This is a genomic window from Pseudomonas putida (assembly GCF_002906855.1).
In the GTDB taxonomy this organism is placed as follows: domain Bacteria; phylum Pseudomonadota; class Gammaproteobacteria; order Pseudomonadales; family Pseudomonadaceae; genus Aquipseudomonas; species Aquipseudomonas putida_N.
Map to the genome: position 1 here is coordinate 1694740 of NZ_MINI01000028.1, position 223002 is coordinate 1917741.

Annotated in this window: 211 protein-coding genes, 6 tRNA genes and 7 pseudogenes (2 of these 224 cut by a window edge); 110 read left to right on the plus strand and 114 right to left on the minus strand. The window is 62.2% G+C overall.

The window, feature by feature from the left end; translation table 11 throughout:
• Positions 1-1060: the 3' portion of a SulP family inorganic anion transporter gene (locus tag BGP85_RS08200; protein ID WP_103446710.1), read on the plus strand. Its footprint begins 383 nt before the window's first position; 1060 of the gene's 1443 nt are visible here — the last part of the coding sequence; its start codon lies beyond the left edge, outside the window; the stop codon is at positions 1058-1060.
• Positions 1061-1173: 113 nt separating this feature from the next.
• Here the strand turns inward: BGP85_RS08200 and fusA are convergent, their stop codons facing one another.
• Complete coding sequence (gene fusA / locus BGP85_RS08205) at positions 1174-3285, minus strand: elongation factor G (protein ID WP_103446711.1); 2112 nt, start codon at positions 3283-3285, stop codon at positions 1174-1176.
• 73 nt (positions 3286-3358) lie between these two features.
• Positions 3359-3784, minus strand: coding sequence for a hypothetical protein (locus BGP85_RS08210; protein WP_103446712.1), 426 nt, complete (start codon positions 3782-3784; stop codon positions 3359-3361).
• Between the two features lie 131 nt (positions 3785-3915).
• On the opposite strand from BGP85_RS08210, the gene BGP85_RS08215 reads away from it, so the two are divergent.
• Positions 3916-4218, plus strand: a complete 303-nt coding sequence (locus BGP85_RS08215; protein WP_054884890.1) for a hypothetical protein — start codon at positions 3916-3918, stop codon at positions 4216-4218.
• A gap of 3 nt (positions 4219-4221) precedes the next feature.
• On the opposite strand, the gene BGP85_RS08220 is transcribed toward BGP85_RS08215, so the two are convergent.
• Together BGP85_RS08220 and gcvA are read right to left on the minus strand one after the other, a co-directional pair.
• Positions 4222-5472 (minus strand): 2-aminoadipate transaminase, encoded by a 1251-nt coding sequence (locus tag BGP85_RS08220; RefSeq protein ID WP_103446713.1) that lies wholly within the window; start codon positions 5470-5472, stop codon positions 4222-4224.
• Positions 5473-5574: 102 nt separating this feature from the next.
• Positions 5575-6474, minus strand: a complete 900-nt coding sequence (gcvA, locus tag BGP85_RS08225; RefSeq protein ID WP_103446714.1) for a transcriptional regulator GcvA — start codon at positions 6472-6474, stop codon at positions 5575-5577.
• Between the two features lie 267 nt (positions 6475-6741).
• Between gcvA and BGP85_RS08230 the strand changes: the two genes are divergently transcribed.
• The 3 genes from BGP85_RS08230 (at position 6742) to BGP85_RS08240 (ending at position 9453) form a co-directional block, all read left to right on the plus strand.
• Entirely contained in the window at positions 6742-8124 is a 1383-nt protein-coding gene (locus tag BGP85_RS08230; RefSeq protein WP_103446715.1) for an amino acid permease, read from the plus strand.
• A 58-nt stretch (positions 8125-8182) separates the two neighbouring features.
• Positions 8183-8683 carry a PaaI family thioesterase gene (locus BGP85_RS08235; protein WP_103446716.1) on the plus strand — a complete coding sequence of 167 codons (501 nt, stop codon included), beginning with the start codon at positions 8183-8185 and terminating at the stop codon, positions 8681-8683.
• 74 nt (positions 8684-8757) lie between these two features.
• Positions 8758-9453 (plus strand): glutathione S-transferase N-terminal domain-containing protein, encoded by a 696-nt coding sequence (locus BGP85_RS08240; RefSeq protein ID WP_103446717.1) that lies wholly within the window; start codon positions 8758-8760, stop codon positions 9451-9453.
• Here the strand turns inward: BGP85_RS08240 and BGP85_RS08245 are convergent, their stop codons facing one another.
• Positions 9454-11070: an inorganic phosphate transporter gene (locus BGP85_RS08245; RefSeq protein WP_103446718.1), complete on the minus strand. Its 1617-nt coding sequence runs from the start codon at positions 11068-11070 to the stop codon at positions 9454-9456.
• A gap of 121 nt (positions 11071-11191) precedes the next feature.
• On the opposite strand from BGP85_RS08245, the gene BGP85_RS08250 reads away from it, so the two are divergent.
• The gene (locus tag BGP85_RS08250) at positions 11192-11578 is read left to right on the plus strand and encodes a DUF488 domain-containing protein (RefSeq protein ID WP_103446719.1); all 387 of its coding nucleotides are present in this window, start codon (positions 11192-11194) and stop codon (positions 11576-11578) included.
• Entirely contained in the window at positions 11568-11999 is a 432-nt protein-coding gene (locus BGP85_RS08255) for a GNAT family N-acetyltransferase (RefSeq protein WP_103446720.1), read from the plus strand. Before BGP85_RS08250 ends, BGP85_RS08255 begins: the two co-directional genes overlap by 11 nt.
• A 109-nt stretch (positions 12000-12108) precedes the next feature.
• Here the strand turns inward: BGP85_RS08255 and BGP85_RS08260 are convergent, their stop codons facing one another.
• From BGP85_RS08260 to BGP85_RS08310, 11 genes are all read right to left on the minus strand, one after another.
• Positions 12109-13563 carry a right-handed parallel beta-helix repeat-containing protein gene (locus BGP85_RS08260; RefSeq protein WP_103446721.1) on the minus strand — a complete coding sequence of 485 codons (1455 nt, stop codon included), beginning with the start codon at positions 13561-13563 and terminating at the stop codon, positions 12109-12111.
• Between the two features lie 3 nt (positions 13564-13566).
• Positions 13567-14745, minus strand: a complete 1179-nt coding sequence (locus tag BGP85_RS08265) for a polysaccharide lyase (protein ID WP_308451237.1) — start codon at positions 14743-14745, stop codon at positions 13567-13569.
• Positions 14736-16139 (minus strand): alginate O-acetyltransferase AlgX-related protein, encoded by a 1404-nt coding sequence (locus tag BGP85_RS08270; RefSeq protein ID WP_103446722.1) that lies wholly within the window; start codon positions 16137-16139, stop codon positions 14736-14738. Before BGP85_RS08270 ends, BGP85_RS08265 begins: the two co-directional genes overlap by 10 nt.
• Positions 16140-16166: 27 nt before the next feature.
• Positions 16167-16796: an alginate O-acetyltransferase AlgF gene (locus BGP85_RS08275; RefSeq protein WP_103446723.1), complete on the minus strand. Its 630-nt coding sequence runs from the start codon at positions 16794-16796 to the stop codon at positions 16167-16169.
• An 18-nt stretch (positions 16797-16814) separates the two neighbouring features.
• Positions 16815-17909: an alginate O-acetyltransferase gene (locus BGP85_RS08280; RefSeq protein WP_103446724.1), complete on the minus strand. Its 1095-nt coding sequence runs from the start codon at positions 17907-17909 to the stop codon at positions 16815-16817.
• A 9-nt stretch (positions 17910-17918) separates the two neighbouring features.
• Positions 17919-19346, minus strand: a complete 1428-nt coding sequence (locus tag BGP85_RS08285) for an MBOAT family O-acyltransferase (protein WP_103446725.1) — start codon at positions 19344-19346, stop codon at positions 17919-17921.
• 14 nt (positions 19347-19360) lie between these two features.
• Complete coding sequence (locus tag BGP85_RS08290; RefSeq protein WP_103446726.1) at positions 19361-20815, minus strand: alginate export family protein; 1455 nt, start codon at positions 20813-20815, stop codon at positions 19361-19363.
• Entirely contained in the window at positions 20812-22263 is a 1452-nt protein-coding gene (locus BGP85_RS08295) for a tetratricopeptide repeat protein (RefSeq protein ID WP_103446727.1), read from the minus strand. The genes BGP85_RS08290 and BGP85_RS08295 overlap by 4 nt, the downstream gene beginning before the upstream one ends.
• A 21-nt stretch (positions 22264-22284) precedes the next feature.
• On the minus strand, positions 22285-23448 hold the full coding sequence (locus BGP85_RS08300; RefSeq protein WP_103446728.1) for a PilZ domain-containing protein: 1164 nt from the start codon (positions 23446-23448) through the stop codon (positions 22285-22287).
• A gap of 16 nt (positions 23449-23464) precedes the next feature.
• Positions 23465-24994, minus strand: a complete 1530-nt coding sequence (locus BGP85_RS08305; RefSeq protein ID WP_181004468.1) for a glycosyltransferase — start codon at positions 24992-24994, stop codon at positions 23465-23467.
• Between the two features lie 91 nt (positions 24995-25085).
• Positions 25086-26393 (minus strand): nucleotide sugar dehydrogenase, encoded by a 1308-nt coding sequence (locus BGP85_RS08310; protein WP_103446729.1) that lies wholly within the window; start codon positions 26391-26393, stop codon positions 25086-25088.
• A gap of 525 nt (positions 26394-26918) precedes the next feature.
• Between BGP85_RS08310 and BGP85_RS08315 the strand changes: the two genes are divergently transcribed.
• From BGP85_RS08315 to BGP85_RS08340, 6 genes are all read left to right on the plus strand, one after another.
• Positions 26919-27308, plus strand: coding sequence for a helix-turn-helix domain-containing protein (locus tag BGP85_RS08315; RefSeq protein ID WP_103446730.1), 390 nt, complete (start codon positions 26919-26921; stop codon positions 27306-27308).
• 63 nt (positions 27309-27371) lie between these two features.
• Complete coding sequence (gene gacA / locus BGP85_RS08320; RefSeq protein ID WP_054884910.1) at positions 27372-28010, plus strand: response regulator transcription factor GacA; 639 nt, start codon at positions 27372-27374, stop codon at positions 28008-28010.
• Between the two features lie 6 nt (positions 28011-28016).
• On the plus strand, positions 28017-29840 hold the full coding sequence (uvrC, locus tag BGP85_RS08325) for an excinuclease ABC subunit UvrC (protein ID WP_103446731.1): 1824 nt from the start codon (positions 28017-28019) through the stop codon (positions 29838-29840).
• A gap of 33 nt (positions 29841-29873) precedes the next feature.
• Positions 29874-30434, plus strand: coding sequence for a CDP-diacylglycerol--glycerol-3-phosphate 3-phosphatidyltransferase (pgsA, locus tag BGP85_RS08330; RefSeq protein ID WP_103446732.1), 561 nt, complete (start codon positions 29874-29876; stop codon positions 30432-30434).
• Between the two features lie 63 nt (positions 30435-30497).
• Positions 30498-30573: transfer RNA gene (locus BGP85_RS08335), tRNA-Gly, on the plus strand.
• Positions 30574-31175: 602 nt separating this feature from the next.
• Entirely contained in the window at positions 31176-35756 is a 4581-nt protein-coding gene (locus BGP85_RS08340) for an NEL-type E3 ubiquitin ligase domain-containing protein (protein WP_103446733.1), read from the plus strand.
• Positions 35757-35778: 22 nt separating this feature from the next.
• Here BGP85_RS08340 and BGP85_RS08345 read toward each other — a convergent pair whose 3' ends face one another.
• Positions 35779-37278 carry a sensor domain-containing diguanylate cyclase gene (locus BGP85_RS08345; RefSeq protein ID WP_103446734.1) on the minus strand — a complete coding sequence of 500 codons (1500 nt, stop codon included), beginning with the start codon at positions 37276-37278 and terminating at the stop codon, positions 35779-35781.
• Between the two features lie 239 nt (positions 37279-37517).
• Between BGP85_RS08345 and BGP85_RS08350 the strand changes: the two genes are divergently transcribed.
• From BGP85_RS08350 to BGP85_RS08360, 3 genes are all read left to right on the plus strand, one after another.
• Entirely contained in the window at positions 37518-38891 is a 1374-nt protein-coding gene (locus BGP85_RS08350; protein WP_103446735.1) for an oligosaccharide flippase family protein, read from the plus strand.
• Positions 38892-38915: 24 nt separating this feature from the next.
• Positions 38916-39632, plus strand: coding sequence for a glycosyltransferase family 25 protein (locus BGP85_RS08355; protein WP_103446736.1), 717 nt, complete (start codon positions 38916-38918; stop codon positions 39630-39632).
• A 259-nt stretch (positions 39633-39891) separates the two neighbouring features.
• Complete coding sequence (locus BGP85_RS08360) at positions 39892-40830, plus strand: helix-turn-helix transcriptional regulator (protein WP_374755298.1); 939 nt, start codon at positions 39892-39894, stop codon at positions 40828-40830.
• Between the two features lie 32 nt (positions 40831-40862).
• Here the strand turns inward: BGP85_RS08360 and BGP85_RS08365 are convergent.
• The 3 genes and pseudogenes from BGP85_RS08365 to BGP85_RS08375 all read right to left on the minus strand — a co-directional run bounded on the left by BGP85_RS08365 (position 40863) and on the right by BGP85_RS08375 (position 44649).
• Positions 40863-42775: pseudogene (locus BGP85_RS08365) on the minus strand (tyrosine-protein phosphatase).
• Positions 42776-42911: 136 nt separating this feature from the next.
• The gene (locus BGP85_RS08370; protein WP_103446738.1) at positions 42912-43958 is read right to left on the minus strand and encodes an alpha/beta fold hydrolase; all 1047 of its coding nucleotides are present in this window, start codon (positions 43956-43958) and stop codon (positions 42912-42914) included.
• 115 nt (positions 43959-44073) lie between these two features.
• A complete protein-coding gene (locus tag BGP85_RS08375; protein WP_103446739.1) occupies positions 44074-44649 on the minus strand; it encodes a cysteine hydrolase family protein in 576 nt (191 codons plus the stop codon).
• 451 nt (positions 44650-45100) lie between these two features.
• Between BGP85_RS08375 and BGP85_RS08385 the strand changes: the two genes are divergently transcribed.
• A complete protein-coding gene (locus BGP85_RS08385) occupies positions 45101-45295 on the plus strand; it encodes a hypothetical protein (protein ID WP_103446740.1) in 195 nt (64 codons plus the stop codon).
• 116 nt (positions 45296-45411) lie between these two features.
• Here BGP85_RS08385 and BGP85_RS08390 read toward each other — a convergent pair whose 3' ends face one another.
• Positions 45412-46332, minus strand: coding sequence for a LysR family transcriptional regulator (locus BGP85_RS08390; RefSeq protein WP_103446741.1), 921 nt, complete (start codon positions 46330-46332; stop codon positions 45412-45414).
• Between the two features lie 99 nt (positions 46333-46431).
• Between BGP85_RS08390 and BGP85_RS08395 the strand changes: the two genes are divergently transcribed.
• Positions 46432-47190 (plus strand): sulfite exporter TauE/SafE family protein, encoded by a 759-nt coding sequence (locus tag BGP85_RS08395; protein ID WP_103446742.1) that lies wholly within the window; start codon positions 46432-46434, stop codon positions 47188-47190.
• Between the two features lies 1 nt (position 47191).
• Here the strand turns inward: BGP85_RS08395 and BGP85_RS08400 are convergent, their stop codons facing one another.
• The 4 genes from BGP85_RS08400 to BGP85_RS08415 all read right to left on the minus strand — a co-directional run bounded on the left by BGP85_RS08400 (position 47192) and on the right by BGP85_RS08415 (position 51376).
• Positions 47192-48610, minus strand: a complete 1419-nt coding sequence (locus BGP85_RS08400) for a GGDEF domain-containing protein (RefSeq protein ID WP_103446743.1) — start codon at positions 48608-48610, stop codon at positions 47192-47194.
• A 138-nt stretch (positions 48611-48748) separates the two neighbouring features.
• On the minus strand, positions 48749-50578 hold the full coding sequence (locus BGP85_RS08405) for an SLC13 family permease (RefSeq protein WP_103446744.1): 1830 nt from the start codon (positions 50576-50578) through the stop codon (positions 48749-48751).
• A gap of 154 nt (positions 50579-50732) precedes the next feature.
• Positions 50733-51122: a glycine zipper domain-containing protein gene (locus tag BGP85_RS08410; protein ID WP_103446745.1), complete on the minus strand. Its 390-nt coding sequence runs from the start codon at positions 51120-51122 to the stop codon at positions 50733-50735.
• A gap of 74 nt (positions 51123-51196) precedes the next feature.
• Positions 51197-51376, minus strand: coding sequence for a hypothetical protein (locus BGP85_RS08415; protein ID WP_103446746.1), 180 nt, complete (start codon positions 51374-51376; stop codon positions 51197-51199).
• A gap of 173 nt (positions 51377-51549) precedes the next feature.
• Here BGP85_RS08415 and BGP85_RS08420 point away from each other — a divergent pair, with 173 nt between their 5' ends.
• Positions 51550-51900, plus strand: coding sequence for a hypothetical protein (locus tag BGP85_RS08420; RefSeq protein WP_103446747.1), 351 nt, complete (start codon positions 51550-51552; stop codon positions 51898-51900).
• 109 nt (positions 51901-52009) lie between these two features.
• Here the strand turns inward: BGP85_RS08420 and BGP85_RS08425 are convergent, their stop codons facing one another.
• The 4 genes from BGP85_RS08425 to BGP85_RS08440 all read right to left on the minus strand — a co-directional run bounded on the left by BGP85_RS08425 (position 52010) and on the right by BGP85_RS08440 (position 55136).
• Complete coding sequence (locus BGP85_RS08425; protein WP_103446748.1) at positions 52010-52777, minus strand: SDR family oxidoreductase; 768 nt, start codon at positions 52775-52777, stop codon at positions 52010-52012.
• A 23-nt stretch (positions 52778-52800) separates the two neighbouring features.
• The gene (locus tag BGP85_RS08430) at positions 52801-53868 is read right to left on the minus strand and encodes a phosphotransferase family protein (protein ID WP_103446749.1); all 1068 of its coding nucleotides are present in this window, start codon (positions 53866-53868) and stop codon (positions 52801-52803) included.
• A 185-nt stretch (positions 53869-54053) separates the two neighbouring features.
• Positions 54054-54371 (minus strand): SCP2 sterol-binding domain-containing protein, encoded by a 318-nt coding sequence (locus BGP85_RS08435; protein ID WP_027920549.1) that lies wholly within the window; start codon positions 54369-54371, stop codon positions 54054-54056.
• Positions 54372-54425: 54 nt separating this feature from the next.
• Positions 54426-55136, minus strand: a complete 711-nt coding sequence (locus BGP85_RS08440) for a histidine phosphatase family protein (RefSeq protein WP_103446750.1) — start codon at positions 55134-55136, stop codon at positions 54426-54428.
• A 195-nt stretch (positions 55137-55331) separates the two neighbouring features.
• On the opposite strand from BGP85_RS08440, the gene sohB reads away from it, so the two are divergent.
• From sohB to BGP85_RS08460, 4 genes are all read left to right on the plus strand, one after another.
• Positions 55332-56351 (plus strand): protease SohB, encoded by a 1020-nt coding sequence (gene sohB, locus BGP85_RS08445; RefSeq protein ID WP_103446751.1) that lies wholly within the window; start codon positions 55332-55334, stop codon positions 56349-56351.
• Positions 56352-56504: 153 nt separating this feature from the next.
• Positions 56505-56578 (plus strand) — tRNA-Cys (locus tag BGP85_RS08450).
• Positions 56579-56998: 420 nt separating this feature from the next.
• Positions 56999-57298, plus strand: coding sequence for a hypothetical protein (locus BGP85_RS29190; RefSeq protein ID WP_103446752.1), 300 nt, complete (start codon positions 56999-57001; stop codon positions 57296-57298).
• A 443-nt stretch (positions 57299-57741) separates the two neighbouring features.
• Positions 57742-58191, plus strand: a complete 450-nt coding sequence (locus BGP85_RS08460; RefSeq protein WP_103446753.1) for a GNAT family N-acetyltransferase — start codon at positions 57742-57744, stop codon at positions 58189-58191.
• Positions 58192-58998: 807 nt separating this feature from the next.
• On the opposite strand, the gene BGP85_RS08465 is transcribed toward BGP85_RS08460, so the two are convergent.
• Positions 58999-59673 (minus strand): polysaccharide lyase family 7 protein, encoded by a 675-nt coding sequence (locus BGP85_RS08465; RefSeq protein WP_103446754.1) that lies wholly within the window; start codon positions 59671-59673, stop codon positions 58999-59001.
• A 615-nt stretch (positions 59674-60288) separates the two neighbouring features.
• On the opposite strand from BGP85_RS08465, the gene BGP85_RS08470 reads away from it, so the two are divergent.
• Entirely contained in the window at positions 60289-60483 is a 195-nt protein-coding gene (locus BGP85_RS08470; RefSeq protein ID WP_103446755.1) for a hypothetical protein, read from the plus strand.
• 1 nt (position 60484) lies between these two features.
• On the opposite strand, the gene BGP85_RS08475 is transcribed toward BGP85_RS08470, so the two are convergent.
• Together BGP85_RS08475 and BGP85_RS08480 are read right to left on the minus strand one after the other, a co-directional pair.
• Complete coding sequence (locus BGP85_RS08475; RefSeq protein ID WP_103446756.1) at positions 60485-60898, minus strand: DoxX family protein; 414 nt, start codon at positions 60896-60898, stop codon at positions 60485-60487.
• A gap of 104 nt (positions 60899-61002) precedes the next feature.
• Positions 61003-61087: transfer RNA gene (locus tag BGP85_RS08480), tRNA-Leu, on the minus strand.
• A gap of 204 nt (positions 61088-61291) precedes the next feature.
• Here BGP85_RS08480 and BGP85_RS08485 point away from each other — a divergent pair.
• From BGP85_RS08485 to BGP85_RS08500, 4 genes are all read left to right on the plus strand, one after another.
• The gene (locus tag BGP85_RS08485; RefSeq protein ID WP_181004469.1) at positions 61292-61576 is read left to right on the plus strand and encodes a hypothetical protein; all 285 of its coding nucleotides are present in this window, start codon (positions 61292-61294) and stop codon (positions 61574-61576) included.
• An 84-nt stretch (positions 61577-61660) separates the two neighbouring features.
• Positions 61661-62821, plus strand: a complete 1161-nt coding sequence (locus BGP85_RS08490; RefSeq protein WP_103446757.1) for a two-component system sensor histidine kinase NtrB — start codon at positions 61661-61663, stop codon at positions 62819-62821.
• Between the two features lie 5 nt (positions 62822-62826).
• The gene (locus BGP85_RS08495; RefSeq protein WP_103446758.1) at positions 62827-64272 is read left to right on the plus strand and encodes an ATPase domain-containing protein; all 1446 of its coding nucleotides are present in this window, start codon (positions 62827-62829) and stop codon (positions 64270-64272) included.
• 12 nt (positions 64273-64284) lie between these two features.
• A complete protein-coding gene (locus BGP85_RS08500) occupies positions 64285-64638 on the plus strand; it encodes a response regulator (RefSeq protein ID WP_103446759.1) in 354 nt (117 codons plus the stop codon).
• Positions 64639-64706: 68 nt separating this feature from the next.
• Here the strand turns inward: BGP85_RS08500 and csrA are convergent, their stop codons facing one another.
• The 8 genes from csrA to BGP85_RS08535 form a co-directional block, all read right to left on the minus strand.
• A complete protein-coding gene (csrA, locus tag BGP85_RS08505) occupies positions 64707-64904 on the minus strand; it encodes a carbon storage regulator CsrA (RefSeq protein ID WP_012315047.1) in 198 nt (65 codons plus the stop codon).
• A 254-nt stretch (positions 64905-65158) separates the two neighbouring features.
• Positions 65159-66181 carry a DNA topoisomerase IB gene (locus BGP85_RS08510; RefSeq protein ID WP_103446760.1) on the minus strand — a complete coding sequence of 341 codons (1023 nt, stop codon included), beginning with the start codon at positions 66179-66181 and terminating at the stop codon, positions 65159-65161.
• A 57-nt stretch (positions 66182-66238) separates the two neighbouring features.
• A complete protein-coding gene (modC, locus tag BGP85_RS08515) occupies positions 66239-67330 on the minus strand; it encodes a molybdenum ABC transporter ATP-binding protein (RefSeq protein ID WP_103446761.1) in 1092 nt (363 codons plus the stop codon).
• Position 67331: 1 nt separating this feature from the next.
• Complete coding sequence (gene modB / locus BGP85_RS08520) at positions 67332-68012, minus strand: molybdate ABC transporter permease subunit (RefSeq protein ID WP_103446762.1); 681 nt, start codon at positions 68010-68012, stop codon at positions 67332-67334.
• Entirely contained in the window at positions 68012-68770 is a 759-nt protein-coding gene (gene modA, locus BGP85_RS08525) for a molybdate ABC transporter substrate-binding protein (protein ID WP_103446763.1), read from the minus strand. Before modA ends, modB begins: the two co-directional genes overlap by 1 nt.
• Positions 68771-68930: 160 nt before the next feature.
• Positions 68931-70007 carry an NAD(P)H-dependent flavin oxidoreductase gene (locus BGP85_RS08530; protein WP_103446764.1) on the minus strand — a complete coding sequence of 359 codons (1077 nt, stop codon included), beginning with the start codon at positions 70005-70007 and terminating at the stop codon, positions 68931-68933.
• Between the two features lie 24 nt (positions 70008-70031).
• Positions 70032-70202 (minus strand): hypothetical protein, encoded by a 171-nt coding sequence (locus BGP85_RS28865; protein WP_181004470.1) that lies wholly within the window; start codon positions 70200-70202, stop codon positions 70032-70034.
• Between the two features lie 8 nt (positions 70203-70210).
• A complete protein-coding gene (locus BGP85_RS08535) occupies positions 70211-70513 on the minus strand; it encodes a DUF1883 domain-containing protein (RefSeq protein WP_008090281.1) in 303 nt (100 codons plus the stop codon).
• Between the two features lie 159 nt (positions 70514-70672).
• Here BGP85_RS08535 and BGP85_RS08540 point away from each other — a divergent pair, with 159 nt between their 5' ends.
• From BGP85_RS08540 to BGP85_RS08575, 8 genes are all read left to right on the plus strand, one after another.
• On the plus strand, positions 70673-71032 hold the full coding sequence (locus BGP85_RS08540) for a hypothetical protein (RefSeq protein WP_103446765.1): 360 nt from the start codon (positions 70673-70675) through the stop codon (positions 71030-71032).
• A 145-nt stretch (positions 71033-71177) separates the two neighbouring features.
• Positions 71178-71828, plus strand: a complete 651-nt coding sequence (locus BGP85_RS08545) for a c-type cytochrome (protein ID WP_103446766.1) — start codon at positions 71178-71180, stop codon at positions 71826-71828.
• Entirely contained in the window at positions 71825-72745 is a 921-nt protein-coding gene (locus tag BGP85_RS08550; RefSeq protein WP_103446767.1) for a c-type cytochrome, read from the plus strand. The genes BGP85_RS08545 and BGP85_RS08550 overlap by 4 nt, the downstream gene beginning before the upstream one ends.
• Positions 72746-72963: 218 nt before the next feature.
• Positions 72964-73803 carry a UTP--glucose-1-phosphate uridylyltransferase GalU gene (galU, locus tag BGP85_RS08555; RefSeq protein WP_103446768.1) on the plus strand — a complete coding sequence of 280 codons (840 nt, stop codon included), beginning with the start codon at positions 72964-72966 and terminating at the stop codon, positions 73801-73803.
• A gap of 98 nt (positions 73804-73901) precedes the next feature.
• A complete protein-coding gene (gene gorA, locus BGP85_RS08560; protein ID WP_103446769.1) occupies positions 73902-75257 on the plus strand; it encodes a glutathione-disulfide reductase in 1356 nt (451 codons plus the stop codon).
• A 205-nt stretch (positions 75258-75462) separates the two neighbouring features.
• Positions 75463-76026 (plus strand): alkyl hydroperoxide reductase subunit C, encoded by a 564-nt coding sequence (gene ahpC / locus BGP85_RS08565; protein ID WP_004375926.1) that lies wholly within the window; start codon positions 75463-75465, stop codon positions 76024-76026.
• Positions 76027-76151: 125 nt separating this feature from the next.
• A complete protein-coding gene (gene ahpF, locus BGP85_RS08570) occupies positions 76152-77729 on the plus strand; it encodes an alkyl hydroperoxide reductase subunit F (RefSeq protein ID WP_103446770.1) in 1578 nt (525 codons plus the stop codon).
• An 85-nt stretch (positions 77730-77814) separates the two neighbouring features.
• A complete protein-coding gene (locus BGP85_RS08575) occupies positions 77815-78003 on the plus strand; it encodes a hypothetical protein (RefSeq protein WP_041166543.1) in 189 nt (62 codons plus the stop codon).
• A 5-nt stretch (positions 78004-78008) separates the two neighbouring features.
• Here the strand turns inward: BGP85_RS08575 and BGP85_RS08580 are convergent, their stop codons facing one another.
• The 3 genes from BGP85_RS08580 to nhaR form a co-directional block, all read right to left on the minus strand.
• A complete protein-coding gene (locus tag BGP85_RS08580; protein WP_103446771.1) occupies positions 78009-78656 on the minus strand; it encodes a YceH family protein in 648 nt (215 codons plus the stop codon).
• A 132-nt stretch (positions 78657-78788) separates the two neighbouring features.
• Positions 78789-80000, minus strand: a complete 1212-nt coding sequence (gene sstT / locus BGP85_RS08585) for a serine/threonine transporter SstT (RefSeq protein ID WP_103446772.1) — start codon at positions 79998-80000, stop codon at positions 78789-78791.
• Between the two features lie 74 nt (positions 80001-80074).
• Positions 80075-80968: a transcriptional activator NhaR gene (nhaR, locus tag BGP85_RS08590; protein WP_103446773.1), complete on the minus strand. Its 894-nt coding sequence runs from the start codon at positions 80966-80968 to the stop codon at positions 80075-80077.
• 132 nt (positions 80969-81100) lie between these two features.
• Here nhaR and BGP85_RS08595 point away from each other — a divergent pair, with 132 nt between their 5' ends.
• Positions 81101-81340, plus strand: coding sequence for a hypothetical protein (locus BGP85_RS08595; RefSeq protein WP_103446774.1), 240 nt, complete (start codon positions 81101-81103; stop codon positions 81338-81340).
• A gap of 30 nt (positions 81341-81370) precedes the next feature.
• A complete protein-coding gene (locus BGP85_RS08600) occupies positions 81371-82123 on the plus strand; it encodes a TerC family protein (RefSeq protein WP_103446775.1) in 753 nt (250 codons plus the stop codon).
• Positions 82124-82186: 63 nt separating this feature from the next.
• Here BGP85_RS08600 and BGP85_RS08605 read toward each other — a convergent pair whose 3' ends face one another.
• Positions 82187-82366: a hypothetical protein gene (locus tag BGP85_RS08605; protein WP_027920521.1), complete on the minus strand. Its 180-nt coding sequence runs from the start codon at positions 82364-82366 to the stop codon at positions 82187-82189.
• A 156-nt stretch (positions 82367-82522) separates the two neighbouring features.
• Here BGP85_RS08605 and BGP85_RS08610 point away from each other — a divergent pair, with 156 nt between their 5' ends.
• Positions 82523-83266, plus strand: a complete 744-nt coding sequence (locus BGP85_RS08610) for a peptidase C39 family protein (protein WP_103446776.1) — start codon at positions 82523-82525, stop codon at positions 83264-83266.
• 72 nt (positions 83267-83338) lie between these two features.
• On the opposite strand, the gene BGP85_RS08615 is transcribed toward BGP85_RS08610, so the two are convergent.
• Positions 83339-84622: an NAD(P)/FAD-dependent oxidoreductase gene (locus BGP85_RS08615; RefSeq protein WP_103446777.1), complete on the minus strand. Its 1284-nt coding sequence runs from the start codon at positions 84620-84622 to the stop codon at positions 83339-83341.
• A 202-nt stretch (positions 84623-84824) separates the two neighbouring features.
• On the opposite strand from BGP85_RS08615, the gene BGP85_RS08620 reads away from it, so the two are divergent.
• From BGP85_RS08620 to BGP85_RS08635, 4 genes are all read left to right on the plus strand, one after another.
• Positions 84825-84901 (plus strand) — tRNA-Val (locus tag BGP85_RS08620).
• Positions 84902-85080: 179 nt separating this feature from the next.
• Positions 85081-85157, plus strand: a tRNA-Val gene (locus BGP85_RS08625).
• A gap of 172 nt (positions 85158-85329) precedes the next feature.
• Positions 85330-85902: an SPOR domain-containing protein gene (locus tag BGP85_RS08630; RefSeq protein WP_103446778.1), complete on the plus strand. Its 573-nt coding sequence runs from the start codon at positions 85330-85332 to the stop codon at positions 85900-85902.
• Between the two features lie 62 nt (positions 85903-85964).
• Positions 85965-86390, plus strand: a complete 426-nt coding sequence (locus BGP85_RS08635; protein ID WP_103446779.1) for a GTP pyrophosphokinase — start codon at positions 85965-85967, stop codon at positions 86388-86390.
• A gap of 3 nt (positions 86391-86393) precedes the next feature.
• Here the strand turns inward: BGP85_RS08635 and BGP85_RS08640 are convergent, their stop codons facing one another.
• Positions 86394-86636: a DUF1654 domain-containing protein gene (locus BGP85_RS08640; protein ID WP_103446780.1), complete on the minus strand. Its 243-nt coding sequence runs from the start codon at positions 86634-86636 to the stop codon at positions 86394-86396.
• Between the two features lie 133 nt (positions 86637-86769).
• A complete protein-coding gene (locus BGP85_RS08645) occupies positions 86770-87858 on the minus strand; it encodes an asparaginase (protein WP_103446781.1) in 1089 nt (362 codons plus the stop codon).
• A 299-nt stretch (positions 87859-88157) separates the two neighbouring features.
• On the opposite strand from BGP85_RS08645, the gene BGP85_RS08650 reads away from it, so the two are divergent.
• The 7 genes from BGP85_RS08650 to BGP85_RS08680 all read left to right on the plus strand — a co-directional run bounded on the left by BGP85_RS08650 (position 88158) and on the right by BGP85_RS08680 (position 95094).
• Positions 88158-89114 (plus strand): sugar ABC transporter substrate-binding protein, encoded by a 957-nt coding sequence (locus tag BGP85_RS08650; RefSeq protein ID WP_103446782.1) that lies wholly within the window; start codon positions 88158-88160, stop codon positions 89112-89114.
• 21 nt (positions 89115-89135) lie between these two features.
• Positions 89136-90689, plus strand: a complete 1554-nt coding sequence (locus BGP85_RS08655) for a sugar ABC transporter ATP-binding protein (RefSeq protein WP_103446783.1) — start codon at positions 89136-89138, stop codon at positions 90687-90689.
• Positions 90686-91681, plus strand: coding sequence for an ABC transporter permease (locus tag BGP85_RS08660; protein ID WP_103446784.1), 996 nt, complete (start codon positions 90686-90688; stop codon positions 91679-91681). Before BGP85_RS08655 ends, BGP85_RS08660 begins: the two co-directional genes overlap by 4 nt.
• 4 nt (positions 91682-91685) lie before the next feature.
• The gene (locus BGP85_RS08665; protein ID WP_103446785.1) at positions 91686-92708 is read left to right on the plus strand and encodes a LacI family DNA-binding transcriptional regulator; all 1023 of its coding nucleotides are present in this window, start codon (positions 91686-91688) and stop codon (positions 92706-92708) included.
• Between the two features lie 9 nt (positions 92709-92717).
• Entirely contained in the window at positions 92718-93626 is a 909-nt protein-coding gene (gene rbsK, locus BGP85_RS08670) for a ribokinase (RefSeq protein ID WP_103446786.1), read from the plus strand.
• The gene (rbsD, locus tag BGP85_RS08675) at positions 93623-94021 is read left to right on the plus strand and encodes a D-ribose pyranase (protein WP_103446787.1); all 399 of its coding nucleotides are present in this window, start codon (positions 93623-93625) and stop codon (positions 94019-94021) included. The genes rbsK and rbsD overlap by 4 nt, the downstream gene beginning before the upstream one ends.
• Before the next feature lie 65 nt (positions 94022-94086).
• Complete coding sequence (locus tag BGP85_RS08680) at positions 94087-95094, plus strand: nucleoside hydrolase (protein ID WP_103446788.1); 1008 nt, start codon at positions 94087-94089, stop codon at positions 95092-95094.
• On the opposite strand, the gene BGP85_RS08685 is transcribed toward BGP85_RS08680, so the two are convergent.
• The gene (locus BGP85_RS08685; RefSeq protein WP_103446789.1) at positions 95066-95278 is read right to left on the minus strand and encodes a hypothetical protein; all 213 of its coding nucleotides are present in this window, start codon (positions 95276-95278) and stop codon (positions 95066-95068) included. The genes BGP85_RS08680 and BGP85_RS08685 overlap by 29 nt on opposite strands.
• Before the next feature lie 261 nt (positions 95279-95539).
• Here BGP85_RS08685 and BGP85_RS08690 point away from each other — a divergent pair, with 261 nt between their 5' ends.
• Entirely contained in the window at positions 95540-95860 is a 321-nt protein-coding gene (locus BGP85_RS08690) for an I78 family peptidase inhibitor (protein WP_103446790.1), read from the plus strand.
• 89 nt (positions 95861-95949) lie between these two features.
• Here BGP85_RS08690 and BGP85_RS08695 read toward each other — a convergent pair whose 3' ends face one another.
• Both BGP85_RS08695 and BGP85_RS08700 read right to left on the minus strand, forming a co-directional pair.
• Positions 95950-96162: a cold-shock protein gene (locus BGP85_RS08695; protein WP_003250656.1), complete on the minus strand. Its 213-nt coding sequence runs from the start codon at positions 96160-96162 to the stop codon at positions 95950-95952.
• Between the two features lie 162 nt (positions 96163-96324).
• Positions 96325-96627: a hypothetical protein gene (locus BGP85_RS08700; protein WP_103446791.1), complete on the minus strand. Its 303-nt coding sequence runs from the start codon at positions 96625-96627 to the stop codon at positions 96325-96327.
• A gap of 330 nt (positions 96628-96957) precedes the next feature.
• Here BGP85_RS08700 and thrS point away from each other — a divergent pair, with 330 nt between their 5' ends.
• From thrS to BGP85_RS28665, 13 genes are all read left to right on the plus strand, one after another.
• Entirely contained in the window at positions 96958-98880 is a 1923-nt protein-coding gene (gene thrS, locus BGP85_RS08710; RefSeq protein ID WP_103446792.1) for a threonine--tRNA ligase, read from the plus strand.
• Positions 98880-99431 carry a translation initiation factor IF-3 gene (infC, locus tag BGP85_RS08715; protein WP_012052879.1) on the plus strand — a complete coding sequence of 184 codons (552 nt, stop codon included), beginning with the start codon at positions 98880-98882 and terminating at the stop codon, positions 99429-99431. The genes thrS and infC overlap by 1 nt, the downstream gene beginning before the upstream one ends.
• A 61-nt stretch (positions 99432-99492) precedes the next feature.
• A complete protein-coding gene (gene rpmI, locus BGP85_RS08720) occupies positions 99493-99687 on the plus strand; it encodes a 50S ribosomal protein L35 (protein ID WP_003250667.1) in 195 nt (64 codons plus the stop codon).
• Between the two features lie 27 nt (positions 99688-99714).
• A complete protein-coding gene (gene rplT / locus BGP85_RS08725) occupies positions 99715-100071 on the plus strand; it encodes a 50S ribosomal protein L20 (RefSeq protein ID WP_003250671.1) in 357 nt (118 codons plus the stop codon).
• A gap of 109 nt (positions 100072-100180) precedes the next feature.
• Positions 100181-101197, plus strand: coding sequence for a phenylalanine--tRNA ligase subunit alpha (gene pheS, locus BGP85_RS08730; protein ID WP_103446793.1), 1017 nt, complete (start codon positions 100181-100183; stop codon positions 101195-101197).
• 31 nt (positions 101198-101228) lie between these two features.
• Positions 101229-103610 (plus strand): phenylalanine--tRNA ligase subunit beta, encoded by a 2382-nt coding sequence (gene pheT / locus BGP85_RS08735; protein WP_103446794.1) that lies wholly within the window; start codon positions 101229-101231, stop codon positions 103608-103610.
• 4 nt (positions 103611-103614) lie between these two features.
• The gene (gene ihfA, locus BGP85_RS08740; RefSeq protein WP_003250679.1) at positions 103615-103917 is read left to right on the plus strand and encodes an integration host factor subunit alpha; all 303 of its coding nucleotides are present in this window, start codon (positions 103615-103617) and stop codon (positions 103915-103917) included.
• Positions 103898-104254: a MerR family transcriptional regulator gene (locus BGP85_RS08745; RefSeq protein WP_008100384.1), complete on the plus strand. Its 357-nt coding sequence runs from the start codon at positions 103898-103900 to the stop codon at positions 104252-104254. Before ihfA ends, BGP85_RS08745 begins: the two co-directional genes overlap by 20 nt.
• Before the next feature lie 117 nt (positions 104255-104371).
• Positions 104372-104448 (plus strand) — tRNA-Pro (locus tag BGP85_RS08750).
• Between the two features lie 708 nt (positions 104449-105156).
• Complete coding sequence (locus BGP85_RS08755; RefSeq protein WP_103446795.1) at positions 105157-105738, plus strand: hypothetical protein; 582 nt, start codon at positions 105157-105159, stop codon at positions 105736-105738.
• A gap of 99 nt (positions 105739-105837) precedes the next feature.
• Positions 105838-106134, plus strand: coding sequence for a hypothetical protein (locus tag BGP85_RS28660; RefSeq protein ID WP_146048968.1), 297 nt, complete (start codon positions 105838-105840; stop codon positions 106132-106134).
• 74 nt (positions 106135-106208) lie between these two features.
• Positions 106209-106847: a hypothetical protein gene (locus BGP85_RS08760; RefSeq protein WP_146048969.1), complete on the plus strand. Its 639-nt coding sequence runs from the start codon at positions 106209-106211 to the stop codon at positions 106845-106847.
• Between the two features lie 70 nt (positions 106848-106917).
• Complete coding sequence (locus BGP85_RS28665) at positions 106918-107298, plus strand: hypothetical protein (protein ID WP_146048970.1); 381 nt, start codon at positions 106918-106920, stop codon at positions 107296-107298.
• 238 nt (positions 107299-107536) lie between these two features.
• Here BGP85_RS28665 and BGP85_RS08765 read toward each other — a convergent pair.
• A pseudogene (locus tag BGP85_RS08765) lies at positions 107537-107896 on the minus strand (transposase); the annotation flags it as partial.
• Between the two features lie 86 nt (positions 107897-107982).
• Here BGP85_RS08765 and BGP85_RS08770 point away from each other — a divergent pair.
• Complete coding sequence (locus BGP85_RS08770) at positions 107983-110922, plus strand: DEAD/DEAH box helicase (protein ID WP_103446797.1); 2940 nt, start codon at positions 107983-107985, stop codon at positions 110920-110922.
• 96 nt (positions 110923-111018) lie between these two features.
• Here the strand turns inward: BGP85_RS08770 and BGP85_RS08775 are convergent, their stop codons facing one another.
• From BGP85_RS08775 to BGP85_RS08795, 4 genes and pseudogenes are all read right to left on the minus strand, one after another.
• Complete coding sequence (locus tag BGP85_RS08775; RefSeq protein ID WP_103446798.1) at positions 111019-111207, minus strand: hypothetical protein; 189 nt, start codon at positions 111205-111207, stop codon at positions 111019-111021.
• A 177-nt stretch (positions 111208-111384) separates the two neighbouring features.
• Complete coding sequence (locus BGP85_RS08785; RefSeq protein WP_181004471.1) at positions 111385-113292, minus strand: hypothetical protein; 1908 nt, start codon at positions 113290-113292, stop codon at positions 111385-111387.
• Positions 113293-113559: 267 nt separating this feature from the next.
• Positions 113560-113834 (minus strand): annotated as a pseudogene (locus BGP85_RS29195) (hypothetical protein).
• A complete protein-coding gene (locus tag BGP85_RS08795; protein WP_103448232.1) occupies positions 113831-114811 on the minus strand; it encodes an integrase domain-containing protein in 981 nt (326 codons plus the stop codon). Before BGP85_RS08795 ends, BGP85_RS29195 begins: the two are co-directional and overlap by 4 nt.
• A gap of 1221 nt (positions 114812-116032) precedes the next feature.
• Between BGP85_RS08795 and BGP85_RS08805 the strand changes: the two genes are divergently transcribed.
• The 4 genes from BGP85_RS08805 (at position 116033) to BGP85_RS08820 (ending at position 120739) form a co-directional block, all read left to right on the plus strand.
• Positions 116033-117676, plus strand: coding sequence for a hypothetical protein (locus BGP85_RS08805; protein ID WP_103446799.1), 1644 nt, complete (start codon positions 116033-116035; stop codon positions 117674-117676).
• Positions 117676-118407, plus strand: a complete 732-nt coding sequence (locus tag BGP85_RS08810; RefSeq protein WP_103446800.1) for an OmpA/MotB family protein — start codon at positions 117676-117678, stop codon at positions 118405-118407. The genes BGP85_RS08805 and BGP85_RS08810 overlap by 1 nt, the downstream gene beginning before the upstream one ends.
• Positions 118391-119479: an HNH endonuclease gene (locus BGP85_RS08815; RefSeq protein ID WP_103446801.1), complete on the plus strand. Its 1089-nt coding sequence runs from the start codon at positions 118391-118393 to the stop codon at positions 119477-119479. Before BGP85_RS08810 ends, BGP85_RS08815 begins: the two co-directional genes overlap by 17 nt.
• 456 nt (positions 119480-119935) lie before the next feature.
• Positions 119936-120739, plus strand: coding sequence for an HNH endonuclease (locus BGP85_RS08820; RefSeq protein WP_103446802.1), 804 nt, complete (start codon positions 119936-119938; stop codon positions 120737-120739).
• A gap of 82 nt (positions 120740-120821) precedes the next feature.
• Here the strand turns inward: BGP85_RS08820 and BGP85_RS08825 are convergent.
• The 12 genes and pseudogenes from BGP85_RS08825 to BGP85_RS08880 all read right to left on the minus strand — a co-directional run.
• Positions 120822-121706: pseudogene (locus BGP85_RS08825) on the minus strand (AAA family ATPase); the annotation flags it as partial.
• A 122-nt stretch (positions 121707-121828) separates the two neighbouring features.
• Positions 121829-123739 (minus strand): DUF2075 domain-containing protein, encoded by a 1911-nt coding sequence (locus BGP85_RS08830; RefSeq protein ID WP_103446803.1) that lies wholly within the window; start codon positions 123737-123739, stop codon positions 121829-121831.
• Positions 123740-123767: 28 nt separating this feature from the next.
• Positions 123768-124148 carry a nucleotide pyrophosphohydrolase gene (locus BGP85_RS08835; protein WP_103446804.1) on the minus strand — a complete coding sequence of 127 codons (381 nt, stop codon included), beginning with the start codon at positions 124146-124148 and terminating at the stop codon, positions 123768-123770.
• A 182-nt stretch (positions 124149-124330) separates the two neighbouring features.
• Positions 124331-125002: a hypothetical protein gene (locus tag BGP85_RS08840; RefSeq protein ID WP_258035882.1), complete on the minus strand. Its 672-nt coding sequence runs from the start codon at positions 125000-125002 to the stop codon at positions 124331-124333.
• A gap of 100 nt (positions 125003-125102) precedes the next feature.
• Complete coding sequence (gene hxsA, locus BGP85_RS08845; protein ID WP_103446806.1) at positions 125103-125699, minus strand: His-Xaa-Ser repeat protein HxsA; 597 nt, start codon at positions 125697-125699, stop codon at positions 125103-125105.
• Positions 125696-126931, minus strand: a complete 1236-nt coding sequence (gene hxsC / locus BGP85_RS08850) for a His-Xaa-Ser system radical SAM maturase HxsC (RefSeq protein WP_103446807.1) — start codon at positions 126929-126931, stop codon at positions 125696-125698. Before hxsC ends, hxsA begins: the two co-directional genes overlap by 4 nt.
• Positions 126931-128418, minus strand: a complete 1488-nt coding sequence (gene hxsB / locus BGP85_RS08855) for a His-Xaa-Ser system radical SAM maturase HxsB (protein WP_103448233.1) — start codon at positions 128416-128418, stop codon at positions 126931-126933. The genes hxsC and hxsB overlap by 1 nt, the downstream gene beginning before the upstream one ends.
• Complete coding sequence (gene hxsD, locus BGP85_RS08860) at positions 128415-128714, minus strand: His-Xaa-Ser system protein HxsD (protein WP_103446808.1); 300 nt, start codon at positions 128712-128714, stop codon at positions 128415-128417. The genes hxsB and hxsD overlap by 4 nt, the downstream gene beginning before the upstream one ends.
• Positions 128715-128877: 163 nt before the next feature.
• Entirely contained in the window at positions 128878-130041 is a 1164-nt protein-coding gene (locus BGP85_RS08865; protein WP_103446809.1) for an AAA family ATPase, read from the minus strand.
• A 57-nt stretch (positions 130042-130098) separates the two neighbouring features.
• Positions 130099-130368: a DUF3077 domain-containing protein gene (locus tag BGP85_RS29555; protein WP_103446810.1), complete on the minus strand. Its 270-nt coding sequence runs from the start codon at positions 130366-130368 to the stop codon at positions 130099-130101.
• Positions 130369-130488: 120 nt separating this feature from the next.
• Positions 130489-130755: a DUF3077 domain-containing protein gene (locus BGP85_RS08875; RefSeq protein ID WP_103446811.1), complete on the minus strand. Its 267-nt coding sequence runs from the start codon at positions 130753-130755 to the stop codon at positions 130489-130491.
• 103 nt (positions 130756-130858) lie between these two features.
• Positions 130859-131101 (minus strand): hypothetical protein, encoded by a 243-nt coding sequence (locus tag BGP85_RS08880; protein ID WP_060513428.1) that lies wholly within the window; start codon positions 131099-131101, stop codon positions 130859-130861.
• A 423-nt stretch (positions 131102-131524) separates the two neighbouring features.
• Between BGP85_RS08880 and BGP85_RS08885 the strand changes: the two genes are divergently transcribed.
• The gene (locus BGP85_RS08885; RefSeq protein WP_103446812.1) at positions 131525-131725 is read left to right on the plus strand and encodes a DUF1737 domain-containing protein; all 201 of its coding nucleotides are present in this window, start codon (positions 131525-131527) and stop codon (positions 131723-131725) included.
• Positions 131726-131763: 38 nt separating this feature from the next.
• Positions 131764-132270, plus strand: coding sequence for a GNAT family N-acetyltransferase (locus BGP85_RS08890; protein ID WP_103446813.1), 507 nt, complete (start codon positions 131764-131766; stop codon positions 132268-132270).
• A gap of 66 nt (positions 132271-132336) precedes the next feature.
• On the opposite strand, the gene BGP85_RS08895 is transcribed toward BGP85_RS08890, so the two are convergent.
• Both BGP85_RS08895 and BGP85_RS08900 read right to left on the minus strand, forming a co-directional pair.
• Positions 132337-133158 (minus strand): amino acid ABC transporter permease, encoded by an 822-nt coding sequence (locus BGP85_RS08895; protein WP_103446814.1) that lies wholly within the window; start codon positions 133156-133158, stop codon positions 132337-132339.
• Positions 133155-133976 carry an ABC transporter substrate-binding protein gene (locus BGP85_RS08900; protein WP_103446815.1) on the minus strand — a complete coding sequence of 274 codons (822 nt, stop codon included), beginning with the start codon at positions 133974-133976 and terminating at the stop codon, positions 133155-133157. The genes BGP85_RS08895 and BGP85_RS08900 overlap by 4 nt, the downstream gene beginning before the upstream one ends.
• A gap of 118 nt (positions 133977-134094) precedes the next feature.
• Between BGP85_RS08900 and BGP85_RS08905 the strand changes: the two genes are divergently transcribed.
• Positions 134095-134979 carry a homocysteine S-methyltransferase family protein gene (locus BGP85_RS08905; protein ID WP_181004472.1) on the plus strand — a complete coding sequence of 295 codons (885 nt, stop codon included), beginning with the start codon at positions 134095-134097 and terminating at the stop codon, positions 134977-134979.
• Between the two features lie 141 nt (positions 134980-135120).
• On the opposite strand, the gene glsB is transcribed toward BGP85_RS08905, so the two are convergent.
• On the minus strand, positions 135121-136029 hold the full coding sequence (gene glsB / locus BGP85_RS08910) for a glutaminase B (RefSeq protein WP_103446817.1): 909 nt from the start codon (positions 136027-136029) through the stop codon (positions 135121-135123).
• 103 nt (positions 136030-136132) lie between these two features.
• Entirely contained in the window at positions 136133-137041 is a 909-nt protein-coding gene (locus tag BGP85_RS08915) for a LysR family transcriptional regulator (RefSeq protein WP_103446818.1), read from the minus strand.
• 123 nt (positions 137042-137164) lie between these two features.
• On the opposite strand from BGP85_RS08915, the gene BGP85_RS08920 reads away from it, so the two are divergent.
• Positions 137165-137557 (plus strand): RidA family protein, encoded by a 393-nt coding sequence (locus BGP85_RS08920; RefSeq protein ID WP_103446819.1) that lies wholly within the window; start codon positions 137165-137167, stop codon positions 137555-137557.
• A gap of 17 nt (positions 137558-137574) precedes the next feature.
• Here BGP85_RS08920 and BGP85_RS08925 read toward each other — a convergent pair whose 3' ends face one another.
• Together BGP85_RS08925 and BGP85_RS08930 are read right to left on the minus strand one after the other, a co-directional pair.
• Positions 137575-139362, minus strand: coding sequence for an IlvD/Edd family dehydratase (locus BGP85_RS08925; RefSeq protein WP_103446820.1), 1788 nt, complete (start codon positions 139360-139362; stop codon positions 137575-137577).
• 20 nt (positions 139363-139382) lie between these two features.
• Positions 139383-140564, minus strand: coding sequence for a fumarylacetoacetate hydrolase family protein (locus tag BGP85_RS08930; RefSeq protein WP_103446821.1), 1182 nt, complete (start codon positions 140562-140564; stop codon positions 139383-139385).
• A 116-nt stretch (positions 140565-140680) separates the two neighbouring features.
• Here BGP85_RS08930 and BGP85_RS08935 point away from each other — a divergent pair, with 116 nt between their 5' ends.
• The 3 genes from BGP85_RS08935 (at position 140681) to BGP85_RS08945 (ending at position 144774) form a co-directional block, all read left to right on the plus strand.
• Positions 140681-141628 (plus strand): LysR family transcriptional regulator, encoded by a 948-nt coding sequence (locus BGP85_RS08935; RefSeq protein ID WP_103446822.1) that lies wholly within the window; start codon positions 140681-140683, stop codon positions 141626-141628.
• A gap of 98 nt (positions 141629-141726) precedes the next feature.
• A complete protein-coding gene (locus BGP85_RS08940; RefSeq protein ID WP_103446823.1) occupies positions 141727-143310 on the plus strand; it encodes an aldehyde dehydrogenase (NADP(+)) in 1584 nt (527 codons plus the stop codon).
• A 78-nt stretch (positions 143311-143388) separates the two neighbouring features.
• Positions 143389-144774 (plus strand): MFS transporter, encoded by a 1386-nt coding sequence (locus tag BGP85_RS08945; protein ID WP_103446824.1) that lies wholly within the window; start codon positions 143389-143391, stop codon positions 144772-144774.
• Positions 144775-144808: 34 nt separating this feature from the next.
• On the opposite strand, the gene BGP85_RS08950 is transcribed toward BGP85_RS08945, so the two are convergent.
• A complete protein-coding gene (locus BGP85_RS08950; RefSeq protein ID WP_103446825.1) occupies positions 144809-145723 on the minus strand; it encodes a LysR family transcriptional regulator in 915 nt (304 codons plus the stop codon).
• Positions 145724-145904: 181 nt separating this feature from the next.
• Between BGP85_RS08950 and BGP85_RS08955 the strand changes: the two genes are divergently transcribed.
• The 4 genes from BGP85_RS08955 (at position 145905) to BGP85_RS08970 (ending at position 148788) form a co-directional block, all read left to right on the plus strand.
• Complete coding sequence (locus BGP85_RS08955) at positions 145905-147242, plus strand: nucleobase:cation symporter-2 family protein (protein ID WP_103446826.1); 1338 nt, start codon at positions 145905-145907, stop codon at positions 147240-147242.
• Between the two features lie 61 nt (positions 147243-147303).
• The gene (locus BGP85_RS08960; RefSeq protein ID WP_103446827.1) at positions 147304-147807 is read left to right on the plus strand and encodes a nucleoside deaminase; all 504 of its coding nucleotides are present in this window, start codon (positions 147304-147306) and stop codon (positions 147805-147807) included.
• The gene (locus tag BGP85_RS08965) at positions 147804-148154 is read left to right on the plus strand and encodes a hydroxyisourate hydrolase (RefSeq protein ID WP_103446828.1); all 351 of its coding nucleotides are present in this window, start codon (positions 147804-147806) and stop codon (positions 148152-148154) included. Before BGP85_RS08960 ends, BGP85_RS08965 begins: the two co-directional genes overlap by 4 nt.
• Positions 148155-148275: 121 nt before the next feature.
• On the plus strand, positions 148276-148788 hold the full coding sequence (locus BGP85_RS08970; protein ID WP_103446829.1) for a ProQ/FinO family protein: 513 nt from the start codon (positions 148276-148278) through the stop codon (positions 148786-148788).
• A 109-nt stretch (positions 148789-148897) separates the two neighbouring features.
• Here BGP85_RS08970 and BGP85_RS08975 read toward each other — a convergent pair whose 3' ends face one another.
• Positions 148898-149614 carry a tellurite resistance TerB family protein gene (locus BGP85_RS08975; RefSeq protein WP_103446830.1) on the minus strand — a complete coding sequence of 239 codons (717 nt, stop codon included), beginning with the start codon at positions 149612-149614 and terminating at the stop codon, positions 148898-148900.
• A gap of 188 nt (positions 149615-149802) precedes the next feature.
• Between BGP85_RS08975 and BGP85_RS08980 the strand changes: the two genes are divergently transcribed.
• The 3 genes and pseudogenes from BGP85_RS08980 to BGP85_RS08995 all read left to right on the plus strand — a co-directional run.
• Positions 149803-150627: an AraC family transcriptional regulator gene (locus BGP85_RS08980; protein ID WP_103446831.1), complete on the plus strand. Its 825-nt coding sequence runs from the start codon at positions 149803-149805 to the stop codon at positions 150625-150627.
• 72 nt (positions 150628-150699) lie between these two features.
• The gene (locus tag BGP85_RS08985; protein ID WP_103446832.1) at positions 150700-151086 is read left to right on the plus strand and encodes a cupin domain-containing protein; all 387 of its coding nucleotides are present in this window, start codon (positions 150700-150702) and stop codon (positions 151084-151086) included.
• A 602-nt stretch (positions 151087-151688) separates the two neighbouring features.
• Positions 151689-152123: pseudogene (locus BGP85_RS08995) on the plus strand (GMC oxidoreductase); the annotation flags it as partial.
• 76 nt (positions 152124-152199) lie between these two features.
• Here the strand turns inward: BGP85_RS08995 and BGP85_RS09000 are convergent.
• Both BGP85_RS09000 and BGP85_RS09005 read right to left on the minus strand, forming a co-directional pair.
• On the minus strand, positions 152200-152700 hold the full coding sequence (locus BGP85_RS09000; RefSeq protein ID WP_103446833.1) for a GNAT family N-acetyltransferase: 501 nt from the start codon (positions 152698-152700) through the stop codon (positions 152200-152202).
• A 54-nt stretch (positions 152701-152754) separates the two neighbouring features.
• Positions 152755-154503, minus strand: a complete 1749-nt coding sequence (locus BGP85_RS09005; protein WP_103446834.1) for an OPT family oligopeptide transporter — start codon at positions 154501-154503, stop codon at positions 152755-152757.
• Positions 154504-154693: 190 nt separating this feature from the next.
• Between BGP85_RS09005 and BGP85_RS09010 the strand changes: the two genes are divergently transcribed.
• Positions 154694-155071, plus strand: coding sequence for a hypothetical protein (locus tag BGP85_RS09010; RefSeq protein WP_103446835.1), 378 nt, complete (start codon positions 154694-154696; stop codon positions 155069-155071).
• Between the two features lie 15 nt (positions 155072-155086).
• Here BGP85_RS09010 and BGP85_RS09015 read toward each other — a convergent pair whose 3' ends face one another.
• The gene (locus BGP85_RS09015; protein ID WP_103446836.1) at positions 155087-155857 is read right to left on the minus strand and encodes a class I SAM-dependent methyltransferase; all 771 of its coding nucleotides are present in this window, start codon (positions 155855-155857) and stop codon (positions 155087-155089) included.
• 189 nt (positions 155858-156046) lie between these two features.
• On the opposite strand from BGP85_RS09015, the gene BGP85_RS09020 reads away from it, so the two are divergent.
• Together BGP85_RS09020 and BGP85_RS09025 are read left to right on the plus strand one after the other, a co-directional pair.
• Positions 156047-156409 (plus strand): hypothetical protein, encoded by a 363-nt coding sequence (locus tag BGP85_RS09020; protein WP_103446837.1) that lies wholly within the window; start codon positions 156047-156049, stop codon positions 156407-156409.
• 20 nt (positions 156410-156429) lie between these two features.
• Positions 156430-157083 carry an HD domain-containing protein gene (locus BGP85_RS09025; protein WP_103446838.1) on the plus strand — a complete coding sequence of 218 codons (654 nt, stop codon included), beginning with the start codon at positions 156430-156432 and terminating at the stop codon, positions 157081-157083.
• A gap of 128 nt (positions 157084-157211) precedes the next feature.
• Here the strand turns inward: BGP85_RS09025 and BGP85_RS09030 are convergent, their stop codons facing one another.
• Positions 157212-157982, minus strand: coding sequence for an SDR family NAD(P)-dependent oxidoreductase (locus BGP85_RS09030; RefSeq protein WP_103446839.1), 771 nt, complete (start codon positions 157980-157982; stop codon positions 157212-157214).
• Positions 157983-158109: 127 nt separating this feature from the next.
• On the opposite strand from BGP85_RS09030, the gene trbK reads away from it, so the two are divergent.
• Complete coding sequence (gene trbK / locus BGP85_RS09035; protein WP_103446840.1) at positions 158110-158289, plus strand: entry exclusion lipoprotein TrbK; 180 nt, start codon at positions 158110-158112, stop codon at positions 158287-158289.
• 265 nt (positions 158290-158554) lie between these two features.
• Here trbK and BGP85_RS09040 read toward each other — a convergent pair whose 3' ends face one another.
• A complete protein-coding gene (locus BGP85_RS09040; RefSeq protein ID WP_103446841.1) occupies positions 158555-159532 on the minus strand; it encodes a 5'-nucleotidase in 978 nt (325 codons plus the stop codon).
• A 165-nt stretch (positions 159533-159697) separates the two neighbouring features.
• Between BGP85_RS09040 and BGP85_RS09045 the strand changes: the two genes are divergently transcribed.
• From BGP85_RS09045 to BGP85_RS09055, 3 genes are all read left to right on the plus strand, one after another.
• Positions 159698-161389: a SulP family inorganic anion transporter gene (locus BGP85_RS09045; RefSeq protein WP_103446842.1), complete on the plus strand. Its 1692-nt coding sequence runs from the start codon at positions 159698-159700 to the stop codon at positions 161387-161389.
• 306 nt (positions 161390-161695) lie between these two features.
• Positions 161696-162484, plus strand: a complete 789-nt coding sequence (locus BGP85_RS09050) for a formate/nitrite transporter family protein (protein WP_103446843.1) — start codon at positions 161696-161698, stop codon at positions 162482-162484.
• 179 nt (positions 162485-162663) lie between these two features.
• Positions 162664-163107 (plus strand): acetyltransferase, encoded by a 444-nt coding sequence (locus BGP85_RS09055; protein ID WP_103446844.1) that lies wholly within the window; start codon positions 162664-162666, stop codon positions 163105-163107.
• A gap of 23 nt (positions 163108-163130) precedes the next feature.
• Here the strand turns inward: BGP85_RS09055 and BGP85_RS09060 are convergent, their stop codons facing one another.
• Together BGP85_RS09060 and BGP85_RS09065 are read right to left on the minus strand one after the other, a co-directional pair.
• Complete coding sequence (locus BGP85_RS09060) at positions 163131-164108, minus strand: D-2-hydroxyacid dehydrogenase family protein (protein ID WP_103446845.1); 978 nt, start codon at positions 164106-164108, stop codon at positions 163131-163133.
• 58 nt (positions 164109-164166) lie between these two features.
• Positions 164167-165078, minus strand: coding sequence for a LysR family transcriptional regulator (locus BGP85_RS09065; RefSeq protein ID WP_103446846.1), 912 nt, complete (start codon positions 165076-165078; stop codon positions 164167-164169).
• A 94-nt stretch (positions 165079-165172) separates the two neighbouring features.
• On the opposite strand from BGP85_RS09065, the gene BGP85_RS09070 reads away from it, so the two are divergent.
• Complete coding sequence (locus BGP85_RS09070; protein WP_103446847.1) at positions 165173-166342, plus strand: MFS transporter; 1170 nt, start codon at positions 165173-165175, stop codon at positions 166340-166342.
• A 21-nt stretch (positions 166343-166363) separates the two neighbouring features.
• On the opposite strand, the gene BGP85_RS09075 is transcribed toward BGP85_RS09070, so the two are convergent.
• Together BGP85_RS09075 and BGP85_RS09080 are read right to left on the minus strand one after the other, a co-directional pair.
• A complete protein-coding gene (locus BGP85_RS09075) occupies positions 166364-169156 on the minus strand; it encodes an RHS repeat-associated core domain-containing protein (protein ID WP_103446848.1) in 2793 nt (930 codons plus the stop codon).
• Between the two features lie 105 nt (positions 169157-169261).
• A complete protein-coding gene (locus BGP85_RS09080; protein WP_103446849.1) occupies positions 169262-169885 on the minus strand; it encodes a glutathione S-transferase family protein in 624 nt (207 codons plus the stop codon).
• 132 nt (positions 169886-170017) lie between these two features.
• Between BGP85_RS09080 and BGP85_RS09085 the strand changes: the two genes are divergently transcribed.
• Together BGP85_RS09085 and BGP85_RS09090 are read left to right on the plus strand one after the other, a co-directional pair.
• Entirely contained in the window at positions 170018-170761 is a 744-nt protein-coding gene (locus BGP85_RS09085; RefSeq protein ID WP_103446850.1) for a sulfite exporter TauE/SafE family protein, read from the plus strand.
• Between the two features lie 79 nt (positions 170762-170840).
• Positions 170841-171566 (plus strand): hypothetical protein, encoded by a 726-nt coding sequence (locus BGP85_RS09090; protein ID WP_103446851.1) that lies wholly within the window; start codon positions 170841-170843, stop codon positions 171564-171566.
• 106 nt (positions 171567-171672) lie between these two features.
• Here the strand turns inward: BGP85_RS09090 and BGP85_RS09095 are convergent, their stop codons facing one another.
• Positions 171673-172110, minus strand: coding sequence for a carboxymuconolactone decarboxylase family protein (locus tag BGP85_RS09095; protein WP_103446852.1), 438 nt, complete (start codon positions 172108-172110; stop codon positions 171673-171675).
• A 200-nt stretch (positions 172111-172310) separates the two neighbouring features.
• Here BGP85_RS09095 and BGP85_RS09100 point away from each other — a divergent pair, with 200 nt between their 5' ends.
• Positions 172311-173507 (plus strand): cyanate transporter, encoded by a 1197-nt coding sequence (locus BGP85_RS09100; RefSeq protein WP_103446853.1) that lies wholly within the window; start codon positions 172311-172313, stop codon positions 173505-173507.
• On the opposite strand, the gene pdxR is transcribed toward BGP85_RS09100, so the two are convergent.
• Together pdxR and BGP85_RS09110 are read right to left on the minus strand one after the other, a co-directional pair.
• Positions 173500-174933, minus strand: coding sequence for a MocR-like pyridoxine biosynthesis transcription factor PdxR (pdxR, locus tag BGP85_RS09105; protein WP_103446854.1), 1434 nt, complete (start codon positions 174931-174933; stop codon positions 173500-173502). The two genes, BGP85_RS09100 and pdxR, sit on opposite strands and share 8 nt — an antisense overlap.
• Before the next feature lie 39 nt (positions 174934-174972).
• A complete protein-coding gene (locus BGP85_RS09110) occupies positions 174973-175311 on the minus strand; it encodes a hypothetical protein (RefSeq protein WP_103446855.1) in 339 nt (112 codons plus the stop codon).
• Between the two features lie 171 nt (positions 175312-175482).
• On the opposite strand from BGP85_RS09110, the gene BGP85_RS09115 reads away from it, so the two are divergent.
• A complete protein-coding gene (locus BGP85_RS09115; RefSeq protein ID WP_103446856.1) occupies positions 175483-176064 on the plus strand; it encodes a flavin reductase family protein in 582 nt (193 codons plus the stop codon).
• Positions 176065-176090: 26 nt separating this feature from the next.
• On the opposite strand, the gene BGP85_RS09120 is transcribed toward BGP85_RS09115, so the two are convergent.
• The 5 genes from BGP85_RS09120 to glcD are packed head-to-tail and all read right to left on the minus strand — an operon-like array spanning position 176091 to position 182495.
• The gene (locus tag BGP85_RS09120; protein ID WP_103446857.1) at positions 176091-178259 is read right to left on the minus strand and encodes a malate synthase G; all 2169 of its coding nucleotides are present in this window, start codon (positions 178257-178259) and stop codon (positions 176091-176093) included.
• Positions 178260-178306: 47 nt separating this feature from the next.
• Positions 178307-178705, minus strand: coding sequence for a heme-binding protein (locus tag BGP85_RS09125; RefSeq protein ID WP_103446858.1), 399 nt, complete (start codon positions 178703-178705; stop codon positions 178307-178309).
• Complete coding sequence (glcF, locus tag BGP85_RS09130) at positions 178698-179933, minus strand: glycolate oxidase subunit GlcF (protein ID WP_103446859.1); 1236 nt, start codon at positions 179931-179933, stop codon at positions 178698-178700. Before glcF ends, BGP85_RS09125 begins: the two co-directional genes overlap by 8 nt.
• A gap of 10 nt (positions 179934-179943) precedes the next feature.
• Complete coding sequence (gene glcE, locus BGP85_RS09135; protein ID WP_103446860.1) at positions 179944-180996, minus strand: glycolate oxidase subunit GlcE; 1053 nt, start codon at positions 180994-180996, stop codon at positions 179944-179946.
• Complete coding sequence (glcD, locus tag BGP85_RS09140; RefSeq protein WP_103446861.1) at positions 180996-182495, minus strand: glycolate oxidase subunit GlcD; 1500 nt, start codon at positions 182493-182495, stop codon at positions 180996-180998. The genes glcE and glcD overlap by 1 nt, the downstream gene beginning before the upstream one ends.
• Before the next feature lie 194 nt (positions 182496-182689).
• Here glcD and glcC point away from each other — a divergent pair, with 194 nt between their 5' ends.
• A complete protein-coding gene (glcC, locus tag BGP85_RS09145; RefSeq protein ID WP_103446862.1) occupies positions 182690-183454 on the plus strand; it encodes a transcriptional regulator GlcC in 765 nt (254 codons plus the stop codon).
• Positions 183455-183515: 61 nt separating this feature from the next.
• On the opposite strand, the gene BGP85_RS09150 is transcribed toward glcC, so the two are convergent.
• The 3 genes from BGP85_RS09150 to BGP85_RS09160 all read right to left on the minus strand — a co-directional run bounded on the left by BGP85_RS09150 (position 183516) and on the right by BGP85_RS09160 (position 185549).
• Positions 183516-183833, minus strand: coding sequence for a DUF2388 domain-containing protein (locus BGP85_RS09150; RefSeq protein ID WP_103446863.1), 318 nt, complete (start codon positions 183831-183833; stop codon positions 183516-183518).
• A gap of 106 nt (positions 183834-183939) precedes the next feature.
• On the minus strand, positions 183940-184539 hold the full coding sequence (locus BGP85_RS09155; protein ID WP_103446864.1) for a hypothetical protein: 600 nt from the start codon (positions 184537-184539) through the stop codon (positions 183940-183942).
• A 101-nt stretch (positions 184540-184640) separates the two neighbouring features.
• On the minus strand, positions 184641-185549 hold the full coding sequence (locus tag BGP85_RS09160) for a LysR family transcriptional regulator (protein ID WP_103446865.1): 909 nt from the start codon (positions 185547-185549) through the stop codon (positions 184641-184643).
• 349 nt (positions 185550-185898) lie between these two features.
• Here BGP85_RS09160 and katG point away from each other — a divergent pair, with 349 nt between their 5' ends.
• From katG to BGP85_RS09180, 3 genes are all read left to right on the plus strand, one after another.
• Entirely contained in the window at positions 185899-188157 is a 2259-nt protein-coding gene (gene katG / locus BGP85_RS09165) for a catalase/peroxidase HPI (protein ID WP_103446866.1), read from the plus strand.
• A 665-nt stretch (positions 188158-188822) separates the two neighbouring features.
• Positions 188823-190034: a M24 family metallopeptidase gene (locus tag BGP85_RS09175; protein WP_103446867.1), complete on the plus strand. Its 1212-nt coding sequence runs from the start codon at positions 188823-188825 to the stop codon at positions 190032-190034.
• A gap of 162 nt (positions 190035-190196) precedes the next feature.
• Complete coding sequence (locus BGP85_RS09180) at positions 190197-191531, plus strand: MFS transporter (protein ID WP_103446868.1); 1335 nt, start codon at positions 190197-190199, stop codon at positions 191529-191531.
• Positions 191532-191541: 10 nt separating this feature from the next.
• On the opposite strand, the gene BGP85_RS09185 is transcribed toward BGP85_RS09180, so the two are convergent.
• Positions 191542-192537: a GlxA family transcriptional regulator gene (locus BGP85_RS09185; protein WP_103446869.1), complete on the minus strand. Its 996-nt coding sequence runs from the start codon at positions 192535-192537 to the stop codon at positions 191542-191544.
• Between the two features lie 160 nt (positions 192538-192697).
• Between BGP85_RS09185 and pssA the strand changes: the two genes are divergently transcribed.
• Positions 192698-194026 (plus strand): CDP-diacylglycerol--serine O-phosphatidyltransferase, encoded by a 1329-nt coding sequence (gene pssA / locus BGP85_RS09190; RefSeq protein WP_103446870.1) that lies wholly within the window; start codon positions 192698-192700, stop codon positions 194024-194026.
• Positions 194027-194271: 245 nt separating this feature from the next.
• Positions 194272-195417 (plus strand): GGDEF domain-containing protein, encoded by a 1146-nt coding sequence (locus BGP85_RS09195; RefSeq protein WP_258035848.1) that lies wholly within the window; start codon positions 194272-194274, stop codon positions 195415-195417.
• A 28-nt stretch (positions 195418-195445) separates the two neighbouring features.
• Here BGP85_RS09195 and ppnN read toward each other — a convergent pair whose 3' ends face one another.
• Positions 195446-196819 carry a nucleotide 5'-monophosphate nucleosidase PpnN gene (ppnN, locus tag BGP85_RS09200; RefSeq protein ID WP_060513345.1) on the minus strand — a complete coding sequence of 458 codons (1374 nt, stop codon included), beginning with the start codon at positions 196817-196819 and terminating at the stop codon, positions 195446-195448.
• Positions 196820-196882: 63 nt separating this feature from the next.
• Positions 196883-197944, minus strand: a complete 1062-nt coding sequence (locus tag BGP85_RS09205; RefSeq protein ID WP_103446872.1) for a YeiH family protein — start codon at positions 197942-197944, stop codon at positions 196883-196885.
• A 111-nt stretch (positions 197945-198055) separates the two neighbouring features.
• Between BGP85_RS09205 and BGP85_RS09210 the strand changes: the two genes are divergently transcribed.
• Positions 198056-198946: a LysR family transcriptional regulator gene (locus BGP85_RS09210; protein ID WP_103446873.1), complete on the plus strand. Its 891-nt coding sequence runs from the start codon at positions 198056-198058 to the stop codon at positions 198944-198946.
• A 38-nt stretch (positions 198947-198984) separates the two neighbouring features.
• Here the strand turns inward: BGP85_RS09210 and BGP85_RS09215 are convergent, their stop codons facing one another.
• The 3 genes from BGP85_RS09215 to BGP85_RS09225 form a co-directional block, all read right to left on the minus strand.
• Positions 198985-200139 (minus strand): HBL/NHE enterotoxin family protein, encoded by a 1155-nt coding sequence (locus tag BGP85_RS09215; RefSeq protein ID WP_103446874.1) that lies wholly within the window; start codon positions 200137-200139, stop codon positions 198985-198987.
• 307 nt (positions 200140-200446) lie between these two features.
• Entirely contained in the window at positions 200447-201646 is a 1200-nt protein-coding gene (gene pncB, locus BGP85_RS09220) for a nicotinate phosphoribosyltransferase (protein WP_103446875.1), read from the minus strand.
• Entirely contained in the window at positions 201643-202293 is a 651-nt protein-coding gene (locus BGP85_RS09225) for a nicotinamidase (RefSeq protein ID WP_103446876.1), read from the minus strand. Before BGP85_RS09225 ends, pncB begins: the two co-directional genes overlap by 4 nt.
• Before the next feature lie 137 nt (positions 202294-202430).
• Here BGP85_RS09225 and BGP85_RS09230 point away from each other — a divergent pair, with 137 nt between their 5' ends.
• Complete coding sequence (locus BGP85_RS09230) at positions 202431-203135, plus strand: NrtR DNA-binding winged helix domain-containing protein (protein ID WP_103446877.1); 705 nt, start codon at positions 202431-202433, stop codon at positions 203133-203135.
• 52 nt (positions 203136-203187) lie between these two features.
• On the opposite strand, the gene BGP85_RS09235 is transcribed toward BGP85_RS09230, so the two are convergent.
• Both BGP85_RS09235 and BGP85_RS09240 read right to left on the minus strand, forming a co-directional pair.
• A complete protein-coding gene (locus BGP85_RS09235; protein WP_103446878.1) occupies positions 203188-204117 on the minus strand; it encodes a DMT family transporter in 930 nt (309 codons plus the stop codon).
• Positions 204118-204412: 295 nt separating this feature from the next.
• Positions 204413-205006, minus strand: a complete 594-nt coding sequence (locus BGP85_RS09240) for a helix-turn-helix domain-containing protein (protein WP_103446879.1) — start codon at positions 205004-205006, stop codon at positions 204413-204415.
• Positions 205007-205353: 347 nt separating this feature from the next.
• Between BGP85_RS09240 and glnT the strand changes: the two genes are divergently transcribed.
• The 6 genes and pseudogenes from glnT to BGP85_RS09270 form a co-directional block, all read left to right on the plus strand.
• A complete protein-coding gene (gene glnT / locus BGP85_RS09245; protein WP_103446880.1) occupies positions 205354-206688 on the plus strand; it encodes a type III glutamate--ammonia ligase in 1335 nt (444 codons plus the stop codon).
• Between the two features lie 66 nt (positions 206689-206754).
• Positions 206755-207660 carry a class II glutamine amidotransferase gene (locus tag BGP85_RS09250; RefSeq protein WP_103446881.1) on the plus strand — a complete coding sequence of 302 codons (906 nt, stop codon included), beginning with the start codon at positions 206755-206757 and terminating at the stop codon, positions 207658-207660.
• Positions 207661-207686: 26 nt separating this feature from the next.
• Complete coding sequence (locus tag BGP85_RS09255; RefSeq protein ID WP_103446882.1) at positions 207687-208361, plus strand: GltB/FmdC/FwdC-like GXGXG domain-containing protein; 675 nt, start codon at positions 207687-207689, stop codon at positions 208359-208361.
• A 15-nt stretch (positions 208362-208376) separates the two neighbouring features.
• A complete protein-coding gene (locus tag BGP85_RS09260) occupies positions 208377-209702 on the plus strand; it encodes an FMN-binding glutamate synthase family protein (RefSeq protein WP_103446883.1) in 1326 nt (441 codons plus the stop codon).
• Positions 209703-209763: 61 nt separating this feature from the next.
• A pseudogene (locus tag BGP85_RS09265) lies at positions 209764-210822 on the plus strand (ammonium transporter); the annotation flags it as partial.
• Positions 210816-211178: pseudogene (locus BGP85_RS09270) on the plus strand (LysE family translocator); the annotation flags it as partial. The pseudogenes BGP85_RS09265 and BGP85_RS09270, both read left to right, overlap by 7 nt.
• Positions 211179-211219: 41 nt before the next feature.
• Here BGP85_RS09270 and BGP85_RS09275 read toward each other — a convergent pair.
• The 10 genes from BGP85_RS09275 to BGP85_RS09320 form a co-directional block, all read right to left on the minus strand.
• Positions 211220-213385: a GAF domain-containing hybrid sensor histidine kinase/response regulator gene (locus tag BGP85_RS09275; protein ID WP_103446885.1), complete on the minus strand. Its 2166-nt coding sequence runs from the start codon at positions 213383-213385 to the stop codon at positions 211220-211222.
• A gap of 85 nt (positions 213386-213470) precedes the next feature.
• The gene (locus BGP85_RS09280; protein WP_103446886.1) at positions 213471-214034 is read right to left on the minus strand and encodes an NUDIX hydrolase; all 564 of its coding nucleotides are present in this window, start codon (positions 214032-214034) and stop codon (positions 213471-213473) included.
• 20 nt (positions 214035-214054) lie between these two features.
• The gene (locus BGP85_RS09285) at positions 214055-214801 is read right to left on the minus strand and encodes a GntR family transcriptional regulator (protein WP_027918582.1); all 747 of its coding nucleotides are present in this window, start codon (positions 214799-214801) and stop codon (positions 214055-214057) included.
• Positions 214802-214889: 88 nt separating this feature from the next.
• Positions 214890-215279, minus strand: a complete 390-nt coding sequence (locus BGP85_RS09290; protein ID WP_023535056.1) for a carboxymuconolactone decarboxylase family protein — start codon at positions 215277-215279, stop codon at positions 214890-214892.
• A 121-nt stretch (positions 215280-215400) separates the two neighbouring features.
• Positions 215401-215886 (minus strand): flavin reductase family protein, encoded by a 486-nt coding sequence (locus BGP85_RS09295; RefSeq protein WP_060513325.1) that lies wholly within the window; start codon positions 215884-215886, stop codon positions 215401-215403.
• Positions 215887-215899: 13 nt separating this feature from the next.
• Complete coding sequence (locus tag BGP85_RS09300; protein WP_103446887.1) at positions 215900-217381, minus strand: aldehyde dehydrogenase; 1482 nt, start codon at positions 217379-217381, stop codon at positions 215900-215902.
• On the minus strand, positions 217378-218211 hold the full coding sequence (locus tag BGP85_RS09305; protein WP_103446888.1) for an alpha/beta fold hydrolase: 834 nt from the start codon (positions 218209-218211) through the stop codon (positions 217378-217380). Before BGP85_RS09305 ends, BGP85_RS09300 begins: the two co-directional genes overlap by 4 nt.
• A gap of 68 nt (positions 218212-218279) precedes the next feature.
• Positions 218280-218876 (minus strand): amino acid synthesis family protein, encoded by a 597-nt coding sequence (locus BGP85_RS09310; protein WP_003256068.1) that lies wholly within the window; start codon positions 218874-218876, stop codon positions 218280-218282.
• A 321-nt stretch (positions 218877-219197) separates the two neighbouring features.
• Positions 219198-220238 (minus strand): LLM class flavin-dependent oxidoreductase, encoded by a 1041-nt coding sequence (locus BGP85_RS09315; protein WP_027918587.1) that lies wholly within the window; start codon positions 220236-220238, stop codon positions 219198-219200.
• Positions 220239-220313: 75 nt separating this feature from the next.
• A complete protein-coding gene (locus BGP85_RS09320) occupies positions 220314-220799 on the minus strand; it encodes a flavin reductase family protein (RefSeq protein WP_103446889.1) in 486 nt (161 codons plus the stop codon).
• Positions 220800-221115: 316 nt separating this feature from the next.
• Here BGP85_RS09320 and BGP85_RS09325 point away from each other — a divergent pair, with 316 nt between their 5' ends.
• The gene (locus BGP85_RS09325; RefSeq protein ID WP_103446890.1) at positions 221116-222522 is read left to right on the plus strand and encodes a purine-cytosine permease family protein; all 1407 of its coding nucleotides are present in this window, start codon (positions 221116-221118) and stop codon (positions 222520-222522) included.
• Positions 222523-222677: 155 nt separating this feature from the next.
• Here BGP85_RS09325 and BGP85_RS09330 read toward each other — a convergent pair whose 3' ends face one another.
• Positions 222678-223002: the 3' portion of a methyl-accepting chemotaxis protein gene (locus BGP85_RS09330; RefSeq protein ID WP_103446891.1), read on the minus strand. 1301 nt of this gene lie beyond the right edge of the window; only the last 325 of its 1626 coding nucleotides appear in the window; the start codon falls outside the window, past its right edge; the stop codon is at positions 222678-222680.

Sequence of the window (223002 nt, forward strand, 5' to 3'; positions counted from 1 at the left end):
GCTCGAGCACTTCAAGGACGGTGAGCACTGGCTCAGCGGCGCACCGCTGTACCTGATGATCGGCCTGGTGGCGCTGACCATGCTGGTGGTCTACGTGCTGCCGAAGCTGACCCGTGCGGTGCCGCCGGCACTGGTGGCGATCCTCGGGGTTGGCGTGGCGGTGTACCTGCTTGACCTGCCGACGCGCACCCTCGGCGACTTGGCGCACATCGCCGGTGGCCTGCCGCAGCTGGCCCTGCCGCAGGTGCCGTGGAACCTGGAAACCCTGAAGATCATCGCCCCTTACGCGGTGCTGATGGCCATGGTCGGCCTGCTGGAGACCCTGCTGACCCTCAACCTGACCGATGAAATCACCGAGAGCCGTGGCTACCCGGACCGCGAATGCGTGGCCTTGGGTGCGGCCAACATGGTCTCCGGCCTGTGCGGTGGCATGGGTGGCTGCGCGATGATCGGCCAGACCGTGATCAACCTCAGCTCCAACGGCCGTGGTCGGTTGTCGGGCGTGGTGGCCGGGGTGATGATCCTGCTGTTCGTGCTGTTCCTGTCGCCGCTGATCGAGCGCATTCCACTGGCGGCGCTGGTCGGGGTGATGTTTGTGGTGGCCCAGCAGACCTTTGCCTGGGCCTCGCTGCGGGTGCTGCACAAGGTGCCGGTGAGCGATGTGCTGGCGATCATCGCGGTGACCGTGGTGACGGTGTTCACTGACCTGGCTATGGCGGTGCTGTTCGGCATCGTCATCGCGGCAGTGAACTTTGCCTGGCAGCACGCCCGCGAGCTGTATGCCGACAGCCACGAGGACGGGGAAGGGGGCAAGCATTACCAGGTGCATGGCACGCTGTTCTTTGCCTCTACCACGCCGTTTCTCAACCAGTTCGACCCCGCCAATGACCCGGCCAAGGTCACCCTCGATTGCCAGCACCTGAGCTTTGTCGATTATTCGGCGATTGCGGCGTTGAAGACTCTGCGTGAGCGTTATGCCAAGGCCGGCAAGCACCTGCGGGTGGTGCATCTGTCGGAGCGCTGCAAGAAGCTGCTGAAGCGGGCTGGCGAGCAGCACTGAAGGTGGTTGCTGCCTGTACCGGCCTCTTCGCGGGACAAGCCCGCTCCTATAAGGCGACGCAATACCTGTAGGAGCGGGCTTGTCCCGTGAAGAGGCCGGTACAGGAAAAATGCTTACTCCCCGCGGTTCTTCTTGACGATGGTATCGGCAATGCTCGCCGGTGCCTCGGCATAGCGGGTGAACTCCATCGAAAAACTCGCCCGCCCCTGGGTCATCGAGCGCATCGAAGTGGCATAGCCGAACATCTCGCCCAACGGTACCTCGGCGCGAATCACCTTGCCCGCCGGAGTCTCGTCGCCATCCTGAATCATCCCCCGACGCCGGCTCAAGTCGCCGAGGATATCGCCCTGATACTCCTCCGGCGTCACCACCTCGACCTTCATCACCGGCTCCAGCAACACTGCGCCGCCTTTCTGCGACAGCTGCTTGGTGGCCATGGAGGCTGCGATCTTGTAAGCCATCTCGTTGGAGTCGACGTCGTGGTACGAGCCGTCGAACACCGCCGCCTTCAGGTTGATCAGCGGGTAACCGGCCAGTACGCCGTTCTTCATCTGCTCTTCGATGCCTTTCTGGATCGCCGGGATGTACTCGCGTGGCACCACGCCGCCGACGATCTCGTTGATGAACTCAAGGCCTTCCTTGCCTTCATCGCCGGGGGCGAAACGGATCCAGCAGTGGCCATACTGGCCGCGCCCGCCGGACTGGCGAACGAAGCGGCCTTCGATTTCGCAGGTATTGCGGATCTTTTCGCGGTAGGCCACCTGCGGCTTGCCGATGTTGGCGTCGACGTTGAACTCGCGTTTCATGCGGTCGACGATGATGTCCAGGTGCAGTTCGCCCATGCCGGAGATGATGGTCTGGCCGGTTTCTTCATCGGTGCGCACGCGGAACGACGGGTCTTCCTGGGCCAGCTTGCCCAGAGCGATACCCATCTTCTCCTGGTCGCCCTTGGTCTTCGGTTCCACCGCCACCGAGATCACCGGGTCGGGGAAGTCCATGCGTTCGAGGATGATCGGCTTGTCCATGTCGCACAGGGTGTCGCCGGTGGTGACGTCCTTCATGCCGATCAGCGCGGCAATGTCACCGGCACACACGTCCTTGATCTCGGCGCGCTGGTTGGCGTGCATCTGCACCATGCGGCCGATGCGTTCCTTCTTGCCTTTTACCGAATTGAGCACGGCGTTGCCTGAACTGAGCACGCCGGAATACACCCGGGCAAAGGTCAGGGTGCCGACGAAGGGGTCGGTGGCGATCTTGAAGGCCAGGGCAGAGAAGGGCTCTTTATCGTCGGCGTGACGCTCCAGGTGCTTTTCTTCGTCGTCCGGGTCGGTACCCTTGATGGCCGGGATTTCCGAAGGCGCGGGCAGGTAGTCGATCACCGCGTCGAGCATCAGCGGCACGCCCTTGTTCTTGAATGACGAGCCGAGAATGGTCGGGACAATTTCATTGGCGATGGTGCGCTGGCGCAAGGCAGCCTTGATTTCATCGACGCTCAGCTCCTCGCCTTCGAGAAACTTCATGGTCAGCTCATCATTGGCTTCGGCGGCAGCCTCGATCATATGTGCTCGCCATTCGTCGGCCAGCGCCTGCAGCTCGGCGGGAATGGCTTCTTCGCGGTAGCTGGTGCCCTGGTCGTTGTCGTTCCAGTAGATCGCCTTCATCTTCACCAAATCGATCTGGCCGATGAAGTTCTCCTCGCTGCCGATGGCCAGCTGGATCGGCACCGGGTGGTGGCCCAGGCGCTGGTCGATCTGTTTGACCACCCTCAGGAAGTCGGCGCCCTGGCGGTCCATCTTGTTGATGTAGGCCAGGCGCGGCACATGGTACTTGTTGGCCTGGCGCCAGACCGTCTCCGATTGCGGCTCGACGCCGTCGGCGCCGCTGAACACCACCACCGCGCCATCGAGCACGCGCAGCGAGCGCTCCACCTCGATGGTGAAATCGACGTGGCCGGGGGTGTCGATGATGTTGAAGCGGTACTTGTGCTCGAACTGTTTGGTCGAGCCTTGCCAGAAGGCCGTGGTCGCCGCCGAAGTGATGGTGATGCCGCGTTCCTGCTCCTGGGCCATCCAGTCCATGGTCGCGGCGCCATCGTGCACCTCGCCCATCTTGTGGTTGACCCCGGTGTAGAACAGGATTCGCTCGGTGGTCGTGGTCTTGCCAGCGTCCACGTGGGCGACGATGCCGATATTGCGGTACAGCTCGATGGGCGTTGTACGGGCCATGGCGGACTACCTGCGGATGGGCGGATTCCCCCACGGTAGCAGAGCGGAGGAATCCTGCCTGACCGCCGGGCCGTCAGTCGGCCTGGGCTTGCAGCATCCATTGGCCATCGATTTCGCGGGCCAGGCCGCTGGCTGGCAGCAGGGCCAGCAGGCGTTGGTGCAGGGCGCCTTCGGTGAAGGTCTTGAGGGTGGTGAGGTCCAGGGCACCGATCAGGCTGAGGTCGGCCTTGGTGTACGACAGCCAGGCCTTTTTCAGCACCTGGGCGACGTCGCTGCCGGCGGTGCTGGCGAAGCGGCGGTGCCACGGGCGGCCTTCGAAGGTGAAGTTGTGTGCGTGGCTGTAGGTGCTTTCGTCGCTGCCTTCAGCGCAGCGGTGGCAGCGGCACGGGCCTTCGCCAAAGGCGTTGCGCAGGTAGTTGTTGAAATCCACGACGGGCTTGAGGGTCAGGCGTTTGTCGACCTCGAACAGGTCGGCGATCAGGGGTTCTTCGGCGCTCACTCAGGTGTCCTCGTGTGGTGTGGCGTGCATCGGCGGGCACCCTAACAGATCGGGGCAGCTTTTGCAGGCCTGGCCGCTTCCGCGTACTCTACGCGCCCATCTACCCAGACACCCTTTTGAGGTAACCCCGCTTGAGCACCAAGTACCCATACACCGCCACCGTCACCATCAGCGCCGAAGACCGCGGCGGTGACACAGAAGCCTCGGAAAACCCGGGCATGCGCGTCGGTCTGGAAGCGGTGACCGAAACCCTGAAGAAGGTGCATTTTGTCGGTACCCTCGCGGCCCCCGAGAAAACCGCCACGCACATCTGCGTGACCTTGGAGAACGGCCTGACCTACTACGGCCCGATCGTCAACGGCCACGCCGAACTCGAAGGCGGCTGGATCGCCTTTGAGTCCGACATGCTCACCCCTGAAGAACTGGGCCTGTAAGGCTCAGCTCAGTTCAGCCAGGCACTGCTCGAGGATATCCAGCCCTTCCTCGAGCACCTCGGCCTCGATGGTCAGGGGTGCCAGCAGGCGAATGATGTGCCGCGCCTTGCCGCTGGGCATCAGCAGCAGTCCCTTGGCCCGCGCCGTTTCCATCACCTTGGCCAGCTGGGCTGGCGCTGGGCTGCCGTCGGCATTGACGAACTCGATGCCGCGCATGGCGCCGGTACCGGTCAGGCGGCCGATGTAAGGGCTCAGCTTCGAGGCCTTCCAGCGGGCGTGGCGGCCAACGATCGCCTGTTCCTGGCGCTCACCCCAGGTAGCGACGTTCTCGTCGGTCATCTGTGCCAGGCTCGCCAGCGCCGCCGCGCAGGCGATCGGGTTGCCCGAATAGGTGCCCCCCAGACCGCCCTTGGGCAGTGCCGCCATCAGGTCCTGACGCCCGACCACTGCGCCCAGCGGCATGCCGCCGGCGATGCTCTTGGCCAGCAGCAGCAGGTCCGGTTCAAGCCCTAAGCGCGGGAAGGCGAAGCGCTGGCCGGTACGGCCGAAGCCGGACTGGATCTCGTCGATGATGATCAGGATCCCGCGCTCGTCGCAAAAGCGCCGCAGCGCCTGGGCAAACTCTGGGTCAAGGGCGAGGAAGCCGCCTTCGCCTTGTACCGGCTCGAAGATGAACGCCGCCACGTCCTCCACCGCCAACTCGACGCTGAACAGGCGGTCCATGGCCATGAGCGCCTGCTCGCAAGTCACGCCGGTATCGGCGCTAGGGTAGGGCAGGTGGTACACCGGCCCCGGCAGTTCGCCGACCCGCTGCTTGTAGGGCGCGACCTTGCCGTTGAGGTTCAGGGTGGCCAGGGTGCGGCCGTGGAAGCCGCCGTCGAAGGCGATGATGGCGCGTTTGCCAGTGGCGGCGCGGGCAACTTTCAGGGCGTTTTCCGCCGCTTCTGCGCCACTGTTGGTGAGCATGCCGGCCAGCGGGTAGCTGACCGGGACAAATTGGCGCAGGCGCTCCATCAATTCCAGGTACGGGCCATGGGGCGCAGCGTTGAATGCATAGTGGGTCAGGCGGCTGGCCTGGGCCTGGATCGCCTCGACCACGGCCGGATTGCAGTGGCCCAGGTTGAGCACGCCGATACCGCCGACAAAGTCGATGTAACGTTTGCCGTCGGTATCCCAGACTTCGGCATTACGGCCATGGGAAAGTGTGATCGGATGAACGATGGCAATGGATTGGCTGATACTTTCCAGATTCATGGGCGCGCGGACCTTGTTCGAGTTTCTTAATATCCAAGCGCGCCGCAGTATTATTCCGCAAACGAATTATTCGATTGCGGTCATTCCTTGGATTCGCAAACTTCACCGATCACCCTCAGCCACCCGCTCACGAATCCACTGCACGAAGGCCTTGACCTTGGGCACTTCGGCGGCGTGTTCGGCGTGGGCGATGAAATGCCGGCCATTGCTCGCCACCGGGTGGTCCCAGGCCACAACCAGCTTGCCTTCGCTCAGTTCTTCAGCCACCAGGTACCGCGGAATCAGGGCAATGCCGCAGCCGGCGATGGCTGCGCGGATGCACAGGTAGAACGTGTCGAAGCGCGGCCCGTGGTAGCTGTTCTGGCTGTGCAAGCCCAACCCCAAAAACCACTCATGCCAGGCCTCCGGCCGTGATGCGCATTGCAGCAGCCGGTGTTCGGTGAGCGCTTCGGCGCTGTCGAAGCGGTGCCGGGCCAGCAGCTCGGGTGCGCACACCGGCACCACCTCCTCGCTGAACAGCTCGATGCAGGTGGCCCCCGGCCAGGTGCCCTGGCCGAAGAAGAAGGCAATATCGGCCTTGGCCTGCACCAGGTCGAACGGCTCCAGCTCGTTGCGGATGTCCAGGTGGATGCGCGGGTGGCGGTCGCCGAAGCCCTTGAGCCTGGGCATCAGCCAGCGCGCGCCGAAGGTTGGCTGGGTGGCGATGCGCAGCACCTCGGTCTCGTCACCGTAGCTCAGGATGTAGCGGCTGGAGATGTCGATCTGGGTGAGGATCTTGTTCACTTCGGTGAGGTACAGCGCGCCGGCCGGGGTCAGGTGCAGGCGCCGGCGGATGCGCTGGAACAGCGAGTGCGACAGCATGTCCTCGAGCTGCGCGACCTGCTTGCTGACGGCGCTCTGGGTCAGGTGCAGCTCCTGTGCCGCACGGGTGAAGCTCAGGTGCCGGGCGGCGGCTTCGAAGCACTGCAGGGCGGTGGTCGAGGGCATCAGGCGTTTGGACATGGCAGGCGCGTACCGAGCAAAAAAGGATGAAGTTCATTCCGTATTGGAATCATGTGCTTCGAAAAGGTCGTTTGTTGACCTCGCCCTATAGATTAATACTGACCTCGATCAACGATTACAACCGGTACGGCGAAGAGGAGGTAAGGGCGCGACCGGAGACATAAAACAACAACAACGAGCAATACGACCTACCCGACTTCTGCTCCAACTTTTCAGCCGACGACAGCACTCAAGCCGCACGCCGGCCGACCCATTCGAGGGTTCTTCATGGCTTCGCTACACAACAACAAACAGCGTTCCTTGCAGCACGGCCTGACCTCGCGTCAGGTGTCCATGATTTCCATTGCCGGCATCATCGGTGCCGGCCTGTTCATCGGTTCTTCCAACGCCATCGCGACGGCGGGCCCGGCCATCCTCATCTCCTACGCCATGACCGGCCTGCTGGTGCTGCTGGTGATGCGCATGCTGGGCGAAATGGCCATCGCCAACCCCAACAGCGGCTCGTTCTCCACCTACGCCTCGGAGGCCATCGGCCCCTGGGCAGGCTTCACCATCGGCTGGCTGTACTGGTGGTTCTGGGTGCTGATCATTCCCGTCGAGGCCATCGCCGGCGCGGACATCCTGCATGCCTACTTCCCGGGCGTGCCATCCTGGCTGTTCGCCTTCCTGATCATGGTCGTGCTGTCGGGCAGCAACCTGGTCAGCGTGAAGAACTTCGGTGCGTTCGAATACTGGTTCGCGCTGGTCAAGGTGGTCGCGATCATCGCCTTCATCGGCGTCTGCAGCCTGGCCGTGTTCGGCTTCTGGCCGCTGGCTGAGGTGTCCGGCATCAGCCGCCTGTGGGACAACGGCGGGTTCATGCCCAACGGTTTCGGCACCGTGCTCGGTGGCGTGCTGATCACCATCTTCTCGTTCTTCGGCGCGGAGATCGTCACCATCGCCGCCGACGAGACCGCCAACCCGAAAGACAAGATCCGCCGTGCCACCAACCTTGTGGTGTACCGCATCGCGATCTTCTACCTGGCGTCGATCTTCCTGGTGGTGTCGCTGGTGGCCTGGAATGACCCAAGCCTGAAAGCGGTAGGCTCGTTCCAGCGCGTGCTGGAAGTGCTCAACGTGCCGGGTGCCAAGTTGCTGGTCGACCTGGTGGTGCTGGTGGCCGTGACCAGCTGCATGAACTCCGGCCTGTACACCGCTTCGCGGATGCTCTATTCGCTGGGTGCCCGTGGCCAGGCGCTGAGCATGACCAAGCGCATTTCCGGTGCTGGCGTGCCGACCGTGGCGGTGATCCTCTCGACCCTGGCAGGCTTCGTCGGTTGCTTCGTCAACTATGTACTGCCGGGCAAGGTCTTCGGTTTCCTGCTGTCCACCACTGGAGCCATCGCCTTGCTGGTGTACCTGGTGATCGCCGTGTCGCAACTGCGCATGCGGGCCCGTGCCGAGCGTGAAGGGCGGCCGCTGGAGCTGAAGATGTGGCTGTTCCCGTGGCTGACCTGGCTGGTGATCGGCACCATCGTCATGGTCCTGGGTTACATGCTGTTCAGCGATGCCTACCGCTACGAGACGCTGATGACTGCGGGCGTGACCCTGTTCATCCTGTTGGTGTCGCTGACCCAGAAGGGCGGCAAGGCTGTTGCCCAGCCGGCTTGAGGTTTCTGCTTTAATGAGGGGCGTTTCGCGCCCCCATTCCAACAAGCACAGGCAGCGTATGAACGACCCGATTCTCTCCCTCCAGGCCCTTGCCGCCCCCGAAGGCACCTGCTTCGGCTGCGGCTGTTCCCACCCCTCTGGCCTGCACCTGCAAAGCCACTGGGATGCCGACGGCATCCACCTGTTGTGCCGGCACTCACCCGACAGCGCTTACATCGGCTGGCCCGGCCTGGTCTATGGCGGCCTGCTGGCCATGCTGGTCGACTGCCATTCCAACTGGACCGCCATGGCTTACCACTACCGCGCCGAAGGCCGCGAAGCGGGCAGCCTGCCGCGCATCGATTGTGTGACCGGCAGCCTCGGGTTGAACTACCTCAAGCCTACCCCGATGGGCGTGGAGCTGCTGCTCAAGGCACGCGTGGAAGGTGAGGTCGGGCGCAAGACCCGAGTCATCTGCGAGGTCTGGGCTGGCGATGTGCTGACGGTCAGCGCCGACTCGGTGTTCGTGCGGGTGGACACCGAAAAGCTCAAGCTCAAGGCCCACGGTCAGGCCAGCTGATCAACGGCGGGTGATGGTCAGTCAGCCGGGATGTCTCTAGAGTGACAGGTTCCTATTCAAGCCCAAGGTTGACCATGACCGATCTGAGCGCTTTCCCCATCACCCGTAAATGGCCCGCGATGCATCCCGAGCGCCTGCAGCTGTACTCGCTGCCCACGCCCAACGGCGTCAAGGTGTCGATCATGCTGGAGGAGATCGGCCTGGCCTACGAGCCGCACAAGGTCAGCTTCGACAACGATGACCAGCTGAGCCAGGAGTTCATCTCGCTGAGTGCCAACAACAAGATCCCGGCGATCCTCGACCCCAACGGCCCGGGCGGTCAGCCGCTGCCGCTGTTCGAGTCGGGGGCGATCCTGCAGTACCTGGCGGAAAAGAGCGGGCAGTTGCTGAGCCAGGACCCGGCCCAGCGTTACCAGACCCTGCAGTGGCTGATGTTCCAGATGGGCGGCATCGGGCCGATGTTCGGCCAGGTCGGCTTCTTCCATTTCTTTGCTGGCAAGGAATACGAAGACAAGCGCCCGCGCGACCGTTACGTCAACGAATCGAAGCGCCTGCTGGGCGTGCTGGACCGGCACCTGAAAGGGCGTGAATGGATGGTCGATGAATACAGCATCGCCGACATAGCCATCTTCCCCTGGGTGCGCAACCTGGTGGAGCGCTATAACGCCCGCGAGCTTGTGGGCTTCGATGAGTTCAAGGAAGTGCAGCGGGTGCTGGCGAAATTCCTTGAGCGGCCAGCGGTGCAGCGTGGCCTGAAAATCCCCGCCTGATCAGAAAATCTGGCTCAGCAGCCAGTACAGGCTCCCGGCCAACAGCATCGCCGCCGGCAGGGTCAGCACCCAGGCCATCAGCAGGTTGATCAGCGTGCGTTTCTGGATCCCCGAACCGTTGGCGACCATGGCACCGGCCACCCCCGAGCTCAGCACGTGGGTGGTCGACACCGGCAGCCCGAACATGTCCGCCGCACCGATGGTGCACATGGCGACCACTTCCGCCGAAGCCCCCTGGGCGTAGCTCAGGTGGGTCTTGCCGATCTTCTCGCCCACTGTCACCACGATACGCTTCCAGCCGACCATGGTGCCCAGGCCCAAGGCGATGGCCACGGCCACCTTGACCCACAGCGGGATGTAGCGGGTGGCATCGTCCAACTGCGTCTTGAACAGCAGCACATGGCTGCGGGTGTCGGCGTCGAACGCCACCAGCTGTTTCTTCTCGATCAGGCGGATGGTTTCGCTGGCCAGGTACATGTCGTTACGCACGTTGGCCATGGCTTCGGCTGGCACGCGCTTCAGTGAACCATAGCCCTTGACCTGGTCACCGATCATGCTGGTCAGCGCGGCGAGTGCCGGTACCAGATGCGGGTTGGCCTTGGGCTCGGCGATGAACGCGGTCAGCGCCTGGCGCGGGTCGGCGGGGGCCGGCCCGGGCGCCGTGTTTAGCAGTGCCTGGCGGGTCACTTCGGCAACGGCGGAGAACTGCAGCGCCTGCTCGCTGGGCATGGTCTTGTTCAGGGCGTATGCCATCGGCAGGGTGCCGACCAGGATCAGCATGATCAGGCCCATGCCTTTCTGCCCGTCATTGGAGCCATGGGCAAACGATACGCCGGTGCAGGTCAGGATCAGAATGCCGCGGATCCACCACGGTGGTGGCGTGCGGCCTTCCGGCGCCTGGTACAGCTCCTTGCGCTTGACCAGCGCGCGCAGCGCAAGCAGCAACAAGGCGGCGCAGGCAAAGCCGATCAGCGGCGAGAACAGCAGGGCATAGCCGACCTTGCTGGCCTGGCCCCAGTCGACCCCGCTGGTGCCGTCGCGCCCGTGCATCAGCGCGTTGGCCACGCCGACACCGATGATCGAGCCGATCAGGGTGTGTGAAGAGGACGCTGGCAACCCCAGCCACCAAGTGCCGAGGTTCCAGATGATCGCCGCCAGCAGCAAGGCGAAGACCATGGCGAAGCCAGCCGAAGAACCGACCTGTAGAATCAGCTCGGCCGGCAGCAGGGCAATGATGCCGAACGCCACCGCGCCACTGGAAAGCAGCACACCCAGGAAGTTGCACAACCCGGACCAGACCACCGCCACCGGTGCCGGCAATGAGTGGGTATAGATCACCGTGGCCACTGCGTTGGCGGTGTCATGGAAGCCGTTGACGAATTCGAAGCCCAGGGCGATCAGCAGCGCCAGGCCCAGCAGCAGGAAGGGCGTGACGGTGGTAATCACCGTGCCGCTGGCGGCCACGTCCTGCTTGAGGTTCCAGGCGGTGTAGGCGATACCGGCCAGCAGCAGGCCGAAGAACAGCACGAGGGTGGCGCGCCCGGGTTTGTGCGAAAGCTGTGGGCGTGAATCGCTACGGGCCAGTGGCGGCTGGCTGGCCAGGGGCGGGGTTAGCATGGGGACTCCGATTGGCGTCGGCGAGGGTGGCTCTGAGCATAGAAACAATTCCTCGGCTGGACGTGACCTCGGTCAATGAATTACCTAGGCTCAAGACAGACGGTAAAGGCAGGAGAACCCCATGATTCGCTGCAAGCGCGTCTACGACGCGCCTGAGAAGGAAGATGGCCAGCGGGTGCTGGTCGACCGCCTGTGGCCGCGCAATAAACGCAAGGACCAGCTGCATGGCGAGTGGCTGCGCGAAGTGGCGCCATCCACTGATTTGCGCAAGGCGTTCCACCAGGGCGAGGTGGATTTCGCCGGGTTCACCCAGCGCTATCAGCAGGAACTGGCGGCGCACCCGGAGCACTGGTATCCGCTGTTGGACCTTGCGGCCAAAGGCAACCTGACCTTGCTGTATGCCGGCAAGGACACCGAGCACAACAACGCCCAGGTGCTGGCAACCTGGCTGGAAGGCGAACTGGAGCGACGTGGCCCGGGCAGCTCGCCGGTGTGCTATGCCCGTTGAGCTGATCGCCGCGAGCGATGCCTGGTGCACCTTTGCCCGGGACCTGACGCGACGAGCCATGTTGCCCTATTACCGCGAGTTCGACCTGTTGTGGATCGAGGAGGCATTTGACCAAGCCTGGGACTGGCGCGAGCAGTGGCTGGTGATGGAAGGGGAGACCGTGCTGGGTTTCTGCAGCCTCAGCCAGGACCGGCAGGCGTTGTTCATTCGTGAGTTGCACCTGTTGCCAGAGCAGCGTGGGCGCGGGGTGGGCAGTCAGGTGCTGGAGACGCTGGCCGAATGGGCAGCGCAGCGGCGGCTGCCGCTGTTGAGGTTGATGGTGTTCAAGAGCAACCCGGCGCGGCAACTGTACCTGCGTCATGGGTTTGTCGAGATGGGGGAGGATGATTGCTTTGTGAGGATGCAGCGGGTCATTGGGTGACCTGCACTGGCCTCTTCGCGGGGCAAGCCCGCTCCTACAGACCCTGCGCAGGCCTGTAGGAGCGGGCTTGCCCCGCGAAGAGGCCGGTGAAGTCAATGCAAGGAATGGATCACTCCTGCCTCACCCGCACAGTCTCACCCTGGCGAACCGTGGCCTCAAGCAGCTGCCCCTGCAAGGGCAACAAATCCCCGATCAACAGGTTCTGCAACAACGGCTTGCCATCGAAGCTGTTACCGCCCAGCACCACATCCCGCACACCTTCGACCCGCACCAGTGCCTTGCCAACCCGGCCCAGGCGGTTGCCGCTGAGCACCAGCGGCCCGGCCAGTGGCGTGGCGTTGCGCAGGCTGATGGCATATTCCGCCGTGTTGCCGATGCGGTTGTCGAGCAGCGCCACGGCGCCCACTTCGCTGGCATCCACCGCGCTGCCCTGGCTGCTGGCCAGCAGGTTATCGTCGATCACCAGCGGTGCCGCTGCAGTGGGGGCCAGGTTGCGCAGCTGGATGCCGTTGCCACGGCTGTCGCCGATGCGGTTGCCGGCCAGCAGCACCGCGCCCTGTTGCTCGCTGATTTCGATGGCGGCCTTGCTCGCCCCGAGGATCAGGTTGCCTTCGACCAAGGCGCGAGTCTGGCCACGCAGGCGCACGCCACTGTTGTTGTCGATACCGCGCAGCTGGTTGCCCTGCAGCTTGACCTGGCTGTTCTGCACATCGATGGCGTACTGCTGTGACTGTTCGAACTGGCTGCCGGTAATGGTTGCCTGGCTGTGCTGCAGTTCGACCGCGCTGGACATTTCGCTGAACTGGCTGTCACGGACGATTACCGTGGCTGGACGGGTACTGGCCGCCTGCTGGGTGCTCAAGGCCGTGGTCAGACCACGGGAAAGGTTGGCGTTGTAGCCCAGGCGCTTGAGCGTCGAGCCGAGCACCTGGGTATGGCTGCCGGCCCAGGCCACCACGAAAGGCCGCCAGGCGCGGTCGGTGCTACCGGGCTTGTCGCCGGCCATGCTCTCCAGGCTGGACTGGTTGAGCCCGAGCCAGCCCTGGTTGATCAGCGCCGTGCCGGAGAAACTCGACAGGTACAGGCTGGTGCCTTCGAGCACCAGCCCGGCATCGCTGCCGATCATCAGCGGGTAGCTGAGCAGGTAGCCATCCTTGTAGCGCTTGAGGATGCGCGGGTTGTTCAGGGCGTCATGCAACTGCGCCAGGGTGATGCTGCCACTGCGCAGCATCACCACCTGCGGGTGGTGTGCCTGGTAACCGGCGATGGCGCGGAACAGGCCGTTGTTGACGAACGGCTCGAACGGCCAGCTGCCGGCCTGGGATGAGAACATTGGCTGCAGGCTGACGCTGGCGCGCCCGGCCGGGCGTTGCCGTTCGGCCTGCTGGAAGGCCACGGCTTGGCGCACCTGTTGGCGCAGTTGCTCGACCTTGAGCTGGCCTTGCTCCCGGGGCAGGGTGTCCACGGTCTGGTTGACCGGCAGTGATTGGTTGGCAGCCTGGGCGGCGCCTGCCAGGCACAGGGCGGCCAGGCAGGTAAGGGAAAAGCGGGCGAGGGCAGCCATGGGTCAGCTCCTTGATCCGGGCAATGGGGGGTAGAACGCTTTGATCGGGCCGCCGAGCTGGCTGTAGTTGTCCACCTCGCCGTCTTCGCTGTCGTAAAGCTGGCGCGCCAGCGCATGGCCGGGGTTGCGTTGCAGGAACGGGATCAGCCAGGCCAATTTGTAGGGTGCCACGTCCGCCTGGGGTTGGCCCTTGAGTTCGGGCAGCTCACCCGGGGCGAGCACTGTGCGGGCAGCGAAGCTGGCCAGCTGGTCGAGGGTCTGCTGGTCGTCGTTGCTCCACGGCAGGTTATTGGCACGTGCCGACTCGGCCAGCAGCACCAGCGGCACCAGGGCGTACTGGCTGTAGTTGGCCGCCAGCTTGCTGCGCGCCACTTCCAGCGGCAGATAGGCGTAGTTACCGTTGTTGGCGCGCACGGCCTGGGCCAGGGCACGGCGCAGGTTGCCGTCGGCCCAGTGGATGAAGTCGTCGCGGCCGACCAGCATGCCGGTGGCGGCCACGGCCCAGGCTGCCCAGTAGTCGTGGTTGTTGAAATACACACCGCTGGCGCTGCGGCGGGGGTCGTACTCGCGGATTACCAGCTCGCCGAGGCGGGTGAACCAGCTGCGCTGCGTATCGTTCAGTTGCAGCTTGCCGTCGGCGGCCGACTGGGTCAGCAGCACGGCACCGGCCATGGCCGCCAGCGCCCATTTGCGCACGGCCATGCCGGTGCCGCTGGCATCCGGGTTGAGCAGGGCGCCGGCTTCGGCCCAGTGTTGCAGCCACTGGTCCTGGCAGGCCAGGGCCATGTTGGCGTCCTGGGGTTTCTTGGCGGCCTGGAAGCGTTTGCTGGCGTAGATCAGGCCACCGACGAACTGCTTGACCTGCTTGGCGATCTGCTCGCTGTTGGCGTCGGGGCTGCTGCGCAGGGTCGACTTGCTGGCGTCGCGTTGGTCGTACTTGCTTTCCAGGTGCAGGCTGCCGGTGTAGGGCGCGGGCGGTTCCTTGGTGCAGGACAGGGTGCGGTAGTCGGCGATCATGGCCGATTGCGGAGTGCTGTGGGCGGGCCAGATAGACTGTGCCGCCTGGGTCAGTGGGCTTATCAAAAACAGGGTTAGCAGGATTGGGGCCGCTTTGCGGCCCATCGCCGGCAAGCCAGCTCCCACAGCGACCGCATCAGCCCTGAACAGCGGCATTACAGGCATAGCCGGGTCTCCACATCGGTCGCCACAGTCCCGGCCTTGGTCGGCTCCATGAACACCGACAACAGGTTGGCCCCGGCAAACTCCGGTGCCTTGCTCAGCTCCAGGTAATACTGCCCGCCGGTCACCGCCGCCTCGCGGCGGAACCACACCTTGTCCCGCGCACCGTTGTCGTAATAGACGATGATGTAGAAGTCCTTGACGTTCTTGTCGCTCAGGCGAATGTCGAGGAACCCTTTGGACAGCGCCTGGCGGCCACTGCCGGCATTGCTCAGCAATTCGATGCGCTCGCCCACCTGCAACGCCGGACGCTGCAGTTTCGAGCCAAGTACTTCCCTGTTTGCCGAGCACCCACCCTGGACCGCCGGCACCAGCTGGCGATACATCAGCGGCGAATCGAGCCGGTAGTTGGCCGGCAGCTCCCAGACGATCAGCTTGGGCGGTGCCTTGGGCTTGTAGTCGCTGGACAACAGGTATTCCAGCAGCGAGCCATCTTCACCCACCCCGGGCAGGGCGTAGTTGAGGATGTCGACATTCAGGTACTGTTTCAGGTAGCCGTCGAAGTTGAACTGCTTGCTCTCGTCCTCACGGGCTGCGGCGTTACTGTCGCCGACCAGGATCACTTCCGGGTCCGGTGCTTCGTCGAACAACGCATCAGCGCCCGTAGCCACCGGGATGGTCTGGTAGCCACGCACATACTGGAAACCGTAGTTGTTGCCGCAGATGCTGCTCATCGCCAGGTTCATGGTGCCGTCCTTGGGCACCATCACGCCCGGCTCGGTGCGGTACGCCTTCTTGGTCAGCCCGGCATAGAACGGCTGGCGGCGGATTTCCTCGGCCATCAGTTTCGCCGTGGCCTCGGCGCCGGTGGGTGTCCAGTGGTGGTCGCGACGGAAGAAGTACTCGCCCTTCGGCGGTTGCTGCACCAGCTGCATCATTGGCGCCACCACCGCGCCGCCCTGGCGCAGCTGGCCGAGGTAGGTGGCAAGGCTGTTGCTGGCGCGGGCATAGTCGAAACCGTGCAACTGGTCGGCGAACAGCTTGTCGTGGTGCATCAGTCCGCGGGTCGGCTGGATCGCCATGGCCACATGGATGCCCTGGCGTTCGAACGCCTGCATCAGGCGGGCGAACTCCGGGCGCATTGGCGCGGGGATGCCGAAGTCATTGGTCAGGTCTACGGCCGAGCGGAACAGCCAGCGGTCCTTGCCAGGCACGATCTCGCGCATCAGTTTCATGCGCCCTTCGGCGTAGCGTTGCGGGTCGCTCAAGGCCGGGCAAACCATGCACTGCAGGTTCTCGCAGCCGGCCCCGGCCACCTGGGCAGCCTGTGCGGCCTGGCCGGGCAGGCTGAGCAAGGCCAGGGCAGCGCTCAGGGCAAAAGGTACAAGGGTCTTCATGTGCCATTCATCCTTGCAGGGCATTCATCACTCGGTAGGGTCGATGCTGTTGGCCAGGGTCATGCTGCGGTTGCCGGGCAGCAGCACATAGCTGTACGAGCGGCCCTTCTTGAGGAACTGCTCGTCGAAGCTGGCGACCTTGGTGTCCTGCTGGTAGGCGGCGAAGTCGATCTTGATCTCGTTGACCATGCGCGTGCCGGTCTCGCCATTGCCAATGGCCTCGACCACGTCATGCTTGCCATCGGAGGTTTTCAGCGTGGCCTTGTTGGCGGTCAGGTTGTAGAAGGCGATTTGCGCCTTCTTTGGCTCGTTGACGTACTTGTCGCTGATCAGCTTCAGCTGCTTGCCGTCGTAGACCACGGTGCTGGCGGCATTGGCCTTGAGCTGCGGCTCGATCGACTTGCCGCCGACGGCGATCTTGTGCGGGCCGGCAGGGGTGAAGCGGTAACCGCTGAGCTGGCCGGCGGCAACCCGCTGCGGGTTGACCTTGCCGCTGAGGGTCACGTCGATGTTGCTGTCGGACAGGTTGAGCACGCGGACGAACGCCGAGTCGGCCGGGGCCACGGCATCGTACAGGTCGGCGTTGCCTTCGGCGGCCAGGGTGGCATGGCTGGCAGCGGCCAGGGCGATGGCGGTGAACAGTTGGGTAAGTTTCATCAGGCTCTCCTTGAATCGTCAGAAATGCTGGGGCGCAGCGCTGCGGCTGAGTGAGCCGGGGCGGTGGGCGAGCAGGGTGCGCAGTGGGAATTCCCAGACCACGGTGTCGATCTGCGGGTTGGCCAGTTGGTCGCTGGCCAGGAACTGGTTCATCGCCTCGAACGGGCCGCGGGCTTCCACGGCGATGCTCAGCAGGTCGCGGTTAAGTGCCTCCTTGAGGAAGCCGACGAAGTTCCAGTCGTCGATCTTGCTGTAGCTGGTGCCGACCAGCAGCAGGCTCTGGTTTTCCTCGGCGAACAGGTCGTCGGCGCCTTGCGCGGCCTTCAGGGTTTCGTACAGGGCGATCGGGTTGGGGCCGAACTGCGGCGCCAGGCGCGCATGGTCAAACTGGATGTAGTTCATCAGGTCGCCCTTGACGCTCTTCTCGCCGGCCTTGCGCGACACGTACACCTGGTCACCCAATAGTTGCGGGCGCTGGCGCGCTAGTTCGTAGGCCGACAGCCGCGCGCCTTCCGGGCTCCAGTGGGTATCGGACTTGAGGAACAGCTGCGGGCCGTCGAGGTTGGCGAGGAAGGCCCCGCGCAGCGGCACCACGTCCTGCTGGCGGTTTTGCAACTCGCCAACGAAGTGGTCGTAGAGGCTGGTCACCCGTGGGTCGAAGGCATGCTGGGCATGGGCCGCGTACACGTCCAGCTTCATCGGCAGCGGCAGGATCACCAGCTGCTTGCCGTGCTCGGCCAGCTGCGTGCGGACCTTGTCGATCTGCTCCAGCTGGCTTGCCACGTTGGCCTCGAGGTCGTTGGGTACACGGTATTCCTGATTGGTATAGAGCCAGCCATCCTTGCCCAGCACCACGCCCTTGGTGCCTTCGCCGAACAGGTGGAACTGGGCATCGGCCCACAGCTCCACCGACGGGTCACGCAGGAAGAAACGCTTGTCGTAGGCCTGCTCGAACTTGCGCAGCAGCTTGCCGTCGACGAACAGGTTCCAGGTATCGGTCGAGGTGCGGGCAAAGCTGAACACCGGTGGCAGCGAATAGACGAACATCGCCGCCAACACCACCACGAACAGAATGCCATTGGCCTTGCTGGCCGAATTCATCACCGGGTACATGGCCGTCTCCTAGAACTGGAAATACAGGAAGGGCGAAAACGAGTTGGCCGCCAGACTGCTCAGCGCCAGCAGGAAGCCGCCCCACAGCAGCACGCTGTGCAGCGCGCCGACATGGCGCATGAAGTAGCCGTCCTTGTTGCCGGCGTAGAAACGCACGTTGTTGATCCCGGCCAGTACCAGCCAGGCCAGCGCCACCAGGGCGAAGGCCATGGCCATCTTCGAGGCGCCGAGCACGTACAGTTCCAGCGAGCCGAAACCGTTGAGGCCGAACAGCGCCTGGTAGATGTCGAGGCTGTGGCGCAGGTCCATGGTGAAGAACAGCGGCATGCTCAGCAGGATCAGCGCCGCGGTGCGCAGGTTGCGGCCCAGGTGGTAGGGCGTGCTGACCTTGGTCGCCAGGTTGAACTTGCGCTCGATCACCATGCCGACGCCAAAGAACAGGCCCCAGCAGATGAAGGCGAAGCTCGCCCCGTGCCACAGGCCCGACAGCAGCATGGTCCAGATCAGCGCCGGCAGGGCACCGGCCACGCGCTTGCGCACCAGTGGCATGTACACGTAGTCGCGCAGGAAGTGCGCCAGGGTCATGTGCCAGCGTGCCCAGAACTCGGTGATGCTCTGCGAGACATAGGGCTGGTTGAAGTTTTCCGGGAAGCGGAAGCCCATCATCAGCGCCAGGCCCAGGGCCATGTGGCTGTAGCCGGCAAAGTCGAAGTACAGCTGCAGGGTCGAGATCACCAGGCCGAACCAGGCATCGGCGAACTGCAGCGTGCCTTCGCTGACGAACAGCAGGTTGATCGGCGCCAGGCGGTCGGCGATCAGCACCTTCATGATGAAACCGAGCATGAAGCGGCACACGCCCAGCGAGAACAGCTCCAGCGAATGGGTACGTTCGCGCAGCTGGGGTGCCAGCTGGCTGTAACGCAGGATCGGCCCGGCCACCAGGTGCGGGAACAGCGCGACGAAGGCGGCGAAGTCGATGAAGTTGCGCGTCGGCGTGGCGTCCTTGCGGTAGATGTCGACGATGTAGCTCAGGGCATGGAACACGTAGAACGAAATGCCCAGCGGCAGGAAGATGTTCTCTAGCGTCCAGGTGTTGATGCCCAGCGGTGCCAGCAACAGGGCCAGCACCTCGGCGCCGAAGTTGGCGTACTTGAAGTAGCCCAGGGTCGACAGGTTGCCGGCGATGCCGATCCACAACAGGCGCAGGGCCATGACTTTGTCGCCGGCGTCCAGGCGTGCCTTGATGCGCAGGCCGAACCAGTAGTTCCAGTAGGTGATGCCAACGAACAGCAGCAGGAAGTCCGGGCGCCACCAGGCATAGAAGATATAGCTGGCAGCCACGATCACCGTGGAGCGCCACTGCGCCTTGGCCAGGAAGTACACGGCCAGGAACAGGGGCAGGTAGAGGAACAGGAACACATTGGAGGCGAAGATCATGGCACGGCCCTTCCTTAGTAACTGATCACCACGCCGACGCTCAGCTGGTAGTCATCGCCGGTTTCCAATGCGCTGCCGGCATTGAGATAACTGGCGCTGACCAGCGCGTTGACGTCCAGGTGCTTGCCATCGATAGCCACCGGAAACATCTTCCAGTAGTAGTTGAGGTCGATCATCTGCCCGACATTGCGCCCGTTGCCGTTGGTGCCCTGGGTGATGGCGCGGTTGCGTTCCGCGCGTTGGTCGCCATTCATGCGGATCGGCAGGGTGCCGTCGGCATCGCGCAGGTCGAGCTGGGTCACCCGCAGGTCCAGCGCGCTGCGCGGGGTGGGGCGGGTCTCCACGGCGAAGCCGTAGTAGCTCAGGTTGCGCAGGTCGAGGGCGACGAACGAGCTGGTCAGGCGAGTGCTGTACGAGCCGGTGCGGGTGATGCGGTCGGACTGGATGGCGTTCAGGCGGAAGCCGTCGTTCTCATCGCTGGGCTTGTCGGTCAGGCCGCCGCGCAGCGCCACGCGCGGGGTCCACGCCAGGTTGTCGAAGCGCTTGCCGACTTCGCCCAGCACCGCCCAGCCCTTGCTGCTGTGGCCAGTGGTGGTGACGCCGTTGCCGTCGGTGTTGTCCATCTTGCCGTCCAGCGCCGCCAGTTCCAGGTGATAGTCGCTGAGCACCGGGTAGGCCAGGTTGTCGCCCTTGAAGAACAGCCCGTAACGCATGCCCTTGAAGTCATAGCGGTCGTCGGCGTCGTGGCCGCTGTGGTCGTTCTCGTGCATCAGGCGCAGACCGACCTGGTTGTTCTGGCTCCAGCGGTAGGCGTACTGGCCCATCAGGTAGGTGGTGCGCTCTTCGCTGTCAGCCAGGCGGTTGACGTCGGTGTTGTAGTTGTGGAACTTCTGGCCGACGGCGAAGAACGCCTCGCTGAAGGTGTCCTGGTAATTGAAACGCAGCGACTCGAGGCTGTCGTCCCACCAGATGCCGTAATCGTCATAGAAACGCTGGCGGCCGAACGAGGCGGAGAAGCGCGGGTCGTCGCCGATCAGGTTGCGCTTGACGTACAGCTCACGCAGTTCGGCGTACCAGCCTTCGGGCTGCTCGCGCTCGTTGGCGTTGGACGCTTCGTTGGTCAGGTTGCTCGACTGGCTGGAGTCATAGTTCAACCACAGGCGGCCGTAGACCATCCATTTGGCCCAGCGCTTTTCCGGCGAGTACCAGGCGAACGATGGCTCGTAACGCAGGCTGTAGAACATCTCGCGGTCGCTGCCAACCTGGGAGTCTTCCGGGCCGTAGCCGGTCTGCACGGTGAGCTTGTTGAACACTTCCGAGGTGATGACCGGCTCGCTGCCATCCAGCGCGGCGATGCGCACCGGTTCGTTGCGGTCGGCTTCGGGGCCGGTGATTTCTTCTGCGGCGATGGCCGCTGGCAACGGCGCCAGGGCCAGCAGGGCGCCGAACAGGGGGTGATGCGCTTTCACAGGGTGGTCTCCTTGAACAGCCCGTTGCGAGCGGCCAGGGCGCGCTCGATATCATCCTTTGGCAGGGTCTTTTCCAGGCGCTTGATCAGGCTGCGCGCGCTGCGTTCACCCAGGTCGAGAGCGACGCGGGCGTAGGTATAGGCTTTGACCGGGTCGTGGCACAGGGCACGGCCGTAGGCGTGCAGGGTGGCCATGCGGTACCAGGCGGCAGTGTTGCCCTTGTCGGCTTCGGCCTGGAACAGCGCCAGGGCCTTCTCCTGGTCGGGCTGGTCCTCGACGCCCTTGCTGTAGTACTCGCCCAGCAGCAGGCCGGCACCGGGGTAGCCGCTGGCACGCAGCTCGTCGATCAGTGCGCGGGCCTTGTCCGGGTCCAGGGTCAGCCAGTTGTTGACCATGTAGAACTGTGCCTGCAGGGCCTTGGCCCGGGTCGGTTCGCGCTCGCGCACCTGGTCGATCAGCGCCTGGGTTTCCTCGGCGTTGTGCTCGGTCGGGTTGGAGATCATGTAGTTGGCCTTGGACACCATGGCCGGCACGAAGCCACGGGCCACGGCCACATCGCGCCAGCGCTGGACCCGGGCGGTGGCGAGGTTCAGCGCATCGCTCTGGGCTTTTTCGCGGGCCAGTTGTTCCGGGGTGGGTGGCAGCTTCTCGGCACCGGGCGTGCTGGCCTGGTTTTCGTAGCGGTCGGCTTCCTGTTCGGCGCGCTGCACACTGGTGATGCTGTCGAGCAGCGCGGCGACGCGGTGGATGATCTCCACCGGCAACTGCTCGCGCTCAGGTTCAAGCTGGTCGGCGAACGGCGGGAACAGGCGGTCCTGCTGCTCGCCGAGGAAGGCGTAGTAGCGGTCCAGGGCGCGCACGTCCACGCGCACCGCCTGGCGATACCAGCGCTCGGCACTGGCGCGGTCGCCCTGGCGCTCGGCGAGCACGGCGTGGTACAGCTCGGGGCGGCAATTGAGCAGGCAGGCCTGCTCGTACAGCGCCAGCAGTTGGCTCGCCTGGGCGCTGTCGACCAGCTCCGGGTAGGTCAGGAACACTTCCAGCGTGGTGCTGGTGTTGCGCGGGTCGAGGTTGGCCGGGTAGCGCGTCAGTGCCTGCGCCATCCACGGCCGCTGCACCTCGCGCAGGCTCGGGGTGCGGTCGATCAGGCGGGCCAGCGAAGCCAGTGCCGGGACCATGCCATGGCCGTCGGCAAAGGCCTTCTGGTACAGCGCTACCACTTCCGCGCGGCTGGCGTCTTCGCGGCCGGCCAGCACATCGCCAAGCAGCAGGGTACTGGCCAGGTCGCCACGGGCGGCCAATTCGCGCAGGTCGGTGGTGACCTCGGCCGACGGGTCCTTGTACAGCGCGTAGCGGATCTGTTCCAGGCTCTGCCCGGCACTGGCTGTAGTGGCGCAGGCCAGGGCCAGGCCGGCCAGCAGCAGGCGGGGAGGCATATTGGCGGTCATGGCGTCGTCGTCCTCGGCCGTTTAGCGCGCTGCGCCGAACGGCAGGCCCATGAACAGGTCGACCGCCACTGCTTTCTGGTAGGCCGCGGCCGGCAGCGGGCTGTCAGGCTGGATGGTCAGCGCCAGGTTGCGGTTGACCTCGTCGACGCGCGCGTCGACCACTTTGCCGCTGTAGTGCTGGTCGAGGCCAAACACCTGCATGTCCACCGACTTCACCCGGTCGACATCGGCGAGCTTGTCGAACGGCACGTTAGCGCGCACGAACAGGCCCTGGTCTTTGGGCAGCAGGTGCATCAGCGGGGCTTCCTTGTAGCCGTAGCCGTCCAGGCGCTGGCTCGGGTAGTAGACCGTGCAGTCGCACGGGCTGTTAATTACCGTTTCGATGGTGGCGCGGCCGAGCAGGGTCTGCAGGTCGCCAGGCGACAGGTCGGCGACCGCCTTCATGTCGGCCGGGCTGGTGAAGCTGGTGGCCAGCTGCGTGGAGATGCTGGCCAGCGGCTGGCCGGCCTGCACTTCGGTGGCGCCGGCGGGCAGCAGGTACTTCACATAGCCGTTGTCGGGCATGCTGATGACCTGGGCGTTGGTCGCCACCTGGGCCTGCAGCGCCGGGATACGGAAGAACAGCAGGTAGCCCTTGTAGCCAACGAAGGCCAGCGCGGCGACGCCAGCAGCGGTGTACAGCAAGGTGCCGGTCAAGGCCTTGAGGCGGGCGCCTGGGGTGCGTGCGCTGGCGTACTTCTGCTTGCGTTCCTTGATGTAGTTCTCGCGCTGCATGACATTGAACAGGCCATTGATGTCAGCGATTTCGCCGGACATGTAGGCGCTGATCAGGTAGCGCAGGATGTCGCGTTTCTGCGCATCGAGCTCGACGAACTGCGCGCCCACTTCGCTGCCACGCTGGGAGACGATGCGGATCTTGCTGTCGATGTTCAGGTCCACCTGGTTCAGGCGCAGGCGAATCGAAGCGTCGAACAGCGTGCCGACTTTCAGCGGTGCGTCGTGGGTCAGGCCCAGGCCACCCAAGGAGATGTCCTGCAGGGCCACTTCGAACGGGGTCTGCCCGGCAGTGGCCAGGCGCACCCGCGCGTTCATGCGGGTGCGCACGTACTGGCGCTCGTCGACTGCTTCGTGGACGATATTGGCCGCTGTCTTGCCCGGGGCCGCGGGAATGTTCGTGGTACTCATGTGCAGGCGCCTTTCCTTAACGTTGCGAGAGTTGTAAAAGAACGGTGATGACCCCGAAGAAGATCGCGATCGACGAGCACAGCATCGCCTTCGAGGACCAGCGGTTGAGGCGGGCGTCGAAGTCGACGCTGCCAGTGGCCAGGGTGGTCTTCTGCCGCGTCCAGCTTTGCTGGTCCATGTGGAACATCGCGTAGACCTTCATCAGCGAACCGACGATCTGGTTGTAATAAAGAACGAAGGGGTACATCGGGCTGACCGGGTGGCCGGCGAAGACGAACAACACCGTCACCAGGCTGCGCGAGATCAGCACCCAGAACAGGTACACCAGCAAGTACTGGATGCCGAACACCAGGCCGGCCACCACCGAGGCGGTCAGGCCCATCAGGCAGGTCCACATCGACACGCGCTGGTCGAGCAGCACATACAGGGTGAACAGCCCCAGGCGGGCGCGACCAAGCAGGGCGGTGGCGCGGAAGTTCTGTCGCAGCGAGTTGCCGTACCAGCGGAACATCAGCTGGCGGGTGGCAACCAGGAAGCTGTCACTGGGCGGGTGCTCGACGGTCAAGGTGTGGCTGTCGGGCACGTAGTAGGTGTTCCAGCCGGCGCGCATCAGGCTCAGCCAGCTCGACTTGTCGTCACCGGTGAGGAACTGGAAGCGGCCCAGGCGCCAGTGTTCGAGGAAGTCGGCTTCGACGTCGCGGATGAACTCGGGGTCGGTCATCACTTCGGCGCGGAAGAACGACAGCCGCCCGGTCAGGGTCAGTACCCGGTGCGACAGGGCCATCGAGCACATGTTGATGTGGCGCTGGACGAAGCGCATCGAGTGCCACTGGCGCATCCAGCGGCTGCCTTCGACTTCGCAGAATTCGTTGGTGGTCAGGCCGCCCACGTCCGGCAGCACGGCAAACAGCTTGACCGCACGTTCGACGCAACCGGGCAGCATCATGGTGTCGCCGTCGACCACCCCGACCACCGCGTCATTGAGCGGCATCTGCCGCGACAGCGCACGGAAGGCATGGGCCAGGCCGTCACGCTTGCCGGTGCCACGGGCGCGAACGATAACCAGCTTGATGTCGTCGCGGTCCTTGACCTCGTTGCGCATGATCTCCTTGATGAAGGTCTCGTCGCCTTTCTCGACGATCGAGGCGATCACCGTGCATGGCACGTTCAGCCGTTGCACTTCCTGGAATACCGACTGGTAGACCTTGAAGGTGGTCGTGGTGGGGATGCGGAAGCTGGTCACCACCATGAACATGTGCGAGGGCAGTGCGGCATCGCCCAGGCGCTCGACCTGCCGGCGCAGGCGCGGGAACTTCCAGTGCAGGAAATACATGCCGCGCAGGTAGTGGACGATGGCGTTGCCGTAGCGCCACATACCCAGCGTGCCGATGATGAAGATGAACAGGTGGTGGTTCGGGTCCAGGTACTGCGGCGCGACCATCTCCGAGGCCAGCGCGATCAGCCCGGCGAGGCACGCCCAGCCGAAGAAGCTGGCGGCTGCGCGCAGGTAGCCGGGTGCCACGAAGGGTGGTTGCTGTCGATCCATGTCGCCTTGACTCCTGTTTTTGCGGTGCCCGCGCGCCACCCCGCCCAGGCGTGAGCCTGTGGCAGGTGGAGCGCGGTGGGTGCCGGCTCGGTTACCAGCAGATGCCTTGGGTGCGGCTGTCGCTCAGGCCGGGCATGAAGCCGACCAGGTCGATCACCTGCTTGCCGTTGTCGGCTTGCAGGGCGCTGGCGAAGCGCGGGTCGTTGTTGCCCAGGACGATCACCTCGGCGTCATCGATCACCTGCTGCAGGTCGCTGTGCAGCAGCGACGAAACATGCGGGATCTTCGCTTCGATGAACTCCTTGTTGGCCCCGTGCACGCGGGCGTATTCGACGTTCTCGTCGAAGATGTGCAGCTGGTAGCCCTTGCCGATCAAGCGCTCGGCAAGTTCCACCAGGGGGCTTTCGCGCAGGTCGTCGGTGCCGGCCTTGAAGGCAAGGCCGAGCAGGGCGATCTTGCGTTTGTCCTGGCGCTCGATGAGGTCGAAGGCGTTCTGCACCTGCGAGACGTTGCTGGCCATCAGCGAGTCGAGCAGCGGTGCCTTCACGTCCAGGCTGGCGGCGCGGTAGGTGAGGGCGCGCACGTCCTTGGGCAGGCACGAGCCGCCGAAGGCAAAGCCCGGGCGCAGGTAGTAGCGCGACAGGTTGAGCTTGTGGTCCTGGCAGACCACATCCATCACCTCACGGCCATCGACACCGGCAGCCTTGGCGATGTTGCCGATCTCGTTGGCGAAGGTCACCTTGGCCGCGTGCCACACGTTGCAGGTGTACTTGATCATCTCGGCAACTTCGATCGGCTTGCGGATGATCGGCGCGTCGAGCTCGCTGTACAGCGACGCGAGCAGGTCGCCCGACTGGCTGTCCAGTTCACCGATCACGGTCATGGCCGGGTAGTCGTAGTCCTGGATCGCGGTGCTTTCGCGCAGGAATTCCGGGTTGACCGCCACGCCGAAGTCGACGCCGGCCTGTTTGCCCGAGTACTGCTCGAGGACCGGCACTACCACGTTCTTCACCGTGCCTGGCAGCACGGTACTGCGCACCACCACGGTGTGGCGGCTGCCCTTGTCGCGCAGGGCGGTGCCGATTTCCCGGCAGACCGCTTCCATGTACACCAGGTCCAGGTCGCCGTTCTTCTTGCTCGGGGTGCCGACGCACAGCAGCGACAGGTCAGTGGCGAGGATCGCCGCCTGCACATCGGTGGTGCCGCGCAGGCGGCCCTTGCTGACGCCTTCCTGGAGCAGCTGCTCCAGGCCCGGCTCGACGATGGGCGACTTGCCCTGGTTGATCAGTTCGATTTTCGCCGGGGAAATGTCCACCCCCAGCACATTGTGGCCGCGGGCCGACAGGCACCCCGCGCAGACAGCGCCAACATAGCCAAGTCCAAAGATGCTGATGTTCATAGATCCCTCTCCCTGGGGCACGGCAAAGCCGGCCGAGATACATCGTTCATGAAGTTGTCGTAATGGCAGACGCGCAGAAGTAAGCCGCGCTCAGAAGTGGCGTTGCAGGCTGTTTCTTAGTTGTCTTCTTACAGCCTAAAGGCGTTTTTATTTTTATTGCAAGCCTTGATGTCTATTTGTTTGAAAATAACTTACAAGCTCCATGTGAAAGTTTAAAAACCCTTATAAATCAATCATTTAAAGTTGCTGTTAGTTGGGCGTCAAAAAAATGATAATGCCGCAAGCGGCAATAAAGTGACGCCAAAGGCGTGGCGCCTTTGCGGTTTCTCCCTCGCGTTGTGCGGCTTGGCATGCACCGCCGGACGTATCAAATCCCTCTAAATCAGGGCCTCGCAGGGCTGACTGGTGGCGCAATACTGGCTTGCGACGCTGGCCGGCGATGGGCATAGTGACTGCACAGTCTGCAACTGCTTACAGGATTGTGAGCAGCACCCATGACGGCAAAGGAACCAGGAGAAACGTCATATGAAAGGACTCGGTCCACGCCTGCGGGAAGAGCGTGAACGGCTGGGCATGACCCAGCGGGTATTCGGTGATATCGGTGGCGTCGAGCCCAATGCCCAGGGCAAGTACGAAAGTGGTGAACGCACGCCGCGGGCGGACTACCTGGCGGCACTGGCGAACCAGGGTGTGGATGCGCTGTATGTGCTCAGCGGTGAGCGTACGCCGGCACCGCTGGAGAGCCTGACGGCGGATGAAAGTGGTCTGCTGAGCGCGTTTCGGCGTTTGCCAGCGGCCGACAAGGCGGCTTTGTGGCACTTGTTGGGACGTCTGGTAGGTGAGAGCAGCAGCAGTGAGCAGGCACGGCAACCGCGTCATGAGCGTCGGACGTTTCTGAAGGAAGTTTTACGCTAGGTCCGCCATGAAAAATTTTGTTAAGGTGGCGGGATCCAATCGCCCTGTTGACGAGGTGTCTGCTTGATTAGGGTCCTAGTGGTCGACGATCACGATCTGGTTCGAACCGGTATTACCCGTATGCTGGCTGATATCGATGGCCTGCAGGTGGTGGGTGAGGCGGATTCGGGCGAGTCGGCGCTGAAGCTCGCCCGGGAACTGAAGCCTGACGTCGTGCTGATGGACGTCAAGATGCCTGGGATCGGCGGCCTGGAAGCCACCCGCAAGCTGTTGCGCAGCCACCCCGACATCAAGGTGGTGGCGGTTACCGTGTGTGAAGAAGACCCGTTCCCGACCCGCCTGATGCAGGCCGGTGCCGCCGGTTACCTGACCAAGGGCGCAGGGCTGGACGAAATGGTCCAGGCGATTCGCCTGGCGTTTGCCGGCCAGCGCTATATCAGCCCTCAGATCGCCCAGCAGCTGGCGCTCAAGTCGTTCCAGCCGCAGGCGTCACCGTTCGATGCGCTGTCGGAACGGGAAATCCAGATTGCACTGATGATCGTCGGCTGCCAGAAAGTGCAGATCATCTCCGACAAGTTGTGCCTGTCGCCCAAGACCGTCAATACTTACCGTTATCGGATCTTCGAAAAACTCTCGGTCACCAGCGACGTCGAACTGACCTTGCTGGCCGTTCGCCACGGTATGGTTGACGCAAGCCTGTAAACCTTCATGTCACAAGTCTTTGATTCCAGCGCATTCCTGGCGACCTGCAGTGGTCGCCCGGGCGTTTACCGGATGTTCGACGCCGAGGCGCGGTTGCTCTATGTGGGCAAGGCCAAGAACCTCAAGAAGCGCCTGGCCAGCTATTTCCGCAAGACCGGCCTGGCGCCGAAAACCGCCGCGCTGGTGGGGCGCATCGCCCAGGTCGAAACCACCATCACCGCCAACGAGACCGAGGCGCTGCTGCTCGAGCAGAACCTGATCAAGCAGTGGCGCCCGCCGTACAACATCCTGTTGCGCGACGATAAGTCTTATCCGTACGTGTTCCTTTCGGACGGTGAGTTCCCGCGCCTGGGCATTCATCGCGGGGCGAAGAAAGCCAAGGGGCGTTATTTCGGGCCGTACCCCAGTGCGGGCGCCATTCGCGAGAGCCTCAGCCTGCTGCAGAAAGCCTTTTCCGTGCGCCAGTGCGAAGACAGCTACTTCGCCAACCGCACTCGCCCGTGCCTGCAATACCAGATCAAGCGTTGCAAAGGGCCGTGCACCAACCTGGTCACACCCGAGGAATATGCCGAGGACGTGCGTCACTCGGTGATGTTCCTTGAAGGGCGCAGCCAGCAGTTGGGCAACGAGCTCAACGAGGCCATGGAAAAGGCGGCCATGGCCCTCAACTTCGAGAAGGCCGCCGAACTGCGCGACCAGATTGCCTTGTTACGCCGGGTCCAGGACCAGCAGTACATCGAAGGCGGCTCCGGCGATGTCGATGTGGTGGCCGCCTTCGTCAACCCGGGTGGTGCCTGTGTGCACCTGATCAGCGTGCGCGGTGGCCGGGTGCTGGGCAGCAAGAACTTTTTCCCGCAGGTGGGCATCGAGGAGGAGGTGGCCGAAGTCATGGCCGCGTTCCTGTCGCAGTACTACCTGGGCAATGCCGAGCGCGAGCTGCCTGGCGAGTTGATCGTCAACGTGGTGCACGAAGACTTCGAGGCCATCACCGAAGCCGTGCAGAGCCTGCGCGGTCGCGAGCTGGCCATCAGCCACCGCGTGCGCGGCACCCGTGCGCGCTGGCAGCAACTGGCGGTGACCAACGCCGAGCAGGCGCTCAATGCCCGCCTGGCCAACCGCCAGCACATGGCCGCACGCTTCGAGGCCCTGGCCGAAGTGCTCGGGCTGGATGAAGTTCCGCAGCGCCTGGAATGCTATGACATCAGCCACTCCAGCGGCGAGGCCACGGTGGCCAGCTGCGTGGTGTTTGGCCCGGAGGGCCCGATCAAGTCGGATTACCGTCGCTTCAACATCGAAGGCGTTACCGGTGGCGACGACTATGCCGCCATGCACCAAGCCCTGACCCGCCGTTATGGGCGGATCAAGGACGGCGAGGGCAAGTTGCCCGACGTGCTGCTGGTGGACGGCGGCAAGGGCCAGCTGAACATGGCCCGCGAAGTGATGCAGGAGCTGGCTTTCACCGACCTGACCCTGCTCGGCGTGGCCAAGGGCGTGACCCGCAAGGCTGGCTTCGAGACCCTGTACCTTAACGACGTGGCCCACGAGTTCACCCTCAAAGGCGACAACCCGGCGCTGCACCTGATCCAGCAGATCCGCGACGAAGCCCACCGGTTTGCCATCACCGGCCATCGTGCCCGGCGCGGCAAGGCCCGCCGTACCTCGAGCCTGGAAGACGTCGCCGGGGTAGGGCCCAAGCGCCGCCGCGACCTGCTGAAACACTTTGGCGGCCTGCAGGAGCTCAACCGCGCCAGTATCGATGAGATCGCCAAAGCCCCCGGCATCAGTAAAAAGCTTGCCGAGTCGATTTATGCCAGCCTGCATAGCGAGTAGAATGCCGGGTTCAACCCGCAGCCAGTCGTACCGATGAATATTCCAAACCTGCTCACCGTTCTACGCGTCCTGCTCATCCCGATCTTCATCCTGCTGTTCTATATGCCCTATCACTGGAGCTACATGGCTGCCAGCACGGTGTTTGCCATCGCCGCCGCCACCGACTGGCTGGACGGCTACCTGGCGCGTCGCCTGCAGCAAAGCACCCCATTCGGCGCCTTCCTCGACCCTGTGGCCGACAAGCTGATGGTGGCCGTGGCCTTGGTGCTGCTGGTGCAGGTGCACGCCAACTTCTGGCTGACCCTGCCAGCGGCGGTGATCATCGGTCGCGAAATCGTCGTTTCGGCGCTGCGCGAGTGGATGGCCGAACTGGGGGCACGTGCGCATGTGGCGGTGTCCAACCTCGGCAAGTGGAAGACTGCGGCGCAGATGCTGGCGCTGGTGATCCTGCTGGCCAACCCGCCGGTGGTGAGCTTCTGGGTGGTACTGGGCTATGGCCTGCTGCTGGTGGCAGCTGCCCTGACCCTGTGGTCGATGGTGCACTACCTGGTAGCCGCCTGGCCGCATCTGCGCGAAGGCTCCGAGCAAAAATAAAAGTTTTTTGAATCAAGGGGTTGACGCCGTTTCAGATATCGCTAGAATGGCACCCATCACGACGCGGGAATAGCTCAGTTGGTAGAGCACGACCTTGCCAAGGTCGGGGTCGCGAGTTCGAGTCTCGTTTCCCGCTCCAAATATAGATCTACAGAGTTCCATGGAAGTCTGTAGATACTTGAAAATAGACGCTTCGGCGTCTTTTTTCGTTTCAGCGCAGTCTGCCTGAACCCATCAGCAGCCACGAAATTTAAGTACAGCACGAAGGTCCACAAGGCACGTGAGTGTCATTGACGCTGGCCTCGCGTAGTGCGGCAAGATGCGGACGTTCGGCCAGCCACATGACATTGGCGGCCACTGATACAACTCGTTGATGGACACGCTGACGTGCGGGCGCAGCAGCGTCAGGCTGCTATTGGATGCCTCGTGGTGCATGGGTTGAACCCACCCGTGACCAAGGCCCAGCGCAAGAGCCTAGGGCCATGTCTCCGATGCCTTGGCAAAGACCTTGCGTCCCAGATCAGCGGTATGTTTGTCTCGTGCAGACGAGGTCGGTGGGATTCCACTGCCTTTTGCACGAGTGCCTGGCTTTCTGGCAATAGGTAGAAATGAGGACACAGGCCAAAGGCAGACACCATTTCTCCCCCGAGCAGGGGCTCAAGCGCGGGTGTTAACTGTATACACCCCCTCGACAGCGTGCTCCGATAGGTTGATTGCTCAATCATCCCATTGGGTATTGTCATGCAGACAGATCGAGCATCCACCGTTCCCGACGCGCTCGCATTGGCGCAAGCCTATCAGGACAGCATCATTGCCAAGCGCCTCCCCGCCTGGCTGAAAGCTGCTACCACGGAAGAACTGCAACAGCTTCGCGCAGCAATGCGCCGAAGCCTGGACACTCGCCGCCACCTGTCGAGGGTCCTGGCGCAGATTGAGGGCATCGACGCATTCGCAACGCCGATCCTGGCCTCGCAAATGCAGGCGAAGTTCGGCCATGCGTACAACGTTCGACGTTGGCAGATGCTGGTTGGCAATCGGGAGGTCGTGATCAATGCGCTACCCGTGGGCGCGCACCTCACCGAAGTGAAGTACGAGCCGATGCCGCTGCTGGAGGCGGCCTTGCGCAATTTCACTGAGGCAGAGACTGCTTCGGACAGAACCCTGGACGGCGCGCAACCCAGGGGAAACCGTTTGTTGAATCCTCGGCAGGGCAGCGTGACGCCACCCAGTGCGGACCAGTTTGCGCGGTTCTGTCGAGAGTTGGACCTAGGCGCGCAGTATCAACAGCATCTGGACGAAGCATTGCAGCCCACGTCCGGTTTCGATCAGGCATCGGGCACGCCTCGCCTGTTGGCTGATGCCCATCGTGATGCGCTGCTGGTGGATGCCTATGAGGCCAAGCTCACAGGTGTGCTGACTCAGGCGGAACTGCAATTGATCGCGGGACTTTGCAACGACAATGCCTTGGGTAGGTTGAATGGCGATCCTGTAGTCGCTAACCGTCTTCAACTGTTGGGCCATACGATGCAGCAGATCGTCGTGCTCGCGGTCATGGACGAAGGCATCATTCGCAACACCATCAAGCGGGTACTCGTGCACATTCCGGGTGATGAACATGGCGCTTGGTGTGCATTCGAGAGTCTGCGCAAATTCGCAAATGCGCTGGGCCGGCGCTTGCGCGAGCCGAGTTACCAAAAGTTCTTCACTCGCTTTGTACGACGGCGCGATAGCCAGGCCTTCTTCGGTGAAATCATTCCAGCCTATGCCGATCTGGTCTCGACCGCCAATTACGAACTCAATGAAGAGGTCGAGCCGTATGGGTTGCCGCTGTTCAATACACTGGCGACAGCGCGTATAGCACAGATCAAAGATGATGCAGCCATGATCGCCGTGCCGGTGGCCAAGCTGGACCGGGCGGTCGAAGTCGCGCATAACCGGCGACTGGCGGCCGAGGGATGGACGCTGCTGAACCTGGCAGGCCTGTTTGTACCTGCCATTGGCCTCGGCTTGCTTGCCATCACGGCATGGAGGCTATTGGGCGAGGTTTACCATGGCATCGATGCCTGGCGTGAGGGTGACGACAATGAAGCACTCGGTCACTTGCTCAATGTGGGGGGCGATGTCGCGGCGATGACAGTGACATCGGCGGGTTTGCTTTTGACCCGACGTTTATGGCATGGCGCCACAGTGGTCGATGAGCTGGTGCCTGCTCACCTTGAAGATGGCACGGTCAAACTGTGGAACCAGGACCTCTTGCCTTATAGATTGGCCGGGCCAGCGCCAGGGGCCGTTCGGGACGCCCAGGGCATTCATCGCCTGGGTACGTTCGCGTGGGTGGAGATTGACGGAGGCTACTACGCAGTAGAGCAACGAGTGACAACGGGGGCGTGGCGGCTGTTGGCTCGGGAGGGTCACGCACCGTTGCTATGCCACAACGGCGCAGGTGCCTGGCGTTTGTGGAGCGAACAGCCTGCCCAATGGGATGACCTTCACACCTTGTTCCGCCGTTTTGGCGAGGATGCCCAAGGGTTGGATGAAGAGCAGATCGACCAGGTTCTGGCGGCTCATGCGTTGGATGCAGAGCATCTGCGTGGACTTCATGTGTACGGTCGGGCACTTGATCCCGAAGTGATGGACACGGTGCTACGCGTCAAGCTTGATCAACGTATTCGCAATGTCATTGGCGATCTTCGTTCAGGCAAAGCTGTAACGGATCAGCTTGTGCTTGAGCATGCCCGCAGCCTGCTGGGGAACAGTACAAGCGTCAGTGCCGACTTGGCCAATCAAATCTCGCCTCGAAGGCGTGAGCTGTTCCAGCGACTGTACGAAAGCATGCAGGAAACCGACTCATCCGGTGTGGCGCAGCTTCGCCGGGTATTCACCAGTTTGCATGGGCCAGCGGCGAGAGGCTTGATAAGCGCTGCCAGTGTGACGGATCGTCGTCTACTGGAAGTCGACAAACGCATTTCATTGAGTTTGTCAGAGGCTGTCCGCAACTGTGTGCAGCGGATTCGCACGGCGAGGGCCTATGAATCGGTGGTGATCGATTCCCCGCAGAATGCGGACACTGCAAGAGCTGCAGTGGCAATGAGCAAGTATCTACCGAATGCCTCCACCGGCATTCGTTGGCGGCTACTTGAGGCTGGGAGTGACGCAAACATTAAGTTGCTGGATAGCGAGTCTGGCACTCGACAACGCGGGCTCTTGCATCGGGATGGGCGCTTTCAGTTGCTTGATGATCAAGGCACTGCCGTGGGGGCTCCAGGGGAACTGTTTGACATCATGGCCTCAGCCTACGACGAAGGGCTGCGGCAATCTTTGGGAGTAAGCGATCCGATTGCTCATAACCTGCGGGTGCTACTGGCTCGGCTTGCTAACGTTCGACGTGCGGAAGTCCAGGCGCTGTTTGGGCGGCGCCAAGGCGACGGAGTATGGTTTACGCCGCCCCAACGTATACAAGACGGGCGTATTGGTTACCCGTTGAGTGGGCGGGGCGAGGGGGGCGCGCCAGTTAGAAGACGACCGCAAGCACTGTTCGCCATTATTCGTTCTCTCTATCCATCATTCTCTGATGAGCAGTCCCTTACTTGGATTAGCGATGTACAGGCAGCAGGGCTGAACCTGGAATCGGAGCTGCAAAGGTTGGGGCAGGAACTGGAGGCACTCGGAACCAGTCTTCATCAATGGCAGATGCGTGCTCCGATGGGAGGGGAGCGCAGCGTGCGGCGAGAGTTTCGTGAGTCGTTGGTCAATTGCTGGCGGCGACGACTCACTTACCCAGGACCAGCCACTGGGCAGACCCACAGTTATCGTTGGGCCATCTTCAATCTATCACTCCCGGCGCTGCCTGAACTGCCCTCACAGGTCAGCTTTGGCCATGTCACCGAGATGGCGGTTTTTGAAGTGGGGCTCACAGCGCTGCCGGAGCAGTTCATACGGGCGTTTCCGAACCTGAGAACATTAGAGCTTCCAGGGAATCGACTCACACAATTGCCATTGCAGCTGATGCAAATCAGATTATTGCAGAGTCTGGACCTCTTTGGTAACCAGATTGTGATGACGCCTGCTCAGGCAACCATACTGGCCTGTTGTGAATCACTGGAGTACATCAACCTTTCGTTCAATCCCCTTGGGCGGGTGTTCTCGCTGGCCGGGCTTGGCCGGCTACGACGATTACATATGCGCAGTACGGGGATCAACCAACTGCCTAATGCTCTGACGGATCGACCGGATTTGCTTTTGGCTGATTTGCGTGACAACCAGATTGATCGCTTGCCTGAGCATTTCTATCGAGCGCCCGGGTGGATCCGCCGTAGCATTCTGGTACGCGGTAATCCACTGACCGAGATGGAGATCTCGCGCTTGCGAGCATCCTTGGAAGGCGTGGGAACGTTGCGTGAAGAGGTGGTTGTCGATGCCGTAGGGCACTCCCGTCGGCGTTGGTTGGATGCCTGCCAGAGTACACATAGAGGAGAGTTCTCTTTGCATTGGGACAATCTCCAGAGCGCCCCTCGGTCAGGCGAGTTTTTCTCCATGCTCACACTCCTGCTGCGTTCGGCCGATTTTCATCAGAGTCCTCAGGCGTTGGCAGATCGCGTGTACTCGATGATTGTGGCTATGTCGGAGTACTCCAGCTTGCGGGAGGAGTTATTCAACGAGGTAGACGAAACCAATTGCCAGGATGGTGCAGCGCTTACCTTCAGCAACTTGGAGCTGCGCATGTTGGTGTGGCAAACGCAGCGCGGTGCTGAAGATCGAGAAGAGGGTTTGTTGCACCTGGGGCGACAGTTGTGGCGGCTGGATGAGGTAAACCGCATTGCACTTGAGGAGATACAGGCCCGGCGAAAGGATGGGGCAGATCCTGATGAGGTCGAGGTCGGGCTGGCCTATCGAGTGTCCCTGCGTGATGCGCTCGACTTGCCTGCGCAGCCCGGCGGCATGCTGTTCAGAGAGTCTGCTCGGGTAGACGAGGCGGGTGTGGCCGATGCACTGGCGCGTGTTCGGGAGGCTGAAACTTCCGCCACAGTTGCTGCATCCCTTGTCGAACGTGGTTTTTGGCAGGACCATTTGCAGCGAACCTATGGGGCGCGATTTGAAGCCGTCGATGCGCCTTTTCATGAGCAGTTGAATGTGCTGATGGACGAGCAGGCTGTTCCGGACGGTGAACGGCTGACGGAGATGAACCGGGTGCGGGATGCGCGCCAGGCTGCACAGCGTCAATTGATGGAGGAGTTGACCTTGGCTGCGCTGGAGCCTGGCGCTGATCCGCAGGCGAGCGGTGGTACAGAAGAGCCTGTGTCGCCGGGGGCGTCCGCGGTTTAAGCAGTTGCCGCGCGCGTCGTTCTCAGCCGATATGCAGGCGGTTGCGACCCGCTTCCTTGGCGACGTACAGTGCTTGGTCGGCGCGTGCCAGCAGCGCCTCGCTGTTGTCCAGGTCGCAGCCACGGGCACTGGCGACGCCGATGCTTACGGTCACCTTTTCAAAAGGACTGTCAGCGTGGGCAAGCGGTTCCAGGGCCAGGCAGTCGAGCATCGCCTGGGCTACCCTGGCCGCGCCTGCGCAGTCGGTATCCGGCAGGATCGCTGCCAGCTCCTCGCCGCCGTAGCGCGCCAGCAAGTCGGGTGGCCGGCGCGTGCAGCCCGCAAGGCGCTGGGCCACTTGCTGCAGGCAGGCGTCACCGGCCAGGTGGCCGTGGCTGTCGTTGTAACGCTTGAAGTGATCGATGTCGATCATCAGCAGCGCTAGGGGCCTGCCACTACGCCTGGCCCTGCCGACCTCCTGGGCCAGGGTCTCGTTGAAGCGGCGCCGGTTGGCAAGTCCGGTCAGCGCATCGTGCATCGCCAGGCGCTCCAGTTGCTGGTTGCTGTCGAGCAGTTGCTGCTGGGTCACCCGCAGTTCACCTTCTGCCAGGCTGCGACGACGCATGGCGCCGATCAACAGCCAGCCGATACTGCCGATCAGCAGTAGCAGGCCGCTCACCACCAGCGCCGACAGTTGCGCTTCCAGCTGCCAGGCCGCCAGTGCCTCACGCTTGCCCAGGGCGACAGTGGTCACCAGAGGAAGCTGGTCGCTCTTGCGAAACGCATACAGGCGTTCGACGCCATCCAGGCTTGACGTGAACGAAGCGGTACCCACCGACTTGTCGATCAGGTACTTGGCATAAATGGGCGAGCTGGAAAAATTGCGCCCCATGTCCTGCTCGCGAAACGGGTAACGCACCAGCAGCGAGCCATCGGTGTAGGACAGCCCGATGGCCCCGTCGTGGCCGAGGTCGATCTGGCCGAACAGGCGCAGGAAATTCTCCACGCCCAAGGTCACGGCCACCACACCGGCGAATTGCCCGGTGACGTCGTCGAAGCGGCGGCTGATGGTGATGACCCATTCCTGAGTAGCGCGGCTGCGTATGGGCAGCCCTATGAAGGGCTCGCGGGAAGGGTCGTCACGGTGGTGGATGAAGTACGCCCGGTCGCTGCTGTTGGCACCGGCCGGGATGGGGCGGTTGGAGGACATCAGCCAGCGCCCGTCCCTGTCGTATACGGTGATCCCGCTCAACTGCGGCATCAGCGGTTGCTGCCTGCTGACAAGCTGGCTGAGGCGTTCGATCTGCCGTGGCCCGCTGCCTTCGGTTTCAAGGCGTTCGACCAGCCCGAGCAGGATCATGGAGCTTTGCCGGACAATCCCCTCGGAGTAGGTGGACAGGGCTTGGGTCAGGTTCAGGCCATGGATGTCGACTTCTGCAAGGGCGCGTTCGCGGGAAGCCATGACTTTCCAGAGCGTCAGCGAAGCGAGGGAGCAACCAATGACTGATAGCAGCAGAACGACGAGTTGAATGTCACGCTTCACGGTAGTACCTGATGGAAATCCGAATTCCGACGCTGGCGATCAATCGTTGAAAGCCATGGCATATAGCCATTCCTGGCTGCAGGCAAGCATACAAGGCGCTACCTGAAAGCGCAGTAACTACCGTAACGCCGGGCCATGCCGGGCAGGGTGCGGCCATCCGTGGGGATGATCATTGGCGCCATAGCAACATGGCAGATTGAGACTATAGTAACGTCATAAAAACAGGGACTGTGGGTGCCATGTCTACGATCGATCTGTCGTCCTCGCAAAGTCTTCGCAAACGCGTGTTGTTGGCTGGGGCACTGAATATCGGCTCCATCGTCGCCTCCCAGGTCATCCGATTGGGTGGCAACCTGATTATCACCCGTTTGCTGCTGCCGGAAATGTTCGGCCTCATGGCCATTGCCACCACGGTTTCGGTGTTGCTGCTGTTGCTGTCCGATGTAGGGCTGCGGCAAAACATCATTCAAAGCCCGCGCGGCGACGAGCCGCTGTTCCTCAATACCATCTGGTCACTGCAGATCATTCGCGGCCTGGGGCTGTTTGTGGTGATGCAGCTGGTGGCGCTGGCGTCGTGGATTTCCCAGCACTTCGAAATGTGGCCGATGCATTCCACCTACGCTGACCCTCAGCTGCCCGGGATACTGGCTGTCACCGGCTTTTTCGCGATCATCTTCGCCTTCCAGTCAACCAAGATCGATGTGGCCATCCGCACCTTCCAGCAGAAGAAAGTGGTGCTGGTCGAACTGGTTTCGCAAATCGCCGGCCTGGTGGTGATGCTGGTGATCGGTTATCTCTTCCGTTCCATCTGGGCGCTGGTGGCAGCAGGCCTGATCTCCACTCTGGTGACCACAGTGCTCAGCCATATGATTTTCCCGGGGCACAAAGACCGCCCGCAGTGGGACCCGGCAGCCCTGCGCGAGATCGTCAATTACGGCCGTTGGGTGTTTCTGTCGTCCGCCGTCGGCGTGCTGGCCATGCAGGGCGACCGGATCTGGTTCGGCGGCAGCATGACCGTGGCGCAGCTGGGGGTGTATTCGATTGCCGTGGGCATTCTGGCGGCCTTCCAGCTCAGCCTGCAGCGGCTGGCCGGGGCGGTCGCCTTGCCGGCCTTCAGCGAGGCGGCCAGGACCGGCGACATGGAGCGCCTGCGCAATCTGTATTTCCGCTTCAGGCTGATCTTCGATGTGCTGACCCTGTTCACCTGCGGCTTCCTGTTCACCGCCAGCCCGCTGATCATCCATTGGCTGTATGACGCCCGGTACCAGGACGCCGGGCACATGATGGCGATTCTGTCGCTGTCGCTGTTCACCTTGCGCTACGGCCTGACGCAACAGATCTGGATGGCCTTGGGGCTGACCAAGTACATGGCCATGGACAACATCATCCGGGTGGTGGCGCTGTTCACCCTGATGCCGTTGCTGCTGGCCATCGGCGGGGTGACCTACGCACTGTGGGGGGTGGCCCTGCATACCTTCTTCACGCTGTTCCTGATCTTCAAGGTCAGCCACCAGCTGGGCATGCTGAGTATCAAGCGTGAACTGGTGGTCTTGCCCGTCATGGTGTTTGGCGCCCTGTGTGGCCAGTTCATCAGCCACCTGTTCGCCTTCTGATCGGCTGTACCAAGGACCTGAACGATGAATGTGATCGACTTTTTTGATCGGACCCGAATCATCAATATCCCGTCCAGAACGGACCGCCGCGAAGAAACCGAAGCCGAGTTCGCCCGCAACGGCTTCCACATCGATGACCAAAAGATCGGCTTTTTCCCGGCAGTGACGCCTACCGGCCAAGAGGGCTTCCCCAGCATCGGCGCCCGGGGCTGCTTCATGAGCCACATGCAGATACTGGAAGAAGCCGTGCGCCTGAATGTCGACAACATCCTCATCATGGAAGACGACATCCAGTTTTCCCGGCACATTGGACCGTTTGGCAAGAAGGCCATCGAGTCCCTGCAAGGCATGGACTGGGACATTGCATACCTGGGCCATTCCTGCGAGGGCAATTCCGATACCCCGGGCTGGGCACCGGTCGATCGCCCCATCCACCTGTCGCACTTCTATGCGGTGAACGGCAAGAGCGTGGGCAAGCTGCGGGACTTTCTCGCGCAGATCCTGCAGCGCCCGCCAGGGCACCCCGACGGCGGGCCGATGCACTATGACGCGGCCCTCAACACGCTGATCCACACCGACAAGAACATCCAGGCCTACTACTTCACCTGGAGCCTCGGTTACCAAAGGCCTTCGCGCACCGACCTGCATGCCTTGTCGATATTCGACCGGCTGGCCATGCTGCGGCCGGTGATGGCCTTGTATCGGCGCTTGAAGGCGGAAAAACTCAGGAGAACCCGATAGCCTTCAGCGCATTCAATTTCAGTATTGGGCTGATAGTGCCCGATGTCGCAATCAGGCCTTCCCAAAAGTTGCTCAAGGACAGCGAAGTGCTGAGGTGTGCCAAGGCCAGCCGGCTGAACATGGACCCGCTGGAACCACTTCTGGGCGACCACGCATTTAGGGCGTCACATGCCTGTCATGCGCGGCTGATAGTGTGCCGGTCCCATTTCGTGGCACAAGGTGTGCAGCGGTGTATCCCGGCACGACCCGCAAGCAGTTCATGCTCCGTTCCAGCGACATGCGCAGCGACGAGTTCGCCGCCTTGTTCACGCAACTGTACGGCAACTTGTATGCCGACATGCCGCCACTGGGCGAAGGTATCGCCATCGGTGGCGTCTACGGCCGTTTCGGCGGCATGAGCGTGCGGCACATGCAGTATCGGGGCGACTTCACCATCGTCCTGCCGGCGCCGCAGGACGAAATTACCTTTGTGCTGCCTACTGCGGGCAAGATCATCTTCGACCACCGCAGCGAGTCGATCGGCGGTGCCCAGGTCGGCCTGGCAGTGGACAAGCTCGACATCCGTTCGGTGAGGATCACCGATGGGCATGCCCAGTGCGGTATGTCGATCCGCCGCAGCGCGTTCGCCGAGCGGCTTTCGACCCTGCTCGAACAACCCTTGCCTGCGCCGATTCGCTTCGCGCCGCAGGTCGACCTGGGCAACCCGGCGTTTCAGGGGATCCGGGCCTTGCTCGAACTGGCAACCGGGACCGAGTTCGACCAGTTGATCAACACCGGCCTGCTGATGCCTGTGCGCTTGCAGGAGATGCTGGTCGACGCGCTCCTCGAAACCTGGCCGCACAACTACAGCGAGGCATTGCGCAAGCCGGCCCCGGCGATTGCACCGCGGCACGTGAAGCTGGCCATGGCCTATTTGCGCGAGCATCCGGCCAGGCAAGTCAGTGGCAGCGAGCTGGCGGGGTTGGCCAATGTCAGCCTGCGGGCCTTGCAGGATGGCTTTCGGCGTTTTGCCGGGACATCGATTGTTGGCTATCAGCGGCAGGTGCGGCTGGAGCAGGCGCGAGAGGTGCTGGCGCGCGGGGAGGGCGGGTCGGTGGCGGAGGTTGCCTTGCACCATGGTTTCAGCAATGCCGGGCGGTTTGCCCAGTACTTTCAGCAAGCCTTTGGTGTCAGCCCGGCTTTGATTCGGCGCCGGTAGTCGGGGGCCACAAAGTGGCCCCCCTTCAGGCATCAGAAGGCATAACTGGCCTTGAGGCTGCCACTGACCCCATGGCTGTCCCCGCCACCCATGGCTGCCACTTCGGCACCGACACTCAGCGCCCCGAGGTTGGCCATCAGGTTCACGCCACCCATGAACTGGTCACGATTATCAAAGGCCGCCTGCTGCTCGATATCCAGCCCCAGCAGATGGCCTTCGCTGTCGACCTCATGATCGCCCAGCACATGCTCGTAACCCACCTCGACACCTGGCACCAGCTGCCAGTTGCCCATGGCGACCGGCGCGAAGGAGGCCTTGAGGTTGGCCACAGCAGCGCGACGGGTTTCTTTCAGGTCATCAACCTGCAGGGCCAACTCGCTGCCTTTCTCGGTGAAGCCATTTACGTCAACGCGGCTGACCCGCAGCCCGAGGCTCGGCTCCAGCACCATGGCGCCGGTGGGAAAGCGGTAGCCCAGCGCCAGGCTGCTGCCGGCCAGGGTGCCGTGGCTGTCGCCCTTGGCCGTACCCAGGCCGCCGCCGAGTTCGCGCTTGCTCGAATAGTCGAGCAAGCCGGCGCTGGCATCGGCGTTGATGAACAGACCTTGCTCCAGGCCATTCGGCGCGAAGCGCGCCCCCAGGCTGAGGAAGGTCAGGTCGGTGTCCGCCTCGCCACCGGCGCCGCCTACATTGCCATTGCTGTAGCCGAACCCTGCATGGGCGCTGAGCTGCTCGGAGAAGCGCTGAGTCATGCCGACCATCAGGCCCTGGCTGTGCTCGTTGCTGCTGGCGGCGTGGGAAGAACCATCGGTACCCAGGTAGCCGGCCAGGGCGGTGCTCCACAGGCGCGACTGGCCGACCTTGAGGTCGCTGCCATCGGCAAAGGGCGCGGCCGCACGGTCGATCATCGCCCCCTGGCGCAGCAGGAAGCTGGCGGCGTCGGCATGCACCTGGCCACCCACGGTCGACTCGACGCCACCCAGCGTGCCGGCGTCGATGGCCGACTGCAGGTAGTAGTTGTAGGCGGTGTAGCTGCCCGAGAGCGAGGTGTCCTGCAGTTGGCGTAGCAACTGCGCCCCCGCCGCGTCGTTGCCCAGCAGGCCGGCTTCGCCGGGCAGCGTGCCGTAGCGCACCATCTTGCCGCGCAGCACGTAGATGGTTTCCTGCGACAGCCCAGGCCCTGTTTCAGGTAATTGTCCATGGTCCCGTATTCGGCGGTGAGCTCATCCAGGCCAGCCTGCAGATAGCTGGCTTCGACCCCGAGCAGCGGCGCGTAGATCGCGGCCATGCTCGCTGGCATGGCGGCCAGCGTCGCGGCCACACGGGCGGCGGTATAGTCGTTGGTGGCCAGGTAGTTGCTCATGATAGTGGCGTCGTCGACCCCGGCGATGCTCAGCAGCACGGCGGCGGTCCAGCCGGTGCGGTCCTTGCCGGCGGTGCAGTGGAACAGCGCGGCACCGTCGGCGCTGGCCAGTTCGTTGAACAGTACGCTGAACTGCCCACGCATGCCGGCATCGCTGACGAAGGCGCGGTTGGTGTCCTGCATCATCGCCCGCGCCTGGGCGGCGCTGCTGAACGACATGCTGGTGATGTTCGAACCCGACGTGGTGCTGCCGATGATGTCGATGTTGGTGTAGCTGGCGCCGGCTGGCAGGGTGTCGGGGGTGCTGGCGATTTCGCTGGGGGTGCGCAGGTCGTAGACATCGCTGATGCCCAGGCTGTTGAGGATGGCGAGGTCGGCCGCCGTCGGCGTCAGGGCGTTGGAGCGGTAGAACACCCCGCCACGCATCACCCCATCGTGGCTGGTGGTGTAGGCGCTGGTGGTGCCGGCGATGTCGCGGAAGTTATCCATGCCGGCCAGGCGCGGGGCGTCGAGCGCGTCGGCGGCATGGGCGGTGGAAATGGCCAGGGCCAGCAGGGACACGGAGCAGAATAGACGTTGCAACACGGAAGTAGCCTCGATCAGGTGCGTTGGGCTGGCTACTGTCCGTGGGCAAGATGAAACTGGATGTTACAAGTTTCCGCGCAACGCAAATGGCTGCGCGTTCTGTCTGCTGCGTGCGTTTTTCGTCTCTGTGGGCCGGTCAGAGGTGATCGGCATCCACAACTGCCTTGGCGAATGCCTGCGGGGCCTCTTGTGGCAGGTTGTGGCCAACACCGCCAGTGATCAGTCGGTACTCGTACTTGCCAGTGAAACGCTGTGCGTAGGCCTCGGCTGGCGGGTGCGGCGCGCCATTGGCGTCACCTTCGAGGGTGATGGTTGGCACACCGATGCTGGGCAGCTTGGCCAGCCTGGCTTCCAGTGGGTCGTACTGGGTTTCGCCCTGGGCCAGGCCCAGGCGCCAGCGGTAGTTGTGCACGGTGATGGCGACCTGGTCCGGGTTGTCCAGCGCCTTGGCGCTGCGCTCGAAGGTGGCGTTGTCGAAGCCCCACTTGGGTGATGCGGTCTGCCAGATCAGTTTGGCGAAATCATGGCGGTTCTTCTCGTAGCCGGCCTGGCCGCGCTCTGTAGCGAAGTAGTACTGGTACCACCACTGCAGCTCCGCGCTCGGCGGCAACGGCGCCTTGGCAGCTTCCTGGCTGCTGATCAGATAACCGCTGACCGAGACCAGTGCCTTGACCCGCTCGGGCCACAGCGCCGCCACGATATCGGCAGTGCGCGCGCCCCAGTCGAAGCCGGCCAGCACCGTGTGCTTGACCTGCAGTGCATCCATGAAGGCGATCACGTCGCTGGCCAACGCCGAGGGTTGGCCGTTGCGTGGCGTGTCAGGCGAGAGGAAGCGCGTTTCGCCGTAGCCGCGCAAGTAAGGCACCAGTACCCGATAGCCCTTGGCGGCGAGGGCTGGGGCGACGTCCTGGAAGCTGTGGATGTCGTAGGGCCAGCCGTGCAGCAGGATCACCACCGGCCCGTCGGCCGGGCCTTGCTCAACGTAGGCGACGTCGAGGACGCCAGCCTTTATGTGTTTCAGCGGGCCGAAAGTGTCGCTTGCCTCGACGGCAGGTTGCGCTTGCACCGCCTGCGTGGTGGCGGCTGCCGATACGGCCAGTGGCAGCAGGGCGCAGGCAAACAGGATGGAACGGCTGAAACGACGGGGGGCGGTCGATGCGACGGGTATGTGGCGAGCTTGCATTGGGGCGTCTCCTTGGCTTGGCCATCGGCGCTGCGGGATGCAAGTCATTCAAGACGATCGCTGTATCGAGGATGTGTCGATTGCAGCTGCGGTGAGCGTTCTTGTGTATCCGGTCTCAGTTTGTACACATTGAGATACAGGCGCATAGGTCGGCGCTGTCCAGAATCTGTGCGTAATCGAGTGCCAGGTTGCTCAACGACATTGCATGCACATCCTCGGCAAGCCAGAGCCGACCTTGCAGGTCATGCTGGTCGAAGGTGAAGCAGGCGTCTGCCGCTACTACCACGGTGAAACCGAGATTGCCTGCCGAGCGCGCCGTGGATTCCACCGAATTGTTGGTGATCACACCCGCGATCACCAGCTCGCTGATACCGCGATTGTGCAGCCAGCGCTCCAGCCCCGAGTTGGCGAAGGCATCCGGCACATGCTTGTCGAACACGGTTTCGCTGGCCAGCGGCGTGAAGGCCGGCTGGAATTCGCAGCCCGCCTGGCCTGGCCAGAACACCGAAGTGGGCGAGCGGGATACGTGCCGTACGTGCACGACCGGTCGCCCGCCCAGGCGCCATGCCGCCAGCAGTTCGCCCATGCGCAATTCGGCCTCGGGATTGTTGCGCCGGCCCAGGCGAGGGTGGTGGATGCCGACTTGCAGGTCGATCAGCAGCAGGGCAGCGTTGGCGGCGAGCGCGGTCATGGAGGGGTCCTTGTCTGGGAGCGTTGTAAGCTAGCACAGGTGCCAGGTTTTGCTCCGGGCCGCATCATCTGATCCGCTTTTTTTCTTCGAACCTGAATCTGTAACCGTATCAGCCTGATGCCGACAATGCTCTTCATCCCTGCTATCACACTGAAGAGGTTCCGATGGGCAAGCTCGCGCTGTTTCTGGGTGGCTTTCTGCTGTTGACCATTCTGATTGGCCTGTTGGGCACCATTCCGCCAAGCTGATTCTCCCCACGCCCTCCGGCCCGTCTACCTCGCGAGATGGGCCAGATTGCTGCCAGATCCTGGCAGTCTCCCTCGGCCGTACCGCTGGACCAGTGGTAGGTGCAAGTCGTTCTCAAGTGTAAAAGCCTCGTGTAGTCTCCCGCTGCGTCATAATGGGTCGTATATAGCGCACCCAGTCTTTTGCCTTGGGAGTCAGTACATAGATGGAATGCAAGAAGGGCACTTCAGCCATGCTGGAGTGGCGTAGCCGTTTTCTCAGCGAAGGCATCCTCGAAGAGGATCAATACGATCAGGCGCTGCGCTGTGCCGAGTCCCTGGAACAGTCCGGGGAGATCAGCGCGCAGGAGTGGATCGAGCTGGTCAAGGCGGCGAATATCGCGCTGCTGAGCGTGCGATAAGTCCTTCATTGCTCGGGGAAATCTGTCCACAAAAAACGTGGGTAGGTCTGTGGATAAGATTCTGTAAGCCAGGCAAATTGCGGGTTCTGTTAAATTGAGCAGAATTTGAACAGCCTTCAGCCGGCCCTTTCAGAGGCGGCTTCACCCGCCTGGCGCAAGGCCAGCAGCAACTCGCGCACCCGGGCGGGCAGCTCGCCGGAGGGGTACACCGCGTGCATCTGCGGGTCCTGGCCAGTGCTTGAGGTCAGCCGGTAATCCGCGCACACCCTCACAAGGCGTCCCGCCTTCACCTGTGCTTCTGCCACCCAATCGGCTAGGCGTGCGATACCGGCACCGGCGAGGGTGCTGTGATAAACCGCATCGCCAGAACCCAGGCGCAAGCGTGGGTGCGGGCGTAGGCTGGTGATCTGGCCGTCGCAGCAGAAGTGCCAGGCCTTGAGGATGCGCGGGGCGGTATGCAAGATGAGGGCGTGCTTGTCCAACTGCTCGGGCCGCTCGGGCATGCCGGCGCGGGCGACATAGGCCGGGCTGGCATACAAGTGTCGGTGGTAGCGCCACAGCGGGTAACCAATCAGTTCGCTCGACTGCGCAAAGGCGCCACGGACCACGAAATCGAACTTGCCGTGCAATGGGTCGAGGGCTGCGTCGCTGTATTGCACGTCGAGGGTTACTTGCGGGTGGCGCTGGCCGAAGTTGGCCAGCACACCCGGTAAAACATGCTCGCCGAGCAGTTGCGGCGCAGCAAAGCGCACCCAGCCTTGCGCGCTGCCGGTAAGCGCGGCCAGTTCATCGACCGCGTCGCGTTGCACATCCAGCAAGCGTTCGGCGTGAGGCAGCAGGCGCTCACCGGCTTCGGTGAGGGACACAGCGTTGGCGTTACGGTTGAGTAGCTTGCAGCCGCTGTTGTCTTCCAGGGTTTGCACCGCCCGTGTCACCGCGCTGGGCGAGCGACCCAGCGCGCGTGCGGCGGCGACGAAGCTGCGCTTGTGCGCAACACTGACGAACGCCTGGATTTCGCGCAGCATGTCCAATGCCATGGAAGGCTCCTTGTTGCAGTTTTCGCAATATGGCATTTCAACACAAGCGCGCCGCTTTGATTAGCCTTGCAGTCCGTTTTCACTGCCTGGAACCGCGCCATGATGGATATCGCCGTACTCTCCGTGTTTGCTTTTGCTGCTGGCCTGATCGATGCCGCTGTCGGCGGAGGCGGCCTGATTCAGATCCCGGCGCTGTTCAACGTGTTGCCCACTGCGCAGCCGGCAGCGTTGCTGGGCAGCAACAAGCTGGCTTCAGTGTGCGGCACGGCCTTTGCCGCTCGCTCGTTCATTCGCAAGGTGACCCTGGACTGGGGCTTGATCGTGCCGGCGGCGCTCAGCGCCTTTGTCATGTCGTTCGCCGGGGCAGCCACGGTTTCGCTGGTGCCGCCCAGCGTGATGCGCCCGGCGGTGCTGGTGCTGATCGTGCTGATGGCGATCTACACCTTCTGCAAGAAGGACTTCGGCACCTTGCACAAGCCGGCGAAGATCGGCCGTCGGGAGCAGTGCCTGGCGGTGCTGATCGGGGGGGCGATCGGCTTCTATGACGGCTTGTTCGGCCCAGGCACCGGCAGCTTCCTGATCTTCCTGTTCATCCGCTTCTTCGCCCTCGACTTCCTGCATGCCTCGGCGTCGGCGAAGGTGGTCAACATCGCCACCAACCTGGCAGCCCTGGTGTTCTTCGTGCCGTCGGGCAATGTGCTTTACGCCATTGCCCTGCCGATGGCCGCGTGCAATATCCTCGGCGCACTGACCGGGACCTGGCTGGCGGTGCGCAAGGGCGCAGGCTTCGTGCGCGGGCTGTTCCTGATCTTGCTGTGCGTGCTGATCGCCAAGCTGTCCTGGGACCTGCTGACCTGATTCAGATCACCTGGCGCTGTGCCTCGGCCTGTTCGACGCGGTTGCGGCCATGGGCCTTGGCCCGGTACAGCGCCTGATCGGCGCGTGCCAGCAGTTCGTCCAGGCTGGGCGCGGTTTCGTCCGCGGCGCAGCCGGCCAGGCCAATGCTGACCGTGATCTGCAGGCGCGCATCGCCCTGGGCCGTATGCAGGTCCTGCACAGCGCGGCGAAGGCGTTCGGCGGTGAACTTGGCCTGCTCCGGCGGCAAGCCCGGGAGCACCACCACGAACTCTTCGCCGCCCAGGCGAGCCAGCAGTTCTTCGTCATGCAACTGGTCCTGCAGGGTGCGGGCGAACTGGCGCAGGACCTGGTCGCCCACTGCATGGCCATGGTGGTCGTTGATCGATTTGAAGTGATCGATGTCGAGCATCATCAAGGTCAGCGGCAGTGCATGCTGCTGGCGGCTGTCAAGCAGGGCATTGGCTTGGCGGGTAAAGGCACTGCGGCTGAGCAGGCCGGTGAGGTGGTCGATGGTGGCCTGGCGTGCCAGGCGCGCCAGCAGGCTGCGATTGGCCTGGCTGACACAGGCGACCACCAGCGGGCCGAGGACCAGCATGGCGATACCCAGGCGTGCCGACATCAGTGTGGTGACCCCGGGTTCGCTCTGCGGCACGCTGAAATGCATGAGGTTCTGCGCCACTGCGACGATCAGCGTGCTGCCGGCGATGAGTGCCAGCAACGACACCAGGAAGGGTGAGTACGTCCAGGCACACCACAACAGCGCGGCAATCGGAAAGGCGATGGCGCCTGGCCCACCAAAGGCAATGCTGAAGGCTATTGAGGCCAGCAGCACCAGCAAGGGCGCCAGGCGGATTGCCTGGGCGCCGCTGCGCATCAGTACGCGCGCCGAAGGGGCGGTGAGCAGCACCGGCAACACCAGCACGCTGGTCGAGAACTGTTCGCTGAACCAGGCCTGCCAGGTGGCCTGCAGCGACTTTTCGAACCACGGTGCGGCCATTACGCAGGCCATGCTGGCCGCCACCACGGCACCCGCCGCGCAGGCACCGAACACACTGAGCACGCCATACGGCGTGCGCATGCGCCGGTGCGGGCGGGGCAGGCGCGACAGCAGCCACCACACCGTCACCACCACGCCGAGGTTGCACAGGTTGAACCACAGGGCTGGCGCCCAGGCACTGCCACAGGCCAAGTCGGCCGCGACCATCGCCAGCCACACCAGGATAAAGCCCACGAGACTGGCCTGGCGCGGGTAGCGCAAGAGCACGCCGGCCAGCACCGCGTTGACTGGCCAGAACAGTGATAACGATTCGATCGGTCGGGCCAGGATCCCGCCGAGGGTCAGGGCAAAGGTCAGCCCGAACAGGGCGATAAAGGGCAACAGGCGCGATTGTGCTGGAAAAACCATAGGCTCGACCGACAAGCGGGAACGAAATCCAGGACAACGGCAATAAGCACCTGGGGCGTTGACGTGTCAGTGTGTTGGCACCGGGTGCTTGATGTCAATCTGCCGTAATCGTGCAAGTTGATGTCAAATAGCCTCCATTCCTTGCCAGATTGCCTAAAGGCCGAAGAACCAGGGCACCATCAGCACGGTCACCAGCATCACCAGCACGGTAAAGGGCACGCCGATTTTGACGAAGTCGCCAAAGCGGTACTGACCTGGGCCGAGCACCAGGGTGTTGACGGGTGAAGACACTGGCGTCATGAACGCCGCCGATGCCGCCAGGGCCACGGTCATGGCGAACGGGTAGGGCGACATCCCCAGTTGCGTTGCTGTGCTGATCGCCACCGGTGCCATCAGCACCGCGGTGGCGGTGTTGGAAATGAACAGGCCGATGACGGCCGTTACCGTGAACAGGCAGGCCAGCATGGCCAGAGGCCCGGCGCCGCCCAGCAGGCTGACCAGGCCGCCCACCGCCAGGTCGATGCCGCCGGTTTTCTGCAGCGCCTGGGCGAACGGCAGCATGCCGACGATCAGCACCAGGCTCTGCCAGTGAATGGCCCGGTAGGCGCTGTTCATGTCGATGCAGCGCCCGGCGCCCATCAGCAGGCAGCCGATCAGCGCGGCGATGACATTGGGTACCGCACCGCTGACCATCAACCCGACCATCACCACCAGGCTGACCAGCGCGTGCGGTGCACGGGTGCGGGCGGGCGCGACCTGATCGATTTCGGCCGGCAGGCTCAAGACCAGGAAGTCCTTTGGCTGGCTCTGCAGCTGGCGCACGGCCTTCCATGGGCCGACCACCAGCAGGGTATCTGCGAGGCGCAGTTTTTCTTCCACCAGTTGCTCTTCGATGGCCGCCTGTTCGCGGCGCAGACCGACCACGTTGAGGTCGTAGCGGCTGCGGAAGGCCAGCTCCAGAATGCTCTTGCCGATCAGCTGCGAGCCTGGCGGCAGTGACACTTCCGCCATGCCCAGGTCCTGGGACTGGTCGATGAAGTAGGCCGCCTTGAAGTGCAGCGGTTCCAGTTGCATGGTCTGGCACAGGTTACGCAGGTCGTCACGATTGGCGAACAGGTCGAGCAGCAGCACATCGCCCTCGTGCAGGACGGTGCCCGAGTCGGCGGCGATCACCCGGGTGGTGAACTTGTGCTGGCGTTCGATGCCGATCACGTTGGCGCCGTGCTTTGTACGCAGCTCCAGTTCACCCAGGGTATGGCCGATCAGTGGCGACTGCGGGCGGATGCGCAGGCGCCGTTCGCGGCCGCTGAGCTTGTAGTCGAGCACCAGGTCGAGCAGCGTGCGCCGGCTCTCGACGCGACCGTCCTTGCGCACTTCGCCATTGAGCCAGTGGCGCGTCAGCAGCATGTAACCGATGCCCAGCACCAGCACCACCAGGCCGAACGGGGTGAAACTGAAGAAGCTGAAGCCGGGCTCGCCATGGCGTACCAGCTCGCTGTGCACCACCACGTTGGGAGGGGTGGCCACCAGGCTGAGCATGCCACTGATCAGGCCGGCGAAGCTCAGCGGCATCATCAGCCGGCTGGGTGACAGCTTCAGGCGTGCGGCAATGCTCAGCACCACCGGGATGAAGATCGCCACCACACCGGTCGAGCTCATCACCGAGCCCAGCCCGGCCACCGACACCATCAGCAAGACCAGCAGGCGGGCCTCGCTGTTACCGGCCCGTTCGCTCATCCACTCACCGATGCGGTAGGCGATGCCGGTGCGTACCAGCCCTTCGCCGATCACGAACAGGGCGGCGATCAGCACCACGTTGGGGTCGCTGAAACCGGCCAGGGCCTGTTCCACGGTGAGGATTCCCGACAGCGGCAGGGCAAGGATCACCAACAGGGCGACCACGTCCATGCGTGGGCGGTTGATGACGAAGAGCATGACGACGACAGCCAGCAGGCCGAGGACCCAGAGCAGTTCCTGGTTCATGGGGCGGGGGTGTTCCTTCACTCAAGGGGGCACGAAAGACAGTAGCAGTCAGTGTGGCAGCTTGCGGTGAAGGTGGTGTTGATGTGCTGCAAGGTTTGCAGCCTTGGCACAAATGAAAAGGGCCGCAAGATGCGGCCCTTTTCATTGTCATCACTTAGTGACGGCGGTGATGGTGCTTCTTGCTGCCACCGTTGTCGCCCAGGTGGTTGCCCAGGGCACCACCGGCTGCGCCGCCCAGGCCGGCACCGATGGTGGAGCCATTCTTGCCGCCTACCGCGCCGCCCAGCAGCGAGCCGCCGGCCGAACCCAGGCCACCGCCGATGGCGGCTTCGGTACGGTTGCCTTTCTTCGCCGCTACCGCACTACCGGCTGCACCGCCGACACCGGCGCCGATAGCTGCGCCAGTGCGGCCGCCCATTTGCTGGCCGACAACGTTGCCCAGGACACCACCCAGGCCACCGCCAATGGCGGCAGTACCGTCACCGGCGAAAGCGCCCTGGCACAGCAGCAGGCCAAGAGCGAGGGAAGGTAGAGTCAGACGCATGATTGGAACCTCGAAGGAATCATCAGGTTAAGGCGCCGCACGGTTGGGCGGCGGGTCAGGGTAGGGGAGACGCTTCAGCGGTCGTATCGGTCACCGCGCCATTGGCGGTCGTCGTCGTCGCGATCGTGTCGGTGGTGGTGCCGGTGGCCGCGGTCGTCATCGCGCCAGCCGCCGTCATCACGGTAGTGGTCGTGATAGCATCCCGACAACAGCAGGAAGGCGGCGATCAGCGAAAAGCTTGCAAAGCGGGTCATCTCGATATAGGTCCTTGATCCGCATAGGTTTACGGGACACTTACTGAGACTGGGATCGATCCATTTGGTTTCCATGCCCTGCAAAATTTTGCCGTGAGGGCGATGAATGGCGTACTTGGGCCAATTCATTGGCAGTGCTAGAGTCGCTTTCTTTTTTGCCCCGAGGATGGAACATGCGAGCAATTCTGCCGATGGCTGCGGCGCTGGTGTTGGTCGGTTGCGCAAGCGCGACCATGGATACGGCGCGGGGCGGCAAGCCGACGGCCCAGCTTGATTCACGCAAGGCGCCGGAGCTGGTGGCCCAGTGCATCCAGTTCAGCTGGCAGAAAGAGGATGTGTTCGGCGACGACGCCAGTGGCTACCTGGAGCCACGCAAGCAGGGCGGGTTGACTGTTTATACCCGCGAGGCGGAGTCGTTCGTGGATGTGTATCCACAGGCGGGCGGGACGCGAGTGGATTACTACGCGCAGAAGAATGACGGCATGGCCCTGCAGCGCCGGGCGGCGGCGGCCACCTGTTTGTAAGGCTTGAGTCTTCTGGTGGGGCAGATACCGAGCGCCGCGCGGGCGGCGCTCGGTATCCGCGTCAACACAACACCCAAGCCCTGCGCTCAGCGCCACCCCGCCCCGATGATCAGGACAAGAAACCACCATCGACATTCAGCGCGGTGCCAGTGGTGTAGCTGGACGCATCGCTGGCCAGGTACAGCACGGCGCCGGCCATTTCCTTGGGGTCGGCCACGCGCTTGAGCGGGATCTGCTGCAGCGCGGCATTGAGGATGGCGTCATTCTTTACCAGGGCCGAGGCAAACTTGGTGTCGGTCAGGCCTGGCAGCAGGGCGTTGCAGCGAATGCCGAACTGCGCGCATTCCTTGGCGAACACCTTGGTCATGTTGATCACTGCAGCTTTGGTCACCGAATAGATGCCTTGGAACAGGCCCGGAGAAACACCGTTGATCGAGGCCACGTTGATGATGCTGCCGCCACCGTTCTCGCGCATCAGCTTGCCGGCCTCCACCGACATGAAGAAGTAGCCGCGGATATTCACATCGACGGTCTTCTGGAAGGCATTCGGGTCGGTGTCGAGCACGTTGCAGAACTGTGGGTTGGTGGCCGCGTTGTTGACCAGGATATCCAGGCGCCCGAACTGTTCACGGATGCCGGCGAACACCTGCTGGATCTGCTCCAGTTCGCCAATATGGCAGGCGACCGGCGTGGCCTTGCCGCCCGCGGCGATGATGGCGTCGGCCACCTTCTGGCAGCCCTCCAGCTTGCGGCTGGAGACGATCACGTGGGCGCCCTGCTGGGCCAGCAGATGGGCAATGGCTTCGCCGATGCCACGGCTGGCGCCGGAGACGAAAGCGATCTTGCCGTCGAGGTCGAACAGTTGGGTCTTGGGCATGCTGTTTTCCTTGTTGTCTGGCGTCAGAGCGTGGACTTGCCGATGACCTGCAGGCTCATCTGCTCCAGCAGCCGGTTCATGTGAATGAACTGGGCGAAGCGTTTGTCCTGGGTCTGGCCGTGGTAATAGCGGTAGTAGATCTGCTGGACGATGCCGGCCAGGCGGAACAGGCCGTAGCAATAGTAGTAATCGAAGTTGTCCAGGCGGATGCCGGCGCGCTCGGCGTAGTAGTCGACGAACTGGCGGCGGGTGCGCATGCCAGGGGCATTGCTCGGCTGGCGGCGCATCAGTTGCAACGGTGCCGGGTCGCTGGCCTCGATCCAGTAGGCCAGGCTGTTGCCCAGGTCCATCAGCGGGTCGCCGATGGTGGCCATCTCCCAGTCGAGCACACCGATGATGCGCATCGGGTTGTCGGCGTCGAGGATCACGTTGTCGAAGCGGTAGTCGTTGTGCACGATGCCTGGACGCGGGTGGTCGGCAGGCATCTTCTCGCGCAGCCAGGCGATCACGTTTTCCCAGCGTGGTGCATCGGGGGTCAGGGCTTTTTGGTAGCGGCTGGTCCAGCCCTCGATCTGACGTTGCACATAACCTTCGGGCTTGCCCAGGTCAGCCAGGCCACAGGCGTGGTAGTCCACCTGGTGCAGCTCGACCAAGCGGTCAATGAAGCTTTTGCACAAGGCCTCGGTGCGGCTGGCGTCCAGGCCCAGCTCGGTGGGGATGTCGGAGCGCAGAATTACGCCCTTGACCCTCTCCATCACGTAGAACTCGCCACCGATCAGCGATTCGTCGGTGCAGTGGGCGTAGGCCTTGGGGCAATAAGGGAAGCCGCTGTTGAGCTGGTTGAGGATGCGGAACTCGCGGCCCATGTCATGGGCCGACTTGGCCTTCTGGCCGAACGGTGGGCGGCGCAACACGAATTCACGGTCTGGGTAGCTGACCAGGTAGGTGAGGTTGGACGCGCCGCCCGGGAACTGGCTGATGCTCGGTGTGCCCTCTAGGCCGGCAATGTGGTCCTTCAGGTAAGGATCGATAACGGCCGCGTCGAGTTCTTCGCCGGGGCGTACCTGGGTGGACTGGTCGGTGAGCGTCATGCGTTTTCCTTATTATCTGGCGCAAGGACTATTGGCTAATCTAATGGCCTGGCGGCCGTGGAACAAGCGTGCCAGGTGCCATATTGGCGAGGGTGTTGCTGGTCGATCACTGCACCGAATGCCGGGCAAAAAAAAACCGAAGCCGGTCAGGCTTCGGTTTTCTCATCGTGCGTTGTGCCCATCACTCAGGAAGGGAACAGCTCGCTGAGTTTCATCGACAGCATCATGTCGCCTTCGACGCGCAGCTTGCCGCCCATGAAGGCCTGCATGCCGTCGGTTTCACCGCTGACGATGCCCTTCAGGGTTTCGCTGTCCAGCACCAGGGTGCAGTTGGCATCCGGGTTCTCGCCTTCCTGAATTTCGCAGGTACCGTCCTTGACCAGCAGCGCATAGTGCTTGTCTTCGTCGGTGATGTTGAAGCCGAACACCAGGTCCAGGCCAGCCGCAGCAGCTGGGTTGAATTTTGCTTTCATCGCCTCGACGGCTTTAGCTACATCGCTCATGGTGTTTTCCTTGTTAAGTGATATTCGCGTCCGCAAGGACACAACGGGCCGGGCTCAACGGTAGGTGATGAGCTCCGGCGCCCTCAACAGCTGCACATGGGCTTGGCTGTTGAAGGAGGCCAGTGCCACGTCGCGGCCGCGGAACTTCAGCTGGCTGAGCGACGTGTTGATGATCTGCCAGTTCAGCGCAAAGGCCTGGCTGGGGGTGATTCGGGTAATGAGGTGGAGCAGGGCGGCGATGGTGCCTCCGGAGGTGAACACGGCGATGTTGTCGCCACTCTCAGCAGTGCCCAGCACGCGCTGCAGGCCGGCTTCGACCCGTGCGGTGAACGCCTGCCAGGTTTCCAGTCCGTCATCGGCGTGGTCGCCGGCGTGCCAGCGTTGCACCATCAGGGCGAACAAGCGCTGGAACTCGCTGCGGTTCTGTGCACCGTTGCGCAGCACCTCACGGGCATGCGGTTCCGTATCCAGCAGGCCAGGCAGCAGGGCACGAATCACGCCATCGGCATCGAACTCATTGAACGCCGGGTCGGTCTCAATGGCCGGCACCGCGCAACCGCCGGCGTTCATCGCCTGCAGTGCGTGCCGTGCAGTGTCCTGCTGGCGGCGCAGATTACCGGCCACGCAGCGGTCCAGGCGCAGGCCGAGCTGGGCGAGGTGTTCACCCAGGGCCTGGCTCTGGCGCTCACCTATGGGCGAGAGGACATCGTAGTCGTCTGCACCGAAGGAGGCTTGGCCATGTCGGATCAGGTAGAGATTGCCCACTGCGGTATCCGGCGTTGAAGGTTGCTGCGAGGTTAGGATGCGCCACACAGGCTGTCAACGAAAAAACATACAAGCGTTTGAAAAGGTTGTTTGAACTGTGTTGCCAGCGTTTACCTCGGCTGGCGAGGGCACGGGCGCAACGGTATGCTTGCTACAGTTTCGCGCCGATCTGGCGCAGGTTCATAAGGAGTCAACGTGGAGTTTCTTGCCGAATACGCAAGCTTTCTCGCCAAAACCGCCACCCTGGTTATTGCCATCCTGGTGGTGTTGTCCGCCATCGCCGGTTTGCGCGGCAAGGGGCGGCGCAAGGCCGGTGGGCAATTGCAGGTCACCCGGCTCAACGAATTCTATAAAGAGCTGCGTGAGCGTCTGGAAAGCGGCCTGCTCGACAAGGCCCAGCTCAAGGCCCTGCGCAAGCAGCAGGCCAAGGCGGAAAAACAGCAGAAGAAGGGCAAGGCCGAACAGAAGGACCGAGTGTTCGTGCTCGACTTCGACGGTGATATCAAGGCTTCCGCCACCGAAAGCCTGCGAAACGAGATCACCGCACTGCTGACCCTGGCCACCCCACGCGATGAAGTGGTGCTGCGCCTGGAAAGCGGCGGTGGCCTGGTACACAGCTATGGCCTGGCCGCCTCGCAACTGGCACGCATCCGCCAGGCCGGCATCCCGCTCACCGTGTGCATCGACAAGGTCGCGGCCAGCGGCGGGTACATGATGGCTTGTATCGGTGAGAAGATCGTCAGCGCGCCATTCGCCGTGTTGGGTTCGATCGGTGTGGTGGCGCAGCTGCCCAACGTCAACCGCCTGTTGAAGAAGCACGACATCGATTTCGAAGTTCTGACCGCCGGCGAGTACAAGCGCACCCTGACCGTATTTGGCGAAAACACCGAGAAGGGCCGGGAAAAGTTCCAGGAAGACCTGGACATCACTCACCAGCTGTTCAAGGACTTCGTGGCCCGCTACCGCCCGCAGCTGCACATCGATGAAGTGGCCACCGGTGAGGTCTGGCTCGGCGTTGCCGCCCTGAACCGCAAGCTGGTCGATGCACTGCAGACCAGTGACGAATACCTCAGCGACCGTGCCCGCACGGCCAACCTGTTCCACCTGCACTATGCCGAGCGCAAGAGTTTGCAGGAGCGTATCGGCATGGCGGCCAGCGGCACTGTCGAGAACACCGTGGTAGGTTTGTGGAGTAAACTCGGGCGCTTGCGCTAACACCTTGAACCCGTTGAAATTTTTTTTCGTTCAGGGGGTTGCAAGGTGAAAGGAATGCGGACATAATGGCGCCCATCGAAACGCAGCAAACCTTGAAAAGGTGCGGTGTTTCAAGGAGATAGCAAGGCGCAAGCTGCTAGCTCCGAACTTTGAGGCCGAGTAGCAAAGTGGTTATGCTCCGGATTGCAAATCCGTCTACGCCGGTTCGATTCCGACCTCGGCCTCCACCATTCGAAAGCCCCGCAGATTAACGTCTGCGGGGTTTTTCTTTGGGCGATACAAAACCAGATCGTTTCCGCATCCTGATGCATCGTTTCCGCATCAGCCCTCTACTTGGTCGGGCCGACCACTTCCAGCCGGTGATCGTAGAACCAGGCGTAGGAAATCAACTCCTCGTCTGTGGATGGCCGCGCATCCAGAAGCCGTGCTCATCACGCTCAATGGCTACTGGCTGAATCAGTTGCTTTTTTTCAGGCATGGCTTCGTCCTTGGCCGCCATATCGCGGCAGTGAACAGAGGGGGAGGGGTTAAAAAATGGAGCTTTTGTTCGCAGCCGGTGGTCAAGCTAGTTGGATAGGCCTAATCACAAATGAGGGGCCTTCCTGTTCTAGTTGCACCATTCATCTCCGGCGATGGAGGAGAGCTGCATGCGCATGCGAGGCAACGTTTACTGGGCTTGGGCGGACCCTACGCTTCACCATAGAAGTCATGAAGAGACGCTGCACGACGGCACCCACATAAATGTTCAGGTCCGACTTTCCCGCACCGGAGGGACGCAGCTTTTTCTGGGCGTTTACGCGCGATCGGGTATGGCATTGCATGAGGAGGCATTTGCCTCCAGACCCAGAGAGTCGATGGCCAGGGCGCTAGCCTGGGGTGTCGTCCGTGCGCGCCGCATTGCTGTGGAGGGCGTGTCTTCTGTTGATCGTCTCACCGCCTCGGGATAGAGGGGAGAGGGGTTGCAGCGATGGAGTACGGATGTACTCCTTCAGGGTTCGTCGTACTCGGCCTGCGGCGTGTGCACGATGCCGATCATCTTCGGGGCGAGTTTTGGCGCTGATCGGGCATGCTTGGAGCGGTACCGGCAGATGTTCGGCTTCTTGTGCGCTGTTTGCGAAAGGTGGCAATTTGATAGCGAGTTGGTCATCGACCGCTATCGACTCACAACTGCCTTTCGCTGAGGGCATCTAACGGTTAGAAGCGGCCATCAATCAATGCCCTCGTCTGGCCGGTCGCTGACTGGGGCAAAGGGCAACATCCAACCCGAAGCTGCCAGTCCATAACGTTACCTGTCGCGCATGGCAGTGACTGTTAGAGAGGCATTGCTGCGTATCTCAAAGGCGGATGTTCGGGTATAAAAATACCCCTACCCAAGTCACGGACGACGACGATGCTGATACGCAAGATGACTCAGGAAGACCTGCCAAGCGCCAATGCCCTGTGCCTGGAGGCGTTCATGTTAGCCGTTGCGCCATCGCTGTCGGCCCAGGGGGTGGAAACCTTCTCAAAGCTGGCTGCTCAGAAGGCGTTTGCCGAACGAATGGCAAGTGACAACCTAATGCTGGTTTGTATCGCGGAGGGAATCCTGGTCGGGCTGATCGAGCTAAAGGAAGGGCGCCATGTAGCAATGCTGTTCGTTGCGCCGGCCTGGCAGCGCCACGGCGTCGGCAGGCGTTTGGTGAATGCGGCTCTGGGGCAGGCCAGGGCCAATGTAGTAACAGTTAGAGCGTCGCTATCTTCAGTCGCCGCTTATGAACGTTACGGTTTTGCGTTGGCAGGGGAAGTGGGTGAGTTTGCCGGGCTGTTCTACCAACCGATGGAGAAGCGGTTGACCATTTGAAGGGACGCCTAACTCCCAGGCTGCTGTTCACTAATGACTTCAATGGCCGTTAGGGGCGTTGCGCCAAGGGCCGCCATGGGTCCAGGCTGTGTGAAAACACATTTTTATAACGATTCGGCCATGGGGTATTTGTCCAGGTTTTGAGGCACCATATGGTCTCTAGGAATCCAGCAGCTCGACGCAGCTCGCAAACCAAATCTGGAAGAATGAATGCCTTCCCGTCGCCGCCTCAGTAGTGTCTGTCAAAGTATTGCGCATCACGCTGCCAGCGGTCTGTCGTACGTACACCCACATCTGTTGCAAGCGCTCAAAGTAACCGGGGAGCCTTTCGCGACGGTGGATCTACTGAGTGCGACCCCATACCCGAAGGAGCTTCGCAGTCATCCCCACCTTCCCACCGCCCTCTCTTCATTACGTGATCGTTTTGAACAAATTTTGAAATCTGAGGGATTTTTAATAACCGACCTCAACGAGGCCAAACTATTTTTCAAATCTGATGGCCAATACCACGACGAGTATTGTTGCGAATGTCACGCAAGGTTGTCCCATTCAAGCGGCCGTAAATACTTTGCGGCAGTCAACTGCATGGGTAAATCCATTGTTCCCCAACCCGCAAATTTATGTCCAGGCCCCACCGACGATGTCCTTAATCGGTGCGGAAGCGAAAAGATTGTAAGTTTTTGAAAAGAAAGAAAATGAATTGCGGATTGTAAATCCGTCTACGCCGGTTCGATTCCGACCTCGGCCTCCCCCATTCGAGAAACCCCGCAGATGAAAATCTGCGGGGTTTTTCATTTTGCCCGGCATTCAGCCATGACTGAGCGAAAGCTCACTGATGATGCACACCGAACCGTCATCAGCCGGCGTCGCATCGGTGTAATCGACCTGGTTGTAGATCCCGCCATGGAACTCGAACAGGCGAGTGTCCCAGCTGTCATCCAGCTGCAGTTCACTCGATGTTCTGGAGACGCCGTTGCACCGGGCGGTCACCTTGACCACACCCGCCGAGGTGGCATGAATGATCACGTCGAATTTCGTACCGAGCGGCACGCCCTGCAGGAGCGTGCTGTTCACCGGGGTGGTCTGGTTGTAGGACGTCCGGAAACCCAGGGTGATGTTGCCCTTGTTCCAGAACACCTTCACCGGCGGGCTGTCGTCCCCCCTGACGTGCATCTGGCTGACGACGACTTTTTGCGCCGAGTTGACCTTGGTCAGGGTCATGGCCTGGCGGTTCCAGTGATCCGGGGCGCTGCCCAGCGTCCAGTTCTGAGTCTCCGACCACTCGCAACGGGTTCTGTGGGTGCTCTTGCTCGAAGCCCCTTTGGTCGGTGCCGTGAACTGAACCGACCCGTCGCTGAGCACCTTCACCACGCTGGGGAACTCGGCGATGGCCTCGGCGCCATTGAGTTCAAGTGCGACAGGGTTCGTTGAAGAGACTGCCACCGGGGTAGCGATCGTTAGATTGCTGATGTTTACGGTCATAAATACTCCTGACGATAAAATCATTGGCCTGGCACGATTGCCTTCCAACCGTGATGCGTTCCTCCGCATCCGGCTGGGCACTCGTGAATGCGCAGGCGGATGATCTGGAATGCGCGACACCTGTATGTATATACAGTACATTCGAATGATCTTTTTGCAAGCCCCGCAAACAGGTAAGGCGTGATGACAGGTAAGAAAGTGGCCCAGCTCTGCGGGGGAAGCCAAAGAAAAGCCCGGCTCAGGGTCGGGCTTTGCTCAGGTTTTTCTGGCGATGAGGGGCTCGCCTGCGTGCGCTCGGGCATAGGATGCGACAACCTTCCGTACACATTTCCAATACCCGGAAAAAGAAAAACCCGCCAACCAGGGGCGGGTCCTAAAGAACGTACGGAGCAGGATCAGAATGCCAAAGCGCTTGTCATGAACTCGTGAAGTTCACGTTGATAGCGTGTCGACACTCTTCATGAGCAAAAAAGCCCGCCATGAAGGCGGGCAACAGACGTTTTGAAGGGAGAGATTTCAGCCTGAGGCCCGCTGGTTAAGTCAGCATTAACCGCAATCCATTGACCACGGCCAACGATGCGCCTATACAGGCGTGCCAGATTTCCAGGAGCCACCATGCGCGACGAAGACGACCTGCACGAACCCGAGCACGATCACCTGCTCGATCATGAATTCCTCTATGAAGACTACGACCCTGAAGCGGATGCCCAAGGCGCCGAAGACGAAGTCGAGGAGGACGAAGAGCTGCTGGATGACCTCGATGACGAAGAGCGCGATCACCCAGCCTGGCACGACGACCTGGACGACTGAATCAGCGCCCGTCGACCGAGAAGCGCCCAGGGCCGCTGACCGCCAGCACCAGCAGGCCGCCGCAGATGCTGAGGTTTTTCAGGAACTGGGTCATGTTGGCAGCGCGCTCCGGGTCGACCATGTTCCAGAACGGATGGCCAAGCAGCCCGGTCCCCAGCACGAACAGGGCAAACAGGAAGGCCAGCGGGCGGGTGTAGAAGCCCAGGATCAGCAGGATGCCGACAACGAACTCCATGATCACCGCAATCGCTGCCGCCAGCATCGGGGCAGGGGCGCCCAGTGAGGTCATGTAGCCGACCGTGCCTTCGAAGCCAGTGATCTTGGCCCAGCCAGAAAGGACGAAGAGGATCATGAGCAGAACGCGGGCGATCAGGAGGATGATGTCGCGTTGACCATCGAACAGGGAGTAGCGCATGGCGGCATACCGGTAGATGGAGACAAGCTCCACTCTAGCAGTTGCGCGGGGGATTGCTGTCGGGCAGCAAAAAGGCGCCGCAAGGGCGCCTTTTCAAAGGAGTTTGGTGCGAGTGGCGGGACTCGAACCCGCAAGGCTCACGCCGACAGATTTTAAGTCTGCTGTGTATACCAATTCCACCACACTCGCACGCTTGACAGGGTCGTAGTGACCGGCGCGCTTCTAGGCAGAAGGGCCTGACAATCAAGTGCGCTTTATAACCCATTGTTATAGTTGAGTCAATCGCAGCACCTATGATCAAAGGGATGAGGGAGTCGATCGATTGGGCAATTGACACCTTGCTGTCATTAAGCCACTGTTGCCCACTTCTTTGGATCCAATGAGTGAGACTCCATGTCCCATTCCACTCCCTCGGCACTTCCCGGGCGTACTGTTCGCCCCCGGTTGTTCTGGCGCCTGCTGTTCGCGCAGGTGTTGCTGCTGGGCGCTTTTCTTTACCTTAGTCTGATCACCCTCGGTGGTTACCTGCTGCTGCTCGGTTTCGATGCCGAGCACCCGCAACCGCAGCGCTTGATGGCGCTGGCGGGTGGCGGCCTGATACTGCTGGTGGGCCTGTGGTTGCTGATAGTGGCGATGCCGCGGCGAATCAGCCCGGTCATGGTCGAACCCGAGCATTGATAATCTGTTGCAGCGTGTGCTGTTGAAGAAGCGTACGCTTGGCTAAGCTATCCAAATCCCTCCTGCTGTGCCTGTGGAGTTTGCATGGTTTCAGCCGACTGTATCGATCACCCGGTCATGCCCGCTAGCCGCTATGAGCAGTTGGTGCAATCGGTTGTGGATTACGCCATCTACATGCTTGATCCCTCCGGCCATGTGGTGTCCTGGAACGCAGGCGCGCAGCGGATCAAGGGCTACCGCGCCGAAGAAGTCATAGGCCGGCATTTCTCGCTGTTCTTCACTCCTCAAGATTGCGCCGAAGGGCGCCCGGAGTGCCTGCTCAAGCAGGCCCTGGAGCAGGGCGTGGCGCAGGACGAAGGCTGGCGCGTGCGCAAGGACGGCACGCAGTTCTGGGCCCTGGCCGCGCTCGATGTCATCCGTGACGAACAGGGGCAGATCGTCGGCCTGGCCAAGGTCACCCGTGATATCACCGACCGGCGCGAATCCGCGCTGCAGCTCGATGCCGTGCGTGCCCAGCTGTTCCAGGCGCAGAAGCTCGAGGCGCTGGGCCAGCTTACCGGCGGCCTGGCGCACGACTTCAACAACCTGCTGACCATCATCATCAGCTCGGCGCGCCTGGCGCAAGCCAGCCAGGACCCGGAGCGGGTGCAGCGCATGCTTGGGCACATTCTCGATGCCGGGCAGCGCGGCACCGAGCTGACCCAACAACTGCTCAGCTTTGCCCGTCACCGAGAACTCGATGTCTCGCTGGTCGCCCCGGCCAAGCTGCTGGAGTCCACGCGCGGCCTGCTGGAGCATGCGTTGCCGCGTGAAATCGTCTTGCAGGAGTACTTGCAGTCGGATCTGCCGCTGATCGAGGTGGATATCGGGCAGCTGCAGATGGTGCTGCTCAACCTGCTGTTCAACGCGCGCGATGCGATCGGTGAGCGGGGCACGATCGACCTGGCGGTGCTCACGGTCGATCTGGCAGGCGAAGTCGAGGGGCTGCACGGCAGGTTCGTGTGCTTCGAAGTGAATGACAGTGGTGACGGTATCGGCCCGCTGGTGCTGCCGCGCATCTTCGAGCCGTTCTTCACCACCAAGCCTTTTGGCAAGGGCACCGGGCTTGGCCTCAGCCAGGTCTACGGTTTTGCCAAGCAGAGCAATGGCGCCATCCGTGTCGACAGCACGCTCGGCCGGGGCACGTGCATGCGCCTGTATCTTCCGGCCTATCAGCCCGATGCTGGGGCACAAGACGACAGGTAGCCACCATGGTGCAGGCACTCAAACGGCTGGTCACGGGGATCGAAGGGCTCGATGCATTGCTCAAGGGCGGCTTGGTCGCGGGCGCCTCCTACATCGTTCAGGGGCCGCCCGGTGCGGGCAAGACCATCCTGGCCAACCAGTTGGCTTGCGGCCATGTGCGTGAAGGTGGCAAGGTGCTGGTGGCGACCTTGCTCAGCGAGTCCCACGAACGCTTGTTCCAGTACCTGGCGACCATGGAGTTCTTCGACCCTGGCATGGTCGGTGATCAGATCCAGTTCGTCAGCGCCTTCGATACCCTTGAACAGGAAGGGCTGGATGCAGTGGTCAAACTGCTGCGCCAGGAAATCAGCAAGCAACAGGCGAGCCTGCTCATCGTCGATGGCGTGCTCAATGCCCGAGTGCGTGCGGAAACCGCGCTGGACACCAAGAAGTTCGTCTCGGAATTGCAGGGCCATGCGGCGTTCGCCGGTTGTACCGTGCTGCTGCTGACCAGCGCGCGCCTGGATGACAACAGCCCGGAGCACACCATGGTCGATGGTGTGATCGAGTTGGGCGAGCAACTGGTCGGTAGCCGAGCGGTACGCCATGTGCAGCTGCGCAAGACTCGGGGCAGCGGGGCATTGTCCGGTCGCCACGAGTGCCTGATCGATGAGGCGGGGATGCACGTCTATCCGCGTCTGGAATCGCTTTACAGTCACCCCAGCCAGTTTGGTAGTGCCTCCCTGAGCCGGGTATCCACGGGTGTCGAGGCATTGGATGAAATGCTGGGCGGGGGGCTGACATTGGGCTCGGTCAGCCTGCTGATGGGGCCTTCAGGGATTGGCAAGACCTCCCTGGGCCTGGCATTTCTGGCGGCGGCCAGCGCCGAGCAGCCGGCCTTGCATTTTGGCTTCTACGAGACCCCCGCGAGGCTGCGGCTGAAAGCTGCATCGCTGGGTTACGACTTCGCCGCACAGGAGCGCACAGGTGCCTTGCAGCTTTGCTGGCAACCGACCACCGAAGGCCTGCTGGACCAGGTGGGCGCGCGCCTGCTCGAGCAGGTCGAGCAGCAGGGCAGCAAGCGCGTGCTGATCGACAGCCTGGGCGCGTTCAGCCGCCTGGCGACCGACCCGGCGCGGCTCAATGCGTTCTTCCGTGCCTTGGCGGGTGAGCTGCGGGCCCGGGATGTCAGCGTCATGCTCACCTGGGAGATGCGTGATATTTTCGGTTCGGAAATCACCGCCCCGGCGCCGGACTTGTCGAGCATCGTCGACAACCTCATGCTGATGCGCTTCGTCGAGCTGGACTCGCAACTGCGGCGCATGCTGTCGATCCTTAAGGTGCGCGACAGCCATCACGACCCTGCGCTGCACGAGCTGCACATCGGGCCACAGGGTATAAGCCTGCGCAAGGCGTTCGAGGGTGCCTGTGGCGTTCTTTCGGGCACGCCGGTGCCGCAAGGGGGTGGCTGACGGGGCCTGCCGATGAACACCATCCTGATCGTCGATGACGAATACCTGATCGCCGATATCCTCGGCTTTGCCCTGGAGGACGAAGGGTTTCTGGTGGAAAAGGCGAGCAACGGGCGCAAGGCCCTGGAGGCGTTGCAGGAAAAGCGAGTGGAGCTGGTGATCACCGACTACATGATGCCAGTGCTCGACGGCGGAGAGCTGGCGCGGGCTATCCGCGACGAACTGGGGCTGAATGACTTGCCAGTGATTCTCATGAGCGGCGCACAGGCCAACAAGGCCGACCCGAGACTGTTCGCTGCGGTCTTCGACAAGCCGTTCGACATGGACAGGATGATCGCCAAGGTGCGCGAGCTGCTCGGCACCTGAGGTTCAGGTTGCGGCTTGCGCCGGCCATTCGATCAAGCGCGTCCGTGCGGCTTGAAGCGAGGCTCGGGTCAGTGTTGGTCGTCGTGCTTTTCCGGAGCCGGGCTGCCGGCCTGGATGCGCTTGAAGATTTCTTCACGGTGCACCTGAACATCCTTTGGTGCATCGATGCCAATCCTCACCTGCATCCCTTTTACGCCCAGAATGGTGACTTTGATGTCATCGTTGATGACGATACTTTCGCCAACCTTACGGGTGAGTATCAGCATGTAGTTCTCCTTGGTGATGTCGAAATCCGTCGGGCCATTGGGCTGCAACGGTGGGAGCTTGTCCCTCTTCCTTCTCATTAAAGACGCTTTCGGCGGATAGTAATTCCCCGAAAGACAAATTCTGTTGCGTGTCTTTAGTTGCAGGTGCCGAGGTAAATGCTGCTAAGCGTGTCGGCGAAGGTGCTCGGTGGCAAGAATAGGGGGCTTCGGCCTTAATGGGAAATTTCTCTGCATGATAGGTCGAATAGTTCGGCTCAATCATCGTCTGTTGTTTCCAGGGCCTGGAGGAACAGCAGCAAGGCCACCTCTTCGGCATCCAGCCCCTTGCGCACGCGGCGCCCAGGCAATTCGGCCAGGCGCCCGAGGGCGTAATGTTCGAGCACGGCCGGATGGATATAACAGCGCCTGCACACCGCCGGGGTATTGCCCAGGCGAGCGGCGACCTGCTTGACGATGGTCGCGATCTGGCGCTTGGCCTCGCTTTCCGGCTCCCAGGCCAGAGGCCTGAGCAGGCTCAGGGCCAGGCTGCTTCCTGCCCAGGTGCGGTAGTCCTTGGCGGTGAAGTCGGCGCCGGTCAGTTGCTGCAGGAACTGGTTGACCTCGCTGGAGCCGATGCTGTGCCGCTGGCCGTCTTCATCCAGGTACTGGAACAGGGCCTGCCCGGGCAATTCCATACAGCGCTTGAGCAGGTTGGCCAGGCGCCGGTCACGCAGCGTGACGTTGTGCTCGACACCGCGCTTGCCACGGAACTGGAAGCGTACGGTGCTGCCTTTCACCTCGACGTGGCGATTGCGCAGCGTGGTCAGGCCGTAGGACTGGTTGTCGCGCAGATAGCGCTGGTTGCCGATGCGGATGAGTGTGTGGTCGAGCAGGCTCACCACCAGCGCCATGACCTTTTCCCGGTCAAGACCCGGGCGGGCGAGATGCGCTTCCAGTTGTGCCCGCAGCTTGGGCAGGGCCTGGGCAAAGGCCAGCATGCGCCCATACTTGTGCTGGTCGCGCAGTTCGCGCCATTGCGCGTGGTAGCGGTATTGCTTGCGGCCTCGGGCATCGCGGCCGGTGGCTTGCAGGTGGCCCCGCGGGTCGCTGCAGATCCAGACATCGGTGTAGGCCGGCGGGATGACCAGCGCGGCGATTCGCGCCAGGGTCTCCTGGTCGCGGATGCGTCGCCCCTGGTCATCGAGGTAGATGAAACGGTCGCGCCAGCGACGCCGGGTCAGCCCCGGCTGGCTGTCGTCGACATAGTGCAGGCTGGGTGGAAGAGGGCAGTCGAGCATCGGTGGCAGGCCTCGATCAGGTCACTGATCAGTGGACAACGGCCACGGCGATGATGCTCAGCCCAGCAGTGCCACCGACTTGATCTGGGCGAACAGCGCCTGGCCCGAGTGCAGGCCGAGCTGGTCCGCCGAGAACCGGGTGATGCGCGCCAGCAAGGCGTTGCCGCCGGCATCCAGGCTTACCAGTACATGCGCCGGGTTGTCCGCCGGGCGCGCTTCGCGCACTCGCACCGGCAGGCGGTTGAGAATGCTCGAGGTGCTGTCGGCGCGCAGTGCCAGGCTCACATCCCGGGCCTGGACCTTGACCCGCAAGGTGCTGCCCATGCTGTGCGCGGGGTGGGCGATGCGCAGCAAAAGTGCGTCACTGCCGGGCAGGCGCAGGTCGAGCAGGTCGTAGTGCGGGTCGTGACCGACGACCATGCCCTCGAAGACCACCCCGGCGTCCTCGCCTTGGGCCAGCGACAGGTCGAGGCGGGCCAGGGTCTCGCCGATCGGCCCACTGGCCATGGCCCGGCCTTGCTCCAGCAGTACCAGGTGGTCGGCCAGCCGTGCCACTTCGTCCTGGGCATGGCTGACATAGATAAGAGGGATGTCCAGTTCGTCGTGCAGGCGTTCGAGGTACGGCAGGATCTCGCGCTTGCGTGGCCCATCGAGTGCGGCCAGCGGTTCGTCCATCAGCAACAGGCGCGGGCTGCTGAGCAATGCGCGGGCAATGCCGACCCGCTGGGCTTCGCCGCCCGACAAGGTGGCCGGCTTGCGTTCGAGCAGGTGGCCGATGCCCAGCAGTTGGCAGGCCTGCTCAAGGCTGACCTTGCGCTCGGTCGGGGCGATGCGCCGCCAGCCGAATTCCAGGTTGCCGCGCACCGACAGGTGCGCAAACAAGCTGGCCTCCTGGAACACGTAGCCCACCGGCCGCAGGTGCGGTGCCAGGAAGTGAGCGTGGGCGCTGTCCTCCCAGACCTCGCCGTTGACCTCGATATAGGCACTGGCCGCCCGTTCCAGCCCGGCCAGGCAGCGCAGGCACGAGGTCTTGCCCGAACCGGAATGGCCAAACAGCGCGCTGATGCCGCGGCCCGGCAGGTTCAGGTCAACGTCCAGGGTGAAGTCGTCGCGCGCCAGCTTCAGGCGCGCCACAATCGATCCGCTCATTTCAGCTCCAGCCAGCTTTGCTACGGCGCCCGGCGTAGAGCAGGAGCAGTATCAGGAACGAGAACACCAGCATGGCACCGGCCAGCCAGTGGGCTTGCGAATATTCCATGGCCTCGACGTGATCGAAGATTTGCACCGAGACCACGCGGGTTTTGTCGGGGATGTTGCCACCGATCATCAGCACCACGCCGAACTCGCCCACGGTATGGGCAAAGCCGAGGATGCTGGCGGTGACGAAGCCAGGCCGGGCCAGCGGCAGCACCACATGCACGAACGTGTCCCAGGGGCTGGCACGCAGGGTCGCGGCCACTTCCAGCGGGCGCTGGCCGATGGCGGCGAAGGCGTTTTGCAGCGGCTGCACCACGAAGGGCATGGAGTACACCGTCGAGCCGATTACCAGGCCCGTGAAGCTGAACACCACGGTACCCAGGCCCATGGCCTGGGTAGCCTGGCCGAGCCAGCCGTGCGGGCCGAGGGCGATCAGCAGGTAGAAACCAATCACCGTCGGCGGCAGCACCAGTGGCAGTGCCACCACCGCGCCCACCGGCCCGCGCAGCCACGAGCGCGTGCGCGCCAGCCACCAGGCGATGGGCGTGCCGACGATCAGCAGGATCAGCGTGGTCAGGCTGGCCAGTTTGATGGTCAGCCAGACCGCGCCGAAGTCACTGGCGTCCAGTGGCATCAGATTTCATAACCGTAGGACTTGATCACCGCTGCGGCTTTCGGGCCTTTCAGGTAGTCGACCAGGGCCTTGGCAGCCGGGTTGTCCTTGCCTTTGCTGAGAATGACCGCATCCTGCAGGATCGGCTCGTGCAGGTTGGCCGGGACGATCCAGGCCGAACCGCTTTCAACCTTGCCGTCCTTGTAGATCTGCGACAGTGCGACGAAGCCCAGCTCGGCGTTGCCGGTGGAGACGAACTGGTAGGCCTGGGTGATGTTCTGGCCTTCGACGATCTTGGCCTTGGTGGCCTCGGTCAGCTTCAGCTTGTCCAGCACCTGGGTGGCGGCCAAGCCGTAAGGGGCGGCTTTCGGGTTGGCGATGGACAGATGCTGGAACTGGTTCTTCTTCAGTACCTCACCCTTGTCATCCACATAGCCAGGCTTGGCCGACCACAGGGCCAGGGTGCCGGTGGCGTAGGTAAAGCGCGAGCCCGGGACGATTTCCTTTTCCTCTTCCAGCTTCTTTGGGGTGCTGTCGTCGGCGGCGAGGAACACTTCGAACGGCGCGCCGTTCTTGATCTGCGCGTAGAACTGCCCGGTGGCGCCGTAGGCAGCGACCAGCTTGTGGCCGGTATCTTTCTCGAAGTCCTTGGCGATGGCCTGGATCGGCGCGGTGAAGTTCGCGGCGACCGCAACCTGCACTTCGTCGGCCCAGGCGCTGTTGAGGGAGAACAGGCTGGCCAGGGTGATGGCGCTCAAGTGGTACAGACGGATGCGCATGAAGACAGCTCCTTGAGGTGGTTATCGTTATGGTGCGGACTATATAGCGATAGGCCATTTGTCGGGAAGGGGCTGGAGGGGGGTAACCTGGAAGTGATGTTCTGTCAGTGCCGGACTCTTCGCGGGTATACCAGCGAAGAGGCAGCGCGGTTTCAAAGCCTTATCGAGCAATCTGCGCCAATGCCTTGGAGGCTATCTCCCTGGTCAGTTGCTCAGCCGGCATAGGTCGGCCCAGGCGCAGTGCCTGTCCTGACCACAGGTTGCTGAAATCACTGTTGCCCTGCGCATCGGTAATCGCGCGCAGCGGCATCAGCGCGCCACCAGCCAGGGGGAAGCGCGGCGCCAGTTCGCTCATCGGCCCCAGCTCACGCATGATGCGGTTGTTGATGCCGCGTGCAGGGCGCCCGGTGAACAGGTTGGTCAACGCGGTGTCGCTGGCTGGTGCGGTGTCCAGTGCACGGCGGTGGGCAGGGGAGACCTTGGCCTCCGGGCAGAACAGGTAGGCTGTACCGATCTGTACTGCGCTGGCACCCAGGGCCAGGGCCGCCACCAGGCCACGATGGTCGCCGATGCCGCCAGCAGCGATCACCGGCAAGCGCACGGCATCGGCAATTTGCGGCACCAGCGCGAAGGTGCCGATCTGGCTGGTGATGTCGTCGCTGAGGAACATGCCGCGATGACCGCCGGCTTCATAGCCCATGGCGATGATCGCATCGCAGCCATTGGCTTCGAGCCACAGCGCTTCTTCCACCGTAGTGGCACTGGACAGCACCTTGGCGCCCGTGGCCTTGACCCGCTGCAGCAGTGCAGTTTGCGGCAAGCCGAAGTGGAAACTCACCACCTCCGGGCGCAACTGCTCGACCAGCAGGCAGCTCTGCTCATCGAAGGGCGCGCGGTTGGAAACAGGCGTAGGTGCATCGAAGTCGGCGCCGACTTCGGCGTAGTAGGCTTTAAGTGCCTGCTTCCAGCGGGCGTCGCGCTCGGGGTCGGGTGCTGGAGGCTGGTGGCAGAAGAAGTTCAGGTTCAGCGGCTGGCCAGGGCAGGCCGTGCGGAAGGCTTTGATCTCGCCCCGTAGCTGGTCGCCGGTGAGCATGGCGCAGGGCAGGGCACCCAGGCCACCCGCCATGGCTACGGCAATGGCCATGGCCGAACCGCTGGCACCGGCCATCGGCGCCTGCAGAATGGGCAACTCGATGCCCAGCAGATCGAGGATACGACGGTCGGGCCAGTTGCTCATGCGCTTCTCCTTGTCGCTGCTGCCTTACAGTGCTTTGCTCACCTGAATGTCGCTGATCTTTTCGGCGTCTTCGCCGTGGATCTTGCGCAGGGCTTCCATGGCCTGTTCGTGCGAGGCGCCGGCCATCACGGCGAAGTCCCAGCGGCGCTGGCCGTCGAGCTTGTACTTGATGACGTACTTGATGTTCTGGGTCATGGTAGGCCTTATCCGAGTTTCGACGACGAGCGGCGGATGATCTTGATCTTGTGGGTCAGGGTCGGCTTGCGCGTTACCGAGATCGGGCGGGTGGTCACGGTATCGATGGTGATGTTCCAGAAACCGGTGCTCGGCACGGTGATCTTGGCCGGGAAGCGCTCGAAGTGGCCACCGTGGTAGGTGTGCCGGCCGCCGTTCTTGAAGCTGCGGAAGTTGGCGTCGTTCATCAGGCGGATGTTGCAGCGCTGGGAGCACTCGATGACGACGATATCGTCCTCGTTGAGGTGCTCGCGCTGGTGTACGAATTTCATGGGGTGCTCCGCAAAGATTGGTTCTGCAAACGCGAACGATACCACGATGTCGGCTTGTACTGCCGCGCCTGATGGCACCTGGCAGATAAAACGGCCAAAGCGGGGAGCAAAACCGCCTGGCCGTTGTCCTACGCTCTCTTGTCAGTCGAGGTGCGGGAAATGAAGTGGATGGTGGCGGCGTTGTTCCTGGCGTTGGGTGGTTGTGTCAGTGTTTCGGAACTTGAGCAATCCCATGAAACCATGGACGTCATGTCTGGCAAGACGCCGCGTGAATACGCCGATTGCGTCAAGGCGCACCTGGCCAAAAGCCGTGACCCGTTGGTGGAAGAGCAACGCAATGACGGCTTGCGCCTGATCGTGCCGCAAAAGCTCACGGCAGGTGCCGGGCCGGCAGCCTTGCTCGATATCCACAAGCGCGGCAGCGGCAGCAGCATCAAGCTGCATGAGCGGCTGAACAACTTCCCGTTGCGCCCGGGTGATGTACGCGAGGCAACGACGGAGTGCATCTCTGGCAGTTGATCTGGCTCAACGGATCGGTGGTTAGCAGGCCAATTGCCAGCCGGTGGTCGGCTTGGGCGTTGTTGCGAATTCCCTGACAGGGCTAGTATCCATTTGCTTATGTTTTTTAAGCCTAAGCTTATAACAAAAGAAATGGAGATTCGTGATGACACCGTTGAGTCGCGTCGTGATCGGCAGCCTGCTGATCCTGGCCTGGCCTGCGGCGCATGCCGCCGATGGCCAGAAAGTCTTCACCCAGGGCGGGGCCAAGCCCGCCGCCATGGCCTGCCTGGGCTGCCATGGCCCGGACGGCAAGGGTATTGCCGCCGCAGGGTTCCCCCGCCTGGCTGGCCTGCCGGCCGGTTACCTGAGTAAGCAGCTGCATGACTGGCGCACTGGCAGCCGCCAGCAGCCGGTCATGGCACCACTGGCCAAAGCCCTGAGCGAAGATGAGATCGAGGCCGTCAGCCATTACCTGGCTGGTCTGCCGGGTGATCCTGCGCCAGACCTGCATCGCCAGCAGATCGCGAGCAACCCCACCGAACGCCTGGCCCTATATGGCGACTGGAGCCGGCAGATCCCCGGATGCGTGCAGTGCCATGGCCCAGGCGGCAGCGGTGTCGGCGAGCACTTCCCGCCGCTGGCCGGGCAGCCCGCCGCCTACCTTGTGGCGCAGCTCAACGGCTGGCGCGACGGCAGCCGCAGCAATGACCCCAACCAGCTGATGGCAGGCGTGGCCAAGGCCATGACCGACGCCGAAGTCAAGGCGATTGCCGAGTACTTCGCCCATCCCGCCAGCCCGGAGGTCAAGCCATGAAAACCTTGCTGCCAACGTTACTGCTGCTGGCCACGACAACTGCCTTTGCCAATCAGGCGCCCATCGCCATGGAAGACCAGTCGCAACTGAAGGTCCCCGCTGCCCAGGCCGCACCACAATTCGCCCCACCTGCCGAAAGCGAGCTGCCGGACAATGCCTTCGGCAAGATGGTCCGCGAGGGCCACGCGTTGTTTGTCGATACCCGTCGGTTGATGCCTGAGGCGGTGGGCAATGGCATGAACTGCAGCAACTGCCACCTCGACCAGGGCCGCCTGGCGCATTCCGCGCCGCTGTGGGGTGCCTATCCGATGTACCCGGCTTACCGCAAGAAGAACGACAAGGTGAACACCTTCGCCGAGCGTATCCAGGGCTGTTTCCAGTTCAGCATGAACGGCAAGCCGCCGGCCGCCGACAGCCCGCAGATGACCGCGCTCGCCGTATATGCCTACTGGCTTTCGACCAAGGCCCCCACCGGCGTGGAAATTGCCGGGCGCGGATACCCCGAGGTGGCGCAGCCAAAGGGGGGCTATGACTTCAAGCGTGGCCAGCAGGTCTACCGTGAACAATGCGCCATCTGCCACGGCGACAACGGTGAGGGGCAGAAGGTGGCCGGTGAATACGTAATGCCGCCACTCTGGGGCAAGGACTCCTACAACTGGGGCGCGGGCATGCACCGGATCAATACCGCAGCATCGTTCATCAAGTACAACATGCCCTTGGGCAAACCGGGCAGCCTGAGCGATCAGCAGGCCTGGGACGTGGCCGCCTGGGTCAACCGCCACGAGCGCCCCCAGGACCCACGCCTGATCGAGGGCTCCATCGAAAAAACACGGCTGAAATTCCATGCCAACGACGGCGTCAACCTGTATGGCCAGCAGGTCGACGGGGTGATGATCGGGCAGGGCACGGGTAGCTGAGCGGGCGTTGCGGCGGCGCTATGCGAGCCCTTGCGCGGTGCTTTCCACAGGGCCGCGCAAGGGCCGGATGACGGGATTTTCACGAACTTTTTGGAACTATCTACACTGGGTTATCTCTATCATGGCAGCGGTCATCACAGGCAGGGCATTGTAAGCTGCATGCCGCCTGATTAGACTGCGCCGAATTCCACAGGCCTCGCCTATGTTTAAGGATGTTTATGATCAAGAAATGCTTGTTCCCGGCAGCCGGCTACGGCACTCGCTTCCTGCCTGCTACCAAAGCCATGCCCAAGGAAATGCTGCCGGTGGTCAACAAGCCACTGATCCAGTATGGCGTTGAAGAAGCATTGGATGCTGGTCTGAACGAGATTTCCATCGTCACCGGCCGCGGCAAGCGCGCCCTGGAAGACCACTTCGACATCAGCTACGAGCTGGAAAACCAGATCAAGGGCACCGACAAGGAAAAATACCTGGTCGGTATCCGTCGCCTGCTCGACGAGTGCTCGTTCTCCTACACTCGCCAGACCGAAATGAAAGGCCTGGGCCACGCCATCCTGACCGGCCGCCCGCTGATCGGTGACGAACCGTTCGCCGTGGTGTTGGCGGATGACCTGTGCGTCAACCTCGACGGCGACGGCGTGCTCGCGCAGATGGTCAAGCTGCACAAACAGTACCGTTGCTCGATCGTCGCCATCCAGGAAGTCGATCCGCAGGAAACCAACAAGTACGGTGTCATCGCCGGTGAAGAGATCAAGGACGGCATCTTCCGCGTGCACGCCATGGTCGAGAAGCCGAAGCCGGAGGATGCACCGTCCAACCTGGCGATCATCGGTCGCTACATCCTGACCCCGGACATCTTCGAGAAGATCGAACAGACCGAGCCAGGCAAGGGCGGCGAGATCCAGATCACCGACGCACTGATGAAACAGGCTGCCGAAGGCAACGTGATCGCCTACAAGTTCAAGGGCAAGCGTTTCGACTGCGGTGGTGCCGAAGGCTACATCGAGGCGACCAACTTCTGCTTCGAGAACTTCTACAAGGCCGGCAAGGCCTACTGATACGCAATGCAGGTTCAAGGAGCCACCCTTCGGGGTGGCTTTTTTGTTTGCGGCGGCCAACGGCGGTATGCTGGGCGCCTGCCTAGGAGAGTGAATACATGGCCTACGATTTTGATCTGTTTGTGATTGGCGCGGGTTCCGGCGGTGTGCGTGCGGCGCGCTTCGCTGCGGGCTTCGGTGCAAAAGTGGCAGTGGCCGAGAGCCGTTACCTGGGTGGCACCTGCGTCAACGTCGGCTGCGTGCCGAAAAAACTGCTGGTGTACGGCGCCCACGTCGCCGATGAGCTGGAACAGGCAGCCGGCTTCGGCTGGACCCTGGAAGAGGGCCACTTCGACTGGGGCACGCTGATCGCTAACAAGAACCGCGAGATCGAGCGCCTCAACGGCATCTACCGCAACCTGCTGGTAAACAGCGGCGTGACCTTGCTGCAGGGCCATGCCCGCATCACCGGCGCCAACCAAGTGGAAGTGGACGGCCAGCGCTTCAGCGCCGAGCATATCCTGATTGCCACCGGCGGCTGGCCACAGGTGCCGGACATTCCGGGCAAGGAACTGGCCATCACCTCCAACGAGGCGTTCTACCTCAAGGACCTGCCACGCCGTGTGCTGGTGGTCGGTGGTGGTTACATTGCCGTCGAGTTCGCCGGCATCTTCCAGGGCCTGGGCGCCGATACCACTTTGCTGTATCGCGGTGACCTGTTCCTGCGCGGCTTCGACGGCTCGGTGCGCACCCACCTCAAGGAAGAGCTGGAAAAGCGCGGCCTGAACCTGCAGTTCAACGCCGACATCCAGCGCATCGACAAGCTTGACGACGGCAGCCTGAAAGCCACCCTCAAGGACGGCCGCGAGCTGGTCGCCGATTGCGTGTTCTACGCCACCGGCCGTCGCCCGATGCTCGACAACCTGGGCTTGGAAAACACCGGCGTTGAGTTGGATGCCCGCGGCTACATCCGCGTCGACGAGCAGTACCAGACCACCGCACCGTCGATCCTAGCCATTGGCGACGTGATCGGCCGCGTGCAGCTCACCCCGGTGGCCCTGGCCGAAGGCATCGCCGTGGCACGGCGGCTGTTCAAGCCTGAGCAATACCGCCCGGTGGATTACCAGAACATCCCGACTGCGGTGTTCAGTCAGCCTCCGATCGGTACCGTCGGCCTTACCGAGGAGCAAGCGCTGGAAGCCGGGCACAAGGTGCAGATCTTCGAGAGCCGCTTCCGCGCCATGAAGCTGACCCTCACCGACATCCAGGAAAAGACCCTGATGAAGCTGGTGGTGGATGCCGAGACCGACAGGGTGCTGGGCTGCCACATGGTCGGCCCGGATGCCGGCGAGATCATCCAGGGCTTGGGTATCGCCCTCAAGGCCGGTGCGACCAAGCAACAGTTCGACGAGACCATTGGCGTGCACCCGACTGCCGCTGAAGAGTTCGTCACCATGCGCACAGTCACGCGCTGATGCAACTGGCCCCATCGCCGGCAAGCCGGCGATGGGGTCTTGAATACCCCGCAATCCTTTGCTCAGCCCATTCCCTTCTATTAACTATCCCTGGTTATAGCCAAAACCAATCACGAGCATGAGCTTTGCCAATGAGCCTTTATCGGGACCAGCGGTTAGGATTCTTTCCATCAACTGATTCCAACCCCATGAAGGAGCGTCTCTCATGCCAATCATCAACAGCCAGGTCAAACCGTTCAACGCCACCGCCTACCACAAGGGCGAGTTCGTTCAGGTCAGCGAAGCCGACCTGAAAGGCAAGTGGTCCGTCGTGTTCTTCTACCCGGCCGACTTCACCTTCGTCTGCCCGACCGAACTGGGTGACCTCGCCGACAACTACGCCGAGTTCCAGAAGCTGGGCGTGGAAATCTATGGCGTGTCGACCGACACCCACTTCACCCACAAAGCCTGGCACGACACTTCGGATACCATCGGCAAGATCCAGTACCCGCTGATCGGTGACCCGACCCACGTCATCTCGCGCAACTTCGACGTGCTGATCGAAGAAGCCGGCCTGGCCGATCGCGGTACCTTCGTGATCAACCCGGAAGGCCAGATCAAGATCGTCGAACTGAACGACGGTGGTGTTGGCCGCGACGCAGCCGAGCTGCTGCGCAAAGTGAAGGCTGCCCAGTACGTTGCCGCTCACCCAGGCGAAGTCTGCCCGGCCAAATGGAAAGAAGGCGAAGCCACCCTGGCACCATCGCTGGACCTGGTCGGCAAGATCTAAGCCGATGTGCACGTCGCGGGCGGTAGACAGCCGCCAAAGCTGAAGTACCTACCGCCCCGTAAAAACGCCCGGGCGACCTCGCCTGGGCGTTTTTGTATCCGAGTTTTGAAAAAGGAATCGCCCGTATGTTGGACGCCACGCTTAAATCGCAACTGAAAACCTACCTGGAGCGGGTCACCCAGCCGATCGAGATCGTTGCCTCCCTCGACGACGGCGCGAAGTCCCGCGAATTGCACGACCTGCTGGTGGAAATCGCCGGCCTGTCGAACCTGATTACTTTCAGCGCGGATGGCAGCGATGCTCGTCGCCCTTCGTTCTCGCTGAGCCGCCCGGGTGCTGCCCTTGATGGCAAAAACATAAGCCTGCGCTTCGCCGGCATCCCCATGGGCCACGAATTCACCTCCCTGGTGCTGGCGCTGCTGCAAGTCGGCGGCCATCCGTCCAAGGCCAGCGCCGAAGTGATCGAGCAGATCCAGGCACTGGAAGGCGAGTTCACCTTTGAAACCTACTTCTCGCTGTCGTGCCAGAATTGCCCGGACGTGGTCCAGGCATTGAACCTGATGGCGGTGCTCAACCCCAATGTGCGCCACGTGGCCATCGACGGTGCGCTGTTCCAGGAAGAAGTCGAGTCGCGCAAGATCATGGCGGTGCCGAGCATCTACCTGAACGGCGAAGTGTTCGGCCAGGGCCGCATGGGCCTGGAAGAAATCCTCGGCAAGATCGACACCAACGCAGGCAGCCGCCAGGCCGAAAAGATCAACGCCAAGGAGGCCTTTGACGTGCTGGTGGTCGGTGGTGGGCCTGCCGGCGCTGCGGCGGCCATCTATGCCGCACGTAAAGGCATCCGTACCGGTGTCGCTGCCGAGCGTTTCGGCGGCCAGGTGCTCGACACCCTGGCCATCGAGAACTTCATCTCGGTGCAAGAGACCGAAGGGCCGAAGCTGGCCACGGCGCTGGAAGAGCACGTCAAGCAGTACGACGTCGACATCATGAACCTGCAGCGCGGTGAAGCGCTGATCCCGGCCACCGACGGCGGCCTGCATGAAGTGCGCCTGGCGGGCGGCGCCTCGCTCAAGGCCAAGACCGTGATCCTCGCCACCGGTGCCCGCTGGCGCGAAATGAACGTGCCGGGCGAGCAGGAATACCGCGCCCGCGGCGTGGCCTACTGCCCGCACTGCGACGGCCCGCTGTTCAAGGGCAAGCGCGTGGCGGTGATCGGCGGTGGCAACTCTGGCGTGGAAGCGGCCATCGACCTGGCCGGTATCGTCGCCCAGGTGACGCTGATCGAGTTCGACAGCCAGCTGCGTGCCGATGCGGTGCTGCAGCGCAAGCTGCACAGCCTGCCGAACGTCAAGGTGATCACCAGCGCGCTGACCACCGAAGTGGTCGGTAATGGCGAGAAAGTGACGGGCTTGCGTTACAAGGACCGCACCACCGATGAGGTGCATGACCTGGCGCTGGAAGGCATCTTCGTGCAGATCGGCCTGCTGCCGAACACTGATTGGCTCAAAGGCTCGGTCGAGCTGTCGCCGCGTGGCGAGATCATCGTTGATGCCAAGGGCCAGACCAATGTGCCGGGTGTGTTTGCCGCAGGTGACGTGACCACCGTGCCGTACAAGCAGATCGTCATTGCGGTGGGCGAGGGCGCCAAGGCTTCGTTGGCGGCATTCGATCACTTGATCCGCACTTCGGCACCGGCGTAAGCCTGCGCCGGCCCCTTCGCGGTCACTGACGAAGCAAAACCTGAAGGTGTCTATGCTTAGCGCAGACACCCTCAGGAACTTCACCATGACCCTGATCAGCCGCGAACCCTGGTGGCTAGTCCCCCCCAAGCCCGGGCAGAAAGAGCAGGACCTGCATTGGGGCTACCTCGAGATCTATGCCGACGGCCGCACCGTGTTCGTCGACCAGCGCCCCAGTGACCGGGAGCTGGCCGAGCGCAAAAGCTGTCGCAACTTCCCCGACCCTGAACCGTAGGCGGTTCAGCCTTCGAACTCGGCCAGGCGTGCTTCCAGCGCCGCGATCCGCGCTTCCAGGGCTTCAATGCGCTCTTCCGAAACAGTGCCGCCACTGCCGCGAACGCCTCCCTCCTGCTGGCGTGCGACCAGAATGGCTTCGATTTCCGCCGGGTCACCGAGGGCGTGGGTATAGCGGTCTTCCCGCTGCCCGGCCTGGCGTGGCAGGTGCAGGGCCAGGCCGCGCGAAATCAGGCGCTCCAGCTGATGCTGGATCTGCTCGGTGTCGTCGAAGTCGTGCAGGCGGTTGCTGCGGGTCAGTAGCTCGTTGAGGGTCTGCGGCCCCCGCAGGAACATCAGGCCCATCAGCACCAGCTGAGCGGGGACCAGTTCCAGGGCCTTGTCCACTCGATGTTCCCAGCGATCGGCGCGGCTGCCCATCTGCAGGCGGGTCATGTCCTGGCCCTCGAGGGCGCGCAGGGCCTGGCCGACTTGGCCTTGGGTGAGGTTCATGACCGGTTCCCGGCTGGTCTTCTGGTTACAGGCCAGGACCAGGGCGTTGAGGGTCAGCGGGTAGCTTTCCGGGCTGGTGGCCTGCTTCTCGATCAGCGCGCCGAGAATGCGGATCTCGATACTGCTGAAGCGGCCTTCGCCTGCGGTTTCGTGTTCTGACATGGCCCTGTCTCATTGCTGGGGAAAGGCCACTAGCGTAGGTAAAGCGCCAGGCTTAAGCAATCACCGCTCTTGCGGGCTGTGTAGGAGCGGGCTTGCCCCCCGCGAATGGGCCGCAAAGCGGCCCCGGCAATCTCAAACGCTACGCCGCTCTTCTGCCTGGCAAGCCGCCGCCGTGAACAACACATCGGTCGAAGAATTCAGCGCCGTCTCCGCCGAATCCTGCAGCACGCCAATGATGAAGCCCACTGCCACCACCTGCATGGCAATCTCGCTGGGGATGCCGAACAGGCTACACGCCAGCGGAATCAGCAGCAGTGAACCACCCGCGACTCCAGAGGCACCGCAGGCGCAGATTGCCGCCACCAGGCTCAGCAGCACCGCCGTCGGCAAGTCGACTGGAATGCCCAGGGTATGCACCGCCGCCAGGGTCAGCACGGTGATGGTGATCGCCGCGCCGGCCATGTTGATGGTCGCCCCCAGCGGGATCGACACCGAATAAGTGTCCTCATGCAGCCCCAGGCGCTCCGACAGCGCCAGGTTGACCGGGATGTTGGCCGCCGAGCTGCGGGTGAAGAAGGCGGTAATGCCGCTTTCGCGCAGGCACAGCAAGGTCAGCGGGTAAGGGTTGCGGCGGATCTTCCAGAACACGATCAGCGGGTTCATCACCAGCGCCACGAACAGCATGCAGCCGATCAGCACACCCAGCAGGTGCAGGTAGCCAAGCAGGGCGCTGAGGCCAGACTGGGCCAGGGTCGAGCTGACCAGCCCGAAGATGCCCAGCGGGGCGAAACGGATCACCACGCGCACGATCAAGGTCACGCCATTGGACAGATCCTCGACCACGGTACGGGTAGTCTGGCCGGCATGGCGCAGGGCCACGCCCAGGCCGACGGCCCAGGTCAGCACACCGATGAAGTTGGCGTTGAGCAAGGCATTGACCGGGTTGTCGACCGCGCTCAGCAGCAGGTTCTGCATCACCTCACCGATGCCGCCCGGCGCGCTCAGGGTCGCCTCGCTGGTACTCAGGGCCAGCTGCGAAGGGAACAGCATGCTGGCGACCACGGCCACCACGGCGGCGGCAAAGGTGCCCAGCAGGTACAGCCAGAGGATCGGGCGGATGTGGGTTTCCTGGCCGTGGCGGTGGTTGGCAATCGACGCCATGACCAGAATGAACACCAGCACCGGCGCGACGGCCTTGAGGGCGCTGACGAACACTTTGCCGAGGAAGCCCAGGTCACGGGCGAGGGCGGGTGCCAGCAGGGCCAGGGCGATGCCGGCGACCAGGCCGATGACGATCTGGGTCACCAGGCTGGTGCGGTTGAGGAGGTGGTAAACAGGCGTCATGTGCAGCGAAGTCTCGGAATCTTCAAAGGGCGCGACTTTAGCACAATCAGGCCCGGCCCTATCGCCGGCAGCCACTACCAGTGAAACAGCTCCCGCCGCGCGCCCTCGGTAATCGCCACGATCCCCGGGTGCTTGACCTTGCGCTCCACTGAAATGGCATAGAACGATTCATGCACTGCTTCGGTCTGGCCGATCAGCTCGACGCCATACTGGCGGCAGACTTCCTCGGCAATCACGCTTGGTGCGACGAAAATCCCGCTGCCTGACTGGCCGAACGCCTGCATCAACGCACTGTCATCGAACTCTCCAACGATGCGTGGCTGCACTTGCTGTTCGCTCAGCCAACGCAACAGGCGGCTGCTCACCACGGTTTCCGGGCCGGGAATCAGCAGCGGCGCATCCTGCAGGCAGGCAGGGAAGAGGCCGGCATGCTGCCGGGCCAGGGCCGGGGTGGCGAAGAAGCTCAGGCCGCATTCGCCGAGCTTCTGGCTGTAGCCCTTGATGTCCAGGTGGCTGGGCATCGGGCTGTCGGAAATCACCAGGTCCAGGCGCTGGATCGCCAGGTCTGCCAGCAGCCGTTCGAGCTTGTCTTCGCGGCAATTGATGCGCAGCACCTCGTCCAGCTCCATGGTCGGCGCCAGCAGGCGATAGACGATCGACTTCGGCACCACGTCGGCCACCCCCACGCGAAACAGGATCTGCTCCTGCGGGCCGGCCCTGAGCAGGGCCTCCAGCTCGCCGCCGATCTGGAACATCTGCTCGGCGTAGACCAGCGTTTGACGGCCGGTTTCGGTCAGCTCCAGTTGCCGGCCGACGCGCTGAAACAGCTCCAGCCCGTAGGTTTGCTCGAACAGGCTGATCTGCCCGCTGATGGTCTGTGGCGTCAGGTTCAGCTGTTCGCTGGCGCGAGCGATGCTTCCGGTCTTGGCCACGGCCCAGAAGTAGTGGAGCTGGCGATAGTTGAGCACGCACGCGGGTCCCGATTCGAAAAAACCGAAGTATACACACTGGAAATACGAATTTTCCTGAAGTATTGGCGTCTTTAGAATGCGACCCCATCAGGCGCTTCGCGCCGCCGGGATTTTTCAAGCGAGGACACCATGCTGTATCTCAAATCCATTGGCACTCCGCTGGTGCTGGCCCTGGCGCTGTTCAGCCTGGCTGGTTGCGACCAGGCCGAGAAGTCTGCCCAGCAGATGCTCGACCAGGCCGCCAAGTCGGCCAAGCAGGCCATCGACGACACCAACAAGGCCGCCCAGCAGGCGTTGAGCGATGCCATCGGTCACGAGGGCCAGAAGCCCAAGGACGCCGAGAAGAAAGAACACACCCAGGAAATCTGACCCTACAACCGCCGCTTCAGGATTTGAACAATGGAATACTTGCTGGAACTCGCCGCTAGCCCTACCGCCTGGGTCGCCCTGGCAACGCTGGTGGCCATGGAAGTGGTACTGGGTATCGACAACCTGATCTTCATCTCGATCCTGACCAACAAACTGCCTGTGGAGTACCGTTCCAAGGCGCGTCGTATCGGTATCAGCATGGCGCTGGTCATGCGCCTGGCACTGCTCAGCACCGTGGCCTGGATCGTGCAGTTGACCGACCCGGTGTTCGAAGTGTTCGGTAACGCCTTCTCCTGGAAGGACGTGATCCTGATTGCCGGCGGCCTGTTCCTGCTGTGGAAGGCCACCAAGGAGATTCACGAAAACGTCGACCCGCATGGCGCCAAGGAAGAAGCCAAGGTCTCTAATACGGTCACCCTGGGCTTTGCGGCGGCGATCTTCCAGATCCTGTTGCTGGACATCGTCTTCTCGGTCGACAGCATCATCACTGCCGTGGGCATGACCGAGCACCTGCCGATCATGATCATTGCCGTGATCACCGCCGTCATCGTCATGATGGTGGCCGCCGACCCGCTGGCCAACTTCATCAATGACAACCCGACAGTGGTGATGTTGGCCCTGGGCTTCCTGATCATGATTGGCATGACGCTGATCGCCGAAGGTTTTGGCGCCCATGTACCGAAAGGGTATGTGTATGCGGCGATGGCCTTCTCGACGGTGATCGAGATCCTCAACATCCTGGCCCGCCGAGCGCGGCTCAAGCGTGAAGCTGCTGAAGGCTGATTAAGGCTGGTGAAAAAAACAACGGGGCGCTTGGCGCCCCGTTTGCATTCAGCTGAAGAAACCTCAGTGCACCCCGGCATGCCGCCGCGCCCTGCGCACAGGCTGCGCCTTGGCCGGGGCCTGCGGTGGCAGGTGGTGATGCTGGGAATGACGCCGCACGATACGCAGAACACCCCACAGCATGGCGGCCGCGACGCTCAGCCACATACCCACCAGCATAAGGATTGCCATGGTCAGGCTCATGTGTGCCTCCTTCTCTTGGGCCAACCTGCGGTTTGCCCTCCAGACACAGCTTTAGTCTAGCTGCCCGCCCGTGACGTTCCATTGACCAAAGGTCGATTGCTTAAGCCGATTGGTTGCAATTTCTTGTCGGACTATACCCGCGCAACGCGGCGCCCTATGATCGGTGGCCAGAGCCGGGCGCTGCCTGCCTGGCATCGGAACAAGCGAGTGTCCATGGAGCAATATTCCTGCAAGCGCTGGGCGATCGTCCCACGTCAGCTGTTGGCCGCCTGCCTGGTGGCGGCGACCCTGGGCGGCTGCGCCAGCGCACCCCCTGCAAGCCTCAAGGGCATGCCCCAGCGGGTCGAGATCAGCAGCGTGCCGTTCTACCGCGGCAATGCCAACCACAGCGGGGCGATGGCCCTGGCCGCGCTGCTCTCGCAGCAAGGTGCGCCAATCACCCCGGGGCTGCTGGACAAACCGCTGAATCTGCCGAAGGCAGCCGATGCGCTGGAAACCAGCATCCCGCGTGTGGCTCGCGAGTACGGCATGGTCGTGTACCCGCTGGACAAGCAACTGGATGCCTTGCTGACTCAGGTGGCCGCTGGCAACCCGGTGCTGCTGCGTTACGAGGAAGGTTCGGCGTGGTGGAGCGAGCCGCGTTACGCGGTGCTGATCGGCTATGACAGCTTCAAGAAGCGCGTGCTGCTGCGTTCAGGGATGCATCGGCGCCAGCTGATGGCGTTCGACGACTTTGCCTCGGCGTGGGCGAAGGAGGGGAGTTGGGCGGTGCTGGTGCAGCCCCCGCGCCAGCTACCGGCCCAGGTGGACCGCCAGCGTTGGCTGCAGGCTGCCGACGAACTGGCCCGGGCGGGCCAGGAGGTTGCGGCTAAACAGGCTGTGCGTAGTCTGAATAAATAGCGTTTCGCCGGGGCAAGCCCGCTCCTGTAGGAGCGGGCTTGCCCCGCGAAGAGGCCAGGCCTGCTTACATCATCAGAAGCCCAGACGATCACGCAGGCTGTAGTACCAGGCACCAATGGCGCTGAACGGCACACGCAGCATCTGGCCACCCGGGAACGGGTAGTGCGGCAGGCCGGCAAAGGCGTCGAAGCGCTCGGCCTGGCCACGCAGGGCCTCGGCCAGCACCTTGCCTGCGAGGTGGGTGTAGGTCACGCCGTGGCCCGAGCAACCCTGCGAGTAGTAGATGTTGTCGCCGATACGGCCGACCTGTGGCAGACGCGACAGGGTCAGCAGGAAGTTGCCGGTCCAGGCGTAGTCGATCTTGACGTTCTTCAGTTGCGGGAAGGCCTTGAGCATCTTCGGGCGAATGATCGCTTCGATGTTGGCCGGGTCGCGCGCACCGTACACCACACCACCGCCGAAGATCAGGCGCTTGTCGCTGGTCAGGCGGTAGTAGTCGAGCAGGTAGTTGCAGTCTTCCACGCAGTAGTCCTGCGGCAGCAGGGTGCGGGCCAGTTCTTCGCCCAGCGGCTCGGTGGTGATCACCTGGGTGCCGCATGGCATCGACTTGGCAGCCAGTTCCGGTACCAGGTTACCCAGGTAGGCGTTGCCGGCAACGATGATGAACTTGGCGCGGATCTTACCTTGCGGAGTGTGCACCACCGGGTTGGCACCACGCTCGATGCGGATGGCCGGAGTCTGCTCATAGATGATGCCGCCCAGCGACTCGACCGCGGCGGCTTCGCCCAGGGCCAGGTTCAGCGGGTGGATGTGGCCGCCGCTCATGTCCAGCATGCCGCCCAGGTAGTTGTCGCAGGCGACCACTTCACGGATGCGCTTCTGGTCCATCAGCTCCAGCTGATTATGGCCAAAGCGTTCCCACAGGCGCTTTTGCGATTCCAGGTGGCCCATCTGCTTGGCGGTCAGCGCAGCGAACACGCCGCCGTCCTTCAGGTCGCACTGGATGTTGTACTTGGCCACGCGCTCACGGATGATGCGGCCGCCTTCGAAGGCCATCTGGCCTAGCAGCTGTGCTTCTTTAGGGCCGACGGTGCGCTCGATGACGTCGATGTCGCGGCTGTAGCTGTTGACGATCTGGCCACCGTTGCGGCCCGATGCGCCGAAGCCGACCTTGGCCGCTTCGACGATGCTCACCTTGAAGCCGTTTTCCAGCAGGAACAGCGCGCTGGACAGGCCGGTGTAGCCGGCACCGATGATGCAGATATCGGTTTCCACCTCACCCTGCAGCGCCGGACGTGGCGGCACCGGGTTGGCCGAGGCGGCGTAGTAGGACTGGGGGTAGGGGGTGTTAGCCATGCTGCAGAAACCTCTGTGTTTTATATTTTTAACGAATGTACCGATGCTATCAATAATAATAAACACCCGCTAGTCGTCTGTTGAAAATCCTTTACTGGCCTGCAGCGGGCCCTTCTCTATAAACAGTTTAAGATTCAGTGAGTTAGCGCGAAAAAAAGTGTTGACAGGGTTTTTGGATTGCGTAGAATGCGCACCACACGACAGGCACATAGCTCAGTTGGTTAGAGCACCACCTTGACATGGTGGGGGTCGTTGGTTCGAGTCCAATTGTGCCTACCAAACAAAGTCCCGGTCTCCGGGCATCGAAAAGGGCGATCCGCAAGGGTCGCCCTTTTTGCATTATGGGCGCTTTCGAAGTCGTGGGTACCGGCGCCCGCAGGTTTCTGAAAGTTTTTGATTTTTTTGAAAAAAACGCTTTACAGGTACGCATTCGATCACTAATATGCGCACCACACGACAGGCACATAGCTCAGTTGGTTAGAGCACCACCTTGACATGGTGGGGGTCGTTGGTTCGAGTCCAATTGTGCCTACCAAACAAAGTCCCGGTATCCGGGCATCAGAAAGGGCGATCCGCAAGGGTCGCCCTTTTTGCATTCCATGCCCCTCTCGAACAAACCCCCTCGACGCAGCGTGTAACCTTTGGTCGCGGGCGGTACCCCGTGCGGCCATGGTAGAATCCGCCTCTTCGAATCTGGAGGTACACGCGTGCGCAAACTGGCAGTGGTATTGGCAGTGCTGGCCCTGGCGGGCTGTGAGAACGAGGTCGAGGGTGTGCACAAGCAAGTTGCCGAGCACCTGAACAACCCCAAGACTGCCAAGTTCGGCAACGTGCGGATCGACACCAAGGGCACCATCTGCGGCCAGGTGCGTGGCAAGGACGATGCTGGTCAGTACGAGGCCTATCGCAGCTACGTGGCAATCAAGGGTGCCGATGGCCAGTATGAAATCATCGTCGATGACGGCGGCAACAATCTGCGTATTCGCGAATACTGCGGAGGTGCCGAACTGCAACGTCGCGCCGAGGCCCTGGCCGATCAGCCGGCCCCTGAGGGGTGGGATGTCGAAGTGATCCAGGGTGCCAACATGGGTGCGCTGACCGACATGACCGCACGCCTGATCGAGAAGGGCATCCCGTCCTCGGTCGAATACCGCGACGGCAAACCCGTGGTGCTGATGGGGCCGTTCCCGAGCAAGGCCGAAGCCGATGCGCGCAAGGCCGAGGTGATGGCCAAGCTGGGTACCGATTCGATCGTCATCCAGCATGGTGCGCAGCGTTAACTGTAATCTGTAGCCTTCCCCGGCTATGCTTGGCTTGAGACTAGCCAAACGGGGAGGGCCTCATGTCTACGCTGGAGCGGGCCATTGCCGTGGCCGCCAGGGCACATGAAGGGCAATGCGACAAGGGTGGAGCGGCTTATATCCTCCACCCATTGCGAGTGATGATGCGGGTCAGCACACCGGAGCAGCGCATTGTCGCGGTGCTGCATGACGTGATCGAAGACACGTCGCTGACCCTTTCCGACCTGGCCCGTGAGGGCTTCCCCCTGAAAATTCTCGCCGCCTTGCTGGCCTTGAGCCGGAACAAGGGCGAGAGCTATCAGGACTTCGTGGTGCGCCTGGGCAGTGACCCGCTGGCGCGCACCGTCAAGCTGGCCGACCTGGCCGACAATAGCGACCTCTCGCGTATAGCCGTCCCAGGCCCCGCCGACCTGGCGCGGCTGGCTCGCTACCGCGAGGCCAGTGCCTATCTGCAGGCGCTGCCCTGAGCCTCAGTCTTCCTTCGGCACTGTCCAGAAAATCTGCACGCCGCCGTCGTCGCGGTGGGCGAGGGTAACGTTGTCGTTCTCGGCGATTTCCTCGAGCAGGGTTGCCCAGTCATCGGGCGACTCGTGTTCCAGGCGGAAGATCAGCGCGGCGCGGCTGCGCTGGGCGAGGGGATTGTTGATGATCTTCTGGATGCGCAGGCCCAGTTGCTGGTAGCTGCTTGCGGTTGCTTCGGCGGTGTTGGCCACGGAGGCGATTCCTTGTTGTGCTGTATGCGTGTACAGTATTTCAAGGCAAAATATTTCGCAACTGCATCGCTGCTGGATTTTTCGCGGGCAAGGGGCGGTGCAGTCAGCGCACCAGCCCCAGGTCATGCCGCTATCAGTACTCCCAGAAGATCCGCTGCAGCTCCTTGCTGTCCTGGGTCTTGGTCATCGCCACCATCGCCAGGATCCGCGCCTTCTGCGGGTTCAGGTCATGGGCCACCACCCAGTCATACTTGTCATCCGGCTGCTCGGCATTGCGCAGCACGAAACCACCCTGGTTGACGTGGGACGAGCGAATGATCTGCACGCCGTTCTTGTGCAGTTCCTGCAGCGCCGGCACCACCCGCGACGACACCGAGCCATTGCCGGTGCCGGCATGGATGATCGCTTTCGCGCCGCTCTGCGCCAGCGCCTTGTATGCGGTGTCGGTCACGTTGCCGTAGCTGTAGGCGATGTCCACCTGCGGCAGGCTGCTGATCTGCTTGATGTCGAACTCCGACTGGGTGGTATGGCGCTTGGCCGGCAGGCGGAACCAGTACGACTTGCCTTCCACCACCATGCCCATCGGGCCCCAGGCGCTCTTGAACGCTTCGGTCTTGATATTCACCGACTTGCTCACGTCGCGGCCGGACTGGATCTCGTCGTTCATGGTCACCAGCACGCCCTTGCCGCGCGACTGCTTGTCGCTGGCCACCGCCACGGCGTTGTACAGGTTGAGCATGCCGTCGGCAGACATCGCCGTGCCCGGGCGCATGGAGCCGACCACCACGATCGGCTTGTCAGTCTTCTCGACCAGGTTGAGGAAGTAGGCGGTTTCTTCCAGGGTGTCGGTGCCGTGGGTGATGACGATGCCATCGACGTCCTTGCTATCGGCAAGCTCGGCGACGCGCTTGGCCAGTTTCAGCAGGTCGTCGTTGGTGATGCTTTCCGAGGCGATCTGCATCACCTGCTCACCGCGCACATTGGCCAAGTCGGCCAGTTCCGGCACGCCGGCAATCAGCTTGTCGACGCCGAGCTTGGCGGCCTGGTAGGTGGCGCTGTTGGCAGCGCTGGCGCCGGCGCCGGCAATGGTGCCGCCGGTGGCGAGGATGACCACATTGGCCAGTTTCTGCTGGGTTTCGGCTTCCTTTGCCGAGGCAGTGGCGGGCAGGATCAGTAGCAGCGCCAGGGCGCTTGGGGCGAAGGACTTCAGTGCAGCATTCATGATTATTATTCTCTCTTCCTAATGAGATGGTTGCTGTGTCGCTCGGTAAGCAAGGCAGGTTTCGTACCAGCAGCGCTCAAAGCCGGCTCGCGGGCCTTACGGGGCGTATTCCATTCGGAACCCCGAACAAGCATAGGAAAAGATGTTCGGTTTTTCGGAGAAATTACGGATAATCAGCACCAGCCGCGTCTTGCCCCCGCCAGCGAAACGGATTTGACAAAACCAGGTCTTGTTTCCATAGTTACTCAGCGCAAACGTTTGCGATCCGATAAAAATCACAAGATTCGGAGTCATCTCCCATGAAACTGCCGTTCCCCGGTCGTCTGCTGGCGCTCGCCGTCATGTCCTCGCTGTCCCTCGCCATGCCGCTGTCCGCTGCCCATGCAGAGGAAAAACCCAAGGTCGCGCTGGTCATGAAGTCGCTGGCCAACGAATTCTTCCGCACCATGGAAGACGGCGCCAAGGACTACCAGAAAGCCCACCCTGGCGATTTCGATCTGGTTGCCAACGGCATCAAGAACGAAACCGATACCGGTGAACAGATCCGCATCGTCGAGCAGATGGTCAACTCCGGCGCCAAGGCCCTGGTGATCGCGCCGGCCGACTCCAAGGCACTGGTCTCGGCCGTGAAGAAGGCCATGGACCAGGGCGTCATCGTCATCAACATCGACAACCGCCTGGACCCGGAACTGCTCAAGAGCAAAGGCATCAGCGTGCCCTTCGTCGGCCCTGACAACCGCAAGGGCGCCCGCCTGGTCGGCGACTACCTGGCCCAGCAGAAACTCAAGGCCGGTGACCAGGTCGGCATCATCGAAGGCGTGCCGACCACCACCAATGCCCAGCAGCGTACCGCTGGCTTCAAGGATGCGATGGAAGCCGCGAAGATGAAGATCGTCTCGGTGCAGTCCGGCAACTGGGAGATCGACAAGGGCAACGCCGTTGCCGCTTCCATGCTCAACGAATACCCCGACCTCAAGGCGCTGCTGGCCGGTAACGACAGCATGGCATTGGGCGCCGTCTCGGCCGTGCGGGCTGCCGGCAAGACCGGCCAGGTGCAGGTGGTGGGCTACGACAACATCAACGCCATCAAGCCGATGCTCAAGGATGGGCGCGTGCTCGCCACACTCGACCAGGCCGCCAGCCAGCAGGCCGTCTACGGCATCCAGGCAGCGCTGAAAATACTCAAGGGCGAGAAGCCGGACGTGGATGCCGACAACGTCATCCAGACCCCGGTCGAACTGATCACCAAGCCCTGACCCCTAGCAGGAGAGATGGCCATGCCAGCATCGGCCAATGAAGTGGTGCTTGCCGCCAGTGGCCTGGGCAAGAGCTACGCCCAGCCGGTGCTGGCGGAGGTCAGCCTGGCCCTGCGCGCCGGCGAAGTGCTGGCGCTGACCGGCGAGAACGGGGCGGGCAAGAGCACGCTGTCCAAGCTCATCTGCGGCCTGGAAACCCCTACCACCGGGCACCTGACCTACCGTGGCCAGGCCTACGCACCGGCCAGCCGCAGCGAGGCCGAGCGCCTCGGCGTGCGCATGGTCATGCAGGAACTCAACCTGCTGCCGACCCTGACCGTGGCGGAAAACCTGTTTCTCGACAATCTGCCCAGCCGCTTCGGCTGGATCAGCCACAAGCGCCTGCGCCAGCTGGCCGCGGCCGCCATGGCCCAGGTCGGCCTTGATGCCATCGACCCTGACACCCCGGTCGGCGAGCTGGGCATCGGCCATCAGCAGATGGTCGAGATCGCCCGCAACCTTATCGGCGACTGCCATGTACTGATCTTCGACGAACCCACAGCGATGCTCACTGCCCGCGAAGTGGAGCTGCTGTTCACCCAGATCGAGCGCCTGCGCCAGCGCGGCGTGGCCATCGTCTACATCTCCCACCGCCTTGAAGAGCTGCAGCGTGTGGCGCAGCGCATCGCCGTGCTGCGCGACGGCCAGCTGGTGTGCGACGAGCCGATCCAGCGCTACAGCAGCGCCGAACTGGTCAACCTGATGGTCGGCCGCGAACTGGGCGAGCATATCGACCTGGGCCGCCGCACCATCGGCGCGCCGCTGCTCAAGGTCAACAAGCTGCGCCGCGGCGACAAGGTGCGTGACGTGTCGCTGCAGGTCAGGGCAGGGGAGATCTTTGGCATCTCCGGGCTGATCGGTGCCGGGCGCACCGAGCTGCTGCGGCTGATCTACGGTGCCGACCGCGCCGACAGCGGCAGCATCGAAATCGGCCAGCCGCTCAAGGCGGTCACCATCGATTCGCCCAAGGCGGCGGTAAAAGCCGGTATCGCCCTGATTACCGAGGACCGCAAGGGCGAAGGCCTGCTGCTGACCCAATCGATCAGCGCCAACATCGCCCTGGGCAACCTGCCCGCCGTGTCCCGCGCCGGGGTGCTCGACGGCGAGGCGGAGCAGGCCCTGGCCAAGCGCCAGATCAGCGCCATGCGCATTCGCAGCGCCAGCCCGGCGCAGGCGGTCGGCGAGCTGTCCGGCGGCAACCAGCAGAAGGTGGTGATCGGCCGCTGGCTGGAGCGCGACTGCCAGGTGCTGCTGTTCGACGAGCCCACCCGCGGCATCGACGTCGGCGCCAAGTTCGACATCTATGGCCTGCTGGCCGAGCTGGCGCGCCAGGGCAAGGCCCTGGTGGTGGTGTCCAGCGACCTGCGCGAACTGATGCTGATCTGCGACCGCATCGCCGTGCTTTCCGCCGGCCGCCTGATCGATACCTTCGACCGCGAGCACTGGAGCCAGGACCAGCTTCTAGCCGCTGCCTTCGCCGGCTACCAGAAACGTGATGCCCTGCTACATGACGCAGCGCCCAGGATGGATGCATGAAGACCACACCCCTCGACACCCCGAGCGGCACCCCCGCGCGCCACAGCGGCACTTATTTCGGCCTGGGCACCTACCTGGGCCTGGCCGGCGCCTTGCTGGCGATGATCGTGCTGTTCTCGTTCCTGAGCAGCCATTTCTGGTCGTACGCTACTTTCAGCACCTTGGCCAACCAGATCCCCGACCTGATGGTGCTGGCCGTGGGCATGACCTTCGTGCTGATCATCGGCGGCATCGACCTGTCGGTCGGCTCGGTGTTGGCCCTGGCGGCCTCCACGGTCAGCGTGGCGATCCTCGGCTGGGGCTGGGGCGTGCTGCCCGCCGCCTTGCTCGGCATGGCCGTGGCCGCCCTGGCAGGCAGTATCACCGGGGGCGTCACGGTGGCCTGGCGCATCCCGTCGTTCATCGTCTCGCTCGGCGTGCTGGAAATGGCCCGCGGCCTGGCCTACCAGTTCACCGACTCGCGCACTGCCTATATCGGCGATTCCTACGCCTGGTTCTCCGACCCGGTCGCCTTCGGCATCTCGCCGGCCTTCATCATCGCCTTGCTGGTGATCGTATTGGCCCAGCTGGTGCTGACCCGCACGGTGTTCGGCCGTTACCTGATCGGCATCGGCACCAACGAAGAGGCCGTGCGCCTGGCCGGCATCGACCCGCGCCCGTACAAGGTACTGGTATTCGCCCTGATGGGGCTGCTCGCCGGCCTGGCCGCGCTGTTCCAGATTTCGCGCCTGGAAGCCGCCGACCCCAATGCCGGGTCCGGCCTGGAGCTGCAGGTGATCGCCGCCGTGGTGATCGGCGGCACCAGCCTGATGGGCGGGCGCGGCTCGGTCATCAGTACCTTCTTCGGCGTGCTGATCATTTCCGTGCTGGCCGCAGGCCTGGCGCAGATCGGCGCTTCGGAACCGACCAAACGCATCATCACCGGGGCGGTGATCGTCATCGCCGTGGTGCTCGACACTTATCGCAGCCGGCGAGCAGGCCGGCGGAACTGACAACATGGCAACCATAAAAGACGTCGCAGCCCTCGCGGGTATTTCCTACACCACGGTGTCCCATGTACTGAACAAGACCCGCCCGGTCAGCGAGCAGGTACGGCTCAAGGTCGAAGCGGCCATTCTGGAGCTCGACTACGTGCCCAGCGCCGTGGCGCGCTCACTCAAGGCGCGCAGCACGGCCACCATCGGCCTGTTGGTGCCCAACAGCGTCAACCCGTACTTCGCCGAGCTGGCCCGGGGCATCGAGGATGCCTGCGAGCGCAACGGCTATTGCGTGATCCTGTGCAACTCCGACGACAACCCGCAGAAGCAGCGCAGCTACCTGCGCGTGCTGCTGGAAAAGCGCATCGACGGCCTGGTGGTGGCGTCGGTGGGCGAGGATGCCGACCTGCTGCAGAGCCTGACCAACGTGCGCACGCCGATGGTCATCGTCGACCGTGAGCTGGAGGGCGTCGACGCCGACCTGGTGCGCATCGACCACGAACACGGTGCCTACCTGGCGACCCGCCATCTGCTGGAGCTGGGCCATCGCGACATTGCCTACATCGGTGGCCCGGCCGAAACCGGCGTCACTCAATTGCGCCTGAGCGGCTTCCGCCGGGCGATGGCCGAAGCCGAGGCCGAGGTGCTGGCCGGCCGTGTGCTGCATTGCGACTTCACCAGCCCGGGTGGCCATGCCGCCGCCGCACAGCTGCTCGATGGCAAGCGGCCGACGGCGATCTTCGCCGGCAACGACATGATCGGTTTCGGCGTGCTGCGCGCCGCTGCCGAGCGCAACATCAACGTGCCGGGCGAGCTGTCGGTGATCGGCTTCGACGACATCGAATTGAGCCGCTATGTGTACCCGCCGCTGACCACGGTCGGCCAGTCGATTCGCGAGCTGGGCGAGAATGCTGCCGCCTTGCTGCTGTCGCGGATCGCCACACCACGTCGCGATGCAGCCGAGCAACGCATCGTCGCCCCGCGCATCGTGCTGCGCGAATCTACCGGGCCGCGCCAGGACCTGTTCAATGATTACCGCTAAGGAATTGCCATGCATGCCAAGGTAGTGGTGGTCGGGAGCCTCAACATGGATCTGGTGGCCCGCGCTCAGCGGCTGCCGCGCGCCGGCGAAACGCTGGCCGGGGAAAGTTTTTTCACCGTGCCCGGCGGCAAGGGCGCCAACCAGGCGGTGGCGGTGGCGCGCCTGGGGGGCAGTGTGGCGATGGTGGGCAATGTCGGCGATGACGCCTACGGCCAGCAGTTGCGCCAGGCGCTGGAAGAGGAAGGCATCGATTGCCAGGCAGTCAGCGTGTGTCCTGGCGTGTCCAGTGGCGTGGCGCTGATTACCGTGGACGCTGCCAGCCAGAACTGCATCGTCATCATCCCGGGCGGCAACGGGCTGCTGACGCCCGAATCGGTGCAGCGTTTCGATGCCTTGCTGCAGGCGGCCGAAGTGATCATCTGTCAACTCGAGGTCCCGGCCGAGACTGTGGCCTGGACCCTGGCCAGAGGTCGCGAGCTGGGCAAGCACGTGATCCTCAACCCGGCGCCGGCCACCGGCCCGCTGCCGGCCGACTGGTTCGCTCATATCGACTACCTCACCCCCAATGAAAGCGAGGCCGAGGCGTTGACCGGCGAGCCGGTCAATGACCTGGAGAGCGCCCGCCGCGCAGGTGAGCGTTTGCTGCAGCTGGGCGCACGCAAGGTGATCGTCACCCTCGGCGCGCAGGGGGCATTGTTCGTCAGCCGCGACGGCAGCCAGCATTTTCCGGCGCCCCAGGTGCAGCCGCTGGACACCACGGCGGCAGGCGACACCTTCATCGGCGGTTTTGCCGCTGCATTGGTGCAGGGCAAGGGGGAGGGCGAGGCCATCGTTTTCGGCCAGCGCGCCGCGGCCTTGTCCGTCACCCGCGCCGGTGCCCAGCCGTCGATTCCTTATCTGGCGGAGCTGACCCCATGAAAAAGACCACGCTGCTCAACGTCGCGCTGTCGCGGACCATCGCCGGGATGGGCCATGGCGACATTCTGGTGATCGGTGATGCCGGGTTGCCGGTGCCGCCGGGTGTCGAACTGATCGACCTGGCGTTGACGGCGGGGATACCGGATTTCGCCAGCGTGCTGCGCGCGGTGTTGAGCGAGCTGCAGGTGGAGCGGCACGTGCTGGCCGAAGAGATGCAGAAGGTGGTGCCACCGGCGCTGGTCGAGATCGAGCGCTTGAAGGGCAAGCTGGGCAAGCGCGAATGGCTGAGCCATGAAGCCTTCAAGGAAATGTCGCGCAATGCGCGGGCCATTGTCCGCACCGGCGAATGCCAGCCCTACAGCAACATCGCCCTGATTTCCGGCGTCACCTTTTAACGCAAGGCGAGATACTGCTTCTGTGGTGTCCCAGGAGCATTGTTCACGGCAACAGGAGTGCCCTCATGCTCAAACCTCTGCTACAAGGACTCACCCTCATGGCTGCAGCCGCCACCACCACCCTTCAGGCCGCCCCGCGTGACCTGATCATCGACACCGACCCTGGCGCCGACGACGTGGTCGCGCTGTTCCTGGCCATGGCTTCCCCTGAAGAACTCAACATCCGCGCCATCACCACCGTCGCCGGCAATGTGCGCCTGGAAAAGACCTCGCGCAACGCCCGCCTGGCCCGCGAATGGGCCAACCGCGAAGACATCCCGATATACGCCGGGGCAGGGCGCCCAATGGTGCGGGCGCCCATCTACGCCGCCGATGTCCACGGCGAAGAAGGCCTGACCGGCGTGCCCGTGCATGAGCCGAAAAAGCCCCTGGCCGAAGGCAATGCGGTGCAATACCTGGTCGACACCCTGGGCCACGCCAAGCCCCAAAGCATCACCATTGCCATGCTCGGCCCGCAGACCAACCTGGCCCTGGCGCTGATCCAGCGCCCAGACATCGTCAAGGGCATCAAGGAAGTGGTGGTCATGGGCGGTGCCCACTTCAATGGCGGCAACATGACCCCGGTTGCCGAGTTCAACCTCTATGCCGATCCGCATGCCGCCGAGGTGGTGCTGGCCAGCGGCGTGCAGCTGACTTACCTGCCGCTGGATGTCACCCACAAGATCATCACCAGCGACGCCCGCTTCAGGCAGCTGGCGGCCGTGAACAACCAGGCCAGTAAGAAAGTGCTCGATATCCTCGAAACCTACGTCAAGCACGACATGGACGTGTACGGCATGCCCGGTGGCCCGGTGCATGACGCAAGCGTCATCGCCTACCTGCTGAAACCCGAGCTGTTCAGCGGCCGGCGCATCCACATGAGCGTCGACAGCCGCGAAGGCCCGACCTTTGGCCAGACTATCGCCGACTGGTACGGCGTACTCAAGCAGCCTGCAAATGTGCTGTGGGTGAACGAGGGTGACGCCCAGGGCTTTTTCGACCTGCTCAGCGCGCGCCTGGCTCGATTGCAATAGCCGTGTGCGGTGCGTAGCGCTCGAACACCTGGTCGATGAAGCTGCGTGCCGCCTCGCCCCCGCGGTCGCGCACCAGCAGGTCGATGGCGATCAACAGCAACTCTTCGGGCGTGCTGGGGCTGTAGGCGCTCTGGCCTTCGGCCCATTTGACCTTGATATCGGCGTCGATGCTGTGGCTGCTCATGGAAGGCTCTCGCTGCGGGCCCGGGGCGGAGGGGCGAACACCGGATCCTGGTGTTCGAAGGAGGCACTGTGCCTTCACTTCCTAAAGTAAATCATGACTTTGCGGCGCAAACCAAGCGGCTCGTCGGTTGAATGGTAAAATTCGGTCACGATTGCCTTTGGCCCCAAGGTGCCGTGTTCAGGCAGACTTGCGCGGTTTTGCAACAAATTCCGGGTGGAGCTGTCGGATCAGGCAGTTCCCAGATAGATTTTAGGAGGATTCATGTTCCGTACCCGCGCTTTCCTGGCAACCCTGGCGGTGGCTGCTGTCCTGGCTGGCTGCAGCACTGGCGGTAACGCCGGGGGTGGCAAGGCGCCTGAGGCGTCGGCCGGCAACGATGGCCGCTGCGAGGCCAGTGGTGCCGACTTCGCCATCGGCAAGCCGGGCAGCGCCGACCTGCTGGAGCAGGCGCGCAAGGCCAGTGGTTCGCAGATGGCGCGCATACTCAAGCCGCACGACGTAGTGACCCTGGAATACCGCTCCGAGCGCCTGAACCTGAATGTGGACGAGCAGGGTGTAGTGACCCGCGTCAATTGCGGTTAATGCGCGCTTGAGGCCCGCTCCCACAGGGGCCCGGCAAGCAGGCATAAAAAAACCCGCCACGAGGGCGGGTTTTTTTACAGCTGCCCGAATTACTCCGGACGAACCTGCGCAGCCTGCATGCCCTTCTGGCCGCGCTCGGCGACGAAGGAAACAGTCTGGCCTTCTTTCAGGCTCTTGAAGCCGTCGGATTCGATGGCTTTGAAGTGTACGAACAGGTCGTCGCCGCCGCCTGCTGGGGTGATGAAGCCGTAGCCTTTCTCATCATTGAACCATTTGACGGTGCCTTGTTGGCGATTGGACATGAGGTGAATCTCCAGAACATTTAGATTTTTCAGTGGTGCAATGTGGCCGAGGCTACGGAGCACGGGCAACATCATAGTCTAATTCTGCGCATCTAGCGCCTTTTACCTTCGCAGGATGTTGATCCATGGCAAATGATGCGTCGATCACACCCTGCGCACGGCTCATTTCGGCTTGCAGGCAGCCTGCACAACCGTCTGTGCTTTCTGCATCAGCTTGGCGTCCACGCCGTCGGTGCTGTCCAGATCTGCGATCTCCTTATCGGTGAAATTCTTTTTGATGGCCTGGGCACCACAGTCGCAGTGCTTTTTCGCGGTCGCGGCGTCGACGCCCTGGCCGCTTGCCACCTGTTGGCACTGGGTCATGTAGTGGCCCTCCTTCCCGGCAGGGAAGTTGCCAGCATTGGCAGCCACGGGCAGCAGCAGGGCGCCAGCGGCCGCCAGGGCCAGAAGAGACGGTACTCGCATAACCAGTTACTCCTTGGGTTAAGGTCTCAACAAGAGTAGGTTGCTTCCCAAGGTCTGATAGGAATTTTTCCGCGATAGTTCACCGCAGCGGCGTAATTTCCAAATATTTCTACGAGTCACGCAACCCGCGTGCTAGCATGCCTGGCTCGCAGCAACGCCCTTGCTGCGAGCTTTTTTCTTTCCAGTCACTCTGGTTCGTCCCTGGCAAGCCGAAAGGCTTCTGCCACTGTGAGGCAGGCTTCCCCGCAGGGAAGGCAGGTCGGATCTTGTACTGGCTCATCCCAACCCACGTGACCTTTGGTAGGGGTCACCACTAGGAGAGGAGGCGCCATGCCCATTATTACTCTTCCCGATGGCAGTCAACGTTCGTTTGATCACGCCGTATCCGTCGCCGACGTCGCCGCTTCCATCGGCGCAGGCCTGGCCAAGGCCACCGTGGCCGGCAAGGTCGACGGCAAACTGGTCGATGCTTGCGACCTGATCCACAACGACGCCACCCTGCAGATCATCACTCCTAAAGATGCAGAGGGACTGGAGATCATTCGTCACTCGTGTGCCCACCTGGTAGGCCACGCGGTGAAACAGCTGTACCCGACCGCCAAGATGGTGATCGGCCCGGTGATCGACGAAGGCTTCTATTACGACATCGCCTACGAGCGCCCCTTCACCCCTGAAGACATGGCCGCCATCGAAAAGCGCATGATGGAGCTGATCGAAAAAGACTACGACGTGGTCAAGAAGGTCACCCCGCGCGCCGAAGTCATCGAAGTGTTCAAGGCCCGTGGCGAAGACTACAAGCTGCGCCTGGTCGAAGACATGCCGGACGAGCAGGCCATGGGCCTGTACTACCACGAAGAATACGTCGACATGTGCCGTGGCCCGCACGTGCCGAACACTCGTTTCCTCAAGGCATTCAAGCTGACCAAGCTGTCCGGCGCCTACTGGCGCGGCGATGCCAAGAACGAGCAGCTGCAACGCGTGTACGGCACCGCCTGGGCCGACAAGAAGCAGCTGGCCGCCTACATCCAGCGCATCGAAGAAGCCGAAAAACGCGACCACCGCAAGATCGGCAAGCAGCTCGACCTCTTCCACCTGCAGGAAGAAGCCCCGGGCATGGTGTTCTGGCACGCCAACGGCTGGACCGTATACCAGGTGCTCGAGCAGTACATGCGCCAGGTTCAGCGCGTCAACGGCTACCAGGAAATCAAGACCCCCCAGGTCGTCGACCGCATCCTCTGGGAGCGTTCCGGTCACTGGTCGAACTACGCCGAAAACATGTTCACCACTTCGTCGGAAAGCCGTGATTACGCGGTCAAGCCGATGAACTGCCCGTGCCACGTGCAGGTGTTCAACCAGGGCCTTAAGAGTTACCGTGACCTGCCACTGCGCCTGGCCGAGTTCGGTGCCTGCCACCGTAACGAGCCATCCGGCGCCCTGCACGGCATCATGCGCGTGCGTGGCTTCGTGCAGGACGACGCGCACATCTTCTGCACCGAAGAACAGGTGAAGAAAGAAGCCGCCGACTTCATCAAGCTGACCCTGGACGTGTACAAGGACTTCGGCTTCACCGATATCGCCATGAAGCTGTCCACTCGTCCGGCCAAGCGTGTCGGCTCCGAAGAGCTGTGGGACCGTGCCGAAGGCGCACTGGCCGACGCCCTGAACGAGTCGGGTCTGGAGTGGGAATACCAGCCGGGCGAGGGCGCGTTCTACGGCCCGAAGATCGAGTTCACCCTGCGCGACTGCCTCGGCCGTAACTGGCAGTGTGGTACCCTGCAGTACGATCCGAACCTGCCAGAGCGTCTGGATGCCAGCTATATCGCCGAAGATAACAGCCGGGTTCGCCCCGTCATGCTGCACCGCGCGATCCTCGGTTCGTTCGAACGCTTCATCGGCATGCTGATCGAGCACTACGCCGGCGTGTTCCCGGCGTGGCTGGCACCGACCCAGGCGGTGATCATGAACATCACCGACAAACAGGCCGATTTCGCCCTCGAAGTGGAAAATGCTCTGAACGGTAGCGGTTTCCGTGCCAAGTCGGACTTGAGAAATGAGAAGATCGGCTTTAAAATCCGCGAGCATACTTTGCTCAAGGTCCCGTACCTTTTGGTTATAGGGGATCGCGAAGTCGAAACACGAACCGTTGCTGTGCGTACTCGCGAAGGCGCAGACCTGGGCTCCATGCCCGTCGCCCAGTTCGCTGAGCTCCTGACACAAGCGGTTTCCCGGCGTGGTCGCCAAGAATCGGAGTAATGACTATTAAGCGTGAAATGAGAAACGATAAGCGTGCTGTACCGAAGGCCCCGATCAACGAGAATATCTCGGCCCGCGAGGTTCGGTTAATTGGCGCTGATGGCGAGCAGGTTGGCATCGTCTCGATTGATGAAGCGCTTCGTATCGCTGATGAAGCGAAGCTGGATCTGGTAGAAATTTCTGCAGACGCGGTACCACCTGTCTGCAAGGTCATGGACTACGGCAAGCACCTCTTCGAGAAGAAGAAGCAGGCTAACGAAGCCAAGAAAAACCAGAAGCAGATTCAGATTAAAGAAATCAAGTTTCGTCCAGGGACGGAGGATGGGGATTACCAGGTAAAACTACGCAACCTGGTACGTTTCCTTACCGATGGGGACAAGGCCAAGATCTCTCTGAGATTCCGCGGCCGTGAGATGGCCCACCAGGAGCTGGGCATGGAGCTGTTGAAGCGGGTCGAAGCTGACCTCGCCGAATACGGCACCGTTGAGCAGCATCCGAAGATGGAAGGACGCCAGCTTATGATGGTCATCGCCCCCAAAAAGAAGAAGTAATCTCCCGGGCACGGCAGGCCTGATGATTATTGTGTAATTTTTTTCGAATGCGGAGTTCAACATGCCAAAAATGAAAACCAAGAGCGGTGCTGCGAAGCGCTTCCTGAAGACAGCTTCGGGCTTCAAGCACAAGCACGCTTTCAAGAGCCACATCCTGACCAAAATGTCGACCAAGCGTAAGCGTCAACTGCGCGGTGCCAGCTTGCTGCACCCGTCTGACGTGGCAAAAGTCGAGCGCATGCTGCGCGTACGTTAATTCTGGTTTAGATAGAGGAAGTTACTCATGGCTCGTGTTAAGCGTGGCGTCATCGCTCGTAAGCGTCACAAGAAAATTCTGAAACTGGCTAAAGGTTACTACGGTGCACGTTCGCGCGTATTCCGTGTAGCCAAGCAAGCGGTCATCAAGGCAGGCCAATACGCCTACCGCGACCGTCGCCAGAAGAAGCGTCAGTTCCGCGCACTGTGGATCGCTCGTATCAACGCCGGTGCCCGCACCAACGGTCTGTCCTACAGCCGTCTGATTGCTGGCCTGAAAAAGGCTTCGATCGAAATCGACCGTAAGGTTCTGGCCGATCTGGCAGTGAACGAAAAAGCGGCGTTTGCTGCGATTGTCGAGAAAGCTAAAGCCGTTCTGGCTTAAGTACCCGCGACAATCACCCGGCGGCGCTTGCGGCGCCGGGCATTGAACGTCATCGATAGGGGAAGAGCCTTCAAAGCTCTTCCCCTATTTTCGTATCTGGAGTTTGTACATGGAAAACCTGGATGCGCTGGTCTCACAAGCCCTGGAGGCCGTCGAGCGCGCTGAAGACATCAATACCCTGGAACAGATCCGGGTTCAGTACCTCGGCAAGAAGGGCGAACTGACCCAGGTGATGAAGACCCTGGGCAACCTGCCAGCCGACGAGCGCCCGAAAGTCGGCGCGCTGATCAACGACGCCAAAGAGCGCGTCACCGTCGTGCTCAACGCACGCAAGGCCGCCTTCGAAGAGGCTGAACTCAGCGCTCGCCTGGCCGCCGAATGCATCGACGTGACCCTGCCAGGCCGTGGCCAGACCACCGGCGGGCTGCACCCGATCACCCGTACTCTCGAGCGCATCGAGCAGTTCTTCACCCACATCGGCTACGGCATCGCCGAAGGCCCTGAGGTCGAAGACGACTACCACAACTTCGAAGCGCTCAACATCCCTGGCCACCACCCGGCCCGGGCGATGCACGACACCTTCTACTTCAATGCCAACATGCTGCTGCGCACCCACACCTCGCCGGTGCAGGTGCGGACCATGGAGTCCAGCCAGCCGCCGATCCGCATTGTCTGCCCAGGCCGCGTCTACCGCTGCGACTCGGATATCACCCACTCGCCGATGTTCCACCAGGTCGAAGGCCTGCTGATCGACCGCGGCATCAACTTCGCCGACCTCAAGGGCACCATCGAAGAATTCCTGCGCGTGTTCTTCGAAAAAGAACTGGCCGTGCGCTTCCGCCCGTCGTTCTTCCCGTTCACCGAGCCGTCCGCCGAAGTCGACATCCAGTGCGTGATGTGTTCCGGCAATGGCTGCCGCGTGTGCAAGCAGACCGGCTGGCTGGAAGTCATGGGCTGCGGCATGGTGCACCCGAACGTGCTGCGCATGTCTGGCATCGACCCTGAAGAATTCCAGGGCTTCGCCTTCGGCATGGGCGCCGAGCGCCTGGCCATGCTGCGCTATGGCGTCAACGATTTGCGTCTGTTCTTCGATAACGACCTGCGGTTCCTCGCCCAATTCCGCTAGGCCCAATCGACGCACTTTCTAGGAGAACAGCATGAAATTCAGTGAACAGTGGCTGCGCGGTTGGGTAAACCCGCAAGTCTCCCGTGACGAACTGGTCGCCCGCCTGTCCATGGCCGGCCTCGAAGTCGACAGCGTTACCCCCGCTGCCGGCCAGTTCAGCGGCATCGTCGTGGGCGAGATCCTCGCCACCGAACAACACCCGGACGCCGACAAACTGCGCGTGTGCCAGGTGAGCAACGGCCAGGAAACCTTCCAGGTCGTGTGCGGCGCGCCTAACGCCCGCCCAGGCATTAAAATCCCGTTCGCCATGATCGGCGCCGAACTGCCAGGCGACTTCAAGATCAAGAAGGCCAAGCTGCGCGGCGTCGAGTCGTTCGGCATGCTCTGCTCGGCCGCCGAGCTGCAGATCAGCGAAGAAAACGACGGCCTGCTGGAACTGGCTGCCGACGCCCCAGTCGGTGAAGACATCCGCCAGTACCTGAGCCTGGACGACGCCAGCATCGAGATCGGCCTGACGCCGAACCGCGGTGACTGCCTGTCCATCGCCGGCCTCGCCCGCGATGTCAGCGCCCTGTACGACACCCCGGTCACCCGCCCGGTCGTGCCAGCCGTTGCCCCGGCCCATGACGAAGTGCGCCCGGTCGAAGTCAGCGCTCCGGCTGCCTGCCCACGTTATCTCGGCCGCGTCATCCGCAACGTCGACCTGAGCAAGCCGACCCCGCTGTGGATGGTCGAGCGCCTGCGCCGCAGCGACGTGCGCAGCATCGACGCCGCCGTCGACATCACCAACTACGTGATGCTCGAACTCGGCCAGCCGATGCACGCCTTCGACCTCGCCGAAATCAACGGTGGCATCCGTGTGCGCATGGCCGAAGAGGGCGAGAAGCTCGTCCTGCTCGACGGCCAGGAAGTGGCCCTGCGTGCCGACACCCTGGTGATCGCCGACCACACCCGCGCTCTGGCCATCGCCGGCGTCATGGGGGGCGAGCACAGCGGTGTGAACACCGAGAAAACCCGTGACCTGTTCCTCGAAAGCGCCTTCTTCGAGCCGATCTCCGTCGCCGGTAAAGCCCGTTCCTACGGCCTGCACACCGATGCCTCGCACCGCTACGAGCGCGGCGTCGACTCGCAGCTGGCCCGCGAAGCCATGGAGCGCGCCACCCAGCTGATCCTCGACATCGTCGGCGGCGAAGCCGGCCCGATCGTCGAAGCCGTCAGCGAACAGCACCTGCCAAACGTCGCCCCGGTCACCCTGCGCGCCGAGCGCATCACCCAGATGCTCGGCATGGAGATGGACCCGGCCCAGGTCGAGCAGTTGCTCAACAACCTCGGTTTGGCCACCAAGGCGGACGGGGCAGGGCAGTGGACCGTCAACGTCCCAAGCCACCGCTTCGACATCAGCCTGGAAGTCGACCTGATCGAAGAGCTGGCCCGCCTGTACGGTTACAACAACCTGCCAGTGCGCTACCCGCAAGCCCGCCTCGCGCCGCAAGCCCGCCCGGAAACCCGCGGCGAGCTGCCAAACCTGCGCCGCCTGCTGGTTGCTCGCGGCTACCAGGAAGCCATCACCTACAGCTTCATCGACCCGAAGCTGTTCGAGCTGTTCAGCCCAGGCGTCGAGCCACTGCTGCTGGCCAACCCGATCTCCAACGACATGGCCGCCATGCGCGCCTCGTTGTGGCCGGGCCTGGTCAAGGCACTGCAGCACAACCTCAACCGCCAGCAAGACCGCGTGCGCCTGTTCGAAAGCGGCCTGCGCTTCGTCGGCCAACTCGGTAACCTGCAGCAGCAGCCAATGATCGCCGGCGTCGTCACCGGCAGCCGCCTGCCAGAAGGCTGGGCGAACGGTCGCGACACCATCGACTTCTTCGACGTCAAGGCCGACGTGGAAGCCCTGCTGGGTTACAGCGGCGCCCTGAGCGACTTCACCTTCGCCGCCGGCAAGCACCCAGCCCTGCACCCTGGCCAGACCGCTGTGATCCAGCGCGACGGCAAGGACGTCGGCTACCTCGGCGCCATCCACCCAGAGCTTGCCAAAGCCCTGGACCTGGACCGCCCGGTGTTCGTCTTCGAGCTGGTACTGGGCGATGTGGTCGAAGGCCGCCTGCCGAAATTCAGCGAACTCTCCAAGTTCCCGGAAACCCGTCGCGACCTGGCTTTGATCGCAGGACGTGATGTAGCTTCTCAAGACGTGCTTGAAGTAATTCGTGACAATGCAGGCGAATGGCTCACAGACCTCAGGCTGTTTGATGTCTACCAAGGTAAAGGCATTGATCCTGATAGAAAAAGCCTCGCCGTCGGCTTGACCTGGCAGCATCCATCGCGCACTCTTAACGACGATGAGGTGAACACTACCCTGCAAAACATCCTCACCTCGCTCGAACAAAGGTTGAACACCACGTTAAGGAAATAACGGCATGGGTGCTCTGACGAAAGCTGAGATGGCCGAAAGGCTGTACGAGGAGCTGGGGCTTAACAAGCGTGAGGCCAAGGAGCTGGTCGAGCTGTTTTTTGAAGAAATTCGGCACGCACTTGAAGAGAACGAGCAGGTCAAATTGTCCGGTTTCGGCAACTTCGACCTTCGCGACAAACGCCAGCGGCCGGGCCGCAACCCCAAGACTGGGGAAGAGATCCCGATCACTGCACGGCGCGTCGTCACCTTTCGTCCAGGGCAGAAGTTGAAGGCCCGGGTTGAGGCCTATGCTGGAACCAAGCCATAACGACGAACTGCCCCCCATACCGGGCAAACGCTACTTCACCATCGGTGAAGTGAGCGAGTTGTGTGCCGTGAAGCCACACGTGCTGCGGTATTGGGAGCAGGAGTTTCCTCAGCTCAACCCTGTGAAGCGGCGGGGGAACCGGCGGTATTATCAGCGGCAGGATGTGCTGATGATCCGCCAGATCCGGGCCCTGCTGTATGACCAGGGGTTCACCATTGGCGGGGCGCGGTTGCGGCTCTCCAGTGATGAGGTGAAGGATGAATCGAGCCAGTACAAGCAGCTGATTCGGCAGATGATTGTCGAGTTGGAGGATGTGTTGGTGGTGTTGAAGAAGTGACCTTTGCGGTTTTTCTGATGAGTGGATTTTTTTTGAGAAAAAGGTTTCATTTATCAGGAGGTTAGGGTACATTCTTCAACGTTCTCGGCAAGATTGAGAACATGCTTCAAGCCCAGTCGGGGCGTAGCGCAGCCCGGTAGCGCACTTGCATGGGGTGCAAGGGGTCGAGTGTTCGAATCACTCCGTCCCGACCATTATTTAAACGATTAAGCCACCCTCGGGTGGCTTTTTTGTTTGTGCGATGGAAAATGCGGGTCGGTAAGAGTGCTTAAGACATTTTCGCTCATCATCGGGATACTCAGTGCTTATCCCTAGCCTGCAGTCTAAAGTCGACTAGGAATGTAGCTCTGTGGGCCTCTGTCGCGAGCCGGGGTAATTTGAATTGGTTGGCTAAGCCTCTCTTTTGGCTGAAAAAGTATTGTTCAAAGAGTAGTTCTGGAATACCAATTGGAATGCCGAAAGCCAGATTTCACGAGGTGCGGGCTCATATAAGGCTGTGATGGTTAGAGTTCACTCTGAAGCTTTGAGTCTCAAATGCTGTACCACAAGGAGCTGACGGCCAGGATCAGAGAAAATGCTGCCTAGTGCTGAGTGCTGGTAAAGACTCAGTCACACACTGCGAAACTCGCATGAGCTGCCTCGACCTCAGCGAACCTATTCCTGCCGGACGGCATAACCCTCCTGCAATAGACACGTTCTGTGAGAATCGAGTAGAGTCGCAGGCGAATTTGCTCCCGCGTTCGGTCGAGCAACACTGGCAGCTCATCTGCACGCTGAAAGCCTCAGCCTAGACATGGATAGCCAAAGGAACAAGGAATGTTATACACCACGCCCGCCTAGAAAGTTATGTACCAATTGGTGTTTATTAATAGTTACCTATTCATTGCAGGTAAGGAGCATTGATGGATATCTTATGGTGGGAGAAGACAGTTGAGTACTTTTTCGTTCAAAAGTATGTGGATCTCAACATGTTTATTGCGCCATTGGACGGGGATCACGAAAAAGCTGGTGATGCTATCTTCTCTAACGTAAATAAATGGGTGTTGATAGAGTTTAAGCGTGACAAAAGCGCAATAGCTGATGAAATCGGTAAATTTACAAATTACGAGTCAGCTAAGAGTGCGTTGGAGTCAATTGGAAGTCATCATTTAATAATTTATGGTGTTGCCGAAAACGATGATTTCCTTTTGAGGTGTAGACAGTATTTTTCTGGAAAGGACTTAGCGATTGAGCAAGCTCTTGTTTCAGGAGCAACAAAAGATAGCTTTATTAACTATCTTAGAAGATTTGTGGAGTTTAAAAAGACGTCAAAAGCTGGTGCGAGTGGCTATTCGTTCGTTGCTGGTGTCAGTCATGATGGGACTGTAACAAAATGCATGAAGGTATCCGAGTTTGCGGAGGCCTTGCACCTTGAAAATGCTTTACAGCAGAAACTTCAACAAAAGCAGGAGCAAAGCTATTCAGGCCCTAGCATGGGCATGTGAAATAGCTAACAAGTTGCTGCGCGCGAAAAATTACTCGTTACGCTCATAATTTTCGGTGAGTAAAGCCCTATACTAATCAAACGGACTCGGTGAGATGGCATGACTATATACGTTGCAATTATGTTAATCTTGTCAATCGCTAGCGGATTTATTTCTGCGGGAAGTTGGTTGTACGCAAGCATTGTGAAAGTCGGCCATGAAAAAGAGATGGAGCGCCGTCGGAAAAAAGCTGAAAGGAAAGGCGAGAAACCAAATTATGCCTCCGTAAGCTTGGATGGGTGGGATATGTCTGCAACTTTTTCTGCACAATCTCGATGGAATTCGATCGGCGCTATATTTGCTGCTATTTCAATATTTCTACAAGCACTTATTCAGCTCCTTGATTTCGTATCATAATTGGCTCAAATCGTCGCTTCGCTCACTGGGATGGACTAAACCCGTCCCTTAACCAAACGTTAGGCCTCCTTTACATGACCGCACTCGTATTCGCACTTCAACCCGATCAAGTTTGCGTCGCAATGGGCACTTTGGTGGTCGGAGCTGATGACCGCATGCCGCTGGCCTTCCAACGTAAGTTCCTGTCCGTTCCAGACTCTGATCTGTTGGTCGCAGGAACCGGCCACGCCGGGTTCGTAACTGGCTGGTTTGGTTACCTGCAAGCCCTGACGTGTTTAGGAGATGTTGATAACGTCGGATCCATCGCCCCAAGTGTGCTCAAAGCATCAGCAGATGCAGCTGGCGGGCTCGGCTCCATTACCACAACGATCTATCACTTTGGCTACTCACGAGCAGAGGGGCAGTACGTTGGATATGCCTACAGATCAATCGCCAACTTCCAACCGGAGCGTCTTCCTTACGCGCTTGGATTAAAGCCGCAGGTTCCGGTCTTGACCACTGACAATATCCAATTTCCGGATTTCATGATCGATATTGTCGTGCGCCAACAGCAACACGATCGATCCCAACCACTCCAGCATCAATTAGGCATCGGAGGGGAGATTGATTTTGTCGTTCTTTCAGGCCGAACCACGCGCGTCGAGACCGTGCACCGCTTCATCACCTACGAGAGCGAAAAGCAGCACATCGAGGGTCCCGAGGCGAAGGCGTAACAATTCATTCAAGCCGACGCCACTTCGTGGCGCGGCTTAATTCTGTCGTTGGCATATTAGAGATCCGAACATGGTTATCGAAGCATTATCTGCCATTATTGATGCCGCTAGATTCTGGAAGGAAAAAAATAATGAGACATCTGAAGAGCTCAGAAACAAGCGTGAGGCTCTACAACTGGTAATGGATGCCGTAATCGCAACAAAGGCCTATTTATACGATCTAGAGCAAGGAGTCGAGCCATCTCGCGACCAGGAAAGAGAGCTAGCGCGGAAATGGAACCATGCATCAATGGCTATCAGCGAATATGATTATCAGCTTTATAGTTCAGCTCGACTAAAGGCTCTAGGCTGGGCAGACCCCCGCGAATGTAAAAGAGCAGAGCTACGCCCTTGGGTCATAAAACTCGATGTAATTATCGATCAATGCCAATACATTCTCAGCAAAAGTTAATAATGTGCTCAACTATCGCTCACTCCGTTCGTTGGAGAGCCAAAAGCTACGCTTTTGCCTGCTCGTTGGATTAATCGTTAGGCCCAATTGAATTAGGGGGCAACATAGAGCCAGAAGGACTCGATAATACCAAGGTAAAAAAGATTTTATTGAGGCAGCCCTTGCCACATTAGTGGGCGTAGTCCTATCTCTATTAAAATTGAAGAGCACGTTATCAATCAAGGCTCGCTGGATATACCTAGGCTCTGTACGAAAAGAGATGTTGCAAACACTGCATGGAACAAGCTAGTGCGACCATTGCTGCATGACTTTTCGCAAGCTTGTCGAAGCGTGTCACGATGCGGCGGTTCTCTTCCAGCCAGCCAAACATGCGCTCGATAATGTTGCGCTGTCGGTACTTCGGCCGGTCAAACAGTCTGGGTAAGCCAGGCTTGGGTTTGCGCTTCATTGAGCGCAACGGGATCACGGGTTGCATTCGGTACTGGTCTCAGTAGCGGTGTAGCGCTTCGACGTCGTAGCACCTGTCGGCGAGAAACCATTTGCAGCGCTTGCGCGGGCGGCCACCTTGGCTCGATGGAATGCTGACTTCGTCCAGCAGTGGTTAAGATCATGTGAGGAATAGTATGCGTGCTATCATATCGCCACCCATTCCCCAGAAGTCTTTTCTGCCTCCAGGTAATCACCATGGACGATGTAGTCAAAACGCATTTGGATGTGTACCAAAGCTGGCAAAGCCATCACTTCAATTTCAGTCTCGACGATCCAAAGACCAATGCACCTGGGCTGCGCAAGCCTCAACTGGCTGCGCTTTATGCCACCCTGGGGCACCTGGTGGTTGATCCTTCTTCGACCGCCACAGTCGTCATGCCGACCGGTACAGGGAAGACTGACACCATGCTCGCGCTGATCATCGCTGCGAGGATGGCAAGAACCTTGATCCTGGTTCCCTCGGACGCCCTCAGAACGCAGTTGGTGGGTAAGTGCACGGAGATGAAGACGCTCCGCACCGTGGGGGCGGTATCGGACACGGCGCGCAATCCTATTGTGGCGTCCATCGATTCGAAGTTTTCAGAGGAGCAGGTTGCTGATTTGGCTAGCGCCAACATTATTGTGGCTACTCCCCAGGCGCTGCTGCTATTCGAAGACGCCGCCTTGGGCGCGCTGGTTAATATGTGCAGCCACCTGATGATCGACGAGGCTCATCACGTCGCCGCGGCCAGCTGGAATCGAATCAAAACCGCCTTCATCGGCAAACCGTGTATTCAGTTCACAGCGACGCCATTCAGGGAAGATGGTCTGGCCCTGGCCGGTAAGATCATTTACAACTACCCGCTCCGGGATGCGCAGCTTGACGGCTATTTCAAAGGTATCGAGTTCCATCCGGTACGAGAATACAACCTCAAGCTGTCCGACCAGGCCATCGCAGACAAGGCTGTTGAGCTGCTCAGGGCTGACCTCAAGGCCGGGTATAACCATCTGATGATGGTGCGGGCCAGGTCACACAAGCGGGCATCAGATCTGTTTGAGATTTACAAGCAGCATCCCGACCTCACGCCGGTACTGATTCACAGCAATGTACCGAATCAGGCGAGGGTGATGGCTGAGATTATCAAGAAGAAGCACCGGATCATCGTCTGCGTTGACATGCTTGGCGAGGGCTTCGACCTACCTGAGCTCAAAATTGCTGCCATTCATGACCAACACCAAAGTCCTGCCGTGACGCTCCAGTTCATCGGCCGGCTGACACGTGTGGACGCGGCCCTTGGTGATGCCAAGTTCGTGGCGAACATCGCTAATCAGAAGACCGACCACCAGATGGCTGACCTCTATAAGGAGAGTGCTGACTGGGGGGCAGTCATTCGCAATGTGAGTGAGAAAAAGGTCAGCCGGGAAATTCAGAAGGCGAATTTCACCGAGCAATTCGCTGACGGTGACGATGCCAAGGTAATCTTTGGGCTCAACCCGAACCCCAAAATTAGCGCCGTGGCGTATCACCTCTCTGTCAAAGACTGGACACCGCAGCGGGCGCAGAGCCTGGATGGCCGGAAGGAGACACTGCAGTACTTTTCGATCAATGATCAGGCCGATACCGTCATTGCCGTGACTCGGCGAGAGACGCTGGTTGGATGGGCTCAGACCGAAGAAATCGTCGATACCAACTGGAATCTTTACATCGCGTTCTATGACAAAGCGCAGAAAACCCTCTTCATTCACACCTCGGGTGACGACACTCAGGCAACTCGCTTCCTGAACCTGGTGGCCAAAGACTCCCGTCGCATCAATGGTGAGCCGGCGTTCCGGACGCTCCACGACATCAAGCTGATGAAGCTTCAGAACGTTGGCCTGTCCCGCGCCCGGAAAGACCTGCGGTTTACGATGCATGTGGGGCGAGACATCAACCAGGTGATCAGCGATATCGAGAAAGGCAATGCGACAAAGTCGAACATCTTCGCCACTGGTTTTGAGGATGGAGAACGAACCACCGTAGGCTGCTCGCACAAGGGCAAGATCTGGGAGATGAACTCCTCTCCGATAAACTATTGGGTCGAGTGGTGCAAGCGGATGGCGGTCAAACTCAACGACAACACCATTGACCCTGGTGACGTCCTCAAAAATGTCATGCGTGCCGACCAAATCAAGGACAAATGGCCAGAGGGGCTGTTCTACGCCGACTGGCCTGTGTCGATCGCGATCGAAAACGAGCAAAGGATCTCACTGTATTTTCAGGGAGAGACTTTCAACCTGCTCGATGTCGAGCTTGGTAAGCCTGAGTACATTGATGCACGGACACTGGAGATCCCCGTCATTGTTGTGGGTAACGAGGGCGAGGAGCGCCGGCTGACCACCATCGCCATCAAATTGTTGGAGGATGGGTACAAGACCTCTTGCCCAGGTGTGAAGATCCTTTACCCCCACGAAATGCCACTGGATTCTTATCTGGATGGAGAGCCGCTGGTACTTCTCAAGGTCGACGGATCCATGGTGCAGGGGAACTACCGTCAATACTCGCTCAACAGCATGGATGTAAAACTGCCAGCCGGTTTGCTCGAAGCCTGGGATTGGGGAACAACGAAAATCCATCAGGAGTCCATGCGTGCGGAGCGACGCAAGGATTCAGTACAAGGGTTCACTTTCGACAAAATCGCTGACGATTACTCAATCGTGTTCAACGATGACGGCAAAGGCGAAATCGCTGACCTGGTGGCAATTCGGGAAAACCAGGATGCCATCTACGTCGACCTGTACCACTGCAAATTCTGTCCTATGACGGATGGCGTGGCTGTACCTGGGGCGCGCGTCGCCGATGTCTATGAAGTATGCGGTCAGGCATCCAGGTCGGTGAAATGGCTTTACACCGGCGATAAGTTCTTCAACCGGCTAATGGATCGCTACCAGCAAGGACTGCTGAAGGACTTCGACAGAATCCTGAAAGGCACGCCTCAGCAGCTGGAGATCCTGCGCAACAAATGCCACGACCATGAGCTGATCTTCAAGTTTGTGATCGTGCAGCCTGCGATATCAGCGAATAAGGTATCGAAGGAGCAACTGGCCGTCTTGGGAACGAGCTACTCATACATCAAGAGCATCTCGGGCTCGGACATCAAGGTCATTGTTAGCCCTTGATTGACTTGCACCAGCGGAATTGCAGCTGATTCCGCTGATGTCATGCTTTGATCCGCACCTCCTAGGCTCCCTTTGGTAATGGTCTATAAGTAGGGGTCAAAAGTTTTTGCGAAGATTGCCTTTGGCGATTTGCTCCAAGATCTGCATGTAGCGCTCAGATGTTACTTTAGAGATTTCCAAGGCGTTGGTGAAAATGGGTGGGAAATCTTTGCCGGGAACCTCGTGTTTTGCGGAAACCTGCGTGGTCAGTGCGTTGTAGAGACTGATCAATGGTAAGCGATCCATGAACCCCACCTACCGCAAGGTGAGGCCATCGTTTACCGTGGCATTTCCGGTGAACAGTTCCACGGCAACAGCGCTTCATAATCTGCCACGGCGTCGGGACGCATCATGGCGTGCGGGCTCCAGAATGAAATCGGGAGCACAGCATCGGCAATCAGCTGAGCGCTTTGAATGTGGGGTTCATGGAGCGCTTACGATCAATGTTGGGCAGCTAGCATATTGAGGAAACACTCGGACCGCCTCGTCCAGAGAGTTATACAGGGGGATGCTGTACTTGTGGCCCGTGGTTTCATCTATGTTCCCGTAGAATCTCGCTTGCGCGTCTTTGAGGAAGTGTTTGAGCAGGTGGGGGTCCAGCACAGGCACACCGTTGCGGGGATACCCTGCATGAAACTGGCCGTTTATGATCACTAAGGGCAGAACCGTAATGTCATTGCGGCCGATGAGTGACGGGTAATGCACTGCGCAGAATTCTTGTAGATTTTCGCGGACTCGCTCTGCTTTTCGGCTGGCTTGAATAGTTTTGTATTCTATGCCATTGTTGTCGAAGATCTCGTTGTGATAATCCAGCGGAGTGATAGGTGTGCGCCGGCTTCTGAGTTCAGCGATTACTATCAAATTGCCGAGAGAAAATGTTAGATCAATTTCTTCAAATTTTTTGGGCGCGTACTTGAATTTCAATGCCGCGGTCCAGTAGAAGTGCTTAGCCAGTATTGGGTTGTTTGATCGGCACTCTTGCATAACTTTTAATGTGTCTAGCTCGAACAACTTGCCACGTCGTTTAGAATTGGGGTCTATCCGCTGCAGCCAAGTGTCGAAATTTCGCCCAATACTAGCAGTCAGCAGGGCGCTCACTGGGAAACATACATGCTCATCCAGAACCAGCAAGGGTTGGCTCCAAAGGTCGTTTTGGATGCTGCGGGCGTCGTAGGAAAGCATCTCGATAACGATCGTTACGTCTTCTGCAGTCATCTTTGTGCAACGCACTAGGTTATCGATCAAATCATCCAGTCGGATCCTTGGGGCAAAGTCCAGCAGATCGTCCCACTGTCTTGGCGATGGCTTGGATAAAGCCGTCTCTTTAATCTGGGTTGAAAGAACCGCTAAGTGAATCCACACCTTCAAAACATTGCGGATTGCCTGATCCTTGGTATTGCCGGATGCTGAGTCCAGCAAAGGATGCAAGTGCTCGTCGACCATGTAGTGCGGTGCGGCACGATGGTATAAAGCCGACATCTGCGCCTCATCCGATAGATCCTGCCATCGAATGCAGGATAATACGTTACCCGAACTTTGGTAATGCAGGTATTGACCTTCGTATAACAAAGACTCAGCAATCAAGCGCCGGCGTTTCCAATCACGGACGATATGCATTGCATTGGTGGCGTTATGGTGATCCCGACGATATTTGGAGACGGCCTTGATCAAATGTGGGTCAGGTGTGGTGGAGGCTAGTACCACTCCATTTGGATGCGGGAAAAATCTGACCTCGCCGTAGAGCAAATCCTGCCAGATTCGCGAGAAGCTATGAAAAATCTGGGCCATTGAGGTTTCGTTCTCAAAGAATATAAACTTGTCCAGTTGATGAGGACGAGCTTCAGGAAAGACCCGGTCTATGTCATCTCTATACTTTATTAATAGCTCCCAGAAAGGACCACATAAGCTATCGAGCCGAAACGCGTTCAAGGTATTAGGATCAACCTCAACGCCGCCATTAGTAAGGGTGGACTTAAGGTCAAGATACTGTTCCATCGCCGCGTCGGGCTGTCCCGTCATGAGCGCCATCTGTTCCTCGGAAATCCGGTAGAATGCGTGATTGGCGGCACCCAAGTGTGCTTGGATAAGTTCGTTCGCGCTTAGCGGAGCTTCTCGGCTGAAAGTGAATTGCTGACGAGTATTTTGTACGCGCTGGAAATGCTCATTGAGCCAGCTAACACCATTGAGAAAACCGCGCTCCTCGGTTCGCTCGCCCCTAGTCCACTCATAGGCTTGAAGCCAGCTGGAAATATTAAACTTCTCTAGCATAGCTGGATGGGGAAGTTGTCGATCACGGGCTAGTTTCAACAGCGTTGTTTGGGAGTGGTTCATAGCGAGAAATCCCTGCCTCGATTGTTGGAAATGGTGTACCTCGCAGCTGATAGCGCAGCCAGACGATATTCCCTCGTACGGTTCACATCAAGCCATCCCTGCCATCCCTGCCACCGCTGGTAAAATTCCCGTAGAGCCGGGAGCACAAGCCTTTGAATGCTCCGAGCGTTTGCTACCAAGTCAAAGTTGCCGTTCAGTAAGGGCAGCTAATGGCCGGCTGCTGCCAGCGCCGAACGGTGGCTGTGAGTCGATAGCAGCCGGTCTTACTCATAGATTGAAAACCCATGTTTTTTGTAAGCGACGAGCGAGCAGCCGCACGGCAGCAGATAGTAATAGCGTGTCGCCTCGCTGCGTCGATTTAGGCGATGCTCAAGAAACCAATCCACATTCTTTTTCTGCCAAGCCCAAGGCGTCTGTCGCTGCCAACGCTCTGAGATTTCTGCTTGGATGACTCTCGCCTGCCGCAAATGGCGTTATTGTGTGGAGTGCGATCCGGTCAGCACCGCAGCCAAGAACAGCTCCATATCGAGTACCTTATTCATCTGCGATCTCCTACATAGGCAGCGACAACGTCGATCCGACCGTGCCCCAGCTCATAGCTGATTTGCCGTCGGGCTTCACGATCAAGGTTTCTATCTGCCAAGGAGCATTGGCCACCGTAGATAGGTGCGCGATGCTGGGTGATCTGCTCATAGCGCTCACATGCGTACGCCGCTCTTAGCTCATGGAAGCCTTTGAGGTTGTGTGCATGCAGGATGTCCCGCGCAGGGCGGATAATTTCTTGCAGAAGATTCCGGTAGCTTTCGTGCGGCGCAACCAGGTTGTGGCTACCCGCAGGCGATACCTGCCGTGAAAACCCAAGCGCCTCGCGAACATCGTCGTCCACTGTAATCCAACGCGGCGCCGAGGCGCCGGCACGGCCGCCTTTGGTGCCATCCTGAATGTTAATCTTGCCAAGGTCTTTAGCCTCACGGCTTAGCCGTGATAGGTCAGCCAAGATAGCCTCACGCAAGCGCATGCCGGTGGCTCTCGCCAACAGGACGATCGGGGCGGCCCGTCTCTGGTCACGACTGCAAAGCGCATCGACGATCTGCTTAACCTGTTCGCGGTCTTGGCCCTGAGGTACCGAATGTCGAACCCCAGTGCGTTGCATACCCACCGCCTTGTTCGGGCTGGGCAATTTCACACATTGATCACCGCGTAGCGCCGCCATGGTCCTGTTAACACTGGATAGGCGGTTTTGTGCGGTGCTGACAGCAAGATCACCGCGCCTAACCACGTCGCGCAGATACGCCGCATAGTCCGCCAACACCTTCCGATCAATCTGCCGCGCATCATTGATACCCGGCCCCTGTTCTGATCGGCACCACTTCACGAATGCCTGCCACCGATCACAGTGTGCCTTCACCGTGCCGTAGTGACCGCCGCCGAACATGTCTTTCAGCGCTTGCGGACCTGCGTAGTTCAATTGCCTGCCGTAGCCGAAATTACGGCCATCGCGTTTACCCACCAATGCCATGTCGGTCACCTCATCGTCCGCTCTTCGATCCTCGCCCCACGTCATCCCGCCAAGAATGTTGAGTGTTATCAGGGATCAAGGCCCCTGCGACCTGTGGGGAATGTCCTCTACGCGGGACTGGCGGCTCCTTACGACCGGGAGCAAGGACATCTCATGATCTGGCTTCCTGAGCACCGTTACCGGTGGGCGGGTGGAGGTTGCATTGGCTGACGAGACCATTGCCGCGAGATCCTGAGCCAGGTTCAAGCAGCAATGCGATGACCGGGGCATGCCTGACTGTCAGTCAGGTGCAGTCCATTCCCTGGTCTGCGGCACCATCATCTACAGCGCTGTTGCTGGTGGCATCGGCGTTTGTCACGCCGATTGTCACGAGGGGGATTGCCGCAAAGCCATGTGCGATCAGGGCTGCAGCAGTGTCAGAAGCGCCCGTCTCTTTTCTGGAAAAAGAGACGGCCGCAAGTAGGCGCAAGATTCGGCCAAGCGAATAGGTTGCTGCAGGAAAGCGCAGTACGGTGTAGCTGGCGCACGAGGGCCATGAGGTTAAAGAGCACTCATCACCGGGAAGGTGACCGGGCGAGCTGCCGGATGCTAATCGCCCTTGAGAGAACCACCGCTTGATGCGGCATGACCTTGAAGGTTCGGGCCACCTAGGTGCTGCCATCGGCAGCGCTTCGAGGCTTCTTTCTAGCGCTGGTGTGGTGGGGCGGTCAACCGAATTACCCACCGCTCATTGCGCTAAATTTCGATGATGGAAAGTGGTAGCCCTGAGTGGTAGCGAATGGAGGGCATGCCGTTTATCGCCTTTCTATGCCAATCCCCGAGCATGGTTATCCCCATTACGGGTGACCGCCAGCTGACGCCCTGAAATTAGCGATAAAAGGTGAAGGGCGTGGCTTTACCCATACCTTGCTAGGGGATAAGGTGACGGGCATTGCAAAATGATGGCACTTCACGGTGTTCCAGGGATGATGCTTCAAAGCTCCGGCGTTTCATGCCCCGTCTGGATTTCCTTCGATTGTTTGCCACTCGTTTTAGCATTCGCTGGCCCACCTGGCAGTGAGCGCCGCTGGGAAAGCTGCGCATGAGTGAATTGGTCCAAGCGTAGCTGGCTGCAGCGCCGGAAGATGGCTGTCGCCGTGTTGCCACGGTTGAGTTACTTAATCCGATAGGGGTAGTTGAAGTGTTCCGTAAAGATCCAGCGTTCGACATTGGAGTAACTGAATGATTGGGAGTTTTCTCGAGAGTATGCTGACTTCTGCTTCGGCAAGCTCTGTGACTGAGATCTTTATCTGGCTAATGCTCGTTATTGTTATGATCGCCGTGCGCGAAGGAAAGAGTGGAAGGCAAGGGCTCTTTCTGGAGCATGCACCGGCAGTGCTTGTCTCACTGGGAATTCTGGGGACTTTCGTCGGTATTGTGATCGGTTTGCTGGACTTTGATGCTCATGACATCAAAGGCAGTATTGAGGGTTTGCTGGATGGACTGCGCACGGCCTTCATCACCAGTCTTGTTGGTATGACCCTTTCCATCGCCCTCAAGGCACTGGATGCCTATTGGTTTGCTCCGGCACGGAGCCGCTCTGAGCTGCCGGACAGTATCACTCCAGAGCATATCCACAGCGTGCTGACTCAGCAGGTCAAACTGCTGGAAGGACTCAACCAGTCGCTTGCCGGTAATGAGGAAGGTTCGGTGGCGGGCCAACTTAAGCTGATGCGTAGCGACGTTGGCGATTTTCGCAGCGCCCTAGATCGCACCCATCGTGAGTTCCAGGACAAGCTTTTCGTGCAGCTCAAGCAATTTGGCGAAATGCTGGCCAAATCAGCCACAGAGACGGTGATCGAAGCGCTTCGTCAGGTGATTCAGGATTTCAACAGGCACTTGGTGGAGCAGTTTGGCGATAACTTCAAGGCGCTGAATGAATCAGTCGTTAAGATGAATGAGTGGCAGGAGCTCTACAAACAGCACGTCGAATCGCTGGAGGCGCGCATCGAGCTGGCGATTAACGAGCTGGAGCGCACCGCGACAGCAAATGAGGCCATTAGTCGTTCCCTATCCACTTCAGAGCAGTCTATCGGCACCATTGAGGGTCATTGCCAGAGCATTCCTATGGCCATCGGCCAATTGGAGCCAGTATTGCAAGCCAACCAAAGACAGGTTGGAGTGCTTGAGGAGCATCTCGGTACATTTGTCACGATGCGCGACCGGGCCATTAGCGCGGTACCGCAGCTGCAGCAGCATATGGAAACACTCTCAGGCCAGCTTGCCGAAGGCGTGAAGAGCGTCATGACTACCATGCATGAAGGCGCGCAGGAGTTCGGTCGTTCGGTTGACCTCACTAATGCCGCATTGACAGAGTCAGCCCATGTTGTGAGTAGCAAGTCTGAGCAAATCGCCGAGAACATGCAGGATGCCGCTCAGGAGTTCGGCTCATCGGTGCGCGGGACACTCGACAATATGCTGGATACTTCCAAAACGCTGGAGCAACAGATGGGTCTAGTAGTCGAGAAAACCGCTAGCGCCATGGCAGAGGCATTCCGCCAGGCAACCGGCAAGATTCAGGAGGGTCTGACCGGGTCGGTAGAGGCCACCATGAATACTTTGCGCTCCAGTGTAGAAGGCAGTCTAAGCCACACCGAGGCGCAGATTCAGGGTTCGGCCAATCGCACCATGGGTGCCGTAGAAGCACAGGTGCGTGAAGCCACTGAGCGAGCCGGTGCCTCGCTGCAAATCCAACTCAACGCAATGGATCAGGCCATTGGTCGCGAGCTGGAGAAAGTCTTCAAAGAAATGGGCTCGGCACTGGCCACCATCTCACGACGGATTGCCGATGATCATGCTGAGTTCACGCAAAGGGTACGTGCCTGATGGGGAGTTCGGATAACCTTTTTCGCAGCAGTGGCTCGAAGAATGATGATGCCGAACACTGGATTGGCATCTCTGACTTGATGTCCGGGTTGATGATGATGTTCCTGTTCATTGCCGTGGCCTATATGTACTACGTGCAGGTCGAGAGAAACAACATCAAGGAGATCGCAGTTACTTACAAGGACACTCAGGTAGCGATCTACAATGACTTGGTCAGCGAGTTCGAAGCGGATCTGTCTCGTTGGAATGCAGCCATTGAGCGTGACACCCTTGAAGTAACCTTCAACAATCCAGAGGTCCTGTTCCGTTCCGGGTCACCCGAGCTAAATCCGCAGTTCAAGTTGATCCTAGCCGACTTTTTTCCGCGTTATGTGACTGTGTTGTCTCGTTACCGTACAGCCATTGAAGAGATTCGTATCGAAGGTCATACCAGCAGCGACTGGGGAAACCTTCACGGTGAACAGGCATACTTCCCCAATATGGCGCTTTCACAGGACCGTACGCGGTCTGTGCTGCAGCATGTGTTGTCGCTGCTGACGGCAGGATCTGATAGGGAGTGGGTACGTTCAAGCTTTGCTGCAGTGGGCTACTCCTCGTCTCGGCGCATTGTTGATAGCGATACCCAGCAAGAGAGCAGCGCCCGGTCGAGGCGTGTGAATTTTCGAGTGATCACCAATTCTGAACTGCAGATTCGCAACATAATTGAGAGGCTCGATGGAAATCAGGGCTGATTTTACCGAACTGTGGAACCAAGTGAAACGGCTTTGCTCTGCCCCAGTTGAGTTCGACTGGGTTGCAGCGGCGCAGCTTGATCCCATCGATATTGAGCTGCTGGAAGGGCGTGAAGTTCGTCTTGAAGATCTGGATGTCATCAACGGGTTGTTGAGTGTCGATGGTCGCCAGGTGCTCCTCTATATTCCTGACCAGTTTTCTCCGGTTGATGTGGTGCAAGCTTCTCCCGATAAAGGCAAAAGGTTCCATGTGGCGGACTGCAAGACTCTAGCGGACATGCGTGCAAAAGGGCGATTCGAACGGTATGTGGTTACCAATAACCTGACGGGTATATTTCCGATCAGCGGCAAAAATAGTCGTGGTATTTCGGAAGAGTTGGATTCTCGCTTGATGGTCTGCAGGAACTGCCTAGATAAACTCAACTATCAAGATTACTGCCACGACTCCACTCGCGCACATATTTGGCAGGGTTTTCAAATTGCGCGCTTCTTTGAAACATATAGCACTAGCTTTGCCTATCTGCCTCGTAATCTTACGCAACGCGCCATTGGCAATGATTACACTAAGGATTGGCCTGAGATTTCAACCAATGTGCGGCGGCGCTGTGGTTTCGAATGCGATGACTGTGGTTTAAGTCTGAATGAATATCGGCATCTGTTGCATGTACACCATGTCAATGGGTTGAAGCAGGACAATAGCAGTGTCAACCTCCGACCATTGTGTGCTGATTGCCATCGCAAGCAGCCGTTACATGATCATATGTTCATATCTATAACCGATATGCAGTTGCTGACACGCCTTCGTCGTGAACAAAAAATTCTCGCGGGTGATTGGACACAAGTGCTCGAGCTGGCGGACCTTTCTGTGCATGGCGCCTTGATGCATGCGAAACACAGAGGGTTTGAGGTTCCGGAAATCGGCTACGGGCTAGTGAGTCAGGACCGAGTCACTACTTTTGAAGTAGAAGTAGCCTGGAAGCAAAGGCATGTTGCCATCAGTGTTGTCGATGCTCCTGTAATGGCAGGTTGGACTATTGTTAGTCCAGCTGATTTTATATGGAATTATTCATGAAATTTAGGCCTGATGGCTCGCGTCGTAGTGAGAGGAAATCTGATTTTGTGAGTTTATTTTGAGAAAGCGCCTCGCGTTTTATGGGCGAGGAGGGCACTAATTTCGTATCAATCGGTGCTGTATGGTGTATACATAGCTATAAGATTTTGGTATTGCGCAATGACGGTCGTCAATGATTGTTTGCAGAGGGAAGGATTTGTAAACGAGGTGTCGCACCGGCGTGCAACGAGGGTGCTCTGCGTAAGCGCTCCATAGGTGATAGAGATTGGCGACGCATTATAAGCCTACTCTCCGCAGTGTCATGTATACAAAAGGGGGCATTGTCCTCTCTGTCTTTCATGCGTTCGGCCGCCTTCTGAGCTATGAGTCCCAATGTGGCGGTCCATTTTCTAAAAGTCCTGTAGGAAATTTCCTCTTTTTGATAGGCTTTTGCCATCAATCGTGAGGGAAAATGTAATGCCCGTCGTCATAGTGGAAAATGACACTTCACAGTGGGAAGACGAAACCGGCGCTGTCTACCACTTCCCCAAACGCTACCAATCCTTCCTCGTTCCGGGCACTGAAGTGATCTACTACAAAGGGCGCATAAAGGACAAAGCGTTTGCCTCCACCCGCCTGAGCGCTGATCCGCATTATTTTGGTACGGCGCGCATCGGTAAGGTCTACGCGGATCCTGGTAGTGCTAAGGGCGACCTTTACGCGCTGATCGAAAACTTCGCGCAGTTTGATGGTGCTGTCCCTTCCAAAATTGATGGGGTGTACCTGGAGACTATCCCTGCCACCCGCGTAAAAAACTATTGGCGCGACGGGGTCCGGCCCATATCCCAAGCCGACTTCGATGCCATTTCAAGCCATGCGAAGCTCCAGCCTCCGCAAGCAGAAGCAGATGTGCCGAATGTAGAAGGCGACCCATTTACCTTCGAATCGGCCAATGAAGGCAGCAAATCTAGCTACTTCGGAACTCGCTACGAGCGCCGAAAAGATCTGAGGATCAAGGCCATCGCTATCCACGGTCTTGACTGCAAAGGATGCGGATTTGATTTCGAACAGGCCTATGGTGAACACGCGAAGGGTTTCATTCACGTTCACCATGTAGTACCGATTTCGGAATTCGGTGGCGAGAAAGCTGTAGATCCCGAGACTGATCTCGTAACGCTGTGCGCCAACTGTCACGCAGTCGTCCACCGCAAGCGGGATATGACTCTCAGCATTGATGAATTGAAAGGAATGGTGCGCGGGCGATGGGTCTTCGAGTCTTGAGCGCATTTCCCTGCTTCAGGTAACAGCCGTCGCGCCGGGGAACGCTTGGGACATCGAGCCCAGCCCGCCACCGTTTCGCTGATCAGTCGACCCACCGCCACAAGGGCTCATCCAGCACCCCAACCCCGCGCAACTGCGTCTGCCCCTGGTGCTTCTCCAGCTCCAGCACATTGCACCCCTCACACGCCGTCAACGCGTCAATCAGCGGCCTGCTGTGCGACACCACCCACACCTGGCTACGCAGCGAAGCGCGGATGATCAGCCGCGCCAGCGCCGGTAGCAGGTCCGCATGCAAGCTGGTCTCCGGTTCATTGAGCACCATCAGCGACGGCGGCCGTGGCGTCAGCAGCGCAGCCATCAGCAACAGGTAACGCAGGGTCCCGTCCGACAACTCGGCACCGCCCAACGGACGCAGCAGCCCATGCTGGTGCAACCTCACGCTGAACAAGCCACCCGGTGGTGCGTCGATCTCCAGGCGGCTGCCGGGGAATGCATCCTCCAGCGCGGCCACGAGGTCTTCCACCTCTCCAATCTCGATGATGGTCTGCAGCGCCGAAGCAAGGTTGCGGCCATCGTGGTGCAGCACTGGCGAGCGGGTGCCCAGCTGGGGCTGGCGGCAGGGCGCATCGCGGTCGATGCGGAAGTGATCGTAGAACCGCCAGCTGTTGATGAACGCGCGCAGTTCGCCGATCTCTGGCGCTTTGCGGGGGCGACCGACGATGTTGAAGAAGCTCTCACAACTATCGGCATGCTGATCGAGCACCGTCCAGCTGTTGCCCTCGCGGGCGCGCACCATGGCGTTCTTGCGCTCTACCAACAAGGAAGAGGGGCGGTAGGCTCCAGCACCCCAGATGGCTTCAGATTTGATCTCGGGGTCGAGCATGAGCGCAGTGGGATAGGGCAGGGGAATCGGCAGGCCGAGCGAGATGGCAAAGCCGAAATCCTCGGTGGCAAAACCCAGGCGCAGGCTGTTATCTGGTCGGATGCGTAGGAAGCTTCGTCTTGAAAGCACGCTCCGGCCTTCTGCTTTCATCTAGCATCGGGTCCGAGCAGATTGGTTGCTGCCAAGCCTGCCCGTATTCCCGCCACTCAAGATACGGAGGCTAGCAACTCCGTTTTCGCCTTCGGCACACTCAGGTCGATCAGGCTCGCCCGGCTGCGGAAATACTGCGCAGTCTGTTCGTCGCTGCAGTAGATGTAGCAACCCTTCATCCCACGAGTCATCAAGGTTCTGTAGGTGTTCTTGATGATGAGGTCGACCAGCTCACGAGTCTCTTCGGGAGCCGTTTTCATCCGAGTTTTGTAGCCCCGAATAGATCGATCCTGCTTGTCCCGTTTGCTTGGGTCGGTCAACACCTGTCCATCGCGAATCACCAGGTCCGGGCCGATGATCACGCCGATGTAGTCGACTTCCAGCCCTTGGCAGGTGTGAATGCAGCCGACCTGCTCGATCGAGTTCTGCGCGATGATCCACAGGCTGCCGTCCTGGTCGAGATTCCATTTGCGGCGGTAGTTGTCGCCAATGACGATGTCATGGGCTGCAGGTTCTTTCTTGCTGGTCCAGGGCCAGCAATAGCCGGCAACGACGCGGGCCTTGTTGTGGTTGTTTTTCTGTTCAATGGCCGCATGAAGGGCTTCGGGCGTGTCGAATACCTTGAACTCGTAGAGATTGCTGTCCAGGTGCCGGTTGGCGGTCGGGCGCACTTGTAGCACGTCGTCCAGCCAAGCGAGGTAACCGTCCGAGCCGTTGCAGCGAAACTGGGAGGCGAGGGTGTACTCCTCGACCTGCGCGCCTTTGGCTTCGGCAAAGGCGCGGATTGCTTCTCGGCTGCCGATGTCGCTCAGGGTGACGCGCTGATCTTCGTCGATGAAGAAAATGGTGCAGGCCGAAGCATTGATCAGCTCTTTGATCTGGTTCTCGCCCAGATTGCCGTAGAGGCCACTTTTCTCGTTGAGGCGATGAGCTTCGTCGACGACCAGGAAGTCATTGATATTCGCGGCGGTATCGACAAAGGCGCCCGACCCAACGAACAGGTTGGAGAAGTGGCTGCGGGTGATCGAGCCTGCCAGTTTGCTTTCGTAGACTTTGCGAGGTGCGGCGTTCTTGGAGACGTACCGGCCGTACAGGCCTTGGCCGATGAGCTTCACCAGCAGGTTGAGTGCGACCACTGTCTTCCCGGTGCCAGGGCCACCTTGAATGATCACTACCCTCGGCTTTTCAGTAGATGCGGCAGTGCCTGCGGCCATCGCTGCTTCGAAGATCTCTTTCTGATCGTCGATCAGAATGAATTCAGGTCGCGCTTTGAGCAGGCCTTTCAGAGAATCTGCCAGCGCTTTGGACGGACGGATGGGGCTGTTTACAAGTTCATGCAGCGTGCTGTTCTCATCGCCGCTGGCGATGTGTTGCTTGATGAACGTGCGCAGCTGTTCCAGCTGCTCCTTGCCTCGCATGAACAGCGGAGCCTTGCTGGTGTAATCCTGATAATGCTTTGCGTCGAGTACGCCATCAGCTACGTAGTTATGCAGATAGGCGCATGCCTGCACCTGGATGCCACCGGTATGCACGGCCTCGTTGAAACCGTGCAGCAGGCTGGCGTAAGACCACGCTTGATACGATGGATGAACGGTATCGCGTTCTTTGCCACCCAGCACAGTGCGCACAATCGCATCTTTGCTGGTGGCTTTCGCTTGGCTCCATTGTTTGAGTTCAACCAAAAGAACGCTGCGCTGACCCTCGGCGTTGAAGCCGGTGAGGGTAATATCGATTCGTTTCGAGGTCTGGGGAATGTGCAGCTCGATCGCCACGCCCATTGTGTCGGGCAGCCCGGGGGCTTGCAGCACATTGGCCATTTTGCCGAGGGAGTTCTTCCACGAATTGATCTCTGAGGCGCCGACCCGTTTTCCGGTCGTGGACTGGTAAGTGTCCAGAATTACGTCTTCGATATCGTCATTGATGCAGTCGTGCAGAAACTGCGATTTGGTCGCTTGGTAAACGATCAAGGTCCTTCTTCCTTACTCAAGCTGGCAATCAGAGTTGGTCGTACTTCTTGGCGGTATTGCGGGCTTTTTCGACCGGGTACTTTTCGCCGTTAAGGCGCAATTTGCGTTGAGCCGCTGCGTCCAGGTCCACGCCCAGGACCGAGGCTAGGCGTACCAGGTACATGAGCACGTCGGCGAGTTCTTCCTCGACGGCCTGTGCTGTATCCGGGTTATGGGCGGCGGACTTGGAGGCGTCCTCGCTGAGCCATTGGAAGATCTCGTTGAGTTCACCGACTTCACCGCTCAGGGCCATGACCAGGTTCTTGGGCGAGTGGAACTGGGCCCAGTTGCGGTCGGCGGCAAATTGCTCGAGAGCCTGGGCCAGGCGGGTGGTGTCGACGAGCTGGGGTGAAGCGGTGGGGGTTGTCACGAGAGCGTCCTGTGTTAGCGGGCGAACTGGGCTGATGGGAGTCACCGTTTAGCCTTCATTGCAGATGCTCGACACCATACGTCCTACAGACGAAATGAGAAAGTGTGTAGGAGAATTCGGAGTAACCTGTAAGTAGATCTAGATCAAAGAGTAGCTGTATGCCGAGATCGGGCGGACTGCTATCAGTCGTAGCGAAGGGAGAGCGACTGGAGTTCGTCGAGGGCCGCCATAGCGGCTTTCCGTGACTGGTGAAGCTCGCTGGCATGGGGCTCGGGAAGATGGGTGCCAGGGGTTGGAATGGCAGACACCGTGGCGTTGCGCCAAGCGTCATAAACAGGGTTGTTGACGAAGCCAGATTCGTGCTGACCTCGTAAAAGTGCTTCCTCGATCTGTTTGGCAATAGCTGGCTTTACAGTGCTGTAGGCAAACCGTGACGAGGGATGATTTACCACTGCTAGCGGGATCCCTGTCGAAAGCGAGGTGATCCGTTTGCCGTTGCGGATGCTGAAACAGACAATCAACTGAGGTGCCAAAACCCTCACTACCTGCGAGAAGGCAGAGCTACTCCGCTCCCATGCGCCGTCTTGCGGAGCCTGACGATTGGCACTGACGAATTCCTGCAAGTAGTTGTAGTAGGCGACGCTTTCCCAAAATGCCTGCCTGTCCAGGCTGGCAACACCAGTCTTGGCTTTGGTGACCGCGGTCCTGATCTTCGCAAAGTGCGCATGCTTGCGCAGCTTGCGAGTCGCCTGGGGATGCACCTGCCTCAGTGCAAGCGCCTTTATGATTTCCGGGGTAACGGTCGGGCGCTCATGTTCTTTGTTTCCATAGTGCGATTCGCATACCAACAGCACGCGCAATCCGTGAATGCCTTCGGTGTATCGGGCTCCCACCCAGGGTGCGAATCGAACGGGATGCTGAGGTGCTGTCATCTGCTGGTCAACCGAAGGCAGCTTATGGAATTTTGATCCCCAACGCATTCAGCGTTGGCGTATCCATCCGGCCATTCACGGTCAGTGCGCTGTCCATCTGGAAGGCCATCAACGCCCCACGTGTCGCTTTGCCCATTACCCCATCGACCGCGCCCTGATAATACTGGCGCACCATCAGCGCAGTCTGCACACGCGTGACCAGATTACTTTTCTGCTCATTGGTCGCACGTGCGGTGGACTTGCTTGCACTTGTACCGCTGGTAGTGCCAGACGATTGATATAGGCTATTGCTGCTTGAGGTACTCGGCGCGGTGTAACTGCGGGTAGTGGTAGCAGGTGGGCTGTAATAACGAGGCGAGCTGTAGCCCCCAGAGCTGCTGTAGTGAGAACTGTGTGAACTATGGGAGCTATGTGAGCTGTGCGAGCGATGTGCCGCATAAATGTTCACGGCGTCTGGAGCGTTGAGCGTGTTGGTAAATACCGGGGGCTGCAGTTTGTCAGCAGGCTTCCAGTTCGCATCGGCGAGCGGCATGTGGCCTGCCTGTGCCAAGGTGGCGCCTGCCATTGGCAGCAGGCTGAACCCACTGATCAGGATTTTCCAGCGGTCGAGCAGTTTCACTGTGCACTCCTTGCGTAGGCGCTAAAGGCCTCGGGCGATAGTTGTTGTACGCCGCGGCTTTGCCAGCGGTCGGTGTGGGATTTGAAGAAGCCGGAGCAATGTTTCACGGCGGCGCATTGCTGGCAGGCATCGATGAACAGGTTCTTCCAGTCAGAGATACTCTGGCGGGCGAAGCGCGATAGGTGGGCCGGGATCAGGCACAGGGGCAGGTTGTAGATCGAGACCGGCACACCGCGGTTGAACAGGAAGAACGTGGCCTGGCTCAACGATTCCTGATAGTCCAGTGGGTCGATCCACAGCGCTTCATAGTGCTTTCTGGCAAGGCCCGTACTTTCGATACCCATCAGCGCAACATGCCGCACGAAGGGCAGGTTCCTGAACACGTAGTGGGCCAGCTCAGGTAAGCGTGGTGTGGTCAGGCGGTTCAGCACCACGCGTATCTCGATGATCTGCTTGGCGCGGGCGAGGTTGTAAAGGCCTTGCAGGGTTTCGCTGAACGCGCCTGGCGCCTGCACCACATGGTCATGGTCTTCGGCATTGTCGGAATACAGCGGGATGCCCCAGCTCAACTGCGGGTGGCCGATGGCAGCGAGTGCTTCGATCCAGCTCGGGTCCTTGAACAGGCGCCCATTGCTGAGCACATGAACGGACTTCCGCGGCAAAACGGCTTTGCACTTGGCAAGGATTTCGAGCAGGCCGTCGCGATAAAGCGTTGGTTCACCGCCGCTGATGCCCAGGTTCTCCTCAATCGGGTCCATCAGGTCGATCAACCGAAGGTTTTCCTCGATGTGCCAGCGGTCATCGATATCCTTGGGCGGCTGCGAGCACATCAAGCAGAGGCTGTTGCAGCGATCGGTCATGAACAGCAGATTGCTGTCCGAACCTCGTCGATAGAGCACGCGCGCCATTGTGTTGCCTGGTGTGATGGCGATGACATCGCCCGGCTGCACGACCTCTGCATCTTTGGGGCTGTGAAGGTGCAGCCTCTCGCTTTCGAAGTCGCCAACCAGCGGCTTCGGTGTCAGAAATCCACCCACTGGCAATGAAAGCAGGTGCGGGTTCCTTAGGCGTTCTTCGTTCGGCAGCCAAAGTAGCAGGTCACTGAAGTCGGCACTGCCGGCACACACTGCCAAGCCCTGTTCGATGAACTCGTCCAGAGTGATGACCTTGAGTAGTCTGGGTTCATGCAGGTGTTGGATTACAAAGTGGGTATCTTTGCGCAGCATCGCCATCAGCCCCTGTAACCCGGAAGGCGAACATCGCTGTAGGCGCGCCTGTTCAACCAAGACAGCAGCACCCGCTGTACGTTGTCGTCGCCATCGCGAAGCAGGCCGAACAAATGCTTCAGCAGCCCCATGTTCTTTTTGCAGAAGCTGCTGAAAACTCGGTGTCCGAGCGGGTCACCTTGGCGTGCGAAGTGCTCGACGGGGTCTGCGCCGCAGTAAGGAACCAGCGCACAATCCGAGCAGCCGGGTAATGCTTCTGCAACACCACTGCTAAGCAACGCCTCCATGACGGGCGATGCCAGCAGTTCCGGTAAAGGTTGCTGGACCCGACCAAGCCTCAAGCCATCTTCGCCCATCTCCAGCAACATGCGGGCTTCGTCCGACGGATAGACGTAACCGTCGTAGTTGTATACCAGCGCAGCAGTACCCGCGCCGGCCGGAGAGCGGAGGTCTACGTAGCCGGAGGAGAAGGGCGTGAGGATGTTCTTGAGCAATAGGCTCGTGTAACTCTCCGACAGATATACGCCTTGCTGGTTGATGTCCAGCAAATAGGCCAGTGCTTTCTGGTAGAAGGCCAGATATCGCTCGATCGGGTAGTCAAGGCGATGGGCACTCTTGGTGGCGAACCCATAAGGGCTCAGTGGCCGGAGCGAGATGCTGGAGAAACCTTGGTTCACATACTCGTCGATGATCGCTTCAGGCTGTTCGAGACTTCTTGAAGTCAGTGTGGTCAATGCCGAAACCGCCTCATGCCCTAGGCGTTCACGGACCCATTGGATGCCTTTTACAGTGCGCTCGTAGGAATCCCGCGATGGTGTTGGGCGGTTGGCATTGTGCAAAGGCGCCGGCCCATCGAGCGACGTCGAAAACTGGATGCGATGTTGCTGTGCGAAGTTGAGGATTTCTTCAGTCAGGTGATGCAGCGTCGTAGTGATGACGAACTGGATGTCCCGCTGCTCGAGCACGTTTCGTTCAACTATCCATTCGACAATCTGGCGTACGCGCTCGAAGGCCAGAAGCGGCTCGCCACCCTGAAACTCCACAGTCAGGGTGGGGGCGTTCGATTCGAAAAGTCGATCAACCGCAGCTCTGGCATCTGCCTCCGAGAGGTCGTGACCCGAGCCGCCCAGAGGGGCCCGCGACACTTGGCAGTACTGACAGGTATGGTTGCAGCGCAATGTGACCACGAACAAGTGCAGTGCCGGGCCTTGGAATAGAAAGTCCTTGCGGCTGCGATACTGCGCGGCCATTTCCGGAAACGGATCGTGGTGGCCTGGTTCGTAGATGAAGTGACGGGCCAGCAGGTCTTTGTAAAACGGCGTGCCCGCTTCTACCCCGAAGTTACAGAGGGCCTGTAACTGCGCGTCGTTCAAATGCAAGTACTCTCCGGTATCGGCGGTGAGCAGAATGTCACGGTCATTTCCAGTGTTCATCCGCATAAATCGGATGGGCAGCAAGCGGTAGTGCTTGGCGTCGGTTGCGATGAGTGTCACTGCGAAATCCCACATCCAGCGAGTGCGGCTCGAGCTAGAACTTCGCGTAACCTCGACGTTTCGCGGTTAATGTGGTCGCGTAGGGCGAAGTCATTCAGATGCTGGAGTATCAGTGAATGCGCCTGCTGCGGAGAAAGTGCCAGTTCTACTGCAGTGGGGAAAGCCGTGAGGCAGACCTTGCTGGCTTCAATGCCGATCTGGATCGCTACGGTGTCAGCCAAAGCGTAAGCAGCGCGTTGCACCACGCCCAGCGGGTAGGCGGCGCTGTCGATTTGCAGCGTGACTGGCCATGTCATCGGAACCGGTCCTTCAAGTCCGTTGGGAACGTGTGGATTTTGCCGGTTAACGAGGCATAGTGCCATCACAATTTTTACATTTGCACACGTCTAACTGACGGAGCGGATGCCGCACGCCGTTTGCACCGGCAACTGAAACGGGATAGGCCGAGGGTTGTCCCCCTTAGTCCGCCCACCGCCACAACGGCTCATCCAGCAACCCAACCCCGCGCAATTGCGTCTGCCCCTGGTGCTTCTCCAGCTCCAGCACATTGCACCCCTCACACGCCGTCAACGCCTCGATCAGCGGCCTGCTATGCGACACCACCCACACCTGGCTACGTCGCGAAGCACGAATGATCAGCCGCGCCAGGGCCGGGAGCAGGTCGGCATGCAAACTGGTCTCCGGTTCGTTCAGCACCATCAGCGACGGCGGCCGTGGCGTCAGCAGCGCGGCCACCAGCAACAGGTAGCGCAGGGTCCCATCCGACAACTCGGCACCACCTAGCGGACGCAGCAGCCCATGCTGGTACAGCCGCACGCTGAACAGGCCACCCGGTGGCGCGTCGATCTCCAGGCGGCTGCCGGGGAATGCATCCTCCAGCGCGGCCACGAGGTCTTCCACCTCTCCGATCTCGATGATGGTCTGCAGCGCCGAAGCGAGGTTGCGGCCATCATGGTGCAGTACTGGTGAGCGGGTGCCCAGCTGGGGCTGGCGGCAGGGCGCATCGCGGTCGATGCGGAAGTGGTCGTAGAACCGCCAGCTGTTGATGAACGCCCGCAGCTCGCCGATCTCTGGCGCTTGGCGGGGGCGTCCGACAATGTTGAAGAAGCTCTCACAACTATCGGCATGCTGATCGAGCACCGTCCAGCTGTTGCCCTCCCGGGCGCGCACCATGGCGTTCTTGCGCTCTACCAACAAGGAAGAGGGGCGGTAGGCTCCAGCACCCCAAATGGCTTCAGATTTGATCTCGGGGTCGAGCATGAATGCAGTGGGATAGGGCAGGGGAATCGGCAGGCCGAGCGAGATGGCAAAGCCGAGATCCTCGGTGGCAAAGCCCAAGCGCAGGCGTTTGACGTCGCTCGGATGCTGGCCTTGGATGGGCACTTCACCGCGCTTCATGCGCGCACTCATCTCAGGCCCGGCCCACCAAGTCGAATCCAATCCGCCTTCACGCGCAAGCGCTTCGATCACGCCGCCCTGGGCGGTTTCGGCAAGCAGGCGCAGGGCCTTGTAGAGATTGGATTTGCCGCTGCCATTGGCACCCGTCACCAGATTGAGTTGGCCTAGTGGCAACACAAGGTGATTGATTGAGCGGTAGTTGCCGATGGCGAGGGTGGTGAGCATCCAGTGCGTCCCAGCTTGAACTGACTGACCGATTGTGGCCGAACTGGGTTGGGGTTACTACCGGTCAGCTTGGCTTCGGGAGTGGGGGCGGCTGTGTTCGAGTTCATCAAACAGGGCGCGAACCATCATGTTTAGGTAGTGGGAGGCAGCGACACTTCGGTGGTCACCTAGCATGACGCCGGTGTGGAGGTAGCGGGCGCAGTCCAGCAATTTCGAGGTTTGTTCTTTGGCTTGGGTGGTGGGTATCCCGGGGATGGCGGTTAGCAATCGCTGGGATGGTCTGGAGCTATTGTCGCTTGAACTGCTCGGGGTGTTGATTTGGAGCATTGGTTAATTCTCCTGGAGGTTGGAGCAGGGGCTTGCATTGTTGGGGCCGCTTTGCGGCCCATCGCCGGCAAGCGCGGCTCCCACATAAATGAAAGCGGCGGTGCCGGTGGTGAATCTCTTTCAATCTTTCATCATGCCCAGTTCGGCATCGTCGAGCAGAGCCTTGGCCAGGGCGCTGAGGTAGTGCGAGGCCCAGAGCAGCTGGGGTTTGTCTTCCATCAGGCCGTCGATGGTCAGGTCGCGGACGTAGCCCATCAGTTCAGAGGCCTGCTCGCGGGCGCTTTGGCAAGGGATGCCGGGTTCGATGCGGAAGAGGGAATGGGTCTGGTTTTCACCTTGGTAGAAGGTGGTTTTGCCGACTGTGAATTTGGTTTCTTCTGTGGCCATTGGTTGATCTCCCTGAAGTTGTAGCTGCGTGGGCTGGCCCAATCGCTCGCAAGCTGGGGACCCGCAGACGAAAGCGTCAGACCAGGCAGGATCATGATGCGGATTAATGCAGCGTCTGCGGATCGGCTGGTTTCTGGATTTGAACCAGCGCCGATTCGAGCAATTTGCGTAGGGTTTCGAGCTCGTGCATTGACGTCATGATCAACAGCGACACAGGAGACTTGGGCTGCATCAGCATTGCCTGCTGGGCTACGACTTCCGCGCAGAGTGCGTAGTCGGCGGCCATCATCAGTGTGTCCTCGAGGGAATGGAGATTGTGGGGTGGATCGGGGACGATCTTGAGCATGGGGGAACTCCAACGTAGATAAGTGGAGCTACCACAGCCTTGCTGTCAAACAATGAGGTGGCAGCTGTACGCGGGTTGACAGACCGAGACGTTGGCACTCGGCGCACCAGAGGGTGCCCGCACGTACAGCCACCATAAAAATGTGCACATGAGAACAACGTCTACGGTCTGTCAAAACCGATCGCTGAATTTGCAGCGACCGGCCGAGACTAGAATCCACGTTGACCCTGTGCAACGAAAAATGGGCTTCGACAGTATCTTTGGGAGGCGTCCTACAAGAAAGGGGCTAAATCCGATTTTCCTAGCCGTTAGACGTATCAGCATGTATCGAAGACTGTCTCAAAAATGTTCAGGCGCGTAGCCATGCCCCGATAGTTAACAGTACTCTCGAAACACACACCTACTACTGCAAGGACGGAACAAGTGACTCAACCACCGGATGGATTACCGATTTACCGGGTGCTGACCGGCCCCGACGATGCCTCCTTTTGCCACAGGGTCAGTGATGCCTTGAAGCTGGGGTATCAACTCCATGGCGGGCCTGCACTCACCTTCAATGGAAAGGACGTGATCGTAGCGCAGGCTGTGACTTGGCCAGCTGCCCAAGTAGCTTCGTCTTCATAAGCGGTTAATGGTTATCGGGAAGCAGTAAGGATCGTCAAATGGAACAGTCTTGCACCACCTATTACCTGGAAATGACCTCGGCATCCGAGCTGAAGGCAAAGCCCCAGCCTCACGACTTCCAGATCATCGAATGTGAAGTGCCTCAGCCGGAACTTAATCGGTTTCTCTACCAGTTGGTTGGCACGCCTTGGGAGTGGGGCGATCTTGATGTCTGGACGCTGTCTGACTGGCAGGCACTCGTCGAGCAGGATTGCCACCGTACCTGGGTTGCCTATCACCGTGGTGCGATAGCGGGCTATTACGAGCTTTATCGCCCGGATGGGCGTAACAGCGAAATTCGCTACTTCGGGCTGGCACCTCAGTTCCTGGGGTGTGGCTTCGGTGGAGCGCTGTTGAGTCACGCTATCCAGTCGGCTTGGGCGTGGCACGGTACAGAGCGGGTTTGGGTACATACCTGCACATTCGACCATCCTGCCGCGCTGGGTAACTATCAGGCGCGTGGATTCCGTATTTTCAAGCAGGAAGAGACGCAGCCCAGTGGGTGAGCTGGGGCCGCTTTGCGGCCCATCGCGGATAAATCCGCTCCTACAGCAGTGCGCAATGCGGGTAGGTCAGCGCTGGTAGGCCTTGCCGAAATGCCGCTCAAGCCGTGCCTGCACCAGCTCCAGCAAGATCGACAACACCCAGTAGATCACCGCCGCCGTGGTCAGCATTTCCAGGTACCGGTAGCTTGAGCGCCCATACGACTGCGCCAGGAACATCACCTCCCAAACCCCCATCACCGAGATCAGCGACGAGTCCTTGAGCATCGAGATGAACTGGTTGGCCGTAGGCGGAATGATCACCCGCATCGCTTGGGGCAGCACGATGCTGCAGAAGATCTGCACCGGCCGCATGCCCAGCGCCAGCGCCGCTTCACGCTGGCCGCGGGCCACGCCGAGGATGCCGGCGCGGAAGATCTCGCTCAGGTACGCACCGTAGTTCAACGACAACGCGATGATGCCGGCGCTGATGGCGCCGGGTACCAGGCCTAGCTGCGGTAGCCCGAGGTAGATGAGCAGAATCTGGATCAGCAGCGGGGTGCCGCGGAAGAACGAGGTGTAGAAGCTGGCGATGCCCACCAGCACCGCACTGTTCGACAGCCGCGCAAGCGCCGCGGCAAAGCCGAACGCCACCGACACCACCATCGAGCACAGGCACAGGAACAGGGTCAGTGCCGCGCCCTGCAAAAAGCCGTTGGGCCCGAGCTTGAAGCCGGCGAGGTTAGGGAACTTCTCCAGAATGATCGCGAACTTCAGGTCAAAGCTGAGGAAAAACGCCACAAACAGGGCGAACAGCGCCAGCCAGGTCAGGTACAGCCGGGTACGAAAGCCGAACAAGCCGGCGACCGTGGCGCGGGCCGCGGGTTTGGGGGCAGGGGGGAAAGTGCTCATTTGCTGATGTCGGCGCCGATCCATTTCTGCGAAATCTGCGCCAGCGTGCCGTCAGCCTTCAGCTCGGCGAACACCTGGCGCACCTTGGCATCCCACTCCGGGTCGCCTTTCTCGATGGCCACCGAATTCGGCTCTTCATACAGCGGGGCGCCGGCCAGCTTGAAGCGGTTGTCCTGGTCCAGGCGCGGCTTGGCGGTCACCAGGTTGGTGAGGATGGCGTCCAGGCGCACGCCAGCACCCAGGCCCAGGTCCTGGAAGGCGACGTTGTCGGTGTCGTAAGGGGCGATCTGCACGGCCTCGAACGGGTAGTCGATGTGGCGGTCTTCGGCGCCTTCTATCACCAGGTTCTTGTTCAGGTAGCTCTCGTAGCTGGAGGCGGCGGTCAGGCCGACCTTGCGCCCGTCCAGGTCCTTGGCGCTGTGGATGCGCTCATCCTTGGCGTTGACCACGATGACGGCGGGCGAGGCGTAGTACTCCACCGGGAAGGCGAACACTTCGGCGCGGGCCTTGCTCGGGGTCATCGAGCAGATGCAGATGTCATAGCGCCCGCTCCAGCGGCCAGCAGCGATCACGTCCCACGACGGGGTTTCCAGGCGCAGCTTGACGCCGAGCTTCTGCGCCACTGCCTTGGCCACGTCCACATCGAAGCCGTCGAGCTGGTTCTGCGCGTTGAGGAACGAGAACGGCGGGTAGCTTTCCATCAGCACGTTTACCAGTTCTTTGTTCGTCTCGACACGCTCAAGGGTCGTGCCGGCAAAGGCTTGAGTAGTGGAAGCGAGCAACAGGAGGCTCGCGCCAAGCAGGGCAGGGACGCGCATGTAAATACCTGAAAAGTTGGCCAAAACTGGATTAGTGTATTAAATAGTTATAAATCATTCCTACATAATGAATTTTATTCATAAGAACCTTCAGAGTAGTTATATGAAACAGCGAGCGATGTTAGTACTGGACGGTGGCATGGGGCGGGAATTGCAGCGCAGCGGTGCGCCGTTCCGCCAGCCGGAGTGGTCTGCGCTGGCCCTGAGCGAGGCCCCCGAAGCGGTGGTGGGGGTGCATGCGGCGTTCATTGCCGCCGGTGCGCAGGTGATCACCAGCAACAGCTATGCGGTGGTGCCCTTCCATATCGGCGAGGAGCGCTTTGCCAAGGAGGGCCTGCAACTGGCCACGGTGGCGGGCCAGCTGGCACGTCGGGCGGCGGATGCCAGTGCGCAGCCGGTGCAGGTGGCGGGGTCGTTGCCGCCGCTGTTCGGTTCCTACCGGCCAGACCTGTTCCAGCCGGAGCGGGTGGCTGAGGTGCTGACGCCGCTGTTGCAGGGGCTGGCACCGCATGTGGACCTGTGGCTGGCTGAGACCCAGAGCGCGATTGCCGAGGTGCAGGCCATTCACAGCCATCTGCCAGCGGACGGCAAGCCGTTCTGGGTGTCGTTCACCTTGCAGGACGAAGACGTCGACGCCGTGCCGCGCCTGCGTTCCGGCGAGCCGGTGGCCGATGCCATCGAGGCGGTGGCAGGCCTGGGTGTTGCGGCGGTGCTGTTCAACTGCAGCCAGCCTGAAGTCATCGGTGCAGCGCTGGATGTGGCGCGTTCGGTGATCGAAGCACGCCAGGCGGATATCGCCATCGGCGCCTACGCCAATGCCTTCCCGCCGCAACCCAAGGAAGCCACTGCCAACGATGGCCTGGATGAGCTGCGTGAAGACCTCGACCCGCCGGGTTATCTGGTGTGGGCCCGCGACTGGCGTGCGCGAGGGGCGAGCCTGATCGGCGGCTGCTGTGGCATCGGCCCGGAGCACATCGCCGAGATCAAGCGCAGCCTGGTTTGATGGCGATTCGAGGCTTCCAATCCGTGTCTCCCTGGCCCATGAAGCCGGGGTTTCACGTGTTCTTGAGGTCGCGTCAACAGCGGAGCAGGGGACGACATTCGAGGTCATCCTGTCTACTGTTTAACGGCCCATCTGCCTTGATCAGAACACCGACCAGCCGATCCGCGAACTGAGCAGCTCCAGCGCTGCCATCCCCGCCAGGGAATTGCCCGCCGCATTCAGCTCCGGCGACCACACGCACACGGTAAATTGCCCCGGCACGATGGCCACGATCCCGCCACCCACGCCGCTCTTGCCGGGCAACCCGACCCGGTAGGCGAAGTTGCCGGCCTCGTCGTACAGCCCGCTGGTGGCCATGATCGAGTTCACCTGCTGGGTCTGGCGCCGGCTGAGGATCTGCTCACCGCTGTGCTTGCAGAACCCATCGTTGGCCAGGAAGCAGAAGGCTCGCGCCAGGTCCAGGCAGCTCATTTGCAGTGCGCAATAACTGAAGTAGCTGCGCAGCACCGTCTCGACTTCGTTATGGAAGTTGCCGAACGATTGCATCAGGTAAGCCATGGCGGCGTTGCGCGCGCGGAACTGGTATTCCGAATCGGCGACGCGGGCATCGATCGCAATGTGGGGATTGGCCGACAACCTGCGGACAAAATCGCGCATCGACAAGGTGGGCGCGGCGAAGCGCGACTGGTTGATGTCGCAGATCACCAGCGCGCCAGCGTTGATGAACGGATTGCGCGGCCGCCCACGCTCGAACTCCAGCTGCACCAGCGAGTTGAACGGCTGGCCGGAGGGCTCATGGCCCAGGCGCTCCCAGATGGCTTCACCGGAGTGGCCAATCGCCTGGACCAGGCTGAACACCTTGGAAATACTCTGCACCGAAAAGGGTACCAGGGCATCGCCTGCGCAGTAGTGGCTGCCGTCGTTGCCATAGACGGCGATACCCAGCTGATTGGCTGGCACATCGGCCAGCGCAGGGATGTAGTCAGCCACTTTGCCCTTGCCGATCAAGGGGCGCACTTCGTCGAGAATCTCGTTCAACAGCGTTTGCATGGAAGGCCTTGTTATCAGTCCCCGGACGACAGCGAGGGGGTTGCGCTTGTGACGCAGACTGCACGGCAGAAATCACACGCTGATGAACAAATGGTGCAGGTGATCATGGCCCGGCGTGCTCGGCCATCAGCTCCACGACCCAGTTGATGAACACCCGCAGCTTGGCGCTGACATGGCGGTTGGGCGGGAAGGCCAGGTACAGCGGCATCGGCGCCATCCGCCAGTCCTCGAACAGCGGCAGCAGTTCGCCGCTGGCCAGGTGCGGCCTGGCCATGTAATGCGGTAGCCACAGCGCGCCCAGGCCTGCGAGGCCGGCGGCGAGGTAGGCGTTGCCGTCGTCGACCGTCAGCACCGAACGGCCTTGCACCTCGACACGTTCTTCGCCGCGCTGCATCACCAGCGGCAACGCCTTGCCAGTGCGGAACCAGAGGTAACTGACCGTGCGGTGGCGGCCCTCTTCCAGCTGCCCTGGGTGCACGGGCCTGCCAGCGTCCTGCAGGTAACCCGGGGTCGCGTAGACGCCCAGCTGCAGGTCGGCGACATGCCGCGCCACCAGGGACTGGTCGGTGATCTCGCCGCCGCGCACCACGCAGTCGACGTTTTCTTCGATGATGTCGACGATGCGATCGCTCGCACCCAACGTCAGCTGAATGTCCGGGTAGCGGGCATAAAAAGCGGGCAGGGCGGGTATCAGCAGCAGGCGCGCCAGCGGGCTGGGTACATCGACCCGCAGCCGCCCGCGTGGGGCCGCCGAGGCGCTGGACAGGCTGGTCTCGGCATCGTCGATATCCGCCAGCAGCCGGACGACGCGTTCATAGTAGGCAGCGCCGTCGGCGGTGACGTTGACCTTGCGGGTGGTGCGGTTGAGCAGGCGCACACGCAGCCTGGCCTCCAATTGCTGGACCAGCTGGGTCACGCTGGTTTTGCTCATGCCCAGGGTGTCTGCGGCTTTGGTGAAGCTGCCGGTTTCGACCACGCGGGCGAAGGCCTGCATCGCATTGATACGGTCCATTTCAAGGCTCGATCAGCTCGAGATTGTTTGGATTATACAAACAGTCATGACCAGCATTGCCCGTTTATCGGGGCGGGCGGCCTTTCTACAGTGGCTACACCGTAAACAGCCCGGAGCTTTGCCATGACCCGCCAACGCGATGTCGTCTTCCCCCCTGACCGTCATGCTTTGTATGACCTGCACCGTTACTCGCCGGCGATTCGCTCCAATGGCTTTCTGTTCGTGTCCGGCCAGGTGGGCAGCCGCAAGGATGGCTCGGCCGAGCCCGACCTGGCAGCGCAGGTGCGCCTGGCCTTCGCCAACCTCAACGCCATCCTGGCCGAGGCGGGCAGCAGCTTCGCCGACGTGATCGATACCACCCTGTTCATGATCGACCCCGACGCCACCTTCGCGACCATCTGGGAGGTGGCCGCCGAGTTCTGGGGCGAAGCCCCTTACCCGACGGTCACCGCGGTGGGCGTGACCTGGCTGGCAGGCTTCGACTTCGAGATCAAGGTGATCGCCAAGCTACCCTGACGCGCCGCCCGTCATTTTCAGTGCGAATGCCGCGGCATCCCGCCTTCTCGGGCGATCACGCGCATGTGCAGCGTCGCCGGCTCCAGGCAGCCACCGGTGGACAACTGCCCCACGAGCTGGCGGTAGAGCTCCTGCCACGGTGTCTGCGAGGCCGGGATGTTCGGCTTCCAGGCGGCGCGACGGCGCGCCACTTCGTCATCGTCCACCAGCAGGTCGACGCGGCGCTGGTTGAGGTCCACACGCAGCCAGTCGTTGGTCTGCAGCAAGGCCAGGCCGCCACCGACCGCCGCTTCCGGCGACATGTTGAGGATCGACGGGCTGGCCGAGGTGCCGCTCTGGCGACCGTCGCCCAGGCAGGGCAGCGAGTCGATGCCTTGCTTGATCAGCGCGGCCGGGGGCGCCATGTTGACCACTTCGGCACTGCCCGGGTAACCCACGGTACCGGCGCCGCGGATCACCAGGATGCAACGCTCGTCGATGTCCAGCGACGGGTCGTCGATGCGCGCGTGGTAGTCCTCCGGCCCTTCGAACACGATGGCCCTGGCCTCGAAGCTGTTTTCCTTGCCGGGCTCGGCCAGGTAGGTCTTGCGGAAGGCCTCGCCGACCACCGACATCTTCATGATCGCGCTGTCGAAGAAGTTGCCGCTGAGCACGATGAACCCTGCGCTGTGCTTGAGCGGTGCGTCGTAAGGCAGGATCACCTCGCGGTTGCTGGTGACCGTATCGCTGACCACCTCGCCGATGGTCTTGCCGCTGACCGTGGCACAGGCCTCGTGCAGGCGGCCGGCCTTGCGCAGTTCGTGCATCACCGCTGGCACGCCACCGGCGCGGTGGAAGCCTTCGCCCAGGTATTTGCCTGCCGGCATGCAGTTGACCAGCAGTGGTATGTCTTCGCCGATGCGCTGCCAGTCGTCCAGCGACAGCTCGATGCCCATGTGCCGGGCGATGGCGATCAGGTGCGGCGGGCAGTTGCTCGAGGCGCCCAGTGCCGAGGCCACGGCAATGGCGTTTTCGAAGGCCTCGCGGGTCATGATCGAGGACGGGCGCACGTCCTGCAGCACCAGTTCGCAGATGCGCCTGCCGGTCGCATAGGCCATCTGCCCACGTTCGCGGTAGGGCGCGGGGATGCTGGCGCAGCCTGGCAGCGACATGCCCAGGGCTTCGGCCAGGGCGTTCATCGACAGTGCCGTGCCCATGGTGTTGCAATGGCCCACCGACGGCGAGGCGGCGGTGGTCATTTCCATGAAGCCTTCGTAGTCGATTTCACCCGCGGCCATCAGGTTGCGGGCGTGCCACAGCACCGTGCCCGAGCCAATCAGCTGGCCTTTGTGATGGCCGTCGAGCATGGGCCCACCCGACAGTACGATGGCCGGCAGGTCGGTGGTGGCTGCGGCCATCAGGCAGGCCGGGGTGGTCTTGTCGCAGCCGGTGGTCAGCACTACGCCGTCCAGTGGGTAACCGTGGAGGATTTCCACCAGGCCCAGGTAAGCCAGGTTGCGGTCCAGGGCCGCCGTTGGCCGGCGGCTCTGCTCGGCGATCGGGTGCACCGGGAACTCCATCGGAATGCCCCCGGCATCACGTATGCCGGCCTTGACCCGCTGGGCCAGTTCGATGTGGTGGCGGTTGCAGGGGGTAAGGTCACTGCCGGTCTGGGCGATGCCGATGATCGGCCGGCCCGACTGCAGTTCGTCGCGGGTCAGGCCGTAGTTCATGTAACGCTCGACGTACAGCGCGGTCATGTCGGCGTGGCTCGGGTCGTCGAACCATTGCTGGCTGCGCAGCGGGCGTTTCGGGGTATCGGTCATTTCAGGCTCTCTTTTTTATTTTAGCGATGCAGCAGGCCGCGTGCGGCCAGGTTGTGCATCAGGGCGCCAAGGCCGAAGGTCCACGGCGCTGCCTGGTCGCTGGTCGTGACCCGGTTGTGCAACTGGCCGAGCAGGGGGCTGGCGATGCGTACCCGGTCACCCAGTTTGTGGGTGAACCCCGCGCCCGGCTGATCGCGATCTTCAATAGGGGCGAACAGCGTACCAAGGAACAGCAGGAAGCCGTCGGGGTATTGATGGTTGGCGTTGAGGGTCTGGCGCACCAGGTCTTCAGGGTCGCGGCTGATCTGGTCCATCGAGCTGCTGCCGACCAGGCGGTAACCGTCGTTACCTTGGACTTCCAGGTCAACCACGCAGCGGCGCACAGCGTCCAGGTCGAAGGTGTCGTCGAACAGGCGGATGAACGGGCCGACGGCGCACGAGGCGTTGTTGTCCTTGGCCTTGCTCAGCAACAGCGCGCTGCGGCCTTCGAAATCACGCAGGTTGACATCGTTGCCCAGCGTTGCGCCGTGGATGCGCCCGCGGCTGTCGACCGCCAGCACCACCTCGGGTTCGGGGTTGTTCCATGCCGAGCCGGGGTGCACGCCGATCGCGCTGCCGCTGCCAACCGCCGCCAGCACCGGGGCCTTGGTGAACACTTCGGCATCCGGGCCGATGCCCACTTCCAGGTACTGCGACCACATGCCTTGTTCGATCAGCAGCGCCTTCAAGGCCATGGCCTGTTGTGAGCCAGGGCGCACCGCGCGCAGGTTGTCGCCGATCACCGAATGCACGGTGGCGCGTACTGCTTCGGCCTTGCTGGCGTCACCGGCGGCCTGCTCTTCGATCACCCGCTCGATCATGCTGGCGGCGAAGGTCACGCCGGCCGCCTTGATCACTTGCAGGTCGACCGGTGCAAGTAGGTAAGGCTGGTTGGCGTCGAACGCCTCGCCGCTATTGGCCAGCAACGCTTCCAGGCTGCCCAGGAAGCGGCCCGGGGTGCTGCGCACGGCCTGCAATGGGTCTTCGCTTTCCAGCAGCTGGCTGAGGGTGGCGAAGCGTTCGGACAGGTCGAAAACACCGTCGGGGCGCAAGGTGATCGGGGAGGGGCCGCCAGGTTCGCCCGGGGTCCAGGCGCGGCCGATCAGGGTGCCGGTCAGGCCGTCCGCAGGCAGGGTGTTGGCGGGGGTGAGGGTCATCGGCATGGCATCGCAATCTCTCGGAACGTGAGAGCTGCACGCTAGGCAAGCGGCGCGATAAACTCCAATGGCTTAATCTCACTATTCAATAACAAGCGGTTATCGCAGCGACAGGGGCTTGCATGTCGGACCTTTCCTTTTCCCACGTTTGCAACTGGCTCAAGTTCCGCCATCTGTTGCTGATCGAGACCCTCGGGCGCACGCACAACATGCACGTCGCGGCGCAGCAGATGAACCTGACCCAGCCGGCAATCAGCAAGATGCTCAAGGAAATCGAGCACCTGCTCGGTTTTGCCCTGTTCGAGCGCTTGCCGCGCAGCATGCCGCCCACCGCGCTCGGCGAGCAGGTGCTGCGCTATGCCCAGGTGGCCTTGAACGATGCGCGCAATTTCGTCGACCAGATCGACAGCTTGCGCCAGGGTGGGCACGGGCACCTGAAGGTGGGCGGCATCTTTGCCGCCACAGCCGTGGCGCTGCCGGATGCCATCGTCGAGATCAAGCAGCGCAAGCCATTGCTGTCGATCGAGGTGGTGGAGCAGACCAGCGATCACCTGATGGCCATGCTTGAAGACAAACACTTGCACTTGGCCGTGGCGCGCTTTACCGACGTGTCCCAGCAGCAGCGCTTCGACTTCCAGCCGCTGGCGCCGGAACCGTTCTGCTTCGTGGTCAACGATCAGCACCCGTTGAGCGGTGCTGGCCCGGTGACCCTGCCGCAACTGCTGGAGTGGCCTTGGATTCTCTACCCCAAAGGCACACCCATCCGTGGGCGCATGGAGCGCGCGTTCGCCGAGGCAGGCGTAGCTGTGCCGCGCAATACCATCGATACCATTTCCATGCAGACCTTCCTCAAGGTGCTGCTGGGCGGGCCGATGATCGGCATGCTGCCCCAGGCGATGGTCGAACCGCACCTGGCCAGCGGGGTACTGGTCAACCTCGACACGCCGCTGCACCTGGCGCCCCAGGACTACGGCATCCTTACCCGCAAGGGCGAGCCGTTGAACGGGGCGGCGCTGGAGTTCGCTGAAATCCTCCTGGCCCATGCGGGCCGAGGGGAAGGGGAGCGATAACGCGGCGTTATCGGATGATCGATAAATGCCATTGGGAAAGCATCGCAGGGCCGCCTAGATTAGCCCCCCATGTCTTTCGCAATGCCGAGGAATCATCCATGACGTCCCACGCAGGCCAGCAATTCATCGGCGGGGTTCGCCGCGCCACCGGTCAGGCGGCCTTGTACAGTGTCGATGCGCACAGCGGGCAGCCACTGCCAGGCGCGTTCCACCAAGCCAGCGACGAGGAGGTCGATGCCGCCGCCCAGGCCGCTGCTGCGGCCTATCCCGTGTACCGGGCCTTGCCCTCCGCTCGCCGTGCCGAGTTTCTCGACGCAATCGCCGAGGCACTCGATGCCTTGGGTGAAGACTTCATTGATACCGTATGCCGCGAAACAGCCTTGCCGCCAGCCCGTATCCACGGCGAACGGGCGCGTACCAGCGGCCAGTTGAGGCTGTTCGCCACGGTGTTGCGCCGCGGTGATTTTGCCGGCGCGCGCATCGACCGTGCGCAGCCTCAGCGCACCCCGCTGCCGCGCCTGGACATCCGCCAGTGCCGCATGGGGCTGGGGCCGGTCGCGGTGTTCGGTGCCAGCAACTTCCCCTTGGCGTTTTCCACGGCCGGTGGCGACACCGCCGCGGCGCTGGCCGCCGGCTGCCCGGTGGTGTTCAAGGCCCACAGCGGCCACATGGCCACGGCGCAGTGGGTGGCCGAGGCTATCGTCGCCGCCGCCGAGCGTTGTGCGATGCCGGCGGGGGTCTTCAACATGATCTACGGTGGCCGGGTCGGCGAGGCGCTGGTCAAGCACCCGGCCATCCAGGCCGTGGGCTTCACCGGCTCGCTCAAGGGCGGCCGTGCCCTGTGCGACATGGCGGCGGCGCGGCCGCAGCCGATTCCGGTGTTCGCCGAAATGAGCAGCATCAACCCGGTGCTGGTGCTACCCGGGGCGCTGGCCGCGCGCGGTGAGGCCGTGGCCCGCGAACTGGCGGCATCGGTGGTGCTGGGCTGTGGGCAGTTTTGCACCAACCCTGGCCTGGTGCTGGGGGTACGTTCACCCGCGTTCAGCGCCTTTGTCGAGCAGTTGGCTGCGCAGATGGCAGAGCAGCCGCCCCAGACCATGCTCAATGCCGGCACCCTGGCAAGCTATGCACACGGCGTGGCCACGCTCAAGGCGCATGCCGGCGTGCGACTGCTGGCCGGTGCCGAGCAACAGGGCAACCAGGCCTGGCCGCAGCTGTTCCAGGCTGATGCGCAGTTGTTGCTGGCTGGCGAAGCGCTGCTGCAGGAGGAAATCTTCGGCCCGGCCAGCGTGGTGGTCGAGCTTGCCGACCAGGCCCAGTTGCTGGCTGCGCTGCAGGCGCTGGGCGGGCAGCTGACCGCCACGCTGATCGGCGAGCCAGGCGACTTTGCGCACGCTGCGCCACTGGTGGCGTTGCTGGAACAGAAGGCCGGCCGCGTGCTGGTCAACGGCTACCCGACCGGTGTCGAAGTGTGCGACGCCATGGTCCATGGCGGCCCGTTCCCGGCCACCTCCGACAGCCGTGGCACCTCGGTCGGCACCTTGGCGATCGACCGTTTCCTGCGCCCGGTGTGCTACCAGAATTTCCCTGATGCGTTGCTGCCCGAGGCGCTGCGCGATGCCAACCCGCTGGGGCTGCTGCGCCTGATCGATGGCCAGTACAGCCGTGACCCGATTCGCTGATTACCGCTGCTGATAGTCACCCGCCGGCTGCGCATGCACCCGGTGGGCTTCCAATAACAACAATCAGGCATGCACGACATGCCAAGAGGCTTGGCCATGGCTCATCAAACTGTCGCCCCCACCCACGATCAGGCGTTCGAAGACCGCACCTACCGCAAGGTCATCCTGCGTATCCTGCCGATCCTGCTGCTGTGCTACATCGCCGCCTACCTTGACCGGGTCAATATCGGCTTTGCCAAGCTGAGCATGCTCGACGACCTGCAGTTCAGTAACACCGTCTATGCCCTCGGCGCCAGCGTGTTCTTCTGGGGCTACTTCCTGTTCGAGGTGCCCAGCAACCTGCTGCTGCATCGCTATGGCGCACGCTTCTGGATCGCACGGATCATGCTGAGCTGGGCGATCATCTCGATGGCGGTGGCGTTCACCCAGCCGTTGGCCGGGTTCTTCCACATCGAGTCCAGCACCATGTTCTACGTGCTGCGCTTCTTGCTGGGCATCTGCGAGGCCGGGTTCTTCCCCGGCGTGATCCTCTACCTCAACTACTGGTTCCCGACCCATCGACAGAGCCGGGTGATGTCGGGTTTTCTGATGGCGATGCCGGTCAGCCTCACCTTGGGCGGCGTGCTGTCGGGCTGGCTGATGACCCGCCTGGATGGCTGGCATGAATTGGCAGGCTGGCAGTGGATGCTGCTGATCGAAGGCGTGCCTTCGGTGATCATGGCGGTGGTGGTATTCACCTGCCTGTGCGACAACATCGACAAGGCTGGCTGGCTGTCGGAGGCGCAGAAGCAACTGCTCAAGGCCAACCTGCAACAGGAGGCGCACGGCAAGGTCTCGCGCCTGGGCGATGTGTTCTTCAACCCGCGGGTGTGGCTGCTGGTGCTGATCCTGCTGACCTTCAACACTGGCTTCTATGGCCTGGCCTTCTGGATGCCATCGATCATCAAGAGCGCGGGCGTGACCAGCACCCTGGAGATCGGCTTGCTGACCGCCATTCCTTACAGTGTGGCCGTGGTTGCCATGTTCCTGAATGCGCGCCACTCCAACCGCACCGGCGAGCGCCGCTGGCATGCTGCAATTCCTGCATTCATCGGTGGCTGCGGCCTCATCCTCAGCGCCGTGTTCGCCCATGACGTCGTGCTGTCGATCCTGTTCCTGACGGTGGCAGCCTCGGGTGTGCTGAGCCTGATGCCGATTTTCTGGACTCTGCCAGGTACGGTGTTGTCCGGTGTCGCGGCGGCGGCGGGCATCGGCATGATCAACGCCATCGGCAACCTGTCGGGCTTCACCGGCTCGATGATCACGGCCACCGCAGAGAGCCTGACCGGTGACATCAACGACGGTACCTACGTATTGGGCGTGTGCCTTTTCGTCAGCGGCCTGCTGATCCTGGCGATACCCGCCGCGATGCTCAAGCGTTCGGGCGCCGAGACGCACGGGCAACTGGAACTGAAGGCGGCCTGAGCAGTGCTGAATCGGGTGCCAGCCAAGGGGCCGCTCACAAGGTCGTAGACTGGCCCATCCGGTTGATCTCGAACACCTTGCTGCGTTGCAGGCACTCGCGCAGGTAGCGCGCCGCCGGGCCAGGCTGGCGCTTGCGATGCCACAACAGGTCCACCCCCACCAGCCAGTCGGTGTGGGGGTAGGCCTCCAGTTGCAACTCCACCAACTGCCCGCTTTCCAGCTCTTGCTGCACAAGTTGGCGCGGCAGGGTTGCCCAGCCAAGCCCACCGCGCACCATCTCCACCAACGCCAGGTAACTCTCCGCCCGCCACAGCTGGCCGGCACGCAGGTATTCGCTGCTGGGCAGTTTGTCGGCATGGGCGAAAAAGGCCAGCCGGCGATGGGCGTTGAGGTCGGCAAAGCTGACCGGGCACTGCCGCGCCAGGGCGAACTCCGGGTGGCAGACGTGGGTCATGATCAGCTTGCCCAGCTGCTGGAAGGCCAGCTCCGGCGGGTAGTGGGGCTGGGCGAAGCTCACCCCGAGGTCCGCCTCGCCGGTCAGGATCATCTCGCTGACATCACCGTGCAGCGGGTGGCGGATCAGCAAGTCCACGAAAGGAAACGCTTCGTCAAAGCCTTTGAAGGGCGCTATCAGCGGGCCATATGGCACCTCGATCGCCAGGGTCAGCGCGGCTTCCACCTGGCCTGCCAGGCTGTCTGCGCTGCCTTCCAGGGCGTAGCAGCGCTCAAGGATTCCCTCGGCGCGCAGCAGCAGTTTATGGCCCGCCGCGGTCAAGGCCGGGATGCGGCTGGAGCGATCGAACAGCTGCACGCCCAGGTCGGTTTCCAGGTTGCTGATGGCAGCACTGACCGTCGACTGCGTACGCCCCAGCCGCCGCGCAGCGGCAGAGAACGAGCCGGCCTGCACGGCGCTGACAAACACCTGCAACTGGTCCAGAGAAAAACGCATTACCTGCTCCTGTCCACGGGTCGATCCATCGATGGTAGCGATGGTTAATCATTTGCTCCATCGGTGATTTCACAGGATTCTCCACTTCGACATCGGCGACAGCTGCCACGCTTCCCTGCGCTGCATGTCACTCCGGGCGCCTTCAACAATAAAAAGAGCCGCACTTCAGGAGATTCACGACATGAGCCAACCTGTTATCCATCCCGTAGACGAAATACTGCCTGCACGGCAGCTGTTCAGCTTTGGTCTGCAGCATGTGCTGGTGATGTATGCCGGTGCCGTCGCCGTGCCACTGATTCTGGGAAGCGCTCTGGGGCTGAGCCAGGCCCAGGTGGTGACGTTGATCAATGCCAACCTGCTGACCTCGGGTGTTGCCACCTTGCTGCAAACCCTCGGGCTGTGGCGCTTCGGCGCGCGCTTGCCGCTGATCCAGGGCTGCTCGTTCATTGCCCTGGCGCCGATGATCATGATCGGCAAGGAATTCGGCCTACCTCACGTGTTCGGGGCGGTGATCGCGGCCGGTGCGCTCACCATTGCCATCGCGCCGCTGTTCAGCCGTCTGCTGCGGTTTTTCCCGCCAGTGGTGATCGGCAGCCTGATCACCGTCATCGGCATTTCGCTGATGCCGGCCGCCGCCATCTGGCTGGGGGGAGGGCAGCCTGGCACTGCAGACTTCGGCAAGCCGGCCAACCTGATGCTGGGCGTGGCCACGGTGGCGCTGACGCTGGTGATCCACGCACGTTTTCGTGGCTTTATCGGCAACCTCAGCGTGCTTCTGGGGCTGATTGCCGGCAGCGTGGTGGCCGCGGCCTTTGGCATGACCGACTTCAGCCGGGTAGCCGATGCCGCGTGGTTCGAGCTCAGCGCGCCGATGGCGTTCGGCGTGCCGCAGTTCGCCTTCACCCCGGTGCTGATCATGCTGTTGGCGATGCTGGTGATCATGGCCGAGACCACTGGCAACTGCCTGGCCATTGGCAAGCTGACCGGCAAGCCGACCGACCAGCGCACGTTGGGCAACGCCTTCCGCGCCGATGGCCTGTCGACAATGCTTGGGGGCGTATTCAACAGCTTTCCTTACAACGCCTTCACGCAAAATACCGGCCTGATCGCGCTTTCCGGCGTCAAGAGCCGCTTCGTGGTCGCCGCCTCGGGCGCCATCATGGTGTTGATGGGCCTGTTCCCCAAACTGGGCGCGCTGATCGCCAGTGTGCCGACGCCAGTGCTCGGTGGCTGCGCAATCGTGATGTTCGGCATGACCACGGTGGCGGGCATCCAGGAGCTGGCCCGGGTACGTTTCGAGGGCACCCGCAACGGCCTGGTGGTGGCGGTGTCGGTCAGCATCGGCGTGTTGCCGATGTCTATGCCGGCGCTGTTCGAGCACGTCAGCGGCCCGCTGAAGCTGGTGCTGGAAAGCGGGATCTTCCTTGCCGCAGTCAGCGCCATCCTGCTCAACCTGCTGCTCAACCGTGAAGCCGAACCCAGCAGCCAGGACGCCATCGATACCAGCATGGCCAAGTGAGCCTGCATTTTCACGCGCGCCAGCAGGCGCGCTTTCAACTGCCGTTCAAGGAGTAACAGCCATGACTTTCACCCGCTCCGGCGCCGACCTGTCCGAGATGGACCTGGCCCTGCTGCGCGAGTCGATCCGCCTGTCCGAGCAATCGCGCAAGGACGGCCGCCACCCATTCGCTGCCCTCGTGGCCGATGCGCAAGGCCAGATCATCGCCAGCGCCGGCAACAACTCCATGCCTCCGGAGGGCGACCCGACCCAGCATGCCGAGCTGGCCGCAGCGGCTCGCGCGGCCAGGCTCCTGACACCGGAACAACTTGCAGGCTGCACCCTGTACACCAGCGCCGAGCCCTGCTGCATGTGTGCTGGCGCGGTGTACTGGACCGGCATTGGCCGGGTGGTCTATGCGTTGTCGGAGCACGCCCTGCTCGGGCTGACCGGTGCGCACCCGGAGAACCCCACCTTTTCGCTGCCGTGCCGCGAGGTGTTTGCCCGCGGTCAACGCACCGTGCAGGTGCATGGCCCGGTGCTTGAGGAAGAGGCCGCGGTTGCTCACCAGGGCTTCTGGGCATGAACGGTGGCGTCTCGGTGCATGTTGTCGACATTGCCAGCGGGCGTGCCGCGCAAGGGCTGCGCCTGAGCATCGGGTTAGCGGGCGGCGCGCCGATCGCGCAGGGCATCATCGATGCGCGCGGCCAGTGGGCGGGGCTGGCTGAATTGAACGCGCTATTCGGGGTGGGCGTCTATGAAGTGCGTTTGCAGGTGGCCCGGTTTTATCGTGAGATAGGTACGCAGTTGCCTGAAATACCTTTTCTGGATGAACTGGTGTACCGCTTCGGTATCGGCGATGCGCAGGCGCACTATCACTTGCCGTTCAAGCTCACCGCCTGGGGCGTCAGCTGCTTTCGCGGGGGCGCTTGAAGGGGCGTGTGGCCGTGCTTGATAACTAAATCAGCAGCGATTCATCCTCTTTCTGCTGCTACCAAGCGCTGCATGGCTTATCCTTGCGCCACGCAATCAACGTAGAAGCAGTGAATTAACGATGGGTTTTGAACAACTAGCTGAGTTACGTGACCGCCTGCGGTCTGAAAAAGAGCAGCAGGCAAAGGCCGAAAACCCGCGCCCTGCCAAGCGCAAGCCCGCCCCGCAGGCCAAGGCGCGTGAGCAGGACCCGGCGGTGGAAGCCATCTGGCCACTGCAGAAGCATTTCCCGTTGGCCTTCCCGGTCAACCCGGCCCCCAAGGTGCCGCTCAAAGAGGGCATCTTCAAGGATGCCGAGCAACACCTGGAGCTGCTGGGTATCACCGTTGAACAGCTGAAGCTGGGCATTTCGACCTGGTGCCGGGGCAACCGCTATTGGGCAAGCATGGTGGAAGGTGCGCCGCGCCTGGACTTGAATGGCCAGCCCGCGGGCGTTGTGACCGCCGGCCAGGCGCTATACGCCAAGCAGCAAGCTTCGCGGCAGCGTGGTAAAGGCCGCAAGGACCGCGCGAAGGCAAAAGCGGCTGCCCCGGCCCCGGTCGCCGAAACCGCAGTGGAACAGCCTGCGGACTGAGCCCAGTCGCGCTCGGCCCTGCGCCATTGAGTTTGATGGCGTTGGGGCCTGGGCGTCTGCTGGTTGGCGACCACTTCGCGCACTGAGCAACGGACGCAATCTCAGCCCGTCAGGCTGCCCCCTTGGCCTGCTGCTCCAGGTGCACCTGCAACGCCGGGTCAAGCTGTAGCGCGCTGGCAAGCTCATCAAGGTAAGCCCGCTCAGCGTCCTGCTGGTCGTCCACCAGCATCACGCTGGCCAGGTACATTTCTGCGGCCATGGCCGGGTCTTTCGCCGACCGCGCCACCTCGGCCGCGTCGAGTGGCTTGCTGACTTCTTCATCCAGCCATTGCTGCAGTTGCGGGTCGCTGGTCTGACGTTTGATTTCCGCGTAGATCAACTGTTCTTCCTGCTCATCGATGCGCCCGTCAGCTTTGGCAGCAGCGATCAGTGCACGCAAGATTGCATGGCTGTGATCCTCGGCCTCGGGGCCGGACAGTTGATCGACCGTACGCACCGCCTGTTGCGGGGCTGCCGCCTGGTTGCGCTGCCAACTTTGGTAGGCCTGGAACGCCATCATGCCCAACGACGCCAGGGCTGCGTAATTGATGCCACCTGCGGCGCGCCCCTGGGAAGAGCCGCCAGCGCTGCTGCCACTACTGCCACCCAACAAGCCGCCTAGCAGACCACCAAGGCCATTGCCGCCGCCCGTGGCGCTACCGCCGCCAAGCAGGCCGCCCAGCAAACCACCCAAACCGTCTTGCGAAGACATGCCGCCGCTGCTTTGTTGCACTTGCGAATTCTGCCCGGCCCGAAGTAGCTGTTCGAGTAAGTCACTGGTGTTCATGGCGCTAACCTCGATCGGTAGTCGTTGCCCAGACAAGCAACGATAGTCCTCTGAAGGCGATGCGCCATGACCGTCTGGCTGACGACCCCTGGCGGAGGTCAAGCGGAAATGGATTGGGTGCCCGCGCAAATCTGCAATAGGATGGACCCTCCTCAGCCAACATTGTGCGATGGCAGCAAGCCCTATCCATGGAACGAAAAGCAAACCTGTCATCCGCGTCTGACTGGGTAATACGCAGCGCCACGCCTGGCAGCGTAGAGCGCATCGAAGCGTGGTTTGGCGGCCACGGCTACGACCCACATCGGCACGATACCTACTCGATAGGCCGCACCCTTGCCGGTGTGCAGAGCTTTCACTACAAGGGGGTGTTGTGCCACGGCGTGCCGGGCAACACCTTGGTGCTGCACCCGGACGAAGTCCATGACGGCATGGCCGGCACGGATATCGGCTTTCGCTACCGGATGGCCTACATCGACCCGGCGCTGATCCAGCACGTGCTCGGCGGCGAACCGTTGCCTTTCATTGCCGGCGGGCTGTCCAGCGACCCGCGCCTCTATCGTGCCAGCGAGGCCTTCGTGCAGGCATTGGATCATCCCCTGGAAACACTGGAGGAGCAGGATGCCGTCTATGACCTGGCCATGGCGCTGCGTGCAGTCGGCGGCAAGCCACGTGGCCGCAAACGCCTGGACTACCGTTCGGCCGAGCGCGCCAGGGAATTCATCATGGAGCACCTTCACCACGGTATCACGCTGGAGATGCTCGAACAGGCCAGCGGGCGTGAGCAGTGGAGCTTGTCACGGGATTTCCGGGCGCTTTACGGCACCAGCCCATACCGGTTTGTCACGCTGCGGCGCCTGGACTGTTTTCGCAGGCTGATCCTGGACGGTTTCACCCTGGTCGATGCCGCCCTCGCTGCAGGCTTTCACGACCAGAGCCACATGACCCGACACTTCACGCGCAGCTACGGCGTGCCGCCCCTGCGCTGGCTGGAACGCCTGCGGCCTGCTCGCTGACTTGCAGGATCGTACAAGAGCAGCGTGCTTTGCGTTCGATAGGCTGATCGCTCTAACTACAGAGGATCTGTCATGGCCGACTTACACGAGCAACGCGCATCGCAACCTGTGAACCTGGCTCAAAAGGCTGCACTGATCGAGCAGCAGTGGAGCCCAAGGGTGGTCGCGGAAATGAACGACTACCAGTTCAAGGTGGTGCGCATCGAAGGGGAATTCATCTGGCACTCGCACCCGGAAACCGACGAAGCGTTTCTGGTGCTTGAAGGCACCTTGCGTATCGACCTGCCAGAGGGCTGCGTGTATGTGCAGCCGGGTGAACTGTATGTCGTGCCACGTGGGGTAGAGCACAGAACAGCGGCACAGGCGGAAACGAAACTGATGATGATCGAGCCGCGAGGCGTTTTGAACACCGGCCATGAAGGTGGGGCGCGCACTGCGGTGAATGACGTCTGGATCTAGGTTGACGTCGCCGGCAACGAGGCGCTATTGGCCAGAGAGCGGGAAGCCAGTCGGTTGGAATCAGAAGGCGCCGCTGCCCGCCGCCTGCCACGGCAAGGGTGACCTGCCTGTGCTGCAGCAGATGGGCAAGGTTGCCGGCCCACTGGTGGACCAGAGCGGCACCTACACGCGCAACGCGATCATGGTCAAGTCGTCCTGGAAAGTGCTCGATGGCAGCGACAAGCCGGAAGACTTCCACGCCGATCAACGAGCGCAAAGGCCCCTACCTGTTCTACGACGCCCAGGCCAGCGACCGCCCGGTGAACGAGCCACCCGCGCAACCGTGGGATCCGTCGAAGAAGGCCACGCCTTCGCAGATCGTGCGGGAAATTCCGCTCACCGCCGCAACCCACCAGCTCAACGCACAGTGGCAAGGCGCGCTCAAGGGCACGGTGTGGGCAAACTACCAGTTGATCAGCACCCAGTGGCCGACCGACCCTGCCGACAACTGCGAGATACCGTCGCCGACCAACCCGCTGGGCACGCCTGCGCCGAACTTCCTGGCCAACGCCACGCTGGAAACCTACAACCAGGGCACGACGCCCCAGGCTTCGTCCTGTTGCCAAGCGCTGGTGCAGCAGCTCAATAGTGTGCTGACCCTCCAGTTCCGTCTGGGCTTCCTGATCGAGCAGGTGGAGAAAGACCCCGACAATGCGCTGTGCCGGGTGGAGAGGACCACAGAACTCACCGACGGCTTGGGCCTGCCTCGGCCTCAAATCACCTACGAACTGTCGGATTACACCCAGGAGAGCTTCAAGCAGGCGCGCCTGGCCGCCACGCATATCATCACCGAGCTGATGGGCGCCACCGAGCTGACTGACCTGAACACTAGGCTTGAGCCCGGCTCGCAAACGGTGTTCGAGTACGACGGCCAGAACTACCCGTTCTTCGGCGCTGGTCACCTGATGGGCACCTACCGTATGGGCTCGGACCGCAACAAGTCGGTGGTGGACAAAGACCAGCGCAGCTGGGACCACCCCGACCTGTTCCTGGTCGGTAAGCGCTGTCATACCAACCCCACAGTGCTGCGCTAATGCCGCAGTAATGTGGGGTTGCTCTCGCAGCCATGGTGAATCAGGGTTTCGCAGCAATGGATTTGGCCATTTCCGCCGTTCCAGCCCAACCGCCTTGCGCATAGACCGGTTTGCCCGTCTCGGTGGCGTGCAGGACCGCGAACGTGATGCCCCGGCGAGCGAACTCGGCGTCAGCCGCTTGCATCAAGGCCGAAGCCAGGCCGCGGCGGCGGTAGGCCGGCTGGACGTACACGTTCAACACGTACCCACGCTTGTCCAGGGTCGGGTGCGAGGGATGGGGCGGCCAATCAATGCTCATCAGGCCAATGGCGGCGACCGCTTGCTCGCCATCCAGGAGTTTGAATCCGTAATACCGGCCGTCACCAAGCCGCTGCTCCAGCCATGGGCGAAAGTGCTCAGTCATGACGCGCAGTTCTTCAGGATTCCCGCCCGCCTCAAGGAACATTTGCTCGCGATGCGAGCAGATCATTTCTGTGTCAGAGGGCTCAACTGGCCGACACGCGAGCCCCTGAAATCCTGCACATCCTGATACCTCCATCATCGTTTCTCCAGCGCCAGTAGCATCCACTCATGACGATGCAGCCTATGCCACTCCCTACAACCCTCGCAACATCTCCCAGAACGACGCGCCCACCCCCATGATGCTCTCACCGGCAATCAACCCCGCCGCCGCGGTAATCGCAAACCGCTCGGTAACGCTGGGCCAGCGGCAACTGACCAGCCAGGTAATCACTGCCCCAAGCCCCATCATCAGGCTGATCGATGCCGGCAAGATGAACGCCAGCCCCAACGCCGCCGTACTCGGCAGCCAGCGGGCCGCCCGTTGCGGCAGCAGGCTGTCCAGCACGCCCAGCAGTACCCCGACACTGCAACCCGCCACGATCGCCCAGCGCAGCTCAAGCGGCAGAGCTCCCAGCCCCTGCGTAAGCGTCTGCGCCACCGCTTTCCAGGTCGCCACGGCCGGTGCCGGCCACTGCTCGGTGATCAACAAGGCCTGCGGATCGGGAATCAGCACCCTATACACCAGCACGCCGACCACACTACCGATCAAAATCCCGATGCACTGAGCAACCAGCTGCTTGTGCGGCGTAGCGCCAATCGCCAGGCCAACCTTGAAGTCGTTCATCAGGTCGGTGGATTGCCCGGCCGCGCCACCCGCCGTGTTGGCGCTCATCAGGTTGATCGCCACCTGGCCTGGGGCGATAACACCGAAGCTCAGCTGCGACAGCTTGCCAATGGCGCCAATCGGTGCGATGCCAGTGGCGCCGACCACGCGCGCCGCGACTACGGCAAGGCACACCGCCAACGGAATGCTCAGCAGCGCCATCCACCCGTCGATCCCGAACAACAACACCTGCAGGGTCACGACCAGCGCCATGGACAGCAGCAGCCCCGACGCAGGCCATGGGGTAAAGCGCATCCTGGCGCGTGGCGTGCGCTGCTCAGCAGCCGATCGCCGGGGTACCTGAAACAGACGAACCGCCAACGAAGTCAGGGTCGCGCAGACCATCAGGCTCACGCCCGGCCACAACAGCCATTCCACCAGCGCGGCGAACTGTGGCCCGCTGGCGTTCGGGGCCAGCACCACCAGGGCATGCTCGATCAGCCACGGCGCCAATCCACCCCATGCCAGCGCAGCGCCGATCAGCAACGTCAGCCCAACGCGAATGCCGATGATGCTGCCGAAACCGATCAGCATCAGCGAAGGGTCGACCGTGAAGGTCAGGCGTTCGAGCGCCGGCGTGGGTGCCCAGCGCGGTATCGTCCAGACGAACCCGTCGATCCACTTCACCAGTGCTGACAACAACGCGGCGCTGCACAGCACCCTGATCCGTGCCATGGCTTCGCGCCCATGGTTATAGATCTGCTGCAGCGTTTCCAGGGTCGCCATGCCTTCGGGAAACTTCAGGCCATGGTCGTTGAGCAGGGCGGGGCGCAGGTACCAGGCGATCCAGATGCCCAGGAAGCTCACCGAGAACACCCAGGCCATCATCGGCACCGGGTCCAGTTGGTGACCGGTGAGCAGGGTATAGGCGGGGATCGGCGCGACCAACCCGCCCGACACGATGGAGGCCGCGGCCGATGCCACGGTCTGGTTGATGTTGCTTTCGTGCAAGGTCCACGCGGGGCGGTGCTTGCGGCGCCCCGCCAGGCCCTGCCACAGGGCGAAACCGACCAGCAAGGCGATGATCGACATGTTGAATGACCAACCGATCTTCAGCCCTGCGTACACATTCGAGGGCGGGAGCAAGATGCCCAGCACCGTGCCGGTGAACACCGCGCGCAGGCTCAGTTCACGTTCGACGCGAACCTGGGGGAGGGCGGTGGAGGGAGAATGTCCCATGGCAATCCTTTGTCGACGTCGCAAACGCGCTCTGGACAACTGAGCCCTGACAGCCACGAAGGTTCACTGGCGCCTCCGGTTCTACAGCTACCAGCACCTTGCCGGCGCATCACACACCGGGCGCCTGAAGGCGTATTCGTTGTTCCAGACAATCAGTCATAATCGGCTATTGAATCAGGACTGAAACGCCATGAATCCTTACCTACAAGAAGTCATCGACCTGCACGTACTGATCGAGGCGCTCTTCGCCAGAGGGGAGGGCCAAGTTGAAGCCATGATCGAGCGCTTCACGCCAGACTTCTCCATGATCACGCCGACTGGCCTGCAGGTATGCCTGCAAGATGTATCCGCCCTGTTCGCCAAGCGTGCCGGTAGCCAGCCAGGGTTGACCATCGAGCTCACCGGGTTGGAAACCTTGGCGCAAGGGCCGGACGGCGCAGTGGTCCGCTATCAGGAGACACATCGGCAGCCCGACCAGGACACTAAGACACGGCTCTCGACGGCACTGTTCAGCCTTCAGGGAGATCGCGTTCTGTGGCGCCATCTCCATGAAACCTGGGCGGCGTGATTTCCCGCTTGGGCCTCAGCCAAGTCGCTGGCAGAGGTACGCCTGGGTCTGATAGGGAAACGCGATGCTTTCCTGGCTGCGCAGCGCAGGGTGCGTCTGGATCAGCTCGCGCAGTTGCCGGGTTACCTCGGCCTTGTCCGCAGGCGGCAGGCTGGCGATGAAACTGACAGACAGAATACGGTCCATGATCACCGTTTCGGCATTGCCGAGGTGAGTGTGTGCGAAGCAGGTCAGTTCAGGCGCCGAGAAGCCTGAGCCGTCGAACGCAGCTCGCCATTGGCCGGTATGAAAGCGCGGTGTATCACCCTCGTAAGGGGTGATGATCCGGGTAATCGCCGCCACCCAATCGACCGATTCGTCCCGTACGTTCCACACAAGCCCCAGGCGCCCGCCAGGTGTGAGCACCCGATGGATCTCCGCCAGTGCCTGGGCGTCCGCGAACCAGTGGAACGCCTGGGCACACAGCACCACGTCGGCGCTGGCAGCGGGCAACGGTATGGCCTGGGCTGTTCCGGCAAGCACCTCGACGCCGGGTACACATTTGGCGAACTGCTGGCGCATCGCATCGACGGGCTCGACGGCCGTCAGGCGGTCCGTCAGCGGCAGCAGCAAACGGGTGAACTTGCCGGTGCCAGCGCCAAGATCGACCACACGCGTCTGCCCGTTGATCATCAGCCTCTGCTGCAGCCAGCTGGACAGGGCCTCGGGGTAGGTTGGCCGGCCTTGGGTGTAGGTGTGGGCCTGGCGGGAGTAGCCGGTCTGGGCGGCGTCATGGACGGGAGGCATGTGGCTGGCTCCTGATAGGGCGGGCGATCGGCTGATTATAGAAACGGTGCGGTGGCGTGAAGATGAAGAAGCAGGCCAGCAGCGGGCGGAGCAGGGTGCTGGTAAGCGTTGCGATCTTATGGCAGTACCCACGCTGTTCGGATAAGGTTTGGCGTCTGAAATGGAACGTCACCAGAAGGCACCAGGGTCATGGATAACTCTTTTGATATGTACGCGCGCTTGCACAACCGTCGATTCACCGTCGCCAGCAACAGCCAGGGCTTATCGGGTAGCGGCACGGTGTTCCGTTATTTTGTCGACGGCGAGGCCATTACCAGTACCTATCAGGGCGGCCGCATCCGCGTGGGCAATCAAGTGGGGCGGGTGACGGGCGGTAACACCTTCGAACTGCTTTTCCAGTGCATCACCACTGAGGGCGAGCTGCTTGCCGGCTGGTCGCGCGGCGAGGTGGGCCGGGACCCGAGCGGGCGTACAACGCTGCGCTTTGTCTGGGGCTGGTTGTCCGGTGCAGAGGGTGGCGGGGAATCCAGTTATGTCGAGCTGGTCGACTAGCAGTCGATGGAGAAACTGAGATGACCAGCGAGGCGTTTGCCCCTTTCCAGATGCTTGCCGCCGAACTGCTGAAATGCCTGCCGGCGAGCCAGCAAGATGGCTCCCACGACCAGTCTCACATCCATCGCGTGTGGGTCAATGTACAGCGGATCCAGCGGGTGGAAGGCGGTGATCTGCAAGTGCTGCTCGCCGCGACTGTGCTGCATGACTGTGTCGCGATAGAAAAGAACTCGCCACTGCGTGGGCAGGCGTCGACGCTGTCCGCAGACAAGGCCGCGTCGATCCTGGCTGGCCTGGGCTGGCCCTCTGAGCGTATTGAGCAAGCGGCACATGCCGTCAAGACCCACAGTTACTCGGCCGGTTTCGAACCTCAGACGCTTGAGGCCAGGATCCTTCAGGACAGTGATCGGCTGGACGCTTTAGGTGCGGTGGGCATTGCCAGGTGCTTTTACACGGCAGGGCGAATGGGGGCGGCGCTTTACGACTTCGAGAACCCCGTTGCGCAGGGCAGGGACTACCGGGATACGGCGTATGCGATCGAGCATTTTCACACCAAGCTGCTGAAACTTGCCTCAGGCTTCCAAACTAGCGAAGGGGCTCGGCTGGCTACTGAGCGCCATGCGCGGCTTGAGGCATTTCTTGCAGATTTCATGGATGAGGTTGGCGCGAGCTAGGCGATAGAGCCCTGCGTTGGCGCGCAACGCTTTGGGCCCCCGTCGTTTTTTTGTTATAACGCCCACCCCTTGAACGGGTTGAGCCTTCGCCCTGGATACCACATCACCACCGTGATTGGGTGATGCGTTCACCATTCGATCGTTCGCCCATCCCACGCCCAGAACCCTCCACTATCCGTGGGCCCCAAACGCCCCACCTGCTCGATGACACACTGCGCCGCGAAGGCCGGGTCAAACAGCTTCCCCGCTGGCACATTCCCTTGAAACGGCCGCGACAGCTGCGTGTCAGTGGTCCCGGGATGTAGCGCCATCACGGTGGCTGCCGGGTTCAGGCGCCTCAGCTCGATACTGGCGGTGCGCAGCAACTGATTGAGCGCCGCCTTGCTGGCCCGATAGCTGTACCAACCCCCCAGGCGGTTGTCGCCGATCGATCCCACTCTGGCTGACAGCGCCGCAAAGGTGGCGGGCTCCTTGCGCAACAACGGCAACAGATGCTTGAGCAGCAGTATTGGCCCGAAGGCATTGGTCGCGAAGCTTGCCTGCAGGCCGGCCAGGTCCAGCTGTGCCAGTGATTTCTCTGCCTTGGCGCCGTCCTGATGGAGGATGCCCAAGGTGCTGATGACCAGGTGAAGGTGATCGCAGGTTTGTGCAAGCTCTGCCGCCAATGCTGCGAGCGCTTGCTCATCACGCGCGTCGCAATCCATCAGTACCAGGCGCTCAGCGTGATGCCTGGCGAGTAGCGCGAGGTCGTCATTGCCGCTGGCGTTGCGTGCAACGCCCCAGACCATGGCCACATCATCGCGAGCGAGCAATGCCGTACACAATGCCAGGCCGATGCCCCGGCTTGCGCCGCCTATCAGGACTTTGGCCTTGCCATTCAGGCCGGGTATCAGGCTCATGCAGTGCCTCCTGGGGCTGTAGGTGGACTCAGTGACAGTCTGGCATTGAACTCGTCCTGTGACGCGCTACGCTTTGTGCAGGAATCTTTTCTTTTGCCAGATCTCCGCCCGTCAATGGAGTGAGCAGATGATTCGCAAAGCCCTACTTGTGATTGTCAGCGTTGTCCTTCTGGAGGCCTGTGGCGATGACTCCTCCCACTACGCGGTGTCCGATGAACACTGCCAGCCCGATCGTCTGAAGACGCTCCCCAACAATCCCAACCGGGACACGCTGGTCGAAAAATGCATGCCTCGACAATCCCAATGAGACCGCAAAGCGGCCCCAATACCCTCAAGATGCTCAAGCGCCTTTCAGCATTGATAAAGGGCTGCCATTGGCTGTGGGTAACCCTTCGAGAAATGCCCTGACTTCCCGTTTCCCGCGCAAATGCAACACCGGCTCAAGGTCGAGTTGTTCGTCACAGCCATCGGCGCCTGCTTCACAACCAGCCTCGGCCTGATCATCAAACCGGCGATTCTATCGATGTGCTCTCAGGCCTACAAATGCTCATGCCTCTCCGGATATTCGGTCTTCAGGTGTTACCTGCGTTCACTATTGCCGGCTTTGCCGGTTGCGGTGTGCGCACTTTGTTCGCTATTCCAAACGGCACATGGACCATCGGCAGGTCCCCCGCCGCCGAGAACAAGTGACTGCGCTGGTCATCGAAGAACATGTGCGGCTTGAGAATCTGCAACACCCGGTCCTTCTCCATCCCGCCAAGGAAGAACGACTCATCCGGCGAAACCCCCCAGTTCTTCAGCGTCGTCACCACCCGCTCATGGGCCGGCGCGTTGCGCGCCGTGACGATCGCGATGCGCAGGATGCGCTTGTACGCCGGGTCTTGCGCCAACTTGCGGTCTTCCAGCTTGCGAATCAGCGACAGCTTGCGATACAGGTCCGCCAGCGGCCCCGGCTGGTGCGGGATCGCCTTGCGGTCCCGTTCATGGGCCTGGAACTCATCCAGATTCAGGCGCTGCTTGTACACGCTTTCCGCCTCGTCATCGGCAATCACACCATCGAAGTCGAAGGCCACCCGCAACTCGGTGTCGATCTCGTCATCGTAGATTTTCGTCGGCAGCACCAGGCCTGCCGGGTAGTCGGCATCGATGGCCCGCTGCACATCGCCTTCATGGGCGCTGAGGAACAGCGAGGCATTGAAAGCAGGGATGTATTCGTACGGCGAACGGCCGGACATGAACGCGGCGCGGGTGATATCCAGGTCGTAGTGATTGATCGAGCGGAACACCCGCAGCCCGGTTTCCGGCGAGTTGCGCGAGAGCAGCACCACTTCTACCGGCAGTTGCTCGGGGAAAGCCTTGTTGATGCTCAGGAAGCGGCGGATGAACGGGAAGGCCACGCCTTTGGGGAAAGGCACATCGAGGTTTTCTTCCTGATGCAGGCGATAGGCTTCGACACCTTCGCTCTGGTAGATGTTGTCGGAGACGGTCAGGTCGAACAGGGCGCTGGAGGCGACGCCGACGACGAGTTTCTGCTCGATGGGGTAGGGCATGGCTGGATTCCTGAGCCGGTGTCGATCAATGTACGGTAAATAGCCAGGCAGGCCAAACCTCAGGAGACCGCCAGGCGCCATGCTGGATGCCAACCGGCGCCGCTGTTGGCGATGAAAGCATTGATCGAGGGCGCATGAAGGGTATATCCGCAACGGGAACGTAAGATGGCCAATACCAACAAGTTCAAACGCTTTCGCCTCCCCATTCTGCAGGGCCTGCTGCCGTTGAACGCGAAGCAGATTCCCGCGGAGGTGGTCGCAGGCCTCACCCTGGCCGCACTCGCCATTCCAGAGGTGATGGGGTACACCAAGATTTCCGGCACCCCCGTCGTCACCGGGCTCTACACCATGTTGGTGCCTATGGTGCTGTTCGCCCTCTTTGGTTCATCGCGCCACCTGGTGGTGGGCGCCGACTCGGCGACCGCTGCCATTCTGTCGGCAGCATTGGTCGGGGTCGCTGCAACCGGGTCGGATGAATACCTGGCGCTTGCCCAACTGCTTGCCCTGATGGCTGCCGGCCTGTTGCTGCTGGCCCGGCTGGTGCGCCTGGGCTTCATGGCAGACTTTCTGTCACGCACCGTGCTCGTCGGATTTCTCACCGGCGTCGGGCTCCAGGTCGCCCTCGGCCAGCTGGATGGCATGCTGGGCCTGCCAGCAGCAGGTCATGGCGTGCCTGGCAAACTCTGGTCGACGCTGCAGCGGCTGGACCAGCTCAATTGGCATGCCGTCGCCGTGGCAGCGCTGGTGTTGATCGTGATCCTCGGAAGCCGCAAACGCTCGCGCAAGATACCCGGGGCGTTGATCGCCGTGGTGGGTGCCATTGCGCTCAGCTGGATGTTCGACTTCGGCGCTTACATGCAGGTGCTTGGCCCCGTGCCCAGCGGGCTTCCGCACATCGGCTTGCCCAAGTTGCAGTGGAGCCTGGACCTGCTCGGCCAATTGCTGCCGACGGCGTTTGCCATGTTCGTGGTGATACTGGCCCAGAGCGCGGCGACCTCGCGGGCCTACGCCTGCCGCTACAACGAGACGTTCAGTGAAAACACCGACCTGGTCGGCTTGTCGATTGCCAATGTCGGTGCCGCGCTGTCGGGCACCTTCGTGGTCAACGGCAGCCCCACCAAGACGCAGATGGTCGATAGCGCCGGTGGGCGCAGCCAACTGTCGTTGCTGGTGACTGCACTGGTCGTGCTGTTGGTGCTGCTGTTCCTCACCGCACCGCTTGCCTATCTGCCGGAGCCCGTGCTGGCTGCGGTGGTGTTCATGATCGGCATCGAACTGACCGACTTCAAGCACCTGAAGAACATCTACAGGGAGCGCCGCAATGAGTTCTGGGTCGCCCTGATAACCCTCGTTACCGTGGTGCTGGCGGGGGTGAAGGAGGGCATCATCCTGGCCATGCTGCTGTCCATCATTGACCACCTGCGCCGGGGCTATCACCCGAAGAACGTGCTGCTGGCCACTGCCGAGTCCGGGAAGCTGCAGCCGGTCGTGCTGTCCAGTGGCGCCCAGGCCAGGCCGGGGTTGCTCATCTATCGCTTCACCCACAGCATCTACTACGCCAATACCCGCCAGTTGAGTGAAGAAGTCACGCTATTGGTACAGCAGGCAACGCCCGGTTTGCGCTGGTTCTGTATCGACTGTTCGGCGATCGATGATGTCGATTATTCAGCTGCGGAAACCATCCGCAGCCTGGCAGCCACGTTGAAGGCCCAAGGGGTGCGCCTGGTGCTGGTCAATGTCATGTCGGATGTTGCAGACCACTCCCGTTACTACATCAAGCAACTGCTGGGTGAGCAGGCGATCTTCCCGCAGCTGGATGATCTGCTGGCCGCCTACGAGCGGGCTACATCACCTTGACCGTCAATTCTGCCGGCCTCAAAAGCTGTTGGCGAAATCGAAACGGAAAGCGATTAGCATCAATATGCAATCATTGGCTTGGTGCTCAAGATCTTCATCATCGACCCCATCTATCAACCCATCCACTCTATCAATTTGACTGCGACATTCTGCCTCAGTAACGTGCGCGGCTGTTCGTTGTAGCCCCAGAGACCACCCGTTTTGCCTTCCCCCTGAACCACCTCCGCATTCTCCCGCAACCCGTAAATTCCTGACTTCCGGCATGCCCCTGGGCATGGCTGTCGTCCCTGCGTTCGAGTTTCTGAAATGTCTGTCAATGCCCCCTCCCGGATCACCGAGCTCGTCATCGAAGCCGGTGCCAAGAAAGCCCAATTGCCTACCCGCGCGTTGCTCATCCTCGGCTTCCTCGCCGGCGGCTTCATCTCGATGGGCTTCATCCTTGCCATCCATGTCAGCGCGATGATCCCCGGGCAATGGGCTTCGCTGGGCAACCTGCTGGGCGCCGCAGTGTTTCCGATTGGCCTGATCCTGGTAATCCTGGCCGGGGGCGAGCTGCTCACTGGCAACATGATGAGCCTGCCGCTGGCCATGTTCGCCGGGCGCATTCGCCTGGCCGCAGTGGCGCGCAACTGGCTGCTGGTGACGTTGGCCAACCTGCTGGGTGCGCTGTTTGTGGCGTACTTCTTCGGCCACCTGCTCGGCCTGACCGAGGGCGCCTACCTGGACAAGACCGTGGCCGCCGCAACCAGCAAGGCCAGCGCCGACTTCGTGCATGCCTTCGTCTCCGGTATCGGCTGCAACTGGCTGGTGTGCCTGGCGGTGTGGCTGGCCTTTGCCAGCCGTGAGATGAGCGGCAAGATCCTCGGCATCTGGTTCCCGATCATGGCCTTCGTCGCCATCGGCTTCCAGCACGTGGTGGCCAACATGTTCCTGATCCCGGCCGCGATCTTTGCCGGTTACCTGAGCTGGGGTGCGCTGGTCGAGAACCTGGTGGCGGTGTTCCTCGGCAATGCAGTAGGCGGGGCGATCTTCGTCGGCCTGGCATACTACGTGTCGTTCGGCGCTGCGCCCCAGGAGCAGGTAGCGGCGCCGTAAGCGCCTTTATTTCGCCGGGAAGGAGGGGTAGCATTGGCGCCTCCTTCCTTTCCGGCTGTTCTGCCGTGCACCGCCCAGGCGTTGATTCGCGAAGCGGGCATACATGATGCCGACATGAGTACGGTCGCCTTGCCAAGGCGCACCGAAAATCCGTCATCAAAAATTATCAGGATGATTCCATGATCATTCGCCAAGCGCTCGCTGCCGATCACCCTCGGCTGCTCGACATCTGGCTGCGCGCCGTGCGCGCAACGCATCAATTTCTGCAGGCGTCCGACATCGACGCGCTGCTGCCCCAACTGCGCGATGTCTACCTGCATGCCGTCGAGCTATGGGTGGCTGTTGACACTGAAGACAAGCCGCTGGGCTTTATCGGGCTCAACGAGAACCACGTGGAAATGCTGTTTATCGATCCTGACCTGCGTGGCCAGGGTATTGGCCGTGAACTGTTGGATTTCTGCCGCCGCTCACGCGATACCCTCAGTGTCGATGTGAACGAGCAGAATCCGCAGGCAGTGGGTTTTTACCTCCACTACGGCTTCGTGCAGACCGGGCGTTCGCCGCTGGACGGCGAAGGCCGGCCTTTCCCTTTGTTGCATATGGCTTTGCCTGACAAGGCGTAAGCAATAACGCTCAATCCTCCAGATCAGCGCCGCACTGTCAGCGCCTGAGGGTTGACAACGTTCTTCGCGATGCCTTGGGCAAACGCCACCACGTTGTCGAAGGCATCGCCGAAGTACAGCTCGTAGCCGTTCTTTTCCACATAGCCCAAGTGCGGCGTGCTCAGCACCCGCGGGTGTGAGAGCAGGGGGTGGTTCGGCTCGAGTACCGGCTCCTGTTCGAATACGTCCACGGCGGCGAAGCCCGGTCTGCCGGCGTCGAGCGCCTGCAGCAGGGCCCCGGGTGCAATCAGCTCGGCTCGGCTGACATTCACCAGCAGGCTATCGGGCTTCATCCGCGACAGGTCGTTGAAGGTCACCCTATGGCGCGTTGTCTCTGACAGCCGCAGGTTCAGGCTGACGATATCCGCCTCGGCAAAGAATGCCTCGCGTGATGTCGCCGCCCGATGCCCATCCGCCTCGGCCGCCGCCCGGCTGCCTTCGCTGCCCCACACCAGCACGGGCATGTCGAACGCCTGGGCATAGCGCGCCAGGCGCTGGCCGATCTTGCCGTAGCCCCAGATCCCGAGCACCTGGCCGGCTACCGCCTGGCCCAGGTTGACCTGCCACTGGCCCAGCTTGAACGCTTCGATCGCCGGTACCAGCTGGCGCCGGGCGTTGAGGATCAGCGTCCAGGCAAGCTCCGCCGGAGCCACTGGCGAGCCACGGCCTTCGCTCACGACGATGCCGCGGGTGGTGCAGGCCTCAAGGTCGAGGTGGCCAGCGACCTTGCCGGTCTGGCTGATCAGCTTGAGGTTCGGCAGCCGGTCGAGCAGCGCGGCATCGATGCGCGTGCGTTCGCGGGTGAGGACCAGGGCGTCGGCGTCGGCGAAGCGGGTGGCCAGTTCGTCCAGCGAGGCCGGCTCTTTCTCGTGAAACACTGTCACTTCATGCCCGGCCAGGCGTTTGAAGCAGTCGAGTGAGCGGATCACGTTCTGATAGTCGTCGGGAATGGCAATGCGCATGGTGGTTCCCCTTGGTGGTTCAGAAGCTCGGTTTCGTCGATTTCGACTGATCGGATAATCAGGCCGGCAGCAACGGCCAGCTCTGATGATGCTCCACCAGAAAATCCACAAACACCCGCACCCGTGCCGGCATCGCCGGCCCGCCCACGAACACCGCATGTAACGGCTCGCGGTCGCCCGGGTTAAAGTCCTCCAGCAGCGCCAGCAGTTTACCGTTTTTCAGCTCATCGACTACGGTGAACGTCCCGATCCGCGCAATCCCCGCCCCTAGCCTGGCCAATTGCGCCAGCGCCTCGCCACTGCTGCATTCGATGTTTCCCGTTATCTTGAGTGAAAATTCCTCACCCGCCCGACGAAACGGCCAGTCAGGTGCTGCCCGCCGGAAGTTGAAGCGCAGGCAGTTGTGCTGCGCCAGGTCTTCCGGCACCTGCGGCGTACCACAGCGTGCCAGGTACTCGGGCGAAGCCACCACCACCTGGCCGGTATGGCCGATGCACCGTGCGCTCAGCGAGCTGTCCGGCAGTGGGCCAAAGCGCAGCGCCACATCGGCTTGGCCGCCATGGATATCGGCGATTTCGTCACTCAGCGTCAGGTCCACCACCACCTGCGGGTAACGCGCGCTGAACGCGGTCAGCAACGGCACCACCGTCAGTCGCCCATGCCCCAGCGCCGCGCTGACCCGCAACCGCCCGCGCGGCACGCCTTGGTCAGTGATCGCCTCTTCGACTTCGAGCAGGTCCGCGAGGATGCGCCGCGCCCCGCGCAGGTACGCCTCACCCTCGGTGGTGAGAGTGATCGCCCGGGTGGTGCGCAGCAGCAGGCGCGTGCCCAGGCGCTGCTCGGCGCGGGCAATGATGCGGCTCACCGCCGAGGGCGTCAGGCCCAGCATGCGCGCGGCGGCGGACAAGCTGCCTTCATCCACTACCCTGGCGAACACCTCCATCTCCCCGGAACGCCCGTGGTAGTCCATCTGTGCCTCCAGCGCAAAGGTGATTGCCGGAAAACCGGTCTAGTGCATTCAAAAGCGGGATCGTAGCATTCCCGTCATAGATAAGGAGCCTTGTATGCGTATCAATCCCCCTCTCGTGGCACTCGCCATCGGTGCCTTCGGCATCGGTGTCACCGAGTTCGCCCCCATGGGCATGCTGCCCAGCATCGCCGCCGACCTCGGCGTGTCCATCCCTGCCGCCGGGCTGTTGGTCAGCGCCTACGCGGTCGGCGTACTGCTCGGCGCGCCACTGATGACCCTGGCCACCGGCAAGATCCCGCGGCGCTACCTGCTGATCGGCCTGATGGCGATCTTCACCCTGGGCAACGTGATGTCGGCGATGGCCACCGATTATCAAAGCCTGATGGTCGCACGCGTCGTCACCTCGCTTAACCATGGTGCGTTCTTTGGCGTCGGCTCGGTGGTCGCGGCCAGCGTGGTTCCGCCCGAGAAGCGGGCAGGCGCGGTGGCGGCAATGTTCATGGGGCTGACCCTGGCTACCATCGGCGGCGTACCACTGGCTACCTGGTTCGGAGAGCTGCTGGGCTGGCGCACGGCGTTCTGGGGTATTGCCGGCCTGGGCCTGGTCGCGATGGTCTCGCTGTGGTTCGCACTGCCCAACCTGCCGCTGCCGAAAAGTGGCGGTGCAATGGCCGAAATCCGTGTGCTTGGCCGGGGGCCGGTACTGTCGGCGCTGGCGCTGACCGTGGTTGGCTCCAGTGCGATGTTCACCGTGTTCACCTACATCGCGCCGATCCTGCATGCCCAGGCACAGGCGTCGACGACCTTCATCACGGCCATGCTGGTGCTGTTCGGCATCGGTTTGACCCTGGGCAACATGTGGGGCGGCAAGGCGGCGGACCGCTCGATCGAGCGAACCTTGATGGTGTCGCTGGCATTGCTGATCGCCGTGCTGCTGGTGTTTCCGGCCACCTTGGGCTGGTCGCTGCCGACCGCGGTGGCGATCCTGGTGTGGGGAATCGCCAGCTTCGCCCTGGTACCACCGCTGCAGATGCGCGTGATGGAAGCTGCCAAGGACGCGCCGAACCTGGCGTCGGCGGTGAACATCGGCGCTTTCAACCTGGGCAACGCGATTGGCGCGGCGCTGGGTGGCGCAGTGATCAATGCAGGGCTGGGGTATCCGGCGGTTTCGTATGCCGGGGCAGGGATGGCGCTACTGGGGCTGGTGCTGACCATCGCCTGGCGGACGCGGCCAGTGGTGCCGGTGCAGCAGGCGGCGGCATAACTGAGTTTCCATGGTTTCCTGCTACTGAGAGGAATATCGCTTTTGACGGGGGCCACGTTCTTCAGAAAGGCTCCTTGAACGAACCTGACCTACAGAATGCCCTCTGATGGCGGTCCCGCTTAATGAAGAATGAGCGGAGTCAATGTGCGGGGCGGGCTGGGAAATATCGGGCGAGCTGGGTGAATGTGACCTAGAGACTGAAACCTGCTGAAGTTCGATGGCTCCAGATGCTGAGTCAACAGTGGAATGCTGCCTTTCGAAAAGCTGAAGATCGGTGGATGCAGATGCTGAGCTAACAGTGGAGGGCGGCCTTTCGAACATCTCGAGAACCTCAGGATCTGCAACACTCAGGTCGGGCGTATATTCGCTCGGTCGGCGGGTTCGGCGGGATTCGGGGTGAATGTAAAATCCATAGCTTTCACTGAACGCGGGGAAGTAGGTCGTACCGAACTGCATGAGTGAGGCAGCCGTTATAAGCCGCTGCCCCGCGACTGGGTCCTCAGAGTGGTACCTGCGGAGCGCACTGATGGTTGTCAGGGTCAAGGCAGTGATCCTGGCCGCGATGGAAATCATACCTACTGCACCCAGACGTGTTCTGGCCTGGCGCCGTAAGTCGGCAACGACGCGCCTGGGTACATCACGCCAACGGTCAGCTGCCCGGCCCGCGTGTATGAGCGAGTCGAGTATAGGGAGGGCCGTGTTGATCAAAGCATGTGAGCCATAGATCAGATTTATGGCGAACGCGTACCGGATCCAATGCTCGTTTGGATCAAGAAAGGCCCAGAAGTCGGGTTCAGCGGATGCGTCCTCACCCACCAGCCCCCTATCATCGCGATTGCGGACAGGATTGTTTCTTACCATCCGATACAGGTTGAGTCCGTCAACCGTCCCGCCCGGATCTGCACTCAGCCATCGGGCCAGCCCAGGTTGATAGTAACGCCAGCCGTAGTAGTAGAGCCCGGTCGCATCACGCTCCTTGCCTGAATAGCGCCACGTTCTATGAATCAGGGCATCTGCCTCAGAAGCGGTCTCATCCAGACCCGTGGTCTCCCCGAAAGGCGCATATTCTTCGCGCGTGACCAATTTCCCGGAACGATCGGTTTCCCCACCAACGCTGCCCAGGTGGTCGCTGAACGAATAACGCAAATGGATTTCATCGCCCAGCCGATCATGTACCCAACGCAGGCCAGCGATTTCAGTGATCACAACGTCCTTGTGCGGCAGTGGCTGGCCGGCGAGTAGCCGTTGGCGAAGTTCCAAGCCTTGCAGATAGGTCGTGATGATCTTCTGCCAGGCGCCTGCTGTGTTTAGCGAGGTGATCTTGCGCGTACGCGTGCTGCCGTCGGCGTAGTGGTAATGCTCCCTGTCGTCAGCCTCGCCATCTGAGCGGCCAACCAGGCATACCTCACGCAGTTGATTGTCTGCCTGCCACGCCAATGGCCTGCCAGCGGCCAGCAGTTTCTGCAGGCCACCGGCGAGGAAGCCGCTTTCCGGAAGTAAGCCAAGGCCGTCCGGCAATGCCCGGTTGCTCTGGCTGGTAACGACAAGCTTGCGGCTTCGCACACCGGCGCCCCCGTTGTGGCTAAGGGTGGTTAGGTTGTCGCCATCGTCGTAGCTGTACTGCTCGCGGTATCGGCTCCATACCCCGCCACCCCGGCGGCCCGCAGCACTGAAGGCCGCCGTCCGAAAACCGCCGGTCACAGCGCGCTCGCGGCCAGTGGCATGCACCAGGCGGTACAAGGTGTCATAGGCATATTCCCGCACGCCGCTGACCTGCTGGTTGTGGTGCCATTGCGGGTCGACGCTTCGATCATCGAGGGCCTGCAGGTTGCCGACCGGGTCGTAGTGGTAATGCAGGTCGCAGATCATCAGTGCGCCCAGTGGGTGCCCGGCTGGGCGTGAAGTCTTGTGACGGACCAGGCGCTGCGTGGTGGGTGAGTAGGTAAAGGTATCGATCACTCCGTTGGCTGCGGCCTGCAACAGTGGCGCACCGTCGGCCCGGCGCTGCACGGCGTTGAATGCCACGGCCTGAGCATTGCCTTGGTGCAGCCGGGTTTCGCTTATCGCACCGCTGATGTCATAGGCTGTCAGCACAGTCACGTCCGCAGGATTGGTGGTAGCCAGCACTGCACCGGTGGCATCGTGGCAAGCGGTCATGCGCAGCGCTGAAGGTTCCAGTTCGCTTTCGCTGTCGCCTGCCCAGTCCGGCAGTTGTGCCTCGGGCTGTAACAGGTACCGCCGGGTTTCGATTACCTGATCGGTCAACGATTGCGAGCGGGTGTGAAGGTACCCGGCATTGTCGAACTGTTTGATGATGCTACCCACCAGGTTGCGGTCGCGCTCGGCCGAAGTCGTTTTTGCATGCAGCATGCGTTCGCGCTGGCGCGGCATGCCACCCGCCGGTTGTTCGAACGTTGCGAGCAGGCGCCCACCTTCAGCGGCGGCTTCATACAGTGACCAGTTGCGAGTGCCTTGGGCATTCTGCGCCCATAGCAAGCGCCCGGCGCTGTCGTTCAGTGCCAGGGTGGTATCGCCGTCAGCCGTATGTCGTTCGAGCGCCTGGCCGTCGAGGCTGCTGACCGTGGTGGCGTCGGGCAGCAGCGGTGCTGTCGGGGTCGCTCTGAGTGGGCGGGCACCGAAGACCCAGGTTTTGCGTGACAGCAGGTCTGCCTCGGAGCGTGTGCGCAACAACCGAGCCTGGGGAACATCGGGGTGGCGCAACAGGCGCAGGGCCAGCAGCGGGCTGTCGGCGCTGCCCCGGACAGCCACACTGGGCGTGTTCGCATGAAGGACTGCGAGTGCGGCCTTATGCATCGGCAGTCTCCGCTGGGGCTGTGCCTGCTACAAGGTCATGAGTCTATTGCTGTGCGCTGGCTCACGCACCTGGCAAAAATACCAGTTCTCGCAGCGCAGGCATGTTCAAGGCAGGCCGTTACGCCCGTGGGCAAGGTAGCCCGGGCGTTGGCTTAGGCGCTCGTAGTACGCGCTCACGGCAGGCAGGCCAGGGTGATTCAGCGGTGTGGCGAACCAGCGCTGCACCGACAGGCCGATGGGGATGTCGGCCAGGGTGAAGTGTTCGCCGGCAACGTAGGCGCCGGTGATGGCCAACTGCTGTTCGAGGATACCCATGTAACGGGCCCATTCGGCACAGCCGGCGGCCAGGGCCTTGGCATCCTGGTGCGCAGGCGACTGGCGCACCAGCGACATGAACGGGTAGCTCCACGCCCGGTTCAGGTCCGAGGCTTGCCAGTCGATCCACTGATCGACACGGGCCCGTGCCTGCGGTTCGGCGGGGTACAGGGCCGGGTCGCCGTAGCGGTTGGCCAGGTAACGGATGATGCTGTTGGATTCCCACAGGGTGAAGTCGCCGTCCTGGATCACCGGGACCATGGCGTTGGGGTTCAGTGCGAGGAATTGCGGGGCGTCGGTGGGTTGGAAGCCGTTGCCCCAGTCTTCACGCTCGAACGGAGTGTTGAATTCGGCGCAGGCCCACAGCACCTTGCGCACGTTGATCGAAGAGGCCCTGCCGAGTATCCGTAACATGCGGTCGTCCTTGATGGGGTGAACACTGATCGTCGACGACGGCGTCTTTCGGGTCAAGCCAGATTTGAAGCAGACATTCGCCACCGGCTCTGGCAAGGTGGAACGCCGATCTCGCCAGGCTCGAATAGCCCCATGGATGCCTTCTACCTCATCGCCCTCGGTGCCATCGTCGCCGGTTTCGTCCAGGGCCTTTCCGGCTTTGCCTTCGGTATGGTCGCCATGTCGTTCTGGGCCTGGGGCCTGGAACCGCGGCTGGCGGCGTCGCTGACCGTGTTCGGCAGCTTCGCCGGCCAGCTCATTGCAGTGTTCAGTGTGCGGCGCGGCTTCAGCTGGGCGCTGCTGTGGCCTTTCGTGCTCGGCGGCTTGGCCGGCATCCCGCTTGGGGTGTGGGTGCTGCCGTACCTGGACATGCTCTGGTTCAAGGCCGTGTTCGGCACGCTGCTGGTGCTGTGGTGCCCGTTGATGCTGCTGGCGCCACGCTTGCCACGGCTGCCGGGCAACCGCCTGGCCGATGGCGCGGTGGGCCTGGTGGGTGGGGCGTTGGGCGGAATCGGTGGCTTTACCGGCACAGTGCCTACACTGTGGTGTACCTTGCGCGGCTTCGAGCGCGATACCCAGCGCGCGGTGATCCAGAACTTCAACCTGTCGATGCTGCTGGTGACCCTGCTCACCTACCTTGGCACCGGGGTGGTGACCCGCGAAATGCTGCCCGCGTTCGGCGTGGTGCTGCTGGCCATGGCGCTGCCAGCGCTGCTGGGTACGCGGCTGTACCTGGGGATCAGCGAACTGGCGTTTCGCCGGGTGGTGCTGGGGCTGCTGACGGCCTCCGGGGTGGCCATGCTGATGGCGTCGTTACCGGTATTGTTGAGCCGTTGAGCGCTTGCCTGACGGAGCTTAACTTGGCACCCTTTGCGCCGCATCGATCCTCCGTGCCGTAACAGAAGGAAGCGCACCGTTGAGTTGGGACAAAGTCGGCAAACGCCTGGTCACCATGCTGCTTGGCCTGCTGGTCTTGCTGGTGGCGTATGGGCTGCTCAAGGACCATCCACGGCTCGAGGCGACCCTGACCTACGCCTACCTCACCTATCCCAGCCAGTTCAGCGAGCGCATCAGCAAGGCCAACGAGCAGCTCAAGTACGAGCAGTTGCAGCCGCGCATCAGCCGCATCGGCGACGGTGCATTGAACCCGTATCAGGTCGACAAGCTGATCGAGCTGGTCCAGGCACCTTATGTGCAATTGTTCGCCAAGCCGTTCGAAGCCGGGCTGGTCGATCACCGCACCGGCTTGCTCATCGACCTGCACAACCTTGGCGACAGTGACGTGCGCGCGGTGAAGATCCGCCTGCCAGCCAAAGGCCTGGTGCAGGTGCGCGATGCGGCGGGCAACGACACGCTTTACGAAGCGCCGACGGCGCAGGTGGAGATACCGGGCATCCAGCAGGGTGGGGAGTGCAGGGTCTGGGTCTACTTCGATGCGGACTATTCACTGATTCGCCAGGGCGGCATCGGTGTCAGTTTTGCCGGTGGCGAGGCAGATGTGCGGGTGTATAGCGAGTTCACCGGGTTCCCGGCGCTGGTGGCGCGCTACAGTCGCGAGCTGGTGGGGCTGCTGGGGGTGTTGCTGCTCGGCGTGCTGGGCATGGGGTACGCTTGCCTGACTCGACGGCGGGTTGTGGTTTGAGTGGGGGATCGTCTTTGTTCTTGCAGCGCTTGTGAGATCGAGCGCCGCCCGCGCGGCGCTCGATCTCACAAGCGCAAAAGCTCTCAGATCTGGCTCATTCCACCGATCAGGCCGGAACCATGGCGAAGCCTACGCCAAAGCGGTTCCAGGCATTGATGGTGGCGATGGCCAAGGTCAGGTTGGCCACCTCGACCGGCTCGAAGTGCTGCTGCAGCGCTTCGTATTCCGGTTGCGGGGCGCCTCGCTCGGGCAGCCGGGTCAGGCATTCCACCCAGGCCAGTGCGGCACGCTCACGCGGGGTGAAGTAAGTCGTTTCCTGCCAGACGCACAGGGTCTGCAAGCGCGCCTCGGTCTCGCCGGCCTTGCGCGCATCATTGGCATGCATGTTCACGCAATAGGCGCAGCCGTTGATCTGCGAAGCCCGCAGGCGCACCAGCTCGAGCAGTGAGTTTTCCAGGCCACTCTTGGCCAGGGCCTGCTCCAGGCCGACCATGGCCTTGTAGGCTTCCGGCGAGTGTTTGGCCCATTCGATACGGTTGTACATGCTGTGCTCCAGGGAATGCGTGATGGACATGCGCTACCTTAGCGCCCATCGCCCATTGGCCCGATAGCCAATCTTGCGCTTTGCCGGGAGGCCAATCGGGCCATTAAGGTGGCCACTGACCTGCATCCAATCTCTTCATTTCTACCCTGACTGCCTGGACAGGATAATGGCCGGGTCTTGCTTGGGAGTATCGATTCGTGATGAGAGGGGCGTTGAACCTGTTGCTGGTGATCTTGCTGGCATTGAACCTGAGACCGATCCTGACCAGCATTGGCCCGTTGCTCGAGCCGATGCGCGCGAGCACCGGGCTGGGTTACCAGCAGGCGGCGCTGCTGACCGCATTGCCGGTGCTGTGCATGGGGCTGGTGCCGTTGCTGCAGCCCTGGCTGCGGCGCTGGGTCAGCGAACACGGCGGCATGCTCGGCGGCCTCGGCGCCATTGCCCTGGCCTGCCTGTGGCGGCTGCAACTGGACAGCGCCTGGGCGCTGATCACCAGCGCGGTGCTGGCCGGGTTGGGTGTGGCGGTGGTGCAGGGCATGATGCCGGGCCTGGTCAATCGCTGGTTCCCCAGCCGCCTGGCCGGGACCATGGGCCTGTACTCGGCGGCGCTGATGAGCGGCGGTGGCCTGGCGGCGGTGCTCGGGCCGCATATCAGCGGGCACTTCGGCCACTGGCAGGCCGGGCTTGGCTTGTGGGCGATCCCGGCGGTGCTGGCAGTGCTGGCCTGGGCCGCGCTGCGTCCTCGGGACAGCGCGCCAAAGCTGGCCGGTGCCACGGGCGGCCACTGGTTCGGCACGCGCCGGGCCTGGTTGCTGGCGCTGTACTTCGGCCTGATCAATGGCGGCTATACCAGCATGGTCGCGTGGTTGCCGGCCTACCACCTGGAACACGGTGGCACCGCGCAGGGCGGGGGCGACCTGGTCGGCCTGATGACCATTTTCCAGGTCTGCGGTGCCCTGGGCCTGCCGCTGTTGCTGCGCGGCCTGGCCGACCGTCGCCCGGGCTTGTGGCTGGCGTTGTCGATCCAGCTGGCGGGTTTCCTCGGCTTGCTGCTGGCACCGACGCTGGCCATGGGCCTGTGGGTCGCGATGATCGGCTTTGGCCTGGGCGCCTGCTTCAGCCTGAGCCTGACCTTGACCCTGGAGCACCTCAAGACGCCCGCTGAAGCCGGTAGCCTGGCGGCGTTCGTGCAGGGCATCGGCTTCATCATCACCGGCATCATCCCGTACATCACCGGTTGGTTGCGCGATGTCAGCGGCGACTTCCAGGCATCCTGGATGTTGCTGACCGTTACCGTGCTGGCGATGCTGTTGGTGACCGCCTGTTTCGCCCCGCGCGGCTATGCAGCGGCCATTGCCCGGCCGAAGCGGGGTGGCCAGGCGGCGCTGGTCAACTGAGGCGCTGCAGGGTATCGCGGACCCGATCCAGCGCCGGGTCGATATCCAGCAGCTCGATGGCGCCGAAGCCCAGCAGCAATCCCTGGCGCACGGGGGCTTCGCTGAAGAACGGCGCCAGCGAATACAGGCCGACTTCCACCTTTCGGGCGAGGTTGGCCAGCAACTCGACATCCACCCCCGGCCGCGCCAGGGCGCTCAGGTGGAACCCGGCACTGGCGGGCACGGCGCTGAACCAGGGCGCCAGGTCGTCGTCCAGCCGCGCCAGGATGCGCTCGCGGCGGGCGCTGTAGATGTCATGGCAGCGGCGGATGTGCTTGTTCAGGTGGCCCTCGCCAATGAATCGCGCCAGTGCCCATTGCAGCAAGGTCGGGCTGTGCCAGTCGCTCAGGTGCTTGGCCACGCAGGCGGCGCTGAGCACTGCCGGGGGCAGCACCGCGTAACCCAGGCGCAGCTCTGGCAGCAAGGTCTTGGAGAACGTCCCGACATACGCCACCAGCCCTTGCTGGTCGAGGCGCTGCAGGGCATCGGCGGCCGGGCCCTGGTAGCGGAATTCGCAGTCGTAGTCGTCCTCGATGATCAAGGCGCCGAGCTCGGCGGCCCGTGCCAGCAGGGCATGGCGGCGGGCTTCGCTCATCGGCATGCCGAGCGGAAACTGGTGCGAAGGGGTCACGTAGATCAGCCGGGTGCCCTCGGCGATGTGCGCCACGCACATCCCCTCATCGTCCACCGGTACTGACTGCAGCTTTGCCCCCAGGGCCAGGAACAGCTGGCGTGCCGGCGGGTAGCCGGGGTCTTCCATGGCCACCTGGCAGCCGGGCTCGACCAGCACCCGGGCGATCAGGTCCAGGGCCTGCTGGGCGCCGTTGCACACCAGCACGTCCGCCGCACTGCAATGCACGCCGCGGGCGTAGGCGATGTGGTGGGCGATGGCCTCGCGCAGTTCGGGCAGGCCCTGGGCGGAAAACTGCCGCTCGGGGTGCCGCTGGCTGCGGCGCAGGGCGTAGTTCAGGCAGCTGCGCCACTGGTCGAAGGGGAACTGCGCCTTGCTCGAGGCACCGCCAACGAAGTCATAGCGCGAAGGGGCTTCCTGGGTGCGCTTGGCAAGTACCGTGGCGCGTTGTTGCCAGCGCTGCAGTGATGCGGCAGCGGCCAGGGGCACGGCTTGTGTTTCACCGCTGTGCAGCGGTTGGCGCGGGGTGATGAACGTGCCACGGCCGACCACGCCACTGAGCAAGTTGTCGTAGGTCAGCCGCGAGTAGGCCTCGGCCACGGTCTTGCGCGACACGCCCAGTTGCTCGGCCAGCAGCCGGGTCGGCGGCAGTTGCGTGCCGGCGGCCAGGTGGCCGCTGTCGATGCCGGCGCGCAGTTGCTGGTAGAGCTGGTCGGCCAGGCCTTTGCGGCCGTCCAGGCGGATATGCAGTTCCATGATCACTGTCCGAAGCATGAAAGTGCTGAGAATAGCGGATCAGAGCCGGGCGGTGCTCACCGTGATGTAGCCCTTGTCGTTCAGGTCAATGCGTATCACCGTTTCATCCGCTGAAGTCTTGCGCTTCTGCTTGATGGACACGCCCTTGACGCCGATCGCGCGCATCCGGTGGGGGATGGCTCGCCCGCAAGGGTCGAAGAAGATTTCGCTGGCCAGCATTTCGATGCGTTCGACCAGTTGCCGGGTGTGCTCGTCGGTGGCGCAGAAGAACAGCACGCCCGACAGGTGCGGGTCGTCGTCCGGGTTGTTGATGTCGTGGGCCAGCAGTTCGCGCAGGGTGCTGCGCAGTTCGGCGTTGGTGCGGGAATCTGGGTGCATGCGCTGCCTCCTCTGGGTCGAGGTCTCGATCTTGTTTTCACCGACCCAAGGCGACAAGTAAGGCGCTTCTCTATGTGCTGTAGGAAGTTTCTAATTCTGCGAGTTGGGTGCTTGTGTGGCAGCGATGCGGCACAATTCTTCGCCTGATTTCTGCGCTGAACGAGGCCCCCGATGAACAGCCACTTCCAAGCCGTCAACCTGCAAAAGGCCTACCGCCTGCTCAACCACGGGCCGACCGTACTGGTGTCGGCCAGCCATGAGGGGGTGGACAACGTCATGGCCGCTGCCTGGGCCTGTGCGCTGGACTTCGACCCACCCAAGGTCACCGTGGTGCTGGACAAGAGTGCCCGCACCCGGCAACTGGTGGAGGGCAGCGGTTGGTTCGTGATCCAGGTGCCGACCGCTGCCCAGGCGCAGCTGACGCATCAGGTTGGGACCCGCAGCCTGTTCGACCAGCCGGACAAGCTGGCCAACATTGGTGTCGAGCTGGCGCGGGTGGACGGGCACGTAGCGCCGCTGGTTCAGGGCTGCTCGGCCTGGTTGATGTGCCGGGTGATCGACGAGCCGCACAACCAGAGCACCTATGACCTGTTCATCGGTGAGGTGGTGGCGGCCTGGGCGGATGACCGGGTGTTCCGCGAGGGGCACTGGGCTTATGAAAATGCCGACCCGCAGTGGCGCAGCCTGCACTACGTGGCGGGTGGGCATTTCTATGCGATTGGCGAGCCGGTGGTGGTCGACCTGCAGGGTTGAGGTTGCCCGCTCCTAAAAGGCCGGTGTTATTGTTGAACCTCCTGTTTGAATTTCAAGCGCCAGCCATGCAGCAACGGTTCGGTGTAGCCACTCGGCTGCTCCCGCCCCTTGAACACCAGCGCCTGCGCCGCACGAAATGCATGCGAACCAGCGAAATTTCCGGCCATCGGCCGGTACGCCGGATCCCCGGCATTCTGCTGGTCCACCACCGTGGCCATGCGCTGCAAGGTCGCCTCGACCTGGTCATGGGTGACCACCCCATGGTGCAGCCAGTTGGCGATGTGCTGTGCCGAGATGCGCAAGGTGGCGCGGTCTTCCATCAGCCCCACGTCATGGATATCCGGCACTTTCGAGCAACCCACCCCTTGCTCCACCCAGCGCACCACGTAACCCAGGATGCCCTGGCAATTGTTGTCCAGCTCGGCCTGGATAGCGTCGGCACTCCAGGGCCGGTCCGGGCTCACCGGAATGCTCAGCAGGTCATGCAGCAGCTGCTCGCGCTCGGCGTCCAGGTCGACGTTTTCAAGCTGTGCCTGCACGGCCGGCACGTCCACCTGGTGGTAATGCAGCGCATGCAAGGTCGCGGCGGTGGGTGAGGGTACCCAGGCGGTGTTGGCGCCGGCGCGGGGCTGGGCGATTTTCTGTTCGAGCATGGCCGCCATCAGGTCGGGCATGGCCCACATGCCTTTGCCGATCTGCGCCTTGCCGCGCAGGCCGCAGGCCAGGCCCACCAGTACGTTGCTGCGCTCATAGGCCTGGATCCAGGCGCTGCCTTTCATGTCGCCCTTGCGCAGCATGGCGCCGGCTTCCATGGCGCTGTGCATCTCGTCGCCGGTGCGGTCGAGGAAACCGGTGTTGATGAACACCACCCGTGCTGCCGCGTTGGCGATGCAGGCCGCGAGGTTGACACTGGTGCGCCGCTCCTCGTCCATGATGCCCATCTTCAAGGTGTGCCGGGGCAGGCCCAGCAGGTCCTCGACACGGCCGAACAGCTGGTCGGCGAAGGCCACTTCGGCCGGGCCATGCATCTTCGGCTTGACGATGTACAGGCTGCCCTCGCGGGAGTTGCCTCGGCGTTTGAGGTCGTGCAGGCCGATCAGGCTGGTGACCACGGCGTCGAGAATGCCTTCGGGGATCTCCCGGCCATCGCGGTCGTGGATCGCCGGGTTGGTCATCAGGTGGCCAACGTTACGGATGAACAGCAGCGAGCGGCCGGGCAGGGTCAGTGGCTGGCCATCCGTGCCGTGGTACTCACGGTCCCTGGCCAATGCACGGGTGAAGGTCTTGCCGCCCTTGCTCACCTGTTCGTTGAGGTCGCCTTTCATCAGGCCCAGCCAGTTGCGATAGACGTTGACCTTGTCCTCGGCATCCACGGCGGCGACCGAGTCTTCGCAGTCGATGATGGTGGTCAGCGCGGCTTCGACGAGGATGTCTTTGACGCCGGCGCGGTCGGCCTTGCCAATGGTGCTGGCCGGGTCGATCTGGATTTCGAAATGCAGGCGATGGTGTTGCAGCAGGATGGCCGTTGGCTGGCCGGGTTCATCTTGATAGCCGCGCAGTTGTGCAGGCGCTGCGAGGCCGACCTGGCGGCCATCGCTCAAGGTCACCTGCAGTTTTCCCTGATTGATCGCGTAAGCCTGCGCGTGTGCGTGGGAGGCGCCTGCAAGCGGTGCCGAGCGGTCGAGAAAATCCCGGCCAAAAGCGATCACCCGGGCGCCGCGCACCGGGTTGTAGCCTTGGCCGCGCTCGGCGCCGTCGCTGTCGGGGATGGCATCGGTGCCATACAGCGCGTCATACAGCGAGCCCCAGCGGGCATTGGCGGCATTCAGCGCGTAGCGGGCATTGCTCAGCGGGACCACCAGTTGCGGGCCGGCCTGCTCGGCGATTTCGCGGTCGACCTGGGTGGAGCTGATGCGCACTTGCCGAGGGGTTTCAACGAGGTAGCCGATGCTGCGCAGGAACGCCTGGTAGGCGGCCATGTCGCTGATCGGGCCCGGGTGCTGGCGGTGCCAGGTGTCCAGTTCGTGCTGTAGTCGGTCGCGTTCGGCGAGCAGTTCGCGGTTGCGCGGGGCGAGGTCGTGGACCAGGGTACTGAAGCCTTGCCAGAAGCTGGCGACGTCGATGCCGGTGCCGGGCAGTACTTCATCCTCGATGAAGCGTTGCAGGATCGGGGCGACCTTGAGTGGGTGGGTCATTGTCTTCTCGCTCGGAGTTCAGGTTTCAGAAAATATGCGCACGCCTTTCAAAGGGCCGCCACGCCCGCCTTGGCCACCTGGGCATCCTGCTCGGGTTTGACTCCGGACACGCCGATGGCGCCCACCACCTGGCCGTCGACCAGCACAGGCACGCCGCCTTCCAGGCTGGTCAGCAACGGCGCGGTGACGAAGGCGGTACGCCCGCCATTGACCATCTGTTCGAAGTCACGGGTCTCCTTGCGCCCCAGGGCGGCACTGCGGGCTTTTTCCATGGCGATGTAGGCGCTGGACGGGGCACAGCCGTCCATGCGCTCCAGGGCCAGCGGATGGCCGCCGTCGTCGACCACGGCGATGGTCACGTTCCACTGTTGCGCCTGGGCTTCCTGGCGGGCGGCAGCGAGCAGGCGGGTCACTTCCGCCTGGCCGATCACGTGCTTGCTATGCATGGCTGTTCTCCTGGTTCAAAGCTGCTTCGACGATTTCGATCCAGTGCCGCACCGGCGTGCGTCCGGCTCCGTCGAGGTGGGTCTGGCAGCCGATGTTGGCGGTGGCGATGACTTGCGGTTTGCCGCTTTCCAGCGCGTTCAGGCGGTTGTCGCGCAGTTGCCGCGACAGCGCAGGCTGGGTCAGCGAATAGGTGCCGGCCGAGCCGCAGCACAGGTGGCCGTCCGGCACCGGGGTGAGGGTGAAGCCCAGGCGCGTCAGCAGGCTTTCCACCTGGCCGCCGAGCTTGAGCGCATGCTGCAGGGTGCAGGGGCAATGGAAGGCCAGGCGCTGTTCGGCGCACAGGCCGAGCTGTTCGACCGGTTCGTCGCGCAGCACTTCGACCAAGTCCCGCGACAGGGCGCTGACCCGTGCAGCCTTGGCGGCGTAGTGCGGGTCTTTTTCCAGCAGGTGGCCGTAGTCACGCACGAAGGCACCGCAGCCACTGGCGGTCTGCACGATGGCCTCGGCACCGGCCTCGACGGCCGGCCACCAGGCATCGATGTTGCGCCGGGCACGATCGAGGCCCTGTTCCTGGGCATTGAGGTGGTAATCCACTGCGCCGCAGCAGCCGGCTTCGTACGCCGGCTCCACACTGATCCCCAGGCGGTCCAGCAGGCGTGCGGTGGCGGCGTTGGTGTTGGGCGACAAGGCGGCCTGCACGCAACCTTCGAGTAGCAGGATGCGCCGGGCATGGCGGGGGGCGGGCCGTTCGCCGGCTGGCGCCACCTTGGCCGGCAACTTGCTCTTGAGGTTGGCCGGCAGCACCGGCCGCAGGGCCTGGCCGGTGCGGGTCAGGGCCTTGAACAGCGCCGGGCGTGGCACCACGACGCGCAAGCCCTGGCGCAGCAGGCGCTGGCCGAGTGGGCGCGGTACCTGCTGCTCGACCACGGCGCGGCCGATGTCCAGCAGGTCGTGGTACTTCACCCCCGACGGGCAGGTGGTTTCGCAGTTGCGGCAGGTCAGGCAGCGATCCAGGTGCAGTTGCGTGCTGGCGGTGACCGGCGCGCCTTCGAGCACTTGCTTGATCAGGTAGATGCGGCCACGGGGCCCGTCCAGCTCGTCGCCGAGCAGTTGGTAGGTCGGGCAGGTGGCCGTGCAGAAACCGCAGTGCACGCAGGAACGCAGAATGCTTTCGGCTTCTTCGCCACGGGGCAGGCGCTTGGCGCTCTCGCTCAGGTTGGTTTGCATGGGCGTGGCCTCACAGGTCCGGGTATAGGCGGCCAGGGTTGAACACGCCCTGGGGGTCGAGTTGCTGCTTGAGCGCGAGGTGGTAGCGCATCAGCGCCGCCGGGAGCGGCGCGCTGCTATCGTCGCCGGGGGCATAGCAGGTGGCATGGCCGCCGACTTTGGCCGCCTGCTCGCGGATCAGCTGCGCTGGTGCCGTCGACTTCAGCCAGCGCTGCGCGCCACCCCAGTCGATGAGTTGCTGCCCCGGCACGTCGAGTTCGCCGCTGGCCGTCGGCACCGACAGCCGCCACAGCGGTGCCGGGTGGTTGAAGAAGGCCAGCCGTTGTTCGCGCAGGTCGCTCCAGAAGCGGCTGTCGAGCAGGTCGCCGCCCAGGCGCTGGCGGGCCGATTGCACCGAGCCTGAACCGCCCTCCAGGCGCAGGTGCAGTGCTTCGCCATCGTGGCAGGCGGCACTGATCGGCAGCGGCTGCTGGCCCCATTCGGCCAGTTCGGCCAGGGCCTGGTGGCGGTCCATCGGCAGGCGCAGGCTGAGGCATTCGCGTGGGCGTGGCAGCACCTTCAGCGACACCTCGGTCAGCAGCCCAAGGCAGCCAAAGCTGCCGGCCATCAGCCGCGAGACGTCGAAGCCGGCGACGTTCTTCATCACCTCGCCGCCAAAGCGCAGCAGCTTGCCGTGCCCGGTGATGACCCGCGTGCCGAGCACGTAGTCACGTACCGACCCGGCCCAGGGCCGGCGTGGCCCGGACAGCCCGGCCGCGACCATGCCGCCCAGGGTCGCCTCGGCGCCCAGGTGCGGCGGTTCGCAGGGCAGCATCTGCCCTGCCTCGTGCAGCGCCGCCTCAATCTCCAGCAGCGGTGTGCCGGCGCGGGCGGTGAGCACCAGCTCGGTAGGGTCGTAGCTGACGATGCCCCGGTGGTTGCGGGTATCGAGGGTCTCGCCAGCCACCGGGCGGCCGAGCATGGCCTTGCTGTTGCCGCCCTGGATGCGCAGCGGCGTGCCCAGGTTCAGCGCCTGGTTGACCTGTTCGAGCAGGTCCTGGCTCATGTCGCGGTCCATGCTCATCAGAAGCGCTCCAGCTCGGGGAAGGGCAGTTGCCCGTGATGCACATGAAGGGCGCCGAACTCGGCGCACCGGTGCAAGGTGGGGATGTTCTTGCCTGGGTTGAGCAGCCCTTGCGGATCGAACGCCGCCTTCACGGCATGGAACAGGGTGATTTCGTCGCTGTTGAACTGCGCGCACATCTGGTTGATCTTCTCGCGCCCAACACCGTGCTCGCCGGTGATGCTGCCACCCACGGCCACGCACAGTTCGAGGATGCGCCCGCCAATGGCCTCGGCGCGCTCCAGTTCGCCGGGCAGGTTGGCATCGAACAGGATCAACGGGTGCATGTTGCCGTCGCCGGCATGGAACACGTTGGCCACGCGCAGGCCGTATTCCTCGCTGAGCTCGCTGATGCCCTTGAGCACCCGCGGCAATTCGCGGCGCGGGATGGTGCCGTCCATGCAGTAGTAATCCGGTGAAATGCGCCCCACCGCCGGGAAGGCGTTCTTGCGCCCGGCCCAGAAGCGCACGCGCTCGGCCTCGTCACAGGCCAGGCGCACTTCGCGGGCACCGGCTTGCTTCAGCACCTCGTCTACCCGCTCGCAGTCATCCTGCACATCGGCTTCGACGCCATCCAGTTCGCACAGCAGGATGGCGGCCGCGTCTACCGGGTAGCCGGCGTGGATAAAGTCCTCGGCGGCGCGGATCGCCAAGTTGTCCATCATCTCCAGGCCACCGGGGATGATGCCGGCGGCGATGATTTCGGCCACCGCACGGCCGGCATCCTCGACGCTGTCGAAGCTGGCCAGCAGTACCCGCGCCACCTGAGGCTTGGGCAGCAGCTTGACGGTCACCTCGGTGACGATGCCGAGCATGCCCTCTGAGCCGGTGAACAGCGCCAGCAGGTCGAAGCCCGGGCTGTCGAGGGCGTCACTGCCCAGGGTCAGGCGTTCGCCCTCGACGGTGAGGATCTCGACCTTGAGCAGGTTGTGCACGGTCAGGCCGTATTTCAGGCAGTGCACGCCACCGGCGTTTTCGGCGACGTTGCCGCCGATCGAACAAGCGATCTGCGAAGATGGGTCGGGTGCGTAGTACAGGCCGTGGGGAGCGGCGGCCTGGGAGATGGCCAGGTTACGCACACCGGGCTGCACCCGGGCGAAGCGGCCTTGCGGGTTGACCTCAAGAATGCGGTTGAAGCGCGCCATTACCAGCAGGATGCCCTTGGCAAGCGGCAGCGCGCCGCCCGACAAGCCAGTACCGGCGCCGCGCGCCACCACTGGCACGCCACGGGAGTGGCAGAGCTTGAGCAAGGTTTGCACCTGTTCAAGGCGTTCGGGCAGCACTACCAGCAGCGGCACGGTGCGGTAGGCCGAAAGACCGTCGCACTCGTAAGGCTTGAGGTCTTCTGCGCGGTGCAGGATCTCAAGGTCGGGGAGGGCATCGCGCAGCGCCTGCAGCAGCGCGGGCAGGTCCACGGCGGGCAGCGCTCCGTCGACACGTTCGTCGTAGAGGATGTTCATCAGGCTCACTCGGCGGCAGTTTTGTTGTTGTTGGCAAACCGTTCACCCTTGCAGCCTGCGCGCTTGAGCGGGGGTGGTCGAGCGTGCTGGGCACTGGTCCTACCAGTTTTTCCGAGAAGCACTGGCCATCTATGGGTTTGAACGGCTAGATTTGAAGCGTTTACAGCAGTGGTCCTACCAGTTGGAGTCTGTACATGGGTATTGAAGGCAAGGCCAAGGTCGCGGACCAAGTGGCCGAGCGGGTCGAGCGGCTGATCGTCGAAGGCGTGCTCAAGGTCGGCCAGGCCTTGCCATCGGAACGGCGCCTGGTGGAGAAACTTGGCTGTTCGCGCTCGGCGCTGCGTGAAGGCCTGCGCATCCTGCGGGGGCGCGGCATCATCGATACCGAGCAAGGGCGCGGCTCGTTCGTCGCCGACCTTGCCGGGCAGGCCAGTGCCACGCCGTTGATGCACCTGTTCAGCTCGCAGCCGCGCACCTTGTTCGACCTGCTGGAGGTGCGCGCCTTGCTGGAGGCCGAGTCGGCGCGCCTGGCGGCCTTGCGCGCCACCGATATCGACCGCCTGCTGATCCGCAGGCGCTACGAAGACATGCTGGATGCCCATGCTTCTGTCGAAGTGCTTGACCCACGCGAGCATGCCCGGCGTGACCATGCCTTCCATCGGGCGATCAGCGAGGCGTCGCACAACCCGGTGCTGGTGCATACCCTGCAGTCATTGAGCGACCTGACCCTGAGCACGGTGTTCGCCTCGGTCAACAACCTCTATTGCCGTCCGGCGCAGAAGCGCCAGATCGATCGCCAGCATGCGCGGTTGTATCACGCAGTGATGGAACAGCTGCCCGAGCAGGCGCAGCGGGCAGCACGCGAGCATATCAACGGAATTCGTGACAGTTTGCGGGAGATCGAGCAGGAAGAGCAGCGCTTGGTCAGGGCCACCATGCGCATGGATGGCTGGGGCTGAGGTCATCCTGTACCGGCCCTTGCGCGGGCTTGCGCCGCGAAAGGCCGGTATAGGCGCTACATCAATGATGGGCGAGCGGGTCATCCTGGGAGAGGATTGCCCGGGCCAGCTCTTCGTCACTGGCCTGCAGCCCAGGATTGTCCTTGCGGGCCTGTTCCAGCGCCGACTCCACATAGGCGCCACGGATGGTACCGCCGCTGGCGACGAATGCGGAAAGGTCGTCGCGTGCGGGGATGATCCGTTTGTCATCCTTGAAGGTCGAATACAGCGAGGCGGAAACACCGGCCGAGGTGGCGACGTCGCCCGCATCGACGCGGGCCAGGGCCGCACCGGCAGGCAGCAGGAGCAGCAGCGCAGGGGCGAGGAGTAGGTGGCGCATGTCGTGTTCTCCAGTAGCGTGAAGTACAAGGAAAAAACCACTCACTGTTTAAGATTGCGGGCGAGTGGCGGGAGTTCCCTGTTTTCTGCCGGAGGGTCGTTGCGCCTTACACCTTGCTGCCCAGCAAGCGCTGCAGCGAGGCGTCGAAATCGCGCAGGGCATCGGCCTTGGCGGCTTGTTCATCTTCCAGCATCCGCGCCACATTGCTGACATCCTTGCGCGCACGCCCTTCGGCGCGGCCGATGTAGGTCAACTGGCTGTCGAAGAAGCGCGCCACTACTCGGCTTTCCACGTCTGCCGTGGCCAGGCGGCTTTCGCTGTCCAGCAGCACGATCACGTCCGGGTGGTCGGCGAGCAGGCTGTCCAGGTCTTCATAGAAGGTCACCTCGGCGAACTGCTGAGCCAGTGAGTGCGCCAGCCACTCGTAGGCCTGGCTGCCACCGCGCAGCGTGGCCACCGGAATGCTGCGCGGCTGCGCTTTGGCGACCGCGTTTCCACGGTGCTGCTGCAGGTAGCTAAGGGTGCTGTCGGCATTGCGCCCGAGCAGCACGGCCACGTGCTGCCCCGGGGCCAGGGCGACGCTGGAAAGGGCGGTGGCCGAGTAGAAGTGCCCATAGGGCTGGGCAGCCTGCTGGCCAGCCGGCGCGGCACAACCGCCAAGGGCAGCGAACAGGGCGAGCAGGGCAGCGAGAATGCCGGTTTTCATGGGTAGCGCCTCATCGATCAGTGAATGCCGCCATCTTCTGCCCGAAGTGGCTGCGACGGAACTTGATGGCATTCATGGTGGCTATCGATGAGGTCGATGGATCAGCTCGGGCGGGCCATGAACTGCAGGATGCGCTCGCGCAGCCAGCGCTCGGCGGGGTCGTTGTCATGGGCACCGCTCCACACCATCGACAGCTCGGCCTCGGTGATCTCGAAGGGGGCCGGGTCGGCGCGCAGGCTGCCATCGTCGGCCAAGGCACAAGCGGCGTAGTCCGGCACGGTGGCGATCATTTCGGTGTTGCGTAGCAGCGCGCGCAGGCTGCCGAACTGCGGCACGGCCAGCACCACCTTGCGGCAGCGGCCGATACGCGCGAGGTCGAGGTCGATGTTGCCGCTCATGTCACCGGAGAACGACACCATCACATGGGGCCGGGCGCAGTACTCGTCGAGGGTCAGCGGACCGGGGCGGTTGTCAGCGCGCAGCACCCGCACGCCGATATCGCGCAGCTTGCGGCGCTTGGCGGTGGCCGGCAGGTCAGTGGTGTAGCTCACGCCTACCGATATCTCGCCACTGGCCAGCAGGCCCGGCATCAGCAGGAAGTTGGCCCGGCGTACCACCACGCTGATGTCCGGCGCTTCTTCGCGCAGCGCCTGCAGCAAGGCGGGGAACAGGCCGAACTCGGCGTCGTCCGACAGGCCCAGGCGGAACTGGCTGCTGCTGTTGGCCGGGTCGAAGTCGCGGGCGCGGCTGATGGCGGACGAAATCACATCCATGGCCGGGCCCAGCTCGGCGAAGATCTGCATGGCTCGCGGGGTTGGCTCCATGGCCCGGCCGCTGCGGATCAGCAGCGGGTCGTCGAACAGCTCGCGCAGGCGGGCGAGGGCGGCGCTGACGGTGGACTGGGTGATGAACAGCTTTTCGCCGACGCGGGTCAGGTTGCGTTCGATCATCAGGGCTTCGAAAAGCACCAGCAGGTTCATGTCGACGCGGCGCAGGTCGTTGCGATTCATGGGGCTTGGCTCACCGGGCTGGAGGGGTTGGCGGTGTATTGAAGCACGCCGCTGGCGGTTGCGCCTTGTATGGATGTGCCGGGGCTATCAGCCTGCAAGAGCCACTCTATTAGACCTCTGCCCAAGCTCGACTAGTCTTTCCCCTGGCCCTGCGAAATCCGCTCGCGGGCGGCGCGTCAGCACCTGTGTGCAAGACCGCGCCGCGCGTGGCGTGAGAGCTTCGAAAGCCCCGTGTCGGCAGGTGACCGACCAGACCTGATGAAGGGGTAGGCATGAGCCCATGTGCTCGGCTGAAAGAACACCTGGCATAGACCGGAAATCTGGATAACCGACCCAAAGGTAACAGCAGATGTCGAACGAATCGAAATGCCCGTTCCATCAAACCGCAGGTGGCGGCACCACCAACCGTGACTGGTGGCCTGACCAGCTCAACCTCAGGATTCTCCATCAACACTCGTCCAAGTCCAACCCCGACCCGGACTTCGACTATGCCAAGGCGTTCAAGAGCCTCGACTTCCAGGCCCTGAAAAAAGACCTGACCGCCTTGATGACCGACTCCCAGGACTGGTGGCCAGCCGACTTCGGCCACTACGGCCCGTTGTTCATCCGCATGGCCTGGCACAGCGCCGGTACCTACCGCATCGGTGATGGCCGCGGCGGTGCCGGCTCTGGCCAGCAGCGCTTTGCCCCGCTCAACAGCTGGCCGGACAACGTCAGCCTGGACAAGGCCCGGCGCCTGCTGTGGCCGATCAAGCAGAAGTATGGCAACAAGATCTCCTGGGCCGACCTGATCGTGCTCACCGGCAACGTCGCCCTGGAATCCATGGGCTTCAAGACCTTCGGCTTTTCGGGCGGGCGCGCGGACGTGTGGGAACCGGACGAAGATGTGTACTGGGGCTCGGAAAAGGTCTGGCTGGGTGGCGACACCCGCTACGGCAAGGAACAGGTCAAAGCCCAGCCACCAGGCCAAGGTGACCTGGTGGCAGAGCCTGCCAAGCGCCCGGAAGAGCAAAGCCGCGATCTACCTCCCGAACGCAACCTGGAGAACCCGCTGGCTGCCGTGCAGATGGGCCTGATCTACGTGAACCCGGAAGGCCCGGAAGGCAACCCTGACCCGGTGGCGTCGGCCAAGGACATCCGCGACACCTTCGGCCGCATGGCCATGAACGACGAAGAAACCGTGGCGCTGATCGCCGGCGGCCACGCCTTCGGCAAGACCCACGGTGCCGGCCCGGCCGATAACGTCGGCCCCGAGCCTGAAGCGGCAGGCCTGGAGCTGCAGGGCCTGGGCTGGGCCAACAAGTTCGGCACTGGCAAGGGTGGCGACACCATCACCAGTGGCCTGGAAGTGATCTGGACCTCGACGCCCACTAAATGGAGTAACGAATACCTCAACAACCTGTTCAACTTCGAGTGGGAACTGACCAAGAGCCCGGCCGGCGCCCACCAGTGGCGACCGAAGGATGGCAAGGGCGCAGGTACCGTGCCGGATGCCCATGACGCGGGCAAGCGCCACGCGCCCTCGATGCTCACCTCCGACCTGGCCCTGCGCTTCGACCCGATCTACGGGCCGATCGCCAAGCGCTTCAAGGACAACCCGGAGCAGTTGGCAGACGCCTTCGCCCGAGCCTGGTACAAGCTGATCCACCGTGACATGGGCCCGCTGGCGCGTTACCTGGGGCCGGAAATGCCCAACGAAGAACTGCTGTGGCAAGACCCGTTGCCAAAACCCGACCAGCCAGCGCTGGGTGAGCAGGACATTGCCGGGCTCAAGGCCAAGATTCTTGCCTCGGGCCTGAGCGTCGCCGAACTTGTTTCCACCGCCTGGGCGGCGGCCTCGACCTTCCGTGGCTCGGACAAGCGCGGTGGCGCCAACGGCGGCCGGCTGCGCCTGGCACCGCAGAAGGACTGGGCGGCGAACCAGGGCACCGGCAAGGTGCTGGCGGCTCTGGAGAAGATCCAGGGCGAATTCAACGCCGGTGGCAAGAAGGTCTCCCTGGCCGACCTGATCGTCCTGGCCGGCTCAGCTGCCGTGGAGAAAGCCGCCAAGGACGCCGGGCACAACGTCAGCGTGGGCTTCCGCCCGGGCCGGGTCGATGCCTCCCAGGCGCAGACCGACGTCGAGTCGTTTGCCGTGCTGGAACCGCTGGCCGATGGCTTCCGCAACTTCAGCAAGGCCCGCTATAGCGTCAAGGCCGAGAAGCTGTTGCTGGACAAGGCCCAGTTGCTGACCCTCACCGCCCCTGAACTGACCGTGCTGATCGGCGGCCTGCGCGTGCTCGGTGCCAACCATGGCGGCAGCAAGGACGGCGTGTTTACCGACAAGCCCGGCACCCTGAGCAACGACTTCTTCCGCAACCTGCTGGACATGGGCGTGGAATGGAAGCCGACTTCGGCGGACAACGAAAGCTTCGAAGGCCGCGATCGCAAGACCGGGCAGGTGAAGTGGACGGGTAGCCGGGTCGACCTGGTGTTCGGCTCGCATGCGCAGTTGCGGGCGTTGAGCGAGGTGTACGGCAGCAGCGATGGTAATGACAAATTCGTCAAAGACTTCGTCGCCGCTTGGGAAAAAGTCATGGAGCTGGATCGTTTTGATCTAGCCCAATGAAAAAGCGGGGTCTGGCGGTGATGTTGTCATAACCCTGGCATTACCAGCAAAAGTGCCTCTGCACGCCCTCCGGCTCCGACGTCAGCGGAGGGCATCCAGCGGCCATGGACCTTGGCAATCAGGGGCCAGTCTTTGTCGCCCATCTGCTTGGCGACCCGCATCGGATTCTTGCCGGCGCTAAGCATCATGGATGCGACTGAATCACCCAGCGTGCCAGCGTTGGGCGCGGGATATCGATGCCGTGGCGGCCCAGCGGCCCAGCGGCCAAACAGCCGCAGGCGCAACAGCGCGTGAGCTGGCCGCTCGCGATGCCAAGGCTGAAGCTGAGCGCAAGCAGAGTCTCGCAGACGAAAAAGCTAAATCGGTCAAACCTAAGATTTGAGAGCGGATTGGCGCCGCCAGGATGTCTCGGAGGCGCTGCGCATACGTGGCATTTAAAACGTTCTAGCTGGCACATCGTCTTGCTGCTTCTACAGGTGCAGCGCCAGATTCGCAGACGGCGCGATACCTGTAGAGGCGGCTGGGCTGCAAAGCAGCCCCTGCCCAGTGGCGGTAACGCCAATTCCAGGTCGGATAGATACAAAAGCGTCCTCGTTGGTTCTGTTGCAATGTTTCTCAGGCGGCCGGCCTGAACAGCGTGCTCACAACGACAAGGAACACCGACCATGCAAATGCCCCAGACCCTGAAAATCCGCAATGGCGACAAGGTCAAGCCGACCTTCTCCGCACAGGAGTACGCCGCCCGTCATGCCCGCCTGCGGGCCTACATGGCCGACCAGGATATCGAGGCAGCCGTCTTCACCTCGTACCACAACGTCAACTACTACAGCGACTTCCTCTACTGCTCGTTCGGTCGTCCCTACGCGCTGGTGATCACCCAGGACAAGGTGGTGTCGATCAGCGCCAACATCGACGGTGGCCAGCCCTGGCGGCGCACGGTGGGCACCGACAACATCGTCTACACCGACTGGCAACGTGACAACTACTTCGTCGCCATCCAGCAGGCCCTGCCACTGGCCTCGCGTATCGGCGTGGAATACGACCACCTCAACCTGCAGAACCACGCCAAGCTCGCGGCCTGCTACCCCAAGGCCGAACTGCTGGACATCGCCGCACCGTGCATGCGCATGCGTATGATCAAGTCGGCCGAGGAGCAGGCGCTGATCCGCCATGGCGCGCGGGTTGCCGACATTGGTGGGGCGGCGGTGGTCGAGGCGCTGCGCGACCAGGTGCCAGAATATGAAGTGGCGCTGCATGCCACCCAGGCGATGGTCCGCGAAATCGCCAGAAGCTTCCCGGACAGCGAGCTGATGGACACCTGGACCTGGTTCCAGTCCGGGCTCAACACCGACGGCGCGCACAACCCGGTCACCAGCCGTAAGGTCAACAAGGGCGACATCCTCAGCCTCAACTGCTTCCCGATGATCGCCGGCTACTACACCGCGCTGGAGCGCACCTTGTTCCTCGACCATTGCCCGGACGATCACCTGCGGCTGTGGCAGGCCAACGTCGAGGTGCATGAAGCGGGCCTCAAGCTGGTGCGCCCTGGCATGCGTTGCTGCGACATCGCCCGTGAACTGAACGAGATCTTCCTGCGCCACGACCTGCTGCAGTACCGCACGTTTGGCTACGGCCACTCGTTCGGCACACTGAGCCACTACTACGGCCGGGAAGCCGGGCTGGAACTGCGCGAAGACATCGACACGGTACTGGAGCCGGGCATGGTGGTGTCGATCGAGCCGATGATCATGCTGCCCGAAGGGCGACCGGGGGCGGGTGGGTACCGTGAGCATGACATCCTGATCGTCAATGAGCACGGGGCCGAAAACATTACCAAATTCCCGTTTGGGCCTGAGCACAACATCATTCGCAAATAAGCACCGGCGTCGCCTGCTTCGCGGCTGAAGCCGCTCCTACAGAGGCTAGAGAAATACCTGTGGGGGCGGCTTCGGCCGCGAAGGGGCCGGCCCGGGCAATAAAAAACAACTGTATGACCACCAGACCCTGCCTCCAATTAGAAGAATCAGAGGGTACCCGTCATGTCCAGCACCACCTTAAACGCTCCCTCCCTCGACGGCTCCGTACCAGACGCCGAACGCCAGGCCCTGCGCAAGGCCGCGCGTGCCAGTTTCATGGGCAATTTCGTCGAATGGTTCGACTACGCCGCCTACGGCTACCTCGCCACCATCATCGCCGCCACCTTCTTTCCACAGACCGACAAGACCAGCGGCCTGCTGGCAACCTTCGCGGTATTTGCCCTGTCATTTCTGGTCCGCCCGCTGGGTGGCGTGGTCTGGGGGCATTTTGGCGATCGCCATGGCCGGCGCAACGCCCTGTCCTGGTCAATCCTGATCATGTCGACTTCAACGTTCTGCATCGGCTTGCTGCCAGGTTATGCGCAGATCGGCCTGTGGGCGCCCGGCCTGCTGTTGCTGATCCGCCTGGTGCAGGGCTTTTCTGCCTCGGGCGAATACGCCGGTGCCGCGGCGTTTCTTGCCGAGTATGCACCGCTCGGCCGACGTGGCCTGTACACCAGCATCGTCCCGGCCAGCACGGCGGCCGGGCTGCTGTTTGGGGCGGCATTCGTCGCGGTATTGCATGAGCTGCTGAGCAGCGAAGACCTGCACAGCTGGGGCTGGCGCCTGCCTTTTCTGCTGGCCGCACCGTTCGGCCTGGTCGGCCGCTACATCCGCATGAGCCTGCAAGACACGCCGAAGTTCCTGGAGATGGAGCAGCGCCTGGAACACAAGGCCTGCATGACCCCGGCGCCGATCCGCGAGCTATTGGCGCGGCATCGGCGCAGCCTGGCCATCGGCCTCGGTGTCACCTGCCTCAACGCCGTGGCGTTCTACCTGCTGCTCAGCTACATGCCGACCTACCTGTCCAACGAAATGGGCATGAGCGAGCGCGATTCGTTCATTGCCTCTACGGTATCGCTGGCCACCTACATTGGCCTGATCTTCCTGATGGGACGGCTGTCCGACCAGTTCGGCCGCAAGCCCATGCTGGTGGTGGCTTCGTTGCTGTTTCTCGGCCTGACCGTACCCTTGTTCAAACTGCTCGACGGGCAGCCGTTGCTGGTGATCCTGGCCATCCAGATTCTCTTCGGTGCAATGCTGGCGATGAACGATGGTACCTTGCCGTGCCTGCTGGCAGAGATATTCCCGACCCAGGTGCGTTTCAGCGGCTTTGCCTTGAGCTTCAACCTGGCCAATGCGCTGTTTGGTGGGACCGCGCCGTTCATCGCCACCTGGTTGATACAGGCCACGGGCAGCAAGCTGGCCCCGGCGGGCTACCTGCTGGCCGCCGCGCTGGTAGCGTTGCTGGCCATGTTGATGTGCCGGGAAACGGCGCATGCGGCCCTGCAGGACTGAGCCGCTGCCCTCAGTGCAACGAGGCCTGGCGCCGTTCGCCCAACGGTGACAGGCCAAAGAAGCGGCTGTAACTCTTGGAAAAGTGCGCCGGTGAGCTGAACCCGCAGGCCAGCGCCACCTCGCGCACCTGCACATCACTGCGCAGCAGCAGTTCCCGTGCCCGTGACAGGCGCAACTCCAGGTAATACTGGCTGGGGGTGCGCTGCAGGTACTTATGAAACAACCGCTCCAGCTGGCGCACGGTCACTTCATTGAGGCTGGCCAGCTCTTCCAGCCCCAGCGGCTCCTCCAGGTTCGCCTCCATGATCGCCACCACCTGGCTCAGCTTGGGCTGGGCAGTGCCGAGCAATGTGCGCAACGGCACACGCTGGCGCTCGCGCTCACCTCGCACGCGGTCACACAGCAACAGCTCGGCGGCCTTGGCGGCGATGGCCTGGCCGCCGGCCTGGCGGGCGACCAGTTGCAGCATCATATCCATGGCCGCAACGCCACCGGAGCAGGTGAAACGGTCGCGGTCCAGCTCGAACAGCTGGCTGGAGATGACAATGTCGGGGAAGTGTTCCTGCAGGGTCTGCAGGTCTTCCCAGTGAATGGTGCAGCGGTAGCCGTCGAGCAGCTCGGCCTTGGCCAGCAGGTAGCTGCCGGTGCAGATCCCGCCCAGCGGCAGGCGCTGGCGGGCCAGTTGGCGCAGCCAGTCGATCAGTGGCCGGTTGTTGCCACGGCTGCGGTCGATCGGGTTGGCGCCGACCACGAACAGGGCGTCCAGCGCCGGGGCGTCGGCGATACTGTGGTCGGGCAGCACGCGCATGCCATTGCTGGCTACCACCGGCTCCGGGCTGGCGGCAATCAGTACGGTACGGTACAAGGGATGGCGCGCTGCCAGGTTGGCCATGCGCAGGGTTTCCACCGCCGATGCCAGGCCGATGGTCGTGAAGTTGGGCAACACCAGAAAACCGAAGGTCCTGGTTGGGCAAGGCGTTACGCTGATGGAAACGGGGTGGACCATTGCGATCTTCCTGTGCAAGCTGAGGCTTAGTTCGTCAGGGGCAGTGGCAAAACAGGCCTCGCGTGTTTCTTGTTGTTATGGGTCGTTGCCGGGCTGATCTTACACCCAGGGCGCAACGGCCAGGAATGGACCTGATCGCAGAATAAGAAGGTGATCGTACGTGAATCCCGAATCCATGCTGGCGGCGCTGCCAGGTTTCGCCATCGCCCCTGAGGCGATCCAGGTATTGCCCGATGCCGCGGCCTACCGTACCTGCCTGCTCGAACGTATCGCCACCGCGACCCGGCGTATCGTCATCGTCGCCTTGTACCTGCAGGAGGACGAGGCCGGCCAAGAGGTGCTGGACGCCCTGTACCAGGCCAAGGCCGAGCGGCCGAGCCTGGAAATCGTCATCGTGGTCGACTGGTTCCGTGCCCGCCGTGGCCTGCTGGGGGCCGGGCGCCAGCCGGGCAACGCGGCCTGGTACCAGGCCCAGCGCCAGTTGCGTGGGCTCGACGTGGTGATCCATGGCGTGCCGGTGCAGACCCGCGAGCTGTTCGGCGTGCTGCACCTGAAGGGCAGCGTGATCGACGATTGCGTGATCTACACCGGCGCCAGCTTGAACAACGTCTATCTCCACCGCTTCGACCGTTACCGGCTGGACCGTTACCACCTGTTCCAGTCACCGGCCCTGGCCGACGCCATGGTCGACCTGGTCCGGCGCCTGTTGCACCACACTGCAACGCCGCGCCTGGACCTGCCCGCGCCACCCGCTACTCGCAGCCTGCGCGGTGACATCCGGCGCCTGCGCGCGCGCCTGCGGCGCATGGCCTATGAAGCACCCGCCGCCATGGCAGGGCAGGGACTGCGGGTGATCCCGCTGCTCGGCGTCGGCCGTGGCAACCCGCTCAACCGCACCTTGTGCGCGTTGCTGGCGGCGGCGCGTGCGCAGATCATCATCAGTACGCCGTATTTCAACCCGCCACGGGTGGTGATGCGCGAGATCGACCATGCCCTGGACCGGGGTGTGCGTATCGAGCTGATTGTCGGCCATCGCACCGCCAACGACTTCTATATCGCCCCGGGCGAGCCGTTCAGTGCCAGTGGCGCCTTGCCCTACCTGTACGAGGACAACCTGCGCGCCTTCGCCCGGCGGCGGCATGCCGCCATTGCCAGCGGCCAGTTGCAGATTCGGATCTGGAACGATGCCGGCCATACCTTCCATGCCAAGGGGGTGTGGGTCGACCAGCGCTATTCGCTGCTGACCGGCAACAACCTCAACCCGCGCGGGTTCAACCTCGACCTGGAGAACGGGCTGCTGATCGATGACCCGCACGGGCAGTGGCTGGTGCCACGGGCGGTGGAACTGGAGGGCATTCGCCGGCATGCGCCGCAGATCGGCACGGCGGATGAACTGGGCGAGAAGGCCGAACATCCCAAGGAAGTGCGCAAGTTTTTGCGGCGCCTGCGCTATAGCCGGCTGGAGCCGTTGATCAAGCGGGTGCTCTGAGCTTCGGCTCGTTGTTGGGCAAAAGGCTATCATCCTCCTGGTAACCCGGTGGAGAGCCAGGCGTGAGTGCGTTTTTTCAAAAGGCAGGGAAGAGCACGGAGCGTGTCGAACGTTGAATGGATGCATTCATTTGCGTGCAACGCGACGCTTCGCCCCTCTGAAAAGTCATCTCAAGCGCATACAATCACGCCTTTTCCATGTTAACCAGACAGGCCAATCCGTCTATGGCGCTTGATCCACCCACGATGCTGACGATCACCATCGCCCTGGCCGCTGCGGCGGCCCTGTACCTGGCGATCGAGTGGCGCAGTGTCCGCGAACCTTCGCTGCTGTTCTGGAGCGCCGGGTTCGCCACCATCACGGTCGGTTCGACCCTGGCTTTGCTGCGCGGGATCGGCCTGCTGCTGATCGGCATCTGGTTCGCCAACGGCTTGCTGGTGGTCGCCCACGCGTTCTTTCTGCTGGGTGTGGTGCGTTTCACCCAGGTCCGGCTGTCACGGGCGTGGCTGCTGATCGTACTGGTATGGTTCGGCTTGTTGCTGCTGCCCGTGGGGCCGCAGTGGTCGAAAGTGATGCTGATGGTCAACTCGCTGCTGGTGGCGTTGCTCACGCTCAAGGCCAGCTACCTGCTGCGCCCCCATGGCAAGTCGCTGAGCGTAGGGGCGGTGCAGTTGCGGTACGTGCTGCTGCTCCATGGGCTGTTCTATGTGGCCAAGGCGATCGTGGCGGTGATGCCGGGCTCGCTGATCGACCTGGCGACCTTCGGCGGCCTGATCATTCAGGTTTCCCTGGTCGAAGGGGCAATGGCGATCATGCTGATCGCACTGTCGATGACCGGCACCGTGCGTTATCGCCGTGAAGAGCGGATTGCCCGGCTGGCTGCCCGCGACCCGCTGACTGCGTTGTACAACCGCCGTGCCCTGGAAGTGCGGGCCGCGCACCTGTTCAAGGCGGTCACCCCGGCCCAGCCTGGGGCGCTGTTGCTGATCGATATCGACAACTTCAAGCTGGTCAACGACCTGCATGGCCATGCGGCGGGTGACCGCCTGCTTATCGCGTTGAGCGAGATGATCCGCGCCGTGCTGCCGGAGCGGTCGTTGGCCGCGCGGCTGGGCGGTGACGAGTTCGTGATCCTGCTCAGCGACGCCGGCAGCGAGAAGGTGGTGGAAATGGGCAGCCAGCTGCGCGATCAGTTCCAGCAGTTTGCCCGGGAGGCGATGCCGACCCCGCAGGCGGTGACGTTGAGTATCGGCGCCAACCTGTTCGACCAGCCGCCGGCCAGCCTGGCGGCGTTGATCGAGCAGGGAGATGTGGCGTTGTACCAGTCCAAGCGGGGTGGGCGTGACAGCATTCGCCTGGTGGACCGGACCTTGGTCAGTCCGGTGAAATAGCAGGGGGCCGCAAAGCGGCCCCGCGATCTCAGGTCACAACCTGATAGCAAGGCACATACGCTGCGCCACCTGGCAATTTCATCCGGTGCTGGTCGACAAACGCCTGCAACAGGCGCCCCAGCGGCTCCAGCACCGCCGCATCACCGCGGATCTGATACGGCCCGTGCTCCTCGATCAGCCGGATCCCCTTGTCCTTCACGTTGCCCGCGACGATCCCGGAAAACGCCCGGCGCAAATTGGCTGCCAGTTCATGTGCTGGCAAATCGCGGCGCAAGGCCAGTTCGGCCATGTTGGCGTGGGTCGGGTCGAACGGGTGCTGGAAGCCGCCGTCGATCTTCAGCAGCCAGTTGAAGTGGAAGGCGTCGTTGCGCTCGCGGCGGAACTGCTTGACCTCCTTGAGCCCCTCGACCATGTGCCGGGCCACTTCGGCCGGGTCATCGATGATGATCTGGTAGTGGCGCTGCGCCGCTTCGCCAAGGGTAGCGCCGACGAACGCATGCAGCTGCTGCAGGAACGGTTCGGCGCTGCGCGGCCCGGTGAGCACCACCGGGAAGGGCAGGGCCTGGTTGTCCGGGTGCATGAGGATGCCGAGCAGATAGAGGAATTCCTCGGCAGTACCGGCGCCGCCGGGGAAGATGATGATGCCGTGGCCGACACGGACGAAGGCCTCCAGACGCTTCTCGATGTCTGGCAGGATCACCAGTTCGTTGACGATCGGGTTCGGCGCCTCGGCGGCGATGATGCCCGGTTCGGTCAGGCCCAGGTAGCGGCTGCCGTGCATGCGCTGCTTGGCATGGGCAATGGTCGCGCCCTTCATCGGGCCCTTCATCACGCCTGGGCCGCAGCCGGTGCAGATGTCCAGCTTGCGCAGGCCCAGTTCGTGGCCGACCTTCTTGGTGTACTGGTACTCCTCGCTGCTGATCGAGTGGCCGCCCCAGCACACCACCATCTTCGGCTCCACGCCAGGGCGCAGGGTGCGGGCGTTGCGCAGCAGGTGGAAGACATAGTCGGTGATGCCCTGGGAGCTTTCCAGGTCGATGCGCTGGCTGGCCAGCTCGCTTTCGGTGTAGACGATGTCGCGCAGGGCGCTGAACAGCATCTCGCGGGTGCTGGCGATCATTTCGCCATCGACGAAGGCGTCGGCTGGAGCGTTAAGCAGCTCCAGGCGCACGCCGCGGTCTTGCTGGTGAATGCGGACTTCGAAGTCCTTGTACGCCTCGAGAATGGTCTTGGCGTTGTCGACATGGGCGCCGGTATTGAGAATGGCCAGGGCGCACTGGCGGAACAAGGTGTAGAGGCTACCGGTACCGACTTCACTCAGTTGCTGGACTTCACGTTGCGACAGCGTCTCCAGGCTGCCTTTGGGGCTGACGGATGCATTGATGACATGGCGTTGAGGCATCTAAGTCGTTCCTGTGCAGGTAAAAACATCCTTGCAAGACAACACCATACCGATCCTTGCACGTCAACCTAAAAGGCGTTGCACACCCAGAGTGATCGCCATGCCGCCACCCACCAGCCACAGGTTGAGGATCGCCCCGGTGATCAGCGCCTTGGGCCCGGCCTGGCGGATCTGGCCCCAGCGGGTTTCCATGCCCAGCGCTGTCATGGCCATGGTCAGGGCGAAGGTGTCCAGGCTATTGATCGTCTGGGTCACGCTACCTGGCAGCACCTGCAGCGAGTTCACCAGCACCAGGGCGAGGAAGCCGAAGGCGAACCAGGGCATGGCGATGCGGCCATTGCCTTGGGCCTGGCCCGGCTGGCGCGAACGGCTGATCCACAGGCCGACCACCAGCAGCACCGGCACCAGCAGCATCACCCGGGTCATCTTGACGATGGTGGCAATGTGCGTGGCTTCGGGGCTGACGTTGCTGGCCGCGCCCACCACCTGCGCCACTTCGTGAATGGTACCGCCGAGGAACAGGCCGGCACCCATCGTGTCCAGGGGCAGCCAGCCGGCATTGATCGCCAGCGGGTAGAGGAACATCGACAGGGTGCCGAACAGCACCACGCTGCCCACCGCCATGGCGCTCTTGTGCGGGGCGCTGCGCAGCGCCGATTCGAAGGCCAGCACGGCGGCGGCGCCACAGATCGCACTGCCGGCCGCGGTGAGCAGGGCGGTGTCGCGGTCCAGCTTGAACAGCTTGGTGCCACACCACAGGCCGATCAGCAAGGTGCTGGTCACCACCAGCAGCGATACGGTCAAACCGGACCAGCCGACTTCGGCGATCTCCTGCAGGCTTACGCGCAGGCCGAAGAAGGCCACGGCGATGCGCAGCAGGCCGCGGGCCGAGAAGTTGATACCGGCCGCCCAGCTAGCCGGCACGCCATCGCGCAAGGCGTTGCCATACAAGGCACCGGCGACGATACCGACGATCAGCGGGCTGATGCCCAGGCTGGCGATGGCGGGCAGGGCTGCCAGCTGGGTGACGGCAAGGGCGAACAGCGCGACGAACAGGATGCCGTTGAGCCGCCCTCGGGTAGAGAGGGTAGGCGCCAACGCAGGGTTGGAAGTTGCCGTGGCCATGTGAGTCCTCCGGGAAAGTGTTTCGACATGGCTTACGTTAATCTGGTTATAAGCTTATAAAAAATCGTAATTTAGGATGGCAAATATCCGTTTAGCTGATACTTTGAATGGATGACCCCAGAACAGCTGATAACCTTCGCCACCGTAGCCGAGCACGGCAACATCAGCCATGCGGCCCTGGCCCTGCATCTGTCGCAACCGGCGGTGTCCGGCCAGCTCAAGTTGCTGCAGGAGGACTTTGGCGAGCCCCTGTACCAGCGTGCCGGCCGTGGCGTGCGCCTGACGGCGGCTGGCGAGCAACTGCTGGCCCATGCCCAGCGCCTGCGGGACACGTTTCGCCAGGCCCAGGCCTTGTGCGAGGCCATGCGCGGCCTGGAGCGCGGCACCTTGCGCATCGGCGCCAGTACCACGCCGGCCAGCTACCTGTTGCCGTACCTGATCGCCGATTTCCATGGCCGTTATCCGGAGGTACTGGTGAGCACGTCCCACGGCAATACGGCGGAAATCGTCGCAGCGCTGGACAGCGTCGATATCGCCCTGATCGAAGGCCCGCCCGGGCAGGAGCTGCCACTGGGTACTGAAGTGACGGCGTGGCGCGAGGACGAGATCGTGGCCATCGTGCCGCGCGGCCATCCATTGGCGGGTGCTGAGCAGCAAGGCTTGCAGGCGTTGGGGGCTTACCCGTTGGTGCTGCGTGAGGGGGGCTCGGGGGTGCGCCAGATCGTCGAGCGGGCATTTGCCCGGCATGGCGTGACCATGCGCGTGGCGCTGGAGATCGCCGGGGTGGAAGGGGTGAAGGAGGCGGTGCGGGCCGGGATGGGGATTGGCTTTGTGTCGGCCATGTCGATCCGCCATGAAGATGGTGTGTTGCAGCAACTGAGAATTGCGCCTGAACCGTTGGTGCGGCGGTTTTCCATCCTCTTGCCCCATGCCGCCACGCCGTCGCGGGCGGCTGCGCGGTTCTTGGAACTGTGCCTGGGTCCAGTGACCGAGGCCACGTAACCCGCCCCTGCTGCCGGCAGCAGGGGCGGGCAAGCGGGCTACTGGATGTTGGCCTTGGCCGGTGTGGCCTGGTTGTACTTGATCGACGCTACGCTGTTGCACAGCCCGACCAGTGTCTGCCAGTCCTGGTTGGCCAGGTTCAGGTTGCGCTGCAGCTCGGGCAGGTTGAGGGTGTCGACATTGCCCTTGCACTGGTTGAGGTCGGTCAGAACCGTATTCAGTTCACCTTCAAGTTCTTCCCACACCTTCAATAGCAGGCCGATCAGCGAACCCGCAGCCTGGGACAGTTCGATCAGCTTGTTCAGTTGATCATTCAGTGCCGCCAGGCTGGCGGATTGCTGGGTCACTGCGTTCATGCGCGAAGTATCGGCTTCGATCTCGCTGCGCAGGGTCTTGATCTTGATCTCGGCGGCGACCATGGTCGCGATCCCCGCCGCTGCGCCGACGATGCCGAAGGCCAGGCCGAACCCGAGGCTGAAGATCGCAATGACAGCGCCGGCGAAGAACGCCACACCAGCACCAATGGCCGAAGCCGTTTCCACCACTTGCCAGGTCTTGATCTGCTTGCGCATTTCTTCGATCTTGGCCTGATACTGCTTGACCTGATCGCGGTTGACCTGCTGCTGCTGGGTGGAGTCGCTGACAGCCTTGGACAGTATCTGGCTGTCCTGGATCAGGTTGTTGGAGTAGTCGGTGATCGACTGGTGCACCGACACGGCGCTTTGGCTGAACGCGCGAAGTTGCGAAATCAGCCCGTTGAACTGCTGTTTGAGCGCGTTGATGGCCTGGGTATTGCCTGGGTCGTTCTGAAGTACGCCGATCAGCGAGTTGATCGTCGACATGCTGACGTTGAAGGCAATGCCATAGCCGGCAATGGCGTTAGGGATGCTGACCAGGTTCGCGGAAATCCCGTACCAGGCGTTGGCGTGGATCTGGGCGTTGCTGAATGCAGTCTGGAACGTACTGTACCAGGTGGGAGCAGGGGTGATGGTCGGCAGTTGGGTGTTGCTGATGCCGAGCACGTAGGCCATCACATCGTTGTTGGCATTGAAGGCATCTGCCAGTTGCTGATCGATAGGCAGGTCGTTGGACGCCCGCAGTGCCGCGGGGACGCTGCCGAGTGCGGCGATGCTGACGACGTTCGACAGGGGGTTGAGGGTGAACGGGAAAAACTGTTTCTTCAGTGCATCCATGACACTTCTCCTTGAACAGTGACCGATCGACCGGTGCTGATTGTCGGGGCGTTGTGTGTGAGGCAGTTTCCTTTCGCAGGCGCGGGCGCGCCTGCAATCCACTATGCAGAGGCCCGAAGAGGCTTGGATAGCGAACTCATTTAAGCAGTGCCAAGGCGCACGGCAAGGTGCTATCAGCTGTGTTTTTCGCTCTCGAATGGTGAGCGAAAAAGCACAAGCAGACAGAACAGCGCCTTAGCTTCGATGCAGGCAATGGGTAAGCAAAACGGTGCTTTTTCGACGCGTCCATGTGCCTGCCCAGGCGGGGTCAATTCACCTTGAATACATGCTTCATGTAGGCCACGAAGTTCTCGTCCCGACATTGGGTCTTGCCTGGGCTGTCGGAGATTTTTGCCACGGGCGCGCCATTGCAGTCGGTCATCTTGATCACGATGTTCATCGGCTCCACCCCTGGGATGTCGCAAGTCAGCCGGGTACCAATACCGAAACTCACGTTGATCCGCTTGTGCAACGCCCGGTACAGGCCCAGTGCCTTGGCGAAATCCAGGCCGTCGGAGAAGATCAGCGTCTTGCCCTTCGGGTCGATCCCCAGCCGTTCATAGTGGGCGATGGCTTTTTCCGCCCATACCAGTGGGTCCCCTGAGTCGTGGCGCAGGCCGTCGAACAGCTTGGCGAAGTACAGGTCGAAATCACCCAGGAAGGCGTCCATGGTGATGCAGTCGGTCAAGGCGATGCCCAGCAAGCCACGGTACTCGCGCACCCAGCCTTCCAGCGCGGCGGCCTGGCTGTCGACCAGCCGTGGGCCGAGTTGCTGGTGCGCCATGAACCATTCGTGGGCCATGGTGCCGAGCGGCTTGAGTTCGAGTTCGCGTGCCAGGTGCACGTTGCTGGTGCCGACGAAGCGGCCTGGGAAGTCGTGCTTGAGCAGGTACACCACTTCTTCCTGCACCCGGTAGGAAAACCGCCGCCGCGTACCGAAGTCGGCCAGCTGGAAACCGGCCAGCTCGTCGGCACTGGCCTCGGCCTTGAGCCAGTCCATTTTCTGGTAAAGGCGCTCGCCCACCTGTTCGATCACCACGTCGCGATAGCGGTAGCGGTTGCGCACCTCGCTGATGATCGCCAGCAACGGGATCTCATAGAGGATCACATGCAGCCAAGGCCCACGCACGCGGATTGCCAGCTGCCCGGCGGCGTCCAGGCCGACCTGCACATAGCGCAGGTTGAAGCGGAACAGGCTGAGAAAGCGGATGAAGTCCGGCTTGAGGAACGGGATCTTTTCCAGGTAGGCCAGCTGGTCGTGGGTGACGGTAACTTCGCTCAGCTGCTCGATCTGGTAGCGGATCTCTGCCAGGTAAGGGGAGAGGTCTTCATTGTTGCGGCAGCGGAATTCCCACTCCACCTCGGCGTTGGGGTAGTTGTGCAGCACCGCCTGCATCATGGTGATCTTGTAGAAGTCAGTGTCCAGCAGGTTCTGGATGATCCGTGGGCCGAAAACGCTTTCGCTCATGGGCGGTCTTCCTTGATCAGAGAAAGCTGGTAGTCGAGTGCGGATTCATCGCCACACAGGATCACGCCTTCGGCGGCCAGCGCACCGCAGGCGCTGATGGCACCTTCCTGGGTCAGGGCTCGGCAGGCCGGCAGGTACAGCAGTACCTGGAAGCCGGCCTGGCGCAATTGCCGGGCGGTCGTCTTGACGCAGTAATCCAGGGCCAAGCCGCCGACGATCACGGCGCCGACCTGTTGCACCTTGAGAAATTCGATGACCCCGGTGGAACGGCGCTCGGCGAGATCGTGGTAGCAGGCGCCGTAAGGGTGCAGGTCGGGTTCGACGCCTTTCCAGACGAAGTAGTCGTAGTCGATCGGGGCGGGCAGGCCGGGCAGCAGTTCGAAGCCGGGGGTACCGGGTACGCAGTGGCTGACCCAGGTCAGGTCGGCATTGGCCAGGGTCAGTGGCTGCAGCATCTGGCCGGGTTCGGCCACCACCCAGGTCGCGTTGGCCGGGTGGGCGTCCTTGCTACCCAGGCGCAGGTCGGCGCGCAGGGCCATGGCGTTGAGGTCTGGGGCGATCTCGTTGCCTTCCGGCACCGGTAGCTCCTGAGGGGCGTTGGCGGTGAAGCCGTTCTGCGCGTCGACATCGAAACTGGCGATCTTCATGGAGGGTCTCCTCGCTGGAATGGCTATATAATTCACCTGGTGTAATAAGTGCGTCAAGTGGCAATTTCTACGGGCTTGTGGGTTGCCATACTTAGAGGCTCTGGTGGATTATTGTGTCGATGAACAAGGAGTCTCCGGTGAGTACAGTCGAAGTCCTGGCCAGTGTCGATATCGTCGCCCTGCGCCTGGCCCCTGATGCCCAGCATCTGCAAGTGTTGTTGCACCGTCGTGAGCGCGAGCCCCATGTCGGCCAGTGGGCCTTGCCCGGCGTGATCGTCAATGGCCGCACCCCGGATACCAGCCTGGAGGGCGCTGCCGAACGCGCCCTGCGCGAGAAAGCCTTGGTGCAGCCGCGCTACCTCGAACAGGTGGGTACCGAAGGCAACGCCTTCCGCGACCCGCGTGGGTGGTCGTTGAGTACCTTCTACCTGGCATTGCTCGACCCGCAGCAGCAGATTGAAGGAGAGCAGCTGGCGTTTTTCGACCTCGACAGCGTGATTGACCGCAAGGTGCTGCTGCCGTTTGACCATAACCTGCTGGTCGAGCGTGCGCGCGAGCGGTTGGCTTCGAAGACGGTGTACAGCAGCCTGCCGCTGTACCTGCTGGCGCAGAAGTTCACCGTGCTCGATGCGCTGGGGGCGGTGCAGGCGTGCCTGGGGCAGTCGGTTAACAACACCTCGCTGCGCAAGCGCCTGGAGCGCTTGCGCGAGCTGGGGTGGGTGAGGGACACCGGGGAGAAGAACCAGCCCAGGCTGGGCCGGCCGCAGCAGTTGTATCAGTACACGCCGCAGGGGGAGCGGGTATTCATGTTCGACCGGAGCCTTCTCCCCGAAGGCACTTGAGCGACGTTTTGTCTGTGGGCGCGGCTCCCACAGTCGCTCGCGTTCAATCAGGTCAATGCGCGCAGCGGCTGGTATCGCCTTGCTCGGCCGGTGCCTTGCGCGCCGCTGCCAGAATGGTCGCCAGCACGATCAGTGCAGCACCGGCAGCCATGCGCAGCGTTGGCTGGTCACCAAACAACCACCACGCCCCGATAATCGCGTACACCGGCTCTAGCGCGATGATCATGCCGGCAGTCCGCGCTTCCAGCCCTTCCAGGCTCTTGACGAACAGGAACTGCGACAGCCCGGTGCAGAACACCCCCAGCAGTGCCAGGTTGATCCAGTCATTGCTGCCCAGGCTGGTGTTGCCCAGGTGGGTGAAGGCGAACGGCGCCACCAGCGCGGCAACCACCACGTTCTGCCAGAAGGCCACTTGCATGGCGTTCATGTTCGACTGGTTGCGGCGGTTGGTCACGGTCAACAGGGCGAACGCCAGGCCTGAACCCAGGCCCCAGAGCAGGCCCACGGTCCCTTTGTCGAGCAAATCGAAGGTTGGCACTACCAGCACCAGGCCTGCGGTCACCATCAACAGCAGCAAACCTTGGACGGCACCGATGCGCTGGCCGAACACGCCGCGCTCGATCATGGCGATGAAGGCCGGGAAGCTGGCAAAGCCCAGGGTGGCCACGGCCACGCCGCCAACTTTGACGGCGATGAAGAAGGTCACCCAGTGGGTCGCCAGCAGGGCGCCGGTCAGGCCCAGCACCGGCAGGTTGCGCAGGGTCAGCGCATCGAGCAGGCGGGTGCCCTTGAGCCCGGCGACGAAGCCCAGGGCGATGAAGGCGAAGGTGGCGCGGCCGAAGGTGATGATGCTGGCGTCGGCGTCGATCAGGTGACCGAGGATACCGGTCAGGCCGAACAGCACAGCGGCGATGTGGGCAACGCACAGGGCGTTACGGTGGCCGGTGGCAGCACCGGCTACGGGGATTGAAGTCGCGATCATGGCAGTCAAGTCTTCACAATGTGGCGCGCGCAAACACTCCCGATTGGCGCGGCGCAGGTCTCTAATACTGGGGGTTTTATCGTTATGAGCCCGGACGAACTGCCCGGTGCAAAAAGGCGCCACAGCGTTGGAATTGTGAAGCGAGGCTGTTTTACTCGCGAATACCACACCGATCAGCCCACGGCGCGGGGCTGGTCGATGTGTGTATTATTTTTATAGACACGGTTTGGAAGCCGATTGCTGGCGACGTGTGCTTGTCTGATCGCGACATCGACTGTTGCCTTGTAGCGCCTTGTTATTCCTCACCGTAATTCATGATCGACAGCAGGCGGATCGGCACCTGTACCAGCTGCTCAGGGCCGTGCGGGGTTTCGCCATCGAAGGTCAGGCTGTCGCCGGCCTGCATGCGATAGAGCTGGTTGCCGTGGCGATAGACCAGTTCCCCCTCCAGCAGATGGAGAAACTCGGTGCCTGGGTGGGCGAAGGTCGGGAATTCCTCGCTGGCGTCGTCCATGGTCACCATGTACGCCTCGAAGTTCTTCTTCGGCCCCCTGGCGTGATTGAGCAAATGGTAGGTATGGCCCTTCTCGGTGCCGCGGCGCACCACCTCCAGCCCTTCACCGGCCTTGACCAGCAAGGCATTGCCATCAGGCTGGTCGTACTGGCTGAACAGCTTGGCCATCGGCATGCCCAGCACATCGCACAGGCGGCTGAGGGTATCGAGGCTGGTTGACACCTGAGCGTTCTCGATCTTGCTCAGCATGCCCTGGCTGATGCCGGCGATGCGCGCCACATCGGCGAGCTTGAGCGACTGGGCCTGGCGCTGGCGCTTGATCTGCAGGCCCAGGTACTGCTCCAGGCGAAGGCGCGGTTCGGTTTCGGTTGGCATCGAATGTCCTGCACGGTTTCAGTTCAAGAATAAAGATTTCGCACTGGGAAAGTGCGAAAGGCAGCTGCGTTGGCTGCTTCTTTCCTCAGGTGAAAACAAGTTTCCCATAAATGGAGAAGAAAAACCCGGCTGAGTCTTGTGCTGCCTGTGCCGGCCTCTTCGCGGGGCAAGCCCGCTCCTACAGGGGTACGCGTCTCTGGTAGGAGCGGGCTTGCCCCGCGAAGAGGCCGGCACTGGCCACACAACGCCATCACCCTTGAGCAGAGTTGGCAAGTACATTGCATTCCTGTGAGGAAAGTAAGTTTCCCATACGGAATTAGTGCCCCTCACCCAGGAGTGATCAACCCATGTTGCCAGCAGAAACCCAGCGCACCCTCGACCAGTACGGTATCAAGTACGTGTTGGCGCAGTTCGTCGATATCCACGGTTCGGCGAAGACCAAGTCGGTGCCGGTATCGGGCCTCAAGATGGTGGCTGAGGAGGGCGCCGGCTTTGCCGGGTTCGCCATCTGCGGCATGGGCATGGAGCCCCATGGCCCGGATTTCATGGCCCGTGGCGACCTCTCCACGCTGATCCCGGTGCCTTGGCAGCCGGGCTATGGGCGGGTGGTGTGCGTAGGTCATGTCAACGGCCAGCCCTGGCCCTACGACAGCCGTTACGTCTTGCAGCAGCAGGTGCAGCGCCTGGCCGACAAGGGCTGGACCCTGAACACCGGCCTTGAGCCCGAGTTCAGCCTGTTCCGCCGTGACGAAAGCGGCAAGCTGCAGCTGGTGGACGCCTCCGACAACCTCGACAAGCCATGCTACGACTACAAGGGCCTGTCGCGCTCGCGGCTGTTCCTCGAACGCCTCACCGAGGCCCTGCAGCCGGTCGGCTTCGACATCTACCAGATCGACCACGAAGACGCCAACGGCCAGTTCGAGATCAACTACACCTATAGCGACGCCATGGAGTCGGCTGACCGTTTCACCTTCTTCCGCATGGCCGCCGGCGAGATCGCCAACGACTTGGGCATGATCTGCTCGTTCATGCCCAAGCCCGACCCCAAGCGTGCCGGCAACGGCATGCACTTCCACCTGTCGCTGGCCAGCAGCAGCAACAAGAACCTGTTCCACGACCCCTCCGACAGCAGCGGCATGGGCCTGTCGAAACTGGCCTACCACTTCGCCGCCGGCTTGCTGGCCCACGGCCCAGCGCTGTGTGCCTTCGCCGCACCCACGGTCAACTCCTACAAGCGCCTGGTGGTCGGCCGCTCGCTGTCCGGCGCCACCTGGGCGCCGGCCTTCGTCGCCTATGGCGCCAACAACCGTTCGGCCATGGTGCGCATCCCCTATGGCCGCCTGGAGTTCCGCCTGCCGGACGCCGGCTGCAACCCGTACCTCGTCACCGCCGCGATCATCGCCGCCGGCCTCGATGGCATCGACCGCCAGCTCGAGCCGGGCGAGATGTGCAACGAGAACCTCTACAACCTGAGCCTGGAAGCGATCGCCGCACGCGGCATCAAGACCTTGCCGCAGTCGCTCAAGGAAGCCGCCGATGCGCTGGAGGCCGACCCGCTGTTTCGCGAGGTGCTCGGTGCCGAGATCGTCGACGAGTTCATCAAGCTCAAGCGCATGGAATGGGTGGAGTACTGCCGCCATGTCTCCGACTGGGAAATCCAGCGTTACACCGAATTCTTCTGACCGCCAACCCTATCCCTGGGTGGCGGCAATAGCAGCGGCTACCCACTGCCTAGAAGGAGTATCACCATGTGTGGAATCGTAGGTCTGTACCTGAAAAAGCCAGAGCTGGAAGCCCAGCTCGGCAAGCTCTTCGAACCCATGCTCGAAGCCATGACCGACCGTGGCCCGGACAGCGCCGGCTTCGCCATCTACGGTGACGAAGTGGCCGATGGCTGGGTCAAGCTGACCCTGCAGGCGACGGACATCAACTACCCCTGGGCGGCCCTGATGGGCCAGCTGGAAGGGTGCCTGGGCTGCTCGCTGGACTGGTTCCAGAACGCCAGCGCGGCGGTACTCAAGGCGCACACCAGCGAGACGGCAGCCCGCCAAGCCCTGAGCGAACTGGCCCCTGAGGTGCGCATCATGAGCGCCGGGCAGAGCATCGAGATCCTCAAGGGCATGGGCCTTCCGGCGGAAATCTCCAGCCGCTTCGGCCTGGCCGGCATGAAGGGCAGCCACATCATTGGCCATACCCGCATGGCCACCGAAAGCGCCGTGACCATGGAAGGCAGCCACCCGTTTTCCACCGGTGCCGACCTGTGCCTGGTGCACAACGGCTCGCTGTCCAACCACTTCCGCCTGCGCCAGGTACTCAAGCGCGAAGGCATCAGCTTCGAGACCGACAACGACACCGAGGTGGCGGCCGGCTACCTGACCTGGCGCCTGCAGCAGGGCGACACCCTGGCCCAGGCCCTGGATGGCGCGCTGCAAGACCTGGACGGTTTCTTCACCTTCGCCATCGGCACCCGCAACGGCTTTGCCGTGATCCGCGACCCGATTGCTTGCAAGCCGGCCGTGCTTGCCGAGACCGACGACTACGTGGCCATGGCCTCCGAATACCAGGCCCTGGCCAGCCTGCCGGGCATCGACAAGGCCAAGGTCTGGGAGCCGGCGCCGGCCACCTTGTACGTCTGGGAACGCGAAAGCGCCTGACCCCCACCGAATCACTGGAGACATTCATGAAGACGATCGACCTTTCCAGCGCCTCGGTGCGCGTACTCAACCAGTCCCTGCACGATGACGTGCCGGACCTCGAATGGCGGGTGACCCACCCCGACGGCAAGCACAACCTGGCCGTAGGCATCAACGCGGCCGTGTCGGTGGATATTGAAGGCCATGCCGGCTACTACTGCGCAGGGATGAACCAGCAGGCCAGCGTCACCGTGCACGGCAACGTCGGTGTGGGCGTGGCCGAGAACATGATGTCCGGCTCGGTGCGGGTCAAGGGCAGCGCCTCCCAGGCCGCTGGCGCCACCGCCCATGGTGGGTTGCTGGTGATCGAGGGTGATGCTGGAGCGCGTTGCGGCATCTCGATGAAGGGCGTGGACATCGTGGTTGGCGGCAGCATCGGCCACATGAGCTGCTTCATGGGCCAGGCCGGGCGCCTGGTGGTGTGTGGCGATGCCGGTGATGCCTTGGGCGATTCGCTGTACGAGGTGCGCATCTACGTCAAGGGTACGGTGCAGTCGCTGGGTTCGGACTGCATCGAGAAAGAGATGCGCGCCGAGCACCTGCAAGAGCTGCAGGACTTGCTGAACAAGGCGGGGCTGGAGCACAAGGCCGCCGATTTCAAGCGCTACGGCTCGGCCCGCCAGCTGTACAACTTCAAAGTCGACAACGCCAGCGCGTACTGATCCAGGAGCATTCCCATGAGCGAGCAATTCCCCCCGGTACTGCGTGAATCGGCCACCTTCGATCGCCTGACCATCCAGGAAATCCAGCGTGCTGCCGAAACCGGCATCTATGACATCCGCGGCGGCGGCACCAAGCGCCGCGTGCCACACTTCGACGACTTGTTGCTGCTGGGCGCCAGCGTTTCGCGCTACCCGCTGGAAGGCTACCGCGAAAAGTGCGGTACCGACGTGGTGCTGGGCAACCGCTTCGCGAAGAAGCCGATCCACCTGAAGATCCCGGTGACCATTGCCGGCATGAGCTTCGGCGCGCTGTCGGCCAACGCCAAGGAGGCCCTGGGCCGTGGCGCGACCATTGCCGGCACCAGCACCACCACGGGTGACGGCGGCATGACCCCGGAAGAGCGCGGCCAGTCGCAGCACCTGGTGTACCAGTACCTGCCGTCGCGCTACGGCATGAACCCCGATGACCTGCGCAAGGCCGACGCCATCGAGATCGTCCTTGGCCAGGGCGCCAAGCCCGGCGGTGGCGGCATGCTGCTGGGCATGAAGGTCACCGAGCGCGTCGCCGGCATGCGCACCTTGCCGATCGGCGTCGACCAGCGCAGCGCCTGCCGCCACCCGGACTGGACCGGCCCGGACGACCTGGCGATCAAGATTGCCGAGATCCGCGAGATCACTGACTGGGAAAAGCCGATCTACGTGAAGATCGGCGCCAGCCGCCCGTACTACGACGTCAAGCTGGCGGTGAAGGCCGGTGCCGACGTGATCGTGCTCGACGGCATGCAGGGCGGCACCGCAGCCACCCAGGAAGTGTTCATCGAGCATGTCGGTATCCCGATCCTGCCGGCCATTCCACAGGCGGTACAGGCGCTGCAGGAGATGGGCATGCACCGCAAGGTGCAACTGATCGTCTCCGGTGGCATCCGCAACGGTGCCGACGTGGCCAAGGCCATGGCCCTGGGCGCCGACGCAGTGGCCATCGGCACGGCGGCGCTGATCGCCCTGGGCGACAACCACCCGCGGCTGGACGGCGAGCTGAAGAAGATCGGCTCGTCTGCCGGCTTCTACGACGACTGGCAGAACGGCCGCGACCCGGCCGGCATCACCACCCAGGACCCGGAACTGGCCAAGCGCCTGAACCCGGAAGAGGCCGGCCGGCGCCTGGCCAACTACCTGCGGGTGCTGGTGCTGGAAGCGCAGACCATGGCCCGTGCCTGCGGCAAGTCGCACCTGCACAACCTCGACCCCGAGGACCTGGTAGCGCTCACTGTCGAGGCCGCCGCCATGGCCAGGGTGCCACTGGCCGGCACCGCCTGGGTACCGGGCCAGGCCCAGTACTGATCCAACATCTGGGGCCGCTTTGCGGCCCCGAATGCATCCCCATTCGCACAGGAGTGACCCCATGAAGCTTGCCCTGGCTGTCGTGCTGTTTGCGTTGACGCCGTTGGCCCAAGCCGCCGAACCGACCCTGGACACCGGCAACACCGCCTGGATGATCTGCGCCGCGATGTTCGTGCTGATGATGTGCATCCCGGGCCTGGCGCTGTTCTATGGCGGCATGGTGCGGGCGAAGAACTTCCTTTCGGTATTCACCCAGCTGTTTGCCGTGGCCGGGGTGATCGGCATCCTCTGGGTGCTGTTCGGCTACAGCCTGGTGGTGGACACCACCGGCATGGTCGAAGGGCAGCTGACCTTCAACAGCTTCATCGGCGGGCTGGACAAGGCGCTGATGCTGAACATCGGCCACGACAGCCTGGTGGGCAGCATCCCGGAAGGGGTGTTCGCGACGTTTCAGCTGACCTTCGCCATCATCACCCCGGCTCTGATTGCCGGTGGTTTTGCCGAGCGCATGAAGTTCAGCGCCTCGTTGCTGTTCATGGCGGCCTGGTTCGTCCTGGTGTACGCGCCGATCGCCCATATGGTGTGGGGCGGGCCGGGGGCGCTGATGGTCAACTGGGGTGTGCTGGACTTTGCCGGTGGCACCGCCGTGCATATCAACTCCGGTGTGGCAGCGCTGGCGGCGGCGTTGATGCTGGGCAAGCGCAAGGGCTACCCGCAGACGGCCATGCCGCCGCATAACCTCGGCTTCACCCTGGTAGGCGCGGGGCTGCTGTGGGTTGGCTGGTTCGGCTTCAACGTCGGCTCCGGGCTTGCGGCCAACGAAGGGGCTGGGGTGGTGATGCTGGCGACCATGGTGGCGGCGTGTGCCGGGATTGTCGGCTGGTTGCTGACCGAGAAGCTCATGCATGGTCGGCCCACCGCGTTGGGTGCCGCCTCAGGGGCTTTGGCCGGATTGGTGGGGATCACCCCGGCCTGTGCGTTTGTCGGGCCGTTGGGTGCTGTGGTCATTGGGCTGCTGACCGGGGCGATCTGCTTCTTTGCCGTGACCCGGCTCAAGCAGGCGTTGGGGTATGACGACAGCCTCGATGTGTTCGGGCTGCATGGGGTGGGCGCGGCGGTAACCTGGTGCTGAGCCCGTCGTTGCCTTCGGCCGGGCAGGGCGGGGCCGGGGAGTCAGGCTCGCGCTGGGCATTGAAAGGCTTTTGCGTGAGTGGGCTGAACCCCAAGGTATTCCTGCTGTTCCTGGCCTTGCTGCCGCAATTCACTGACCCACAGTCGAGCTGGCCGGTGCCGTTGCAGATCTTGTTGCTGGGCCTGGTGCACCTGTGCAGCTCGCTGGTGATCTATTCGCTGGTCGGCTTCGGCGCCAAGGCTGTGCTGAGCACCCGGCCTGGGGCGGCAAAGCTGGTCGGACGGGTGTCGGGGGTGGCGATGATCAGCGTAGCCCTGGGTTTGATCGCCGGGCAGATTCACTGACTTCAGCGCTTACCTTCGACGCAGATGTGGCGGTTGTGGCTTTACACGCCTAGCACTTTGCCAAGCAGCTGACACACCTGTTCGGCCGAGTAGGGTTTGGCCAGGAAGGCAAACCCTTGGTGCCCGCCTTCGGCAATCGCTTCGCTGTAGCCAGAGGTGAGGATTACCGGCAATTGCGGTCGCTGGCGGCGCAACTGCCTGGCCAGTGCCAAGCCGCCCATGCCTGGCATGACCACATCGGAAAACACGGCATCGAAGCCTTCGGGCGAGTTGGCAAGCTGCACCAGGGCATCTTCGGCCGAGCTGGCCCAACGGATCTGGTAGCCGTGGTCTTCAAGGATTTGCGCGGTAAAGCTGCCCACATCGGGATTGTCCTCGACCACCAGGATGCGCCGCCGCTCGCCCCTGGGTTGAGGCCCGTTGTGCGGGTCGCTGACAGGTGCGCCGCTGGCCGGTGTCGGCTCTTGTGGCAGGTACAAGGTGAAACGGGTGCCCTGGCCCTGGACGCTATCGACCTTGACGTCGCCATCGGACTGCTTGGCAAAGCCAAATACCTGGGACAAGCCCAGCCCGGTGCCTTCACCCGGCGCCTTTGTGGTGAAGAACGGATCGAAGATGCGCTCCAGCAACTCGGGGGCGATGCCGACGCCACTGTCACTCACCGAAATGGCCGCGAACAGCCCGTCGTGGCCGGGCATGTGCTGATCGGCCTGCAGGCACAGGCGCAGGGTGCCTTCACCGGCCATGGCGTCGCGGCCGTTGAGCATCAGGTTGATCACTGCGGTTTCCAGCTGGCTGAGGTCGGCGCGGATATGGCAGGGCGATGCCGGCAGTTGCAGCTCGACGTGGATGCGTGCGCCGGTGGCCGTGTCGAGCATGTCGGCCATCGCCTCCAGCCGTGACCCGGCCTCGAACACTTGCGGGCTCAGCGCCTGGCGACGGGCGAAGGCGAGCAGCTGGCCGGTCAGCTTGGCGCCGCGGTCGACGGTGTCGGACATGGTCTTGAGGTAACGTTCGCGGCGCTGTTCGTCGAGGTTGGGGCGCTGCAGGAAGTGCAGCGACGAGCGGATGATGGTCAGCAGGTTGTTGAAGTCGTGGGCCACGCCGCCGGTCAGCTGGCCGATGGCTTCGAGCTTTTGCGTCTGGTGCAGCACCGCCTCGGTGTGCAGCAGCTGCGCGGTACGCTCTTCGACCCGGTGTTCCAGGGTGGCGTTGAGCGCTTCCAGGGCGGCCATTGCCTCGCGCACTTCGGCGTGGGCCTGGATGCGCTGAATATGCGCCCAGGAGCGTTCGGTGACTTCGCTGATCAGTGCCTGCTCGTAGAGCGTCCAGGTCCGTGGCTGGCGGTCATGGATGGCCATCAGCGCTGTCAGCCGCCCATTCTTGATCAGCGGCATGCAGACGGTGGCGGTGATGCCGATGGCCTGGAAGGTGGCCGCCTCTTCGGCGGCCAGTTCCCTGAGGTTGTCGTTGATCACGAAGGGCAGGCCGGCGCGCAGGCGGCTGACGGCCAGGCAGCCGAAATCGGCCAGGCGGTATTGCCCGAGCAGGCGCGGCGAGCCCGGTGCGACCCAATCGCCGCAGATGGTGAAGCCGTCTTCGTCCGCTTCCATCACCGCATAGGCGCAACTCGACAGTTCCAGGTGCTCCACGAGCATGCGCGTGGTGATCGCCATGATGTGGTCCGGGTCGGTGGCATTGGCCACGGCGCCGCCCAGGTTGTCGAGAAAATTCAGGCGCTGGTTGGTGACCACGCTGGCGGTGGTTTCGGTGACCGTGTCGAGCATCCCCAGCACACGGCCATCCTCACCGCGGATGGGGCTGTAGCAGAAGGTGAAATAGGCCTTTTCCGGGCTGCCGCAGCGGTCGATCAGCAGGGGGAAGTCCTCGATGAACACCGCCTCGCCAGCGAGTGCCCGCGCGGCCATGCCACCGATCTCGTGCCAGGCTTCTTGCCATACCACACTGAAGGGGCTGCCCAGGGCCAGCGGTTTGTCGCCGAGGATCCGGGCGAAGGCGTCGTTGTGCAGGGTGATCAGCTCTGGGCCCCAGAGCACGGCCTGGGGAAAGCGCGAGTCAAGGCACAGGGCAACGCTGGTCCTGAGTGTTTCAGGCCATTGGCCGAGCGGCCCCAGGGGGGTGGCAGCCCAGTCGTGGTTGCGAATGCGCTCGGCCATCAGCCCGCCGCCGTCTAGCCAGTTTGCCATGTGCAGTGCTGGTCCGTTTGTTTGAGATCTCTAGATTGCACCGAGAATAGACGGTTGGCGAGTGGCTTGCGGCGCCGACGGTGCCTCAGCGCATGAAATGCACCTTGCCGGTGTCGTCATTGCCCATGTAGATGCCATAGACCCCGGCCTGCCGTTCGAGGATGTAGCGCTCGAGAATCTGCCGGATTGCCGGGTAATAGATCTCGTCCCAGGGGATCTCGTCAGGTTCGAAGAACTTGTACGCCAACGTTTCCGGCCCGTACTGCCCGGTCTCTTCGGTGGCGATGGCGCGGAAGATGATGTACACCTCGCTGATTTTCGGCACGCTGAAGATCGAGTAGGGCGAGACGATGTCGGCGCGTACGCCGCTTTCTTCCCAGACCTCGCGCAGGGCCGCCTGCTCGGTGGTCTCGCCGGCTTCCATGAACCCGGCCGGCAAGGTCCAGGTGCCGGGGCGTGGCGGGATGGCGCGCTGGCACAATAGATACTTGCCGTCACGCTCGATGATGCAACCCGCGATGATCTTCGGGTTGATGTAGTGGATATAGCCGCAGCCAGTACAGTGCAGGCGTTCGTGGGTGTCGCCTGCGGGAACGCCCCGGGCCAGTTCCGTGGTGCAATGCGGGCAGTAGCGCGGGGCGTTGGGCATGTCAGCGGCCTATACAGGTCTTATATACGTGGATCCTTCAGGGCCAAGGGTTCGACCATGTCGCGTACCTTGGTGTTGTCGTCCTGCTTCTGGCGCAGGTAGTCCAGGGCAACTTTGGCAGCGGCGCGGACGTGGTCGACCGAGGCCTGATGGGCAACCAGTGGGTCGCCGCCCTTGATCGCCTCGACGATCTTTTCCATTTCACGGTTGCTGGCGCCGCGGCGGTTTTCCTGCGACACCGAGGTGGCGCGCAGGTAGCTGATGCGTGCCTGCAGCTGGCGCAGCTGCTGGGCGGCGACCTGGTTGCCGGAGCCTTCCAGGAGCACGTCGTAGAAGCCCTGCACCGAGTCCAGCACCTGCTGCAGTTCGCCCTCTTCGAGGGCTTCGCGGTTGACCTCGAGCGCGCGCTCCAGGGCACGGATGTCCTTGGCCTTGGCATTGAGGGTGAACAGCTGCACGATCAGGCCTTCGAGCACGCAACGCAGCTCGTAGATGTCGCGGGCGTCTTCCAGGGTGATGATGGCCACGCGTGGGCCCTTGGCGTCGGCGAACTCCACCAGGCCTTCGGACTCCAGGTGGCGCAGGGCCTCACGCACCGAGGTGCGGCTGACGCCGAGGCGGTCGCAGAGGTCGCGCTCGACCAGGCGGTCGCCGGGCAGCAGGTGGAAGTTCATGATCGCGCCGCGCAGCTTGTCGAGCACGATTTCGCGCAGGGTAACGGGGTTGCGGTTGACCTTGAAGCTGTCGTCGAGTGGCTGGCGTTTCATCAGGTGCGCTCTTTATGAGGCTGTTGCGCCAACATCACGGAGCCCCCTGAACCGAGGCACTCCTTGCAGTGGTTCGAACAGCCCGTTGTTAACGGGTTGACTCCGCATCGGCTTCGGCGAACGCCTCGCGGGCCAGGCGGAAGCTGTCCACCGCCGCGGGCACGCCGCAATAAATGCCGACCTGGAGCAGGATCTCGCGAATCTGTTCACGGCTCAGGCCATTACGCAATGCGCCGCGAATGTGCAGCTTGAGCTCGTGGGGCCGGTTGAGCGCGGAAATCATGGCCAAGTTTATCATGCTGCGCTCTTTCAGCGAGAGGCCTTCGCGGCCCCAGACGTGGCCCCAGCAGTACTCGGTGACCAGCTCCTGCAGCGGCTGGGTGAATGCGTCGGCGTTCTGGATCGAGCGGTTGACGTAATCCTCGCCCAGTACCTGGGTGCGGATCTGCAGGCCTTTCTCGTACTTTTCGTTGCTCATGCGCAGTACTCCGGAATAAAACAGGGGCCGCAACCGAGGGTGAGACGATTAGCGCGGCCCCTGGAAAACAGGGACATCGGTGGTGGCTTCTTCGCGGGGCAAGCCAACACCGACTTCAAAGTCAGCCCAGGGGTGGCAGGGCACCCAGCTTGCCTTTGTGGTAGACCATCGGCGTCACCGGCTCGGCCGGCAGCACCAGGTTCTTCACCGCGCCGACGATGATCGCGTGGTCACCGCCGTCGTATTCGCGCCACAGTTCACACTCGATGATCGCCGTGGCCTTGGTCAGCAGCGGGTTGCCCAGCTCGCTGAGCTGCCACTCGACGCCCTTGGCCTTGTCCTTGCCCTTGCCGGCGAAGGCATAGGCCTCGGCGGTCTGGTCGGCGGACAGCAGGTGAATGGCGAACTGCTTGCTGTCACGCAGGATCGGGTAGGTGTCCGATGCGTAGTTGGGGCAGAACAGCACCAGCGCCGGCTCGATCGACAGCGCGCTGAACGCGCTGGCGGTGATGCCGACGATGCCGCCGTCGGCGTCCAGGGTGGTGACCACGGTGACGCCGGACGGGAACGAGCCCATCACGTCTTTGTAGATGCCAGGTTCGATCATCTCGTGCTACCTCTTAGCGCATCACAAACGGGTCGGGCATCGGCGCGGTGGACAGGTTGATCCACACGGTCTTCAGCTCGGTATAGGCCAGCACCGAATCGATGCCGCTCTCGCGGCCGTAGCCGCTGTTCTTGAAGCCGCCGATCGGTGCCATGGCCGACACTGCGCGGTAGGTGTTGACCCAGATGATCCCCGAACGCACGTCGCGGGCCAGGCGATGGGCACGGCCCAGGTCGCGGGTCCAGATGCCGGCGGCAAGGCCGAACTGCGAGTCGTTGGCGATGGCCAGGGCCTCTTCCTCGGTCTTGAAGCGGATCACTGCGGCGACCGGGCCGAACACCTCTTCCTGCATGATGGTCATCGAGTTGCTGTCGCACTCGAACAGGGTCGGCTCGTAGAACCAGCCGTCACCCTCGACCTCGGCACGCTTGCCGCCCATGTGCAGCTTGGCGCCTTCGGCCTTGGCCGCAGCGACCAGGCCTTCGACCACGGCAAGCTGCTGTGCGGTGGCCATCGGGCCCATTTCGCTGGCGTCGTCCTGCGGGTTGCCGATGCGGATGCGCTTGGCACGGGCGATCAGGCGCTGGACGAATTCGTCGAAGATCTCGTCCTGCACCAGCAGGCGCGAGCCGGCCACGCAGCTCTGCCCGGAGGCGGCATAGATGCCGGCCACGGCGCCGTTGATGGCGCTGTCCAGATCGGCGTCGGCGAAGATGATGTTCGGCGACTTGCCGCCCAGCTCCAGCGACAGCTTGGCGAAGTTCTCGGCACTGCTGCGCACCACGTGGCGGGCAGTAGCGGCGCCGCCGGTGAAGGCGATCTTGCGCACCAGCGGGTGGCGGGTCAGCGCCGCGCCGGTGCTTGGGCCGTAGCCGGTAACCACGTTGACCACGCCCGCCGGGAAGCCGGCTTCCAGGGCCAGGCGGGCCAGCTCGAGGATGGTTGCCGAGGCGTGCTCGGAGGGCTTGATCACGATGGTGTTGCCGGCAGCCAGGGCCGGGGCCAGCTTGATCGCGGTCAGGTACAGCGGGCTGTTCCACGGGATGATCGCGGCGACCACGCCGATCGGCTCGTGCACGGTGTAGGCGAACAGGTCTGGCTTGTCGAGGGGCAGGGTGCCGCCTTCGAGCTTGTCGGCCAGGCCCGCGGTGTAGTGGAAGAACTCCGGCAGGTAGCCTACCTGGCCGCGGGTTTCGCGGATCAGCTTGCCGTTGTCACGGCTTTCCAGCTGGGCCAGGTGTTCCTTGTTCTCGGCGATCAGGTCACCCAGACGACGCAGCAGCTTGCCGCGTGCGGTGGCGGTGATGCTGCGCCATGCCTTGCTGTCGAAGGCACGCTGGGCGGCCTGTACGGCCAGCTCGACATCGGCTTCGTCGGCGTCGGGCAGCTGCGCCCAGGCCTGGGCGGTGGCCGGGTTGAGGCTGTCGAAGGTCTTGCCGCTCTGGGCATCGAGCCACTGGCCGTCGATGCACATCTGGAAACGAACGAGGGTCATGCAACAATCCCCTTGGCGGATTCGGTGAGGGTGCGGGCTTGGGCGAGGAAGTCCAGCAGCATCTTGTTGACTTCACGCGGGGCTTCCACGGGCATCATATGCCGTTGCTCGGCGAGGACCACGCTTTGCGCACCAGGAATGCTGGCAGCGAGCTGGCGGGTCATGGCCGGGGTGGAGCCCGAGTCGAGTTCGCCGGTGGCGATCAGCGTCGGCACCTGGATGGTGCCCAGGTCACTGGCGCGGTACATGTCCTGGGTGGCGAACAGCGAATAGGTAGTGTGGTAGCCCTGCGGGTCGTTGTTCGCCAATACCTGGCGAATGGCGGCGACCTGCGCCGGGTTGGCAGCCTTGTATTCACGGCTGAACCAGCGGTCGAGGGCGGCGTCGACGTTGGCGTCGGGGCCGAGCTCCGCAGCCTGGGCGGCGCGGGCGATGACGCCGGCACTCTGCTCGGGGGTGCGGTTGAACACGCTGTTGAGTACCACCAGCGCCGCCAGACGCTGCGGGTAATTGAGGGCGAATGCACGGGCGACCAGGCCACCCATGGAGAAGCCGATCACGGTGGCTTGTTGAACCTGCAGGTGGTCGAGCAGCTCGGCGAGCTGGGCGGCGTAGCCTTCCAGCCCGGTGTCGGCAGCCGGCAAGGCGCTCTGGCCGTGGCCGAGCATGTCGTAGGTGATGACGCGGTAGTCATTGGCCAGGCCAACGATCTGCCCGCCCCACATTTCCTTGTTCAGGCCCACGCCGTGGATCAGTACCACGGGTTGGCCCTGGCCGACGGACAGGTAGCTGGTGCCGGCAGGTGTGCGTTCAGCGACAGGCTGAATCATGGAGGGCGCTCCTTGAAGGTCGGGCGCGGCGGGTAAGCACGCCACGCCCCGGCCCGTCTTGGTTGTTGTTATTGAGCGTTGGCTTTTTCTGCAGCCAGTTCTTCCAGGTCGATGTAGCGGTTGCCGATGCGCGGGTGCAGGCGGCCGCCGTCGGCAGCGCCCAGGACCACGACGATTTCATCGGCGCGCGGGGCGTCTTCGATCTGCATTTCCAGGGTGATGTAGTGCGAACGCAGACCTTCGTCGTCCTTCTGCATCATCGGGATCTGGATCGAGGTGCCTGGGCCGCCGCGCTTGTTGGTGAAGCTCAGGTAGCTCTTGGCCTGTACCGCTTCGCGGTAGTGGTTGCCGAAGCGCAGGGTGTGGATCACTGCCGAGGCGTGTTCGATTTCGCCATCGGCGCCGACCACTGCAGCCTTACCGTAGGCCTCGATCTTGTCGGCACCGCCGATGGCTGCGGTCAGGCGCTCGACCATCAGGGCACCCAGCTCCGAGCAGTTGGCGCGGATTTCCGGCTTGAGATCTTCAACGAAACCGCGACCGGCCCATGGGTTCTTGATCACGACGGCCAGGCCGACCATGGTCACCGGCTTGTCGGTGGCCTTGCCGCCTTCGATGCGGGTCTCTTCGGAGTAGGTGACGATCTTGCGGATTTCGAAACTCATGGGTGGCTCCTGGTGAGGGTTATCAGCTCTTGTTGTCTGATGGTATACCATAATATTTGTTGTGCAAGAGGTGGCTTGAAATTTCTCTTGCGGGGGGACGAAAGGTGGCCTGATCCCTTGAATTCAGGGGTGTCTGCACTGGCCTCTTCGCGGGACAAGCCCGCTCCTACAGGGACTGCTCAACCTTCAAGGTTTACATCACACCTGTGGGAGCGGGTTTACCCGCGAAGAGGCCGGTACAGGCTAAAAAAAGCCCGCTCACGCGGGCTTCGGGGGCCCACGGGAGCGGGCGCGTCCCGCAATGTCTCAGGCAATGGGAATTCAGGCGAAGGCCGGCACCACTTCCTTGATGAACAGCTCGAGCGATTTCTTCTTCTCGGCGTGGGGCAGGCTGTTGTCGCACCAGAAGCTGAACTCGTCCACGCCGAGTTCCTGGTAGTACTTGATACGGGCGATGATCTCTTCCGGGGTGCCGATCATGGTGTTCTTGCGGATGTTCTCCAGCTGGAACGCCGGCACTTCGGCGAATTTCGACTCGGGGCTCGGCTCGAGGAAGCCGTTGACCGGAGTGGTCTTGTTGCCGAACCAGGCATCGAAGGTACGGTAGAAGCGCGAGATGGCCTGGGCGCCGATTTTCCAGCCTTCCGGCTCCGACGGGCTGTGCACGTGGGTGTGGCGCAGTACCATCAGTTGCGGGCGTGGCACGTCCGGGTTGTTGTCGAGGGCGGCCTGGAACTTGTTCTTCAGGTCCAGCACTTCCTCGTCGCCCTTCATCAACGGGGTGACCATGACATTGCAGCCGTTGGCCACGGCGAAGTTGTGCGAGTCCGGGTCGCGGGCGGCGATCCACATCGGCGGGGTGGCGTTGAACGGCTTCGGTACGCTGGTGGAGGTCGGGAACTTGTAGACTTCGCCGTCATGGGCGTAGTCGCCTTCCCACAGCTTGCGCACCACCGGGACCATTTCGCGCAGGGCCTTGCCACCGTCGGTGGCCGGCATGCCACCCGCCATGCGGTCGAATTCGAACTGGTAGGCACCGCGGGCCAGGCCCACTTCCATGCGGCCATTGCTGATCACGTCGAGCAGGGCGCATTCGCCGGCAACGCGTATCGGGTTCCAGAACGGCGCGATGATGGTGCCGGCACCCAGGCGGATCTTCTCGGTGCGCGCGGCCAGGTAGGCCAGCAGCGGCATCGGGCTTGGCGAGATGGTGTATTCCATGGCGTGGTGTTCGCCGATCCACACGGTGCTGAAACCGCCGTGCTCGGCCATCAGGGTCAGTTCGGTCAGGTCTTCGAACAGCTGGCGGTGGCTGACCTGTTCATCCCAACGTTCCATGTGCACGAACAACGAAAATTTCATGGGGCTTTCCTCAACGCTTGAAAGTGTCTGTCGCCAGGCTGCGCAGGCGCCAGGTGTCTCGATTCAGAATAGGCTTCAGGCAAAGGCCGGCAGGCTGGCCATCTTGCCGCGGCAGTAGACCATCGGTCGTGGTGCGTCTTCAGGGACGATCAGGTTTTGTACCTTGCCGACCATGATGGCGTGGTCGCCACCTTCATATTCGCGCCACAGTTCGCATTCGATGACGGCAGTGGCGCCGGCCAGGATCGGGTTGCCCAGTTCGCTCAGGGTCCACTCGATGCCGGCGGCCTTGTCCTTGCCCTTCTTGGCGAACGCGTAGGCTTCGGCCTGCTGCCCACCGGAGAGCAGGTGAATGGCAAAGCGCTTGTTCTTGATCAGGACAGGGTAGGAGTCGGAGGTATAGTTGGGGCAGAACAGCACCAGCGGCGGGTCCATCGACAGGGAGGAGAACGCACTGGCGGTCAGGCCGACGACCGAGCCGTCGTCGTCCAGGGTGGTGATGACGGTAACGCCGGACGGGAACGAGCCCAGGACGTTCTTGTAGATGCTTGCGTCGATCATCTGGTGTACCTCTAAAAGGCTGCGGTGGTCCGCGGTTTTTATCGTTGATGTGTCTGATGGTATACCGTAATACCTATTTTGCAAGCGGAATTTTCAGCCCTGGTTTTTCACGATGAACGGCTACAGGCCACGTAAAACGTGGGATTGAGCGGTGAGGCGGTTTGTCGCAGGGGGTGTGCGAGCAGATCAGCGGGCGTTTTTTCCTACGGAGCAGTGTTGTCAAAAGTTTGGAATACCATAATATGGTCCGCAGCTGAGAGGCCGCCTAGATGCGGTTTCCTTACAAAGATAAAAACGACCTTTCGAGCTGAATCCTATGTCCCAACCGTCATCGCAACACCAGTTTGTCGAGAATCACACGGTCGATTACGTTCCACCTGCCGAGCGCCATGGGAAGGCGCGCGACCTGTTCACCCTCTGGTTCAGTACCAACATCGCGCCACTGCCTATCGTCACCGGTGCCATGGTGGTCCAGGTATTCCACCTGAACCTGCTGTGGGGGCTGATCGCAATCGTGCTGGGTCATCTTGTCGGGGGCGTGTTCATCGCCCTGGCCTCTGCGCAGGGACCGCAGCTGGGCATTCCACAGATGGTCCAGAGTCGTGGCCAGTTCGGCCGCTACGGCGCCTTGCTGATCGTGTTCTTCACCGCGCTGATCTATGTCGGCTTCTTCATTTCCAACATCGTCCTGGCGGGCAAGACCATCCACGGCATCGCCCCGAGCGTGCCTATGCCGGGCGCGATCGTGATCGGCGCCCTGAGTGCGACGGCCATCGGCGTGATCGGCTACCGTTTCATCCACATCCTCAACCGCATCGGTACCTGGGTGATGGGTTCGGCACTTCTGGCCGGCTTCATCATGATGTTCGTCCAGGAGCTGCCGGCCGACTTCCTGAGCCGCGGCGCGTTCAACCTGTCGGGCTTCATCGCCACGGTGTCGCTGGGCATCATCTGGCAGATCAGCTTCTCGCCGTACACCTCCGACTACTCGCGCTATCTGCCGCGCGAAGTGGGCATTGCCAAGCCGTTCTGGGCGACCTATTTCGGCGCCACGCTGGGCACCATCCTGTGCTTCAGCTTCGGCACGATCGCGGTGCTGTGCGTGCCGGACGGCACCGACGCGATGGATGCGGTCAAGCAGGCCACCGGCTGGCTGGGCCCGATCCTGATGGTACTGTTCCTGCTCAATATCATCAGCCACAACGCACTCAATCTGTATGGTGCGGTGCTGTCGATCGTCACCGCGATCCAGACCTTCATCGCCGAATGGACACCGAGCGTCAAGGTGCGGGTGATCCTGGCCTCGGTAATCCTGGTGGGCTGCGGGATGGTGGCGCTGAATGCGTCGGCCGGCTTCATCGGCCAGTTCATCGGCCTGATCCTGGCGCTGTTGCTGGTGCTGGTGCCGTGGGCATCGATCAACCTGATCGACTTCTACCTGATCAAGAAGGGCCAGTACGACATCGCGTCGATCTTCCGTGCTGACGGCGGCATCTATGGCCGCTTCAATCACCACGCGATCATTGCCTATGCCTGCGGGATTCTGGTGCAGTTGCCGTTTGCCAACACGTCGCTGTATGTGGGGCCGTATTCGAACATTGTCGAAGGGGCTGACTTGTCTTGGCTGTTCGGTTTGCTGGTGACGGTGCCGCTGTATTACTGCCTGGCGACGCGCGGCAAGGCTGCCGAGCGGGCGGGGCGGGTGCTGAGCGTCAACGACTGATGGATTGATGTTGCTGTGACAGGGGCTGCGCTGCAGCCCATTCGCGGGACAAGCCCGCTCCTACAGGTACAGCGCAAGCCTTGGGCATTGTGCAAACCCTGTAGGAGCGGGCTTGTCCCGCGAATGGGCCGCAAAGCGGCCCCAGCTGTTTCAGGTCAAACCTTGAACTGCGCCACCATGCCATTCAGGTCCACGGCAAGGCGCGACAGGTCCTGTGCCGCTGCGCTGGTCTGGTTCGCCCCCGCCGACGTCTGCATCGCCAGGTCACGAATGTTCACCAGGTTGCGATCCACCTCCCGCGCCACCTGCGCCTGTTCCTCGGAGGCACTGGCGATCACCAGGTTGCGCTGGTTGATCGAAGTGATCGCCTCGGCAATCACCTCAAGCGCCTGACCTGCACCCTGCGCCACTTCCAGTGTTCCGTTGGCCCGGCTGCGGCTGCTGTGCATCGCCGACACTGCCCGTTCAGTACCGTTCTGG

Excerpts from the sequence above, each read along its gene's own strand:
- BGP85_RS09255 (WP_103446882.1), top strand. The coding sequence starts at position 207,687 with ATGAAGACGATCGACCTTTCCAGCGCCTCGGTGCGCGTACTCAACCAG.
- ahpF (WP_103446770.1), top strand. The coding sequence starts at position 76,152 with ATGTTGGACGCCACGCTTAAATCGCAACTGAAAACCTACCTGGAGCGG.
- BGP85_RS09235 (WP_103446878.1), bottom strand. The coding sequence starts at position 204,117 with ATGATCGCGACTTCAATCCCCGTAGCCGGTGCTGCCACCGGCCACCGT.
- rbsK (WP_103446786.1), top strand. The coding sequence starts at position 92,718 with ATGCATGCCAAGGTAGTGGTGGTCGGGAGCCTCAACATGGATCTGGTG.
- BGP85_RS08600 (WP_103446775.1), top strand. The coding sequence starts at position 81,371 with ATGGAATACTTGCTGGAACTCGCCGCTAGCCCTACCGCCTGGGTCGCC.
- BGP85_RS09310 (WP_003256068.1), bottom strand. The coding sequence starts at position 218,876 with ATGAGTTTCGAAATCCGCAAGATCGTCACCTACTCCGAAGAGACCCGC.
- BGP85_RS08425 (WP_103446748.1), bottom strand. The coding sequence starts at position 52,777 with ATGCCCAAGACCCAACTGTTCGACCTCGACGGCAAGATCGCTTTCGTC.
- BGP85_RS08355 (WP_103446736.1), top strand. The coding sequence starts at position 38,916 with ATGAATGTGATCGACTTTTTTGATCGGACCCGAATCATCAATATCCCG.
- BGP85_RS08430 (WP_103446749.1), bottom strand. The coding sequence starts at position 53,868 with ATGACGCTCACCGACCAGTCCACCCAGGTACGCCCCGGCGAAGAACTC.
- ihfA (WP_003250679.1), top strand. The coding sequence starts at position 103,615 with ATGGGTGCTCTGACGAAAGCTGAGATGGCCGAAAGGCTGTACGAGGAG.
- BGP85_RS08360 (WP_374755298.1), top strand. The coding sequence starts at position 39,892 with ATGCTCCGTTCCAGCGACATGCGCAGCGACGAGTTCGCCGCCTTGTTC.
- BGP85_RS29190 (WP_103446752.1), top strand. The coding sequence starts at position 56,999 with ATGCGCATGCGAGGCAACGTTTACTGGGCTTGGGCGGACCCTACGCTT.
- BGP85_RS08250 (WP_103446719.1), top strand. The coding sequence starts at position 11,192 with ATGATTCGCTGCAAGCGCGTCTACGACGCGCCTGAGAAGGAAGATGGC.
- BGP85_RS08415 (WP_103446746.1), bottom strand. The coding sequence starts at position 51,376 with ATGACCCGCTTTGCAAGCTTTTCGCTGATCGCCGCCTTCCTGCTGTTG.
- BGP85_RS08925 (WP_103446820.1), bottom strand. The coding sequence starts at position 139,362 with ATGACCGATACCCCGAAACGCCCGCTGCGCAGCCAGCAATGGTTCGAC.
- glcD (WP_103446861.1), bottom strand. The coding sequence starts at position 182,495 with ATGAACATCCTCTACGACGAACGTGTCGACGGAGCGCTGCCCGCCGTG.
- BGP85_RS09185 (WP_103446869.1), bottom strand. The coding sequence starts at position 192,537 with ATGGTCCACCCCGTTTCCATCAGCGTAACGCCTTGCCCAACCAGGACC.
- BGP85_RS09290 (WP_023535056.1), bottom strand. The coding sequence starts at position 215,279 with ATGAGCAACGAAAAGTACGAGAAAGGCCTGCAGATCCGCACCCAGGTA.
- BGP85_RS08755 (WP_103446795.1), top strand. The coding sequence starts at position 105,157 with ATGGATATCTTATGGTGGGAGAAGACAGTTGAGTACTTTTTCGTTCAA.
- BGP85_RS08785 (WP_181004471.1), bottom strand. The coding sequence starts at position 113,292 with ATGAACCACTCCCAAACAACGCTGTTGAAACTAGCCCGTGATCGACAA.
- BGP85_RS09075 (WP_103446848.1), bottom strand. The coding sequence starts at position 169,156 with ATGCATAAGGCCGCACTCGCAGTCCTTCATGCGAACACGCCCAGTGTG.
- BGP85_RS08475 (WP_103446756.1), bottom strand. The coding sequence starts at position 60,898 with ATGCGCTACTCCCTGTTCGATGGTCAACGCGACATCATCCTCCTGATC.
- infC (WP_012052879.1), top strand. The coding sequence starts at position 98,880 with ATGACTATTAAGCGTGAAATGAGAAACGATAAGCGTGCTGTACCGAAG.
- modC (WP_103446761.1), bottom strand. The coding sequence starts at position 67,330 with ATGAGCGGATCGATTGTGGCGCGCCTGAAGCTGGCGCGCGACGACTTC.
- BGP85_RS08535 (WP_008090281.1), bottom strand. The coding sequence starts at position 70,513 with ATGAAATTCGTACACCAGCGCGAGCACCTCAACGAGGACGATATCGTC.
- BGP85_RS08865 (WP_103446809.1), bottom strand. The coding sequence starts at position 130,041 with ATGCTCACCACCCTCGCCATCGGCAACTACCGCTCAATCAATCACCTT.
- BGP85_RS08280 (WP_103446724.1), bottom strand. The coding sequence starts at position 17,909 with ATGTACCCGGTGATGAATTCGGCCAGCAAGGCCAATGGCATTCTGTTC.
- modB (WP_103446762.1), bottom strand. The coding sequence starts at position 68,012 with ATGCCACTGGACGCCAGTGACTTCGGCGCGGTCTGGCTGACCATCAAA.
- BGP85_RS08595 (WP_103446774.1), top strand. The coding sequence starts at position 81,101 with ATGCTGTATCTCAAATCCATTGGCACTCCGCTGGTGCTGGCCCTGGCG.
- BGP85_RS08580 (WP_103446771.1), bottom strand. The coding sequence starts at position 78,656 with ATGTCAGAACACGAAACCGCAGGCGAAGGCCGCTTCAGCAGTATCGAG.
- BGP85_RS08930 (WP_103446821.1), bottom strand. The coding sequence starts at position 140,564 with ATGCCGATGACCCTCACCCCCGCCAACACCCTGCCTGCGGACGGCCTG.
- BGP85_RS08920 (WP_103446819.1), top strand. The coding sequence starts at position 137,165 with ATGACCCGCCAACGCGATGTCGTCTTCCCCCCTGACCGTCATGCTTTG.
- glcE (WP_103446860.1), bottom strand. The coding sequence starts at position 180,996 with ATGAGCATGGACCGCGACATGAGCCAGGACCTGCTCGAACAGGTCAAC.
- BGP85_RS09120 (WP_103446857.1), bottom strand. The coding sequence starts at position 178,259 with ATGACCCACCCACTCAAGGTCGCCCCGATCCTGCAACGCTTCATCGAG.
- BGP85_RS08340 (WP_103446733.1), top strand. The coding sequence starts at position 31,176 with ATGCAGACAGATCGAGCATCCACCGTTCCCGACGCGCTCGCATTGGCG.
- rplT (WP_003250671.1), top strand. The coding sequence starts at position 99,715 with ATGGCTCGTGTTAAGCGTGGCGTCATCGCTCGTAAGCGTCACAAGAAA.
- BGP85_RS08965 (WP_103446828.1), top strand. The coding sequence starts at position 147,804 with ATGAACGGTGGCGTCTCGGTGCATGTTGTCGACATTGCCAGCGGGCGT.
- BGP85_RS09100 (WP_103446853.1), top strand. The coding sequence starts at position 172,311 with ATGAGAGGGGCGTTGAACCTGTTGCTGGTGATCTTGCTGGCATTGAAC.
- BGP85_RS08805 (WP_103446799.1), top strand. The coding sequence starts at position 116,033 with ATGATTGGGAGTTTTCTCGAGAGTATGCTGACTTCTGCTTCGGCAAGC.
- BGP85_RS08905 (WP_181004472.1), top strand. The coding sequence starts at position 134,095 with ATGTTAGTACTGGACGGTGGCATGGGGCGGGAATTGCAGCGCAGCGGT.
- BGP85_RS08315 (WP_103446730.1), top strand. The coding sequence starts at position 26,919 with ATGAAAGGACTCGGTCCACGCCTGCGGGAAGAGCGTGAACGGCTGGGC.
- BGP85_RS08255 (WP_103446720.1), top strand. The coding sequence starts at position 11,568 with ATGCCCGTTGAGCTGATCGCCGCGAGCGATGCCTGGTGCACCTTTGCC.
- BGP85_RS09155 (WP_103446864.1), bottom strand. The coding sequence starts at position 184,539 with ATGAAAACCGGCATTCTCGCTGCCCTGCTCGCCCTGTTCGCTGCCCTT.
- pheT (WP_103446794.1), top strand. The coding sequence starts at position 101,229 with ATGAAATTCAGTGAACAGTGGCTGCGCGGTTGGGTAAACCCGCAAGTC.
- gcvA (WP_103446714.1), bottom strand. The coding sequence starts at position 6,474 with ATGTCCAAACGCCTGATGCCCTCGACCACCGCCCTGCAGTGCTTCGAA.
- BGP85_RS08935 (WP_103446822.1), top strand. The coding sequence starts at position 140,681 with ATGTCGGACCTTTCCTTTTCCCACGTTTGCAACTGGCTCAAGTTCCGC.
- BGP85_RS08975 (WP_103446830.1), bottom strand. The coding sequence starts at position 149,614 with ATGAACACCAGTGACTTACTCGAACAGCTACTTCGGGCCGGGCAGAAT.
- sstT (WP_103446772.1), bottom strand. The coding sequence starts at position 80,000 with ATGACGCCTGTTTACCACCTCCTCAACCGCACCAGCCTGGTGACCCAG.
- BGP85_RS08880 (WP_060513428.1), bottom strand. The coding sequence starts at position 131,101 with ATGCTCAAGATCGTCCCCGATCCACCCCACAATCTCCATTCCCTCGAG.
- BGP85_RS08410 (WP_103446745.1), bottom strand. The coding sequence starts at position 51,122 with ATGCGTCTGACTCTACCTTCCCTCGCTCTTGGCCTGCTGCTGTGCCAG.
- ahpC (WP_004375926.1), top strand. The coding sequence starts at position 75,463 with ATGCCAATCATCAACAGCCAGGTCAAACCGTTCAACGCCACCGCCTAC.
- BGP85_RS08665 (WP_103446785.1), top strand. The coding sequence starts at position 91,686 with ATGGCAACCATAAAAGACGTCGCAGCCCTCGCGGGTATTTCCTACACC.
- BGP85_RS09175 (WP_103446867.1), top strand. The coding sequence starts at position 188,823 with ATGCAAATGCCCCAGACCCTGAAAATCCGCAATGGCGACAAGGTCAAG.
- BGP85_RS08605 (WP_027920521.1), bottom strand. The coding sequence starts at position 82,366 with ATGAGCCTGACCATGGCAATCCTTATGCTGGTGGGTATGTGGCTGAGC.
- BGP85_RS08695 (WP_003250656.1), bottom strand. The coding sequence starts at position 96,162 with ATGTCCAATCGCCAACAAGGCACCGTCAAATGGTTCAATGATGAGAAA.
- BGP85_RS09150 (WP_103446863.1), bottom strand. The coding sequence starts at position 183,833 with ATGCGCCACCTACTCCTCGCCCCTGCGCTGCTGCTCCTGCTGCCTGCC.
- BGP85_RS08690 (WP_103446790.1), top strand. The coding sequence starts at position 95,540 with ATGTTCCGTACCCGCGCTTTCCTGGCAACCCTGGCGGTGGCTGCTGTC.
- BGP85_RS09305 (WP_103446888.1), bottom strand. The coding sequence starts at position 218,211 with ATGATTCAGCCTGTCGCTGAACGCACACCTGCCGGCACCAGCTACCTG.
- BGP85_RS08220 (WP_103446713.1), bottom strand. The coding sequence starts at position 5,472 with ATGAATCTGGAAAGTATCAGCCAATCCATTGCCATCGTTCATCCGATC.
- pheS (WP_103446793.1), top strand. The coding sequence starts at position 100,181 with ATGGAAAACCTGGATGCGCTGGTCTCACAAGCCCTGGAGGCCGTCGAG.
- BGP85_RS09210 (WP_103446873.1), top strand. The coding sequence starts at position 198,056 with ATGACCCCAGAACAGCTGATAACCTTCGCCACCGTAGCCGAGCACGGC.
- uvrC (WP_103446731.1), top strand. The coding sequence starts at position 28,017 with ATGTCACAAGTCTTTGATTCCAGCGCATTCCTGGCGACCTGCAGTGGT.
- BGP85_RS08460 (WP_103446753.1), top strand. The coding sequence starts at position 57,742 with ATGCTGATACGCAAGATGACTCAGGAAGACCTGCCAAGCGCCAATGCC.
- BGP85_RS09125 (WP_103446858.1), bottom strand. The coding sequence starts at position 178,705 with ATGCATAGCAAGCACGTGATCGGCCAGGCGGAAGTGACCCGCCTGCTC.
- BGP85_RS08265 (WP_308451237.1), bottom strand. The coding sequence starts at position 14,745 with ATGCCTGTAATGCCGCTGTTCAGGGCTGATGCGGTCGCTGTGGGAGCT.
- BGP85_RS08615 (WP_103446777.1), bottom strand. The coding sequence starts at position 84,622 with ATGGCTAACACCCCCTACCCCCAGTCCTACTACGCCGCCTCGGCCAAC.
- BGP85_RS08240 (WP_103446717.1), top strand. The coding sequence starts at position 8,758 with ATGACCGATCTGAGCGCTTTCCCCATCACCCGTAAATGGCCCGCGATG.
- BGP85_RS08960 (WP_103446827.1), top strand. The coding sequence starts at position 147,304 with ATGACTTTCACCCGCTCCGGCGCCGACCTGTCCGAGATGGACCTGGCC.
- BGP85_RS08420 (WP_103446747.1), top strand. The coding sequence starts at position 51,550 with ATGCGAGCAATTCTGCCGATGGCTGCGGCGCTGGTGTTGGTCGGTTGC.
- BGP85_RS08575 (WP_041166543.1), top strand. The coding sequence starts at position 77,815 with ATGACCCTGATCAGCCGCGAACCCTGGTGGCTAGTCCCCCCCAAGCCC.
- BGP85_RS28665 (WP_146048970.1), top strand. The coding sequence starts at position 106,918 with ATGGTTATCGAAGCATTATCTGCCATTATTGATGCCGCTAGATTCTGG.
- fusA (WP_103446711.1), bottom strand. The coding sequence starts at position 3,285 with ATGGCCCGTACAACGCCCATCGAGCTGTACCGCAATATCGGCATCGTC.
- ppnN (WP_060513345.1), bottom strand. The coding sequence starts at position 196,819 with ATGCCTCAACGCCATGTCATCAATGCATCCGTCAGCCCCAAAGGCAGC.
- glcF (WP_103446859.1), bottom strand. The coding sequence starts at position 179,933 with ATGCAAACCAACCTGAGCGAGAGCGCCAAGCGCCTGCCCCGTGGCGAA.
- BGP85_RS08310 (WP_103446729.1), bottom strand. The coding sequence starts at position 26,393 with ATGAACATCAGCATCTTTGGACTTGGCTATGTTGGCGCTGTCTGCGCG.
- BGP85_RS08485 (WP_181004469.1), top strand. The coding sequence starts at position 61,292 with ATGTCCCATTCCACTCCCTCGGCACTTCCCGGGCGTACTGTTCGCCCC.
- BGP85_RS09180 (WP_103446868.1), top strand. The coding sequence starts at position 190,197 with ATGTCCAGCACCACCTTAAACGCTCCCTCCCTCGACGGCTCCGTACCA.
- BGP85_RS09065 (WP_103446846.1), bottom strand. The coding sequence starts at position 165,078 with ATGGACTACCACGGGCGTTCCGGGGAGATGGAGGTGTTCGCCAGGGTA.
- BGP85_RS08985 (WP_103446832.1), top strand. The coding sequence starts at position 150,700 with ATGGCCGACTTACACGAGCAACGCGCATCGCAACCTGTGAACCTGGCT.
- BGP85_RS09295 (WP_060513325.1), bottom strand. The coding sequence starts at position 215,886 with ATGATCGAACCTGGCATCTACAAAGACGTGATGGGCTCGTTCCCGTCC.
- BGP85_RS08465 (WP_103446754.1), bottom strand. The coding sequence starts at position 59,673 with ATGACCGTAAACATCAGCAATCTAACGATCGCTACCCCGGTGGCAGTC.
- BGP85_RS09110 (WP_103446855.1), bottom strand. The coding sequence starts at position 175,311 with ATGCACCCAGATTCCCGCACCAACGCCGAACTGCGCAGCACCCTGCGC.
- BGP85_RS09080 (WP_103446849.1), bottom strand. The coding sequence starts at position 169,885 with ATGTTACGGATACTCGGCAGGGCCTCTTCGATCAACGTGCGCAAGGTG.
- BGP85_RS08635 (WP_103446779.1), top strand. The coding sequence starts at position 85,965 with ATGTCTACGCTGGAGCGGGCCATTGCCGTGGCCGCCAGGGCACATGAA.
- BGP85_RS09215 (WP_103446874.1), bottom strand. The coding sequence starts at position 200,139 with ATGGATGCACTGAAGAAACAGTTTTTCCCGTTCACCCTCAACCCCCTG.
- pncB (WP_103446875.1), bottom strand. The coding sequence starts at position 201,646 with ATGAGCGAAAGCGTTTTCGGCCCACGGATCATCCAGAACCTGCTGGAC.
- BGP85_RS08500 (WP_103446759.1), top strand. The coding sequence starts at position 64,285 with ATGAACACCATCCTGATCGTCGATGACGAATACCTGATCGCCGATATC.
- BGP85_RS08915 (WP_103446818.1), bottom strand. The coding sequence starts at position 137,041 with ATGGACCGTATCAATGCGATGCAGGCCTTCGCCCGCGTGGTCGAAACC.
- BGP85_RS09275 (WP_103446885.1), bottom strand. The coding sequence starts at position 213,385 with ATGGCAAACTGGCTAGACGGCGGCGGGCTGATGGCCGAGCGCATTCGC.
- BGP85_RS08350 (WP_103446735.1), top strand. The coding sequence starts at position 37,518 with ATGTCTACGATCGATCTGTCGTCCTCGCAAAGTCTTCGCAAACGCGTG.
- BGP85_RS08435 (WP_027920549.1), bottom strand. The coding sequence starts at position 54,371 with ATGAGCGATGTAGCTAAAGCCGTCGAGGCGATGAAAGCAAAATTCAAC.
- BGP85_RS08540 (WP_103446765.1), top strand. The coding sequence starts at position 70,673 with ATGAAGTGGATGGTGGCGGCGTTGTTCCTGGCGTTGGGTGGTTGTGTC.
- BGP85_RS09010 (WP_103446835.1), top strand. The coding sequence starts at position 154,694 with ATGAATCCTTACCTACAAGAAGTCATCGACCTGCACGTACTGATCGAG.
- BGP85_RS09280 (WP_103446886.1), bottom strand. The coding sequence starts at position 214,034 with ATGCCCAACGCCCCGCGCTACTGCCCGCATTGCACCACGGAACTGGCC.
- BGP85_RS09320 (WP_103446889.1), bottom strand. The coding sequence starts at position 220,799 with ATGATCGACGCAAGCATCTACAAGAACGTCCTGGGCTCGTTCCCGTCC.
- pgsA (WP_103446732.1), top strand. The coding sequence starts at position 29,874 with ATGAATATTCCAAACCTGCTCACCGTTCTACGCGTCCTGCTCATCCCG.
- BGP85_RS08940 (WP_103446823.1), top strand. The coding sequence starts at position 141,727 with ATGACGTCCCACGCAGGCCAGCAATTCATCGGCGGGGTTCGCCGCGCC.
- BGP85_RS08650 (WP_103446782.1), top strand. The coding sequence starts at position 88,158 with ATGAAACTGCCGTTCCCCGGTCGTCTGCTGGCGCTCGCCGTCATGTCC.
- BGP85_RS09000 (WP_103446833.1), bottom strand. The coding sequence starts at position 152,700 with ATGATGGAGGTATCAGGATGTGCAGGATTTCAGGGGCTCGCGTGTCGG.
- gorA (WP_103446769.1), top strand. The coding sequence starts at position 73,902 with ATGGCCTACGATTTTGATCTGTTTGTGATTGGCGCGGGTTCCGGCGGT.
- BGP85_RS08245 (WP_103446718.1), bottom strand. The coding sequence starts at position 11,070 with ATGCTAACCCCGCCCCTGGCCAGCCAGCCGCCACTGGCCCGTAGCGAT.
- BGP85_RS09115 (WP_103446856.1), top strand. The coding sequence starts at position 175,483 with ATGAACAGCCACTTCCAAGCCGTCAACCTGCAAAAGGCCTACCGCCTG.
- BGP85_RS08370 (WP_103446738.1), bottom strand. The coding sequence starts at position 43,958 with ATGCAAGCTCGCCACATACCCGTCGCATCGACCGCCCCCCGTCGTTTC.
- BGP85_RS08655 (WP_103446783.1), top strand. The coding sequence starts at position 89,136 with ATGCCAGCATCGGCCAATGAAGTGGTGCTTGCCGCCAGTGGCCTGGGC.
- BGP85_RS28865 (WP_181004470.1), bottom strand. The coding sequence starts at position 70,202 with ATGACCCAGAACATCAAGTACGTCATCAAGTACAAGCTCGACGGCCAG.
- BGP85_RS08660 (WP_103446784.1), top strand. The coding sequence starts at position 90,686 with ATGAAGACCACACCCCTCGACACCCCGAGCGGCACCCCCGCGCGCCAC.
- hxsD (WP_103446808.1), bottom strand. The coding sequence starts at position 128,714 with ATGACATGGCCAGTCACGCTGCAAATCGACAGCGCCGCCTACCCGCTG.
- BGP85_RS08955 (WP_103446826.1), top strand. The coding sequence starts at position 145,905 with ATGAGCCAACCTGTTATCCATCCCGTAGACGAAATACTGCCTGCACGG.
- BGP85_RS08300 (WP_103446728.1), bottom strand. The coding sequence starts at position 23,448 with ATGAGTACCACGAACATTCCCGCGGCCCCGGGCAAGACAGCGGCCAAT.
- BGP85_RS09015 (WP_103446836.1), bottom strand. The coding sequence starts at position 155,857 with ATGCCTCCCGTCCATGACGCCGCCCAGACCGGCTACTCCCGCCAGGCC.
- BGP85_RS08495 (WP_103446758.1), top strand. The coding sequence starts at position 62,827 with ATGGTGCAGGCACTCAAACGGCTGGTCACGGGGATCGAAGGGCTCGAT.
- BGP85_RS09055 (WP_103446844.1), top strand. The coding sequence starts at position 162,664 with ATGATCATTCGCCAAGCGCTCGCTGCCGATCACCCTCGGCTGCTCGAC.
- BGP85_RS09095 (WP_103446852.1), bottom strand. The coding sequence starts at position 172,110 with ATGTACAACCGTATCGAATGGGCCAAACACTCGCCGGAAGCCTACAAG.
- BGP85_RS08470 (WP_103446755.1), top strand. The coding sequence starts at position 60,289 with ATGCGCGACGAAGACGACCTGCACGAACCCGAGCACGATCACCTGCTC.
- BGP85_RS08610 (WP_103446776.1), top strand. The coding sequence starts at position 82,523 with ATGATCGGTGGCCAGAGCCGGGCGCTGCCTGCCTGGCATCGGAACAAG.
- BGP85_RS08875 (WP_103446811.1), bottom strand. The coding sequence starts at position 130,755 with ATGGCCACAGAAGAAACCAAATTCACAGTCGGCAAAACCACCTTCTAC.
- modA (WP_103446763.1), bottom strand. The coding sequence starts at position 68,770 with ATGCGCATCCGTCTGTACCACTTGAGCGCCATCACCCTGGCCAGCCTG.
- thrS (WP_103446792.1), top strand. The coding sequence starts at position 96,958 with ATGCCCATTATTACTCTTCCCGATGGCAGTCAACGTTCGTTTGATCAC.
- BGP85_RS09315 (WP_027918587.1), bottom strand. The coding sequence starts at position 220,238 with ATGAAATTTTCGTTGTTCGTGCACATGGAACGTTGGGATGAACAGGTC.
- BGP85_RS08490 (WP_103446757.1), top strand. The coding sequence starts at position 61,661 with ATGGTTTCAGCCGACTGTATCGATCACCCGGTCATGCCCGCTAGCCGC.
- BGP85_RS09025 (WP_103446838.1), top strand. The coding sequence starts at position 156,430 with ATGACCAGCGAGGCGTTTGCCCCTTTCCAGATGCTTGCCGCCGAACTG.
- glnT (WP_103446880.1), top strand. The coding sequence starts at position 205,354 with ATGTTGCCAGCAGAAACCCAGCGCACCCTCGACCAGTACGGTATCAAG.
- BGP85_RS08395 (WP_103446742.1), top strand. The coding sequence starts at position 46,432 with ATGATGGATATCGCCGTACTCTCCGTGTTTGCTTTTGCTGCTGGCCTG.
- BGP85_RS08405 (WP_103446744.1), bottom strand. The coding sequence starts at position 50,578 with ATGAACCAGGAACTGCTCTGGGTCCTCGGCCTGCTGGCTGTCGTCGTC.
- BGP85_RS08295 (WP_103446727.1), bottom strand. The coding sequence starts at position 22,263 with ATGACCGCCAATATGCCTCCCCGCCTGCTGCTGGCCGGCCTGGCCCTG.
- BGP85_RS08900 (WP_103446815.1), bottom strand. The coding sequence starts at position 133,976 with ATGCGCGTCCCTGCCCTGCTTGGCGCGAGCCTCCTGTTGCTCGCTTCC.
- BGP85_RS08305 (WP_181004468.1), bottom strand. The coding sequence starts at position 24,994 with ATGGATCGACAGCAACCACCCTTCGTGGCACCCGGCTACCTGCGCGCA.
- BGP85_RS29555 (WP_103446810.1), bottom strand. The coding sequence starts at position 130,368 with ATGCTCCAAATCAACACCCCGAGCAGTTCAAGCGACAATAGCTCCAGA.
- BGP85_RS08385 (WP_103446740.1), top strand. The coding sequence starts at position 45,101 with ATGGAATGCAAGAAGGGCACTTCAGCCATGCTGGAGTGGCGTAGCCGT.
- BGP85_RS08950 (WP_103446825.1), bottom strand. The coding sequence starts at position 145,723 with ATGCGTTTTTCTCTGGACCAGTTGCAGGTGTTTGTCAGCGCCGTGCAG.
- BGP85_RS09005 (WP_103446834.1), bottom strand. The coding sequence starts at position 154,503 with ATGGGACATTCTCCCTCCACCGCCCTCCCCCAGGTTCGCGTCGAACGT.
- BGP85_RS09225 (WP_103446876.1), bottom strand. The coding sequence starts at position 202,293 with ATGAAGATCGCCAGTTTCGATGTCGACGCGCAGAACGGCTTCACCGCC.
- BGP85_RS09050 (WP_103446843.1), top strand. The coding sequence starts at position 161,696 with ATGTCTGTCAATGCCCCCTCCCGGATCACCGAGCTCGTCATCGAAGCC.
- BGP85_RS08275 (WP_103446723.1), bottom strand. The coding sequence starts at position 16,796 with ATGAAACTTACCCAACTGTTCACCGCCATCGCCCTGGCCGCTGCCAGC.
- BGP85_RS08970 (WP_103446829.1), top strand. The coding sequence starts at position 148,276 with ATGGGTTTTGAACAACTAGCTGAGTTACGTGACCGCCTGCGGTCTGAA.
- csrA (WP_012315047.1), bottom strand. The coding sequence starts at position 64,904 with ATGCTGATACTCACCCGTAAGGTTGGCGAAAGTATCGTCATCAACGAT.
- BGP85_RS08260 (WP_103446721.1), bottom strand. The coding sequence starts at position 13,563 with ATGGCTGCCCTCGCCCGCTTTTCCCTTACCTGCCTGGCCGCCCTGTGC.
- katG (WP_103446866.1), top strand. The coding sequence starts at position 185,899 with ATGTCGAACGAATCGAAATGCCCGTTCCATCAAACCGCAGGTGGCGGC.
- BGP85_RS09030 (WP_103446839.1), bottom strand. The coding sequence starts at position 157,982 with ATGAGCCTGATACCCGGCCTGAATGGCAAGGCCAAAGTCCTGATAGGC.
- BGP85_RS09060 (WP_103446845.1), bottom strand. The coding sequence starts at position 164,108 with ATGCGCATTGCCATTCCCGACGACTATCAGAACGTGATCCGCTCACTC.
- BGP85_RS08235 (WP_103446716.1), top strand. The coding sequence starts at position 8,183 with ATGAACGACCCGATTCTCTCCCTCCAGGCCCTTGCCGCCCCCGAAGGC.
- glsB (WP_103446817.1), bottom strand. The coding sequence starts at position 136,029 with ATGCAAACGCTGTTGAACGAGATTCTCGACGAAGTGCGCCCCTTGATC.
- BGP85_RS08760 (WP_146048969.1), top strand. The coding sequence starts at position 106,209 with ATGACCGCACTCGTATTCGCACTTCAACCCGATCAAGTTTGCGTCGCA.
- BGP85_RS09250 (WP_103446881.1), top strand. The coding sequence starts at position 206,755 with ATGTGTGGAATCGTAGGTCTGTACCTGAAAAAGCCAGAGCTGGAAGCC.
- galU (WP_103446768.1), top strand. The coding sequence starts at position 72,964 with ATGATCAAGAAATGCTTGTTCCCGGCAGCCGGCTACGGCACTCGCTTC.
- BGP85_RS09205 (WP_103446872.1), bottom strand. The coding sequence starts at position 197,944 with ATGGCCACGGCAACTTCCAACCCTGCGTTGGCGCCTACCCTCTCTACC.
- BGP85_RS09285 (WP_027918582.1), bottom strand. The coding sequence starts at position 214,801 with ATGAAACGCCAGCCACTCGACGACAGCTTCAAGGTCAACCGCAACCCC.
- BGP85_RS08815 (WP_103446801.1), top strand. The coding sequence starts at position 118,391 with ATGGAAATCAGGGCTGATTTTACCGAACTGTGGAACCAAGTGAAACGG.
- BGP85_RS09325 (WP_103446890.1), top strand. The coding sequence starts at position 221,116 with ATGTCCCAACCGTCATCGCAACACCAGTTTGTCGAGAATCACACGGTC.
- BGP85_RS08810 (WP_103446800.1), top strand. The coding sequence starts at position 117,676 with ATGGGGAGTTCGGATAACCTTTTTCGCAGCAGTGGCTCGAAGAATGAT.
- BGP85_RS09300 (WP_103446887.1), bottom strand. The coding sequence starts at position 217,381 with ATGACCCTCGTTCGTTTCCAGATGTGCATCGACGGCCAGTGGCTCGAT.
- BGP85_RS08285 (WP_103446725.1), bottom strand. The coding sequence starts at position 19,346 with ATGATCTTCGCCTCCAATGTGTTCCTGTTCCTCTACCTGCCCCTGTTC.
- rbsD (WP_103446787.1), top strand. The coding sequence starts at position 93,623 with ATGAAAAAGACCACGCTGCTCAACGTCGCGCTGTCGCGGACCATCGCC.
- BGP85_RS08510 (WP_103446760.1), bottom strand. The coding sequence starts at position 66,181 with ATGCTCGACTGCCCTCTTCCACCCAGCCTGCACTATGTCGACGACAGC.
- BGP85_RS08230 (WP_103446715.1), top strand. The coding sequence starts at position 6,742 with ATGGCTTCGCTACACAACAACAAACAGCGTTCCTTGCAGCACGGCCTG.
- BGP85_RS08700 (WP_103446791.1), bottom strand. The coding sequence starts at position 96,627 with ATGCGAGTACCGTCTCTTCTGGCCCTGGCGGCCGCTGGCGCCCTGCTG.
- BGP85_RS08795 (WP_103448232.1), bottom strand. The coding sequence starts at position 114,811 with ATGGCATTGGTGGGTAAACGCGATGGCCGTAATTTCGGCTACGGCAGG.
- BGP85_RS08270 (WP_103446722.1), bottom strand. The coding sequence starts at position 16,139 with ATGAAGACCCTTGTACCTTTTGCCCTGAGCGCTGCCCTGGCCTTGCTC.
- pdxR (WP_103446854.1), bottom strand. The coding sequence starts at position 174,933 with ATGGAACTGCATATCCGCCTGGACGGCCGCAAAGGCCTGGCCGACCAG.
- BGP85_RS08770 (WP_103446797.1), top strand. The coding sequence starts at position 107,983 with ATGGACGATGTAGTCAAAACGCATTTGGATGTGTACCAAAGCTGGCAA.
- BGP85_RS08745 (WP_008100384.1), top strand. The coding sequence starts at position 103,898 with ATGCTGGAACCAAGCCATAACGACGAACTGCCCCCCATACCGGGCAAA.
- BGP85_RS08390 (WP_103446741.1), bottom strand. The coding sequence starts at position 46,332 with ATGGCATTGGACATGCTGCGCGAAATCCAGGCGTTCGTCAGTGTTGCG.
- BGP85_RS09020 (WP_103446837.1), top strand. The coding sequence starts at position 156,047 with ATGGATAACTCTTTTGATATGTACGCGCGCTTGCACAACCGTCGATTC.
- BGP85_RS09045 (WP_103446842.1), top strand. The coding sequence starts at position 159,698 with ATGGCCAATACCAACAAGTTCAAACGCTTTCGCCTCCCCATTCTGCAG.
- rpmI (WP_003250667.1), top strand. The coding sequence starts at position 99,493 with ATGCCAAAAATGAAAACCAAGAGCGGTGCTGCGAAGCGCTTCCTGAAG.
- BGP85_RS09195 (WP_258035848.1), top strand. The coding sequence starts at position 194,272 with ATGCTGACGATCACCATCGCCCTGGCCGCTGCGGCGGCCCTGTACCTG.
- BGP85_RS08895 (WP_103446814.1), bottom strand. The coding sequence starts at position 133,158 with ATGAGCACTTTCCCCCCTGCCCCCAAACCCGCGGCCCGCGCCACGGTC.
- BGP85_RS08645 (WP_103446781.1), bottom strand. The coding sequence starts at position 87,858 with ATGAATGCTGCACTGAAGTCCTTCGCCCCAAGCGCCCTGGCGCTGCTA.
- BGP85_RS08945 (WP_103446824.1), top strand. The coding sequence starts at position 143,389 with ATGCCAAGAGGCTTGGCCATGGCTCATCAAACTGTCGCCCCCACCCAC.
- BGP85_RS09240 (WP_103446879.1), bottom strand. The coding sequence starts at position 205,006 with ATGCCAACCGAAACCGAACCGCGCCTTCGCCTGGAGCAGTACCTGGGC.
- BGP85_RS08775 (WP_103446798.1), bottom strand. The coding sequence starts at position 111,207 with ATGGATCGCTTACCATTGATCAGTCTCTACAACGCACTGACCACGCAG.
- BGP85_RS08550 (WP_103446767.1), top strand. The coding sequence starts at position 71,825 with ATGAAAACCTTGCTGCCAACGTTACTGCTGCTGGCCACGACAACTGCC.
- BGP85_RS08375 (WP_103446739.1), bottom strand. The coding sequence starts at position 44,649 with ATGACCGCGCTCGCCGCCAACGCTGCCCTGCTGCTGATCGACCTGCAA.
- BGP85_RS08890 (WP_103446813.1), top strand. The coding sequence starts at position 131,764 with ATGGAACAGTCTTGCACCACCTATTACCTGGAAATGACCTCGGCATCC.
- BGP85_RS28660 (WP_146048968.1), top strand. The coding sequence starts at position 105,838 with ATGACTATATACGTTGCAATTATGTTAATCTTGTCAATCGCTAGCGGA.
- trbK (WP_103446840.1), top strand. The coding sequence starts at position 158,110 with ATGATTCGCAAAGCCCTACTTGTGATTGTCAGCGTTGTCCTTCTGGAG.
- BGP85_RS08980 (WP_103446831.1), top strand. The coding sequence starts at position 149,803 with ATGGAACGAAAAGCAAACCTGTCATCCGCGTCTGACTGGGTAATACGC.
- BGP85_RS09085 (WP_103446850.1), top strand. The coding sequence starts at position 170,018 with ATGGATGCCTTCTACCTCATCGCCCTCGGTGCCATCGTCGCCGGTTTC.
- glcC (WP_103446862.1), top strand. The coding sequence starts at position 182,690 with ATGGGTATTGAAGGCAAGGCCAAGGTCGCGGACCAAGTGGCCGAGCGG.
- BGP85_RS08685 (WP_103446789.1), bottom strand. The coding sequence starts at position 95,278 with ATGAGCAGCCACAGCATCGACGCCGATATCAAGGTCAAATGGGCCGAA.
- BGP85_RS09070 (WP_103446847.1), top strand. The coding sequence starts at position 165,173 with ATGCGTATCAATCCCCCTCTCGTGGCACTCGCCATCGGTGCCTTCGGC.
- BGP85_RS08530 (WP_103446764.1), bottom strand. The coding sequence starts at position 70,007 with ATGAGCAACTGGCCCGACCGTCGTATCCTCGATCTGCTGGGCATCGAG.
- BGP85_RS08820 (WP_103446802.1), top strand. The coding sequence starts at position 119,936 with ATGCCCGTCGTCATAGTGGAAAATGACACTTCACAGTGGGAAGACGAA.
- BGP85_RS09040 (WP_103446841.1), bottom strand. The coding sequence starts at position 159,532 with ATGCCCTACCCCATCGAGCAGAAACTCGTCGTCGGCGTCGCCTCCAGC.
- BGP85_RS09260 (WP_103446883.1), top strand. The coding sequence starts at position 208,377 with ATGAGCGAGCAATTCCCCCCGGTACTGCGTGAATCGGCCACCTTCGAT.
- hxsC (WP_103446807.1), bottom strand. The coding sequence starts at position 126,931 with ATGGCGATGCTGCGCAAAGATACCCACTTTGTAATCCAACACCTGCAT.
- BGP85_RS08680 (WP_103446788.1), top strand. The coding sequence starts at position 94,087 with ATGCTCAAACCTCTGCTACAAGGACTCACCCTCATGGCTGCAGCCGCC.
- BGP85_RS08545 (WP_103446766.1), top strand. The coding sequence starts at position 71,178 with ATGACACCGTTGAGTCGCGTCGTGATCGGCAGCCTGCTGATCCTGGCC.
- BGP85_RS09160 (WP_103446865.1), bottom strand. The coding sequence starts at position 185,549 with ATGAATCGCAACGACCTGCGCCGCGTCGACATGAACCTGCTGGTGCTT.